This window comes from Gordonia hongkongensis, assembly GCF_023078355.1.
Lineage (GTDB): Bacteria > Actinomycetota > Actinomycetes > Mycobacteriales > Mycobacteriaceae > Gordonia > Gordonia hongkongensis.
Window position 1 is genome coordinate 4,774,198 of the sequence record NZ_CP095552.1, and the last position, 230,686, is coordinate 5,004,883.

The window sequence follows — 230,686 nt, forward strand, 5'->3', positions numbered from 1 at the left end:
CGCGGCGACCAGCGAGATCGGCAACATCGTCGACGACGTCCGCGAGGGCACCGAAGACGGCGACAGCGCGGTCACCGGCGAACAACTGGACACGGTCACGGCGGCGCTGACCGAGTGGCGCCGCACCGACGCCGCGGTCCGCCGCTACATCCAGACCGGCAACTTCGGTCTCGCGCGCCTGCACACCGTCGGCGACGGACCGGACAGTTCGGCCCGCGCCTACACCGCGGTGGACACCGCGCTGGTCGATGCGATCACGACTGCCCGGAACTCCTTCCGGGACGACATCAACACCGCGCAACGGGTCCTCGGGTTCACCGGCACCGGCATCCTGCTGCTCACCGTCTTCGCCGGCGTCGCGGTCGTGGGCGGTCTCATCCCGCGCATCCGGGAGTACCGATGACCGTCCCCTCGCCTCGCCGCCTGCTGACCGTCGTGGTCCTGCTCGCGCTCACCGGCCTCGTCGCCACCAGCTGCGTGCGTTTCCCCGCACCCGACTCACCCCCACCGACGGCGACCGCCGGGCAACCGATGCTGCCCGGCGTCCAGTTCGACGTGCCCGTCGAACCGCCGCCGAGTTCCGAGGCCTGCAACGCGACCCTGACCCTGCGGCCGCCCGCCCAGATGCCGCCGCCTGCTCAGATGCCGATCAATTCGACGATGGCCGGCATCCTCGAGCGGGGCCGGCTCATCGTCGGGCTCGACATCGGGTCCAACCTGTTCAGCTTCCGCGATCCGATCACCGGCGACATCCAGGGCTTCGACGTCGACATCGCGCACGAGATCGCCGGCGCCATCTTCGGCGACGACCGCCGCGTCGAGTTCCAGGTGTTGAGCTCGGCGCAGCGGATCGACGCCCTGCGGGACATGACGGTCGATCTGGTGATCAAGACGATGAGCATCACCTGCGACCGGTTGCGCGACATCAGTTTCTCGGCTCCTTATTACGTCGCGTCCCAGCGCATCCTGTCGTTCCAGAACTCCAACGTGACCGGTCCGGCGCAGCTCGCCGACAAGCGGGTCTGCGCCGCGCGCGGGACCACCTCGATCGGTCGTATCCAGGCCATCCAGCCCCGAGCCAAGATCGTCAGCACGACGACCTGGGCCGATTGTCTGGTCCTGATGCAGCAGGGTCAGATCGACGCGGCGACCACCGACGACGCGATCCTCGCCGGTCTCGCCGCGCAGGATCCGTGGTTGCGGGTCGTCGGCCCCAGCCTCGGCGAGGAGTTCTACGGCGTCGGGATTCCCAAGGGCCAGGACGACATGATCCGGTTCGTCAACGGCGTGCTCGAGCGCATCCGGGTGACCGGCCGCTGGCAGGAGATCCGGGACCGGTGCTGTCCATCCTCGACAGTGGGTACGGCGCTCCCCAGCCGTACTACCGGGACTGATCCCCATGGACGACGCGGCCCGAAACGATCACGACACAGACGACGTCACCCACGGCGAACGGGGCGACGACCTCGGCACCCAGCGGGTCTCGCTCGACGCCCTGCTCGGCGACGACGACGCCGACCTCGACGGTCCCGGCCCGGGCGGTGGCCGTCCCGGTGGTGAGGACGCCGAGACGACCGCGAAGGTGGTCGACGTCGGCACCCAGCGGGCCGACCTGGCGGCTCTGACCGAGGGCCCCGACGACATGGACGACACCACCGACCCCCGGCCCGGCCGACGCACCGACCCGGATGTCGGAACCCAGGCCGTCGCACCGGTGTTCACCGTGGGGGTCGACCCCGACGACCGGACCGACCGCGTCGAACGGCAACCTCCGGCCGTGCCCCTTCCGGAACCCGACTCCGGTCCGCTCGGCCGGCGTCTGGTTCCGCGGCGTCGGCCGCCGGTGCACGAGCGGCGGCTCGGCAGCGGCCTGGTCGAGATGCCGAAGATCACCGACATCGAGCCCGAGGACGCCGTCATCGACGACCCGGTGATCGCCGACAGCAAGCGGTTCTGCTGGCGCTGCGGCAAACCCGTCGGTCGAGCCGAGGGCGAAGGCGCCGGTCCCCCGACCGGCGACTGCGGCAACTGCGGCGCCCGGTATTCCTTCGTCCCGGGACTGGCTCCCGGAACATTGGTCGCCGACCAGTACGAGATCGCCGGCGCCATCGCCCACGGCGGCCTCGGCTGGATCTACCTGGCCATCGACCGCAACGTGAGCGACCGGCCCGTCGTCCTCAAAGGCCTGCTGAATTCCTCGGATTCGGAGGCGCAGCGCGTCGCGGTCGCGGAACGGCAGTTCCTCGCCTCGGTCAACCATCCCGGGATCGTCAAGATCTACAATTTCGTCGAGCACGTCGACGACGATGACCGCTTCGGCTACATCGTGATGGAGTACATCGGCGGCCAGACGCTCAAACAGATCACCGCGGGCGATCCGGACAACTCCCTGCTGTCGGTGGAGCAGGGCCTGGCCTACATCCTGGAAGTGCTTCTCGCCGTGGGCTATCTGCACTCGGTCGGCCTGGTCTACAACGACGTGAAACCCGAGAACATCATGGTCGGCAGCGACGAGGTGAAGCTGATCGACCTCGGTGCGGTCTCGCCGATCAACGGCTACGGGCACCTGTACGGCACGCCCGGGTTCCAGGCACCGGAGATCGTGAAGACCGGACCGCAGATCGCGACCGACATCTACAGCATCGGACGCACCCTCGCAGTCCTGACCGTGCCGATGGAGATGCGGAACGGACGCTACGTCGACGGTCTGCCCGCCGCGTCGAAAACGCCTGTCTTCCGGAATAATCCGTCGTACTACCGCCTCCTGCAACGCGCCACCGCCCCCGACCCGGCCGATCGGTTCGTCTCCGCAGAGGAGATGAGCACCCAGGTGCTGAATGTGTTGCGCGAGACTGTCGCCGTGCACACGGGGGTCCCGCGGCCCGCGCTGTCCACGGTCTTCACCCCGCAGCGCTCGACGTTCGGCACCGACCTGATGCTCGCGCCGGTCGATGGCTTCTTCGACCCCGATCAGGCGGCGTTCTACGATCCGGTGGACATCGCCAACGCCCTGCCCGTCCCGCTGGTCAACCCCCTCGACCCGGCGGCGAGCCTGCTCACCTCGGCGGCGCTGTCCGACCCGCGACAGACCCTGGATTCCATCAACACCGCCCGGGCAGAGGGTTTCGCCTCGCTCTTCGGCGGCCGGCCGGTCAAGAACGCCCACCCGTCACGGGAGATCGATCTCGCCGAGGCCCGCGCGCATCTGCAACTCGACGACGTCGACACCGCGCTCGCCCTTCTCCAGGAAGTCCGCGCCCACCACGGCGATTCGTGGCGGGTCGAGTGGTACATGGGCATCTGCGCGTTGATGAACGACGAACCCGAACTGGCCTACGAACGCTTCGACGAGGTCCTCGGCGCGATGCCGGGCGAGGTCGCGCCCAAGCTCGCCGTCGCCGGCACCGCCGAACTCATCGGCCGTTGGCTCGCCGACGAGAAGGGCCCGGCGAAGTCCGCAGAGAAGATCACCAAACTGTATGACGTTGCGCAACATCACTATCACGATCTGTGGTTGACCGATCACAGCATCGTGACCGCCGCGTTCGGTCTGGCCCGGCTCGCCGTGGCGGCCGGTGACATTGATGCCGCGATCCAGCCGCTCGACGAGGTGCCGGCCACCAGCCGCCACTTCAACACCGCGCGCGCCACGGCGATCATCGCGCTCGTGCACGGGCGACCCACCTCGCAGGTGACCCGCGAGCAGATCGTCGAGGCCGCACGCCGTCTCGAGCAGATCCCGGACACCGAACCGCGCAAGGCCCGGATGCTGCTCATCGTGCTGGGCACCGCACTGGGCTGGATCCACGACAATCCCGACGATGCCAAGCAGGACAACGAGCCCTCGACGCTGCTCGGTTTCCCGTTCACCGAGTACGGCATTCGCACCGGCACCGAACGTTCGCTGCGCCAGCTGGCCCGCCTGACCCGCACCAACCGGGACCACCGGTTCATGCTCGTCGACCTCGCCAACTACGTCCGGCCGAATACGTTGTTCTAGGGCTGTCCGAAGAACGTCCCTGTTGCGTTGCGTACCAGCGGGTCGTCGCCGAGGAGCTCCGCGAGGTGGGCCTCGACCGGTGACGGACGGGTGCTGCGCACGCGCCGTGGTGGCCGGACGTCGATGACGTGGCTGGTTTTCAGCCATGAGCGGCGTGCTTGATCGCCGGGCCCCCTGCTCCCTGAGGAGCGCCCGGAGCTTGCGGAGGGCGCGTCACCCCTGCTCCCTGAGGAGCGCCCGGAGCTTGCGGAGGGCGCGGTAGCACTGCTCCCTGAGGAGCGCCCGGAGCTTGCGGAGAGCGCGTCACCCCTGCTCCCTGAGGAGCGCCCGGAGCTTGCGGAGGGCGCGTCACGAAGGGTCCGGCGACCGAGCCCGCGAAACCCTTGTGTGGTCGGTCCGTGGATCTCGTCGCGCACGGTGTTCAGGTGTTCTGCGAACCGCCGCGGTATGTCGGGTCGGCGGTTCAGGCGACCGGGATTGGGTGGGGCGCCGGGTTCGGCGTTCAATCGCCAGACGCAGCGGCCTTCATCAGGTCCGGAGCGCTCGATGTGCGTGGTGTACTGGCCGGGATTGTCGCCGACCATCCGGTTATGACGGGGACAGGCCGGGGCGAGGTCGTCGATGTCGGTGAGACCGCCCTTGGCCCAGTCCCGTTCGGCGTGATGAAGCTCGATGTGGGTGGCGGGCTGATCGCAGCCGGGTGCCGAACACACTTCCCCGTCGGGACGGGCGAAAGAGACGAGGCGCTGTTCGCGGGTGGCCAGACGTTTGCCCCGTCCGAAGTGCAGCGGCACAGTGGTGGCGTCTTTGAAGATCGCCAACCATGGCTGGACGTCACCGGCCATCGCGATCAGGTCCCGGATGGGCAGCAGGGTGCCGGTGGCGGTGGTTGCGAGTCCGGCACCCCGGATCAGGTCGGAGAGGTCGGCTTTGATGATCAGTTGCACGGGTAGCCCGCGGTGCGAGGTACCGAGTGCGCCGTCGGCGAAACCGGCGGCCAGTGCGGCGTCGAGCGCGTCGTGATTGGTCTGGGCGAGAGTGCGCCCGTCGCGGTCGGCTGCCGACGCCAGGGCGTCGGGGTCGGCGGTACCGGCCGGGCCTTGGGGTGAGGCGGGGTCGTCGGGGTTGTTGAGTCCTGGTTTGCCCCAGACGGCGAACATCATCGTGAGCCGGGCGTGGAGTGCGGGTGTCAGGGTGCCGGAGATCTTGGCGGTGCCGTCGGCTCGTTGCCGTCCGATCCACAGGCCGCGGCGTCGTTTCTGGTCGGTGTCGTCGGACAGGGTGCCGTCGGGATCGAGGTGGGCAAGCAGCCGCGAGCCGAGCTGGGTGATCTCGGCAGGCGTGTGGGCTTCGGCGATCTCGGCCATCTGTCGTTCGGCGGCGACTTTCACGTCGTGTTCGACAGCATGCGGGATCTGGTCGAGGACATCGATGGCGGCCTGGACGTGCCCGGTCCCCACGGATCCGGTGGCGAAAGCCTCTGCCAGCGTGGGGTGTTCAGGTTCGAGACGGTCGCCGTTGAGGCAAGTCAGCGCGGCGGTGGCGTTCAGCTGCTTGCGTCGACGCATCGGGTTGGAGATCCGCAGCCGATGGGTCATGAACTGCATCAGAGTGCGGCAGCCGGTCTTGCGGGGCAGATCACGAGCCTCGATTTCGGCGACTTGCCGGTCGCCGGCGTAAGTGGTTCGAGCGATCGCGCGTTCGGTAGCGGCGGCGACTTCCATCAGTTCTTCGTCGGTGCACTGGGACAAGTCGACGGTCTGCAGTTTGTCAAGGGTCGCGTGCAGCTCGGCCACCAAATCGACGGCGCGTGGTTGCGGCGTGATTGATTCGTCAGACATTGTCACCCCCGGAGACGATTGCACGAATACATGTTCGAGTGTAGACGCTATAGCGCTGGTGTGCAACGTTTTTCGTTGTCCATTCGCAGCGAGCATCTTGTCGGTGGCGCGTGGTAGGGCAGCCGATTCTCGCACCTGCGGCCGAGGATCAGTCCGCCACCACCGCCGCCGACTGCCGCGCGATGGCCAGCTCCTCATTGGTCGGAACCACAAGGACCTCTACCGCACTGTCATCCGCCGAGATGCGTCGGGCCTCCTTGCCACGCACCGCGTTTCGCTCGTCATCGACGACAATCCCGAACCCTTCCAACCCCGCCAGCGCACGGGCGCGGACGACCGCGGAGTTCTCCCCCACACCGGCCGTGAAGGTGATGGCATCGACACGTCCGAGGGCGAAGGCGTAGGCACCGATATAACGGCGCAGGCGGTGGATGTAGACGTCGAAGGCGCGTCGGGCGGCGTCGTCACCGTTGTCCATCAGCTCGGTGATGGCGCGGAAGTCGTTCTCGCCGCACAGACCTCGAAGTCCCGAACGCTTGTTGAGCAGCGTGTCGATCTCGTCGACGGACAGGTTCGCCACCCGGTTCAGATGCAGGACCAGTCCGGGGTCGAGGTCACCGCTGCGGGTCCCCATCACCAGCCCCTCGAGCGGGGTCATCCCCATCGACGTGTCGATCGGCTGCCCGCCCGCGATGGCCGACGCCGACGCGCCGTTGCCCAGGTGCAGCACGATCTGGTTCAGCGACGCCGGGTCGCGGTCGAGGAACTCGGCCACCCGACCGGAGACGTATTCGTGGCTGGTGCCGTGAAAACCGTAGCGGCGGATGGCATGTTCGTCGGCGACCGCGCGGTCGATCGCGTATGTCGCCGACGCATCAGGGAGCCCGTGGAAGAACGCGGTGTCGAACACGGCCACCGAGGGGACGTCGGGGAGCAACTCCCGGGCCGCCAGGATGCCGACCAGGTTGGCCGGATTGTGCAGCGGCGCCAGCGGGGAGATCCGCTCGATCTCCGAGATCACCTCGGGGGTCACCACCGTCGGCTCGTAGAACGACCGGCCACCGTGCACCACCCGATGTCCGACCGCGCTCAGTCCCGCGTCGGCCAGATCGGTTCCGTTGCCGGCGAAGAAGCGCTCCGCGCGTCGGACCGCGGCGAGGTGATCGTCGAGTTCCAATGTCTCGGTGACCGTCTCACCATTCTGTTCGTGTGTCATCGACGAACCGGAGTCGCCGATCCGCTCCGCGATGCCCTCCGCGATCACCGTGCCGTCCGCCGGTTGCACCAGTTGGTATTTCAGCGACGACGAGCCGGCGTTGAGCACCAGCACCGCACCCGACGCCCCGCTCATCGGGGACCCTCGGCCTCGGCGGAGGCGGCGTTCTCGGCGAGTGGGTCCACGCCCTCCTGCTGGGCCTGGATCGCGGTGATGGCGACCGTGTTCACGATGTCCGAGACGAGGGCGCCGCGGCTCAGGTCGTTGATCGGCTTGTTCAAGCCCTGCAGCACCGGACCGATCGCGACCGCGCCCGCGCTGCGCTGCACCGCCTTGTACGTGTTGTTGCCCGTATTGAGGTCGGGAAAGATCAGCACGGTCGCACGGCCGGCCACCGGCGAGTCGGGCATCTTGGTCTTCGCCACCGAGGGTTCCACCGCGGCGTCGTACTGGATCGGCCCCTCGACCAGCAGATCGGGTTGCCGCTCGCGTACGAGTTCGGTTGCGGTCTTGACCTTCTCGACGTCGGCACCCGATCCGGATGTGCCGGTGGAGTACGACAGCATCGCGACCCGGGGATCGATACCGAAGGCCGCGGACGTCTGCGCCGAGGAGATGGCGATGTCGGCGAGCTGTTCGTCGGACGGATCCGGGACGATGGCGCAGTCTCCGTACGCGAGCACCTTGTCGGCCAGGCACATGAAGAACACGCTCGACACGGTGGACACACCCGGTTTGGTCTTGATGATCTCGAAGGCCGGCCGGATCGTGTGGGCCGTGGTGTGCGACGCCCCCGACACCATCCCGTCGGCGCGCCCGGTGTGCACCATCATCGTGCCGAAATACGACACGTCCCGCATCTTCTCCTGTGCCCGTTCCAGATCCATACCCTTGTGCTTGCGCAGCTCGGTGTAGATCCGGGCGAACTCGTCGAGATACTCCGACTCGGCCGGGTCGATGACCGTGACGTCGGAGAGGTCGAGTCCGAGTTCGATGGAACGCTCGCGCACCGCTTCGGGATCACCGAGCAGAGTGAGGTCGGCAACGCTGCGCCGCGCAAGCCTGTTGGCGGCCCGCAGGATCCGGTCATCGTCGCCCTCCGGTAACACGATGTGCTTTCGGTCGGCGCGCGCACGGGAGATCAGGCGGTACTCGAACATCTGCGGCGTCACCACGGTCGGCGTCGACACGTTGAGGTTGCGCATGACCTTCTCGGGGTCGACATGGGTCTCCATCATCGCCAGTGCGGCCTCGATCTTGTGTACCGAGCCCACCCCCACCTTGCCGCGCGTGTGAGCGGCGGTACGCGCGGTGTCGTAGGTGCCCTGCGGGCAGCTGATGATCGGCAGGGTCGGCTTCAACCCGCTCACCAGCGCCTCGATCATCGGGTGCGGTTTGAGTCCGCCGTTGAGGATGATGCCGGCGAGACGCGGGAAACCCTGTGCGGTGTTGGCGTTCACGAGTGCCAGGAGAACATCCGACCGGTCGGCGGGCGTGATGACCACGGTGCCGTCGGTGAGCCGCTCCAGGATGTGCTCGACGGTCATGCCACCGACCATCACCCGGAGCGCCTCGCGGTCGAGCAATTCCTCGTCACCGCTGTACATCGTCGCGCCGAGCGCCTCCTTGAGCTCCCCCATCGTGGGGGCGAAGAGCACCGGCTCCTCGGGTAGGCACAGCGCCGGAATCCCGGTGCTGCGCAACTGGTCCCGGATCTCGTCGAGGCGGTCGGGGTCGCACCGGTTGGCAACCAGGGCGACGGGGGTGGCATGGGCAGCGGTCACCTCGGCGATCAGCCCCTCGGCCAGACCGTGCATCTCTTCCGGCGACCGGTCGATCGCCTTGATCGCCAACACCATCGGCGCCGACAGATTCGCGGCGATCCGGGCGTTGTAGCTCAGCTCCGACGGGGTGCCGACGTCGGTGTAATCCGAACCGACGATGACCACGCGGTCGCAGCGGGACTGGATGGCGTGAAAGCGCGCGACGATCTCGGCGACCGCACCTTCGGGATCGTTGTGCACCTCCTCGTAGGTGACACCGAGACAGTCCTCGTACGGGAGGTCGGCGGATTCGTAGTCGAGGAGGAGATCGAGGATCGGATCACGATCCTCCGCGGCCGTCCGCGAGATCGGACGGAACACCCCGACCCGCCCGCCGGTCGCCGACAGCAGGGCCAGCAACCCCAGCGCGACGATGGACTTACCGGTCTCGCCTTCGGCCGAGGCGATGTAGATGCTGGTCGTGGGGTCGGCGACGATCTGATCCGCGCTCGCGGGTCCGTCGGCGTCGGCGGTCTGGACTCTATCCGTGGCCATGCGCCCCAGCATAGTGGCGGACGGACCGGGCAACCCCGGTCCCGGAGTCGGGCGTCAGAGGAGAATACCCGGATTGCACACACCGTCGGGATCGAGCGACGCCTTGACCGACCGCAACGCGTCCAGGGCCAGGGGCCCGATCTCGTCGTGGTACGCGTCACGGTGATCCCGCCCGACCGCGTGATGATGGGTGATGCTGGCACCGGACGCCCGGATCGCGGAATTGGCCGCGACTTTCGCCGCCCCCCACTGCGCCAGCGGGTCGTCGGCGAACGGTGCGACGACCGTGAAGTACAGCGAGGCACCCGACGCGTAGACGTGACTCACGTGGCACATGATCAGCGGCGGCGTACCCGAGGCAGTGAGCGAGTCCGTCAGCGCGGCCGTCACCGCGGCGCGCACGTCGTGCAGCCGCGACCAGAACGCGACGGTCTCGAGCGTCTCGACCAACACCCCGGCATCGAGCAACGGGTCGCGAAGGTACGGTCCCGCGAAACGTCCTGTCCGCCAGGCCTCTCCGGGACCCTCCCCCAGCGCCCCGCCACCGGCGTCGATCAACACCGACGATGCCGCATCGCGTCGCCGCGCCACCTCGTCGGCCGCACCCTCGTACCCGGCGACGACCAGACACCCGCCGCCATCGCCATCGCCATCGCCATCACCATCGCCCTCACCGCTCCCGGCGCCGGCGTCATCCGGCCCGCTCGCTTCGCTCCCGGCGCCGGCGGGATCAGCGAGATTCAACGCCGTCTCCACCTCGTCGGACAGCCGGAGCACCGTCGGCAGGGGACCGTCTTGGGCCAGCCGACGGAGAGCGGTCGCGCCCTCGGCGAACGAGGCGAACCGCCAGGCGTCGAAGACGCGGGTCGTCGGGGCCGGGCGGATACGGATCTGCACGCTCGTGATGACACCGAACACGCCCTCCGACCCGAGGACGAGCTGACGCAGGTCGGGTCCGGCCGCCGACCGCGGCGCGGTACCGAGTTCGATGGTTCCGCGCGGAGTCGCCAACACGAGGCCCTCGACCATCTCGTCGAAGCGCCCGTATCCGGCCGACGACTGGCCGGCCGAGCGAGTCGCGGCATAGCCACCGATCCCGGCGCCCTCATAGGACTGCGGGAAATGACCGATGGTCCAACCCTTCTCGCGCAGGAGCGCCTCGGCCGCGGGTCCGCGCAGACCGGCCTGCAGGGTCGCCGTCCGGGAGATCTCGTCGATCTCCACCACGCGGTCGAGGCGGCGCAGGTCGAGACTGATCACGCCGTCGAATCCGGCGCGGTCGGGTGTCAACCCACCCACCACGGATGTCCCGCCGGTGAACGGCACCACCGCGATCCGTCGCTTCGAACACACCCGCAGGATCGCGACCACTTCCTCGTGGTCGCCCGGGTACACGACGAGGTCGGGCGCGTCGTCGGCGTCACCCGCGCGCAACCGCAGGGTGTCCGGGGTGGAGTACCCGCGCGTGTGCTGTACCCGTGTCGCGTCCGCGTCGGAGACGTGGTCGGTGCCGACGACAGCCGAGATCTCTTCGCGGACAGCAGCATCGACCGCCAACCGAGCCGGCGAGATGGTGTCCGGATCGACGCCGGCGTCGGTTTTCCGGTCCCCGGCCAGCGCAGCCGCGGCGCCGGGCAGTTCGGCCGTGCGCGCCGGGTCTCCCCAGCGCGGCCGAAGCATCCCCACGACGGGGATCGCGGTTTCGTCGGATCCGTGCTCGCCGGTCATCGGACCGGGCCCGGCCGGTTGCCGCCCGTCGGCGCGCCACCGCTCTCGGTGTCGTCTCGGACGATCGCCCGCACGACCAGTTCGGCGATCTGCTCGTCACTCAGGAAGCTGTCGGGGATGAGCATGAGGGAGTAGATGGTGCGCACGAGGAACTCCGCGGCCCCCCGCGGGGTGGGGAACAGCTGGTCCCCGATCTCGGGTTCCAGATCGGGCAGGGCCTCCGACACGATCTGATGGATGAGCGTGGGCCCGGCCGAATCGTTGGTGGCGACGAGCGCGCGGACCACTTCCTCCGGCTCCTTGCGCAGCACGTACTGCAACGCGTCGTGGTTGCGGATGTAGGGCAGCACGTTCACCACCTGCGCGTGGATCTTGCCCGGGGCGTCGGGCGCGGTCGCCGACCATTCGATCAACTTGACCCGCAGCAGCGACACCTCGCGTTCCACGATGGCCGTGACCAGCGCTTCGCGGCCGCCGAACATCCGGTAGGCGGTCGCCCGCGCCACCCCGGCGTGCCGGGCCACCGACGTCAGACTCAGCGTCTTGGCCCCGAACCGGGACACCAGCCCGACTCCGACATCCACCATGCGGTCACGATCCATGCGAAAACCGTAGCGAATCAGGATGCGGCGGGAACCGTCGTGGTGGTCGTCGTGGTCACGGCGCGCTCCGGTGCGGCGTCCTCGGTGGTCGGAGGTGTCGTGGTGATCTCGGCGGGGCCCTCCGGCTCGGATGACGTCGAAGGCGCCGACGGGACAGGCGCCGGTGACGTACGGCGGACCGAAGGCGTCGTACGCGCCGGCTCCGGCGTCTCGGCGCGCGCGGTGATCGTGGTCTGCCGGTCCACGCGGTCGGCGCCCGCACCGCCGCCGAGGCAATGGACGACGAAGGTCCTCGGCACATTCGGGTACACCGACGCCGTGAGGGCCCCACGCGACCCCGGCCCCATCGTGGTGGCGGCCGTGGGATGGACCGCGCCGCTGGGTGTGAGGGTGCATTCCACCGCCGGATTGCGCGTCGCATTGTTGTAGAGACTGATCTGCAACCGGGTCCCGTCGACGCGGTACGAACACCCGGGGATCGGTCCGGAACCGGCGAGCGGTCCGCAGTTCACACTGGGCGACGCCGCGGGCGACTCCGAGTCGACAGCCAGAAGCGTTGTCGCCGTGGCGAAAGTCAGCGATCCGCCGATGGCGAGGCCGGCGACGAACTTGCGCATGGCGATGTCTCCTCGGTTGCGGTCGTGCCGGAAACGCGTCGTATATCGGAGGGCGTCATCGTCGGCGACGACACGTCCAGGCTACGCGCCGACCGGCCCGTACGCGGCCTCATCCGCAGCAACCGCCGGGCGATGGCGACCCCGCCGAGACAGAGGAGTCCGCCGACGATGCCGACACCGGTGGGCAACTCGTCGAGCAGCGCCCACGACAGGACGATGACGATTGCGGGGACCACGAGGGTGGTGGCCGCCATCGCACTCGCATCAGTGCGGGCCAGCGCATAGGCCCACGTGGAGAACGCGATCGCGGTCGGCCCGACCCCGAGGTAGATCACCGCCCAGATCGCCCCCGACTCGGCGCCGGACAGTTCGGTGACGGCCACGGGGGCGAAGGGCGCGGTGGCCACGAGACCGGCGACCGCACCGAGCCAGGTCGCGGTCAGCGCGTCGACGCTGCGTAGGGCCGATTTCTGGATCAGCACCCCGGTCGCGTACAGAACCGCCGCGCCGACCCCGAGCACGATGCCGAGCCAGTCGGCGTGCGCGTCCGCGGTGGCGGACCCGCCGACGGCGATCAGCACCACACCAGCGAAGGCGATCGTCATACCGATCACGAGATGACGCGGAAACCCCTCTCCGAGAAACAGTCCCGCGGCGACGGCCACGAGGATCGGCGCCAGGTTCACCAGCAGCGCCGCGGTCCCGGCGTCGAGGTGACGCTCGGCCCAGTTCAGCAGGACGGTGTAACCCGCGAACCAGGCGACCCCGTACGCCGTCACCAGTGCGAGCGCACGGCCGCGCGGTAGCAGCGGACGGGCCGGCGCCCCGGTTGTCCGTGGGCGCAGACGTACCACCACCACGATGAGCGTCAGCGGGATCACCGCCGCCAGCAACCGCAGGAACGCCATGGAACCCGGCGAGAACGTGTCACCGAGCGCGCGGATGCCGATGAACGCCGACGCCCACAGCACGACGGTGACGACGGCGGCCAGAGCCGGCAGGGATGCGGTGGCGGACCCAGCCGATGCCGGTGTCGGGCGCGAGGACATGTGTTCCAGATTCACTCATCCGGCACTTCAGGACAAGTGAATACTTGTTCCGAACATTTCAGCGCCGCTGCACAGTCGCCGCGGTATCGTCGCTCCATGGTCGACATCCACCGCCTCCGGGTTCTGCGCTCGGTCATCGGCGAGCAGTCCATCGGCGGAGCCGCGGCCTCGCTCGGATACACGCCGTCAGCGGTCAGCCAGCACATCGCCACCCTGCAGCGCGAGACCGGGTTGTCGCTGGTGGAGCGAGACGGTCGCGGCATCGTGCCCACCGAGGCCGGCACCATCCTGGCCCGCGAGTCCGACACCGTCTTCGAGCAGATCGCCCGTATCGACGGTCTGATCTCGGAGCTGCGCGACGGCCGGCTCGGTCAGCTGCGCATCAACTACTTCGCCTCGGCGGGCGCCACCTGGATCCCGCCGATCGTCGCCACCATCTCGCGCGAGTTCCCCGGATTGCGACTGGATCTCCGCCTCATCGAGCTGATGGGCCCGTCGTCGGCGGCACCCGACATCGAGATCTATGTCGAGGACAGTCAACGCCCGTCCGCGGACGTGGCCGGGTTCGTCGGACGCCGGCTGACCACCGACCCGTATTCCGCTGTCGTACCCGTGGATTCAGCATGGGCGGCGCTGGAGTCGGTGACCCTGCGCGAACTGTCCCAGGTGCCGTGGGTCGACAACGACGTGGCGCGGGGACCCTGCCGGCAGGCAGTGCTCGACGCATGTACGTCGGTCGGTTTCGTACCCGACTTCAGCGTCGAGACCCAGGACTACCCGACCGCGATACGGTTCGTCGCGGCCGGGGTCGGACTCACCGTCGTCCCCCGGCTCGCGCTCGTCGACCTGCCGCCCGGCGTCACGGCAGTTCCCATCGTCGACCCGACGCCCGCACGCGAGGTGCGGGTCCGGGTACGACAGAGCGGACTCGACCTGCCGCCCGTCCAACGGGTGCTCGAGATGCTCGACGCCGCTGTCGCGCAGGGGTTTTCGTGATCAGCCGAGCTTGCGCAGGCGCGGGGCGAGGTCGCGTTCGAAGTTCTCCAGGAACCGCTGCTGGTCGTGGCCGGGGGCGTGGAAGACGAGGTGGTTGAGTCCGGCGTCGGTGTAGAACTTGACCTTCTCGACGGCCTCGTCGGGGTCGGAGGAGACGATCCACCGCTTGGCGACCTGCTCGATCGGGAGCTCGTCGGCCAGCCGCTCCATCTCGGTCGAGCTGTTGACGCTGTGCTTCTGCTCCGGGGTCAGCGACAGCGGGGCCCAGAACCGGGTGTTCTCCAGCGCCAGTTCGGGATCGGGATCGTAGGAGATCTTGATCTCGATCATCTTGTCGATGGTGTCGACATCGCGCTCGGCCTTTGCCGCACCCTCGGCGACCGCGGGCAGCAGCTTCTCGGTGTAGAGCTCGGGCCCCTTGCCCGAGGTACAGATGAAACCGTCGCCGGCACGCCCGGCATAGCGTGCGACCACCGGCCCGCCGGCGGCGACGTAAACCGGGATCGGTTGCTCGGGAATGTCATACATGTAGGCGCCCTGCGTGTGGTAGTACTCGCCGTCGAAGTTGACCTCTTCGCCGGTCCACAGTTCGCGCATGAGTTTGATCGACTCGCGCAGGCGCGCGAAACGTTCCTTGAACTCCGGCCACTCTCCCTGGAACCCGGTCGCGCACTCGTTGAGCGCCTCGCCGGTGCCGACACCGAGCATGATGCGTCCGGGGTAGAGGCAGCCCATCGTGGCGAAGGCCTGCGCGATGACCGCGGGGTTGTAGCGGAAGGTCGGGGTCATGACCGAGGTGCCGATCTGCACGCGCTTGGTGCGCTCGCCGACCGCCGCCATCCAGGCCAGCGAGAACGGGGCGTGGCCGCCGTTGTGCCGCCAGGGCTGGAAGTGATCGCTCACCGCAACCGAATCCATGCCGTGCTCTTCGGCCGCGACCGCGATCTCCACCAGCTCGCGCGGATCGAACTGCTCCGCCGATGCCTTGAAACCGAGCTTGAGTTCTGCCATGTCCATCGCTCCTTTGCCACCGGCCCTCACCCGCCGGCGCGGGCCGGTCTGCGGAGTCGGCCCCATCGTCGTGTGACCTCGCATACCAACGTAGAGCATGCGGACAGACGCCGACGTCGGGAGCCGGACGGGACCTCAGCCGGCCGGGGCGACCCAGCATGTTCGCACTCGGGATTCCTCTGGCAGCGAACAAGCTGGACCTCAAGTTGGGTTTAAGTTCTACCGTGGACGGCATGAGTATGCAGTCCGTGGCCTGGGACATGATGTACAAGTCCTCCACCCAGCCCAGCAGCAAGCGATTACGGGGCGACCGCCGGGTGACACTTCGCCGTATCGGTGGGTTCGCCCGACCGCACCGACGCCGGATCGGATGGTTCCTCCTGCTGTCGGTCTTCACCGCGGTGCTGACCGTCGTGACCCCGCTGTTGGCGGGTCGCGTCGTCAACGTCATCACCGAGAGCGGCTCGGAGATGATGATCGTCGGACTCGCGGTCGCCATCGCGCTGATCGCCGTCGCCGAGGCCGCCGCGGGAATCGGGGTCCGGTGGCTGTCGGCGAACATCGGGGAGGGTCTCATCCTCGACCTACGGCGAGCTGTCTTCGACCACGTGCAGCGGATGCCGATCGCGTTCTTCACCCGCACCCGCACCGGGGCCCTGGTAAGCCGGCTCAACAACGACGTCATCGGCGCCCAGCGGGCATTCAGCGACACCTTGTCCGGCGTCGTCTCGAACATCGTCACCCTCACCCTGACGCTGGGCGTCATGATCGCGATCAGCTGGCAGATCACGTTGCTGGCGCTGATCCTGCTGCCGGTCTTCGTGATACCGGCGCGACGGATGGGCCGGCGCATGGCCGCACTCTCCCGCGAGGCCGCCGAACACAACGCCCGCATGTCGACACAGATGACCGAGCGCTTCTCCGCCCCCGGCGCCACGCTGGTGAAACTGTTCGGGCGTCCCGATCTCGAGTCGCGCGAGTTCGCCGACCGCGCCGACCGGGTGCGCGACATCGGCGTACGACGGTCGATGTTGCAGGCGTACTTCATGACGACGCTGATGCTGGTGTCGGCGCTGGCCCTCGCCCTGGTCTACGGGCTCGGCGGATGGCTTGCGGTACAGGATCATCTGTCCGCGGGCGCGGTCGTCTCCCTGGCCCTGTTGCTCACCCGGATGTACGCACCGCTCACGGCCCTGGCGAACGCACGCGTCGAGATCATGAGCGCCCTCGTCAGTTTCGAGCGCGTCTTCGAGGTCCTGGACCTACAACCCCTCATCGCCGACGCACCCGACGCGGTACCGGTGCCCGGCACCGAGAGCGGGCGGCCCGTGCCGGTGTCCGTCCGATTCGACGACGTGTCCTTCGCCTATCCGGCGGCGGACAAGGTGTCGCTGGCATCGCTGGAAGAGGTTGCCCAACTCGACAATCGGGCCGGCACGACGGTCCTGCACCGTGTCGACCTCGATGTCCCGGCCGGCAGCATGGTGGCTCTCGTGGGCAGTTCCGGTGCCGGCAAGTCGACCATCGCGAGTCTCGCGACCCGCCTCTACGACGTCGACGAGGGCTCGATCCAGCTGGCCGGAGTCGACATCCGGAAACTGCAGACCGCATCGGTCCATCGAACCGTCGGTCTCGTCACCCAGGACGGCCACCTCTTCCACGACACCATCCGGGCGAATCTCGTGCTCGCCCAGCCGAACACGTCTGATGACGAGATCTGGGACGCACTGCGACGGGCTCGGCTCGACGAGCTGGTCGGCTCACTGCCCGACGGACTGGACACCGTCGTCGGCGAACGCGGGTACCGGCTGTCCGGCGGTGAGCGCCAACGCATGACGATCGCCCGTCTGCTGCTCGCACAACCGTCGGTGGTCATCCTCGACGAGGCGACCGCGCATCTCGATTCGACGTCGGAGGCGGCGGTCCAGGCGGCGCTCGGCGAGGCCCTCGAGGGACGGACCTCGATCGTCATCGCGCACCGGCTCTCGACGATCCGGGCCGCCGACGAGATCGTCGTACTCGAAGCCGGGCGTGTCGTCGAACGCGGTGATCATCCGACGCTCCTGGCGCGCAACGGACGCTACGCCGAGCTCTACCGGACGCAGTTCGCCGAGGACTCGGATTCGCTGACGGCGTGACCCTTCGTGACGCGGGCTCCGCAAGCTCCGGCCGCTCCTCAGGGAGCGGTGGCAGACGCGGCCTGGTTTCCTGCTACCTGAGGTGCGAGCGAAGCGAGCCCAACCACTGCTCCCTGAGTTGCGAGCGAAGCGAGCCCAACCACTGCTCCCTGAGGAGGCCGGAGCTTGCGGAGGCCGTCACGAAGGGTCCTGGTGAGATGCGTCGCCAAGCCCTTCGTGGCTCGTCGCTAGCGCTCCTCGCACCTCAGGGAGCATAGGGAGGGCGTCGCTTGCGCTCCTCGCACCTCAGGGAGCAATGGATATGTCGTTCTCTCGGATCAGGGAGCAGGGGTGAGCTCAGTCGTCGAGGTCGTCGAAGTTGTCGATCAGGCCGCGGCGCCGGGGGCGATCGTCGGTGTCCTTGACCCGTTCACCGAGGCGGCGGCGGAGCTGCATGGCGATCAGCACGACGTTCACGACGACCACGGCGATCCCGACGACCACCCAGAACCACCGGCCGTCCTGCCACCAGCCGACCGTCAGCCAGCCGATGCAGAAGATGAGGATGGTCGCGCCGACGATGGTCAGCGTCATCGAGAACGTCTGCGCGCTCCGCGAGAAGTCGGGGCCGGTGGTCACGATGATCTCCTGCAGTGGTGGACAGCTGATGGTCGCGGCCGCCGACATGGGCAGCGTGCCGTTGTGGAGCGCAGGTCAGGACTGGATCACCATGGCAACCGCGACGAGGACGGCCACCACCACTATCGCAGCGACCACAAGCATGACCTGCGTCGGCCCCGGCATCTCGCCACCGGAGGTCAGCGCTCGCGTGGTCCGTCGCCACCGCCAGGCCCCGAGAACCGCCAGCGAGGCACCGAGTCCGACCATCACGACGCCGAGCGTGATGTCGACCATCGGCGTCGTCTCGTCGGGAGCGAGGTAGACCACCGCGATACCGGCCGCCATGAAGCCGAGTGCGGTCCGGACCCAGGCGAGCAGCGTTCGTTCGGCGGCGAGGGTGAATCGGGCGTCCACTGCGCCTGGCGGTCTGGTCTCCAGCTCGTCGGCGTACGACTGCCCCGGGTTCACCGCATCCGGAGTCGCCGGGTTCGGGGCACTCACCCCGTCAGCCGGCCCGTTTGCCCGTTCGCTCGTCAGTGCTCTTGCCCTCTCGGATCGCTTCGGCGGCGAAGGCCGCGGTCACCTCGACCGCGTCCAGGGTCTCCGGGTGGCGGGCGCTCAACACCGGGAAGGCGTGCACCTGCCATGCGTAGAGGTGCGCCACGGCCGTGACGCCCGCAGCGTCGAGCGACTCGACGAGGTCGATGACGTCGGGCTCGAGCATCTCACCTTCGGCCGCGACCAGCACGGTCGGCGGGAACGAGGTGAGATCGGCGTCGGCGATGCGGCGCACACCGGTCAGCTGGACGGGCCCCTGGTCGAACTGGGGCGCCAGCCGGGCCATCTTCGACTTGGGCAGATAGGCGTCGGATCGACTCGAACGGTCCGGGTGGACCCCCAGGTCCATGTCGAGGAGCGGCGAGAACCCGATCAGCGCCGTGGGTGTGGGCAGGCCGCGGGCTGCGGCGGCCTCGACCACCTTCGCGGCCAAGAAACCGCCGGCCGAGTCACCGGCGACGATCACCCGCCGGAAGCCACGCTCGTTGATCAGCTCCGCGTAGGCGTCGACCGCGTCCACGACGGACGTCCCGACACCGGCCTTCGGCAGCTGCCGGTACTCGAGTGAGAACACCGGCACCTCACACGCCCGCGCCATCCGCGCGGCGATCGATCGGTGGGTGCCGAGCCCGCAGACCACGAAGGCCCCGCCGTGCAGGTAGAGCATCGCGGTGTCGCCGTCCCGGCGGGACGGTCCGACCGGCATGATCAGCTCGGCGGGTCGCCCGGCGAGGACCAGCTGCTCACGGACCACGCCGCGGGGTTTGGGTCCAACGGCAAAGATGCGGTCGATGAGGAACAGCCCCGCCAGCCCCTGCTTGTTGACCGGCCACAGCGCCAGGGTCGGTTTCAGCAGCGCACGCGCACCGAACCAGATGGGGAACGACCGCAGGCTCGGCCGACGGTGATGAACGATGGGCATCAGATTCCTCCTGTGCCCGAACGTACACCCCGGGAGCGTCCGTTTCAGTCCGTTCGTCGGGGTCGCCGTTCATGGTGTCGAGGTCGTTCGGTCACCTTCGTCGGCTATATTCTCGGACTCGTGACCAGATCGCGGATGCGCCCGGCAGGTGCCGTTTAGGTGCCCATTCCACCTCGATTCCTCCTGTCTGCACAGGCAGACCCGCCGCGCACCCTCTGCGACGTGCTCACCGCCACCGCGCGTGCACACCCGGATGCCGCGGCCATCGACGACGGCGAGATGACCCTCACCTACGGCCAGTTGCTGGCCGTGGTCCGCCGCACGGTCGCACGTCTCGGCGAGGTCGGCGTCGGGCGGGGAAGCCGGGTCGGCATCCGGATGCCGTCGGGGTCGCGGGACCTGTACGTCGCGATCCTGGCGACCCTCTATGCCGGCGCCGCGTATGTGCCGGTCGACGCCGACGACCCGGACGAACGCGCCGAGCTCGTCTTCGGCGAGGCCGAGGTCGACGCCATCGTCGACGCCGACGGACCCCGTTCGACGAAACCGGCGTCGACGCCTGCGCAACCCCCTGCCCGCCCCACACCCGACGACGACGCGTGGATCATCTTCACCTCCGGTTCCACCGGCAAGCCGAAGGGCGTCGCGGTCACCCACCGCAACGCGGCGGCGTTCGTCGACGCCGAGGCGGCCATGTTCCTGCCGGACGCCCCGATCGGCCCGCACGACCGTGTCCTGGCCGGACTGTCGGTCGCGTTCGACGCCTCGTGCGAGGAGATGTGGCTGGCGTGGCGCAACGGCGCGTGCCTGGTGCCCGCACCGCGCTCGCTGGTCCGCAGCGGGATGGACCTCGGGCCGTGGTTGGTGGCGCGCGACATCACGATCGTGTCGACGGTTCCCACGCTGGCATCCCTGTGGCCGCCGGAGGCGCTGGAAGCCGTGCGGCTGTTGATCTTCGGCGGCGAGGCCTGCCCGCCCGAGCTCGCCGACCGGCTCGCCGTCACCGGCCGCGAGGTGTGGAACACCTACGGCCCCACCGAGGCGACGGTCGTGGCGTGCGCCGCCCCGCTGGGAGGTGACGGCCCGGTCCGTATCGGATTGCCGCTGCGCGGTTGGGATCTCGCGGTCGTCGACGCCCAGGGCCAGCCGGTGGCCGAAGGCGAGGTCGGCGAACTGGTTATCGGCGGCGTCGGCCTGGCACGCTACCTCGATCCCGCGAAGGACGCGGAGAAGTACGCACCGATGCCCACGCTCGGCTGGGAACGCGCCTATCGCAGCGGCGATCTCGTGCGCCTGGACACCGCCGGCCTGTTGTTCATGGGCCGCGCCGACGACCAGGTGAAGGTCGGCGGACGGCGCATCGAACTCGGCGAGATCGACAACGCTCTGCAGAACCTGCCCGGCGTGAGCGGAGCCGCGGCCGCGGTCCGCAAGTCCGCGGCTGGCAACAGTCTGCTCGTCGGCTATCTCGTGTCGGCCGATCCCGGCTTCGACGTCGCCGAGGCGCACGCCGAACTACGACGACAGCTGCCCGCCGCGATGGTCCCCACCCTCGCCCTCGTCGACGAATTGCCCACGCGCACTTCGGGGAAGGTTGATCGTGATGCGCTGCCCTGGCCCCTGCCGGGCAGCGACAGACCAGTCGATGACGACGTTGAACTCAGCGAGACCGAACTGTGGCTGGCACAGCTGTGGACCGACGTCCTCGGCATGGCCGTCTCCAGCCCGGACGTCGACTTCTTCGCCGAGGGCGGTGGATCACTGGCCGCGGCCCAGCTCGTCACCGCGGTGCGGGAACGCTACCCCGACATCTCGGTGGCCGATCTCTACGACCGTCCGCGACTGGGCTCCATGGCCGAGATGCTCGACGCCCGCCGCCCGACGACGAGCATCGATGAACGCCTCGTCGAACCGACCCCGCGCTCGGCCGGGCTGGCGCAGCTCCTGCTGACCATCCCGCTGACGACGCTCACCGGATTGCAGTGGGCCACATGGCTCGGCGTGGCGAACAACGTGGCGCTGCTCGTCGCCGACCGGATGGATCGCACGGTCGAGTGGCTGGTCGAGATCAACTGGTGGGTCCTGCTCGCGGCGTTCCTGATCTTCATCACCCCGCCCGGCCGCATGTGCATCGCGGCGCTCGGTGCGCGGGTGCTCCTCGCCGGGGTCGCTCCGGGCGTTCATCCGCGGGGCGGGAGCGTCCACGTCCGGCTCTGGGTGGCCGAGCGACTCCTCGACGCCAGCGGTGCCGCCAACCTGTCCGGTGCGCCGTGGATGATCTACCTCGCGCGGGCTCTCGGGGCGTCGATCGGGCGCGGCGTCGACCTGCACACCATCCCGCCGGTGACCGGACTGCTCACGGTCGGGGACGGCGCGTCCGTCGAACCCGAGGTCGACATCTCCGGATGGTGGATCGACGGCGACGACGTCCACATCGGCGAGATCGCCATCAAACGCGGCGCGTCGATCGGTGCCCGGTCGACGCTCACCCCTGGTGCGGTCGTCGGACGTGACGCGGTCGTCGCCCCGGGTTCGGCGGTGTTCGGCCGGGTCAAGGCCCGGCAGCACTGGGCCGGGTCGCCCGCGGTGAAGATCGGCAAGGCCGAGCATCCCTGGCCCGACCACCGGCCCCCGCGGGCGACGTGGTGGGTACCGATCTACGGACTGTCGTCGTTGGGGCTCGCCGCCATCCCCCTGCTCTCGCTCGCCTCCGGCCTGGCCGTCATCGGCGCCTGGGCGCTGACCGCGGACCGGTTGCGCGACGTCGGGATCCGGGCGCTGATCCTGTTACCCGTGGCCACCGTCACGAGCCTGTTCGTGTTCGCGGCGATCACCGCGGTCCTGGTCCGGCTCGCCTCGATCGGGCTCCACACCGGGTATCACCCGGTCCGGTCCCGCGTCGGCTGGCAGGTCTGGATCACCGAACGCCTTCTCGACGCGGCCCGCACCTATCTGTTCCCGCTGTATGCCAGCCTGCTGACCCCGACGTGGTTCCGCATCCTCGGCGCGAAGGTCGGTGAGGGAACCGAGATCTCGACCGCGCTCGTGCTCCCCAAGTTCACCACGATCGGCGACGGCGCCTTCCTCGCCGACGACACGATGGTCGCGTCGTACGAACTCGGTGGCGGCTGGCTGCACATCGACGAGGCGAAGATCGGCAAGCGCTCCTTCCTCGGCAACTCCGGCATGACCGGCCCCGGGCGCAAGGTCCCCAAGAACGGTCTGGTGGCCGTGCTGTCGGCCCGACCGGGCCAAGTCGGGCTCGAGTTGGCTGGGCAGCCCACCGGTCCGCCTGCGCCGCACCGCCGCCGAGATCGACACCTCACGCACCTTCGACCCGCCGGCGACGCTCAAGGTCGCCCGAGCACTCATCGAGACACTGCGCCTGGTGCCCGTCATGGTGTCGTTCGGACTCGGCGTCGGACTGCTGCTCGCGCTGCAGTATGTGGCCGTCCATGAGCACTACGGGGTCGCGGCAGCGGTGAGCGGTCTGCTCCTGCTGGTCGTCGGCGCGATCGCCTGCGTCACCGCAGCGGCGGCGAAATGGCTGGTCGTCGGCCGCATCACGGTGAGCGAACATCCGCTGTGGAGTTCGTTCGTGTGGCGGAACGAGCTGTCCGACGCCTTCGTCGAGACAGTGGCGGCTCCGTGGTTCGCCAACGCCGCGACCGGCACGCCGATCCTCAACCTGTGGCTGCGGATGCTCGGCGCCAAGATCGGCCGCGGCGTCTGGTGCGAGACCTACTGGCTGCCCGAGGCCGACCTCGTCACCCTCGGCGACGGCGCGACCGTGCAGCGCGGCTGCGTCGTGCAGACCCACCTGTTCCACGATCGGGTCATGGCCATCGACCGCGTCACGCTCGGGGCCGGCGCGACCCTCGGCCCGCACTGCGTCGCCCTACCGGCGTCCGGACTCGGCGACTCGGCGACCGTCGGACCGGCATCGCTGGTCATGCGCGGCGATGTGGTCCCGGCCCACACCCGCTGGCAGGGGAACCCCATCGCTCCCTGGCCGCGCTGATCCGAGAGGATCGCATAACCCCACCCCTGCTCCCTGAGGTGCGAGGAGCGCAAGCGACGAGCCACGAAGGGTCCTGGCGAGACGAGTTGCGAAGACCCTTCGTGACGCTCGCAAGCTCGCTCCTCAGGGAGCGGAGGGCGACGCTCGCAAGCTCGCTCCTCAGCTCAGGGAGCAGAGCAGTGACGCTCACGAGTGTTCCGGCTCAGACCGCGGGCTCCCCGGTGGCCGGCTGCTCGACCTTCTTGGGCAGCGTGAGCAGCGTGGCGATCGACAGCGCGACGAGCATGATGCCGCCGACCCAGGCCAGCACCTCGAGCGAGAACGCGGGCAACACCATCATCACGATGCCCGCGATGATCGCGATGATGCCGGAGAGGATCAGGAACCAGGTGGGTGCGTGCCCGGACTTGGTGATCGCGGCGTACAGGTCGGCGACTCCCTGGAAGATCCAGCCGATGCCGATGAACACCGCGAGCAACCACACGGCGTCGCCGGGACTGAACAGCGCGATCACGCCGGCCAGCAGCACGATCGCGCCGACGATGCCGAGCATCACCCGGACCCCGGTGCTCAGGAACGACGCCGCGAAGGCCTGATAGATGCGGAAGATGCCGGCGATGATCAGCGAGATCGCGAACAGGATGGCGAGGACGACGATGGTCGGCCCCGGCCACAGGATCGCGATGACCCCGATCACGATGCCGACGATCGACGTGATGATGAGTGCCGTGCGGACGGCACCGACCAGTTCGTCGGGGAAGTGCTTGGTGTACACCGTGGCGAAAGTCATGGTGGGAGGTTATCCGGCACAGCAGGATCCGGCGCGCTATTCGCTCAGGAGCGGCACAAACCCGACCGCATCGCCGACGCAGATGAACAGCGGGGTAACAAGTAACGATGACCAACATCGCGTTCTTCGAGCCGATCTCCGACACCGGCCGGCCCGACGCCGGTCTCCGATACCGGCCGACACCCTTCGCCGCCAGCCTGTGGGCGCCCGGCACCCTGAACGGACCGGCGGTGTGCGGCCTCGCCGCGCGGGCGGTCGAGACCGAGTTCGGTGATGATGAGTTCGTACCCGCCCGGTGCACCATCGACCTCTTCAAGGCCGCGCGCGACATCGTCACCTCCACCCGGGTCCGAATCGTCCGATCGGGCGGACGAATCCGGGTCGTCGACGTCGACGTGGTCCAACACCCCGAAGGTGCGGATGAGGTGCTCGTCGCGCGCGGCACGACGGTGTTCCTGCGCACCTCGACCAACCCGCCCGGGCAGCGGTGGCATCGCCCCGCGGACGCGGTCACCTTCCACCCACCCGAGACCGCCTCCGACGACGACCTGTCCCCCCGGTTCGCCTCCGATGCCGCGGACGACACCGTCGGCGAATGGGAGCGCGACATGGGCAATCACCAGAACGGGCACCGCAAACGGATGTGGTCGCGGGCCGCACCCATCGTGGCGGGCGAGAAGCTCACCCCGTTCCAGCGGGCGGTCGTCAGCGCCGAATCCGCGAGCCTGGTGTCGAACTGGGGCACCACCGGCATCGGATTCATCAACTGCGATCTGACCGTCGCCCTGAGCCGTCTGCCGTCGGGTGAGCGGGTCGGGGTCGAGGCCGATGTCCACATCGAGGACGACGGCGTCTCGGTCAGCAACGCCGGACTCTACGACGCCGACGGCATGTTCGGGACCGCGCTCGTGACCGCGGTGAACAATGCTGCCGCACAGATCGACTTCACCACCGTGGACACCTCGGAACGCTATCGCGAAGCCTGAGTTCGACACGACCGTTCGCGGTGGTCGGGCACCGTAGCGGACCTCACACATATCTCTCAGGTCTTGATAAGGTCACGGCCATGACACGGCGCCTCGCACGGCTTTTCCTGGGTCTTGTCGTCACCTTGCTCGCTCTGGCCCTGACGACGACCCTCGCCGCCTCCCCCGCCCACGCCGCCCGCTACGCCAACGGTCCGGCGACCATCGTCAACCGATTGACGGGGCCGTTCGCGATGAACGACACCATCGGGCGGTTCAACATCGTGGGTACCGATCTCGGTGTCATGTGGGACAACGGCCGAGGTGAGATCCTCACGGCGTTCGGTGACACCCAGTCGTTCAACGGGTGGTCCCTCCTGTACGGCGAGCTCTACTACTGGCGGTCCAACGTCCTGCTGCGCAGCACGGACCGCCACCTGGCCGACGGCATGACGTTCACCTCGCACGCCGGCCGGCCGGGTCATGCCAAGCGCCTGCTCAAGCCGAACGTCCGCCGCGAGATCACGATCATCCCGACCGCCGGCGTGGCCGCCAACGGCAAGCAGTACATGACCGTGATGTCGGTCAAACGGTGGGATTCGCCCGGCATCTGGACCACCAACTGGGCGGGCCTCGTCTCCTCCGCCGACAACGGCGAGAACTGGCGCTCGGTCGGTGCGTTCCGCCCCAATGGCGGCGGCAACAAGAAGTTCCAGATGGGCGCCTTCCTGAAGGTCGGCAAGACCGTCTACTACTACGGCACACCCGACGGCCGCTGGGGCGGTGTCTACCTCGCGCGCGTCGACGAGAAGGACATCGAGAATCTCGGCAAGTGGCAGTACTTCTCGTACGGCCGTTGGGTTCCGAACAACCCCGACGCCGCCACCCCGGTGATGGGCGCCCCGACGGGCGAGATGTCGGTCCAGTGGAACGACTATCTGGGCAAGTACATCTCGCTGGCGAGCCAGGACGTCGGCGTGACGCTGCGCACCGCCGACAACCCCTGGGGCCCATGGACTTCCGGCGAGATCGTCGCACCCTCGGTGGACCCGTACACGGGTTACGCGCCGTACATCCACCCGTGGTCGAAGGGCAGCACCCTCTACTTCACCTACTCGGTCTCCATCGGCTATCAGGTGTACCTCATGCGTCTGCCGCTGCGGCGCGGCTGACCTCGACCACCGACATCGGGGCGATTGCCCCGTCGCTCTCGATGATCAACTGTCGGCGATGGTGAGCACGACCAGCGGGATGGGGCGGTCGACCTTGGACTGGAAGTCCGCCAGCAGTGGGTTGTTGGCCAGCACCCAGGCTGCGAACTCGTCGTAGTCCTCGCCTTCGAGCACCTTGCCGGTCCCCTGGTGCGTATTGTTTCGGAACTCGATCCTGACCTGTGGATTCGCCTTGATGTTGTACCACCATGCCGGGTACTTGTCCTCGATGAACGAGCTCACGTACATGGTGTCGTCGCGGTGACAGGGTCCCAGTGGAACCGTGTGCGGCTTTCCGCTCTTGGCCCCGGTGGTGGTGAGCAGGATGAGGTCCGCGCCCGCGTAAGCGCCGCCCACCTTGCCCGCGTTCTCCCGAAACTCCTTGATCACATCATCGTTCCAGTTGGCGATGCCACCCTCTTGATCCCACGCCTGGTTCCACGGCGCGTTCGGATCGTCGTAGTCGGTGATATTGGTCTGATCGGGTTGTCCTGCGGTCGATTCGGTTTCACTCATGATCCGAGTGTGTCGTCGAGTTAGGACAGTTACGGTCCTAACTCAAAATCGCTACGAAAACCCGTCCTGCGCCTGTCGGTAGGTGACCCGCCGACACGTCGGGGCGGTTGACGTCCGTTTCCGGACCCAACCGCCCCGGCGTCGCTGGCTGGAGAGATCAGCGCTGGCCGAGCATGCCCTTCATCTGATCAATTTCCGCCTGCTGGGTTTTCTTGACCTCCAGGGCAAGGGTTTTCGTCGCGGGGTCGACGCCGTCGGCGAGTACCGCGTCGGCCATCGCGATGGCGCCCTCGTGGTGCAGGATCATGCCCTCGAGCCAGAGCCGGTCGAACTCGGGACCGCGTGCGTCCCGCAAGGCGGTCATCTGGTCTGGGCTGAGCATGCCCGGCATCGCGGAGTGACCACCGTGGCCCATGTTCTCGTGGCCGTCGTCGAGGCCGTCGGTACTGACGCCCCAACTCTCCAGACGGTTCTCCATCTGCTCGATCTCGGCGTCCTGGGCCTTCTCGATCGTCGACGCGAGAGCGATCAGTTCTGCATTGTCCGTCCGGCCCTCGACGAGTTCGGCCATCTCCACGGCCTGGTCATGGTGTCCGATCATCGTCGAGGTGAACTCGACGTCGGCCTCGTTGTGGGTGGCCGACGCCGGAGCTTGCGTCGCCGCCGATGCCGAGGTGTTGGCGGAGGTGGCGTCGCTCGCTGTTTCGTCGGGCGAGCAACCGGCGACTGCGATGAGTGCCGCCGCGGCCAGGCCGATCCCTGCCGCCGTCCGGATACGGCGCCGAGATGTGTTGTGTACGTACATGAGTGCATTCCTTGCTGCTGTCGGAGTTCCCGGCGGGCGCGACGCCGGCCGAGAGGGAGGAGAGATGACGACACGACGGACCGAGCGGTCCGCGGAGGTCAGCTCAGCAGCGGATCACCTGTAGTTGCAGATGGGAGTACATGGCCCACGGCGGCGGACGACCCAGGATCGTCGTCCGACGGCGAGCGGTGTCGACGATCCGCGGAAACGCCGCAAGCGACCAGAGCAGGAGAACAAGAACCACGGCCGGAAGATCGACGCCCGCCGCACGGATGAACACGCAGTCGTGCGAGTGCTCACCGCAGTCGTCGGTTCCGGTCATCTTCGGGGCTGACGTCATCGTCGACGATGCCGTGAGCGCCGAATGCTCCGCATGGTGGGACATCCCGCTCTCGCCGTGTAATTCCGGCCCGCTCGCTCCGCTCCCGGCGCCGCCACCGGAAGGCCCGCCGTGACCCGACACCACCGTGTGCATGAGCATCACGGCGATAGCGAGCACGAGAACGAGTGCGCGGCGCCGGACGACGGCGCCACGACCGGTTCTGCGGCGGCGGCTCACGGTGCCAGGTTACGAGGTCACGATGCCGTCGTCGACGCCCTGGCGTCATCGGGACGCCGATCGTCTCCCGACTCCGACGCGGCATCCTCGGCGGCTCGGCGTCGTTGTCGTGGGATCAAGATCTTGCGATCGATGATCTGGTAGGTCGCGACCACCGCGGCGGCCAGCAGCCACCCGAGCACGATGTCGAAGATGTAGTGCTCGGCGGTGTACACCAGGGCGAACGCCATCGCGAGGGCGTAGCCCATGAACAGTGTCTTGCCGAGCGCCTTCACCCGCGGCCACATGAAGAGCGCGAGGAGCATCGTCAGACCCGCGTGCAGCGACGGGATCGCGGCCACCAGGTTGGACTTGCCCTGCCCGACCTCGACGAGGTTCGACGCCGCGTGGATGTTGAGATACCCCCAGCCGCGAGCCGAGATCCGTTCGACGTAGGGGTTGGCGTCCGGATACTCGTTATCCAGCGTCCCGAGCAGACCGCCGGGCTCCTTGGCCTCGGGCGAGTACATGCAGATCGGGTCACGCGGGAAGTCCTGGACCTCGGCCGCGGTGCATCGCGCGGCGGCCCACGGCGGGGCGCCCGGGACGAGGGTGTAACCGACCAGGGCGAGGAAGGTCGTCGCCACGAAACACGCCGCGTAGCGTCGCCAGGCGGCGCGGTCCTTCAGCCACAACACGGCCGCGACCGCGTACGGGATGATGAAGTACGACATGTAGACGATGCTGACGATGACCTCCCACCAGGGCGGACTCGCCTGCTTGAGGTGCTCCTGCAGCCATGCCGTGGGATTGACCCCGCCGGTCAGCCAAGCATCGAAATCGATCGCCAGATGCCAGTGGGTGGGCATGTCGACGATGCGCGCGACGTCCCGGGTCCAGTCGTAGAGGATCAGGATCAGCGCGAACGGCGCCCAGTCGATGAGGATCGTGATGAACTTGCGCCGGCCGATACAGGCAGCCGCGAGTCCCAGACACATCAGGATGATCAGGCGCGTGCGGTCGAAGGCCAGACCGTAGAGGGCGACGTGCACCGCCATCAGCACGATCCAGGCGCCGATCGCGATGCGCCGGACCATCGTCAGATCGCGACGGCTCTCGGGATCGGCTTCCATCTCGGCGGCGGCGGCCAGGTCGTCGAGGATCGGTTCCACACCCGCGCGCCCGGTGTCGTCGCGGTCGGTGTCCTCACGACCGGTGGCCACCACGGAGTCCTTGGTGTCGGAGGTGGTCGTCTCGGCGCTCTCGCGCTCGTCGCGCTTGGAGGGTCTGCCCGGCTGCGGGACGCCCACCGTCTCGTCGACACTCACCCGACACAACCCCGCCCGTCACACCCCGCAGGGCAACCACCCACTTAAACTGCCGTCAGTGTAATGGCCATCTGTTGTTCGCGAGCCAAGCCGACGGCCAGGCATGTCGGATTTGAGCATTTCCGGCGCCGCGACCCAGGGCGAGGGGTCTCCGCCAGCGGTTTTCGCCGGACACCTCGCCGATCAGGGTGTTGTGGATCACACTGGAGGGCGTCGATCCCCTGAAGGAGGTCTCGGTGCCCAATCGCTACCTGCGCTACGGCGACCAGCGCTACATCATCAACAAGGAGGCGGAGGCCCGTCTCAACCGCACCCTCGACGCGGTGTACGCCGACGGAACCCGCGGTCACGAGTGGCTGAACCTCTATCACGACAGCGCGGCACCGTGTCGACTCCTCATCGCACCCGGAGTCCCGATCACCATCGAGACCGAGCCCTGCCTGGGCGACTGATCTCCCGTCGCCGCGGAGAGCCGGTTGGACGAAGCAGGTGACCGCCCCGGCGTGTCCCCGTGATCCATGACGACGGGCGCGTCCGCGTGTCAGGGCGGGCCACTATCGTTGTCGCATGCGCATCGGAGCCCATCTTCGCGAGGACGCCGACCCCTTGGCCACTGCCGCCGAGCTCGGGATCGATGTCTTCCAGATGTTCGTCACGGACCCTCAGAGCTGGAAGAAGCCGCAGCCGAACCCGCGCGCGGCGGAGTTCCGTGAGTCCGACATCGACGTCGTCGTGCACTCGAGCTACCAGATCAACGTCGCCAGTCTGAACAACCGGCTGCGGATGCCGTCGCGCAAGGCCGTCGAGCAGCAGGCCGCGGCCGCCGCCGAACTCGGCGCCTTCGGGCTCGTCGTCCACGGCGGGCATCTGCGCGACGGGGAGGACAGCGCCGAGGGATTCGCCAACTGGCGCAAGCTGTTCGACCGCCAGGCCGACAAGGGCGGCTTCGGCGTCCCGATCCTCATCGAGAACACCGCGGGCGGCGACCACGCGATGGCACGCACGCTCGAGTCCATCGACCGTCTGTGGGAGGCGGTCGGCGACTTCGACCAGGCCGGCTTCTGCCTCGACACCTGCCACGCCTGGGCCGGCGGCGAGGATCTCGTCGGACTCGTCGAGCGCGTCCGTCAGATCACCGGCCGGATCGATCTCGTGCACCTCAATAACTCTCGCGACGAGTTCGACTCGGGCCGCGACCGACACGCCAACCTCGCGTCGGGCCACATCGACCCCGAGGTGCTCGTCGCCGTCGCCGAGGCGGCGGGCGCACCGGTCATCCTGGAGACACCCGGCGACGGCATCCCCGACGATCTCGAGTACCTGCGCTCGGCGCTATAAGACGTCGATCACGACAGATTCCAGGCGGGCGCCGGCGGAGTCACCGGGTATGCGGCGACGTTCATGACGACCGTCCCGTCGCAGGGCCCGCCGTCGATCGTGGTCCGCCACACGCCCTTCAGCGTGCCGTCGCCCTGCGGGGTGTAGGTCGCGATCGACGTCGCCGGGCGCCACACCTTCGGCACACCCGCGCCCTGCCAGCAGTCCCATTCCCAGTCATAACGATGCACCCAGGATCCTGCCTCCCAGGTGTAGCGCGGCGGCTGCGGCAGCGTCGGATTCGCGGGTTTCGGCCCGTCGATCACCGTCGCCACGCACGTACCGCCGTCGCACGATGTCCTGAAGGTGTAGTCGTCGGAGAAGTCCGGCTCCGCCTGCCGGGCCGCGAGGCTCGTTCCGGTCTTCGAGGCGGCGAACCGCTTCAACGAATACACGCCGTCCCACGAGGGCGTCGCCGCGGCGTCTGCCGGGGCGACAGCCACCAGAAGTCCGGCGGCCAGGGCGACGATCGAGATCACGACGCTCACGAAACCTGTCGCACCGACACGTGCGGGTCCGATCACCAGTCTGCGCATTCGTTCATTGGAACGTACTCGCGGTTCCTGCGCCGGCGTTGCGGATTTCTCGGCGCTCCGGGTGCGCCAACCGGCGCAGATCACACATCTTCTGATTGATCCGGCGGGGATATGGGGCTATTCTAGGGTTACCGGCGAGTAACATAGCTCGGACCGAACAGCCCCCTCATCCGGCCGGTACGCGCACAACCGTGAGCGATCGGACCGGGTCGAGGACGCCATCGCAGACGGCCACACCAGACAAGGAACAACCATGGGCCATTACAAGAGCAACATGCGCGACCTGCAGTTCAATCTCTTCGAACTGTTCGAGCTCGACAAGGTACTGGAGTCCGGCGACTTCGGGGACCTCGACCACGAGACAGCCGTCGACATGCTGCGCGAGGTCCGTGCGCTGGCCGAGGGCCCGATCGCCGAGTCCTTCGTCGACGCCGACCGCAATCCCCCGGTCTTCGACCCCGACGAGCACACCGTCACGATCCCCGAGTCGTTCAAGAAGTCGTACAACGCCCTGGTCGAGGGCGGCTGGGACAAGATCGGCATCGCCGAGGAACTCGGCGGCCTGCCGGCCCCGCGCTCGCTGTACTGGGCCATCGGCGAGATGATCCTCGGCGCCAACCCGCCCGTGTTCATGTACGCCGCCGGCGCGGGCTTCGCGAACATCTTCTACAACAACGGCACCGACGAGCAGAAGAAGTGGGCTGCCATCTGCTCCGACCGCGGCTGGGGCGCCACCATGGTGCTGACCGAGCCCGACGCCGGTTCCGACGTAGGTGCCGGACGCACCAAGGCCGTGCAGCAGGAAGACGGTTCCTGGCACATCGACGGTGTGAAGCGATTCATCACCTCGGCCGATCAGGACATGACCGAGAACATCTTCCACCTGGTGCTAGCCCGCCCCGAGGGCGCTGGCCCGGGCACCAAGGGTCTGTCGCTGTTCTTCGTACCCAAGTACCACTTCGACTTCGAGACCGGCGAACTCGGCGAGCGCAACGGCGTCTTCGTCACCAACGTCGAGCACAAGATGGGCATCAAGGCGTCCGCCACCTGTGAGGTCACCTTCGGACAGCACGGCACCCCCGCCAAGGGCTGGCTCGTCGGCGACGTCCACAAGGGCATCGCGCAGATGTTCGAGGTCATCGAGCACGCGCGGATGATGGTGGGCACCAAGGCCATCTCGACCCTGTCGACCGGTTACCTGAACGCGCTCGAGTACGCCAAGGAGCGCATCCAGGGTGCGGACATGACCCAGATGACCGACAAGGCCGCACCGCGCGTGTCGATCACCCACCACCCCGATGTGCGTCGTTCGCTGATGACCCAGAAGGCCTACGCCGAAGGTCTGCGCGCGATCTACCTCTACACCGCGTCGCACCAGGACACCGCCGCCGCGAAGATCGTGTCCGGCGCCGATGCCGAGATGGCCCACCGCGTCAACGATCTGCTGCTCCCGATCGTCAAGGGCGTCGGCTCCGAGCGCGCCTACGGCACCCTCGGTCACGAGTCGCTGCAGACGCTCGGCGGGTCGGGATTCCTCCAGGACTACCCGATCGAGCAGTACATCCGTGACTCGAAGATCGACTCGCTGTACGAGGGCACCACCGCCATCCAGGCCCAGGATTTCTTCTTCCGCAAGATCATCCGCGACAAGGGCCAGGCGCTCGCGCACGTCGCCGGGCAGATCCAGAGCTTCATCGACTCCGAGGCGGGCAACGGCCGGCTGAAGACCGAGCGGGCACTGCTGAAGACGGCGCTCGACGACGTGCAGGCGATGGCTGCCTCGCTGACCAACGATCTGATGGCGGCACAGGAGAACTCGACCGAGCTGTACAAGGTCGGACTCGGTTCGGTCCGCTTCCTGATGGCCGTCGGCGACCTGCTCATCGGCTGGCTGCTCCTCCGCCAGGCCGAGGTCGCCCTCGCAGCTCTCGACAACGGGGCCTCCGACGCCGACAAGTCCTTCTACGAGGGCAAGGTCGCCGTGGCGAGCTTCTTCGCGAAGAACATGCTCCCGCTGCTCACCTCGGTCCGCGTCACCGTCGAGAACATCGACAATGACATCATGGAACTCGACGAAGCGGCCTTCTGAGCCCGACCATACTGAGAACTCCCACCGGCGAATCCGCCGGTGGGAGTTCTTCTTTGCGTCGAGCCCGCGCACATCGCGGCTCAGACCGGCGGTGCGGCAACTTCAGTCGATCACACTGAAGCAATAGCCGACCGGGCGCGGTTTCTCCGCGAAGTAGGTCCCGTCCGAGTCGGGACATTCGGGCTCCCCCGCAGCCTTGGTGTCCACGCGGATGTTCGTTCCGCCGGAAACCGGCGACCCGCAGTCGTTCTCACGAATGTCGGCGAGCGCGGTACCACCGGTCGCCGACGGGATGTAGTAACAACGGCCCTCCTGGTAGACCGGCGCCAGACAGAGCGCACCCTCCTCGCCCGCGACCCAGTAGCGCGAGTAGTTGGGACCGCAGAGCCCTTGCGTGATGGACTTCTCCGCGACGACGTAGTGGAAGTCGGTGTCGCCGCAGGACACCTCGTCGGCCTTGAGGGTCTCCGGCTCCGCCGTCACGACGATGCACTCGCCGGCGTCGACGTCACTGGTGTCGGTGACCCCACCTCCCTGCGCCGACGACACCAGCACCCGCGCCACGCCACCGGCGATCACGATCAAGAGCAGCACCCCGACAATTCCCAGCGCGACCCACAAACCGGTGCGCTTCTTCTTCGGTGGCGGCGGGAACGGCGGTCCGGGCGGGTACATCCCGCCCGGCATCGGACCCGGGTACTGGGGCCGACCGCCGTAGGGCACCTGGTTCGGCGGCGGTGCGCCGTAGGGCTGGTTCGGTGGCGGGTACCTCCCGTTCGGCTGGTACTGCCCGGGTTGCGGTTGTGGCCCGAATCGCGGGTCCCCCGGCTGGTATGGCGAGTTGGTCACGCCGCGAACACTACCCGCGCGCCGGTGGCGTTACCGGACCGGCGGCCGAACTCGCAAACCCACCACTTTTCGGCATATCCACCCCGTCTGAAGGGGGTGGATATGCCGAAAAGTGGTGGGTTTGCGCAGCGGTCAGACCGCCTTCTTCCGCTTCCGCTGCCCGGCCCGGGCGGAGACCGCGGCACCGAGGAGGATCATCCGCATGGTGCGCTCGGCGGCGTCGGCGAGGAGCTTCTCTCCGTTGGCGACCGCCTCCGACAAGGGCATCGGCACCGTGATGATCGACGCGATCGCCCCGATCCCCACGTCGTGGACGGCGGGAGCACCGTGCCCGAGCGAACCCGCCAGCGCGACAACGGGCACACCCCGTAACTGGGCGCGGCGGGCCACCTCCGCGGGCACCTTGCCGCGGGGGGTCTGGAAGTCGATCGAACCCTCTGCGGTGATCACCAGATCGGCCTTGCCGATCCGATGATCGAGGTCGATGCCGGACAGCCCGGAATCGAGTAGTGCGTCGAACCGCGACCGCAGTTTCCCGCCGGCTGCCGCCAGGCCCGCACCGAGTCCACCCGACGCGCCGGACCCGGCCCCCTGCCGATAGTCGATGTCGGCCAGCCCATCCCGCTGCAGTATGTCCGCCCAGACGTCGAGCGCCGCCGACAGCGAGTCGACCTGTGCGGGCGTCGCCCCCTTCTGCGGCCCGAAGACGCGGGCGACGCCGCTCGGTCCGCAGAGGACGTTGTGCGGGTTGCCCGCGACCACCACTTCGGTCTCACGCAACCGCGGATGCAGGCCGGTGAGGTCCAGCGACGCCGCGCGCGCCAGTTCGTTTCCGCCACGCCCGATCTCGTGACCGTCCTGGTCCAGGACGCGCGCACCGAGCGCCTGGAGCGCCCCGGCCCCGCCGTCACATGTCCCCGAGTCGCCGCATCCGACGAGAATCGCCGACACCCCCGCGTCGAGTGCCGCGGCAATCAATTGTCCCACTCCGTAAGTGGTCGTGGCGCCGGGATCGCGCTGCCCCGCCGGAACGAGCGCCAATCCAGCGGCGGCAGCCATCTCGACGACGCCGATGCGGTTCCGACCGACGCCGACCTCGGCCCAGTGCGACTGCACCGGCTCACCGGTGGGGCCGCAGACGGTCAGCTCGTGGAGGCGCCCGTTGCCCGCGGCCGCCAGGATGCGCGCCGTTCCCTCCCCGCCGTCCGCGATCGGTGCGATGTCGACGCGCACCCCGGGGAGCGTGCGCCGCACCCCCGCGGCGATGGCGGTCGCCACGGACACGGCGTCGAGGCTCTCCTTGAAACCACTCGGGGCGACCAGGATTCGTTGCGGAACTCGGACGGACATCGGCACTCCTGTTGATCGATCGGACAAGGTCTTGATGAGGAGACGGGAACTCGCACCCGGAGGCACATTCGGGACGGTCGCGGCGATGCGACGGTCAGGACGAGAGCAGGGGCAGACCCAGGTAGGGCCAGACCCAGAACGCGAAGATGATGAGCAGCACCAGCGACACCGGCGCGAGCAGCGCCGACATCGTGAGCAGATGCCGGGGTTCGTAACCGGGGACGTCGTCACTCGCCGCGAACATGGCGACCGGTTTGGCCGAGCTGGTGAGGGTGATGCAGAACCCGGCGGCCGCGGTGGACAGGAAGGCCGCGGCGACGGGGTCGACCCCGACGGCCGGGGCGGTCACCACGATGATCGGGATCAGTACCGCCGAACGGGCCGAACGGGATTGGATCACCAGATGCGCGAGCAGCGAGACGATCGCCGCGACGACGACGAACACCATCGCCGCCGCCGGCCCGGTCTCGGCGATGGACCCGAAAGCCTGATCCGCCAGCCACTCCGCGGCACCGCTGGAGTTGAGCGCCATCCCCAGCGCGAGGGTGGCGGCCATGAACAGCAGGAGCGTCCACGGGATGGTCTTCAGCGCCGCGCCCAGCGTCGTCGCGCCGACCGCCGGCGCCGACGCGGCCAGCGCGCCGAGCACCGCGACGATGGCCGGGTCGACGCCGTGCAGGGGTTCTGAACACCACAGCACCACAACGAGTCCGAGAACGACGGACACCCGTCGTTGAGCAGACGTGAGCGGTCCGGAGGTCGCCGTCCCGGTCGCCGCGAGAGCGGTCGGCGGCACGCACAGCGGACGTGCCCGTTCGGCGTGATCGGTCATCAACCACAGCGCCGCCTCGGCCGCGAGGTGCCACCACACGAGGGCCAGGGGGATGCCGAGGACCGCCCAGTGCAGGAATCCGATGCCGCCACCGGTTGCGGCCGAGACGATCTCGACGGTGATGAGGTGCGCGCCGGCACCCAGAAGCGATCCCACCGCCGAGAAGAGGATCACGATCGGGAAGACCAGCGCGAGGCACAGCACCAGACGAGGTCGGTCACGCAGGACCGCAGCGAGCGCGAGAAAGATCGGAAGGGCAAGGGCCGCACGGCCGGAGGTCGCCGGGATCGCGAACGTGGTCAGCAACAGGGCCGCGGTGATCAGATGGACCAGCTGACGAGGCGTCCGGGCCCGGCGGACGACACGCGCCGACACACGAGCCGACAGACCTGACGCCGTGACCGCGGCCGCGATCACGAAAGCACCGATCAGCAACCAGATCACGCCGGAGCCGAGGGTGCCCGCGAAGGTGTTGGCGTCGATGATCCCGAAGACCACCAGAGCGATACCGCCACCCAGCGCGACATAGGTGTCATCCAGCGGCGAGAAGATCCACGCCCACACCGCGACGAGGAAGACGAGGAGGGTGACGACGGCGTCGAACGGCAACTTCCCGGTCCACCCGGCATGTCCGACGAACGCCCCGGCGCCGAGAACGACGACGAGACCGGCTGCCGCCCAGGGGGACAGCGCGCTGCCGACGGCGTCGAGGAGGGTGCGTCGTGGCGGCGGTGGCGGCGTCACCGTGCGCACGGGTGGGCGCGTCGCGTACATCGTCACCGAGCCCGGGTGATCCGGAGGTCGGTCGATCGCGTGCGGAAGGTTCATGGCGACCACTCTGCGGTGCCGGCGTGACACCTTCATGAGGCGCGAATGAAAGTTCTTTCACGGAAAGAACCGGTGAACAGACGGCAAACCCACCACCGGCTCGGGCCGGTGGTGGGTCTGCGCGGTTACCCCGGTGGGGTGCCGGATCTACTTCGGTGGCATCCGGATGCCACCGTCGACGCGGATGACCTCCGCGTTCATGTAGCTGTTGGTGACCAGCTCGACGACCATCGAAGCGAGCTCGTCGGGCGCACCCAGGCGGTGCGGGAACAGGACCGACTCGCCGAGCTTGGCCTTGAACGCCTCGGCCGCTTCGCCCTCACCGTAGATCGGGGTGTCGATCAGACCGGGGGCGATGGTGTTGACGCGGATGCCGACCGCAGCCAGGTCGCGCGCGACCGGGAGGGTCATGCCGACGACGCCGCCCTTGGACGACGAGTACGACGCCTGGCCGATCTGGCCGTCGAACGCTGCGACGCTGGCCATGTTGACGATCGCGCCGCGCTCGCCGTGGCCGTCGAGCGGCTCGTTGCGGCTCATGGCGGTGGCCGCAAGACGGATGCAGTCGAAGGTGCCGATCAGGTTGATCGCGATGACCTTCTTGTAGGCGTCGAGGTTGTGGGCCGACCCGAACTCACCGTCGCGACCGATGGTGCGCTGCGCCCAGCCGATGCCGGCCGAGTTGACCAGGGCACGCAGCGGGCCCAGTTCGGTGGCCGCGTTGACGGCGGCTTCGATCTGTTCGGTCGAGGTCACGTCGACGGCGACGAACTGTCCGCCGATCTCCTTGGCGAGTTCTTCGCCCTTGTCCGCGTTCAGGTCGGCGACGATGACCTTTGCACCCTTGGCCGCCAGCTGGCGAGCCGCAGCCGCGCCGATGCCGGACGCGCCACCCGTGACGATTGCACTAGCTCCATTGATATCCACGCCCCGGAGCCTATCGAGCGTTCTATCGCTCGGTAAAGCCCTTCGGGGAAACACCCCGCATCGAAATCCTCCACATCAGATCACCCCGCGCCGAATCACCCCGGGGTCAGACGCACTTCACGATGGGTTCGGGCGCGTAGCGGACGGTGCGGGTGGACCGATCGATCTCCCGTCCGGTACGCGCGTCCTTGATGATCCGGGTGTCCGATGCCGTGAAACCCTTGCTCCCGCTGCTCGGGATGCAGTCGTCCCCGCGCGGAACGCGGACTCGCGGCGGATCGGTGGGGGCAACCCGCTCACCCGTGACCGACTCGACCTCGAACGCCTTCGTGCCCCAGAGCCGCACCGTCACCGACGACGGCGACCAGGCGGTCTCGATCAGCACGCCATGCCGCGTGTTGTTGCGGAACTTCAGGTCGATGGCGCCTTCGAACACGGTCGCCTCCCGCGCCTCCGGGTACCGCGAGATGTAATACGCGTGTTCGGTGTGATCGACGTCCTCGAGCCCGGCGAAATACGTCGCGTTGTACAGGGTCGTCGCGAACTGGGAGATCCCGCCGCCGACCGCGTTCGACGCCCGACCGTGGTCGATGATCGTCGACTCGACGTACCCCTGCTCCGCTCCGCGCGGCCCGGTGTGCCCGTTGAGCGAGAACACCTTTCCGGGCAGGACGAGGGCCCCGTCGACCTCGGCGGCTACGAGCCGGATGTTCTCCCCGGAAGCGCTCGAGAAGCCACCTGTGGTGTACTCGCTGATCAGTTCGGTGACCCCGAGCTTGCGCGCGGCATCGGTCGTGAGCTTCGGCTCGACGTCGTCGTAGACGACCTCGACCCTGCGATCGCCACCGTCGGCCGCCGCACTCGTGGCGACGGCGGCGAGGGTCTTCGGCCAGTTGATCGCGGCGCCGTCGACGCCCGGCACCACCTGCGGACGGCCGGACGCCAGACTGAACGTCGCGCTGACGGGGGCCCGTTGCGAGGCGTCGAGGTCGGGGGCGAGGATCTCGCGCCCCACCTTCTCGTCGGCTCGGGGGGTGAGCCCGCCGCGGCCGTCGGGCCCGAAGGTCACCATCGACGCCAGGTCTCCCGCGGGCACCTCGACCGTCCGTTTGCGGCGGTCCACGAGACTCACGGGAGCCGCGACCACCCGTTCGGCCGGTCCGGCGACGGTCGCGACCACGACCTCGGCGCTCACCGTCGGCGAGAAGGGTTCCATGGGCAGGTCGACGGGGGCGCCGTCCAGCCAACGGTCGACGAGGGTCGCGGCGGCAGCGTCTCGCGCGATGCGTTCACCCTTGGCGGGCTGATCCCCAACAGGCTTGGTGCCGTCGTAGTGCACACCACCCTCGACCGCGGCCTTCTCGAGTGACGCGCGCTGGGCGTCGAGCGCCGCGTTCATCGCCGTCCGATCCAGCGTGACGACCGGCTCGACGTCGAAGTCGCGGCCGAACAGCGCGGCCAGACGGACGAGCGGATTGCGCGGTTGCTCGAGGAGACGAGCCCGCGTCGCATCGGCGTCGTATGTGAGTCCCAGCTCGGCGGGCGAGACCTCGGCCGAGCCCTCCGGCGTCCGCAAGACAACCGGTTGTCGCGAACGCGCCGTCAGCTCGTCGAGTACGGAGGTGAGTTCGGCGGAGTTCCGACCGCCCGCATCGATACCGCCGACGACGGCGTTGCGTGGGGAATCGGAGCGGGTGGCCACGAACTCCGCGGCGAGGACGAGCGTGATCACGGCGACGACGGCGAGCACGGCGCGTAGCGCGGATCGTGCTCGGCGAGAGCCTGGGGTCACAACTCCATCCATCGGGGCTGGCAGCTCGGCCGGGCTGACGACTTACCGATCAGGGGGTGGCCGCAGAACTACGGTCGGGAAAGTAGGCGCTCCGGCCGAGCTGTCGGGTCGGGGGTCTGACAGCGCAGCCGGAGCTATAGACATATTTACGCTACTTTTCGGCCGGAGGCATCCCCGGACGGCCGATTCTGTCGAATATGTGACGAAGTACCCCGATTCGTCCCACGAAAGTGAGACGGATCGGCCGATCAGTCGCCGATCCGTCTCACTTATCGGGATTCCAGCTCCCGATGATGTCCGCTTCGGGTCGTCAGCCCTCGATGATCGCGGTGACGCCCTGGCCGCCCGCGGCACAGATCGAAACCAGGGCGCGACCGCCGCCGTTCTCCTTGATCTGCTTGGCCGCCTGCGCGACGATCCGGCCGCCGGTCGCCGCGAAGGGGTGACCCGCCGCGAGCGACGAACCGTGGACGTTGAGCTTGCTGCGGTCGATCGAACCCAGTGCCGAGTCGAGGCCGAGGCGCTCCTTGCAGTACTCCTCGGACTCCCACGCCTGCAGGGTCGCGAGGACCACCGACGCGAAGGCCTCGTGGATCTCGTAGAAGTCGAAGTCCTGCAGCGTGAGCCCGTTGCGGGCGAGAAGACGCGGCACCGCGTAGGTCGGGGCCATGAGCAGCCCGTCGGGACCGTTGACGTAGTCGACCGCGGCGGTCTCGCTGTCCACGAAGTAGGCGAGCACCGGCAGTCCGCGGTCGGCGGCCCACTCGTCGCTGGCGAGCAGCACGGTCGACGCCCCGTCGGTGAGCGGCGTCGAGTTGCCCGCGGTCATCGTCGCGTCGCCGAGGGAGACGCCGAAGACCGGCTTGAGCTTGGCGAGCTTCTCCGCGGTGGAGTCGCCGCGCAGGTTCTGGTCGCGGGTCAGGCCCAGGAACGGGGTGATCAGGTCGTCGAAGAAGCCAGCGTCGTAGGCGGCGGCCATGTTCTGGTGGCTGCGGGCGGCCAGCTCGTCCTGGTCGGCTCGCTTGATGCCGAACTCCTTGGCCGTGACGGCGGCGTGCTCGCCCATCGACATGCCCGTGCGGGGCTCGCCGTTGCGCGGGATCTCGATGCCGAGCTTCGTCAGCAGCTTCGCGGCGCCGAGGATCTGGTCCTTGGTGCTCCGCGCGCGGTTGACCTCGAGCAGCTGACGACGCAGGCCCTCGCCCACGGCGATCGGCGCGTCCGACGTCGTGTCGACGCCACCGCCGATCGCGGCGTCGTAGCGGCCGCGGGCGATACCGTCGGCGACCGTCGTGATGGCCTGCAGTCCGGTGCCGCAGGCCTGCTGGATGTCGAACGCGGGCGTGTACGGCGACAACGCCGAACCGAGCACCGACTCGCGGATGAGATTGAAATCACGGGCGTGCTTGAGCACGGCGCCGCCGGCGACCATGCCAAGCTGCTCGCCCTGCAGGTTGAAGCGGCTCACCAGGCCGTCGAGCGCGGCAGTGAACATCTCCTGGTTCCCGACCTTCGCGTACGCCTTGTCCTGGCGTGCGAACGGGATGCGGTTGCCGCCGAGGATCGCGACGGGACGATCGCTGCGGGTCTTCGGCTTGCTGGTGGGGTTGGACTGTTCGGCCACGTCGATCTCCCAAGGGTCGGGTGCGGTATCTATAGCGTATTCTTACTCATCAGTAAGTTCGTTGTCGAACGACAGTCAGAGGAGATCAACGTGGCCGCCAACGGAAACACTGGCCTGTACTCGAGCTTCGTCCATTCCGCGCCCGGCGCATTCATCGCCAAGCAGGCCGGTTTGCCCGTCCCGGCGCCGCTACGGCGCTACAAGGCCTCCGAGCCGCCGCTGCCCGGCCCCGTTCTGCTCGGCGGGTCCGGCCGGCTCGTCGAACCGCTTCGCGAGATGCTCTCGACCGAGGACTACGACCTCATCCAGAACGCCACGACCGGGCGCAGCGCCGACAAGTACGGCGGCCTCGTCTTCGACGCGACCGGAATCACCACTCCCGCCGAGTTGCGTCAGCTCTTCGAGTTCTTCCAGCCCGCGATGCGCTCGACCGCGGCCTGCGCGCGGTTCCTGGTCATCGGCACCACGCCGGAGCTGGTCACCGACCCCTCCGAGCGCGTCGCGCAGCGTGCACTCGAGGGCTTCACCCGCTCGCTGGGCAAGGAACTCCTGAAGGGGTCCACCGTCCAGCTCGTCTACGTCTCCCCCGACGCCAAGACCGGGCTGACCGGCCTCGAGTCGACCGTGCGCTTCGTGCTGTCGGCGAAGTCGGCCTTCGTCGACGCCCAGGTCATCCGGGTCGGCGGCGCCGACGCCACCGCGCCGAAGAACTGGGACAAGCCCCTCGAGGGCAAGGTCGCCGTCGTCACCGGTGCCGCCCGCGGCATCGGTGCGACGATCGCCGAGGTCCTCTCCCGCGACGGCGCGCACGTCATTGCCGCCGATGTCCCGCAGGCCGGGGACGCCCTGTCGGAGACGGCGAACAAGGTCGGCGGCACCGCCTTCCCGCTCGATGTCACCGCGGCCGACGCCGGCGCGAAGCTCGCCGAGCACGCCCTCGAGCGGCACGGCGGCATCGACATCATCGTCAACAACGCCGGCATCACCCGCGACAAGCTGCTCGCCAACATGGACGACTCCCGCTGGGACGCGGTCATCGCGGTCAACCTCATCGCACCGCAGACCCTCGTCGAGACGCTGCTCGAGAAGGGCGCTCTGCGCGAGGGCGGCGCCGTCGTCGACGTGTCGTCGATCGCCGGCATCGCGGGCAACCGTGGCCAGACCAATTACGGCGCCTCGAAGGCCGGTGTTATCGGCCTCGTCGACGCCTACGCGCCGATCCTCGCCGAGAAGGGCATCACCATCAACGCGGTGGCGCCCGGCTTCATCGAGACCAAGATGACCGCGGCCATCCCGCTCGCGACCCGTGAGGCCGGTCGCCTGATGAGCTCGCTGCAGCAGGGCGGTCAGACCGTCGACGTCGCCGAGACCGTGGCCTACTTCGCCAACCCGGCGAGCAATGCCATCACCGGCAATGTGGTCCGCGTCTGCGGCCAGGGATTCCTGGGGGCCTGATGGGCAAGACGATCACCCTCCCGTCCGCACCCGGCACCGCCGAGCTGTACGGCAAGGCGGTCACCGCGCTGCTGCCCGGCATCGGCAAGCCGCCACGGGTGCCGGCCGACGCCACCGCACCCGAGACGCGTTACCGGCTCGACGGCGTGCGGGTGGATTCGACTGCGCTGCAGGCGTATTGCCACGCGACCGGGCAGCGGTTCGGCGGCACCCTGCCGCTGACGTATCCGTTCGTGCTGCAGTTCCCGGTCGTCATGAAGCTCATGACGTCCGACGAGTTCCCGTTCGGCGCCGTCGGTTCGGTGCACATGACGAACACCATCGAGCGCACGCGGCCCATCGAGGTCGGTGAGCCGCTCGACATCGTCACGCATGCACAGAACCTGCGCGAGCACCGCAAGGGCATCCTGATCGACGTCGTCAGCGAGATCCGCGTCGGATCGGAACTTGTCACCACCCAGACGGCGACGTTCCTGAAGCAGCAGCGCACCAGCCTGTCCGACGAGCCGCGGGGTCCCGAACCGAAGTCGAAGACCCCGCCGCCGCCGGACGCCATCCTGGCCGTCGACCTCAAGCGGATCCGCGAGTACGCCGCCGCCTCCGGCGACCGCAACCCGATCCACATGGGCAACCTGCCGGCCAAGGCCTTCGGCTTCCCCAAGGCGATCGCCCACGGGATGTGGAGTGCCGCAGCAGCTGTCGCGAACGTGGAGGCGCAACTGCCCGACGCCGTGACCTACGACGTCAGGTTCGGCAAGCCGATCCTGTTGCCGGCCAAGGTGAACCTGTACACCCGCCGCATCGACGGAAAGGGGAGCTTCGACATCGCGATCCGCGACCGCCGCAAGGGATTCCCGCACCTCACCGCGACGACGCGGGAGGGCTGAGGGCTCTCGCCTTTCGCTCCCGCGGTCTCGTTTCCGTCCCGCTTATTGGATCCAATCAGCGGATAGGAAGCGGGGCCGCGGGAGCGTTTGCGTTGCACCTCAGGTGTCGACACTTCAGGCGTCGGTACCGACGCCCTTCAGGCCGCGCCAGGTGATGCCGACGAGGAGGTTGGTGGCCTTCTCGAGGTCGACGTCACCCTCCGTGATGCGGTCGGCGACGGCCTCGGCGGCGCCGACGATCGACACGGCGGTGAGTTCGAAGTCGATGTCGCTGTCGACCTCGACGGTCGTGCCCGCCTTGATCAGTTGGGCGACCATCTCGGTGACCCGCTGGCGGCTCTCGGAGACGATGCCGGCGAAACCGGCGGTGCCGATGGCGACGCGGTACAGCACCCGCCAGGACTGCCGGTGCTCGTGCACGAAGCGGAGGAACTCACGGATCACCGTGACGGCCTGCTCACGTTGCGACAGCGACGGGTCGAAACCGACGCTCATCGCGTCGATGAACAGACCGGACTCACGGGCGATGCACGCACTGAACAGTTCGTCCTTCGAGCCGTAGTACAGGTACAGCATCGGCTTGGAGATCTGCGCCTCGGATGCGATGGCGTCCATCGAGGTCTCGCGAAAACCGTTCTGCGCGAACACCTTGACGGCCGCATCGAGCATCTGCTGCTCGCGCACCGCGCGGGGCAGGCGCTTGGTTCCGCCCGACATGACCGCCACCTCCGTTCACGACTTCTGTTCCGTCCGACGATATCAACAACTTACCAATCGGTAAGGTGAAACCCCATTCAGACCGTCGGCGCCGGGGGACTCAGCAGGTCAACAGTTCACCACACCCTTGGATCGAAGGATTCGCACGACCTTGTCGTCGAGTCGTGCCGGCGCCAGGCGACCCGCTGACACCGCGCGTTCGAGATTGTCGAGCACCGACGAGACACGGTCGGTCGACAGCCACAGCGCGATGTCGCCGCCGGCGAGGATGAACTTCTCCACCGCCTGCTCGATGGGGTACTGGGCGCTGATCGCCGCCATGCCCGACAGGTCGTCGGAGTAGATGACGCCGTTGAACCGCGGACCGTCGTAGCCGACGCCGGTGCGCAACATCTGGATCGCGGGCCGGCTGATGCTGGCGGGCAGTCCCTTCGTCAGACCGGGCACGATCAGGTGCCCGACCATGGCGCCCGCGGTCCCCGGGTCGCGCAACAGCGTCCGGAACGGCACGAGGTCGCTGTCCTGCAGCTCCGCGAGCGACGGAACCGTCACAACGCCGAGATGCGAGTCGCCCGACCCGTGTCCGTGACCCGGAAAGTGCTTGTACACAGGCGTGATTCCCGCGTCGGCCAGCCCCGCGGCGTACGCGCCCGCGTACTCGGTGACGACGGCCGGGTCGTTGCTGAAGGACCGGTCGCCGATCACCTCGTTGTCCGATTCGTCGCTGACGTCGGCGACGGGAGCGAAGTCGACGGTGACCCCGAGCCGCTTGAGCTTGCGGCCCACATCGGCCGCGATCGCCCGCACCTGCTCGGGCGTCTTGGTCTGGGCGAGTTCACGAGCCGAGGCGTGGTCGATGCCGAGCGCGGACAGGCGCGACACCCGCCCGCCCTCCTGATCGACGGTGACCATCAGCGGGATCGGCGAGTTCTGCGAAATACGTGCTGCCGCACCGCTCGTCAGAATCGCCTTGTCGGTCCAGCTCCCGACGAAGATCCCGCCGATCTCCTCGTTCTCGACGATCTGCTGGGCGTCGGCCGCCCCGGTCACGCCGACGACGATCAGCTGCGCCAGCTTCTGGCGTACGGACAGCTTCGCGAGTTCGCTTGCGCCACAGCTGTTTGCGACCGGAACGGTCGTCGGCGACGCCGACGAAGACGCCGAGGCGTACGACGACGCCGAGGACGAGGGAGTCGGCGGCGGTGAGTCGGGCGTCGATGACGCGCACGCCGCCAGCGCCGCGCACAGTACGGCGACCGTCCCCGTCGTCATCGCATTCCGGATCCGGTTGTCACGGATCCCTTCGCGACGAATCCGCCGGGGTCTGCGAGTTGGGCCCATGGCTCGAGTCTGGCATGTAGCCTGAGCCAATGGACGTGGGGTCCGTTTCGTCCGGGTCCGCCACCGCCGGCGGCGGTAGCGGCGCCAAGGGTGCCGCACAAACCCTGATGATCGCCTATGACGGGTCTCCCAACGCCGACCGCGCCATTCGCTACGCCGGTCATTTCCTCCGTGCCCGCTCAGCTGTCGTCGTCACCGCGTGGCAGCCCGGCGCGATGACGCCGGCACGCATGTCCACCCTCGCCGGTGGGATGCAACCCTTCATCGACACCCAGCTCGACGTCGGCGTCGACCAGGCCCTCGAGGAAGAAGCCGCCTCGATCAACGAACGGGGCGTGGCCCTCGCCGTCGACTGTGGGCTGGCCGCACGCGGATCGCTCGTCGAGGTCGAGTCGACGGTGTGGGGGGCGCTCGTCGCCGCGGCCGAGGCGCTGAACGTAGATCTTCTGGTCACCGGAACGCGCGGCGCATCGGGACTCAAGGCTCTGCTGCGGTCCAGCGTCGCCGAACGGGTCCTCAAACACTGTCATCGACCGGTGTTCATCGTTCCCGCGAAGTGCGAGAAAGAACCGCAGGTCACGCTGTAGCGCAACGCTGCTGGTCGAGCGTCCCCACCTGACGGCCGAGCTAGTCGAGGTCACCAAGTGGCTTCGACACGGCGCCTCGCTGCGCTCGGAGCCGGCTCAACCAGCGGGGGTGGGGCGCCTCGACCTCGACGCGCTCCTTCGTCGCTTGCTCGGCCCGGCGGCTCCGCTCGGAGCCGGCTCAACCAGCGGGGGTGGGGCGCCTCGACCTCGACGCGCTCCTTCGTCGCTTGCTCGGCCCGGCGGCTCCGCTCGGAGCCGGCTCAACCAGGGGGGCGAGCCGGCTCGAGCAGCGGGGACGGGTACCGGCGCAACCGGTGGTGGGGACCAGCTCAAACAACAGTGACGTGTCCTGATCTGTGGGATGCGTGGCCTGGACGCCACGGTGCGGGTCGGAAACGGTGTCCTCATGACTCGATCGGTGCTGATCCTCGGATACCCCGGGGTGCAGGCCCTGGACGTGACCGGACCGGCCGACGTGTTCACCACCGCGTCGTACGCCCTCGCCGACCAGGGCGCGCAGGTCCGCTACGACCTGCGGCTGGTGTCGACGACCGGTCTGCCGGTGGGCACCGGCGTCGGGCTGGAGTTCGTCGCGCAGCCGCTGCCCGACCCGGCCGAGCCGCTCGACATCCTGATCCTCCCCGGCGGCACCGGCGTCCACGACGCCTCCCGCGACCCCGACCTCGTCGACTGGATCCGACGGGCGGCGCAACGGGCACGACGCGTCGTCAGCGTGTGCAACGGCGCGTTCCTCGCCGCCGAGGCCGGCCTCCTCGACGGCAAACGCGCGACGACGCACTGGGCCGTGACCGAGTTGCTCGCCGAGCGGTACCCGTCGATCCAGGTCGACGCCGAGGCCCTGTTCGTGCGCGGCAGCGACCGGGTGTGGAGTTCCGCGGGCGTCACCGCCGGTATCGACCTCTCGCTGGCCCTCATCGAGGAGGACCACGGCACCGAGCTCGCACAGCTCGTCGCGCGGTGGCTCGTCCTCTACATGCGGCGCCCAGGTGGTCAGAGCCAGTTCGCCCCGCCGGTGTGGATGCCCCGGGCCCGGCGCACGGCGATCCGCGAGATCCAGGAACGCATCGAGGCCGAGCCGGGCCGGGTGCACCGCGTCGACGATCTCGCCCGCGACGCGTCGATGAGCCCACGCCATTTCTCCCGCATCTTCACCGACGAGACCGGTGAGGCGCCGGGCGCCTACGTCGAACGGGTCCGGACCGACGCCGCCCGCCGGGCACTCACCCAGAGCGACGACACGATGCCGGTGATCGCCACCCGGTGCGGGTTCGGGTCGGCTGAGACGATGCGGCGCACCTTCGTCCGCCGGCTCGGCGTGCCGCCCGATCAGTACCGCCGCACCTTCCGCTAGACGCACACCCGAGAACCCACGACCCGGAAGGCATCCATGACCCAGATAGCGATCGTGCTCTACCCGCAGTTCACCGCGCTCGACTTCATCGGCCCCTACGAGGTGCTGCGAGCCCTGCCCGACACCGATGTCAGATTCGTCTGGCACGAACCCGGGCCGGTCGTCGCCGACTCGGGCGTGCTCGTCGTCGGAGCCACGCATTCGTTCGACGAGACACCGTCGCCGGACGTCGTCCTGGTGCCGGGCGGTCCCGGTTTCCTGGCCGCCTCGCAGGACGAGAAGGTCCTCGACTGGCTGCGTGCCGTACGGCCGGGCGCCCAGTGGACGACGTCGGTCTGCACCGGTTCGATCATCCTGGCCGCCGCCGGTCTGCTCGACGGGAAGCCGGCCACGACGCACTGGTCGTCGATGGCCGGGCTGTCGCTGCACGGCGCGAAGCCGGTGACCGACCAGCGGATCGTGCGCGTCGCGCCCCACGACGACCTGGTCACCGCGGCCGGTGTGTCCGCGGGCATCGACCTCGCGCTGTGGCTGGCCGAGCAGATCGCCGGGCGTGCGCGCGCGGAGGCGATCCAGCTGATCATCGAGTACGACCCGCAACCCCACCTGGACTCCGGGCATCGTTCCAAGGCGTCTGCCAAGACGATCGCGACGTCGACGATGCTGCTCAGCCGCGACGTCGACAAACCCGAGATGGTGAAGTCGAGCGTGCGTCTGTTGTGGGATCGCGCCCTCACGAAAGTGCGTTCCGGACGTTGAGCTCGACACGGTGCACCCGCACGTGTCAGCGGGTGTCACCCGGAAACGGACTCGGGCGATGGTAGTTTCATCGCCATGACCAACAACCGCCTTGTCGCCGGAGCCGTCGCCGGGGTCGCCGGCATCCTGGTGGGACTCGGCGCGGTGTTCCTCGGCGGGTTCCTGGCCTCCGAGAACAGCCCGTCCACCGATCTGAACAACATCAGCCCGAACAACGGATTCGTCCAGGGTTCGGTGGACTACGGTTCGCGCGGCGGAGCCGGCGAGACCAACTGACCCATCCACGACGCCGCCGGTCCCGGCGTCTCCTGATCGACAGCAGCCGCAACTGAGTACTCCGCCTCCGCCACCGGATCAGTCCGTACTCAGCCGACGCGGTATCGCCGTCGTCGGCGCGATCTCGCTGCTGATCTGCCTGCTGCAGTCACCGGGCCGCATCGCCGCCGACACCAAACTCGACCTCACCGCGAATCCGCTCGGGTTCCTCGCGCGCGCCGCGCATCTGTGGACGCCGAACGCACCGATGGGGCAGGTGCAGAACCAGGCCTACGGGTACTTCTTCCCCCACGGGGCGTTCTTCGCCCTGGGTGACCTTCTCGCCGTTCCGCCGTGGATCGTGCAACGCCTCTGGTGGGCGGTGCTGCTCACCGTCGGCTTCGTCGGCATCGTCCGCCTCGCCGAGATGCTGCGGCTGGGCTCGCCCGCCTCGCGGATCATCGCCGCCACCGTCTTCGTGCTCAGCCCGCGGGTCCTGACCACCCTCGGCTCGATCTCGTCGGAGACGCTGCCGATGATGCTCGCCCCGTGGGTGCTGATCCCGGTGGTGCGGGCACTCGACACGCGGGCCGAGAACGCTGCCCCGCTGTGGCGGGAGGCCGCGCGTGCGTCGGCGGCGGTCGCGCTGATGGGCGCGGTCAACGCCGTCGCCACACTGGCAGCGCTCGGCGTCGCCGCCCTGTGGTGGCTGCTGCACAGTCCGCGCGACCGACGCTGGTGGCGGTTCGGCGCCTGGACCGCCGCCGGCCTGACCCTGGCGTGCGCGTGGTGGCTCGTCCCGCTGCTGATCCTGTCGCGCGTGAGTCCGCCGTTCCTGGACTACATCGAGTCGTCCCGGGTCACCACGCAGTGGACCTCGCTCACCGAGGTGCTGCGCGGGGCGAGTTCGTGGACGCCGTTCGTGTCGCCGGAGCGCGTCGCCGGGGCGGTGCTCGTCACCCAGCCCGCCGCGGTGCTGGCGACCGGGACCATCGCGGCTGCCGGGCTCGCCGGATTGTGCATGCGGCACATGCCGTTCCGCGGCCGTCTCGTCGCGATCCTGGGCGTGGGCCTCGTCCTGATGTGCGTCGGCTACGCGGGTGAACTCGGGTCGCCGGTCGCCGAGCAGGTACGCGTCTTCCTCGACGGCTCCGGCGCCCCGCTGCGCAACATCCACAAGTTCGAGCCGCTGCTCCGCATCCCGCTGGTCCTCGGTGTCGCACATCTCCTGGCGCGGGTTCCGCTGCCGGGGAGTGCGAGTCGCCGGGAGACGCTCTCCGCCTTCGCCCAGCCCCAGCGGTCGCGACCGGTCGCCGCGACCATCGTCCTGCTCGTCGCCGTGATCGGCGCCGGGTCGTTGATGTGGACCGGTCAGCTCGCGCCGGACGGTACGTACCAGGCGATTCCACGCCACTGGCAGCAGACCGCCGACTGGCTGACCGAGCACAGCGAACGCGACGACGGCGCCCCGCCCGCCCGCGCGCTGGTCGTCCCCGGCGCCCCGTTCGCCGACCAGCTCTGGGGGCTCACCCGCGACGAACCGCTGCAACCCCTGTCCGACACCCCGCGGGCGGTCCGCGACGCGATCCCGCTCACCCCGCCGGGCGCGATCCGCGCCCTCGACTCCGTACAACGGGAGATCGCCGCGGGCCGTGGCTCCCCCGGTCTCGCCGCCACCCTCGCCGGGCAGGGCATCGGATTCGTCGTCCTCCGAGCCGATCTCGACCCCGACACCTCGCGGTCGGCCCGCCCGCTGCTCGCGCAACAGGCACTCGACGAGTCGCCCGGGCTCCGTCGCGTCGCCGAGTTCGGTCCACCGATCGGGCCACCCAGCGTCCGAGGAGTGGTGCGCGACAACGGACTACGGCCGCCGATGCCCGCGGTGCAGATCTACGCCGTCGGCGAACCGGGCGCGACGACCGGCACCGGTCCGCGACTCGTCGACACCACCGGGCTCCCCCGCATTGCCGGCGGGCCCGAGGCGATCGCCGAACTGGCCGACGTCCGCGCACGCCAGGGACTTCCCCCGCTCGGACCCGTCGTGCTCGACGCCGACGCCCGCCGCGCCGGGATCGTCGACGGCCCGTTGATCGTGACCGACACACCCGCTGACCGGGAGACCGACTTCGGCCGCGTCGACGACCACAGTTCGGCGATCAGGTCGCCGTCGGACCCGCGTCGGACACAGAACGCCGTCGCCGACTACCCCGTCGACGGCCAACCACTGGTCCACGGGGAATGGTTGTTGGACAACGAGAGCGGCGAAGTCGAGGTGTCGACGTCGGGATCGGCGGCGGACGCGGTCCAGCCCGGGCAGACCTCGCCGGCCAACTCGGCGGCCGCGGCCTTCGACGGCAACCCGCAGAGCGCCTGGGTGAGCGGCGGATTGGAGACCGCGGTCGGACGATGGATGCGCATCGGTTTCACGACGCCGCGCACCGATCTCGCGGTGACCCTGACGACCGCGAAGGCGCTCGGACCTGACGTCACGAGTGCGCTGATCACCACCGAGGCGGGCAGCACGGTGGTCTCCGGTCTCGCTCCCGGCGAACCGGTCACCGTGACCGCCCCCAGCGGCCCCACCGGTTGGCTCCAGATCCGCGCGCTCCGCACCGACGACGGCACGGCGGGAAACCAATTCGCGCTCGGCGAGGTGACGGTCTCCGATCTGCGGACCGCGACGCCGTTGCGGATCCGCCACCGCGTGGTCCTGCCCGAACTCGAGGCCGGCACCGACGTGGCCCAGTGGGTGCTGTACCAGGAGCTGTCCGGGCGGGCGTCGTGCGTCTCCGACCCCGAGCGGCAGATGACCAGGTGCGCACCGGGTCTCGCACTCTCGCCGGAGACGTCGGCGGTGTTCGGGCGCGCACTCTCGGTGCCGTCGGATGTCACCGTCTCCCCCACCGCGATCCTGCGACCCCGACCCGGCGATGCTCTGGACCGGCTGCTCGCCGAAGACGACCGGGTCACGGCGCGTGGGCCCCGCCCGGTGACCGATCCTCGCGGCGGGCCCGCGGCCGCCGTCGACGGCGACCCCGGAACCTCCTGGACCGCACCGGAGATCCCGGACGAACGGCCATCCCCGGCGCGCGACGCTCGAACAGATGACGACGCAGCAGCCGACGAGAACACTCCCACCCTGGTCTTGGACCTCCCGCGCGAACAGCGGGTCGAGTCGCTGACGATCGCCGCCCCGCGGGGGTATCCCGCGGCGCCCACCGAGGTCGCCGTCGACCTCGGGACCGGTGAACAGATCCGCGAGGTGGACGAGAAGGGCATGGTGCGACTCGATCCCGCGGTTACCGACCGCATCGAGATCACCATCCGCGCACAGTCCGACCTCATCGACGTCAACAGCCTCGGATTCGCCAGTCCCGCACCACCGGGAATCGCCGAGGTCCAGGTGTTCCCGTCGCCGGCGACCGGTACGGACGCCGACCGGATCGTCGAGATCGGTTGCGACGCCGGGATCGGTCTGACCGCCGCGGGTCAGGTCGTCCGGATGTCCGTGCGCGCCACCGCGTCCGAGCTGCGCAGCGGACGGCCGGTGGTCGGGCGCCCGTGCGGCGACGGCCGGCTCGTGCTGCCCGCCGGCCAGCAGGAGGTGTCGGTCAATCCCGGCGACGCCTTCACCGTCGACGCCGTCTCGCTGGTGAACGGTGATCCGGTCTCGGCGCCCGCGTCGACGTCCCCCGAGGTGACCGAGTGGTCGCCGGTGCGGCGCGTGGTGACGGTCGACGCCGGTGCGCAACGACTGCTCGTCGTGCCCGAGAGCACCAACCCGGGGTGGCAGGCGCACCTCGACGGCACGCAGCTACGGCCGGTCGTCGTCGACGGGTGGCAACAGGGGTGGGTCGTCCCCGCCGGTGCAGGCGGAACCATCGAACTCACCTTCCGATTCGACTCGCTGTACCGGTGGGCGCTGGTGATCGGGCTCGCGCTGATGGCGCTGCTGCTCGTCGCCGCGTGGTGGCCGTCGGCGCGTCGCACCCGGGCCGGTGAACCCGTCGTGGTTCCGTCCGGGCGCAGCAACGTGCTCGCCGCGGGGGGTGCGGTGTTCGCCGCGGCGTGGCTGGTGTCCGGCTGGTGGGGACTCGCGGCCGCCGTCGTGGTCGGCACCCTCGCCGCAGCGGTACCGCAGAAGACCGGCGTCACAATCACATTCGTGGCGATGATGACCGCGACCATCGGGCTGGCGGCCGGCCCCTGGCACGCCTCGGGCGGGTACCACGGGTCGCAGTGGTGGGTTCAGCTACCGGCGCTGGTGGCGGTGTCGATGACGGCCTGGCTGGTGTTCTTCTCGGCCGTCGACGACGGTCCGTCGTCCGACGAGGCCGGCGAGGACGACGAGGCGGCCGGGACCTGGCGCACGCGATTACGACGACGGCTCTCGCGAGTGCGCAACCAGTTCCGCGTCGGCTCCTCGATGAAGGCGTAACTCGCCGCGGCGATGCCGATCGACAGGCCGAGGGTGATCACCAGCACCAAGAGGGTGTTGCCACTGAACGGCACGATGCCGAACAGCGGGAAGACCACCGCAAGGATCGCGACGTGCCAGATGAAGATCCCGTACGACCACCTGCCGAGGGCCAGCATCACCCGTGAGGTGAGGATGCGGAACGGCCCGTCGTTGCAGACGAGCGGGGCGAGCAGCGCATATCCGCAGAGCGCGCCGAGAACCATCTTGGTGGCGAACTCGATCTCGGTGACCGCGCCGAGACCGGTCGGGCCGGCGATCCTGGTGCATGCCAGCGCGTAGGCGACGACGAGGACGCCCAGCATGAGCGGGCGGTTCGCGCTGAGGCGGATCGTTCCCGCCATCCAGCGGCCCGTCCCCGACGTCCCGGATGCAGAACCCGATTCCGGTTCACGTTCGAGGACTCCGGCGATCTCGGCCAGGACCAGACCCGCGACGAACCACGGGAGGTGGCCGAACACCCAGTTCTTGGTCTCCACGCCGTCGGCCACGGGCAGCGAGGTGCCGACCCAGGCCCAGCCGAGGCTCAGCGCACCGAGGAGGACGATCGCCGGCACCCGCGCCCGCAGACGGCTCCCGCGCAGCCGCAGGAGAGCGAAGCCGATGAGCGGCAGCAGTGCGTAGAAGGCGATCTCGACCGAGAGGCTCCACATCTGGGTCAGACCGGCGGTCAGTGTCAGCGGCACGAAGACCTGCGTGAGCGTGAGGTTCGCCAGCCAGACCTGCGCATCCGCTCCCTGCGCCTCGGGGAGCAGCAGGATCACCAGCGTCACCACGACCACATAGGCCGGCCAGATCCGGACGACGCGATGGCGGAAGTACCGCGGCACCGACGGATGACCGGTCCCGCGATGCGCGGCGTCGACCCACGGTCGCCAGAGCAGAAAGCCGGAGAGCGCGAAGAACAAGGCGACCGCGAGGTCGAGACGACCGAGGACCGGTCCCAGCACGGGGATCTCGACCGCGCGGGTCTGGAAGGCCACGTGCGTGACCAGGACCCCGATCGCGGCGATGGCCCGCATGCCCTCGAGCTGCGGATAGAACCGCCGGGCGGAACCCGTTGCGGGTTCGGCGGTGGCGGGGCTGGTGGGGCCGGGGTCGGTGCTGGTCATGCTGCTGACAGGGTAGCCGGGAGGCGTTGCGTACCCTCGCCACCATGTCCTCGCCGTCCTCCTCGTCGCACCCGGAGCCCCATCGCTGGTCGACGGCGGACCTCGCGGGACCGACGCTGATCTTCGTCGGCGCGTTCCTGCTCGCGGTGACGATCGCGCTGCCCACCCTGCTCGTCGGCGGGTTCCGCACGATCCCGCTGAGCACCGACTTCACCACCGTCGCCACGGCCGACGACGCGACGATCTTCGACCGGTGCTCGCTGGAGACCCGGAGCGCCCGTACCGTCGGCGCCGACCTCGTCCGGCAGCAGCGCGTCGTGGCGGTGCAGCCGTCCGACGAACACCGGGTGACGCTGCAGGCCGGTACGTCGATCCAGGCCGAGAAGCTGCGCATCGACGATCGCGAGGTCGACCCCGGTGATCCGCGCCCCGGTGTCGATGCCGATGACCCGTCACAACCGTGCAACGAGGCGACCGTGAATGCCATCAAGGATCGGGTCACGCTGGACCGGAAGAACGCGCTGCCCCGACTCGCCGCCCGCGGGGCGTCGGAGATCCAGTACGACAGCGGTCAGGCCGCGGTGCTCGTCCCGGACCGTAGCGGCGTCACCTATCTGCTGCCCTTCGACACGGCGATCGCCGACCGCGAGTTCTTCGACCCGATCACCCGCACCACCGTGCCGTTGGTCCACGACGGTGACACCGAGGTGCAGGGTCGCGACGTCGCACGGTTCCGCGCCGAGGTCCCCGACACCGACCTCGCCCGCGAAGCGCTGGGTCGACCGGTCGGCACGAATGTCTCGATCACGCGTCCGGCGTCGTGGTTCGGGTTCGGCGGCTCGAGCCGGCCGTTGACCGCGAGCCTCCATCACCGGAGTTCGTGGGATCTCGCCGTCGACACCCGGACCGGCACCATTGTCGACGCCACGATCACCGTCGACGAGGCGTACCGCTTCCCCGACGGCATCCCCGGCGTCCCGGCCGACTTCGAATTGCCGCATCTGCGCGCGACTTTCGGCTACGACGACGACACGCAGGCCCGGATGACGGACCTGTCCGACGATCTCGCGTCCCCGATCCTGATCTGGGGCCGGCTCGTACCCATCGGCACCGGGGTCCTCGGGGTCGTGGCTCTGCTGGCCGGGTTGATACTCACCAATCCGGCCTGGCTGCCCGCCCGGTTCCGGCGCCGAAGCGGCGCGGAAACCGTTGGCGAGCAACCGGAGTGACGGGGACCGCCGTCAGGACGTCGACTCGACGGCGAGCCTGCCGAGGGTGTCGTTCAGCTGGTGCTCGGTGACGAGCGGGAACTTGACCTTCTCGAGCAGGTTCTTGTCGGTGACCTTCGACCAGTCGTAGGTGTGGCGCACCAGCGTTTCGTTCGGACCCTGGGACTCCAGCTCCCACAGCCATTCCCACCCGGGCGGCTCGGTGCCGGCGGGGGCGGTCTGCCATGCCAGCAGCTTGTCCTTGGCGTAACCGGTGACATGGTTGTCGGTCTTGTAGTCGCCGCCCATGTGGTCGCCCGACATGTTCATCGTGAACACGTCACCGACCTGCTGGATGCGATCGGCGTGGTCCACGCCGCGGATGAAACCCGAACCGTCGAGCGCCTGATGCCGTTCGGGATTGGAGAGGACGTCGAACACCGCGTCGACGGGCGCCTCGATCGTGCGTTGGACAGTGACCTGTGTGCTCTCGTTGTCGCTCATGACACAACACTGCCGAAACTTCGGGCACTCGGCAACGTCCGACCTCAACTCAGCGCGCGACCGCCCACGTCCCCAGCGCGGCGATCGTGGCGGCCACGGCCGCGGTGCCCGCGACCCCTACCACCGAGCCGGTGAGGGTGACGATGACCAGCACCTCGGCGCCCACGACCAGCCAGGTGCCGAGTGCCACGCGCGTCCGGTCGCGCGCGATCGCCGACAGTAAAACGACCTGCAGGACTGCGAGCGCGGCGCCGATGTAGGCGAAGAGCCACAGGATCGGCACCAAGGCGTCGTAGCCGTCCCCGAAGACGAACGGGACGACCGGGCCCGCCGCGCCCGCCAGCACGGTCAGGACGACCCCGATCCCGGCGACCACCGTCACCGCCTGACGCAACGAGGCCGACGACCGTGCTGGGTCGGCGAGACGCGGATAGAAGACGACGCCGATCGCCTGCGGGAGCCAGAAGGCCACCTTCGTCGCGATCGCGCCGAGGGCGTACACACCGACCTCCTCGGCGTCGAGGACCCGGGGCGAGAGCAGCAGGTCGATCGACGACGCGACGATCAACACCAACTGGACCTGCGACGCGCGGACCACGCTGAGCACCCCGGCGGCTCCCGACGGCGTCCGCCCCGGCCGTCCGGACCGTGACATCGACCAGACCACGAGCCAGACGACGGCCGCCGACGCGGCGGCACCCAGCGTCCCGGCCAGCAGCCCACCGGCCGGTCCGGCGCCGGCGGCGAATGCCCCGATGATCGGCATCGATCGTGCGACTCCGACGACGGCCAGCACCCAGGACAGCGCCCGGAACTCGCCGCGTCCCTGCAGAATGCCCTGACCTGCGGCGATGAGCGCCAGCAGCGGCGCCGAGGCGAGTGCTGCGGCCGTCGTAGCGACGTCGGTGCGCAGCAGCAGCCCGACCAGCGGGGTGGCGACGACGGTGAGTACGACGACCCAGCACGTCGTCACCACACCCAGCGCGCGGAGCCGTCCCTCGTCACCGCCGAGCACGACCTCCCGGGCGATGACGTTCTGCAGCGCCATCGCCGGCACGCCCAGCACGAGCATCGCCGACAGCAGCACCGCGAACTCGCCGTATTCGCTGACGTCGAGGAAGTGCGCACTCGCGACGAGGTGCACCACGTACATGCAGACGTTGGCCACCATCGACCCGATCGCCACCGACCCGACGGCGCCGACCGTGCCCGTCGTCCGACGCGTCTGCTGCATGGACCAAGTGTGCCGATCGCACCGCGGCGGTCTCGCGCGGGGCGGGCACGAGGTAAGCGAGCCGGGTTTTGCACGGGCAGTCGGGCATAGGCAACGATGGGAAGGCTGTTGCCGAGCGCGGGTCCCCCGATCGCGCGTGTCCACCGGACCGAGAGACCGTGATGTACGACGACAACCCCACCTACGACGCCGAGTCGACCGACATCGGTTCGCGCATCGACCCGGTGCTGGCCCGGAGCTGGCTGCTGGTCAACGGCTCCCACTACGCCAAGTTCGAGCCGGCCTCGCGTTCGCGCGCCGACATCGTCGTGCTGGACATCGAGGACGCGGTGGCTCCCAAGGACAAGGTCTCCGCGCGCGACAACGTCGTCCGCTGGCTCGGGCCGAAGGACGGCACCGCCGGTCCCGGCGCCGGAGACTGGGTTCGCGTGAACGGATTCGGCACACCGTGGTGGGCCGATGATCTCGAGGCGCTGTCGCAGACCGCCGTCGGCGGGGTGATGCTGGCGATGGTCGAGTCCGTCGACCACGTCACCGAGACCGCCAAGCGACTGCCCGGCCTGCCGATCGTCGCGCTCGTGGAGACCGCGCGCGGACTGGAACGCATCAGTGAGATCGCAGCCACCAAGGGCACGTTCCGTCTCGCGTTCGGTATCGGGGATTTCCGCCGCGACACCGGCTTCGGCGAGAACCCGCAGACCCTGGCCTATGCCCGTTCGCGTTTCACGATCGCCGCGAAGGCCGCCCACCTGCCCAGCGCCATCGACGGCCCGACGGTCGGTTCCAGCGCGCTCAAGCTCAGTGAGGCGACCGCGGTCAGTGCCGAGTTCGGCATGACCGGCAAGATCTGCCTCACCCCGGGCCAGTGCGCGCAGGTCAACGAAGGACTGTCCCCCTCTCAGGACGAGATCACCTGGGCGCGCGAGTTCTTCGCCGAGTTCGAGCGCGACGGCGGCGAGATCCGCAACGGCTCCGACCTGCCGCGGATCGCGCGGGCGACCAAGATCCTCGACCTGGCGCGGTCGTACGGCATCACCGAGTCCGACTACGACGACGACCCGGTGCACGCCCCCGCACCATCGGACACCCACCACTTCTGATCGGCTCGCCGCGGTGACTCCCCGACGACTGTTGCCGGTTCTGTACGGCACCGGTGTCGCTGCGGCCGCGGTGATCCTGGCGCCGCTGCTGCCCGGCCTGATCGGGGCCGGCGACCGGTACCTGCTGTACCGCGATGCGGTGTCCACGCCGCGCACCCATGTCACGGACACCACGCTCGGGATCGGTGACCTGCCGCCCCGCGCCGTGCCGCAGGACTGGTTCCTCGCGATGGTGAGCACCGTCATCGACGGCGGGATCGTCGTGCTGGCGGTCCTCGCCGCCTCCCTGGTGTGCGCGGGCGTCGGGTACGGACGTCTGGCAGCTCGCCTGGTCCCGGGCGCCGGGCGCACCGGCGCCGCGGCGGCAACGCTCGTCGCGGTGTGGAATCCGTTTGTCGCCGAACGTCTTCTCCAGGGCCACTGGAGCCTGCTGGCGGGTTATGCGGCACTGGGGTGGATTCTCGTCGCGGTTCTGGATCTGCGGGAGCACGCCCGGCTGATTGAGCCGGCACCGAGCGAAGCGAGGAGCCGAGTCACTCCGCTGGTTGAGCCGGCACCGAGCGAAGCGAGGAGCCGAGTCGAAGCCACCCGGCGACCGGACCCCCGAGCAAGCACCGTCCAACTTCTTCAACTGGGCGGACTGTTCGCGGTCGCAGGCTTGACCCCCACCGGTTCTGTCCTCGCCGTAATCACTCTGGCGACGGCGCTCGTGGCCCGTCCGATCGGTCTGCGACCCACGATGGCCGTCGTTGCGCTCTGGCTCCTCAGCACGCTGCCCTGGTTGCTGACGTCGGTGATCACCGACGCCCCGACCACATCGGCGGCCGCCGGGGTGGAGGCATTCGGTCTGCGGTCCGAGCCGTGGCTCGGACCCGTGGGTACGGCTCTGTCACTGGGCGGGATCTGGAACGCCGATGCGGTGCCGGCGAGCCGGACCATCGGGTGGGCCGCGGTGGCCACCCTCGGCCTGCTCCTCGTCGTCGCGGTCGGCGCCGGTCACCTGTGGCGGCGTCGCGCGGAGTCGGACCCGCTGGTGCGCGCCATCGCCATCCTCGCGGCGGTGACCGCGTTCTTGTTGGTGCTGAGCACTTTCGGACCGGTCCGCACCGGCCTGGGGTTCGTCGTCGAGCACGTCGGTGGCGGCGGACTCCTGCGCGATACGCAGAAGTTCGCCGCACTTCTCGTCCCGGCGGTCGCGGTGTGTGTGGCAGCGGCCGTGGCAGCGGCGAGGCGCCGGGTCCCGTCTGGTTTCGCGTACGCCGCGGTCGCACTGCTCGCGGTCGCGCCGCTCCCCGACCTGGCGTGGGGGGTCGGCGGTGCGGTGCGCACGGTCGACTATCCCGACGAGTGGCGGCAGGTCGCCGAGATCGTGCCGCCGGACCGGGGTTCGGTGGCCCTGTGGCCTCCCGGCACGGTGCGTGAGTACCCCTTCGCGCGCGATCCGTCGCTCGATCCCGCCGCACGGATGCTGCGGGCGCCGGTCGTCGAATCCGGTGAACTCCGCGTCGACGGCGTCGTGATCGACCCGGCGGGCCGGCACGCCGCCGCGGTGACCCGGGTGCTGGAGTCCGGCGGGTCGCCGACCGCTCTCGCCGAGCTCGGCGTCGGCTGGGTGCTGGTCGAGAACGGTTCTCCGCCTATCCAACTCGCGGACGCCGGACGCCTCGTCTTCGACGGGCCGGATCTGAGGCTGTATCAGGTGGGCGACGTCGTGGATCGGTCCGCCGACGCCACCGACCGTGCGATCGCCCTCGGCGCGCACCTCGTATGGGCCGCGCTGCTCATCACCGGACTCGTCGGTCTCGGCGTCCGTGTGATCAGCGGCGCGAGTCGGACAGCACGGCGTCGAACGTCGCCATGAACCCGTCGCAGGTCGCCGACCACGAGTAGCGGCTGGCCGTGGTCTGCGCATTCCGGCCGAGTCGATGCGCCTCGTCCGGATTGTCGATGAGTTTCCTCGTTGCGCTGGCCAGTTCGTCGACACCGTCGACGAGGAGCCCGGTGCGACCGTCGTCGATGGAGTCGGCGAGTCCGGCGGCACTGCGGTAACCGATCGTCGGGACACCGTGCTGGGCGGCTTCGACGACCGCGAGGCCCCATCCCTCCTTGCGCGACGGCATGAGGTGGACCCGGGCCAGGGCGAGCAGTTCGTGCTTGCGGCGCTCGTCGACGTGGCCGTGGAAGGTGACCGCGTCGGTCACCGCGAGTTCGGCTGCTGCACGGTGCAATTCGTCCGACCACCAGCCACCGCCGATGACATCGAGACGGGCGTCGACACCGTCGCGACGCAGCCGGGCGAGTACGGTCAACGCGTCCTCGACCTGCTTGTGGGGCACCAGCCGCGACAGTACGCAGAGTCGTACCGGCACACCGGGAGTCGACGCCCCGGTGCGCGCGGGCGCCTCGATACCTTGAGGTACCGGATCGATCCCGTTGCGCACGACCGCGATCCGCCCGGCATCGACCCCCAGCGCGACGAGTTCGGACTTCGACGGCATCGAGACCGTGACGTATCGGTTGCGCCGATGGACGCGCGGCGAGACCCGCGACTCGAGGAACCACCCGATGTGGCCGAGCAGACGGCCGGCGACCGGCCACTGCTCGCGATGACAGTGATGGACGAGGACGACCGTCGGAGCCGGTGAGACGAGCGCCGAGAAGAACGGGACACCGTTCTGGGTGTCCACGACGACGTCGGGGCGGCACCCCGACAGCGGGCCGAACCCGAGCCGGCCCGCGACGATGGTTGCGAGCATGAGCGGATACACGCTGATCCGTCCGCCGGCGCGGAAGAACCGCATGCCGTCCCGGTGCTCGTGGCGCAGCGACCCCGGGTACGCGGACGTGAGGAAAGTGACGTTCGCGCCGCGTCGGGCCAGTTCGGCGCCCACCCGTTCCAGGTAGGTCTCGCTGCCGCCGCCCTGAGGGTGGCGGGTGTCCCGCCAGCACAGGAGCAGGATGTTCGACGGTGCGCGCATGGTGTCCGTCAGCCTACCGATCAGGCCGTGAGCACCGGAATCCGCCGCGCGAGCGGCCCGGCGAGGAACCTCTCGCCGAGACACCCCACTAGAGTGACCCGACGATGACGACTTCACTTCCCGGGGCGCGCGGATGGCCCGGCTCGCCACCCTGCGACGCGCCGCGGGACTGCTGAACGACTTCCGTTACGAACAATCCGATCCCGCGCGCTTCTACGGCGCGCTCGCCGGCGACACCGCGGACATGGTCGAGGCGTTCGTCCCCGACATGGGCGGATCGGTGGTCCTCGACGTGGGCGGCGGTCCCGGATACTTCGCCGACGCCTTCCGGGCCCGCGGCGCGCACTACGTCTCCGTCGAACCCGATCCCGCCGAGATGCACGCCGGTGGGCTCGAGCATCGCGGATCGGTCCGCGGCTCCGGCCAGGCCCTGCCTTTCGCCGACGGATGCGTCGACGTCTGCCTGTCGTCGAACGTCGTCGAGCACACCCCGACGCCGTGGGAGATGGCCGACGAGATGCTGCGGGTGACGCGTCCCGGCGGCGTCGTCATCATCAGCTACACACTGTGGTGGGGACCGTTCGGTGGTCACGAGATGGGCCTGACGCACTATCTCGGCGGCCATCGGGCGGCCCGGCTGTACACCCGACGCCACGGTCATCCACCCAAGAACCTTTACGGCACATCGCTGTTCGCGGTCTCCGCCGCCGACGGGCTGCGCTGGGCCCGATCCGCGACCGGAACCGGGCGCGCCGACCTCGTCGCCGCATTCCCCCGCTACATCCCGCGCTGGATGTGGTGGGTCATGCGCGTGCCGGTGCTCCGGGACGTCCTCGGCACCAACCTCGTGCTCGTCCTGCGTCGACGCTGACGTGCTCGGAGTCCGGTTGCGTCTGGCTGAGCCCACTGCTGGTTGAGCCGGGACTGAGCGAAGCGAAGCCCCGAGTCGAAGCCACCTCCGCACCCAGCGGCCTGAACTACTCGGCGGCGAGGTCCGCGGTGCAGTTGAGGGTGCCGCCCTGACTGGTCGCGGCGGCCAGCTGTTCACCGTCGGCGAGGATGGCGCACGACACCGGTCCGCGGATCACGATGGCCGACATGCTCGCGCGGGTTCCCTCGAGCTGCACCCGCTGGGACCACGGCGAGCCGATCGCCGGGATCACCGTCGGCGATCCCTGGCCGCGGGTGAACGTCAGCGCGACGACGTCCCCGTTGCCGGTCAGCTGGTAGGTGATGGTCCCGGAGCGCTGCGTCGTCGTCGTGGTCGACGTCGTCTCCTCGGTGGTCGGGGTGCTCGACGAGGTCGTCTCGCTCGTCGTCGCCGGCTCGCTCGACTCGGTGGTCGACGATGACGCCGCGCTGGTGGAGTCGCCGTCGCCAGAGCGGGTGACCAGCACGACGACGAGACCCAGGACCACGAGCGCGATCAGGGCGACCAGCGCCAGCCCGATGGTCCGGCCCTTCGACCCGGAACCGCGGGGCGGTTCACCACCGGCCGGCGCGTCGTAGGGCGAGGCACCGTAAGGCGACCCGCCGGTGTACTGGGGGTCGCCATACTGGGGTTCGGTGTAGGGACCCGGATACGGCTGTCCGGGCTGCTGCGGTTCGGTGTACGGACCCGGATAGGGCTGACCGGCCTGGTGCGGTTCCGTGTAGGGACCCGGATACGGCTGCCCGGGCTGCTGCTCGGTGTAGGCCTGCGACGGCGGTGCCGACGGGTCGAAGTCCGGATCGAACTGACGGGTCTCCGGCGGGTCGTTCCGCGGATCGTTGGGATCGCCCTCTGGTGGTCGGGTCATGCGGACGATTCTGTCATCCCGGACCGGTCCCGGACCCGACCACCACGAACCTGCGTCAGATGTCGGCGATCGCTTCGAGCGGTCCGGTGCGCGCCGCGCGGACGGCCGGCCACAACGCGGCCAACACACCGACCACCGCCGACGCGATCAGCGTGATCGCGATGAGCGACCACGGGATCACCGGCGCGCCCAGGCCCCACTCGGCGAGCGTGCGGACCAACGCGACGCCGATGACGGTCCCGAGGAGCACACCCAGCACTGCGCCGAAGATCGAGATCAGCACCGATTCGAGGTAGATCGAGCGGCGCACCTGGGCTCGGATCATGCCGATCGCGCGCAACATCCCGATCTCGCGTTTGCGTTCGACCACCGACAGCGCGAGCGTGTTGATGATGCCGAGCACCGCGATCAGCAGTGCCAGCCCGAGCATCGCGTACAGCGTGCCGAGCATCTGATCGATCTGCGACGAGATCTGGCCCTTGAACTGATCCCGGTCCTGGATCTGCACCGTCAGGTAGTCCGACGTCGCATTCTCCAGATCGGTGCGCAGGGTCTCGAGGTCGGTGCCCGGCGCGGCGTTCACGAAGAGCGTGACATTGACCCGCGCGAAGGGCGGGACCAGTTTCTCGTAGACGTCCGGACCCACGACCCACGGTTGGAGCGCTTCGTTGTCCGCGTAGACGCCGGCGATCGGGACCTGGACCTGCTCCCCGGTCGCGGAGGTGAACGTGACCACGTCGCCGCGCTTCCAGCCGTTGGACTTACCGGTCCGCTCGCTGATCAGCATCCCGTCGGCGGGCAGATCCGACGACGCGCCGTCCTGCATGTCCATCACGGTCACGCTGTTCAGCGGGCCGCCGAGCGCCGAGAACCCGGTCTCCGACTTGTCGTCGACCTTGGCCTGGACGATGCCGAACGACACCACCTCGGCGACGCCGGGCACCCCGTCGATCGCGCCGGTCACCGCGGGCGGCAGCGGCGACTGGTTGGTGCCGGCCACGATGTAGTCGGCCGTGATGCCGGCGTCGACGGCGTCGTCGACCGTGCCCTTGAACGACTGTCCGAGGGTGCCGATGATCGCGACCAGCATCAGCCCGAGGGTGAGCGCGAACGCCGTCGCGGCCGAGCGCCGCGGGTTGCGGACCGCGTTGGTCCGGGCGAGGCGCCCGATCATGCCGAAGGGCGCACCGATGACCCGGCCGAGCACGCTGACGAACGGACGCGCGATCGCCGGGCCGATGAGGACGGCCGACAGGACCGCGCCCGCGGCGCCGGCACCCACCGTGATCGCCGGGCCGGCACCTTCACCCATCGCGCCGACCACGATCGCGACGATCGACGCGACACCGATGACCGCGCCGATGGTCGTGCGGTTGCGCAACGAGGCCGACCCCTCGGCGGCCGATGCGCGCATGGCCTCCACGGGCGGCACCCGGGCGGCTCGCGCCGCCGGCACCCAGGCACTGACCATCGTCACCACGACGCCGACCAGGATGCCGGCGAGGATGGCATCCGGACCGATCGCCAGCTCACCGTCCGGCAGGCCCGACGTCGCACTGGTGATGGCCTTCAAGGCGGCCGCCAGCCCGATGCCGATGGCGAGACCGAGCGCGCCGCCGAGGACGCCGACGACGAAGGCCTCGAACAGCACCGAGCGCGAGACCTGGCGCTGGCTCGCGCCGACCGCCCTGAGCAACGCGAACTCCCGGTTCCGTTGCGCGACGATCATCGAGAAGGTGTTGTAGATGATGAACGTGCCGACGACCAGACCGATCGCGGCGAACGCCAGCAGGATGTACTGGAAGATCTGCAGGAACTCGTTGACCTGCGCCTTCTGGTCCTCGCGGACCTGGTCGCCGGTGCGGACGTCGTAGAGATCGGCGTCGGCGCCGAGCGCGGAGATGATCCGTTCCTGCAACTGTTCCGGGGTGACCCCGGCGACGGCCGACATGTCGACGACGCCGACGTGCTCACCGTCGGTGAACAGGCGGGCCGACGTCGCGGCGTCGAACTGGGCGTTCACGTAACCACCCGTCGAGCTGGGCGCGTCGACGAGGCCGACGACGGTGACCTCGAGCGGCTCCGAGTTGCCCTGCCCGACGACGATCTTCGTCTTCGACCCGACCTTCAGCCCCGCGGCCTCGGCCGCCGAGGTGTTCAAGACGATCTCACCGGCGTTCTCCGGCCCACGTCCACCCGGCAGAATCCGCGACTCGTCCGGGTCCAGCGCCTCCGCCGGCGGGATGTAGGTGCTGCCCACGCTCGGGGCGCCACCGGTCTGGATGGCCTTGCCGTCGGAGTCGGCGACCGTGACCAGGCCGTTGTTGTTGACGACGAGTTTGTCGATACCGAACTGGGCACGCTGGTCGCGGAGCTGGTCCACGATCGTGTTCGGCACACCCGGCGACTGCCGGTCGGCCGGGGTCACCTCGACCGCGACACCCTGCGCCGCACTGTCGAAGATGTCGTTGAAGGCCTTCGAGATGGACCCGGTGAACACGATCGACCCGGCCACGAACGAGGTGCCGAGGACGATCGAGAAGAGGGTGAGAAACAGCCGGAGCTTGTGTGCGCGCAGGTTCCGTAGCGAGACCCGGCGCATCACCGTCGAGGACGCCACGGCTCAGAGCGCTTCGGCGGTGTCGGGCGCAGGTACGTTGTCGAGGTTCTTCATGACCTCGAAGACGTCGTCGGCCGACGGCCGGGAGAGCTCCTGCACGATCTGGCCGTCGGCCAGGAACACCACTCGATCGGCGTACGACGCCGCGCGCGGATCGTGGGTCACGATGACGACGGTCTGCTTGAACTCGTCGGTCGCCGCCCGCAGGATCGACAGCACCTCGCCCGAGGAGCGGGAGTCCAGGTTGCCCGTCGGCTCGTCGCCGAAGATGATCGACGGCTTGCCGATCAGCGCACGGGCACAGGCCACGCGCTGCTGCTGACCACCGGACAGTTCACTCGGCAGATGTCCGAGCCGGTCGGTGATCCCGAGCCGGGCCACCACGGCGTCGAACCAACCGGTGTCGACGGTGCGGCCGGCGATGTCGACCGGCAGTGTGATGTTCTCCTTGGCCGTCAGCGTCGGCACGAGGTTGAACGCCTGGAACACGAAGCCGATGCGGTCGCGACGCAGCATCGTCATCGCCTTGTCCGACAAAGCGGTGAGATCGGTGTCGCCGATGAACACCTTGCCGTCGCTCGCGACGTCGAGACCGGCGAGGCAGTGCATCAGGGTGGACTTACCCGACCCCGACGGCCCCATGATGGCGGTGAACTCGCCCTCCCGGAACGAGATGGAGACGTTCTTCAGGGCCTCGACGGCGGTGTCGCCGACGCCGTACCGCTTGGAAAGGTTGTCTGCCCCGGCAGCAACCGCGTGCTTCGGCGTCCCAAAATCATCGCCACCGTCGTCTCGAGCGGCCACATCAGTCGTCGTCATGCCCTCAACGGTGCCAAATCCTGCGCCGGTTGGCCATCAGGTAACACCCTGACCCCACCCTGACGGCAGTGACGTTGGGCACTGCTGCGGCCTCTACTTCGGGATCTGGACCTCGAACGAGTGGAGGCGGTTGGGCGATCCGACGTTGTCCGACACCACGAGAAGGGTGCGGGTGCGGGTCTTCGCGAACGGGTTGTCGGGATGCCAGTTACCCCAGGCGAGTCCCGACATGTTGCCGGTGAGCAGGTGCGGCGTCGCGGTGGTCGAGAAGATCCGACGCTTGGTCATCGCCTTCTCGCGTCCGCTGAGCTTCTTCTTGTTCGTCACCGAGGTGGCGCCCCGGGTCGTCGTCCAGAAGATGTTCGACAGCTTGCCCGGGCCACGTTCGAGCACGAGGAAGTCCGTCGAGTTGATGGCCAGCACATCGGCGGCCACCTTGTTGGCGTCGGTGCGATAGACGAACTCGCGATTGGTCTTGCCGAAGGTCAACAGACGAGCCGATCGTGCGGCGTCCTGTCGGAGTCCGCCGGCGGTCAGGACGCTGACCTGACCCTGGGGTCCGACGGCCACGCCGGTGAGTCCGCGCTGGCCCGCCAGACCCGACTTCGACGACGGGCGCCACACCGACGGGAGCGGCAGGTCGCGGAGGACCTGTCCGATGGGCCCGATCTGCCGGACGAACTGGTTGTTGCCGCCGCTGACGACGGTGTAACCGCCCGCGGACTGACGGATGCCCTCGAACTGGGCCTGTCCGGGCAGCAACGGGAGGAACCACGGGCCGAGGACCGTGCCGCCGCCGTTGATCCGCGGCTGCCCGGTGAAGGACGCGGTGACGGAGGTGTACCCGATCGACGCCGTGAAGAAGCGAGCCGGGAGCACGTCCTCGGCGATCATCACGTAGTTGCCGTTACCGGTCCGATCGATGCCGGAGATCCGGTTGACGGTGGGAAGCCCGTTCCCGATCGTCGTCGAATCCGTGAAGAACGCCGTGACCCCGGCCCCGGAAGACGGTGTCGCCGAAGCCGGTTGGACCGCGACCGACGACGCCAGTCCCAGCGCGCAGGCAGCGGCGACCGAGGCGCCCCACAGACGTAGTTTCATGAGGGGCACGATACCTCAACCGTCACTTCAGACCCATCCGTACGTTCAGCCCCGGAACCGCGCAGCAAGGCCGCGTCAGGCCAGGCGCTGTTTCAGACCGTCGAGCTCGTCGCGCAACGAGCTCGGCAGCTTCTCGCCGACGAAGTCGAACAGCTCCTCGATGGACGGGATCTCCTCGCGCCACTCGTCGGGATTGAAGGCGAGCGCCTCCGCGACGTCCTCCGCAGGCACGTCCAGACCGCTGACGTCGATCGACTCCGGCTTCGCGACGATGCCGATGGGGGTCTCGACACCCTCGGCCTCACCCTCGATGCGCTCGATGATCCACTTCAGCACGCGGCTGTTCTCGCCGAATCCGGGCCACAGGAAGCGCTTGTCGTCGCCCCGACGGAACCAGTTGACGTAGAACACCTTCGGCAGCTTCGACTCGTCGGCGTTCTTGCCGATGTTCACCCAGTGCTGCAGGTAGTCGCCGACGTGGTAGCCCATGAACGGCAGCATCGCCATCGGGTCGCGGCGCACGGTGCCGACCTTGCCCTCGGCCGCGGCGGTCTGCTCGGAGCCCACGGTGGCACCCATGAAGACACCGGTCTGCCAGTCGCGGGCCTCGGTCACCAGCGGCACCGTGGTCTTGCGGCGACCGCCGAACAGGATCGCCGAGATCGGCACGCCCTTCGGGTCATCCCACTCGTCGGCCAGCGACGGGCACTGCGAGATCGGGGTGCAGTAGCGCGAATTCGGGTGCGCGGCCTTGTGATCGGACTCCGGCGTCCAGTCGTTGCCGAGCCAGTCGGTGAGGTGCGCGGGCGCCGGGCCGTCGATGTCCTCCCACCAGATGTCGCCGTCGTCGGTGCGGGCGACGTTGGTGTAGAGGGTGTTTCCGGCCTCGATGGTCTTCATCGCGTTCGGGTTCGAGTCGTAGCTGGTACCGGGAGCGACACCGAAGAAACCGAATTCGGGATTGATCGCGTACAGCCGGCCGTCCTCGCCGAAGCGCATCCAGGCGATGTCGTCGCCCACGGTCTCGGCCTTCCAGCCGGGGATCGTCGGCTGGAGCATCGCAAGGTTGGTCTTGCCACAGGCACTCGGGAACGCCGCGGCGATGTAGTACACCTTGTTCGCCGGGCTGGTCAGCTTGAGGATCAGCATGTGCTCGGCCATCCACCCCTCGTCGCGGGCGATGACCGAGGCGATGCGCAGGGCATAGCACTTCTTTCCGAGCAGCGCGTTGCCGCCGTAACCCGATCCGAACGACCAGATCTCGCGGGTCTCGGGGAAGTGGGTGATGTACTTCTCGGTGTTGCAGGGCCACGGCACGTCGGCCTGGCCGTCCTCGAGGGGCGCACCGACGGAGTGCAGCGCCTTAACGAAGAAGCCGTCCTCGCCCAGGATCTCCAGGACGCGGGGGCCGACGCGGGTCATGATCTTCATCGACAGCACGACGTACTCGGAGTCGGTGATCTCGACACCGAGCTTGGGATCGTCGGAGTCCAGCGGGCCCATGCAGAACGGGATGACGAACATCGTGCGGCCGCGCATGCTGCCGCGGTAGAGCTCGGTCATCGTCGAACGCATCTCGGCGGGATCGACCCAGTTGTTGGTCGGGCCGGCGTCCTCTTCCTTCTCCGAGCAGATGTAGGTCCGCGACTCCACGCGGGCCACGTCGGCGGGGTCGGAGTTGGCGAGGAAGGAGTTCGGCTTCTTCTCCTCGTTCAGCTTCACCAGGGTGCCGGCCTGCACGAGGTCGGCGGTCAGGCGCTCCCACTCCTCGTCACTGCCGTCGGACCACACCACCCGGTCGGGCTGGGTCAGCTCGGCGACCTCGGCCACCCAGGCCAGCAGTCCCGCGTGCTTCGTCGGAGCGCTACTCGGGTCCAGTCCGGGAATGGTGGCTGCGGTCATCGTTGGGGCCTCCTCCGAGGTGGTGGCCGCTTGAATGGCCACCTGTCAGGTCGTCTCGCGGTCAAGGATACGTCCACCGAGCGGGCGCTAGGTCACGGGGTTCGCCAGGTGCGGTCTATCCCACGCCCGACGGACAGGTGACAAAAGTCCCTGGTGATCGCACGCGCTCGGTCTCGGCGCGGAACGGGCCGGGTCGGGCGCCGGTCACGTGTCAGCCGATTCGTCCCGATCCGCCGGAGATCCACTGGCCGGTATCCGGGTCGAGAACCGCGGAACGGAACTCGCCGTCCGCACCGATCTCGGTGATCTTGTCGACCTGCCCGTCCCGATCGCTGTCCGTGTACACCGTAAACCCGTCGGGCCCGTTGCGGGTGAGCGAATCGTTGATGCCGTCGTTGTCGGTGTCCACCTCGGCGGGTCCGAGATCCCAGATCCGGCCGTCGTCGTGCATCCACAAGTGATCGTCGAGATCGTCGGACGCCGGTGTCTCGTGCAGTGCGGCCACCGAGTCGACCGAGTGCGGGTCGGCGCCCTCGGCCGCGCCGAACAGCGAGGCCTCCTCCGGGCGGGCCGGGTCCGGAAGGTCGTCGGGGAACATCGGGTCCATCGAGATCACTGCTTCCCGTCGTCGTGGCCGGCCCGGGCGACCCCGGCCGTTCCGTCGTCATGCCCTCGGTCGTCCCGACGTCCCGCCGGATCGTCGGATTCCTCACCCGGGTCGTCGGTGCGGGAGACGACCGCCCAGAGCGATTCCGACCGCGCCACCAACTCACGGCGGATCTCCGCCGCGCGCTCGCGACGGGTTCGAGCGTCGCGGACGCCGACCCCGCTGCGCAGTCGGCGGATCTGCTCGTCGAGGCGCGCGACGTCGGCCGCCACCTCTCGGTTACGGCGTTCGTGCGCCCGGGCGATCTGGCCGGCGATCCGGGTCTCGGCCGCGGTGACGCGCAGGGCGAGCTGGTGATCGAGCGTCGCCCGCGCCTCGGCGAGGAGCTCGGCGGTGCGTGCCTCGCGATCGGAACGCTCCGCAGCACTGCGCCGGACACGGATCACCCACGCCGCGACCGCGACTCCGAGGATCAGGGCGAGCGGCATGCTGACCCACTGCAACGTCTGGACCGACTCCATCGGTGCGACGACGAGGCGTCCCACACCCAGACCGGTCGAGGCCCCGAGGACGACCACCAACGCGTCTTCGGCGCCTGCGCGCCGCGCCCGGCCGCTCGACCGCTCGGTGTGGAGGGGTACCGCGGGCCAGTCCTCGTCCGCCGACGGCTCCGCGTCCAGGCCCACCAGGGCGGTCGACCGGACCGCGTCGACGCGCTCGTCGGCGCGACGACGGACGCCGTCGGCGAGGGCGGCCCAGCCGGTACGGACCCAGGCGCCGTACGCAGAATTCGCGGCGGGAGCGTGGCCGGCGGCGGACGCCGCCAGATCGCGCACCCCGGCGTGCAGTTCCGCCGACGTCTGCGATCGGACGCGCGCGAGTCCGGCGCGCACGGCCGCCAACCGGTCCGGGCGTCCGCGGTCACGTGCGGCGACCAGTTCGCGACGCACGGCCAGGAGATCATCGACGGCAACCTGTGCGGACGCCGCCTCGTCGGCGCCGCTCGCCGGCGCGCCGAGGAGGTGCTCGACCGCCCCGAGGCCCGCCGCGAGCCTTGCCCGCTCGGCGCGGAGTACGCCCGGCGCGTCAGTCGTCTCACGCAGCCACTCCACGAGGGCGTCGATCCCCGACTCGTCCACCGCACCCTCGAGGGCCGCGACCGACGACACCCCGAACAGCGGCAGCGTCGCGAACGGGTCGAGGACGGCCCGGTGGGCGCGCACGGTCCGCGGCCACTCCCAGAACGCGTCGATCTTCGTGCACACGATCGCCACGGTCCCGACCTGCGCGCGCATCTGCTCGACGAGGAGACGTTCCTCCTCACCGGCCGACGACGACGGGTCGACGACCACGACCGCCGCACCGGCCGACGCACCCGAGCGCCCGCCGCGGGCGACGATGTCGAGGTCCGGGGCGAGCGCCCGGCAGGCCTCGACCAGCGTGCGGACGCCCACTCCGTCGGTCCCGACGACCAGCACGTCGGTGCCCGCGTCGACCCCGATGGCGTCGAAGCCGGTCAGCTCCCGCGCGGCGGCGAGTGCCGTGTCGGTCATGTGCCCGCTCCTGCCCCGGCCAGAAGTCGCTCGGCACCGGCGCGGTCGACGCCCGCCGCGGCCGCCTCCTCCAACCGGGCGCGCAACTCGACCTCACGCCAATGCCGAATCCGGTCGACTCGCTCCCCGATCGGTCCCGCGAGATCAGGAACGCCGCTGGCGTCGCGGAGCGCCCGGCTCAGGGCCTCGGCGTTCGCGGCCACGGCGGAACGGGACTCGATGAGCGCGAGCGCGGTGTCGATGCCGTAGGCGTCGAGCCGGCGCAGCAAACCCTGCCGCATCAGCCGTTCGTCGGAACCCGGACGTCCCACGAGGAACCGGCCGGCCATCGACGGCATGCCGACGCCTGCGGCCGCCATCGTCGCCAGCGCGGCGAATTCGGCGTCGTCGAGGTCGGCGCAGGCCAGCAACTGCGAGACGGGGTACACCGGCGTGTCCAGACGCCCGGCACACGACGCCGCGACCTCGACCGCAGCATCCCAGTCGCCGTGCGTGTCGGCCTTCCCGAGCACCACGAGCACACGGTCGGCCGGGAGGGACGCGAAGAGTTCGCGGTCGGCGCGCCGCGGCGGTCCCGCCAGGACCAGAACCCACAGATCGGTGTCAGCGGCCCCCTGCTCGTCCTCACCGGGCCCGATCACGGTGAGCGACAGTCGTTCTCGCAGCGCACGAGCCATCGTGTCCCGACCGGTCCCGGGCCGGCCGACGACCTGGACGTGCAACGGACGGAGGAAACGCCGGCCCGCGCCGGCCAGGACGGGCACGAGCGGCGACACCGGGTCGACGAGGTCGACGAGTCGTCCCTGCTCGGCGGCCGTCCACAACTCGCTCCCGGCGGGCACGCCACGCCGGCCACCGTTCACCGGTGCCCCCACCGCAGCCTCCTCGCCATCCGACCCCTGCGCCTCCCACGACCCGCGTCCACCGCACCGCCACCCCGGGCATCGGCGCACGTGAACCGCGACAGGGCCGAGAATAATCGGGATCCGGGCGAACGGCGGAGACGGCTCCACATCCCCTCGCGGGGCCGGACGGGTCCGCGTCCGCACCGCTGCCGTCCGGGCCGCCATTCCCCCGCGACTTCGCCGCGACGGCACGATGCGCAACGATGGACGCGTGAACAACAGCCCCGACAGGTCCCGGTTGTACCCCCGCGTGACGAGCTTCCGCTTCCGCCGCGGCACGCTGACGACCGGTCAGCAGCGCAACTGGGAGACCCTGTGGCCGGTGCTGGGCCGCGACCTCGAGATCGGGCCGGAGCGGGTCCCCGAGCCGCAACTCGACCTCACCGAACTGTTCGGGCGCGAGGCCCCGAAGGTCCTCGAGATCGGCAGCGGTACCGGCATCTCGACCGCCGCGATGGCCGAGGCCGAACCGGATGTCGACGTCGTGGCCGTCGAGGTCTACAAGCCGGGCCTGGCCCAGCTCCTCGGCCTCGTCGACCGCAACGGCCTGACCAACGTCCGCCTGATCCGCGGCGACGCGGCCATCGTCCTCACCGAGCTCATCCCGTCGTCGAGCCTCACCGGTGTGCGGCTGTTCTTCCCCGACCCGTGGCCCAAATCGCGTCACCACAAGCGACGCTTCGTCCAGACCGGCACACTGGAACTGATCGCGGACCGGCTCGTCCCGGGCGGGGTGCTGCACATCGCGACCGATCACGCCGGTTATGCGGAGTGGATCGCGGAGGCGCTCGCCACCCAGGACGCCGACCGCCCCCACGTCGTGCAGTTGACGCGGGAGTCGCCGATCTCGCTGCAGCGGCCGACGACGAAGTTCGAGGGACGCGCGGAGCGCGAGGGCCGCTACGTCAGCGAGTTCGTCTACACGCGGCCCATCCCGCCGGCCACCTCGACCGGCGACACCCCGACGGGAGCCCGCCATGAGTGACCACAGCCCGACCGGCTTCGCCGACACCATCTCCGGCCAGACGGGGACGCGCCGCATGCTGCTGGTGTGGGACGCACCCAACATGGACATGGGCCTCGGCGCCCTGCTCGGCGGACGCCCCACCGCCGCGCACCGTCCCCGGTTCGACGCCCTGGGCCGGTGGCTGCTGCAGCGGACCGCAGATGTGTCCGCTCTCACCGACGGAGGCGGCGCGGTCGAGCCCGAGGCCACCGTGTTCACCAACATCGCCCCTGGTAGCGCCGACGTCGTCCGGCCGTGGGTGGACGCTCTCCGTAATGTCGGTTTCGCCGTGTTCGCCAAGCCGAAGCTGTCCGACGACAGCGATGTCGACTCCGACATGCTCGACCACATCGAACTTCGCAGGCACACTGTTGGACTAGCCGGCGTGATCGTGGCGTCCGCCGACGGTCAGGCATTTCGCGAACCGCTGCTCGAGGTGGTCGGCGACGGGGTGCCCGTCACCGTCATCGGGTTCCGCGAACACGCCAGTTGGGCGCTGAGCACCGAAGAACTGGAGTTCATCGATCTCGAGGACATCCCCGGCGTGTTCCGCGAGCCGCTGCCACGCATCGGCCTGGACTCCCTGCCCGACGAGGGCGCCTGGCTCACACCCTTCCGCCCGCTCAGCGCACTGTTGCGCTGACCTGCGGCGTCGTGGCCCTGCCGGGGTCGTCGGGCGGCGGTCCGCGACCCGGCATCCGACGCCGATGCGGGTGTGCCCGCGCGTGACCCCGAGGCCCACGCCTCAGGGATCACTCAGGCAACACTGTCAGGATCTTTCGGGAAACTGACAGAATCGCCACCGGCGCCCCGAGACGACGGCGCCGAACAGGCCTGACCAGTCGTACACGAAAGGACATCGCGTGTTCCGGTTCATCGGCACATTCGTCTACCGAATGCGCTTCCTCGTCATCGCGGTGCTCATCGCGATGATGGCCGGACTCGGGCTGTACGGTCTCGATCTCGGCAAGCACCTCAGTCAGAGCGGCTGGTTCGATCCGACGTCGGAGTCCGACACCGGTGCGCGCTACGCCGACCAGGCGCTGGGGCGCGACCACACGTCCGACATCATCCTGCTGGTCACCCCGCCGGAGGGCACCCGCGTCGACGACAAGGCGTTCGGCGCGAAGGTCGAGACGTTCGTCGAGGACCTCATCGCGACGCACCCCGACATCGTCGGACGCGCCGATCCCGGTCTGTACGACCCGTTCCTCGTCCAGCCCGCGCAGAGCACGCTGCAGGAGCGACTGTTCACCGAGGACGGCAGACACGCCTTCATCAGCATCGGCGTCGCCGGCAACGACGACACGACGGTCCTCAACAACTACAAGACCATCGAACCGTTCTTCGAGGACATCCCCGAACGCTTCGATCTACCCGGTACGACCTTCGAGCTCGCCGGCCTGCAACCGGTCGCCGGATCGATGGCCGAGGGCATGGACAAGGACATCCACCGCGCCGAGGTCCTCGCGCTGCCGCTGGTGGCGATCATGCTGTTCTTCGTCTTCGGCGGCGTCGTCGCCGCGTGTCTGCCCGTCCTCATCGGTGGTCTGACCATCGCCGGCTCGCTGGGCATCATGAAGATCCTGGCGCTCACCACCGAGCTGAACATCTTCGCGCAGTCGGTGGTCACGCTGATCGGTCTCGGCATCGCGATCGACTACGGCCTGTTCATCGTGTCGCGTTTCCGCGAAGAACTCGGTGAAGGCTATTCGACCAAGGCCGCGGTCCGAAGAACCGTGATGACCGCCGGTCAGACGGTGGTCTTCTCCGCGACGATCATCGTCGCCGCCCTGGCATGTCTGCTGATCATGCCGCAGGGATTCCTCAAATCCGTCGCCTACGGCGCGATCGCATCGGTGTCCCTCGCCGCGATCCTGTCGATCACCGTCCTCCCGGCGATCCTGGGCATCCTCGGCCCCCGCGTGAACATGCTGTCGATCAGCACGGTCATGAAGTACACCGCGGTCCCGCTGGCCCGCCGCTTCTCCGGCGAGGAACGCGCAGCGGCCATCGAGAACCGGTTCAGCGGTCGCATGAAGACCAGCCAGGAAGTCGAGAACGGCTTCTGGGGCCGACTCGCGACGTGGGTGATGAAGCACCCGGTCAAGACCGCGGTCCCGACTGTGCTCCTCTTGCTCGCGCTGATCATCCCGTTCGGCAGCATCCAGTTCGGCGGGATCAGCGAGAAGTTCCTGCCGCCGGACAACCCCAACCGGGTCGCGCAGGAGAAGTTCGACGAATACTTCCCGAGCGAGCGAACCGAGGCCATCAAGCTCGTCATCATCTACGACGAGTCGAGCCAGGCCGACCAGAACAAGCTCGACGCCATCGCGCAACGCGCCGACGCGGTCCCCGGCTTCACCAACAAGTTCAGCGACGCCGACAAGTCCGACTTCGGGTCGTTCGACGCCGAGCGGTACCCGAACGTGGGCGTCTACCAGGTGTCGGCCGGTCTCCAGGACCGGAACACCGCCGCCCAGGCGATCGAGCAATTACGCGCGATCGACACCGAGGGCCTCACGATGTACGTCTCGGGTACCCCGGCCCTCACCCAGGACTCGATCGACGCGCTGATGCAACGGCTCCCGCTGATGGCGGTCATGCTCGTCCTCATCACCGGCCTGCTGATGTTCCTGCAGTTCGGTTCGATCGTCCTGCCGATCAAGGCCGCGCTCATGACGGCCCTGGGTCTCGGTGCCACGCTCGGCATCCTGACGTGGATCTTCGTCGACGGTCACGGCGCCGAGCTGGCCAACTTCACCCCCGGCCCGCTGTTCGCAGCGGTGCTCGTGCTGATCATCGCCATCGTGTTCGGCCTCTCGACCGACTACGAGGTGTTCCTGCTCTCCCGCATGGTCGAGGCCAGACAGAAGGGCGCGAGCACCACCGAGGCGATCCGCAGCGGCACCGCGCACACCGGCGGCATCATCACCGCGGCCGCCGCGATCCTGGTCGTGGTCACCGGCGCGTTCAGCCTGTCCGAGATCGTGATGATGAAGTACATCGCGTTCGGCATGATCGCCGCGCTGATCCTGGACGCCACGGTGATCCGCATGTTGCTCGTCCCGTCGGTGATGAAGCTGCTCGGGGACGACTGCTGGTGGGCACCGCGGTGGATGCGCGTGGTCCAGCGCAAGATCGGCCTCGGCGAGACCGTCCTCGACGACGAACCCGACGAACAGCGCGACGCCGGTGCCGGCGCCCGCCCGATGAGTGCGGGCACCGTGGTGGCCGAGGCGCCGACCTCGGTGATGGCCGCGGCACGCAGGCAACCGGTCGCCGCCGGCGCGGTCCCCGCCCGGGGTCGTGTCCCGGGCGCCGTCGGTCGCCCCGCCGCACCGGCACGGCCCGCCCCGGACCGACCGCTCACCAACGGTCGCCCGACGGGTCAGGCCCCCGACCAGCGCACAGGTCCCGGTCCCACCCCGACTCCGCCGTCCCCCTCGGGTCCGCCGCCGACCACCACCGGCCGCCCGGGTACTGCGCCGACCCCGCCGCGCACTCCGCCGGCGCGCGTCGGACCGACGCCCGTGCCCGGTGCCCGGGCCCCCGAACCGGCCGGACGCCGTCCCGCGACGCCCTACCGCCGCTCCACCGTGTCGAAGGGTGATCGTCCCGACACCGGCGGCTGGAGCCTCGGCGAGGGTGGCATCCGACTCGGTGACCCCGCACCTCGCTCGGAGAACGGGGACCGTCCGGCGGTCACTCCCCCGTCCGCCCCGCCACGGGTGCCGGAGACCGGGCGGCCGAATCCCGGAACCGCCCGGCCGACGCCGGAGCCGACCGGCCAGCGCTCACCGCTCGGACGCCGGCCCACCCTCGACGAGACCGGTCGTCGCCCCCTGGCCGCCTCGGTCAGCCCCGAGACCTCGACCCCGTCGTCTCGGAGTCGTCGCAGCAACGGTCCGTCGCCGATGGAGCGCGGACTCAGCGCCGATGCGACCCCGGCCGCCGCGCGGTCCGACGCCGGTCCCGCCTCGGGTGAGCAGGATCGCCCGGCCGACGAGTCGAACCGCCGCCGTCGCCCGCGTACCGACCGGCACGCCCGGTCCGACGAGACCGGTGACGACGGCCAGATCAGCGTCCAGGAACTGCTGAAGCGGAGTCGCTCACAGAAGTGACCGCTCGGACCCCCGTTCGCGGCCACGGGTCTCGTAAGCGGATTGATCGCGAGTCATGCTGGTCAAGTCACCCAAGCCGGCAGACGCGCCCGCGAGCGGTTCGCTGACGACCTCGGGGCTCGCCGTCAGCGAGTGACCCGGCGGCACCCGCCACCGTCGAACACGGCCTGGCCGAGGACTCAGTCCTCGTCCAGGCCGTGTTCGATCACGTAGCGGGTCAGTTCCACGCGGTTGCCGAGCTGGAGTTTGCGCAGCGTCGCCTGGACGTGGTTCTCGACGGTCCGGTGACTCAGGTCGAGGCGCCGCGCGATCTGCTTGGCGCTCAGTCCTTTTGCGACCAAACGCAGCACCTCGGTCTCACGCTCGGTGAGCGCGGGCGCGGCGGGTGCGGCGTCGGGCTGCTGGGACATGCGCCGGTACTCGCCCAGCACCAGCCCCGCGAGACCCGGGGTGAAGACCGCCTGGCCGTCGGCCGTCGCCCGGACCGCGTCCACCAGTTCTTCGCGTGACGACGACTTCACCAGATAGCCGCTGGCCCCGGCCTTCACGGCCTCGAGAACGTCGTCGCGCTCACCCGATGCGGACAGCACGAGGATGCGGGTCTTCGGCGAGACCTCCAGGACCGCCGTCGTCGCCTCCGTACCGGTCCCGTCGGTCAGCTGCATGTCCATCAGGACCACATCGGGGGTGACGGCGGCCGCACGTCGACCGGCACTGCCCACGCCGTCCGCGGTGGCGACGACGTCGAATCCCTCGTCGGCGAGATCGCGGGCCACCGCCTCTCGCCAGATCGGGTGGTCGTCGACGACCATGATCCGCAGCGGCGCCCGCCCCTCGTCACTCCGGCCTGCACTCATACTCGATGCTCCCCTTCGCCTTTCAGCTCTCGTCCCGCGGGACGGTGAACTCCCATTCCGTACCCGCACCCGGTTCGGTGTCGAGGCGCGCGGCGCCGCCGAGGGATTCGATCCGTCCGACGATCGACTTCGACACCCCGACGCGTCCCTGCGCAACCGCCTCGGCGAGCCGGCCGTCCGGGATGCCGATCCCGTCGTCCCGCACACTCACCACGATGTCCCGCCCCAGATCCTCCACCAGGATGTACGCACGCGCACCGGGACCGGCGTGGTTCACGACGTTGTCGAGCGCGTTGACCACCGCCGCGCGGATCTCCGCGCCCCTCTGCGCTGACACCATGACCGGGTCCGCGGGAGCACTCACCGACACCCGCGCGTCGGCGAAGACGCGCAGGGCGGCGGCGAGATCAACGCTGCATTGCGCATCGGTATCGGCGGCGACGGGTTCGTCCGTGTCGGAGATCAGCCGACGCAGCGTACGCTCCTGCTCCGCCGCGAGGGTGGCGAGTTCACCTGTCGGACCGCCGATCTCGCGTCCGCGACGCGCGATCAGCGCGAGCACCTGGAGTACCCCGTCGTGCACCTCACGGGAGAGCCGTTCGCGTTCCTCGGCAGCCGCAGCGATCCGCGCCGCCCGGGACAGCTGGTCCTGGACCCGACGCGCGTTCGCAGCCGCGAGCCCGACCGCCATACCGGTCGCCACGATGACGATGATGGTGGCGTTCCGACCGAAGTCGAGGTTCAGTTCGCCCTTCACGAAGGTGCTGGTGCCGCCGATGACGAGCCCCGACACGATCCCCCCGACCGGGCCGGTGAGGATCGCGACCGAGATGACCGCGTTGGTGGCCCACAGCGTCGTCGGCCAGCTCTGGTTGTTCCACGCCCACTCCGCGCCGGCGACATACGACGTGGACAACATCAGCGCGCAGACGACGAGCACCTCGGCACCGACCCACACCCGGTTTCGCGCGAACCCGACGAAGTAGCCGATCCCGCTGACCAGTGTCCACGCGGAGAGCAGGCCGAAGAGCACCCAGGCGACGCCGCCGCGGTCGAGGTCGGGATTGACGGCGATGTGGAAGCCGAGTGCGTACAGATAGGACAGCAGCCGGAAGATCTGGGCGCCCCGCCACAGCGGACCGACCGGGTCGTCGTCGATGACACGTGCCAGACGATCCGGATCGGTGTCCCGGTCCGGCGGGCCGACCTCGAGCCCCGGCCACCGGCGCGTCACGTTCCCGCGCCCCGACCGTCCCCGCCCCGGTCACTGCCCTCGCGGTCGGTCTCGACCTCGTCCCGGCGACCATCCGCCGGGCGTTCGGATCCTGGGTTCCCGGCCTTCGAGGGGGTGCCGGGGGCCTCGTGTGCGAGCGTCTCGGCCGCGGCGTCGGGGTCGTCGGTGTCCCACGCCGGTGAATCCGGCTCGGCGACGACCCCCGGGCGCCCGTCCACGGGCTCGGTCGAGTCCCCCTTCAGGCGTCGGATCGCGGTGTTGAAGAACGCGATCAGGGGCACCGCGAGCAGACCACCGATGATGCCGGCCGACACCAGGCCGGCCGCGATCCCGAGCACCACCGCAACCGGATGCAGGCGCACCGACCGCCCAAGCAGGAACGGTTGCAGCACATGGCTTTCGAGCTGCATGACACCGACGACGATGGCGAGGGCGACGACCGCGGCGATCCAGCCCTGGGTCACCAGGGCGACGAGCACCGCCAGCGTGCCGGTGACCAGGGCACCGACGATCGGGATGAAGGCGCCCAGGAAGACCAGCGAGGCCAGCGGAAGCGCCAGGGGCACTTGCAGGATGGCGAGTCCGATCCCGATGCCGCAGGCGTCGACGAAGGCCACCGCGACGGTCGCCCGGACGTACCCGACGAGTGTGCCGAAACCGGCGATACCCGCCTCCCACACCCGATTCCGATTGGTTTCTGGGATGAGCTTGACCGAGAACTGCCAGATCTGACCACCGCCGTAGAGGAAGAAGATCAACAGGAACAACGTCAGCAGGGCGCCGGTGATGATCTCGCTGGCCGTGGTGGCGGTGGCCAGCGCACCACTGGTGACACGGTCCTGGTTGTGCTGGATGAAGTCGAGCGTGTCGGTGCCGAAGTTGCGCACCTGGTCGCGATCGAGCCCGAGAGGCCCGTTGATGAGCCATTCCCTGGTCTTCTCGACGGTCACGGTGACCTGCTCGGCGAGTTCGGGAACACCGTCGATGAACTCGCGGACCACGAAGGTCATGACGGCGGCGAGCAACCCGATCGCGACGACGAGGTTGACGATCACCGCCAGCGAACGCGGCAGACCGCGCCGGTCGAGTGCGTCGACCCCGGGAACCAGCATCGCCGAGATCAGGATGGCGAGGGCGACCGGCACGAGGACTTCCTCGAACTCCCGGAACAGCCTGGTCGCGACGTAAGCGGCCGCGACCAGGAGCAGTAGCCGCCACGCCCACTCCGCCGCCGCGCGTACCTGCGGATGGACCTTCGCCCGGTCGATGGACGCGAGGTCCCGGACGTCGCGCGGCCGGTCGGCTCGTTCGGCTTCGGTCACGAGAGTCACACTAGTGCTGCACCGCGGGGACAGGACGCCGTACACACCCCCGATTGCGCAGGTCGCCGACGGGGTCGTCACCGACACCGGCCCCCCTACCCTAGGGTGGCACGTATGTCGTCGGAGGATGTTGGCTCGCCGGGGGGCGCGGCAGCCCCGGTGACCCGTCCTCGGTTCTGGTGGGTCCGATGGGTCCTGCTCACCGTCGTCCTGGTCATCCTCGCCGTCGAAGTCGTTCTCATCTGGCCCGAACTGCGGGGCGCCTGGCTGCGTATCGGTGAGATCGAGTGGCACTGGGTCGCGGCGTGTCTCGTCGCCGCGATGCTGTCGATGGACAGTTTCGCCCAGGTCCAGCGCGCACTGTTGCGCTCGGCGGGCCTGCGGGTCACGCAGTGGAAGTCCCTGTCGGTCATCCTCGCGGCCAACTCGCTGAGCCAGACGATGCCGGGCGGCCAGGTCCTCGCCCCCGCGTTCACCTATCGGGAAACCCGCAAGTGGGGTGCGACACCGGTCATCGCGTCGTGGCAGGTCGTCATGTCGGGCCTGCTCGCCGGCATCGGTCTCGCGGTGCTCGGGTTCGGCGGCGCCCTCCTGGCCGGAGCGAAGACCAGCCCGTTCTCGGTCGTCTTCTCCGTTGCCGGGTTCCTCGCGGTCGCGGTGGTCCTGCAGTACCTGGCCAGTCATCCGGAATCGTTGAAGAGCACCGGGATTCGAGTCCTGGGTTGGGTGAATCAACTCCGGAACAAGCCGGAGGACCACGGCACCGAGAAGTTGTTCGAGACCCTCGAACAGCTCCGGGCGGTGCAACTCACCAAGCGCGACACCTCGGTCGCATTCGGCTGGAGCCTGTTCAACTGGGTCGCCGACGTCGGGTGCCTGATGTTCGCCTGCTGGGCGGTCGACGCCCACCCGAGCATCTCCGGACTGATGGTCGCCTACGCGGCGGGCAAGGCCGTCGGCTCGGCGATCCCCCTGCTGCCGGGCGGCATCGGCGTCGTCGACGCGGTGCTCGTCCCCGCACTGACCAGCGCCGGCATGCCCGCCGCCGACGCCATCACCGCGGTCCTCATCTACCGGCTGATCAGCTATGTGATCGTGTCGGGCATCGGCTGGGTGGTCATCGGTCTCATGTTCCGTAACCGCATCAAGCGCGACGACACGTTCATCGACGAGGTCGAGCGGGACGCCGACGCCCTCGAACGCTCGGCCGACGACCCGTCGCCCACGACGCCCGACGGTACGGCGCTCCCCATCCCGCCGCCGGATGGTGTCGAACCGCCGGGCCCGGGGGCCCCGCCCGCGGACGGACCCGACAACCCGCAACGAGGGGACTCCGCACGAACGTCCGACACCGATCCGCCGTCGGACCCGGTACGGTAATCCACCATGCTGAGCTCGAAGACGGACCGGGGCTCCGACGCGACGGCGGAGACGGGGTCCTCGCCGGCGCGCGGAACGGCGACGGGTCCCGTCGCCGCCCTGTTCGACGCCGTGGCGATCACGGTCTTCGTCCTCATCGGCCGGGCCAGTCACGAAGAGGGCTATGCGCTGACCTCGGTGCTGCACACGCTGTGGCCGTTCCTCGCCGGCTGTGCGGCCGGCTGGTCGATCACCTACGTCTACGCGCATGTGCGGTCGAGCGACTTCTTCGGTCACGACTTCCGGCCGGACCGGGTCGTCCCGGTCGGTCTCGTCATCTGGTTCTGCACGGTGACCGTCGCGATGATCCTGCGCTTCATCCTCAGCCAGGGCGTGGCGGTCAGCTTCGTCATCGTCGCGGCCGTGGTGCTCGCGCTCTTCCTGCTCGGCTGGCGAGCCGTCTTCGCCTACCTCGGTCGTCGCGCCGCCGCCTGACGACGAGGGCCGCGAGCGTTCGCGGACCTACTTGATCGTGAAGTACTTCTGCGCGACCTGGAGTGCGGCGGTCCCCGACTTGGGTCCCTCGGTGTAGATGACGACGACCTGACCGCCCTGGAGCCCCACGAACCAGCCGGGCCCCTCGGGGCCGTTGGTGCCGACGAGGGCACGCAGTCCCGGCGGGGGGGGGGGGGGGGGGGGGGGGGGGGGGGGGGGGGGGGGGGGGGGGGGGGGGGGGGGGGGGGGGGGGGGGGGGGGGGGGGGGGGGGGGGGGGGGGGGGGGGGGGGGGGGGGGGGGGGGGGGGGGGGGGGGGGGGGGGGGGGGGGGGGGGGGGGGGGGGGGGGGGGGGGGGGGCGCGGGTGAGGTCACTGGCGTCGCCGGTGGCGGCAGTGGCGGTCATCGCCTGCAGCACCGGCCGGACGACGGCCGGATCGAGCCCGCCGAGCTCGCCGCCCGCGATCTTCGTCGGCACGTTTTTCAGCACGAACGGCGGCACCGACGAGGATTGCCCGGAGGCGCTACGCGCCATGGCGACACCGAAGGCGGCCATGTTGGTCATCGACATCATGCTCGAGCCGGGACGGTAGTCGATGGTCGCGATCCCGGGACGGTCAGCGGTCGGAACGCTCGCACCGGGCACCGTGAACTGGACGCCGAGCCCGAGCCGGTCGAGCAGTTCGTCGCCACGCTGCTGGTCCGACCCGACGGCTCGCCCGATCGCACCGAAGACGGGATTGAGGGTGGTGCCGACCGGATAGGGCTGGTCGAGGTCGACGCCGCTGTCGATCGCATACGAGTTCTGCGCCATCCCGGTGATCGCACCGGTCTGCGCGTCGAGGGTCATGATCGTCGCGGGTTGACCGACCTCGACGGCCGCGTCGCCCAGGGACAGCTGGACGCCCTGGTCCATGGTGGTCGGGACGTCGGGTCCGGGAGGACCCTGCTCGCCGGCCAACTTGCGGGGCGCGGCACCCGGACCGAGCATCTCGACCTGCCACCCGGCGGTGGCGTCGCGGATGGCCTGCCAGTAGTTGGTCAGCCCGTCCTCGAGGGGGAGGACAGGCGCCGGTCCGCCATCACCAGCTGGTCGGACCGGTTGACCACGACACCGGGGACTCGACGCGGGTCGCCGGCCAGCACCTCCATGTCGGAGTCGCGCAGACCCACCGCGGTGATGGCCCTGCCCGGCGCCGCGTCGAGCTTCTCGCGGATCACCTGGCCGGTGATCAGGGGTGCGATCGGCGCGATCACCCTGGCGAGGGCCCGGACCGAGGCGTTCAGGTCGGAGGTGCGGGCTGGGTCGAGCACGATCTCGTTGACCGGCTGGGCATACATGAAGATCCGGCCGGTCCGGCTGCGCACGGTCGGCGCCGGCTTCGCGTCGGTGCGGATCTCGCGCAGCGTGCCACCGGCGGCGAGGCCGGCGTGCAGGATCGCGGGGTCCCAGGTGACCTTCCACCCCGACGACAGCTTCCGCGCGGTACCACCGCTGGTCGATTCGAACACGCGGCCCTTGTCCCAGTTCCACGTGGTCGTGACGGAAAAGGTCGCGGTCCCGTCGCTGTATTCGACCGGATTCTCGACGTCGACGTCGACGCGTTGGGCATCCATCTGTCTCAGAGTGGTGGTGAGACTGTCACCGGCTTGTCCCGGTGCGGTGGTGAACGTGGCGGCCCCGCCGGCGTCCTGGCGGCTGAGGGCGTCGGCGAATGCGTCGATGGCGGCAGCGGCGCCCGTGTCGGTCGAACCGGCGAACCCACAGGAACTCACCATGACCGCGCACGTGACCGCGGCACAAGCGGCTGTCGTCGCGCGCTTGACCCAGATCTTCATGACGACAATTTTCACTCGTGTAACACTCGAAATCGACGCCGCCAGCTTCCATTCGGGGATCAAGCCGGTCACGAACTCATCTCGCCCACGGGACTTTTGACACTCCGCGGCGTGCGCGATCGCCGTCCGAGGACCGACGTCGACAGATCCCGGACCCGGCCGTCCCCGACCGCCCTCACCTTGCCGCACTGCGACAATGGGCGCATGGTTTTCACCGTCTTCCGTGGCGACGATCGTCCGGTCACCGCCACCGACTGGCTGACCTCACGGCACTGCTTCTCCTTCGGCGACCACTACGACCCGTCGAACACGCACTTCGGCGCGCTGCTCGCCGTCAACGACGAGGTCGTCGCACCCGGCGCGGGCTTCGATCTCCACACCCATCAGGAGAGCGAGATCGTGACGTGGGTGGTCGCGGGGACGCTGGTCCACCGCGACTCGGCCGGGCACTCCGGTGTCCTGTACCCCGGCCTGGTACAGCGGATGAGCGCGGGCACCGGCGTCGAACACTCCGAGCGCAACGACTCATGGCCCGACCTGCCCGACGCCGGCACCGAGCCCGTCCGCTACGTCCAGATGTGGCTGATGCCCGACCGCCACGGCCTCGCGCCGTCGTACGCGCAGGCCGATGTCCGCGACCGACTCGCCGCGGGCGGACTCGTACCGATCGCGTCGGGCGTCGCCGATGTCGACGCCGCGGTCTCCGTCGCCAACTCGGGCGCCACCCTGTTCGCGACGCGACTCCGCCCCGGCGAGACCGTCGAGGTGCCCGCTTCCCGGTTCACCCACCTGTTCGTCGTGCACGGACAGGTCGAGGTCGACGGGGTCGGCGTCGAGGAGATCGGCGTTCTGGACCCGGGTGACGCCCTCCGAGGCGTCGACTCCGCGTCGTTCCCGATCCGCGCCGGCGACGACTCCGACGCCGAGGTGCTGGTGTGGTCGATGGCCGCCGGGCTGGGTGCGTAGAGCTCTGGCCGCCACCGATCACCGTCGGCGCGTGCCCCACCGTGCGGCGAGGCGTCGGCGCCGTCAGGGGTTGATGCTCTTGGCCGCGATGGCCACACCTATCCAGCGGTGCAGGAATTCCCGCAACTCAACCGGGGTGCGTGTGAGTTCGCGCGGATCCACGAGCAGTGACTGGACGAACCGCAACATCACCTCGACGAGCTCGTCCATGTCGTCCTCGACCCACCCGTGGGCAGCCCAGTCGACATCGAGATGTTCGACGATCACCCGACCCATCGCGATCGCCTGGGGTGACGTGACCTCGGCAGTGAAACGGCCGTGCTCTGCCTCGGCGAAGAGCAGGCCGAATCGCCGGTGTTGTCGCAGCCGTTCGAAGGTCAGGGCGATGGCTTCGACGATCGCATCCGCCGGGTCGGTCAACCCCTGTAGCGACCGAGCCAGATCCGCCAGGAATTCGTCGGTCGCGTGCTGCGCCGTCGCCGACAGCAGGGCTTTCGTGTCCGGGAAGTAGCGATAGACGGTCTGACGGGCCACCCCGAGCCGCTGAGCGACCTGACGGATGTTGACGCCACCGGCTCCGGCGTCCATCAGCTCGCCGGCCGCAACGACTATGCGCTTGCTCGCTTCGTCATCGTCGGTCGGAGGGGTGGCCCCGGCCCAGCCGTGGGTGCGCATCCACACATTGTGTCGTGCTGCGGGGATCCCCGCAGCCCCTCCCCTCAGGCCGGACGTCGCAACACGGCTGGACATAGAACGTGTTTCATGTATTGTCAGGCCCCAGCCGACTGAACGGACCCGAAAGGACAGCCCCCGTGACGATCGACATCCCCGAAACCACTCCCTCGACCAGCTCGTACGGTGCCGATCTCACTCGTCGAGCACTGGATCTCGCGATGTCCAGCAGCACCGACATGGCCGAGTCGACTCTCCGCGTACCGCTGGACTACTACCGCGACGACAAACTCGCCGAACTCGAACAGACTCGACTGCTGCGCGAGACGCCGCTGGCGCTGCTGGCCTCGGCGCAGATCCCGAACAACGATGACTACGTCGTACGAACGGTGCTCGACGACTCGTTGCTCATCACCCGTGATCGAGACGGGCAGACCCACGTCTTCCTGAACTACTGCCGTCATCGCGGTGCGATGCCGGCCTGTGGCGCGGGCAACGCCCGACGCTTCACGTGTCCGTATCACGCGTGGGTCTATGACAACACCGGCAAACTCCGCGGGGTCCCCGGCAAAGCCGGATTCGACGATCTCGACCGCTCCGACTACGGACTGGTCGAACTGCCGAGCGAGGAACGGCACGGATTCATCTGGGCCGTCCTCACCGCCGATGCGCCGCTCGACCTGGACGCCCACCTGGGCAGTTTCGACGACGAGCTCGCCCGTTGGAGGTATCAGGACTTCCAGTACCACGACGAGCGACATCTCGAATCGACGGTGAGCTGGAAAGGCGCCCTGGAGGCTTTCGCCGAGGGTTACCACTTCCCGTTCGTCCACGGCAACAGCGTGATCGGTCAGAACACGATCGCGAACACGCACGTCTACGACGAGTACGGGCCACACCATCGGATCGGGTTCCCGTTCAACTGGATTCGCGACCTCGCGGACAAAGAGCCCGACGCCACCTGGGACGATCCGAGCGCCTACATGGGCCTCATCTATTGGATCTACCCGAATCTCATCCTCGCCAACAGTCCGGTGGGGGTCGAGGTCATCGACATCCTCCCTGCCGGTTCGGCGACCCGCTGCACCGTGCGCCACAGCTGGATGGCCAAGTACCCGGCCGACACTCCGGAACAGACCGAGATGTATGCCGGCATCTTCGCCCAGGTACACGCGGCGGTCCGCGACGAGGATTTCGCGATGCTGCCACAGTGCGGCGAAGGTGTGCGACGCGGCCAGCACGAACACATGGTCATCGGGCGCAACGAGATCGGGGTGCAGCACATGGTCCGGGTGATGGCCGGACATCTCGGCATCGCGCTCGGATGACCCGGCGGACCGTCGACCACGCGCACCGGCGACGCTCGAGATCCCGGTGATGGCGTACACCGGCGCCCGCGCCGAGATCTGGGACCGCTGATGGACATCGACTGGTGCTCACTCGAAGATCACCTGATCCGCTGCATCGAACTCGCGGTCGCCGAAGCCGCCGAGCAGCATCCGGCGAACACCGTCTACGCTGCCGCCCTGACCGATGTCCACGCTCGGGACATGCTCTTCCTGTGGCCGTCGATCCGGGTGGCGTGGCAGCCCCAGGGCTCCCCGGCCACCGAGCGCGGCGACCTCCGCAAGCGGGACGTCGACGACTGGGACCGGCTCGTCGACGCGCCCCCGACCGGGGATCTGTGGGCAGAGCGGCTCACCGCGTCCGTGGGCCGGCACGGCCATCCTTGGAATGTCGTTGCCGCGCAATTTCATCGGAGTCTCGGCAACGCCTGCCGTCGCGCGACGGCGACGCTTCCCGGGTCGGCCCACCTCGACGACGACTTCGTCGTACTCGTCCACGATCCCGAGTGCCGAGAGGCCGCGATCCGGGCATCGGTCGACGACGAGGTTCTGCGACGGCTCTTTCCCGAGCTCCACCGGACCTCGGCGATCGAAGCCCGCCTCGACCGTCTGTCCGAGCCCGACCGAATCGATGCGCTGGTCGAGATCCTGACCTCCGACACCGACACCGACGGCGAACTGCGCCCGGTCGCTCGCCGACTCCTGGCCGCGCAGGGCCCGATTGCCGCGCAGCGCGTGGTGGACGAGCTGCGCAGCACCCCGCTCGATCCATCGAACTCGCATCGGGTCGACCGCCTGTATGACGTCCTCATCGACACCGGGATCACCGATTCCCAGGTCGCGGACCGGTTGGCGGACACCGTCGAACGGGCAGGCAATCGGCCCGTCGACGTGGCGAAGGCGGCCACAGTACTGTGCATGCTCGGCCACGTCCATCGAGCCACGCACCTCGTGGCGGGCCTCCCCGACGACATGGCCGCCCAGGCCCTCAGCGCTCCTTTCCTGGCCGAGCACCGGCGAACGCCGCTCGACTATCGACTGCTGGCCGAGATCCTCGCCGCCCGTCCGGTTCTCGACGACCTCATGCTCGCCTCGTTGACGCCCACACGCATACACGACATCGCCCACGAGGACCTGCGCACCGCTTCCGACGCCCTGGCGTCCCCGTGGCAGTTCATCCGGCGCCACGCCGCGATCGTGCTGCTCTCCTCCCACCTGTGACCCGGCGCGCGACGCCAGCCGGTCACGCCGGCAACCCGGGAACTACACCGCAGGTCGACGCCGATCAGACCCGGCGTCGAGCTGACGTGCCATCTGCGCGTACCCCTCCCACACCGAGGCGTAGCGTGGTCGCCAGTCGGTGGCTGACCGAAACCGTCTGTTGGACACCCGAAGCGAACGTGTCAGCGACGTGGTGCGTTCGCCGAGCAGGAGGGCGGCCCGGCCGGGACCGGTCACGTACGGGTGCTTACCGACCGCACCGGCCAGGGCGGCCGTGTGGAGCTTCTTGTTGACCGGTAGGTCGTCGACGATGTTGTAGGTGCCGGAACCGATTTCGAGTGCGGACACCACGGCGTCGGCGGCATCGGCGAGGTGGATCGAGGAGACGTAGGCACCGGGTCGGCCGGCGCGGAAACCGATCCGTCGTCGGGCGAGCGCCATGAGCTGCTCGCTGTGGGCGGCGCCGACGCCATAGAACAACCCGAACCGGAGCACCACGCCGATCCCACCCGAATCAGTGAACCGGCGGGCCGAGGCCTCGGCGGCGTGGTTGCCCACCGCGATCGGATAGTGGTCGACCGGCGACTCCTCGTCGATCCACCGGTCACCGGCGTCGGTGTACACCATGGCAACCGATTCCTGCACCACCCGCGGCACGCCGGCGGCGAGTGCGGCGTCGACCACCGCGGCCGAGCCCTCCCGCCGGATGCGATGACAGTCCGCCCAGGCCGACTTCCGGACGAATGAGGCGGTCCCCGGAAGGGAGGACGCGAGATTGACGACCGCGCCGCAGCCGTCGAAGTACTGGGCGAGTCCGTGTCGATCGAACAGCGACACCCGAATCGGGGCGGCGCCGTGGGCACGCAGCGCGGAAGCGGCGGCATCCGAGCGCGCCAGCGCACACACGTCGTGTCCCGCGGCGACCAATGCGGGCACCGCGTATCCCCCGATGGCCCCCGTACCGCCGGTGACGAATACCCGCATGCGGGCGAGTATCCCGGATCGCGGTGCGGTTTGTCCCGGCTACCGGGACAAACCGCACCGTCATGTGTTTCGCCGGTCAGTCCCCGGTCTGCGACAGCGCGTGCAGATCCTTTGCGGTGGGCGACTTCTCGACCGTGTCGGGATCGGGATAGGTGTGCAGCAACCGGTCCGCGGTGCCCGCGGTGGTGACCGCGAACCAATAGTGCTCGTTGCGGTAGTGATGGAATCGATGGTTGCGCCACAGCCGGCGATAGTAGGCGTGGCGCGGCCGGTAGTCGGAGTGGATCAGATAGTGCGTCCATTCATAGACCAGTCCGATCGCCGCGAGCGTTGCCATGAACGTGAGACCGCGCTCGGCACTGGCGAAGACGAGGAGCCCCACCGCGACGGCCGCGAGGACGACCGTGACCAGCACCTGCCACGGGATGAACACCAGAGGGATGTTCCGCGGGTCCGAGTGGTGCTCGCGATGCTTACGCGCCACCAGCGGATCGATGGTGACCGGTCCCAGGCGCTTCGGCCGCCAGTGCAACACGACGACGTGGATCAGCCATTCGGCCAGCGGGTAGCTCGCGATCATCACGACCGGGACGACCAGATCGGCGATTCCCCACCCGCCCAGCCAAATTCGCGCCGCCGACGAGGTCACCAGGAACGCGGCGATCATCCAGGGCGACGGGTGCCGGAGGAACTCGGCGAATGCGGCACGCAGGGTCGTCGACCGCCGTGATCGCATTCGCCGTTCCTCCGCCGCCACCTGCCGGCGCGCCCTGTGGTCGATGTGGTCGGCGTCGATGCTCTCGGCAGACATTCAGTTCCCCTCTCCGATGTCGGACTCCGCGCCCTCGAGTGCCTGACAGAGTTCGAGCAATGCCGCGGTCGCGGGCGCGAGCAGTTCACGGGCAGCGGCCTCGGCGCGGCCGGGTTCGCGAGACGTGATCGCTTCGACGAGCGCGCGATAGCCGTCGATGTTGCCGACCTCCGACTCCAGCATCGACGCGAGCGCGGGAAGCGCCGGTTCGTACGCGGCGCGGAGCGAGTTGTACATGAGACGGAATGCGATCGAGTCGGCCGCGTCGACGATCGCGCTCCAGAACTCGAGTGCCGCGACCTGCTGTCCGACCGGGTCCGGTTCGGCGGCGAGATCGGCGAGCAGCGCTGTCAGCCTGACGATCTGGTCGTCGGTCACCCGCCTCGCCGCCAGTCCGGCAACATCCGGGCCCACCGCGGCGCGTGCCTCGACGATCGAGCGAGCGACACTCGGCACGAGCGCGCCGCCCCGGATCAGGAGTCGCGGCAACAGATCGAGGCCACCCGTCCGCGCGATGTCCTGGACCCGTGCGCCGTCGCCCTGCCGAATGGAGACCAGACCGGCCGCCGCCACCCGCTTCAACGCTTCCCGCACGGTGGGCCGCGAGACGCCGAGGATGCGGGCCAGTTCCCGTTCGCTTGGAAGGGTCTCGCCGGCCGGTAGGTCACCCGACAGCACGCCCTCGACGATCTGGTCGAACACGATCTCGGGGGCGCTCTGCTGGGACACGGGCTCGAACGGCATGCACCGACCGTAGAACCAAGAGGACAGATGGTCAAGTGGTCAGACCAGTTAGCTGCGTAAGGAATGATCGGCGGGCGCTCGGGTTGTACCCACCATGAGTGACATCGCCGCGCCCTCGTCCGACACCCTGACCGCCGACGATCTGGACTTTCTCAGCCGCCCACTCCTTGGCTTCTTCTCGACGGCGACCGGCCCGACGCCGCCGCAGCCTCGGCCGGTGTGGTTCGAGGCGACCGCGGACGGCGAGATCCAGCTCTTCACCGGTCCCGATTCGCTGAAGGTGCGTCGTCTGGCCGCCGATACGCGCGCCTCGATCGTGGTTGCCACCCCGGTCGAGGAACGCGAGCGCTGGATCTCCGTTTCCGGCGCCACGCGCATCGAGACCGACGGTGCGGCCGCGCGCGAACTCGCAGCACGACTGGCCGACCGCTACTGGGACCTCGACGATCCCACCCGCGCACAGGATCTCGCGGAGATCCTCGCCGACGACTGGGTGCGGATCGTCATCCGGCCGGACAAGATCCGGCGACTGAGCTTCTGAGCGGGGCCTTCGACTCGGCGACCGCCGGGCCGCGGCTCATCGCAGCTGATCGAGCAACCGCAACCAGACCTCGCTGATGGTCGGATACGACGGAACCGCATGCCACAGCCGCGAGAGCGGGACCTCGCCGACGATGGCCACCGTCGCCGAATGGACGAGTTCCGCAGTCTGCGGCCCCACGAAGGTCGCACCGACGAGGATGTCGCGGCTCGCATCGACGACGAGACAGGCGTGACCCGAGTACTCGGGATCGGTCAGGTAGGACCCAGCCACGGAGATGTCCCCGTCGGCGATCCGCACGTCGATGCCGGCCTCCTTCGCCTGCTTCGACGTCAGCCCGACAGATGCGATCTCCGGCCGGGTGAACACCACCTGCGGTACGGCACCGTGGTCGGAGGTTGCGACGTACCGCGGACCGTCGAGGTCCCGGTTCTCGGCACGTGCGGCGATCACGTCCCCGGCCACCCGCGCCTGATACTTGCCCATGTGTGTCAACGCATTTCGGCCGTTGACATCTCCCACCGCGTACAGCCACGGGTGGTCGGCCACCGTCAGATGGTCATCGGCGCGCAGCGGGCCGCCCGCCTCGAGTCCCACCGACTCCAGACCGAGGTCCCGCGTCGCGGGCGAGCGTCCCGCCGCCACCAGAATCTCGTCGACGACGAGCTCGCCTGCGCCGTCACCGTCGAGCCGGATGGTGGCGGGGCCGCCGTGGATGCGTCCGTAGCCGGTGTCGGCGGCGCCGGGCCGGTCGACCGACTCGATCGTCGTGCCGAACCGGATGTCCACGCCGCGGGCAGTCAGCGAGTCCGCGATCCGCTGTGAGACGAACGACTCCATCTTGGGCAGCAACCGGTCTCCGCGGATGGCCATGACGACCTCCGCACCGAGGTCGAGCAACCAGGTCACCGCTTCGCACGCCACGACGCCACCGCCGACGACGAGGATCCGCTCCGGCACCTCGACGAGATTCGTCGCGTCCCGGGAGGTCCACGGGTGCGCCTCGGCCAGACCCGGTGTCGGCGGGATCGACGCCGTGCTCCCCGTCGCCACCACGACCGCCTCACGCGCCGTCACCACCGTGTCGCCGACGGTCACCTGTCGTTCACCCGACAACCGCCCATGCCCGCGGATCACCGTCATCCCGGCACCTTCGGCCCATTTCACCTGCCCGGAGTCGTCGTGGGTCGCCCCGGGCCCGTCCCGTCGGTCGTTCACTGTGTCGCGCCACGCCAGGAGTGCGTCGGCGTCCGGACGATCGCCGCTCACCCGTTCACGCGCACCCGCCAGGGCACGGGCTTCCTCGAGCGCGGACCCCGGACCCAACAACGCCTTGCTCGGCATGCATGCCCAGTACGAGCACTCACCCCCCATGAGCTCGTGCTCGATGACGACAGCAGTTCGATCGCTGCCCCGTATCGCATAGTCGGCGACATTCTCGCCCACCGGACCGCCACCGATCACGACGACGTCGAAGGTTGCATCCATTGGTTCAGGGTAGGTCGTATTCGCGACTGCGGTCGGCGAGTGCACAGATCGCCTCGAGGCTCCCAACGGCCAAAGGGACACGATCCACTCTCTCGCAGCGTATTTCAGATTGCAGTGGGCGCTGTATCGAGTCCCGGGGGCAGTCTGATCCGCTCAGCGGCTCACAATGCCCCCGGATTCGTCGTACCCCCGCTCCCCTAGGACACCCGGAGCTTGCGGAGGACAGCACCTCCCGCTCCCCTAGGACACCCGAAGCTTGCGGAGGACAGCACCTCCCGCTCCCTGAGGAGGCCCGGAGCTTGCGGAGGACAGCACCTCCCGCTCCCTGAGGAGGCCCGGAGCTTGCGGAGGGCCGTCACGAAGGGTCTCCAGCAGCATCGACCAGCGGTTCTCCGATTTCGCCCACGGCGGAGGCGGCTGACGAATGGACGATCCGGTGACAGGATGGAGCGCGTGACTGCATCGAATACCGACCTCAGCTCCGGACTCGACCTCGAGTGGGTCGACGATTCCGTCCGCGTTCAGGACGACCTGTTCGCTCACGTCAACGGCAAGTGGCTCGAGTCGCACGTCATCCCCGACGACCGTTCCGTCGACGGCGCCTTCCACGTGCTGCGCGACAACTCCGAGGAGAACGTGCGCGACATCATCACCGACTGCGCTTCGTCGAACCCGGAAAGCGGTTCCGACGAGCAGAAGATCGGCGACCTGTACGCGTCGTTCATGGACACCGACCACATCGAGGCCCTCGGGATCGGCCCGATCACCGGCGAACTGGAGAAGATCGCGGCCATCGACTCGCTCGAGGCGCTCGCCCGGCGGATCGGACGGTTGCAGCGCCACGGCACCGGTGGCCTGTTCGGTTACTACGTCGACACGGATGCGAAGCAGTCCGACCGATACCTCGTGCACCTGACGCAGTCCGGTCTCGGACTTCCCGACGAGTCCTACTACCGGGAGGACAAGCACGCCGAGACCAGGACGGCGTATGTCGCGCACGTCGAGCGCATGTTCGCGCTCGCCGGCTTCGACGACGCCGCCGCCCGGGCCGCGACGGTCCTCGACCTCGAGACGGCTATCGCCGCTCAGCACTGGGATGTGGTCCGACGCCGCGATGCCGAGCTCACCTACAACCTCATGTCCCTCGACGAGTTGAGCACCACCGCAGACGGTTTCCCGTTTTCGGAGTGGTTCGGCGGCCTGGGCACGAGCGGTGACGCGACCTTCGCCGAGGTCGTCGTCGCGCAGCCGTCGTTCCTGTCGGGCGTCGCCGGCCTCCTCACGGATCGCCCCCTGGACGAGTGGAAGACCTGGCTGACCTGGCGGCTCGTGCATTCGGCCGCGTCGTACCTGTCCGCACCGTTCGTCGACGAGAACTTCGACTTCTACGGCCGCATCCTGACCGGCGCGGAGGCCAACCGCGACCGGTGGAAGCGGGGCGTCGGGTTCGTCGAGGCCGCGATGGGATTCGCGGTCGGCAAACTCTATGTGGCCAAGCACTTCCCGCCCGAGGCCAAGGCACGGATGGACGAGCTGATCGCCAACCTGGTCGAGGCCTACCGCCGCAACATCTCCGACCTGCCGTGGATGACCCCGGAGACCCGGGAGAAGGCGCTGGTCAAGCTCGGCAAGTTCACCCCCAAGATCGGCTATCCGGCCAAGTGGCGCGACTACAGTTCGTTGAGCGTCGATCGCGGCGACCTCATCGGGAACGTCGCCCGGTCCGCGTCGTTCGAGCAGGACCGCGAGTTCGCCAAGATCGGCTCACCGGTCGACCACGACGAATGGTTCATGACGCCGCAGACGGTCAACGCCTACTACAACCCCGGCATGAACGAGATCGTGTTCCCCGCCGCGATCCTGCAGCCACCGTTCTTCGACCCCGACGCCGACGACGCGGTCAACTACGGCGGCATCGGCGCGGTCATCGGTCACGAGATCGGGCACGGATTCGACGATCAGGGCGCGAAGTACGACGGCGACGGCAACCTCGTCGACTGGTGGACCGACACCGACCGGACCGAGTTCTCCTCGCGGACACGCAAACTCATCGACCAGTACGGTGAGTTCACCCCGACCGGACTCGATCCCGAGCACAAGGTCAACGGCGACTTCACCATCGGTGAGAACATCGGTGACCTCGGCGGGTTGTCGATCGGACTCGTCGCGTACCAGATCGCGAACGAGGCGAGCGGGGCCCAACCGCCGATCATCGACGGCCTGACCGGAACACAGCGCGTGTTCTACAGCTGGGCGCAGATCTGGCGGACCAAGACCCGAGATGCCGAAGCCATCCGACGCCTCTCGATCGACCCGCATTCGCCGCCGGAGTTCCGGTGCAACGGCGTCGTCCGCAACATGGACGCGTTCTACGAGGCCTTCGACGTCAAGCCCGGGGACTCGCTGTACCTGGACCCCGCCGAACGCGTGCGGATCTGGTGAACGACGTGCCCGGCGGACCCGATCCGCGCGACGAGGGTCCGCCGGGTACGGCCGCATCACTGGGTCTGGTGCGGGGACGCGAACTCACGGTCGCTCTGCTGCGACCGATCGGAGCCGCCGTCGTCCTGCTCGCCGGATACTTCCTGCTGCCCATCGACAAAGAGAGCGATCTGAACTATCTCGGGCTCGTCGTCGGGGCCGCGTTGCTGATCGCGTTCTGTGTCTGGGAGGTCCGCAAGTTCGCCGGTTCCGACCGGCCCGTCGCGACCGCGATGGAGATGCTGGTGGCGCTGGCCGGGTTCTACATCGTCGCATTCGCGACGACGTATTTCCTGTTCTCCGAATACGATCCCGGCAGTTTCAACGAGTCGCTCACCCGGGTCGACGCGCTGTACTTCTGCCTCACCGTGTTCACCACGACGGGTTTCGGCGACATCGCGCCGGATTCGCAGGGTGCGCGCGTCGCGGTGTCGATCCAGATGGCGAGCACCCTGCTGCTCCTCGGTCTGGGCGTGCGCTTCCTCAACCTGCTGGTGAACCAGCGACGCCAGGCCACCGGACGGTGACCTGGCGTCGCTACTGGCTCAGTCTCAGTAGTCGTCGTCCCCGTAGACGATCATGCCGCGGATGTTGTTGCCCGCCAGCATGTCGTCGTAGGCCTCGTTGATCTGGTCGAGTCGGTAGGTGTTGGTCACCAGGCCGTCGAGGTTGAGCTTGCCGGCCCGATACTCGTTCAGGAGCGCCGGAACCTGGGTGCGGGGGCTCGCACCGCCGAAGATGGCGCCCTGCACGCGCTTCTGCATGAGGGTGAGATCGAAGAGGTTCATCTGGGCGTCCATGGACGCGAAGTTGCCCATGCCCACGACGACGACCTGTCCCGCCTTGCCGGTGAGAGCCAGAGCCGGGGCGATCATCGACCCGTCGATCTCACCCACCGTGAGGATGGTCGTGTTGGCCATCTTGCCCCAGGTGATGTCACCGATCGCCTCGAGCGCCGCCTCCATCGACGGGAACGTGTGTGTCGCACCCAGCTTTTCGGCCATCTGCAACTTGAACGGCACCGGATCGACGGCGATGACGTTGCGCGCACCGGCCGCCGCGGCACCCTGCACCGAGTTGATACCGACACCACCGATGCCCACGACCACCACGGTGTCACCGGCATGCGTGCCGCCGATCTCGACGGCCGAACCCCAGCCGGTCGCCACACCGCAACCGAGCAGCGCAGCCGTCTGGAGGGGGATGTCGTCCTCGATCTTGACCAGCGACGCCTGATTGACCGTGATGTACGGGGCGAAGGTGCCGAGCATGCACATCTGCACCAGTGGCACCCCGTCGTGGGTGTACGCGCGGTTCGTGTCGTCTGCGATGGACAGGCCGGTCAGGAGCCGCGCGCCCTCGTCGCAGATGTTCTGCTGACCGCGTGAGCACGGCTCGCACGTGCCGCAGGCGGGGATGAACGCGGTGACGACGTGGTCACCTTCCTTCAGGCGGGTCACACCGGGACCCACCTTGGTCACGACGCCGGCACCCTCGTGACCTCCGAGTACCGGCATCGGGGCCGGGCTGTCGCCGGTCCGCAGGTGGTGATCCGAGTGGCACAAACCCGAGCTGACGAGTTTGACCTGGACTTCGCCCGCCACCGGATCGCCGAGCTCGAACTCCTCGATCTTCCACTCTTCGCCCGGATTGCGCAGAACTGCACCTTTGGTCTTCATTCGTGCTCCTCGCTCGTGCTGCCCCGACTCGGGGCGTCAGATATCGCCGTCTGCTTGTGCGACGTAGCTCACATGGTGGTCCACCGCCGACACTCTCGCAGGCGTTTCGCATGATCCATGGCACAGGATTGGGGGTGACGTTCCAGCCGCCGTTTCCGGGGCGCAACCGACCCGGGTGCCGGTGCGCGGCCCGGGCACGCGCGATGTCGGGGTCGAGAACACCGTCCGATCGGCGTCTCGGTGGAATCTTTGTCCACGGCAACAGAGTTGGCCGATCCAGTACCCACGGATAGAGGAAGGGGTTAGCGTCGGGGTATCCCGATTCCGAAGTGTCTGGCTGGTGATCTCATGACTCTCATCGAACACAAAGCGGAGGGCCGGCAGGACTTCTCGTCGTTGCGACAGGGCGGTCTCAACTGGGACTCGTTTCCGTTGCGGCTCTTTGTGAAAGGCAACGCGCGGTTCTGGGATCCGGTCGCCATCGACTTCGCGCAGGACGCACAGGACTGGGTCGAACTCACCGACGAGCAGCGCCGGAGCGCGACCTACCTGGTGAGTCAGTTCATCGCCGGCGAGGAGGCGGTGACACAGGACATCCAGCCCTTCATGAAGGCGATGGCGACCGAGGGCCGGTTCGGCGACGAGATGTATCTGTCGCAGTTCTGTTTCGAAGAGGCCAAGCACACCCAGGTGTTCCGGCGGTGGATGGACGCGGTCGGCCTCACCGGCGACCTCCAGAGTTTCGTGAGTGCGAACCCCTACTATCACCAGCTGTTCTACGAGGAGCTGCCGGCTTCCCTGCACATCCTCGACCACGACCCATCGCCCCGGAACCAGATCCGCGCCAGCGTCACCTACAACCATGTGATCGAAGGCAGCCTGGCGCTCACCGGCTACCACGCGTGGCAGAAGGTGTGTACCCAGCACGGGATCTTCCCCGGGATGCAGAAGCTGATCCGGTTCATCGGCGACGACGAGCGCCGGCACATGGCGTGGGGGACCTTCACATGTCGCCGTCATGTGGCGGCCGACGACTCGTTGTGGGACGCCGTCGGCGAACGCATGAACGAGCTGTTGCCGCTCGCGCTGGGCATGATCGAGTGGGTCAATCAGCAGTTCGAGGTCCAACCCTTCGGCCTCGACAACGACGAGTTCCTCGCCTACGCCGCCGACCGCGCCCAGCGCCGGCTCTCGGCCATCGAGTCCGCCCGGGGCCGCCCGGTCGCCGAGATCGACCTCGACTACTCCCCCGAGGTGCTCGAAGACCAGTTCGGCGAGGACGACGCCATCCGCTTGCAGATGTGATGGGGCACCCTTCGGTCCCCGAGGAGGGCCGTCACGAAGGGTGGCCTCGACACGCGGCGTCCTCGTTACGCTCGGTCGACGCTGCTCGACCAGCAGGGTTCCCCACTGCTGGTTGAGCCGGCACCGAGCGGAGCGAGGCGCCGAGTCGAAGCCACTTGGCGACCCGTCCGCCCGGAACCGTCAGCGCCGATCGAGGTCGACGACATCCCGGCTGCGCGACTCCACCAGCCGCCGGTCGTGGCTCACCAGCAACAGCCCCGCCCCGTCGGCGACGAGGTCGTCGAGCAGCGACGCCACAGCCCGCGACGCGACCGGGTCCAGCATCGCGGTCGGTTCGTCGCACAGGACGACCCGCGGTTGCTGCACCACGAGCCGGCCGAGGCACGCTCGCTGGAGTTGACCGTCGCTCACCTGGGACGGGTAGCGGTCCAACAGGGTTGGGTCGAGGCCGACGCGATCCGCGGCTCGTTCGACGTCACAGTCTCGTCTCGCGATCGTCGCGGGTTCGGCGACGATCCGGCGCAGCGTCCACCGTGGGTTGGCGACGAGGCGCGGATGCTGGGCCAGGAGGGCGATGTCGCCGGGGCGACGCCCGCCCGGCCACGCGACTCTTCCGGCAGCCGGCGCGGCGAACCCCGCGAGGACGCGCAGCAGCGTCGTCTTGCCGCTCCCCGACCGCCCGACCACTCCGGTGACCGTTCCGGCACCGACACCGACGTCGAGGCCCTCGAACACGAGGGTGTCGCCGAAGCGGGCCGACAGGCCCGTGCCGACGAGAAGGTCCCCCGTGGTCACGGCACTCTTTCGAAGAACCCGGCGACATAGGCGTCGTCGGAGGCAACGATCTCATCGAGCCGACGATGATCGACGATCCGTCCCGCGCGCATGACCGCCACCGAATCGCACCCGCGCCGCATCGTCTCGACGTCGTGGGTGATCACGAGCACCGCCGCGCCGGCACTCGCGGCTTCGGCGAGGAGCTCCCAGATGTCGGCTGCGAGTTCGGCGTCGAGCGCCGAGGTCGGCTCGTCGGCGACGATCGTGTCCGGATCACCGGCCAGGGCTGCGGCGATCGCGGCGCGCTGCGCCATCCCGCCGGACAGCTCGTGCGGATACAACCGGAGTGCGGCGGGGTCGAGGTGCACGCGCCGGCACAGCTCGACGGCATCGTCTGGCCCGCCGAGGATGCCGATCACCTCGTCGAGCTGGGCACCCACACTGCGCACGGGAGTGAACGAGGTGGACGCCGACTGGGGAACCGAGCCGATGCGGTGCCCGCGGAGTCCACGCCACCGGCGGTCGGCGCCGGTGAGTTCGCGATCGGTGAAGACCTCGTCGCCGACCCGCAGCCGTCCGGTCGGCGCGGACCCCGGCGGAAGCAGACCGGACAGCGCCGCCGCGACCATCGACTTGCCGCAGCCGGACTCACCCACCAGCGCGGTCATCGACCCGACGGGCAGCGGCAGCGTCACGTCGTCGAGCACGCGGACGGTCGACCGGTTCCACCGATTCCGCGCCACGATGTCCACTGTCACCCGGTCGAGCCCGGCCCTCATCGCCACACCTCCCCGACGGGCGGCAGCGTGGCGCGGCGCAGTGACGACGCCGCGGCCGCACAGGCGAGAGCGGTGACCATCAGGGCGACCCCCGGCACCACGAGCGTCCACCACGCACCGGTGAGGATGTCCCCGCGCGCCTGCCCGAGCAGCGTGCCGAGACTCGCGGCATCCGGGGAGAGCCCGACGCCCAGGAACGACAGCGTCGTCTCGTGCCAGACCGCGTGCGGCAGCAGCACGGTCATCGCCACCAGCACCTGTCCGCTCACCGCCGGCAGCAGGTGACGGACGGCGACGAAGGTACGGGACGCACCGGCCAACCGGGCGGATTCGACCCACCCCGACGACGTCGCCTCGAGTAGTTCGGCGCGCACCACCCGCGCGACGGACGGCCAGTGGGTCAGCGCGATCGACGCGATGATCGCGACCGGTTCACCGCGCCACATCGCGGCGATGACGACTCCGACGACCAGGTGGGGCAACGCGTTGACGCCGTCGACGACGCGCATGACCACCGCGTCGAACCATCCGCCGATCGTCACCGCACCGAGTCCGACGATGACGCCGATGGCCGTCGCCAAGACCGCGCACGCGGCGGCGATGAGCAGCGAGATCCGCAGCCCCTCGGCGGTTCGGACACCGAGGTCGTACCCCGAGTGATCGGTCCCGAGCACCGCCTCGGTACCCGGGGGCAGCAGTGAGCGAGCGAAGTCGGCGGTCTGTTCGCCTGCGAGAACGGGCCACCCGACCGCCATGACGACCATGACCGTCAGCACGACCCACGGTGTGACGAGGGCGGCGCGGTGACCGATCGCGGCCCGACGGCTCACGACCCCGACGCCCGTCGTGTCACCGATGGTCGTCATGCGGTCAGTCCGATCCGCGGATCGATCCACACGGCCGCCGCATCGGACAGGGCCGACCCGAGCAGCACGAGTACGGCCGATCCGACCGCGAGCGCGGCCAGCAACGAGAAGTCCAGTGCCACAGCCGAATCCACGAGCGCCGCGGCGAGGCCGGGCCAGCCGAAGACGGTCTCGACGATGGCGGCGCCGGCGATGATCTCGGGCAGGCGGGTGCCGAGGAGCGCGAGGGTGGGCAGTACCGACACCGGCACCACGTGCCCGCGCAGGAGCGCCCACCCGTCGACACCGCGGGTCCGGGCGGCCCGGACCGCATCGGAGGCGGTGGCGTCGACGACGGCCGCGCGCATGGTCAGCAGCAACCACGGGATCATCGACACGGTCAGGGCCAGGTACGGCAACACGGCGTGGGTGAGCAGACCGTCGAGGGAGTAGTCGTCGCCGGGGCGTCGAGCACCGGAGGTCGGAAACCACCCCAGCGTCACCGCGAAGATGCTGACCAGCACCAGTGACACCACGAAGGGCGGGGTCGCGGCCAGCATGGCCGCCACCGCCGTACACGCCCGGTCGACCAGCCCGCCCCGCCGCATACCGATGACGGCCCCTCCGACGACGGCGAGCAACGCAGCGGAGATCAATGCAGCCGTCGACATGCCGAGGGTGAACGGAAGACGTTGCGAGATCACTTCGTCGACCGCGCGGCCCTGGGTCGAGGACCAACCCAGATCACCGTGGAGCAGCGCACCCCACCAGTTCCACCAGGCGCTCAGCCAGTACTGGTCCACGTCATAGGCGGCCGCGGTCGCCGCCCGCTGGGCGGGGGTGGCCGACTGGTAGTTGTCACCGAGATGAGCGGTGAGCGGATCGAACGGCGACGCGGCGGCGACGGCGAAGATCCCGAGGGACACCAGGATCGTCGTCGGGATCATCAGGAGGACGCGCCGGAGCAGGAGTCGTCCGGCTCGCCGAGTGCGCGAGTCCGGCCGCCTCGTGCGCCGGCGCCGCGGGTGCCGCCTGTCGGTCCGATCGTCGGCGTCGGTGCCGGCCGGCCGGATCGACCGCACCGACGAGGCGAGGGAGGTCATGAGATCGGTTGCCACGACGGCACGTTCCACCACGGGCCCCAGGTGACGCCGTGCGAATGCGGTTCGAGGATCGGGTCGTCGTGCCGCCAACCCTCGCCCCGAGAGGCGTAGGTGTGGTGCAGGAACGCCAGGAAGACGTACGACGGCGCAGCCGCGTAGATCTGCTGGATGCGCTGATACCGCTGGTCATTCGCCGGCCCGGGCGCGCTCGCACGTGCCTCGTCGAGAAGGGCGTCGAGCCCGGGGGCGGTGAGGTCGCCCGGGTTGGAGTACGGCGACGAGTTCGCGACGCGCGTGTGCAGGGTGTCGTAGACCTGCGAGTCGATGCTGTACGGCGTCGCGCCGCCACCCAGAAGCACCGCTGCCGAGGTCAATTCGGAATCGATCTCGTCCCAGCTGGTGCCGCGGGTGAGGACCTCCACACCGATCCGTTTCATCGACGCCGCGAACGCCACCGCCAGATCACGGCGAAGAGTGTCCTCGGCGTTGTAGAGGAGGGCGAACGACGCCCGGTCGGCCCCGCGGGCCCGGATACCGTCGGGAGCCGTCCGCCACCCGGCGGCGTCGAGTGTCGCCCGTGCACGATCGGCGTCGAAGCCGAACTGCGCCTGCTCGTCGTAGACGTCAGCCCCGTATACCGAGGCGATCGGCGTGCTGGCGGGTTCACCGTCGCCGGTCAGCACGTCGTCGACGACGGCCTGCCGGTCGACGCCGAGGTTCATCGCGAGGCGAGCGGCCGGGTCGGCGGTGAACGGGTTCGTGCTCGGCAGTGAGATGCCGCGCCAGTCAGCGGATTTCACCGACACCACGTCGATGCCGTCACGTCCGTCCAGGCTCTCGGCGAGCCTAGGTGGCAGGTTCGCGCCGTCGATCTCACCGGCCGCGATCCGTTGCGCGCGGGTGTTGTCGTCGGGAACGTGGGTGTAGACGATGCGTTGTACCGCCGGCTGGTTTCCCCAATAGTTCTCGCGCGCAACGAGAACGGCCTGGTCCGGCTCGAGCGAATCGAGCCGGTACGCCCCGGTGCCCACGGGCTCGGTGTTCAGGGCCCACTCCGCCGCCGGCGCATCCTCCACCCGCTCGGCGGGCACGACACCCACGAGCAGGTACGGCGACGGGTCCGCGTCGGTGTTCATCCGAACGGTCACCGCCCCGGGCCCGTCGGCCTCGACCGAGACGATCGGCGCGAAGTCGGTCGAGATCTGCGACGCGACCCGTGGATCGACGACGGCCCGGTAGGTCGCGACGACGTCGGCGGCGTCGAAGGCGGTGCCGTCGGAGAACGTGACGCCACTCTTGAGCGGCACCCGCCACGTCCGCGGCGCGACACGCTCGGGGCGGGACGCAGCGAGCGCCGGGACGAGGTCCGGAACGCGGTCGTCGCCGTCGGCGGCCGGGATGAGGAGGCCGTCGTAGATGGGCGAGACGCCGAGCTGTGCATAACCGAGCATCGGGTTGAAGTCACCGGGGTCCTGTCCCTCGCCGAGGACGATCAGGTCGGTCGCCGTTGCCTGATCCGACACCGAGCAACCCGCGAGGGCGACCATCGCGAGAAGAACGGCGGCTCCGACCGTGACGACTCCGCGAACAGCCGACGACGCTCCCTCAACACGTGTGTGCACAGACATATGTTCTCTCAGACATACATTTGCCGCCACCGGGGCCGTGAGGAACGATGAGCTGGTGTCCATCGACGAAGTGACGAGGAGGGGCCGGTGACCGACTTCGACCCACACTCATTTCACGCGGACTCGTTCGACGCGGACTCCTGGGCCGCACGTTTCATGCTCCTGAGCGACCCCAACCGCCTCCGACTCGTCGCGGAGATGCATGCGCGGCCGGGTTCCACGGTCGCCGAACTGGCCACCCGTATCGGCATCACCGAGAACGCCGCCTCCCAGTCGATCCGCAAGCTGCGCGACCAGGGGTGGGTCCGTTCGGAGAAGGTCGGCCGGATGGTCCACTACGAGGTCGTCGGCGACGCGATCGTGCACCGCATCCTGCACGACATCATCGGGGTCGGTCACATCGCCCCAGGCCATGGGCCCGATCACGCACGCCCGTGACAACAGATTAGAACACGTTCTAATCTGTTGGCGTGGATGTCTCCTTCGATGCGACCAAACGGGAACTGACGACCGACCAGGGCACCCTGCGCTACCACGAGGCGGGTGACGCCGATGCGCCGCCGCTGATCCTGCTGCACGGCTCCGGCCCCGGGGTCACCGGCTGGCGCAACTACCGCGGCAACCTCGGCCACTTCGCGCAGACCCATCACTGCTACGTGATCGAGTTCCCCGGCTTCGGCGTCAGCGACGCTGTCGAAGGGCACCCGGTCCTCACCGCCGGTGGCTCGGTCATCCGGTTCATGGATGCGCTCGGCATCGACAAGGCACCGATGATCGGCAACTCGATGGGCGGCGTCGTCGGCGTCAACCTGGCGATCAAGAAGCCCGACCGCGTCGAGAAGCTCGTCACCATCGGCGGCGTGGGCCCGAATGTGTTCAGCCCCAGCCCCAGCGAGGGCCTGCGACTCCTGCAGGAGTTCACCGACGCCCCGGACAAGGACAAGCTCGTCCGCTGGCTGAACTCGATGGTCTTCGACCGTTCCCTGGTCACCGAGGAACTCATCGAGGAACGCTGGGAAGCCGCCATCAACCCCGACGCCCGCAAGACCGCCCAGATGATGTACGGCTCTGCGGCTTTCGAGATGCAGCAGCAGTTCATGGCTGCCTCCGACACCCCGCCGTACTGGGCGTCGATGCACAAGGTCGCCTGCCCGACGCTCCTCACCTGGGGCCGCGACGACCGCGTCAGCCCGCCCGACATGGCGATGGCCCCCATGCGCCTCATCCCCGACGCCGAACTCCACATCTTCCCGAAGTGCGGCCATTGGGTGATGATCGAGGCCAAGGAGGCCTTCGAGGCGACGGTCACCTCGTTCCTGACCCGCTGACCGCCCGGTCCCGCTGCACCTTTTCCTTCCACCCCATACTTTTCCTTCCGGCTGGTAGAACTCGATGAGCCGGAAGGAAGCGGTTCCGCGGGAACGGCTTTGCCCCACGCCGTCGAACCATCCCACCGGGTCACACGGTGCTGACCTACCGGGGTACCGAGGTCCAGTGCCCGGAAACCGGCCGTCACCGGGTTCCCAACCCCGAGTCGACCGTGACCGTCGACCTGCGCGACCGACTCATTCCCGTTGCGCCGCAATAGACCTCACCTTGGGCTACATTGCGATCCACGTCGCGGCGGCCGAAGTCGCCGCGGCCGTCGGTGTCGAGTTGCTCGATGCCGTCATCCGCGTGCGTGCGATGCGTAGGGGGTGGGGGTGACAAACGGGGAGGGTCGAGGTGGGCCGGGTGCGGCCCGGGTCTACCGGGCGGGTGATCGTGCCGCGTGTTCGATTCCGGTGGCGGCGCGTAGCTGTTCGGGGTCGTAGCCGTTGGCGGTGTTCATGTCGCAGCGGACCGTGCCGTAGCCCTCGGGGAGGCCGTTTCCGTAGCCCTGGCCGTCGGTGTACTGGTGGGCGATCATCTGTGCGGCCAGGTCGCGGGTGTCGGCGGTGAACCTCGGCCGTGAGCCGTAGGAGGGGACGACGAACCCGATCGGGGGGCGGGTGGGCCAGATATGGGCGTCATGGGGGTTGAGGTAGCCGATCACGCGCCGCGGCTTGCCGTGGACTTGGGGGCCGCGCCAGTCGCTGAGGCCCCAGACAAGCCGGTTGATCGGGTCGCTGTTGTCGCCGGTGATCTGTCCGCCCCACGATTCGACGTCGACCATGGACACGACGTCGGGGCGGTTCTCGCCTTGCATCTGTCGGTGGGTGGCCAGCACGTCTCGCCAGTTGCGCCGGTACACGCAGTAGACGATGAGCCCCCGCAACCGGCCTGAGTCGAGCCACGACCGCGCCGTATCCCAATTACGGGCGAAATTGCGGTCACGATAGGTGCCGTCATTCGATCGGATCGATAACCATTTATAGGGATAGCTGTCATCGATAGGTGGCTGCCATTCGAAAATATCAGCAAACACTGTGTCGACCATTATCTTCTACTCCATTTCTGATGATTCGGGGTTGATCGTCGGAGCGGTAGAGACTGAGTCGGTCGGTGGCGCTCAGCCACCCTGCCGTGACCGACCTACTCCGCAAACCCATTGGGGTAAAGCTGCTCTCAGGTGTAGTGCAACCTGCCGACAGATGTGCTGCCGGAGGGGCGAAAAGACTATTGTGATCTTCGGTGTTGCGTGGAGGACGGGTGTCCACAACACATCCTGCTGCACCGGTTGGCGTATTTGGGTGTCGATTTATGGTGCGGCCTGGGTTGATACGTAAGTGTCGGTGGCGGATGCCACCCTGTCGTCGGCTTGTCACCTGCGGGCGCCGCCGCGGGGAGCATGCTTATGTCAGTTACGTAGGTGAACACCTGCCCCCCAAACGAATACAAGTGCCGGGGTGTCTTCCCCAATGGTCACCATGGAGCCGCACCCCTGATTGAACCGTCCTGGATCGGATGGAGACCTCGTTTAGGCCACCGCCATCTCGGAGGTGGCTGTCTCACGGTAGCGCCTCTCGTACTCAATGGGCGGGCAGTAGCCGATCGATGAGTGCAGCCGCTCGGTGTTGTACCAGTGCACCCAGGCGGCGGTCTCGCGCTCGACTTCTGCGCGCCCGGTCCACGATCGCTGGCGCTCGATCAGTTCGGTCTTGTACAACCCGATGGCTGATTCCATCAACGCATTGTCGAGTGCATCGCCGACCGACCCGATCGATCCGGCCAAGCCGGAGTCGCGTAATGCTTCGGTGAACGCCAGCGCTGTGTACTGACTTCCGGCATCGCTGTGATGAATCAAACCTGTTGCAGTGAACGAGAAGTCGGTTCTACGTCGGGTGAACAAGGCCTGTTCGAGAACGCTGGTCACCAACGGTGTCGACTTGCTCGTCATCACCCGCCACCCGAGGATTCGACGCGAGTACACATCGACGAGAAACGCGGTGTAAACGAACCCTGCCAGGGTCCAGCAGTAGGTGAAATCAGCCACCCACCACTGATCTGGCCTGGCCGGCAATGACCACTTGCGCTCCACCAGATCAGGATGCCGCGGCGCGCGATCATCGCGCTGGGTCGTGATCGTGCGATGTTTTCCGCGGGTGACTCCGGCGATCCCGCAGATCCCCATCAGTCGGCCCACCTGATCACGGCCCATCTCACGGCCCTCGCGGCGCATCGTGTGCCAGATTTTGCGGACGCCGTACACGCCACGATTGCGATGAAACGCCTGGTAGACCGCGTTAGCGTCGTACGCCTCGGCCAATCGTGTCACCGAGACCGGACCCGCTTGCGTGCGGGCGTAGTAGGTGGACGGGGCGATCTGCACGCCGTGCTCAGTGAGCACTCGGCAGATCGGGGCGACCCCGAACCGACCCTTGTGAGCGTCGATGTAATCAACGATCACCGCAGTCGGCGGTCGACCTCCGCCGCGGCGAAAAACGCCGACGCTGTCTTCAAAATCTCATTGGCCCTTCGCAATTCAGCGTTCTCCTTGCGAAGCGCCGCCAACTCGGCGTCCTGCTCGCCCACCGTCATCGTTCCCCGCGCAGTCACGATCGGCCGGTCCTTCTCGATCCAGTTCCGCAACGTCGCCTGGTTGATATCGAGCAATGCGCCCACGTGTTTCCGGGCGGCGAGCTTTCCGCCGCCATGCTCGGCGAGGTGGTCGTGATACATCCTCACAGCCCGCTCACGCGTCTCTGGATCAAACTTCCTCAGTGCACCCATACCGGCATTCTCCTGGTGAGATCACGGTCTCCACCAGACCCAGGACGGTTCAGATCGACTGAGACGCTGCCCGATCGGCCCGTCAGCATCTGCGCGGAGCAGACATTCTTGTCGCTCTCGCTTCGAGCGTGCGTGCTGACACGCGCCACACGGCGAACCAGCCAGATGGCGGTGCGGGTGGACAGAACTGCGCCGTGATGGCGGTGTACGGGGTTCGCGGGGCTCACTAGAGTGTGATCCGTGACACTTCAGGAAGAGGGCGGCAGGGGTGCGGGCGTACGGCGTCCGCGCTTCGACCCCGAACTGAAGGCCGGCCTTGCGGTTGTCGGTGGGGTCTTTCCGCCGACCATTACCCCCGACTTGATCCCATTCATGCGACGGTCTTATGCGTCCCCGCCGGTGGCGGAGACCCTTGAGGGCCGCCACGTCCTCCACGAGGAGTACACCGTTCGGGGTCACGGCGGCGACGAGATCGTAACCTCGGTCTTCCGATCCCCTGACCATCCCGGATCGCGGCCGGCCATCGTGTATGCCCACTCGGGTGGGTTGATGTTCGGCGATCGCTTCAACGCGCTGGCGATGAACCTCGATTGGGTCGAGCAACTCGGCGCCGTTCTCGTGTGCCCCGAGTACCGGTTGGCACCGGAATTCCAAGACCCGTATGCCCGCGAGGATCTATACGCCACCCTCGTGTGGTCGGTCGCCAACGCCGGTGATCTGAGCATCGACCCCCGTCGAGTGATGGTCGCCGGCGCTAGTGCCGGGGGCGGTCTGGCCGCTGGCGCCGCACTGGCCGCCCGCGACCGGTCGGGTCCCGCGCTGTGCGGACAGTTGCTCGTCTATCCGATGCTCGACGACCGGGGGCGAACCCCGTCTACCGGGCAGTTCGACGGCGTCGGGGTGTGGGACCGCATCAGCAACGAGACCGGGTGGGCGGCGGTGCTGGGTGACAGATACGGCAGCGACGATGTCTCGCCCTATATCGCCCCTGCTCGCGCTACCGACCTGACCGGCCTCCCACCGGCGTTCATCGACGTGGGGTCGGCGGAGATCTTTCGCGACGAGGCGATCGACTATGCGACCGCGATCTGGCGGGCCGGTGGTGACGCCGAGCTGCACGTATGGACCGGTGGGTTTCATGCCTTCGACATTTTCGCCCCGCATACCGCGCTCGCCCAGGGCATGATGCGTGCCCGTTTCGACTGGGTGGCGAATCGGTTGTCCGACTGAGTTTCTCGCAGTGAAAGTTACACAGAACAAAGGAGTTCACGATGACAACGACGAATAGCAGCTCGATCGCCGAGGCGGTCGACAGCGTCGTTCAGGACGCGGCGTCTCGGGTCCCCGGCGTCGTCGCCGGCGTCACGACGGCGGAGGAGACGGTATACCTCGGGGCCTCCGGATACCGCGACCTGGGCACCAAGACGCCGATGACCACCGACTCGGTGTTCGCGATCTTCTCCACTACGAAGGCCCTGACGGGTGTCGCGGCACTGCAGCTGCGCGAGAGCGGGGACCTTGACTTCGACGCGCCGGCAAAGGAATACGCTCCGGCGCTGGGCGAGGTGCAAGTCCTTGAGGGCTTTGACGACAACGGTGATCCGGTCCTGCGGGCGCCCAAGTCCGACATCACCACCAAGCAACTGCTGCTCCACACTGCGGGGTTCGGATACGACTTCTTCAACGAGCAGTACAACCGTCTGGCGGAAAACCATGGGCAGCCCAGCATCGTCACTTCGAGTCGCCGCGCTCTGCAGACACCGTTGCTGTTCGATCCGGGCGAGCAGTGGGAGTACGGCAGCAACATCGACTGGGCCGGACAGGTGATCGAGGGGATTACCGGCCGCCGGCTCGGTGAGGTGTTCCGCGACCGCATCCTCACTCCGCTGGGCATGACCAACACATCGTTCACCCTTGATGGCGACATGGAATCGCGGGTGGCGACCATGCACCAGCGCGGCGCCGACGGGACGCTCGAACCAACCGACTTCCGTCTGCCCGACCCCGAGGTCCACATGGGTGGTCACGGCCTGTACTCGACGGTCGGGGACTATCTGTCCTTCATTCGGATGTGGCTCAACGACGGCTCGGCGACGTCGGGCGAGCAGATCCTGCGGCCCGACACCGTCGAGTTCGCCGCGCAGAACCACCTCGGCGATCTCAAAGTCAAGATGCTCCCCGGGGTGATCCCCACTCTGAGCAACGACGCAGAGTTCTTCCCCGGCCAGTCCAAGTCCTGGGCTTACACCTTCATGGTGAACGACGAGGAGGCGCCGACGGGACGTCCCGCTGGCAGCATCGCCTGGGCGGGGCTGGCAAATCTCTACTACTGGATCGACCGACGCAACTCGATCGGCGGATACTGGGCCACGCAGATCTTCCCGTTCGCCGACGCGGACTCCGTAGCCGGTTACCTAGACCTGGAAACCGCGACCTACCGGGCGTTGCGCGGCTGACAATGGGTCTCGCCCGTCCGTCGCCGTCCCGTCGCTGAGGAGTTCGTGATGCAGGAGCTGCTCGGCAGAATCGCGGCGCTCGACCCCGACGCCAGTCTGGGGATTCGAGTGATCGCCTGCTTCGACGAACTCATCCTCGGCGACGTCAACACCCGTGGTCTGCTGGCTACCGCAGCGTCGCTGGCGGGGTGTCCGGCGGGGGCCAAAACCGGCGCCGGAAGATCCGAGCTACGGCTCGGCCCTTCCGGCGACGTGCTCACAGGCGCCCGCCCCGACGACGTCACGGTCAGCCAGCTTCCGGGGGGCGTCCACGTCTGGTTGGAGCGCAGCGGGTCGCCACACGCCAACGACGCGATCATTCTCGAGCGATTAGCGCTAGCGGTGGGCGTACGGGCAGGGATTGAGCGCCGGGACATCGAGCCGCGCCGCGATCTGCGTGTCGTGCTTGACTCGGCGACGTCCGCGTCGGAGCGAGCCGAGGCAGCCGGACGGCTGGGCCTCGACGCGACCCGGACCCACAGGGTCGTAGCCGCTCCGCTATTCGCTGTGTGGGAATCACATCCGGCGGGTCCCTCGGACGTCATCAGCACCGCGTTTGGTCCGGTACACGCCACGGTCGTGCCTGCCACGACCACCGAGCTCGACGTGCGACCGTCGGGGGTCGGCATTGCCACCCCCATCGACGAACTCGAGGCGTCGTTCCGCACCGCACTCGTCGCGGTCCGGCTGTGCCGCCCGCCGTCGGACCCGTTCGTCTGCGCGGACCGTTACGGCGGGCTGATTCAGCTCCTCGCCGACGCCGGGCCATCCACGACCGCCACCAGCGACTCGGCCCGCATCGCTACAGTGATGGCCCACCCGTGGGCCGATTCCACCATCGAGGCCATTCTGGCCACGTCGTCAGTACGCCAGGCCGCCCGCCACGCCGGCGTCCACCACAGCACGGCGCAGACGCGGTCCGAGCTTCTCCGCGCCGAGGTCGGCTTCGACTTCCAAGACGGGTACGGCCGCATCAGGCTCGGCCTGGCATATCTCGCATGGCGACTCGACTCCTCGCGAGTCTTCGACCTTCCCGCTCCCGGGTAGGACGAATCCGGCCACCCTCCTGATTACGTCGACTCAAGCCCGAATCCCCCTGTCGTTCCACTGGTTTGAAATGCCGACAACGTAGCGTTCTGACACTTGTGTCATCGTCTGCGGTCAGAACTGGCGCGGGTGGGCGCTGCGGATGATCCGGACTCTGAGTGCTCGGGATTCATGGCTTTGTCGTCGGCGACCAGTGCCTCGGTGTGCACGGGCGGCGGCCCGATCCCGTTGAACCGCCTCGAGATGGGCGGTCGCGCCCTTCGGCGCTGTCACGGTGTCCGCCAATCAACTCAGCATCCTGCTCACCCACCGTCGTGGTTCCCCGCGAGGTCACGATCGGGGTGTTGCGTTCAATCCAGTTCCGCAGTGTTGCCTGGTTGATGTCGAGCAGAGCACCCAGGCCTGCGGGCTGTCGGCGGTGCGGCGGGCATGCACGGGGCGCCGCCCCGCGGTTAGTTCTGGAGCTGTTGGACCAGTTCGACGATCATGGTTGCCGACAGCGACAGGATCGCGAGGAACCCGACTACGCCGAGGACGTTTTTCCACCAGGTGTTCTTCAGGTCGCCCATGAGGTTTCGGTTGTTACTCATGGTGAGCAGCAGGTAGCCCAGAAACGGTGCGACGAGCACGGTGAGGGCTTGGGCGAAGATGATCAGTTGGACTGGGGATTTGGTGAACAGGATGGTGATGACCAGTCCCCAGAGCAGGATCGTGGCGCTGGTGCATCGGGCGATGCGGGTGCTGGGTGAGGGACCGCGACCGAGCGCGTCGGAGAGCATGGTGCCGCCGGTGGTGGCGTTTGCGACCATGGCTGAGAACGCAGCGCCGGAGAGCCCGAGGGCGAAGATAGTGGAACCAAGCTCTCCGGCAACAGGTTCGAACACTTTCGCGAGGCCGGCCAGGGTAGTGGCTTCAGCACCCTGTTGGCCGAGAACGGCAGCGGCGACGACAATGACCAGCGAGGTCATGATGCCGGGCGCGATGATGCCTGGGATGGTGTCGACGATGGTGGTGTCGCGGTACTGCGCTCGGGTGCGGCGGCGTTCGTGGGTGCCGTAAGAGGTGAAGAACGCGGCGTTGAGTGAGAAGTTCGTGCCGACCATGGCGATGACTACGAGCTGCGCGCCGGGCGGAATCGTGGGGATCAGCCCCTCCGCCGCTTGAAACCAGTCCGGGCGGGAGATGATCGCGCTGACGACAAAGGTGATACCCAGCAGCGCCACGATCACCAACAGGATCTTCTCGACGGTGCGATACACGTTGCGGAACAACAGGATCAATCCGACGAATCCAGTGCACAATGCGGTCCAGACAACGGGGGAGCCACCGAACACCATGGACAGGCCAAGGCCGGATCCGACAGCGTTTCCGACCGAGAAGCACAGAGTGATGATGAAGACGCCGAATCCTGCGGCCAGGCCGACGCGATGGCCTAGGACGTCCTTGACCGAGCTGATCATCGAGATCGGGGTGCGGATGCCCAGGCGCACGCTCATGTCGGCGTAGACCAGCATGAATGCGGTCGAGACGACGATGACCCAGATAAGGGCGTATCCGTAGTCGCTGCCGGCTTGGACTGCGCTGGCAAGGTTACCGGGTCCGAACTGCCAGGCTCCGGCGACGAAGGCAGGGCCGGCGAGGGCGAGGGTACGCCACCAGGCGCGGGCCTTAGGGGGGCCGGTGATGGACAACTCGGCGGATTCGGTGACATCGGTCGCGGCGTCAGGCGCAGTGGACTCGCGCGTCCCGCTGGACGATGAGGAGGAGGGTCGACTCATCGGTGAGCCTTTCTGTGCGGCGTCCCGGGAGGTCGGGCGCCAAAACCGACCGAGGCCGGTGGAATGAGGTAGATCGTAGGGCGACTTGCCCCGGGAGCCGCAGAATCGGCAGCCCCCGGGGGCACCAGTTGAGCGGATCAGGCGAACGCGGCAACCGAGCCGAGTCCGGCCGATTGCAGCGCCGCGGCAATCTCGGCGTCGGCGCCGGCGGCCAGCGGCAGCAGCGGCGAACGCACGGTGGCGTGCTCGAGGATGCCGCGAGCAACGAGGCCTTCCTTGAGAGCCACGGTTCCCTCCATGTGTGAGCCGCGGTGATAGACGTTGGCGGTGACTGGCAGCAGACGGTCGTGGATCTCACGAGCCCGGGTGTAGTCCTTGGCCTTGCCGGCAGCGATGAGCTCGACCAGCGGCTCCGGGGCGAGACCGCCGTAACCGACCAGAGCGCCGTCGACGTCGAACATGGTATGCAGCAGATACTCGTCGTGGCAGGTCAGGATCTGCAGATCCGGGAACTCCTGGCGCAGGACCGGGATCTCGCGGTCCCAGCGGCGCATGTTGCGGACACCATTCTTGGTGGCGAACACGCCAGGCTGCGATGCGATTTCGAGCTGCGTTTCCAGGTCGTAGGTGGCTTTGGTGACGTCAGGGTACTGGAACAGGATCAGCGGTAGACCCGACTCGTCGTAGATCTGCTTGTAGCGATCCTGAGGGGCACCCTTCTGGAAGCCGAAACGCAGCCACCCATGCGACGGGTAAACGAGGCCGGCAGTGGCGCCGGCGTCCACGGCGCGCTTGGCTTCCTCGGCAGCTACCGCGGTGCCTTCGCCGGTGATTCCGGCGATGATCGGCAGCCGATCCTGTACTGCGTCGCGAAAGGCGGCAATGGTTCGGACCTGCTCGTCCTGGGTGAGGAAGGTGCCTTCGCCTGCGTGGCCGAGAACGACCAGACCTTTGACACCGTCCACGCTGGCCAGCCACGACCCGAGTCTCTGGATGGCAGCGTAGTCGACCTCGCCGTCACGGGTGAAGGGGGTGACCGGGGCGGGGGTCAGTCCGCGCAGATCTATGGACTTGGGATCGACAGTGGACATCTGCGTCCTCGCTTTCCTGATGGTTGCTGAACGGCGGCGGCCGCCGAGATCGCGGTCGTGAAATCGTTCTTGGGAACGTTCCCGCTATCGGTTGCTACACTATGTCCACACCAGGCGATGTGTCAACGGTCACGTACGGGGTCGGTTATTGCTTTCGTCGCAACAAGGATTCGAGGGTATTTGAGAGATGATGAGGGCGATGTCCACCAACAACACCGCCAAGCCGATGGGCGCAGACACCCCAAGCGCGGTCACACTGCTCGACGTCGCGCGCGCCGCGGGCGTGTCGAAGTCGACCGTCAGCCGCGTTCTCGACGAGCGCATTCCGCCCTCACGCTCGGCTACTGCCCGCCGAGTGCGAGAGGTGGCCAACGAACTCGGATATCGGCGCAACACCTACGCCTCGAACCTGCGGCGAGGGGCCACAGCGACCATCGGAGTCGTGGTGCCGCGCCTGAGTGACACGGTAATGGCCTTGATGTTCGAAGCCATTGAGCGTGCTGCGCTTCGTCGCGGGTACTTCGCGATCGTCGCAACCAGCGGAGATGAACCCGCCGATGAAGCAGCTGCGGCATCGACACTGCTCGACCGCAACGTTGATGGACTGATTCTGGCGTCCAGCAGAATCGATGATCCGCTTCCTCAGCAACTCCGGAAGGACCGGGTTGCCCACGCGCTGGTCTTGCGGACCGATGGCAAAAGTCCCTCGGTGATCGGAGACGACGAGGCCGGCGGATACCTGGCGGTGCGCCACCTTGTGGACCTCGGCCACCGCGATATCGGGGTTCTCAGCGGGCCGCTGTTCACCTCGAGCGCCACGGGACGCCTCGCAGGGGCACGTCGCGCACTGTCAGAGGCCGGGCTCACCGTGCCCAGTGATCGGTTCATCGAGTCCGGATATGGGATCGAGGACGGAGCGCAGGCCGCACGGACACTGCTCACCGATCCCGAGGCACGACCGACCGCCGTCTTCTGCGCCAACGACAACCTCGCCATAGGCGCCATGTCCGCCGCCCACGAACTGTCCCTGGCCATCGGTACGGACTTGTCTCTCATCGGCTACAACGACATCCCGCTCGCCGCACGACTCCCCACACCGCTCACCTCGGTGCGTACCGCATTCGACACAATCGCCGCCGAGGCGCTAGCGATCGTCTTGCAACCCGACCCCGGACAACCCCTTGTCCGCACAGTCCTGCCGACACTCATCCCCCGCAACTCGACCCGGCCGTTCGCGCGACCCTGACACCCTGACGCCCGGCGATCGAAACCGTGCCGTCATCCCGGGCGAGTAACACAGCACCCGGGATCGCTGCCGTTTAGCCCAGGTCGGGTCTGTCCGATATTCGGTGTAAGCGGCGGTTTTCCGATTGCTCGGTGGGTCAGCGTTCTTCGGCTGCGGGCATACGATCGGCGAACGTGATTGCCAGGGCGTTGAGCGCTGGCTTCCAGCGTACGGCCCACTTCGTCTGACCGGTACCCTTCGGGTCCAGTGACCGGGTCACCAGGTAGAGCGTCTTGAGTGCGGACTGCTCGTTCGGGAAATGCCCTCGAGCGCACACTGCACGCCGATATCGGGCGTTGAGACTTTCAATCGCGTTGGTAGAAAACAACACTCGCCGAATCTCGACGTCGTAATCGAGGAAGGGGATGAACTCTTCCCACGCGTTCGCCCACAACGAGACGATCGCCGGGTACGGCGTGCCCCACTTCTCAGCGAATTCTCCCCACCGCACCCAGGCATCAGCGACGGTCGGCGCGGTGTAGATTGGTTTGAAATCGACGCTGATCTTGTCCCAGCACATGCGGGAGGCATACCTGAAGGTGTTCGGAGATCAGATGGATGATGCACGTCTGAACTGTGGCCAACGGGAACGCAGCAGACACACTGTCGGGCAACCCTTTCAACCCGTCACAGACAACGAAGAAGATGTCGCGGACACCCCGGTTGTTGAGATCGGTGAGCACCGCCAGCCAAAACTTGGCCGACTCGCCATCCCCGTCGCCGGCCCACCTCCCGAGGATGTCTTTGTGCCCGTCGAGATCAACACCGATCGCAGCGTAGATCGGCCGGTTACGCACCTGCCCGTCCCGGGTCTTGACCATGATCGCGTCAATGAACACCGCCGCGTACACCTTCTCCAGCGGGCGTGCCCACCAACTCACCATCCCCTCGATCACCCGATCAGTGATCCGGAAACGGTGTCTTTCGACACCGACGCACCGTACACATTGAATCGCCCCGGGTTTGCTGGAGGCTCGGTTAGTTGGCTCCAGCGGTTGCCGGGACCGGGTTCTCACGGTAGCTGGTGACCGTGTGGGTCGACCAGTAGGCGGTCTCGTACTCGACCGGCGGGACGTGTCCGATCTCGCCGGGCAGGCGGCGGTGATTGAACCAATCGAGGTACTCGGCGACCGCGATCCCAACCTCGCCGACACCACTCCAGCCACCGCGAGGACGCATCACCGGGTTCCGGATGCACTCGGCTTTGAACAACGAGTTGAATGCCTCGGCCATCGCATTGGCGTACGAATCACCCTTGGAGCCAACCGAAGTCACCGCTTCGGCCTCGGCCAATCGTTCGGTGTAGCGGATGGCTCGATACTGCACGCCGCGGTCGGAGTGGTGGATCAGCCCGGCCACGTCCTGGCCGGCACGCGACCGCGCCCACAATCCCATGTCCAGGGCATCAAGGGCAAGGCTGGTGTGCATGGTGGTCGAGACCTGCCAGCCCACGACCATCCGCGAGAACACGTCCAGGACGAACGCCGCGTACACCCAACCCGTGTGGGTACGGATGTAGGTCAGGTCGGCCACCCACAGCGCGTTGGGCGCCGCCGCGGTGAACTGGCGTTTGACACGATCGGCCGGCTGCGGAGTTTCGGCCCCCTCGCTGCGAGTGGTCTTCCGCGTCTTCAGCCGCGGTATCCCTTGCAGCCCATCAGCTTTCATCAATCGTTCAACGGTGCACCGTGCCACGCCGACACCCTTCCTGCGCAGTTCGGCATGAACTTTGCGGGCACCGTAGACGCCGAGGTTGTCGGCATGCACGGTGCGGATCTCGCCGAGGATCTCGCGGTCGCGGACCACTCGTGGCGCCTCGATTCGTCGAGAGCTCAGATGGGCTCGGACTGTGGACGGAGCGATCTGGGCGGCCGTGTCGCGTAGGGCCGCACAGATCGGATCGACTTCGTGTTCGTCACGGGAAGCGGCGACGAACTCCACGATCAGCGCTGTTGGCGGTCGATCTCCGCCGCAAAGAAAGCCGAGGCCTGCTTCAAGATGGTGTTCGCCCGCCGCAACTGCCGGTTCTCCCGCTCCAGCTGCGCGATCCGCTCAGCCTCGCCGGTCGTGGTGCCCGGTCGCACCCCGCCATCGATCTCGGCCTGTTTGACCCAGGTGCGCAGCGCCTCCGGGTGCACGCCGAGTTGGTCGCCGATGCGTTTGAGCGCTCCCGGCCGGGTCCCGGCGGGCTTCCACCGCCATCCGCGTCGCCCGCTCCTTCAGCTCAACGCTGTACTTCCGTGGTGCTGCCATACTCTCCATCCTTCACAGGTTCGAGAGCCTCCGACAACCCCTCGGCGATTCACATCGGCGATTCACATCGGCGAAATGCGCCGATATCTCTCCGGTCGTGAGGCCTTTGACATACAGCGACAGAACTACCCGATCCACATCGGTGACGCGTCGTTTGCTATTACCGACGATCCCCGGATCGAAAGTGCCGTTGCGGTCGCGGGGCACCTCGATCGGCACCTGCCCGCACGCGTCGGTCAGCACCCGTTTCGTACGCGTGCCATTGCGTGAATTGCCGGTGTTCCGGCCGGCCACGTCATGTTTGTCATAGCCCAGATGCTCGGTCAGCGCTACACCCTGAGCACGTGAGCTGCGCACCAGATCGCTCACCAAGGCCTGCTCGGCCTTGGTGAGCTCACGCACCGCGTCCGCGGCGGTGACATCGTGTTCCTGACCGGTCCGAACCGGCCCCGCCACTGGGGCATCCACGCCCCCGATTGTGTCGGTCAGCGTCGTGATTCCTCCTGCCCCACGCCGGGGGCGATCAAAACCACTTACACCGAATCAGCGACAGTCCCTAGCGCGCCGGTGGATGCCGAGGACTCTGATTGCTTGCCGCAAAGTGGTGGTGTCAGCGATCTGTGAGACTCCCAGTGTCGAGCCATATGTTGACTCCGCGTCTCAAGGACAGACGATTTCGAGAGTTGCGGCGAGGCCGTGTCAGTCATTGCAAACTTCATCGAATCTGGCTGTGGGGCTGCTGATGGCAGCAATTCGGCACTGAGGTTCGTCCTGACCATCAGCCAGTCCTCCGGGATATCGCTCCGGCCGGGAGCGGTCTTCGGAGTCATGCTACGCCAGATTTGTTAATCCGGAAGACATTTCCTTCTGGATCACGCAGGACAGATTGATATGCACCATAATACGTCGTGTAGGGAGCCTTGACGAGGCGACCGCCGGCTGCGACTGCTGAGTCGGTGAGGGTGTCGACGTCCTGTTTGTCGTGGACCTCGAAGGTCCAGAATGCTGCTGCTGCATCACCGATCGGGGTGTCTTGCGGAAGGTCGAGCAGACTGATGGCGGCCGTAGTGTGAAACCCGAGGATAGTGTCGCCGAGTCTAAGCGCGCGGAAGTGGTCGGAGGACAGCTCAGTGGCTGTCGGTAGCGCGAAAACGCCTGCGTAGAATGCTGATTGCGCAACGATATCATTACAGATGACGCTCACGAACGAGAGCGATACGCTGGGGAATGCCGTCATTTGAGTCTCCTTGGGGAGATCTGGTCCAGTTAGTGGGGGTGGCTAGAGTTGGCCGGCGGGCAATAGCGTTGGCGCCAGGCATGACCTGCTGAACTGCACGGTTGTAGAGCGTTAATCAGCTGACAGTGGCTGCGAGGGCCCGTCGGCGCAGGTACTCGCCTGCTTCGATCGGTGCCAGGTTCGTGTTCTTGCCGATCGGAGCGGGCATCGGTTTGATGACGGCGTCGACGTTGGCATCGCAAAACTGGATGAGTGAGATCAGCTCTTCTTTCGGTGCCTGATCCTGCGGGGGCAGGACGCGGTGGCGGGTCGATCGCCACCGATCGCCGGTCCATCGGGCCATGAGGTCGCCGATGTTGATGACCAGTGCTCCTTCTACGAAAGGTGCGTCGAACCACTGTCCGTGGCTTTCGACCTGGAAGCCGCCGTATCCGACCTGACGGTCGAGCAACGTGAAGATGCTCCAGTCGGTGTGGGGGCCGACACGAAATTGGCCATCCTTGGGTGCGCCGGTCTCTTCCATGGAAGGGTAGCGGTTGATGTTGAGGGTGCGAGTTCCGTTGGCGCAGCGTTCGATGAACCAGTCTGTGCCCAGTCCGAGCGCCGCACCGCAGATGCGGAGCAATTCGTCGTACACGCCGTACATCTGATCCATGTAGCGGTTGGCCTGGGCTTCGAGTTCTGGCACCTCTGTGGGCCACACGTTGGCTCGAAACCAGTACTCGTCTATAGCGGGATCACCGGTGAGGTGATTGCGTCCGATGGTGTAGCTCTCTTTCATGTCGGGTTTGTCGGCGTCTGCGTCCTCTCCGTCGAATGAGTTGGCCTCTCTGCCGCTTGGAAGCCAGCCGCGGCCTCCGACGGTGGTTTCGTATTGCGCCTTGATCTGTGTTGGTAGGGAAAAGAACCGTTTCGCGGCTTCTCGCAGGCTCGCTCCGAGGTGGGCGGCGACGCCATGGTTCGCGAGCAGCAGAAAGCCTGACTCAGTGAGTGCGCGATCCACTTCTGCAGCGACTGCCGCCCGGGACTCGTTGTCTCCGGTGCGCCACGAGTTGAGGTCGATGAGCGGAATGTGTGGTTGGTTCATGGTTTTCCTTTTGTCGATATTGACGAGGGCGATGGCAGGGGGTTGTGCCTTAGCGGCGTCGCTCAGGCTTGGCCGTAGCCGTTCGAGGCGGCAAGGACCCGCGATGCTTCCCGGACGGCGGCGGTGTTGGCCTTACCTTGCTGGGAACCAGCGAGTTTGGCCTTGATGTGGTCGCGGACCACGATTGGTTCGTACGCCAACCCGTCGGCAGCGTCGAGATGGCTTGGCAGTGTCGCAATGGTGGCGTCGATGTTGCCGTCGTGGAAGAAAGCCACCGATCGGCGGCGCTGGATGGTGCCGTCGATGATGGGTGGCTTGACGCGATGCAGAGTCGACATCCAACGGTCGTTGGTCAACCGGGCGGTAAGGTCGCCGAGATTGACCAGCAGGGCCCCATCGATGGGCTGGACGTCATGCCAGTTGCCCTCGCGGCCAAGTACTTGCAGGCCAGGGACTTGATCAGCCCACAGTACGGTGACAAGTCCAAAGTCTGTGTGCTCGCCCATGCCGGTGAGATCGCCATCAAGGGTAACGGTGCCTTCGGGGAGCGCGTAATTGTTCATGCGTAGTACGTCAACCGAGTGGTCGGTGAGGTACTCGAAGTAATCGTGTGGCAGGTTCAGAGCATCGGCGAAGACGGTGGTCAGGGTGCGTGCGACTCGTGAGGCGTGGACATAGTACTTTTCGACGTTGGTGCGGAAGTTGGCGATGTCCGGCCACACGTTCAGGCCGTAGTCGTCCTCGGAGAGGTCCAAACCTGCGAACGACTGTGCCTCTGTGCCAACATTGAACGCCTCAAAGAAGTCGTTCATCCGTGTCGCAGATTCCAGTCCGAGGCTCAAGCTCAACGATTCGCTCTTCGGGGGTGTGTAGCCGCGATTTCCCTCGACTATGTAGCTCTTCTTGAGGTGCAAGGGCATGGCGAAGAAGGCGTCGACCGCGTCGGACAGCCCGACAAGTACGTCAGCGGGGATGCCGTGGCCAAGAACCTGGATGAACCCGACAGTGGAGCACGCGACATCGAGTTGACGGGCCGTTTCTGCTCGGGCGGCGATGGTGCGTTCCGAGGTGTACGAGCTGATGTCGACGGCGGGGACTTGAAATGTCTCAGCGGTGTCAGGATTTGGAAGCGACATGTGCGTCTTCTCCGATCATGTTGTGGGCTGCAAATGGGGATGAGTCCGACTTGTCGGGTGTCATGGCCCGGCGGGCGTTAACCCCGAGTGCCGTGTGATTGAGAGCAAGGTTGAGTGTGAACGCAGTGATCGCGGCCAGGGTGATACCGCTGCCCAGCACGATCTGGGTGGAGTCGGGGAACTTAGCGAACATGCCGGGCATGAAGGTAGGGAGTAGCCCCACGCCCACAGTGGCCGAGGCGATAGTCATGTTGATTGGGTCACCGAGGTTGATGTGACGGAGTGTGTTGATTCCGACGATCGCGACCACGGCGAACATGATCAATCCGACGCCCCCGATGACCGGGCCCGGAAGGCCCGCTACAAAGGCGCCGAGCTTCGGCACCAAGCCCAGCGCGATCAGGATGACTCCGCTGACTGCCGTGACGTATCGACTGAACACCCTTGTCGTGGCAACCGCGCCGACGTTGTTGGTGTACACGGTGTCAATGAAGGCGTTAAAGACGGCTCCGAAAATGCCCGAGATCGCGTCGCCGGTCAGTCCGCGGGCGAGGTCACCACGGCCGATGTCTTTGCCCGTAATCTCGCTCAGCGCCAGAATGCTAGCGGTGGATTCAGCGAACACCACGATCATCACGATCGTCATCGCAACGACCGCCGTCAGTGGGAATTGTGGAGCACCGAAGTGGAACGGCTGGGGAACCCCGAACCAGGACGCATCTCCCACGGCGTCGAGGTTGTAGAGACCCAGGGGCAGCGCGACTGCAGTGCCGATCATTAGCGCCAGCAGCACCGCGAGCTGCCGCCAGATACCGCGAGCGAGACACAACAGCGTCACTGCGATGGCGATAACCAACACTGCAAGACCAATGTTGCCGGGCGAAGCGTAGTCGGCGGCTTGGGTGTCTTGACCGACAATGAGTCCCCCTGCGACGCCGATCAGCGATAACCCCACGACAGTCAGGACAGCCCCGGTTACCAGGGGCGGGAAATAGCGCAACAGGCCAGCAAAGGCCCAGGCGAGAGGAATGCCGATGACACCGCCGAGCAGCATCGACCCGTAGACCGCCGGCATACCGTACTCATGGGCGATCAGAATCATGGGCGTCAACGCCGTGAAGGTGCCACCGCAGATCACCGGCAATCGCACCCCGACCGCCTTCCATAGCCCGATGCTCTGAACAACGGTGATGGCCCCCGATATCAGCAAGTCGGCCGAGATCAGAACACCTATGTCAGAAGCGTTTAGTCCGACCGCGGCACCGAATATCAGCGGCACACTGACGCACCCGGCGTACATGATCAGCACGTGTTGAAGACCGAACGCGAACAAGCGTGGGATCGGGGGTCGGAGATCAACGGGGTGCGCATCCGAGGGAGCGTCGGGTTCAGAGACAGCAGGCATGGAATACTCCGGAAGGGTGGGAAAGCGTGGCTCGCCAATATTCTCTAGGAAATATTTCATTGGCTGGATCAATAAAGTTGCGGTGCTGTTTCCGTTGTAACTGCTTAGTTACGTCCGCGACACCAGGTCCGTTTTGGCTGCTTTCGGGGCTGCTACCTTGCGTAGGTGGATGTTGATGACCAGCTGTTGCTCGCGCGGTCTCTGGGAGCCTCGATCCGGGCCGCGCGTAAGGCGGCGCAGCTCACCTTGTCCGAACTCGCACGAAGGACCGATCTCTCCCAGCCCTTCCTGAGTCAGGTGGAAAACGGAAACACGACACCCAGTGTGATCAACCTGCACCGGATTGCGCAGACCCTGGGCACCACCGCGCACGACCTGCTCGAGCAGAGCAACCGGTCGCCGGTCAAAGTAGTCAGGGCACAAGAAGCGCGACGCTACAACCTCGGCCCCTCGGCAGTGTTGCGTTTCTGCGTAACCGGCACCCGTCTCATGGACTGCAACGAGGTAACCGCCGAGCCACATAGCGCCGCCGAATCGGGAACAACCCACGCCGGTGAAGAGTTCGTGTACGTCATCTCGGGCGAGATTCGACTCAACATTGACGGCCAAGACGTCGCGCTGCGCGCCGGCGACACCGTCTACTACTCGGCCAACGTCCTCCACCAGTGGTTCAACGACACTGACGAGACCGCCGTATTCCTCTTCGTAAGCACGCCCCCCAGCTTTTAGGTGGTGGGAGTCCCGGTTTAGGCCACCTCCGCTTCGGAGGCGGCCGTCTCACGGTAGCGCGTCTCGTACTCGATGGGCGGGCAGTAGCCGATCGCTGAGTGCAGCCGCTCGGTGTTGGACCAATGCACCCACGCGGCGGTCTCGCGCTCGACCTCGCCGCGGCCGGTCCACGATCGCTGGCGCTCGATCGGTTCGGTCTTGTACAACCCGATCGCTGCTTCCATCAACGCGTTGTCGAGTGCATCGCCGACCGAGCCGATCGATCCGGCGAGGCCGGAGTCGCGTAGCGCCTCGGTAGACGCCAGCGCTGTGTACTGACTGCCCGCATCGCTGTGGTGCACCAATCCTGCTGCTATAAACGAGAAGTCGGTTCTTCATCGGGCGAACAAGGGGGACTGCTGCACGGATAGGTACCAGTGGGGTGTCATACCGCGGTTCCCTTGCCAGTGTGGTTGCCGAAGATATCTCTGAGCCGCAGGCAGTTTGGAGCATCAGCGGTGAAGCTGCGTTGGACCGGATCGTCCTGAACGGGTCGACCTGATCGCCGGCCGTTGCGCCCTCGCTTCTCTCCGAAGACCGACCACCAGCGGTTGTCGCGGCAGATCCGCCATGCGGTCCGCTCAGCCAGATCCCATGTGGCCCCGGGCAGCCGACGCCGGCCGGGAACGCGGAACAAAACCAGCGGCGCACTGTAGTCGATCGCAAGCGCGACGATCCACAACCTTACTCGTGCTGCATCATTCGCGAGGCCGCCGGCAATCCAGAATACGCCGGCGGCGATCAGCAAGAGGAGGATCCGGCCGGCTCGCTCGCGCTCGATCGTGCCCTTCGCAGCGACGACGAACGTCAGAACGCGGTGGCGCCGACCTGGATCGAGACGTAGGCGTCGGACGAGCCTCAGCTGCGCCAGTGCCGGGTGCGGGTCGAGGAGTCGACCCGCATTCGCAAGTGCCCGCAGCGTGAGGCAGTGCCGAACGGTGCCCGCGTCGTGCTCAGCGTCGGAGGTGCCGAGGCGCCGTCGGAGGATTGAGCTTCGCGCGTATGAGTTTCCGTCCCGCCTCTTGAGCTCACCAGATGGGACGGAAGTCGATGCGCGGGACGACAAGGGCCCCGACCGGAACGAATCCGGCCGGGGCCCTTGTTGTCTGCTGGTCACCCAGCGAAATCCCTACTTCGCAGCGAGGTTTTCGTTGGTCAGCTTGGTGACACCCTGCTCGGCCTTCTCGACCAGCGAGGCCGGCGGCTCGAAGTGCTTGCCGTACTTGCCCGCGAGTTCCTTGGCACGCGCGACGAAGCCGGGCACGCCACCCTCGTAACCGTTGATGTACTGGATGACACCACCGGTCCAGGCGGGGAAGCCGATGCCGAAGATCGAACCGATGTTGGCGTCCTCGACGGAGGTGAGCACACCTTCGTCGAAGCACTTGACGGTCTCGAGGGACTCGGCGAAGAGCATCCGCTCCTTCATGTCCTCGAGCGGGATCTCCGTGGTGCCCGACTTGAACTGCTCACGCAGGCCCGGCCAGAGCTGGGTGCGCTTGCCGTTCTCGTCGTAGTCGTAGAAGCCCTTGCCGTCCTTCTTGGCGGTGCGGCCGTTCTCGACCATCCAGTCGACGACGGCGTTCGAGCCGTGCTGCGGAACTTCCTTGCCCTCGGCCTTGGCCGCTGCCTCGGTCTCCTTGCGGATCTTCTGCGGCAGGGTCAGGGTCAGCTCGTCCATGAGCTGCAGCGGCGCGGCCGGGTAGCCGGCCTGGGTGCCCGCATGCTCGATGAAGGCCGGCTCGACGCCCTCGCCGACGGCCGCGATGGCCTCGTTGACGAAGGTGCCGATGACACGGCTGGTGAAGAAGCCACGGCTGTCGTTGACGACGATCGGGGTCTTGCGGATCTGCAGGGTGTAGTCGATGACCTTGGCCAGCACGGCATCCGAGGTCTTCTCACCCTTGATGATCTCGACCAGCGGCATCTTGTCGACCGGCGAGAAGAAGTGGATACCGATGAAGTCCTCGGACCGCTTCACGCCCTCGGCGAGGATGGTGATCGGCAGGGTCGAGGTGTTGGAACCCAGGACGGCGTCGGGCTCGACGATGTCCTCGATCTCCTGGAACACCTTGTGCTTGACCTCGACCGACTCGAAGGCGGCCTCGATGACGAGGTCGACGCCCTTGAAGTCGGCGGCGTCGACGGTCGGGTGGATACGGGCGAGCAGCGCGTCGCTCTTCTCCTGGGTGGTCTTGCCCTTGGCGAGAGCCTTCTCCTCGAGCTTCTCCGAGTAGCCCTTGCCGCGCTTGGCGGCGTCGAGGTCGATGTCCTTGAGGACAACCTCGATGCCGGCCTTCGCCGACACGTAAGCGATTGCCGCGCCCATCATTCCGGCGCCGATGACGCCGACCTTCTTGGCGGTGAACTTGTCGTAACCCTCGGGGCGCGAGCCGCCGCCGTTGATGTGCTGCAGGTCGAAGAAGAACGCCTTGATCATGTTCTGCGCGACCTGGCCGGTGACCAGCGAGACGAAGTAGCGGGTCTCGATGATGTCGGCGGTGTCGACGTCGACGTAGGCGCCCTCGACCGCGGCGGCCAGGATAGCGCGCGGAGCCGGCATGTTGGCGCCCTTGATCTGCTTGCGCAGCAAGGCCGGCAGCGCCGGGAGGTTGGCGGCGAACGCCGGGTTGGTGGGGGCACCGCCCGGGATCTTGTAACCCTTGACGTCGAACGGCTGCTGAGCCTCGGGGTTCTCCTTGATCCATGCCTTCGCGGCGGGGATCAGTTCCTCGATGGAGCCGACGACCTCGTTGACCAGGCCGGTCTCCTTGGCCTTGGTCGGGTTGAAGCGCTGGCCCTGGAGCAGGACACCCATGAGGGCGTTCTGGATACCGAGCAGACGGACGGTACGCACGACGCCACCGCCGCCGGGCAGCAGGCCGAGGGTCGCCTCGGGCAGGCCGATCTGAACACCCTTGACGTCCGCGGCGATGCGGTAGTGGGTGTGCAGCGCGATCTCCAGGCCGCCGCCGAGCGCGGCACCGTTGATGGCCGCGACGACCGGCTTGCCCAGGGTCTCGAGACGACGCAGCACCTTCTTCATGGCGTTGGTGGTCTCGGTGATCTGCGTGGCGATCTCCTCCTTGGAGACACCGCTGCGATCGCTCGTCATGTCCTTGAGGTCGCCGCCGGCGAAGAAGGTCTTCTTCGCGGAGGTGAGGACGACACCGGTGATGTCGTCCTTCTCGGCCTCCAGGCGATCGACGGTCGCGGCCATCGACTCCTGGTAGAGCGCGTTCATCGTGTTGGCGCCCTGGTTGGGGTCGTCCATGGTCAGGATGACGACGCCGTCGGCGTCCTTCTCCCAGTTGATCATGTTGTCACTCATGGTGATTCGCAGAGTTCTTTCTCGTGAAGTGGTGGTCGCCGGGAGGGTCAGAGACGCTCGATGACGGTCGCGACGCCCATGCCGCCACCGATGCAGAGGGTGATCAGGCCGTAGCGGCCGCCGGTGCGCTCGAGCTCGTCGAGGCAGGTGCCGTAGATCATCGCGCCGGTTGCACCGAGCGGGTGACCCATGGCGATCGCGCCACCGTTCACGTTGACCTTCTCGTGCGGGATCTTCAGATCCTTCATCCACTTCATGACGACCGAGGCGAAGGCCTCGTTCAGCTCGAACACGTCGATGTCGTCAACCGTCAGGCCGGCCTTCTTCAGCGCCAGCTCGGTGGCCGGAGTCGGGCCGGTGAGCATGATGGTGGGCTCGCTGCCGATCTCGGCGAAGGACACGACGCGGGCGCGCGGGGTCAGGCCGTTGCGCTTGCCCGCCTCCTCGCTGCCGACGAGCACGAGGCCCGAACCGTCGACGATGCCGGAGCTGTTGCCGCCGGTGTGGACGTGGTTGATCTTCTCGACGCTCGGGTACTTCTGCAGTGCCACGTCGTCGAAGCCGGCCATGTCGGCCAGGGCGGCGAAGGCGGCCTTCAGCTTGCCGAGGCTCTCGACGGTGCTGCCGGGACGACGGTGCTCGTCGTGATCGAGGACGGTGACGCCGTTGATGTCCTTGACCGGAACCACGGACTTGGTGAAGTAGCCGCTGTTCCATGCCTTTTCGGCACGAGCCTGCGACTCGGCCGCGTAGGCGTCGACATCCTCGCGCGAGAAGCCCTCGATGGTGGCGATCAGGTCGGCACCGATACCCTGCGGGACGATGTAGTGGTCGTATGCAGTGGCCGGGTCGGTGAACAGCGCACCGCCGTCGCTGCCCATCGGGACGCGCGACATCGACTCGACGCCACCGGCGAGAACCAGGTCGTCGAAGCCGGAGGCGACCTTGGCCGAGGCCAGGTTGACGGCCTCCAGACCCGAGGCGCAGAAGCGGTTGATCTGGGTTCCCGGGACGGTCTCGGGGAGACCGCTGTTGAGGGCGGCGGTGCGCGAGATGACCGCGCCCTGCTCGCCGACCGGGGAGACGACACCGAGGATGACGTCGTTGACGTCGGCCGGATCGAGGCCGCCGTGACGCGACAGGACCTCGTTGATGAGACCGGAGACCAGGTCGACCGGCTTCACGCTGTGCAGCGAACCGCCGCGCTGCTTGCCACGAGGCGTACGGATCGCCTCGTAGATGAATGCTTGATCAGGCACGAAAGTGTTCCTTTCACACGAACCACTGGTTGGTTACCCACCGAGGCTAACGCGGAATAACTAGTTTGGCTATACCCGGTGGTCAAGAGGTCTGGCGTTCTGTCGAATGTGCGCTATGGTCTGTTCACCATGCCTGACCCCAAACCCGCCACCCGCACCAGGGGCGCCGACCGCAAACGACAGCTCGTCGACTCCGCGGCCGCGCTCTTCCTCCAGCGTGGGTATGCGCAGGTCTCGCTGGCCGACATCGCGCGCTCGGCGGGCGTCACCGCGCCATCGGTGTACCGGCATTTCGACGACAAGCAGTCGCTGCTGGCCGCGGCGGTCCTGGCCGGCGTCGACGATCTCGAGTCCTGCACCGACCGGGCGCTCGCCGACGGCGTCGACGCGAACTCGCTGATCTCGACGGTCTGCGACCTGGCCGTCCAGCGTCCCCAAGCGGCATCGCTGTGGCGGTGGACCAGCAACTACCTCACCACCGAACAGAACAAACTGGTGGCAGTCCGCACCCGCGAGGTGATCGGCCACTGGGCGTCGGCGCTCGCCGCCCGGCGCACGGATCTGACCGACCGTGAGGCCGTGCAGCTGGCGTGGGCGGTGCTGAGCGTCAGCGGCAGCCTCACCGTGCACCACACCCGCATGTCCGGGGCGCGTGCACGAGGCGAGATCGAGAAGCTCATCCGTCGGATTCTCGCCCTGAGACCCACCGCGGCACCGCCGTTCGCGACGTCGCCGACGGTCACCTCTGTGCCCGGTTCGCGGCGTGACGAGATCCTCGACGCCGCCGCCGAGTTGTTCGCCGACCGCGGTTACACCGACGTCGGCGTCGACGAGATCGGCGGCGCCGTCGGCATCGCGGGTCCCAGTGTCTACAAACATTTCTCGTCGAAGCTGGCCATCCTCGTCGCCATCGGACAGCGCAGCGGCGCGCGCCTGGAGGCGGGGGTGATGGCGGCCTACGGCGCCACCTCGGACCCCGCGAAATTGCTTGCCTCGCTCGTCGATTCGTATGTCGACGTGATCACCAGCACCCCGGATCTGTCGGTGAGCTTCAACAACTCCCCCGCGCTCGCCGGACAAGCGAGCGCCACCGATCTCGTCGACGTGCAGCGACGTTATGTGGCGCGCTGGGTGGATCTGCTCATGCAAGTCGATCCGGAGATCAAGCGCGATCAAGGCGCGGTCGCCGTGCACGCGGCGCTCTCGATCGTCAACGACGCCGTGCGCATGCGACGCGGCTCGGAGAGTCCGCAGTTCGCCGCGCGGATGGCGTACCTCATGAAGGGCGTGCTCGCGCTCTGATCCGCGCGAGGGAGTGCGCTGAATCGGGTCGCGGCTCAGATGAACCCGACGCTGTCCACGTTGTAACGTCCGGCACAAGGGAGGGTCACGATGTCGGTAACTGTGGATGACGGTCCCAGATCCAAGCGCGCGCAGATCCTGACCGTCGCGACAGAGCACTTCGGCACAGTCGGTTACGAACACACGAAGTGGGCATCCATCGCCGACGAGGTCGGCATCGGACAGACAGCGCTCTACCACTATTTCGAGTCGAAGGCACACTGTCTTCTGACCATCATGCGCATCCAGCTCGCCGATTCGATCGAGCGATTCCGAGCAGGGACCGCCGGTATTCCTGACCCGGTTGAAGCCTTCGGCTCAGCAGTTGCGTCATCGCTGCGCGGGGAAACCGTCGACGTGCTGCAGCGACGAATAGTCCAGAACCAGATTGTCATCCTGGGTACCCCTCGCCGGTCGGACGGAGAAGAGGCCGAACGCGTCCGGTCGCGCGAACTGGTCGCCGAGATCGAGAGCAACTGGGCACACCTGATCAAGCGTGGAATGGACGCCGGCGATTTCGTCGACGGGGACGCCATGCTCCAGGCGCGTCTCGTACTGGGCGTCCTGGGGAGTGTGTGGCGCTGGTACCGCCCGGGTGGCCCGTTGTCTCTCGACGACGTGATCCGCACGGTATCGGACGCGACGATTCGGATGCTCTCCGCGCGTTAGACCGACCCTGCCGGACCGGTCTGCCCGCTATGCTGAGCCGACGCCGGAGATGGGACTCGGATCGGATGAACGACGCCTCGGAAGCGCGGGACCGCCCCCGCTACACTCGCGACGAACTGGTCGCCGAACTCGGACTGTCCGCTGATTTCGCCGAGAAGGCTTGGAATGCATTCGGTTTCGTGCGTCAACCGTCCTCGGACAAGGTTTTCTCCGATCGCGACCTCGCCGCGCTCCGGATGTTCGCATCCTCTTCGGCGGCGATGCCGGAGACCAGCCAGATCGCGATGGCCCGGGCCATCGGACAGACGATGTCCCGACTCGCGGAGTGGGAGGCCGACCTGCTGCGTGACATCGTCGACGACCCCGCGGTGCCGTGGGACTTCGACCAGATGAGCCTCGCGCTCGGCCAGATCCAGCAACTCATCTGGCGTCGGCACATGGCGCAGGCCATCGAGCGTCGCACCGATCACTCCGACGACGAAGAGATCGACCTGATCGTCGGCTTCGCCGACATCGTCGGCTATACAAGCCTTTCCCGGCGCATCGATCTGAATGACCTGGAGTCCCTGCTCGGTTCGTTCGAAGACGACACGTTCGACGTGGTCGTAAATCATGGTGGCCGCGTTATCAAGACCCTCGGCGACGCTGTGATGTTCACCTTCGACGACGCCCCCGCCGCCGCGAGTGCCGCGCTCGAGATCCATCAGCTCTCCACGGACGACAGTCTTCCGCCGTTGCGGGTCGGCATGGCGCGCGGCTCCGTCCTCGCCCGGCTCGGAGACGTCTTCGGCGAGCCGGTGAACATCGCTTCCCGCCTCGCCGGATCCGCCCGTCCCGGAACCACACTCATCGACGACGCGATCGCCGACCAGCTCGGCGGTGACGACCGCTTCTACCTCAAATCGATACCGACACTGCGCGTTCGGGGGTACAAACACCTCAAGGCCCGTGTCCTCGAAGCACACCGTGACGGGCCGCTGAACGACTGACCCACTGGCGAACCTCATTTCGACCGATGGACTTCGATCGAAGTCAATCGGTCGAGTTGAGGTTCGCCGGTCACAGCGACTCATGGCTGTGGACGGTGGCGAGCTGTTTGCGCCCTGCCCGGCTATCGTCATCGTCGAACATTTATGGTGGTTCGCGAAGTCAAAGGGGGAATTTTGTCGGACATGATCGTCGATCCAGCGGCTGTCGGGGCGTCAGCGACGGAGATCTCAAGATGCGCATCCCGTCTGATGGCGTTGGAGCTCACCTCCAATGCCGGACTGGACGGTACGACAGCGACCTTCAGCCAGCTCGCCGGACAGTTCCGCGGGGCTTCGAGCGATATGTCCGCGGTGGCGGCGGGTGCGGACGAACGGATCGCATCCGCGCTGGCCAATGTGTCCGGCACGGTTTCCTCGTTCTCCGAACTGGTGCTCGGTGCCAAAGACACCACCGTCGAGACCGATCAGGCGAGTGCGAGCACGATCAAGGACGCCACGGCGTATCCCGCACGGCAAGGACAGCAGACCGACCACGTGGTCCCGCTCAGCGTTCTGCTGTCGGTCCAATAGGTCGTGCCGCCCAGCTATGACGACGTCATGTCCTGGAACCCCGAGGTCATGACGTCGATCGCGAATGGGATCACTCGACTGCAGGCACATCTGGAGGTCGAGGCACCAAAGGCCGGAGAACCCGTTCTCAACCTGACGCGTGCTCAGTGGACCGGGATGGCTCGAGGTCCTGCCGATGATCGCGCCGAGGGCCTCACCCGGTGGATTCGCGGTGTGGCCGATGAGTTCGGTGATCTGGCTTCCGTACTCACGAACGGGCAGGTCGGCATTCGCGATGCGATGAAGGCTCTCGAGACCCGAACCAGCCTTGCCGACTCCGACGGCTACGTCCTCGACCGCGGAAGCCGCGAGTACACCGTCAACTTCGACGCCGGTCGCGCACCCGAGGGTGCCGAGTACGACGCGGGACGAGCCTACGAACACCACGCCGCGCTGATCGGTCTCGGCACCGCGGCCGATAACGCGGTCACCGCGACCCGAGACGCGATCAATTCCGCAGTCGGTGAACTCGGCGGCATGACACCCGCTGCGAACGCGGTCAACCGCGGGATCGTCGACGCGACTCTCGCCGCGAGCGACGCCGCCGCTGTGCGCAATGGCACCGCAACTCCCGAGCAGCGTGGGCGATTCCTCCGCGCGATGAATCTGACCCCGGAGCAGTTGGAGAAGTTGAAGGCCGGGCAACCCACAGACGTCGATCCTTCAAGACTGGAGTACCTCAAGAACGCGTTGGGGCTCCCTGCAGGAAGCTCGCTTGCGGGGCCCGCGGTCACCACCGCACTTGGCGCCCTCGAACAACGCGGCCAGGATATCCGCTACGCCTACGACACCGATCGCCCCGGCGGACGCCATTCAGCGGGACGCGCGGGATTGACCCCGGATGACCTCTCTCGTCTCAACAAGATCGGCACCAATCTCTATCGCGGTTCCTTGGTCGGAGGCGTGGTGGTCACGGCGTTCGACGAATGGAGCAAGTACGAACGCGGTGAACAGGATGGCGGAGACGCGGTCGCCTCGGGCGTTGGTGCGGTGGGCGGCGGCGTGCTCGGCGGCATGGCCGCGGGGGCAGCTATAGGATCGTTCGCTGGTCCGATTGGTACAGCAGTTGGAGCAGGGATCGGCGCTGCGATCGGCAGTAATCTCGGTTCCAAAACCGGCAAGTGGGTGAAAGGGATTTTCGACTGATGATGGCCAGCAGAAAGGCGGTCAGGGTCGGGCGACCTCGTCATCGATCCAGGCGGCTTCCAACCAACTACTACACCGCGTATGTCACTTCCCGCCTCCAGAACGTGCTGGTATGCCTGCCGGCATCCCTCGCATTTGTTCTCGGTCTGCTCACCGGAGGAGCTCTGTCGTGACAAGAGCAAGCACGTGATCGCTGCAATCGAGTACGCGATCGTGAATCTCGGCAGCACGGCGACGCTCCGCGCTTCGACGCCGACGCTGGACTTCTTGCCGGCACCGGCCTGGTATGACATGGACACCGAGACCGCTCACGAAGCTAGCGCAAGTCGAGTCCTCCTACGTTCGGAGAGTCCGGTTCCAGAGTTCGTCTCGAACGTAGTGGTCCAATATCTCGACCTGGGCCCCATTGACGTCCTTCGGTTAGACACACTCGATACCACGCTGGACATCGCAGCACTGGAGAACGCTACAGTGCTGAACCACAGTGCGCACCGAGACGGCTATCTCTGTGTGGACGACGGAAACTACACAGCCAAGGGTCGCGAGTTGCGCCTTCGCCGATCACAGTTGGCCTACCGCGGATCGGATGGGAACTCGATGCTGTCCCTGTTCACGGGTACCGTCCCGATCGCCGATTGGGACCGGGTAATCAGCGAGATAACCGAGATGGAGGACCGTTGGCTGCGGACGACGACAACAACAAGTGGCGGGAACTGAGGACCTACTTCAGTGGGAGGTTCTCGATGTTCGTCACCTACCCGATCCTCTGTTTCATACTTGGATTGGTCCTGGCCTACTTCACCAGCACGTCCTGACCACGGCGCCGAGAGCTACCGGTGAACCTCATGCCGACTCGTAGACTTCGATCGACGTCTCGCGGTCGAGCCCGTGGTCGCAGTTCATGTTCGGCGCGACGATGACGTGGCGCGCATCGTCAAGTCGCAAGGATCAGTATGGAATCGAATCACGACGTCAGAAGCCAACGTCCCTCGCCCAGAACCTTGATGGACGGACAGTCCGATCGATGAGTCGTCAGTATGTCGGACGGCATAGGCACGCCGAAGGTCACCAGCCGGCGGAAGCGTTCTCAGCACGCTTCTCACGGTCGGTGTCGGACACGACCAGCTACCTCGTCAACACTGCGATCTGCCTTCCGTCTGGCATCGCATTCTTCGCCGGCCTGTTCTGCGGCCACACGATAGCCGGTTGAAAGGACAAGCCCTGACCCAAGCCCAACCCCCAGACCTCAACTCGACCGCAAGACTTCGATCGAAGTCCATCGGTCGAGTTGAGGTTCGCCGGTCAGAGCGAACCGGGCCCTACGCCGCTGATCCGCACCTCGCTCGCCTTGACCACCAGGTAGACCGCTAGTCCGGTGACGAGTCCGAGGTCGGCGACCGCCGCCCAGGTCACCTCGGCGGCGACGATCTGCTCGCCCACCTCGGCGGTCATCACGGCGTGGTCACCCCGGGGCGCGACGTCACGGACGGTCGCGGCCAGCGTCGTACGCGGACTGCCATGCGGCGCTTCGAGATAGACGGCGACGGCCCGTGGCGAGAACGTGGCCGCCGCCCCGGCCCCCGGTGAGGGTCCATCGACCTCGACACGGCCGACGACCCGATTGCCGGAGGCGTCGACGACGGCGTCGCCCGCGTCCAGGAGGCCCACGAAGAGGTTGAGCCCGGACAGCGACGCCGCGAAACGACTGGTGGGTCGTGCCAGAACCGCACGCGTCGAACCGGATTCGACGACGCAACCGTCCTCGAGGACCAGGATGCCGTCGGCCAACCCGAGGGCGTCCACCGGGTCATGGGTGACCATGATCGTCGTGCGGTCCCGATCGGCGAGAAGTGTGCGCAACAGCGCTCGCAATCGGCTCGCGACGTCGACGTCCAGGGCCCGAAACGGTTCATCCAGCAGCAGGATTCGCGGCTGCGCCGCCAGCGCTCGGGCGATGGCAACCCGCTGCGACTGGCCGCCGGAGAGCTGGTGCGGTTTACGGTCGGCGAGGTCGGTGACCTCCGTTGCCGTCAGCCAGCGTTCCACTCGCGCCCTGATCTCCGACCTCGAGAGACGCTGCGCCGAGGGCGCGAACGCCACGTTGTCGGCGACCGTCAGATGCGGGAACAGCCGCGCGTCCTGCGACAGTAATGCGATTCCGCGCCGACTGGGCGGCACGAAGGTCGTCGCGTCACAGAACACCCTGTCGCCGAGCACTATCCGGGACCGATGGTCGCCGCGCACCAGCCCGGCGATCGCGCGCAGCATCGTCGACTTGCCGGCGCCGTTGGGCCCGACGACCGCGGTGGTCGCGCCCGCGGCGAACCGGTGCTCGACCCGCAACGCGGGCACCTCGAGGTCGATGATCACCTCCAGATCCGCGCCGGTCACAAACCACCCCCGACGCGCGAACGGCGGCTGTGCACTCCGACGACCACGATCAGGGATACGACAACCAGGATGAGCGACAACGGGATCGCGGCCTGTGGGTCGTCGATGGCCGACACATAGATCGCAAGTGGCGCGGTCTGGGTCACCCCGGGCGCGTTGCCGGCGAACGTGATCGTCGCACCGAACTCGCCCAGCGCCCGCGCGAACGCGAGCACGAGACCCGCGAACAGAGACGGCAGGACCAACGGGAGCGTGACCCGCCAGAGCGTCCGAGTCGGCCCCGCACCCAGGGTCGCGGCGACCTCCTCGTATCGCGTCCCGACGACGCGCACCGCGCCCTCGACGCTGATCACGAGGAAGGGCAGTGCGACGAAACTCTGCGCCAGTACCACCGCCGTTGTCGTGAAAGCGATGTCGATGCCGGCCGCATGCAGATGTTCACCGACGACCCCGAGCCGGCCGAAGGTGTACAGCAGGGCAAGACCACCGACCACGGGCGGTAAGACCAAGGGCAACAACACGAGTGCGCGGAGCACCCGGATCACCGGACCGTCGTATCGCGCGAACACCAGTGCCATCGGCACCCCGACCATCAGGCAGATGGCGGTGCTGCACGCGGCGGTGATCAGTGACAACCGCAGCGCGTCGAGCGACGAGGGCGACGAGATCTGGTCGACGAAGGTGCCCCACGGCGAACGGAAGAGCAGCGCCAGCGGAGGTAGCACGATCAACACGACGCCGATCAGTGCCAAGCCGTACGTCCAACCGGGCAACCCCGCCGGGTCCCGTCGGGAACGAAGGACCGTGCTCAAGGCGCCCCGAACCCGGCGTCGCGCAGGAAGCGCTGACCGTCCGCGCCCAGGACGAGGTCGACGAACTGCGTGGCGAGTTCGCCATCCCCGGCGCCGGCGAGCGCCGCGATCGGATAGGAGTTGACCACGGCGGCGAATGCCGGATCGGTCACGGTGGCCACCCTGTCGCCGGCTCCGCGCGCGTCGGTCACATACACCACGCCCGCATCCGCTTGGCCGGTCGTCACCTTGGTCAGCACCGCGCTCACCGACTGTTCCTCCGAGGCGGCGTCGATGGTGACACCGGTGTTGCGCTCGACGGTCTCGGTCGCGGCGCCGCACGGTTGAGCCGACTGGCAGATGACCGTCGTGACGTCAGGCTTGTTCAGATCGGAGAATGACCGGATCCCGCGGGGATTGCCCGGCGCCGTGACGATCACGAGTGTGTTGGTGGCGAAGACCGCCGGGTCGACGGCGAGATCACCCAGCTTGCGCATGTTCTTCTCGTCGGCGCTCGCGAACACATCGGCCGGCGCCCCCTGCTGGATCTGGTTGGCCAGCGTCGACGATCCGTCGAACGAGAGTCGTACCGTGACGCCGTCGTGCTGTGCCTCGAACTCATCGGCGATCGCCGTGAACGTCGTCTTCAGCGACGCCGCCGCCGAGATGTCGAGGGTCGAGGCCGCAGACCCGCCGGCATCTGAGCCACCGGACGAGCACCCTGCCACGATCAGCAGTCCGGCCGCGGCGACCGCGACGATGGACCTCCTCATCTGGCCTCCCTGTTGGTCTCGACGATCACCGTCGTCGCCTTGACGACGGCCGTGGCCACGACGCCGGGCCGTAGATCGAGTTCGTGAACTGCGTTCGCACTCATCAACGACGTCACCTCGAACGGACCGCATTGCAGGGTCACCTGAGCCATCACCGCGTCCGTGCGGACATCGGTGACGAGACCGGTGAACCGATTACGCGCCGAGCGTCCGACCGATGCCCCGTCGTCCGGTGCCACCGCGCGCTCGCGGGCCAGCGCGGCGAGCCGTGCGCCATCAACGGTGGCGACCGGTCCGCCATCGGACTGTTCCAAGACGCCGGTGGCCACCCACCGTCGAACCGTGTCGTCACTGACGCCGAGCAGAGTGGCTGCGTCTTTGATCCGAATAGCGGTCACGACGACATCCTATCCGCATATGCGGAGATATCGGTCTCCGGCATCCGCAGGCACGGATCTCAAAAAGGTTGACTTCAACTCAACTTGAAGTCTTACGCTCGGTTTCGGTCCGACCGTCGGATTCGCAGCCCCGCAACCGATGAATTCGGTGCGGGCAGACGGTCTGACTTCGAGTACGAGATCGCCACACCCCGAACATGCCCTGAATTGTTCCCTGACGTCACCCGCGCGCCACGTAATTCGGTCGCGGCTGTCACACCCCCTCTATACCGTGGAGAAACATGAGCTCAGTCACAGTTCCCACCACCGCACCGGGAGAAGTCGCGACGGCCGATGTCGCCATCGAGGCCATCGACCTGGTGAAACGCTTCGGCGATTTCACGGCGGTCGACGGCGTCAGTTTCACCGTGCCGCGGGGTTCCGTGCTCGGCCTGCTGGGCCCCAACGGCGCCGGCAAGACCACCACCGTCCGAATGATGACCACCCTGTCGCCGCCCACGAGCGGGACAGCCCGCATCGCCGGCTACGACGTGCGGGAACAGCCCGGGATGGTCCGCCAGAACATGGGCCTCACCGGCCAGGCGGCCACGGTCGACGAGATCCTGACCGGCCGCGAGAACCTCCGCATGATCGGCGGTCTGTACGGCATCGGACGCAAGACCCTCGCACGTCGATCGGAGGAACTCCTCGAGCAGTTCTCCCTCTCAGAGGCCGGTGACAAACAGGTCAAGTCCTACTCCGGCGGAATGCGCCGTCGACTCGACCTCGCGGTCAGCCTGCTGGCCACGCCACCGGTGCTCTTCCTCGACGAGCCGACCACCGGCCTCGACCCGCGCAGCCGTTCCGAACTCTGGGACGTCCTACGCGATCTGGTCGCCGACGGAACCACGTTGCTGCTCACCACGCAGTATCTCGAGGAGGCCGACCAACTCGCCGACGACATCGTCGTCATCGACAAGGGCACCATCATCGCGCACGGCACGTCACTGCAGCTCAAGGAGCAGGCCGGTTCGGCCAGCCTGGTGCTGACCGTCTCGCACGCCGACGACCTGACGACCGCCGAGTCGCTGTTGCGCAAGAACGGGGCGGAGGTGTTCGTCGACGTGGCGGCCCGCCGGCTCACGACAGCCGCAGCCGGCCTGGGCGACCTGCCCCGCGTCGCCGCCTGGTTCGACGAGAGTGGCATCTCCGTCGACGACTTCGGACTCTCCCGGCCGAGCCTCGACGACGTCTTCCTCTCCCTCACCGGCCACCGCGCCGAGGAGTCGAGCAACACCGACGACACCGACAACACCACCGACGAGGAGCGTTCCTGATGACCACCACGGCACAGACCCACGCTGTGGTCGCGGACAAGCCGCGGATCCACCCCACCACGATCTGGCAACAGGCCTGGATCATGGTGAAGCGCAACATGATCCACACCAAACGAATGCCGGAGATGCTCTCCGACGTGACCATTCAGCCGATCATGTTCGTGCTGCTGTTCGCGTACGTGTTCGGCGCGTCGATCCAGACCGACTCGGCGTCGTACAAGGAGTTCCTGCTCCCGGGCATCATGGGTCAGACGATCGTGTTCACCGCGTTCATCGTGTCCACGGGTATCACCGCCGACCTCGAGAAGGGCATCATCGACCGGTTCCGGTCACTGCCCATCCAACGGTCGTCGGTGTTGATCGGACGCAGTATCGCCAGCCTGCTCCACAGTTCGATCGGCATCGTCGTCATGGCCGTGACCGGCCTGGCCATCGGCTGGCGGATCCGGGGCTCGTTCGGTGAGGCGGTCCTCGCATTCGCGCTGCTCCTGCTCTTCGGCTTCGCGATGATCTGGTTCGGCATCCTCATCGGTTCGTGGCTGCGGACGGTCGAGGCCGTCAACGGCTTCATGTTCTCGGTCCTGTTCCCGATCACGTTCCTGTCGAACGCGTTCGTCCCGACCGAGCCGATGCCCACCTGGCTCCGGACGATCGCCGAATGGAACCCGATGTCGTCACTGGTCCAGGCATTGCGTGTGCTGTGGGGTAACGGCCCGGCATTCGGTCCGGATGCGGCTCTCCCGCTGCAATATCCGGTCCTCGCCACCCTGATCTGGACGGTCGCGCTGACGCTCATCTTCGCGCCGTTCGCGCTGCGCGCCTACAACAAGCGAACCTCGGACTAGACCACCACCCGACCGAGGTTCGTCGACGCGACCCGCTCAGGCAGTCAACGTGATTGCTTGCAGCGGGTCGCTGTATATCGCGTCGAGAGACACCGCGCCGGCGGCCTGCTGCTGCACGGTCGCTCCCGAATGTGACACGCGCACATCCCGTTTGCTCACGATCGAGGTCTCGCGCACGGCCTTCGCGACCGTCGGAAGGCCGGCCGCGTAATCGGTGAACGCCTGTCCGCCGAGGATGATGTGATCGGGATTGAAGATGTCGGCGATCAGTCCGACCGTACGTCCGAGCACCTCCGCCCGCTCTTCGAGCAGACGACGTGCCGTGAGGTCACCGCTACGGGCCAGGGCGTGGACATCTTCCACATCGGTCGCCGAGAGGCCCAGTGCGCGTGCAGCTTCCACGACACCGGTGTCGCTCACCGCGGGCTCCAGGCGCCCCGTCCGGTTCGGGTCGAGCAACGTGGTCGATCCGGTCGGGAAGTGACCGATCACCGGCGGTCCGGCGGTCGGCGTGTGCACGGTCCCGCCGACGCTGAACGCGATGCCGAGCATCTCGCGCGCGTAGAAGTACAGGAAGCTCGACTGCTGGTCGTCGGGGTTGAGCACGAGCTCGGCGGCCGCCATGGCCTCGACGTGGGACGCAACCGACACCGGCAGTCCGACGGCCTCGGCGATCGTCCGGCCGACCGGCGCGCCCTCCCAGCCGAGTCGGGGGTGGTCGACGATGCCGCCCTCGGCCACACGCCCACCGAGCGCGACACCGACCCACAGCACCCGCCGGCCCGTCCAGCGCTCGGCGAAACGCCGTGCGCTGACACCGATGGCGGTGAGTGCTTCGTCCGGTGAATCGGCATGCGGGGTAGGGATCTGGATGGCCCCGACGACACGATGCAGCAGGTCATGGGTGGTGATCGCGGTGACCTTGTATCCGATGTGGATACCGAGGGTGAGGAACTCGGAGATGTTGACCTCGAAGGGCAACCGCGGCCGCCCGATGGCGCCCGAGGGCGCAAGGTCGGCCCGTTCGCGGATCAATCCCGCCTTCAACAGCGCACTGACCTGGCGATTGACCGTGGAGATGCTGAGCCCGGTGCGCTCGGCCGCATCGTCGCGGAACAGCGGGCCGGACAACCGGGCGGCCCGGAGGACGAGCGCCGCGGGTTTGGTCGACAACTCCAGGCGCGGCGTTGCGACGTGCACCCGCTGGTCCCCCTTCACTGGTCCGCGTCGGTCGGCGACCGGACCCGGGGTCCGAGTCGGCGGTACGGAAGTCAACGGTACGGGCTGGCGCGTGCCCTGAGGAGCACGACGCACCGCGCGGGTGACCGGCTGACGCCGGACAGGAGAGGCGGGGGCGTTGCGCAAAGTACGGGTGGAGAGTTCGGGCAGTGTGGCGGTCATGATCGTCCTCGTCGAAAGACCCCGCGCATCGCGGGGCGGAAGCCGGAAGCTGGTGCTCTGAGAAGAGACTCGAGAAGCGACGCCCCGGGGAGGAGATTGACTCGGCGGGGGTCGGTCAGCGCATTCGACGACAACAACAGAGAACGCGTGCAAGCGGCAGACGACAGCCCAGCGCGGTGGTCACGTAGGTGACCTCCGTGAGCCTGTGGTCGGCACTTGTCATGCGGATGAAGCTAGCAACGCGGCCCCGTACCGGCAAGCCCGTCCCACCCCTGGTCACGGGCACCGACGACCGGTCGCACACGCGTCCACCGGCGAGAATAGGCCCGTGGCGCGACGCGGACAGGGGTTGCACTCACCCTGATCCGAACTCGTCCGGCGTCCGGTCGCTCGACCTGCGAACCGACGGAGAAGCGGACCGTGGTCGGCTTGGCCACTCGGGTCGAGCCTGTCGGTGCACCCCGGTAGATTGTGAGCATGACCACAACCAGCCCCGCGGCTGAGTCCAGCGCCGCGACCGACACCGAGTTCCTCGAGGTCAGCGAGCCGTTCCGCCGCGAGATCATCGCGCACTGCTACCGGATGACGGGGTCCCACCACGACGCCGAGGATCTAGCCCAGGAGACCTTCCTCCGCGCATGGAAGGGCTACGGGAAGTGACCATCGGGCGTCCGTGCGCACGTGGTTGCACAAGATCGCTACCAACACGTGTCTGACCGCTCTGCAGAGTTCACAACGACGCCCCCTCCCCTCCGGCCTCGGTGGCGACGCCTTCGACCCGACCGACGACCTGCTGCAGAACCACGAGGTGCCCTGGCTCGAGCCGTATGCCGGCACGGCCGACGAGATCGCGCCCGGCGACGACGCGGACCCCGCGTACGTGGTCGGCGCCCGCGAGTCGGTACGGCTGGCGTTCATCGCGGCACTGCAGCATCTACCCGAACGGCAGCGCGCAGTCCTCGTCCTCCGCGACGTGCTGCAGTGGCGCGCCGCCGAGGTCGCCGACACCATCGGTGTCACCACCGCCACCGTGAACAGTTTGCTGCAGCGGGCCCGCGAGCAGGTCAAGACCGCACGCCCGCAGCAGGATTCGGTCGGAGTCGACGCCGCGACGACACTCGACGACGCCGCCAAGCGCGAGCTGCTGGCCCGCTACGTGTCGGCCTTCGAACGCTACGACGTCGACGCGATGGTGGAGCTCTTCACCGACAAGGCGATCTGGGAGATGCCGCCCTTCACCGGCTGGTACCAGGGCGCAGAGAGCATCGGAACCCTCATCCGTTGCAACTGTCCGGCCGAGAAGGCGGGCGATCAGATCATGCTGCCCACGACAGCCAACGGGCAGCCGGCCTACGGGCTGTACATGCGCGAACCGGACGGCGTCCACCGACCGTTCCAGCTCCAGGTGCTCGAGATCGACCCGCAGACAGCCAAGGTCAGCCATGTCGTCGCCTTCTTCAGCGACGACATGGAGAGCGATTTCGCACGCTTCGGTCTGCCGGCGACCCCGTACGACGCACCGGCACGCACGTCGCCGAGCCCCTGGCACTGAGACCGTCCGGTTCGCGCGGCGCCGATCAGTCGTCAGCGGTCTTCGGGATCTGCGAGGGGTCCATCCACACGATCTCCCAGGCATGACCGTCCGGGTCACAGAAACTGCGGCAGTACATGAAGCCCAGGTCCTCGGCTGCGCGGAGTTCCCGGCCGCCGCAACCGAGTGCCGCTTCGGCGAGCCGGTCGGCGTGTGCGCGGCTGTCAGCGGAAATGGCCAGCAACGACTCGCGGCCCTGCAGTGGGTCGGCGACTGCGGTGGCCGCGTAGCCGGCGAATCGTCGTCGCTGCATGAGCACGACCATCGCCGAGTCGTTGATCATCATGCACGCGCTCCCGGCATCGCAGAAGATCTCGTCGAAGTGGAAGCCGAGCGATCCGAAGAACCGACGAGACCGCGCGACGTCTACGACGGGCAGGTTGACGAACAGCATCGGCGTCACGGGCGCACTCCAGACATCTCGGGGTCGCTGATACTGACCGGCCCGACGCCTCGAACTCATCGAAGCCGACATAGGGTGCAGGAATGGGTGTGATCTATCTGGTTCGTCATGGTCAGGCGAACGCATTGGCGTATGGCATCGCCGACGCCACCGACGATCTGAGCAACGGACCCGGCGGTCTCACCACGGCCGGGGCCACACAGGCCGCGCTGTCCGGTGGATTCCTCGCCGGGCAGATCGGCACCTTCACCGCAGCCGCCAGTGGCGACCTCCCGCGCCAGCAGCAGACGCTGAGCGGCGTGCTGGGGGCTTTCGACACCGGTCGACCTCAGCCGCACGTCGACCCGGGGTGGAACGAGTACTCACTGCCCGCACTGGTCGGCGAGGCCACGCCGGAGATGTATCGCGACGGCCGCAGCTACCAGGAACAGCTCGACAAGGGGCTCGCGGCCTGGATAGCGGCCGGCGAGCACGACGCAGCTCCTGGCCTCGACGGCGGCCCCGCCGAGAGCTACCCCCAGTTCAAGGCGCGCGTCTCCGACGCGGCCGCCCGCGCCACCGAGCTCGCCGGGTCGGGTCAGACGGTGCTCGTGGTGTCCTCGGCCGGCACCATCACCCAGTGGATCGCCCAGTTGTGGGGCATCCCCGACGAGACCTGGCCGGCGATGGCCCGCACGATGGTCAACGCGTCGATCAGCAAACTGATCGTCGGCCGCAGCGGCGTCTCGGTGGTGTCGTTCAACGAACACGGTCACCTGTCGGACCGCGACGGCGGGATCGCGACTTTCCGGTAGCCCTTCGAGGCTCGCTTCGCTCGCACCTCAGTATCCGCGGCCTGGCGGCCGTGGTGGATCACGAAAGAACACTCCGCAGCATCCACATCTCTGCTCCCTGAGGTGCGAGCGAAGCGAGCCACGAAGGGCTTCGCAACGTGTCTCACCAGGCCCTTCGTGGCTCGTCGCTAACGCTCCTCGCACCTCAGGGATCAGGGGTTTGAGGATCTTTCGGATTAGGGAGCAGGGGCAGGTCCGAGCCTAGGCCCGGTGCAGGTTCTCGCCGGGTCGGGTGATGACGACGTTCGGCAGGACCGCGTACCGCGACAGCTGGGTGATCGAGTGGGCGATCACCGCGATGTCGCCTGCGGTGATCATCTCGTCGGCGGGGAGGGAGTCCTTCAGCCAGTCGGTCATGTCGGTGTTGACGTAGCCCGGTGCGATTGTCGTCGCACTCACGCCGTTCTCGGATTCCTCGAGATTGAACGTCTCACACATGGAGACGAGAGCCGCTTTGGTCGATCCGTACGCAACGTACTCGGGCTCTGGATAGACGCCCGTGATCGAGGACACGGCAATGACTTTCGCAGTGCCATGTGTCTCCGCTGTGGCACGGAGGGCCGGCAGGGACGCCTGCAGGAGGATGAAGGGGGCCCGGACGTTCACCTCGTACAGACGGTCCAATCGCTTGACCGGGAAGTCGGCGATCGCACCTTTCGATCCCATCCCGGCGTTGATGATCAACGCATCCAACCGCCCGAAAGCCTCCGCATGCGTGGCGCTGAGCGCGGCGATCGACTCCGCATCGGTTATGTCTGCAGGAAGGACCTCCACCCGCCCGGCGCCACGCTCGAGGAGCTCAGCCGCCTTCTTCTCCAATGCTTCTCGACCACGGGCACTGATGGTGAGGTCCCAGCCGTCGGCGGCGAACCGGTCGGCGATGGCCGCACCGATCCCCCTCGACGCCCCGGTCACCAGCGCAGAACGGTTGTTGCCCGATTCACTCATTGCCTACCCTCTGTGGATGCGCACACCGCGCGACTGTGTTCTGTTGACGCCGTTGCTCGATCAGCTGATGTGGCGTAGGCCGTCGGCGATGAACGCCGCCGTCGCCTCGGCAGCCTTTTCGGCGCCGTCTCCCGAGGACGCCCCCGAGAGTGCGCGGTAGGTGATCCCCTCGGCGATCACGCCGAGCTTCAGGTTCGCCAACCCCAGGTAGAAGTCCCAGTCACCCAGGTCGACACCCGTTGCGGTCGAATACTTCTGAGCGATCTCGTCGACCGACGCATAACGGTCACTGGTCCAGGCCGCGGAGAAGCCGAGAACCTGGTCGAAGGCGCCGGTGCGGTAAACGCACATCAGCGCGACATCGGTGAGCGGATCTCCGAGGGTCGACATCTCCCAGTCGACGACCGCCGCGATCCGGGCCGGATCGTCGGCGTCGATGATCGTGTTGTCGACCCGGAAGTCACCGTGCACCAACGACTCTCGCGCCTGCTCCGGAACCCGCGCGGCGAGCGCGTCGACGAGACGCTCGACGTCGGGGAGTTCACGCGTCTTCACGTGCCCCCACTGCCGCGCCCACAGTTTCACCTGGCGGGCGGCGAAACCCGCGGGCCGACCGAACTCGCCGAGCCCGACCTCGCGATAGTCCACCGCGTGCAGGTCGGCCAACGTCTGCACCAAGGCATCGAGATTGCGGGCGACCTCGTCGTCTGAGTAGGCGTCGAGGTCTTCCGCGGTCCGGACGACGCGGCCGTCCACGAACTCCACCACGGTGCACGGCGCACCAATGACCGAGCCGTCGGCGTCGAAAGCGACGGTCCGCGCAACCGGGACCGACGTCGACTGCAGCGCACTGGTGACCGCCCATTCACGGCCCATGTCGTGAGCCGACGGCGTCAGTCCGCCGGTCGGCGGTCGGCGCGCCACCCACGTGGTCACGCCGTCGGTGACCGTGTAGGTGAGATTGGACTTGCCGCCGCTGATGAGGTCGATGGTCAGCTCACCTGCGGGCTCGACTCCGTTGTCGATCAGCAACCGGCGCAGGCGATCCTGGTCGAGTGCTGCGTCCGTGGCGGTCATCGGGCACCCGCCGATGCCTTCGCCTCGAGCGCCTGCTGGGCCTTCTTCGCACGCCCGACGGCGCGACGGGCGATCGCCCACCGGTGGACCTCGGACGGGCCGTCGTAGATGCGGAACGGCCGGAGTTCCTGCGACAGGCGGGCCAGCGGGAGGTCGGCGGACACACCGAGCCCGCCACACATCTGGATGCTGCGATCGGCGATCCGCGAATACGCCTCGGCAGCAAAGGTCTTCGCGATCGATGTCTCGTCCGACGCGTGGTTGCCCAGATCGAGCTCGTGGCAGGCCTTCAGCAGCAACGCGCGAGTCGCGGCGAGGTCGATCTCGTTGTCGGCGACGAGTTGTTGGATCATGCCCAGATCTCCGAGGCGGCCACCGAATCCCTCACGGCGTGAGACATAGTCGACGGCGACGTCCTGGCAGCGCTTCGCCGAGCCGAGCCAGCGCATCACGTGGGTCATCCGAGCCGGCCCGAGCCGGACCTGGGCGTAGCGATAACCCTCGTTCACCTCGCCGAGGATGTCCTCGTCGGGAACGAAGAGGTCGGTGAAGGTCACCTCGCAGTGACCGCCGATCATCGCCTTGTCGATAGTGTTGATGTGGCGCCCGACGGTCAACCCGGGCGCATCGGCGGGCGCGAGGAACATGGTTGCGCCGCCGCGGTCACCGGGCGCGCCCGAGGTCCGCGCCATGATGATGAAGAAGCCCGCACCGTCGGCGCCGGTGATGAAGTGCTTGTCGCCGTTGATCTTCCAGCCGCCGTCCACACGGACGGCCTCCGTGCGCAGCGCGTTGGGATCCGAACCGGCGCCCGGAGCCGGTTCGGTCATCGCGAACGCCGAACGGACATCTCCAGCGGCCAGCGGGGCGAGGTACTTCTGCCGCTGATCCTCGCTCGCGATGTGCGCGAGCATGTGCACGTTGCCCTCGTCCGGCGCACCGATGTGCAGCGCGATCGGACCGAACGTCGAATACCCGGCCGCCTCGAACACCGGCGCGCGGTCACACATGTTGAGACCGAGTCCGCCGTACTCGACCGGGGCATGCGGGCCGAAGACCCCTGCCTCCTTGGCCTTGGCGTTCATCTCGCGACGGATGTCGTCACCACCGGCCGCCGTGATGTCACCGGCCGCCTCGTCCTCGATGGGCAGGACGTAGTCGCGGACGAAGGCCTCGGTCTTCGCGACGACGTCGAGCACGTCGTCGTCGTGCCGCAGGTCTATGGGCATGGTGACTCCTTAACGCATGAGCAGGGTGGGGATCCCCGAACACCGACCGATCGATCGCTCGGCGTTGCATACCTTGCCAGGCGATACCCGCCGGGTCAAGCGGCCCAGCAGACGGCGCCCTGCGCGACGGCCGTCAGGGTGTGCGATACCCGACCAGCGCGCGGGCCATCTGGAGATTGCGCGCGATGAGTTCGTCCGGACCCAGCAGACCGTCGAGCTTGAACCAGGTGGACACCCCGACGCACATGGTGGCCACGGCACGCGCCGCATCTTTCGGATACTCGGTGGTGAACTCACCCGTTTCGACGCCGGCGAAGACGATCACGTCGACCATCCGCTGCTGGCGGTCCCGGTGTCCGATGTAGGTGGGCCGGTAGTTGTCGTCGAGGCTGCGGATCTCGGTGGAACCGACGAACGCCTGCTCGCGGCGATACATGTGGAACCGCAGAAGCGACTCGACGACGGCGTCGAACTGCCGGATCGGCTCGGGACCCGCCTCGACGATCGCGGCCTCCGAGCGTGCCAGGAGGTCGGTCATCGTGCGTTCGAGGAGCCCCTGCAGCAACGACTGCTTCGACGGGTAGTGGTGATAGAGCCCTGGCACCGACAAATTGGCCCGCGCGGCGATCTCCCGGACCGAGGTCCCGTGGTAGCCCTGTTCGGCGAACGCCGCCAGCGCCGCCGCCAACGGGACCGGCAGTTCGGGCTCGCCGTAATCCCGCCAGCCGCCCAGTGGCCGCGTCGCCGGACGGATGTCTGCTTCGCCGGTTCCGCCACTCATGCCATCAAACATATCCCGACATGCGGACCTACTCCGCATCGCCGGTGCGACGCGAGAGACTCTTCTCGAGCATCTCGGCGGGTGAGACGAGCAGCGCGATGCTCAGATCCACCACGTCGGCCTTGCCGAGTTCGACCTCGCCCTCGAGCCACGCCGCGAGCAACCGGCTCAGACCGCCGACCTGATAGTGCGCAACGCCGACCGCTGCCGCCGGCCCGACGTGGACGTCGAGAATGGCCGACGTGCTCTGCAGGGTGAGGCCGGCGAACAACGTCGTCGACTCCATGCGCTTGGCCGCGATGACCGGACTCAGAAGCGCCTGCGAGAAGAGCAGCCTGCCTTTGCGGCGGTCCGCGTCGATGACGTCGACGATCGCCGACACCGCACCGGCGACCTTCGCACGCATGCTGGCCCCCTCGGAGAAGGCTGCCAGACTGGCTTGCGCGATCTCTTCGATGACCTCGTCGTACATGACGCCGACCAGCTGATCGACGGATTCGAAGCTCTCGTAGAAGTAACGGGCGGTGAGTCCGGCCTGCCGGCACACGCCGCGCACGGTCACCGCGCCCACGTCATCGGCGCCGAGCAGATCCAGTCCTGCATCGATGAGGGCGGATCGACGCCGCGCGACCCGGGTGTCGCCGCCCTCGCCGCCATAGGCCCGAAGCGTGCCGGCCGCGTCGGAGTCCGCACCGGAACGGCTGTCCGGGGTCGATGGTGCTCGTCCCATGATTCCTATCTTGACACCCCGGTAAGTTAGGTGTGTCATAAAACGGGAAACAGACGTTTCCAGAATTCGAGCAGGAGGGGTGTTCGATGGCAACGGAGCCTATCACCAGTGGAAGTTCGGCACTGTCAGCACAACCGGTGACGGATGTGACCGCCGAAGTGCAGGAGTTTCTCACCGCGGAGCGCCCCGACACCGAGTTCCTCCCCTCCTCCGCCCGTATGTCCCGCGCAGAGCTCGATGCACTCCCCACCAGCGACCTCGACCCGCTCGGCATCGGTGTGATCGCGGGCGCGGCGAACGTGATCATGCAGCTCAGCCTCCCCGCGGTCGGTTACGGCGTGTACGAGAGCCGCGTCGACTCGGGAAACCTGTTCAAGCATCCGATGAAGCGCGGCCGCACCACGTTGAGCTACCTCGCCGTCGCCGGACTCGGTAGCGCCAAAGACCGGAAGGCCTACCGCAAGGCCATCGGCAAGGCCCATGCGCAGGTCCGTTCGACCGCCAACAGCCCGGTGAAGTACAACGCCTTTGATCCGAAGCTGCAGTTGTGGGTCGCCGCGTGTCTGTACCGAGGCACCGAGGACGTCCATCGCATCTTCGGCGGGGTCACCGAGGTGACCGACGAGCGCTATCAGGCCGGCGCCGTTCTGGGCACGACGCTGCAGGTCCCCCGCGAGATGTGGCCCGCCACCCGCGAGGACTTCGAGACCTACTGGAACGACACGGTCGAGACGCTCGAGATCGACGACACCATCCGCGAGTACCTGATGTCGATCGCGCGCGCCGAGTTCCTCGGCCCGGTGATCTCGCGGCTCTTCGGCTGGCATTTCGAGATCATGGCCATCGGCTTCCTGCCGGAGAACTTCCGCCGCAAGATGCGCGTCCAGCTCTCGCCGTGGCAGGAGCTGTACTTCGACAAGCACAACGCGGTCCTGCGCGCGATCATCACGCGGGCCCCGCGGTGGGTGCGCGGCTTTCCGTTCAACGTCCTGCTCGCCGACGTCCGGTGGCGCATGCGCACCGGGCGGCCGCTGGTCTGACCCTTCGCGACGCACCCTCCGCAAGCTTCGGGCGCTGCTCAGGGAGCAGTGGGTCTCTCTCTCGAACAGACGCCAGACGGCCTACATCCGGCGCAGCGCCTCGCGGTCGAGGTCGGCGACGTCGGTGTGCCCGGACAGTCCGAGGGTGAGGTCGAGTTCGGCGATGATGTCGGCGACCGCGTCGCGGGCACCGTCGGCTCCCGCGAGCGCCAGGCCGTACATGTGCGGTCGTCTGATGCAGGCGGCGTCGGCCCCGAGTGCGAGCGCCTTGAACACGTCGGAACCGGTGTAGATCCCGGAGTCGATGAGGACCTTGATGCGACCGTCGACGACCGGCGCGATGGTGTCGAGAGCGTCGATCGTGCTGATCGCGCCGTCGACCTGCCGACCGCCGTGGTTGGAGACGATGATGCCGTCCACCCCGGCGTCCACGGCGCGACGCGCATCGTCGGGGTGCAGCACGCCCTTCAGCACGATCGGAAGAGCGGTGCGGGCGCGCAGGCCGGCAAGATCGTCCCAGTTCAGCGACGGTCGCGAGTAGATGTCGAGGAAGGTCTGCACCGCGGCGCGCGGCTGGGGCGACCGCAGGTTCTGCAGAAACCAGCCCGGGGCGTTGCGGGTGATGGAGAGGAGGGTGGCGATTGCGCCGAGGGAGATCTCCGGACGTTCGTCAGCAGCGCCACGTAGCCGTTCGGCGACGATGTCGACGAACCTGCGGTCGGACGTGTACTGGGCGATGCCCTCACCCTGCGCGAACGGCAGCGAACCCAGGTTCAGGTCCTGCGGCCGCCACCCGAGCATCGTCGTGTCCAGCGTGACGACGACGGCCTCGGCGCGGATGGCCGCCGCGCGCTCCAGGAGGCTGTCGACGAGGTCGTCGTCGGTGGACCAGTACAGCTGGAACCAGCGCGGCGCCCCGGCGCTCGTGTCGTCCATCGCGGCCGCGACGTCCTCCATCGAGACGCTCGCCTGATTCGACAAGATGTAGGGGACACCGAGTTCCGCGGCCGCACGCCCGATGAGGGCGTCGGCGTCGGGCGCGGCGAGCGAACCGGCGCCGACCGGCGCGAACAGCACCGGCGCCGTGATGCGGCGACCGAACAATTCGACCTCGAGGTTGCGCTGCGAGACATCCCGCAGGATGCGCGGCACGATCGCCCAGCGGTCGAGTGCCGCGCGGTTGGCGGCCATGGTGCGTCCCTCACCGGCACCACCGCCGATGTACGCCCACGCACGCGCCGACATCGCACGTCTCGCACGTCGCTCGAGCTCGGCGAAATCCGTTGGTACACGCGGCTTTCGCCGGTGCACCCCGGCGGTGTAGATGTCGTTCTGCCGTGCACGCCCATATCCCGCGGTCATGGGTGGTGATGGTAGTGCCGCCATCGGGGCGTCCGGCCGGTATTGCCGGGGCGCGCCGCTCAGCGTGTGGCGACGGCAGTGGCGCCCGCCGCGGCGACGGTCACGGCCGCGACCGACGGCCACGCGCCGATCTTCTTCGCCAGCGGGTGCGAGCCGCCGAACGCCGCCAGGTAACCGGCCAGCAGACCGCCCGCGACCGCGGGGCCCTTCGTCGACGCCCACCGGCGAGTGCACCAGGCGCCGGCTGCGCCGAGCACCACACCACCGAGTTCGCGTCGCCCGCTGTAGCGCGCGACCGCGAAACCACCGACGAGACCGACTGCCACCACGGGCACCGTTGCATCCACAGCCATGCGACTCAGGCTACGTCTGGGTTCCCGAAACCGTTCACAGCCACCTGCCAGCCGATCTCCAGGCTGACGGTGGCGGAGGCGTCGACTCTGGACAGGAATCATCTGAGGAGGACCCATGACCGCAGTACTGGACAAACCACCGGCGCCGTCGCCGTCCGATCCCGCCGCCCCGGCGCACCGACGACGCGTCGCCGCCCGGCCATGGTGGGGACGGCTCGGCCTCGTCGGACTCCTGGCCGTCACCGCGGTGCTCTACCTGTGGAACCTGTCCGCAAGCGGGTACGCCAACACCTTCTACGCCGCTGCGGCGCAGGCCGGATCACAGAGTTGGAAGGCCTGGTTCTTCGGTGCACTCGACGCATCGAACTTCATCACCGTCGACAAGCCGCCGGCCTCACTGTGGGTGAGCGGACTCAGCGTCCGCATCTTCGGGATGAACTCGTGGGCCGTTCTGGCGCCCCAGGCGCTGATGGGCGTGGCCGCGGTCGGGCTCCTCTACCCGACGATGCGTCGGACGATCCGCGACCCCCAACTGGGTGCCGCGGCCGGCCTGATCGCCGGCGCCGTGCTGGCCTTCACCCCGGCGGCCGCGTTGATGTTCCGTTTCAACAACCCGGACGCACTGCTGGTGTTGCTGATGGTCGCCGCGGCGTACGCGCTGACCCGGGCTGTCGCCACCAACTCGGGTCGGTGGCTCGCCCTGGTCGGCGTCGCCCTGGGATTCGCCTTTCTCACCAAGATGCTGCAGGGCCTGCTGATCCTGCCGTTCTTCGGGCTCGCCTACCTGCTGTTCGCGAAGACCGGGTGGCGCAAACGAATCGCCCACCTCATCGGTGCGACCGCCGCATTGCTCGTCTCCGCGTTGTGGTTCCCGATGGTCACGATGCTCGTGCCGGAATCGGCACGTCCTTATATCGGTGGTTCGACGGACAACACGTTCATGGACCTCGTCCTCGGCTACAACGGCGTCGGCCGCATCAGTGGTGCCTCCGGCGGCGGCGGAGGAGGCGGCGGTCAGGCCGGCGGGTCCTTCGGCGGGTCCACCGGGCTGGACCGACTCTTCGGTTCCGAGATGGGCAACGAGATCTCCTGGTTGCTTCCGACCGCACTCATCGCGCTGTTCTTCGCCGGCTACCTGGTGGTGTGCAGCTTCCCGGTCTTCCGCTTCGAACACCGTCTGGCACGCACGGAATCCGCAGCCGTGCTCTCGTGGGGCGGCTGGCTGCTGGTCACCGGCATGATCTTCTCCTTCATGAGCGGGACGATCCACCCGTACTACACGGTGGCACTGGCGCCGGCGATCGGCGCAGTCATCGGACTCGGCGGCGTGCTCGCTTGGCGTCGACGCAACCGCTGGGCGGCCAGGATCGCCCTGGCGGCGATGGTCGGTGCAGCCGCGGCGTGGTCGATTGTCCTGTTGAACCGCAACGACTTCGGCCCGACCTGGTGTCGTTGGCTGATCGGCGTGGTCGCCTCGATCTCGGTGGTGGCCCTCCTCGTCGGTGCTGCACGCGGGTGGCGACGTGCGGTTGCCGCGGCACTCATCGCGGGTTCGCTCGCCGGATTCGGCGGGACGGCAGCGTTCTCGATCGCAACCGCGGCGACCCCCCACAACGGCTCGATCCCGACCGCGGTGTCGACCTCGATCGATGGCGGCGGAATGGGCGGCCCCGGCGGTGGCATGGGCAGTGGCCCCGGGGGTCGGGCGGACGGCGGACAGCCCGGTGCCCAGCCGGCCGGCGCCCGCCCGGGCCAACAGGGAAACCCGCCCACCGCCATGCAGGGCGGCAGCGGAATGACGGGCGGCCCGGGTGGCGACACCGCGTCGAACGCCGAACTCGTTGCCGCGCTGAGGGCAACCACGACAACGTGGGCGGCCGCGACCAACGGGTCGCAATCCGCCGCCGAGATCGAGATCGCCACTGGCACCTCCGTCATGGCGATCGGTGGATGGAGCGGGGACCCGGCCCCCACGCTCGAGCAGTTCATCGCCTACGTCAGGGACGGCAAGATCGCCTATTACCTCGGCAACGACGGCGGCGGTCCGGGCGGCAACTCGGAGATCGCCGAGTGGGTCGCCGCCAACTACACGGCCACAACCATCGGAGGAACGACGGTCTACCAGCTCTTCTGACGTCTCGACACGGTCCTGCCCGTTCCCGACCTTCGGGGGCGGGCAGGACACATGGGCAACCGATCGACGGTGGTTCAGCGTTTCCTGTGCGGCAAACCCCAGGCGCGACGCCGCGGCGTGGCCGACGCCCACATGTCCCCGTCACCCATCCGCTCGCAATCGCGGCTCCGAAGACGGGGTAACCGACCGCTCCCCCGGACTTTCGAAGGGCTCCGTCATGACACCGACCGCCGAGATGACCGACTCGTCGGCGCCGCCTGCACAGTCGGCATCCCCGGCTCCCGATCTGCACCCGATCACCGCCTCGACGACGGATCTCGAACTCGTCGAAGAGGTGCTGGCGGCGCACTTTCGTCGCCACGCCACCACCTTGCAGCAGGTCGGCGGGGAATTGACGCCGGCGATCGATGTCCTCTCGGCGCGGATCGGCGGAGGTAAACGCCTGCGCGCGTCGTTCTGCCTCTGGGGCGCCCGAGGCGCCGCCGGTGGTCGGAGCGTCGCGGGCATCGTCGAGATGGCGGCCGCCATCGAACTGTTCCATCTCGCCGCCCTCGTGCACGACGACGTGATGGACGACAGCGACGTCCGGCGCGGCCTGCCCACCGTGCATCGGCACTTCGCCGACGATCATCTGTGCGGCCGACGCCGTGGGGACGCCGAGCGCCATGGCACCGCCGTCGCGATCCTCGTCGGCGACATGTGCCTGTCCTGGTCCGACGACCTCGCCGCTGCCGCGGTGGACGACGTGTCCGCGGACATCCGACGCGCGGTCCGCGACACCTGGTCGGTGATGCGCGACGAGGCCTACGCGGGCCAGTACCTGGACATGCTGAGTCAGACCGAGGACACCACCGACGCCGATCGCACGGCACGGGTCCTGCGCTACAAGAGTGCGCGGTACACGATCGGTCAGCCGCTGCGTCTGGGCGGCACGCTCGCGGGTGCCCCGTCGGCGCTTCTCGAGGCATACGATCGGATCGGCATCACCGCCGGCGAGGCCTTCCAGCTCCGCGACGACATCCTGGGCGTCTTCGGCGACGAGAAGGTCACCGGCAAACCCGCCATCGACGACCTACGGGAAGGCAAGCGCACGATGCTCATCGCGGCGGCCGAGGAATCGGCGGGACGGATGGAGCGCCGCGTGCTCGCCGACGGTCTTGGCAATCCGGACCTCGACGCCGACGGTGCCGCGCGGATGCGTGAGGTCCTGTACTCCACCGGCGCCGTCGAACGAGTGGAACAGCGTATCGCCGACCTGCACGCGGAAGCGCTCGGCATCGTCGACGCCGCTCCGATGGACCCGGCGAGCCGGCACGCACTGACCGCCCTCATCGAACGTTGCGTGTGGCGGCGCGCATGACCGCTCCCGCCGGGCCGACGGTCGAACTCCGCGTCTGGGGTGTCGACCGCGTGCTACCGGCGCTCGGCCGGATGTCGTCGGGTCGACGGGTGCTGCGCCGTACTCCCGGTCTGCGTTTCGCCAAACTGCTGGGCACCGGCACCGCACGCACGTTCACCCTCGAGAGCGCCGACCTGAGACACTGGGCCGCGTTGACGGTATGGCACGACGCCGACGCTGCTTCGGCCGCAAGCGATTCCGTCGTGTTCCGCCGATGGCGAGAGTCCAGCACGGAGGAACTCCGGATCACCATGCGACCACTCCGGTCGAAGGGCCGTTGGTCGCGCGTCGACCCGTTCGAGACGGTGCGATCGTCGACCGACCACGACGCGTCCGGACCGGATTGGGCGGGCCCGGTCGCCGCGTTGACCCGGGCACGCCTCCGGCCCACGAAGATGGCATCGTTCTGGCGTGCCGTCCCGCCGGTGGCGACCGAACTCGCCGGGGCACAGGGCAATCGATTGGCCCTCGGCGTCGGCGAACTCCCGCTCGGGGTGCAGGGCACGTTCTCGATCTGGAATTCGGCGCAGGACCTCACCGGCTTCGCCTACCGCTCCCCCGCACATCTGTCGGCGGTTCGGCGGACCGCACCGTCGCGCTGGTATGCCGAGGAATTGTTCGCCCGTTTCGCCGTCACCGAGGTCGTCGGCACATATGAGGGGAGACCGGCGTGAGTCTCCTGGACGGCTCCACTTCGCACCGATCGGACCAATCGTCGCGATCGCGGCGTACCGACGGCACCGCGCCCTGGAACCGCGGCCTGGTCACCCTGGCGTGGATCCTGCTGGCGGCGACGATCGGCGTCCAGATCGCGTTTCCGCTGACCGGTGGCGGCACCCTGCCGCTGACCGTCGCGAGCGTGCTGCTCCTGGCGTCGGCCTCGCTCGTCCACGTTGCCGCAACCCGCGGCGCCGCCGCCGCGGTCGCCCTCGCGGTGGTGGCCGGTGGTGGCGGGCTGATCGCCGAATCCGTCGGTGTGAGCACCGGGTTCCCGTTCGGCACATACGAGTACACCGACGGGCTGGGACTGAAGGTCCTCGGCGTCCCGGTCCTGGTCCCGCTGGCCTGGATCATGATGTCGTGGCCCGCGCTGGTCGTGACCCGACGACTCGTCCGTGCGATGGGCATCGCCGGACGGTGGGTTGGGCCCGCCACCGCCGTCGTGGGTGCTTATGCACTCACGGCGTGGGATGTGTTCCTCGATCCGCAGATGGTCGACCAGGGCAACTGGGTGTGGCGGTACCCGACGCCGTCGCTGCCCGGGGTCGCCGACATCCCGCTGACGAATTTCGCGGGCTGGCTGCTGGTCTCGTTTCTCATCGTCGGCATGCTCGACCTCCTCATCCGCCGCGACGATCCCGACGCGACCGGGTCTTCCGGGATGGACGCCGTGCCCGTCACCGCGTACCTGTGGACCTACTTCTCCTCGGTGATGGCGCACGCGGTGTTCTTCGGCCGTCCGTCCGTCGCCCTCACAGGGGGTCTCCTCATGGGTGTCATCGCCATCCCGCTGCTCGTCGTCGAGATCAGGGGTCGCCGTGCGGGTGTCTGACCTGCTGCGGCCGCTGGTCGCGACGGGAACCGCTATGTCGCTGGCGTCGCTGGCCCTGACCCTCGACAACGCCCGCCGGGTCCGTCGGCCCGGTCTCGCCGACATCCCGGCGCCGGAACCACTGTCGGTTCTCATCCCGATGCGCGACGAGGCGCACAACGCCGAACGCTGCCTACTGGCCGTCCTCGAGGCGGCGGATCGCTGGCCAGGACCGGCCCGGATCCACGTGCTCGACGACGGCTCGGCGGATGGAACCGACGCCGTGCTCGCCCGCCTGGCCTCGATGGACGACCGGGTTCGTGTCCACCCCGGCTCGGCGCCTCCTCCCGGGTGGCTCGGAAAGACCTGGGCCTGCGCCCAACTCGCGGAGAAGGCGTTCCCCGGCGGGGTCCACGTCTTCCTCGACGCCGACGTCGTGGTCGAGCCCCACGCGTTCACCTCATCGTTCGCCTTGCTCCGCAACGCCGGACTCGATCTGGTGAGCCCGTACCCCCGGCAGGTCGCGGTCGGCGCGGGCGAGCGACTGGTGCAACCGCTGCTGCAGTGGTCCTGGCTGAGCACCCTGCCCCTCGGTCTCGCCGAGCGCTCACCGCGCGAATCTCTCACCGCCGCAAACGGTCAGTTCCTGGTCGTCGATGCCGCGATGTACCGTCGTGCCGGCGGTCACGAGGCGGTGCACGACGTGGTCCTCGAGGACATCGCCCTGTTGCGCGCCGTCAAGGCGGCCGGCCGGTCGCGGCGTCGTGGCCGAGGGAAGCGACGTCGCCACCTGCCGTATGTACCGCGGCTGGGACGAGGTCCGCGCGGGTTACCGCAAGTCGCTGTGGTCGGCCTTCGGGTCTCCGGGCGGGACGCTGGGCGTCACCGGTCTGCTGTGCCTGATGTACGTACTCCCCGCGGCAGCAGCACTGTTCGGCTCCCGGACGGGTCTCGTCGGATACCTGGCCGGGGTGGCCTCACGGGTGGTGTCCGCACGCTGCACCGGCGGACGCGGATGGCCGGACGCCTTCGCCCATCCGCTCTCCATCCTCGTCTTCACCGGTCTCGCAGTCGATTCGACGCTGGCCCGACAGCGCGGCGACCTGCACTGGAAGGGACGCCCCATCGAGGTCCGTCGATGACGCGGGTCGTGGTGATCGGCGCGGGCGTCGGCGGACTCTCCGTCGCGATGCGCCTCGCCGCGACCGGTCACGATGTCACCGTTCTCGAGCAATTCGACGATGTCGGCGGCAAACTCGGGGTCATCGAGCACGACGGGTTCATCTTCGACACCGGGCCGTCGCTCGTCACGATGCCGCACGTCTTCGAAGAACTCTTCGACGCCACGGGCGCGTCGATCCACGACCACCTGACCCTCGAACGGCTCCCCGTCGCCGCGCGCTACCGCTTCCCGGACGGCACCGAACTGGACATGCCCGGAACGCTCGACGACATCCCCGCTGCCCTCGACGCCGCACTGGGGCGTGGGCGAGGCGCTCAGTGGTCATCGTTTCTGGAACGCGCACAACGTGCCTGGGACGTCACGCACGAACCCTTCCTGGAATCGCCGATGAGCATCCGCACGATGATCGGCGGGATCGCCACGCCGACGGATGTGCGGACCGTCGCGCCATGGAGAACGCTGCGTGGACTCGGCGAGGATTACCTCGACGACCCGCGCCTGCGGATGCTGCTGGACCGCTACGCGACCTACACCGGTTCCGACCCGCGCCGCGCGCCGGCGGCGCTCGCGTCCGTGCCGTGGTCCGAGCAGGCATTCGGATCATGGTATGTACGAGGCGGATTGGGCCGCATCGCCACCGCGATGCACGACCGTCTCATCGAACTCGGCGGGCGGGTCGAGCTCGGTGTCGAGGTCGACCGGATCTCCGTGGACCACACCGGTCGGGCCGATGGCGTGGTGCTGTCCGACGGAAGCCGGCGCCCAGCCGATCTGGTCGTCGCGAACGCCGACGCCCAGCAGGTCTACGACCGTCTCGTACCGCGTCGCGCCGCGCGTCGGCCCGCGGCGCTGCTGCGACGGACGACGCCGTCGCTGTCCGGGTTCGTCCTCCTCCTCGCCCTCGACCATCCGCCCGCTGCGCCGCACCACCAGGTGCTGTTCGCCGAGGACTACGACGAGGAGTTCGACGCGGTCTTCGGATTCCGCGGCTCACCGCGTCCGGTCGCTCGACCGACCGTGTACATCTCGGCTCCCGCCGATCCCGAGATCGTGCCCGCCCCGAGAACCGGCGCGTGGTTCGTGCTGGTGAACGCACCCCGCCACGACCCCGAGCACGGCGTCGACTGGGACGCCAAGGGCTTGGCGGACTCTTACGCCGACCAGATTCTCGAGGTGATGGCCGATCGTGGACTCGACGTGACCGGCCACGTGCGCCACCGTCTGATCGTCTCGCCCGCCGACCTCGAACGTCGGACCAGGACACCGGGCGGCTCCATCTACGGGTCGTCGTCGAATGGACCCCGCTCGGCGTTCCTCCGGCCGTCGAACACCTCCCCGGTGCCGGGCCTCTACCTCGTCGGCGGATCGTCGCATCCCGGCGGCGGTCTGCCGCTCGTGGTCATGTCGGCGAAGATCGTGGCGGAGCTGATCGGTCCGGCCGTGAGTCACTGACCGATGGGCCTTGCTCATCGGAGCCTTTAGCGCGGATCGATACGGAACACGGCGCATCGGCCCGCCGCGGCAGCAAAGGCTTCCGGGGTCACGTCGTCGACGACTCCCGCGTCCTTCATCATCTTCGGGCCGTCGGTGCCCGCCAGCTCCGGCCAGGCGCGTAGCACCGGAACGGCCTGATCGGCCGAGAGTTCGACGAGGCGGACATCGCTCATCTCCCCTCCCACCGACAGCTGGGCACGTCCCTCGGCCGCACGGACGTTGCGTGCCCAGTCCGCCCCGGGAAATCCCTCGAGCAGGTAGCGCTCGCCCGTACGGTGATCGAGCACCTGCCTCAACCATCGCCACGATGCGATCAGCGAGTCGTGGGACCTCGAAGCGTCAGATCAGACCCGGTCGCGATAGCTGTACGCATGTCCACCCAGCGACGCCGTCACGACCGCCACCGGAACACGGGAGGCCTGGAGGTTCCGGCGCTCTTCGGGGGTCAGGTGCTGACGAGACCACGTCCATCGCGGGCCGCGCCACCACGCATTCGTCCGTGCCTTCTCCATGTCACCGGTACCTTTCGCGCCGCTCGCTGTGAGCCCTGTCACGCGACCGTACCCGGATGATCTGCGTTCCAAACCTTCCGGCGCAGGTCAGCGTGTCGCGACCGGCATCGGCCCCACCGACCGGTCGCCGCGGAGCTTCTTCCGGATGAGTTCGGCGCTGATCAGGCACATCGGCAGGCCGATGCCGGGACGCGTGCTCGACCCGGCGTAGAAGAGGCCGTCGACCTTGCGTGACCGGTTCGTCGAGCGCAGAAACGCGCTCTGCCGCAGCGTGTGCGCCGGGCCGAGGGCTCCGCCGCACCACGAGTTGACCGAGTCGACGAAGTCCGCGGGGCCGATGGTGCGGCGGACGACGACACGATCGGCGAGGTCGGGAACACCTGCCCACTGTCCGATCATCGCAATGGCCCGGTCGGTCACCTTCTCGATGTCGGGGTCGCCGCCGCCGTCCACGCCGCCGCGGCCGAGACCCGGGTCGGGCGGGACGGGCACCAGGATGAAGAGGTTCTCCGAGTCCGACGGCGCGACCGACGGGTCGGTGGCCGACGGCTTGCACACATAGAGCGACGCCGGGTCCGGTACGCGCGTGGGACTCTCGAAGATGGCGTCGAAGTTGGTCTTCCAGTCCTCGGTGAAGAACAGGGAGTGATGCGCCAACTCGGGAATCTCACCGCGTACGCCGAGGAGTGCGAGCACCGCCCCCGGGCCGGAGGTGGCGCGGTCCCAGTACCGTTCGGGGAAGGTCTGGAGTTCCCGGGGCAGCAACCGAGTCTCGAGATGGTGCAGATCGGTGGCACCGATCACGATGTCCGCGACCAGTTCTCGCGGTGTGCCGTCGGCTCCTTCGACGCGGACGCCGGCCACCTCGGCGCGACGACGCGACGGCGTGGACCGCTTCCCAGCGCGTTCCCGCGTGAGGATGGCGGTCGCGGCCGTGCCGGTGGAGATGCGTACGCCCCGTTCCCGCGCAACCCGCTCCAGCGCGTCGACCAGGGTGGTGAAGCCGCCGTTGGGGTACCGCACACCGTCGGCGAGGTCGAGCCAGCTCATCAGGTGATACATCGCAGGGGTGCGCTCGGGCGAGGAACCGAGGAACACCGCCGGATACCCGAGGACCTGGCGGAGCCGGCGGTCGGTGAAGCGGGCCGCGATGTAGGACTGCAGCGAGGTCGTCAGCAGCGTGACAAGCGTTTTCGCGTGCCGCAACACCGGCAGGCCGAGGAAGGCACGTGGCGAGTCGAAGCTGGTGTACAGGAACCGTTCCACGGCAAGGTCATACGCTTGCCTGCCGGTGCGCAGATAGTCGTCGAGTGCGGCTCCCGCGCCGGGCTCGATCTCGTCGAAGAGCGCACGGTTCCGGTCCTGGTCACCGAACACGTCGATCGGCTTCTCGTCGGACCCGTTGTCGTCGAAGAACACTCGGTAACCGGGGTCGAGGCGGACGAGATCGAGCTGCTCGGCGGTCGACGTCCCGAGCATCTCGAAGAAATGGTCGAACACCTCCGGCATCAACCACCACGACGGACCGGTGTCGAAGCGGAACCCGTCGCGATCCCAGGTACCGGCCCGACCACCGAGGTCGTCGTTCTTCTCCACGAGTTCGACGTCGTGCCCGTCGTGGGCGAGGAGGGCGGCGGTGGCCAGGCCGGCGACTCCGCCACCGATGACGACGACGCGTCGGGACTCGCTCATACGTTGCTCTTCCTTCTGTTCAGACCGGCGGCGTCGGCACGTGCGGGTCGCGGCATACCGCGGCGGGCGACGGCGGCCGCCGCGATCTTCGCCTTCCCGGCGTTCGGGACGCGGACGCGGGTACGGCGGGCCTCGGTGGCCGACGACTCGCGAAGGCGGGCCGTCAGCTCGGCGAACAGGTCGTGCGCGGTGCACACCGCGACGCGGCTGCTCGCCGGCAGGTGCGGGATGGCGGCCGCAGCGGCGGTCAGGTCGAGGTCGATGTCGTCCAGCCAGAGCGACCAGGCGGAGTCCGCCGGATCGTCGGGATCGAGGCCGACCAGGTAGCGCCGCCCCAGCCCGTCGCTGTCCTCGCCGAAGTCGCGGAGGAAGTTGATCTTCTGGAAGGCCGCGCCCAGCCGTTGGGCGCCGGGTGCGAGGTGGTCGTACTGGGCGGCGGATTTCGGCTCGTCGGCGAGGAACGCCCGCAGGCACATCAGACCGACCACCTCGGCCGAGCCGTAGATGTAGGTGGCCAGCGACTCGAAGTCGTGCTGGACCTGGGTCAGATCGCTGCGCATCGAGTCGAAGAACGGGCCGACCAGATCAAGATCGATGCCGACCCGGCGGGCGGTCTGCGCGAAGGCGTGGACGACGAGGTTGCTGCTCGACCCGGTGACGAGCGCGACGCTGGTCTGCTCCTCGAGCTGGTCGAGTTCATTGCTGCGGTCAACGAGCCCCTGCTCCGGGCGCGGGGCGTCGACGATCTCGTCGGCCACCCGCACGAGCGCGTAGATGTTCTGGACGTCGCGCCGAATCCGCGGCGTGAGCAGACGCGAAGCGAGTCCGAACGAACTCGAGTACGACCTGATCACCATCGCCGCACAGGCTTCCGCGACCTCGTCGTATCGCCGGTGCGGTGGGATCACCTGAGTGTGACCGGGAATGTGCATCATCCGACCGCTCCTCGACCTGGTGACTGAACGCCAATTGCCTGACGTCATGAATTCGACGCCCGGGACATCACCGGATGGGTGTCGTAGACCGAACCGGGGTCGTCGGTCGGCAGCTGCCGCACCTGCTCGACGAACCACGGACTGACCGCCCACGGGGTGTTCGCGACGAGCGACCACACGTCGGCGACGTCGGCCCAGGCGTGCTCGGCGACCTCATCGGGATCCGGTCGAAGTGTTCCCAGCGGACGTGCGACGAACACCGGGCAGATCTCGTTCTCCACGATGCCGCTCGCGTCGACCGCCCGGTACCGGAAGTCCGGCAGGATGCAGCGGACATCGGCCACCTCGATACCGAGCTCGCGCCGGGCATACCGGTGCACGGCGTCGACGACGTCCTCGCCGGGGCGCGGATGACCGCAGAACGAGTTGGTCCACACCCCGGGCCAGCTGCGCTTGGACAACGCCCGGCGTGTCATGAGGATGCGGCCGTCGACGACGAGATGGCACGAAAAGGCGAAGTGCAGCGGGGTGTCCGGTCCGTGCACCCCCTCGCGGTCGGCGGTGCCGCACGGGCGGCCGTCGGCGTCGGCGAGAACCACCGAGTCGTTCGTCATCGACATTTCCTCATCGCATCGAGATCGGGCGAGCTGCTCTTCGCACCATTGTTCGTCACCGGAGCGCGAACCGGATGGGAGCCGCCCGCGACGAGAACTCATCCGAGCCGTCGGGTCTGCCTCCGCACCGCGATCCCCAACTGGACCGTCCCGATCAACGCCAGTGCCGCGCCGATTGCCGCGATGAATAGAGCCAGGCCGGACGCGACGGCTGAGCTCAGTCCCGAGCACCACCACGAACCCGCACTCACAGTGGCGACGACCGCCAGTATCACCCGCGACGGCCGCTCCCACACGGTGACCGTCCCTGGCCCCTTCATGCCCACCGCCTGGGCCGTGGCGCGGGTGATCTCGAGGATGAGGGTGAGCACCGCGATCGTCGCGCCGAGCCATGGCGGTGCACCCACGACCACCACGATGCCGACGAGCATCACGTCCGAGAACCGGTCCGCCACCGAGTCGTTGATACGCCCCCACCGCGAGGCCGTTCCGGTCTGGGCCGCGATGGCACCATCGATCCCGTCGAGGAGCGCCGCCAGGACGATGACGAGTGCGGCGAGCAGCGGCCACCAGTCGCCGAGAATGGTCAGGCACAGCGCGATCGCGGTGGCGATGACTCCGAGAGCTGTCACGGTGTTCGGCGTGAGGCCCAGTCGGGCCAACGGTCGCGCGCAGGCGTGGCTGACGAGCACCCAGTTCCGGACCCAGAAACTCGCGCGCGGATCGAGCCCTCCGTGGAGCTTCGACCACGAGTCGAGTGCCTCGTCCCGGGCGCTCGTCGTCCGCTCCGCACCCGACGCCGCCGTGAGGCTCCGGCCCGCTCGCTCAGGCTCCGCGGACACGTCCCCTCCTCTGCTTCTCGATCGCCTGCCCGAACGCCCATCCGATGATGACGATGACGTGCGCGACGTACAGCCACAAACCGACCGCGACCACCCCGCCGATCACCCGGAGACCCCCGTACGGGATCCCGACATCGATCGGCAGGGACAGGAACAGCAGGAAGCCCTGGGTGAATCCGGCGATGAACGACGCGGTGCCGAGAGCGCTGGCCGCCGCCACCCCGAGTGATGGCTCACCGGGCGTCACCTTCCAGTACACCCAGGTCAGGGCCACCGTGACCAGCATCCACACGACGATGAACTCGACCACGATCCGGACCACGAGGTCGCCGAAACCACCCGTTCCGCCTCCCTCGGGCGCAAACGTCGTGAGTGTGCCCGCGACGCCGACGACCACATACGCCAGTGGCGGCACGACGACCACCAATCCCAGCACCCAGATCCGAGACCGCCATCCCGTGAACCGGTCCTCGCGCGGATACAACGTCATACACGCGCGGCGAAGACCCTCGCCGTAGAACGACGCCGGGAACAGCAACACCAGTGCGCCCATCAGCGTCAGTCCGGTACCGACCGCGACGGCCTCGTCGAACACGCCACGGCCGCCCATGGCCGGTGGGATGAGGACGCGCAGCTCCGCCAGGGACTCCTCGGCGGACGGGCCGCGGAGCCAGGTCGTCGACCAGATCCCCAGCAGCGCCCACGGCACGACGGCGATCGCCGCGAAGTAGGTGAGGGTGGCAGCAGCCGCGGCGAGGTCGCCGCGGCCCAGTACATGGCGCACATCGGTCACCAACGCACGCACGTCGAACGTCGTCGTCTGCTCGCGGATCGTGGTGTCGCGAGTCACCGTCGGGGCCGATCGGCGCGGTGTCACCCCTCCGGGATACCCGAAACACCCCACTCGCGCCGCAGCAGTGTCCGATCTGAGTCCTCGGTGACTCCAGCGTGATCACACTGTCGCCTCCACCGCTGTCCTGCACCCGTCCGGCTGCCGGGGGAACCCGGGTGACGACACCGGTCACCGACGAGCGCCCCGCACATGCTCGGAATGCGTGTCAGATCGACGCGAACAGCGCGATCGCCATCCCCAGCATGATGACCGCGACCACCGCGTCGAGCATCTTCCACGCCCGCGGACTCGCGAAGAATCCGGACAGTCTCCGAGCTCCGCCGCCGAGCGCGGTGAACCAGAGGACACTCGCGATGCAGGCACCGAAGGCGAACGCCCACTTGCCGTTTCCGTGGCCGTTGGCGATGGCACCCATGGTGATGACCGTGTCGAGGTAGACGTGCGGGTTGAGCCAGGTCAGAGCCAGGGCCGTACCCACCGCCACCCAGCGGCCGGTGGACTCGGCCCCGATCTCGTCAGCGGCTGCGATGGCCTCGTCACTGCGCACACAGCGTCTGGCGGCCATGACGCCCAACGCCCCGACATACAGTCCGCCGGCCGCTTTCGCGAACGTCACCACCTCCGGGTGCGCGGCGACGAGCGCGCCGAGGCCGGCCACCCCTGCCACGATGAGTACGACGTCGGAGAGGGCGCAGACCGCCACGATCTGACCGGTGTGCCTGCGGGCGACGCCCTGACGCAGCACGAAAACGTTCTGGGGTCCGATGGCGATGATCAGACCGGCGCCGGTGAGAAGCCCGGCAAGTGTCGGTACGAGGTAGGCGGTCACCGGGACGACGCTAGGGCGACACGCCCCGGTCAGTACAGCGAAACTTTTTCACGAATAAACAGTTGAACTTCAGATTGTGGACGCATCGTCGCCCAGTCCGATGCCGCGTAGAACCGCGCACAAGGCCTCGATGTAGTCGGTGACGTCCACGTCGCCGACCAGGCCCTGCTGAACGACCACCCCCTGCATCGCCGAGACCATCACCTGCGCGAGCACCGCAGGCTCCGCGGGCAATTCGTGGCCCGCGGCCCGCCAGGCCGTCAGCACGCGTTCGAAGACGCCCCGCAGCCCACGGATGATGTCGCGCACGGTCTCGCGCAGCTCCGGGTTGTTGGCGGCCTCACCCCATACCGTCAGGACCATCCGGAAGCCGTCGGTCATCGGCGCGATCTCCAGCAGGACCCGTTCGGCCAGCGCGCGTACAACCGCCTCAGGCGACGGGGGTTGCTCTACCGGGTCGTCGAAGCTGCTGATCCCCGACTCGTAGGCGGCGAAGATCGACCGCGCAACGGCGGCGATCAGTTCTTCTTTCGACGAGTAGTACGAGTAGACGGCACCCGCACTGAGCCCGGATTCCCGGATCACGTCAGACATCGACGCACGGTGGAACCCCTTGTCGACGAAGCATCGGCGAGCGGCGGCGAGGATCTGCCGGCTTCTTTCGAGCTTGCGTTCGTCGCTGATCTTGGGCATGCCGACAGTCTAAAACGAATATTCGTTCTTGATTCCTCGCGGCCCTCCGCGCATACTCAGAAAAACGAAGATTCGTTCTTTTTAGGAGTGGTCATGAGCACTGAACTGCACTCGACAGATTCGCGCGATCGGGCGCCCGTTGCGACCGCGGAGGCCGACGGTGCGCCCCCGACCGGGCGGGCACCCAGTTGGCGCCTCGTGGCGGTGATGGCGCTGCTGATCCCGACGTTCGTGATCGCGATCGCCGCGACGTTCGTGTCACTGGCCGTCGATCCCGAGCCGCATCAAGCCCCACTGGGTCTCGTCGCACCGCCGCCCGCGGCACAGGCGATCGAGACGGCGCTCGCCGACCGGGCCGGTGAAGACGCCTTCGCCGTCGAACGATTCGCCGACACCGAGGACGCGCGTGCCGCCATCGAACGGCGCGACCTGGTCGGCGCGATCGCGGTCGGGCCCGGCGGGGTCACGGTGCTGACCGCGGAGGCGGGTTCGCCGGTGCTGGCGCAGGTCGTCGCCGGGGTCGGGAACGGCATCGCCACCGCCCAGCGTGTACCGGTCGCCGTCGAATCCGTGGTCCCCACTCCCGAGACTGATACACGCGGAACGGGTTTCGCCGCCGGACTGTTGCCGTTGCTGATCGCCGGCATGGCACTCGGCGGAGCCGCCGCGATCGGGCTGCGCGGCCCAGTCGCCATGCAGGCGACACTGGCGGTCCTGGGGCCGCTCGTGGCCGGGTTCGGTTTCGCGGCGACGTGGTCATGGTTGGGCGTCATCGACGGCGGTATCGGCCCCGTCGGACTCGCCGCAGCCCTGATGATCGGAGCGATCACCTGGTTCACGGTTGGTGCGGGCAGCCTGCTCGGACCCGCCGGGGTCGGGGTGTCCGCGCTGGTGATGGTGCTGATCTCCAACCCGCTGTCGGGGCTGGCATCGTCGCCGTACCTGTTGCCCGCGCCGTGGGGAACGATCGGCCAGTGGTTGCCGCCCGGCGCCGGCGGCACGCTGCTCCGTTCGGTCGCGTATTTCCCGGCGGCGAGCATCACCGGACAGGTCGCCGTTCTCCTCGGGTGGATTGCCGTCGGCGCCGCGCTCCTCGCACTCGGCATGGTGCGCGGACGGCGGGCCGACTCCGCGGGCGACACCGTCCCCGCCTGATCCGGCCGGCGGTGGTGTGTCTCGACTGTCCGGCGGGACACACCACTAACCTCGGCTCGTGGACATCAGTCAGGAAGGCCTGCGCACGCTGGCCGCGGTCCTGCGCGAGGGCACCTTCGACGCCGCGGCCACCGCCCTGCACATCACCCCGTCGGCGGTGAGCCAGCGGATCAAGGCGCTGGAGTCCGCTGCCGGGCGGGTACTCCTCCGGCGGACCAAGCCGGCGACGGCCACACCCGATGGCGAGGTGCTGGTGCGGTTGGCCAAGCAGTGGGAACTACTGCTCGCCGAGACCCGCGCCGAGTTCGTGGGCGCGCCCGACGACGACGATCTGCCGCTGGTCGAACGTCCCCGTGTCCATCTCCCGGTCGCGACGAATGCCGACTCGCTCGCGACCTGGTTACTGCCCGTGCTCGCGCGATTCCACCGGGAGCACGCAGTGGCGGTCGAGGTCTTCCGAGACGACGAAACCCGCAGCAGCACCCTGCTCCGCACCGGCGACGTGCTCGCCGCGGTGACCTCGGAACCACTGGCGATCCGCGGGTGCGCACTGCAGTCGCTCGGCACGATGCGCTATCTGCCGGTCGCCACACCGGAATTCATCGACACATGGCTACCCGACGGGCCCGATGCCGATGCACTGGCCCGGGCCCCGATGGTGCAGTTCGACCGCAACGATCACATCCAGCGGAACATCTCGGCCGCCCTCGCCGGCCGGCCCGTCGACCCGCCCGCGGTCTACATCCCGGCGTCGACCGAATACCACCGCGCCGTCGCGCTCGGCATCGGCTGGGGCGCCGTCCCGGTCGTCCAGATCGCGGACGCCCTCGACACCGGTCGCGTCCGCCTCATCGCCGACCACCACATCGACGTCCCGCTGTACTGGCAGCACTGGAAGCTGAGTTCGCCTCTGCTGCAGACACTCACGACGAGCGTCGTCGACGGCGCCGCGCGGGTTCTCCAGCACTGATCGCGCTCGACTCGTCGCCGTCCACGACGGGCAGACCCAGCTATGGACGAATCGGACGTTGTCACACGCCTGAGGTCGACGGTGTTCCCGCGACCGCCGGGCTGTCGTCGACCGTGCGCCGGCCCCGAACGACAGCGACGCCCAGCACGCCCACAGCGACCACGAGGCAGGCGATCACGTAGGGGAGACTCCCGATCGGTGTGTTGTCGGCGGTGATTCCGTCCTCGGCGTCAAGGTAGGCGGGCAACGCGGCGCACCACAGTACGAGGTGCACCCCGAGGAACAGGACCGGGAACACGACGAGGAAGGGCCGAGCGCTGCGAGCGTCGTCGACGCCCAGCGTCGGGTCGCTGCGCATGCGTCGCCATTGCACGTACAGAAGTGTCAGTCCGATCCCCCACACCAGGGCCATCTCCACCCAGTACACGACGGTCTGCGCGTCGTGATTCGCGTGCTCGTCACGGCCGAACAGCGCCGTCGGAATGGACAGGAGTGGCATGCTGACAACGGCCACAACACCGGACACGACGACGCGCCATGACAACGACCATCCGCGCGGGGCGCGTCCTCGGGAGGTGGGGATCTGGACCAAGCGCACCGCGACGTAGACGAGCACGGCGAACGAGACGGTCGCGAAAAGCCAGACGCTCCCCCACGGCACCGCGGCCAGTGTGGGCTCCGCGGCGGGATTGCCGAGCTCGTCGGGGGCGACGCCCTGGGCTCGGAGCTGGGCGAGGGTGTCGCGATAGTACGGCGCGTCGACGTTCCACGCCCACCACTTGAGCTGCGGGCCGAGCTGGTCGAAGATCTCGTAGAAGGTCTGGAACACCAGGGCCAGAACGAGCGAGCCGCGCAGCGCCGAGCGCTTCGACCCGTCGAAGAAGCCCCACGCCCGCACGAGCTCGTAGGCGACCTGGCTCACGGCCGGATAGAACGCAACAATGTACAACGACAGCCGGTCGTACATGAACATGACCGTGAACACGTTGTGGGAGAACATGAATCCCATCGCTTCTTCGGCGTGGAACCAGTTCGGGAAGTACAGCGGCGGCTCGATCACGAACAGGTAGACCAACGATCCGATCCACACCGTCAGGTTGGTGGGGTCGCCGTCGCGACGCAGTCGGCGGATCGCGTGGATCAGCGCGAGGACGGCACCGAGGATGATCGTGACCTCGAGGACCGGTTGCGTCCAGTGCTCGAGGTCGGCCGGATTCCGGATCGTGACAATCGGATTCGCGCCCTCGCACTCGAACCCCAGGTAGCCGGTGATGATCGACGGGACGTCACCCGGCGTGCAGACCGCCATCGTCTTCGCCTCCTGCAATGGCTGCGCCGAGCCGCCGAGCCCACTCCGCTACGTCACGTCGTGCCCTGTGAATGATGTGTCACCGTAGTATGTGCTCCAGGTCACGTCAACGGACCGCAGCGGAGTCGACCAACTTCGGATTCGACTCGTCGACAAGGGGGTTCTCGATCTCGTCGCGCCACATGCCGGCCGCGAAGTAGAACGCCCACGCGATCGGCACCGGGAGCAACCCGGCCAGCACGAACGTGGCGGTCAGGCCGATCGCCGACGAGACCGGGGCGGCGATCGCCATCGACACCGGCATCAGCGCGACCGATACGAAGAAGTCGAGACTGGCGATGCGACCCAACAGTGCCGGCGGCACCCGACGCTGTAAGAGCGTTCCCCACAGCACCATCGGGCCGTCGAAGAGGATGCCCATGATCACACCGGCGGCGACGAACATCCACGTCGAATCGGCGAGACCCATCAGCACCAGCGGCAGGCTGGAGAACGCCCACAGCGAGAACATGACGGTGAGGTACCGGCGCGGCATCGGGATCGAGGCGAATACCAGTGACGCCGCGGCCGCGCCGAGTCCGAATCCAGCGAGCACCCAGGCGTGCTGGGTCGCGTCGCCGTCGATGCGCTCACGTAATGCGAACGGGACGAGCACCTCTATGGGGCCGAGCGTCGCCAATACCAAAACGCAGGCGAAGAGCAGCGTCCCCCACAGCCACGGGGTCCGGGCCATGTAGACGAACCCCTCGGCCAGGTCGCCGACGATCCGGCGGGCACCCGCACCCTCGACGACCTCCGGCGCGTCCTCGCCCGTCTCGCCGAACCGACGCGCGGTGACCGGGGCCATCCCGAGATAACAGACCCCCGACAGGATGGCCGCGATCGCCGCCATCAGCACCGCGGGTCCCGGCGCCCAGGCACCGATGACCGCGCCGGCGACCATCGGCCCGACCGCCTGGAAGACGACCGGGCGGAAGAAGCCCTCGATCCCGTTGGCCGCCTGCAGCTCCGACGGCGCGACGACACCGGGCAGCAACGCCGAGTAGGCGGGGTAGTACATCCCGGTGGTGATGCCGCCCAGAAGGGACGCCACCACCACGTGCCAGAGCTGCAGTACGCCCGCGATCGACGCCAGACCGATCGCACCGAACGCGATCATCTTCGCGACCTCGAGTCCGATCATGATGTGGCGCTGCGAAATACGGTCGGCGAGCACACCACCGGCCAACGTGGAGAACAGCATTCCCACCGCGGCCACGCCGGTGGCCAGCGACACCTGGCCCGGACCGCCGCCGAGCGCGATGATCTGCCAGATCACCGCGATCGTCCACACGCCGTCGGCGAACATGGCGAGGATCAGTCCGGACGCGAGCAGCCGGTACTGTCGACGCGCGAACGGCAGCAGCGCGCGGGGCAGTCGGGAGTCGGCGGCGGAAGTCACCCTTCGAGCTTGCCCGAACCCGTGGGCGTGGTGCCAACCCTTTTCGGACCGCCGTTGCCCGGCGGTGCGGGTCAGCTCGCCTTGCGCGAGGACTTCTTGGCGGGCGCCTTCTTGGCCGTGGACTTGCTCCCGGACTCGCCGGACCCCGAGGAGGTCTTCTTCGCCGTCGACTTGGAAGCGGTCTTCTTGGCCGGCGCCTTCTTCGCGGCCGTCTTCGCCGCAGCCTTCTTGGCCGGTGCCTTCTTGGCCGCGGTGTCCTTCGAGTCCGAATCCTTCGAATCGGATCCCCCGCGGTCCTTCACCGACGCGCGCAGCGCGGCGAGGAGATCGGCGACGTCGGAGTCCTCGGTGTCCTTGTCTTCGTCGTCGGATTCGGGGAACGCCTCGCCACCCTCGGACTTCGCCTCGATGAGCTTCGTCAGCTCGTTCTGATAGGTGTCCTCGAACTCGGAGGGGTCGTAGTCCGATGCCATCGACTCGATCAGCGAGGCCGCCATCTGCAGTTCCTGATCGCGGATCTCGGTGTCGTCGTCGAGGAAGCCGAAGTCGGGTTTGCGGACCTCGTCGGGCCACAGCAGCGTCTGCAGCGTCATCACCCCGTCGACGACGCGCAGCGCGGCCACGCGTGTCCGGTTGCGCAGAGTGAAGGAGGCGATCGCGAGCCGGTCCGTCTCCTCCAGCGCCTTGGCCAGCAGGACGTAGGCCTTCGGCGACTTCGACGACGGTTCGAGGTAGTAAGGCTTGTCGAAGTAGATCGGATCGACCTGCTCGGCGGGTACGAACTCCAGGATCGAGATCTCGGGACTCTTCTGCACCGGCAGCGTGGCGAGGTCTTCTTTGGTGAGGATCACGGTCTCGCCGGACTCGGATTCGTAGGCGTTGGCGATGTCGCCGTAGTCGACTTCGGTGTCGGTGCCCTCGCGCACGCGGCGATAGCGGATGCGGGTTCCGTCCGACGAGTCGACCTGATACGACTTCCGGTCGTGACTCTCGGTCGCGGAATAGACCTTGACCGGCACGTTGACCAGGCCAAAGCTGAGGTCGCCCTTCCAGATCGAGCGCATGGGGGCCATTCTGCCAGGGATCCGGGCCGGATGGCGGCAAGCTGCACGACGTTCTGACCGGCGTTGTGGACAATAGGAGCATGGCAGGCGGCGAGACACTGGAGGTCGACGGTCGGCGGATCTCGATCACCAATCTCTCGAAGGTGCTCTATCCGGCGACGGGGACGCGGAAGTTCGAGGTCATCGACTACTACTCGCGGATCGCCGATGTCCTCCTCCCCCACGTACGCAACCGCCTCATCACCCGTAAGCGGTGGCCCAACGGCGTCGAGTCGACCCCGTTCTTCGAGAAGAACGTTCCCGAGAGCGCACCTGACTGGATCCGACGCCACGGCATCCAGCACAGCGAGCGGGTCATCAACTATGCGATGGCCGACGATCGCGCCACGCTGGTCTGGCTCGCGCAGATGGCCGTGCTCGAGATCCACACGCCGCAGTGGCGGCTTCCCATGGGGCCCGACGGCGCGCCGATGGCCAACCGCATCGTCTTCGACCTCGATCCCGGGCCACGGGTGCCGCTGCACCGGACCGCGGAGGTGGCGTGCGAGATCCGCAACTGGCTCGGCGGGGCGACGACGTACCCGGTGACCAGCGGCGGCAAGGGCATCCACCTCTACGCGCGGCTCCCGAAGCCCGTGACGTCGGATGCGGCGCGCAAGGTGGCTCAGGAGGTCGCCAACGAGTTCGCCCGTCAGCACAGCGATTTCATCACCGCCAAGATGTCCAAATCGCTGCGCGACGACAAGGTCTTCATCGACTGGAGCCAGAACACCGCCGCCAAGACCACTCTCGCGCCGTACTCGATGCGCGGACGCGAGCAGCCGTGGGTGGCCGCGCCGCGCACCTGGGAGGAGATGGAGGACCCCGGACTCTCCCAACTGCTCTACACCGAGGTGCTGGACCGCGTCGAGGAGTTCGGCGATCTCCTCGACGGCCTGGACGACCCCTACGACGACGAGCCGGAGGTCGTCGTCGAGCCCGCGGCGGGACAGGTCATCAACCTGAAGGAGTACCGGCGCAAGCGCGACCAGTCGAAGACACCCGAACCCTTCGGCGATGAAGCGCATCGACAGCGCATCGAAGCCGAGAGCTCTGCTGCAGAACCTGATTCCTCGGACACGCAGACCGAGAGGGCACCGATCTTCGTGATCCAGGAGCACCACGCCCGACGGTTGCACTACGACTTCCGGCTGGAACACGACGGGGTCCTGGTGTCGTGGGCCGTACCGAAGAACCTGCCCACCGACCCCGACCAGAACCGGCTCGCGGTGCAGACCGAGGACCACCCGATGGATTACGCCGACTTCGAGGGCGACATCCCGGCGGGCGAATACGGCGGCGGTCACGTGTCCATCTGGGACAGGGGCACATTCGAGCTCGAGAAGTGGCGGGACAAGGAGGTCATCGTCCGCCTCCACGGCGAGCGCGTGCAGGGACGGTACGCCTTGATCCGGACCGGTGAGAAGAACTGGCTTGCCCACCTGATGAGCGACGAACCGCGTCCGATCGTCCCCGACAGCCTCACCGACCCGCGCCCGATGCTCGCGACCGACGAGTCGATCGACGGACTCAACGGTCGAGACTGGGCGTTCGAGGGCAAATGGGACGGATATCGGCTCCTCATCCGTTCGGTCGGCGGCGAGTTCCGGCTCACCTCCCGATCGGGTATCGACATGACCGCCGACTTCCCCGAACTCACCGGCCTCGCAGACGATCTCGGCCTCATGGACGTGGTGCTCGACGGCGAGGTCGTCGCGATCGACTCGTCGGGCCGCACCAATTTCACGCTGCTGACCTCACGTCGGCACACCGACGAGCCGTATTCGTTGCGGCTACACCTGTTCGACATCCTGTTCCTGAACGGTTCGTCGTTGTTGCGCAAGCCATGGTCGGTTCGGCGCGAACTCCTCGAGGAGCTGGCGCCCGCGTTCCGCAACTCCGCCTTCGTCGAAGTGCCGCCGCTGCTTCCGGGCCCGGGATCGGCCGCCGTCGAGTACAGCCGTGAACACAATCTCGAAGGCGTTGTCGCCAAGCGCCGCAACTCGGTGTATCAGCAGGGACGCCGGTCGACGACCTGGCTGAAACACAAGAACTGGAGCGACATCGAGGTCGTGGTCGGCGGATATCGGCCGGGCCGCGGCAACCGCGCGCACACCATCGGTTCCCTGCTCATCGGTTTGCCCGAGGAGACCGGACTCCGCTACGTCGGTCGCGTGGGAACCGGCTTCACCGACGCACAGTTGCGTTCGCTTGCAGAGGAACTCGGACCGTTGGAGATCTCGCGGTCGCCCTTCCTGGACAAACTCGACCGGCCCGTCGAGTCCAGCGCGGTGTGGGTCCTGCCGAAGATCGTCGGCGAGGTCCGGTTCATGGACTGGACGACGGCCGGGCATCTGCGGCATCCCAGCTGGCGGGGGATCCGGAGGGACAAACTGCCCGGTGATCTGTGACCCGGGGCGTGAACCGAGCAGAGGAGCGTGGACATGACGGGTGAGACGATCACCATCTCGGCGGCCGACGGAGAGACCGAAGCCTATGTGGCGCGGCCCGATTCATCCGGGACGTCACCGGGAGTCCTGTTCCTCACCGATGTGATCGGCCTACGACCTCGCATCGAGGCCATGGCCGACCGCATTGCGTCCTGGGGTTACGTCGTGCTGGTGCCGCACCTGTTCCACCGGTACGGGTCCGCGGCCGAGTGGGCGCCCACCGAGGATCTGCTGCTGCCCGAGGCGCGGACCGCATTCTTCCGATCCGCGATGCCGCGGGCACGGACCCTCACGCCCGAGGCGGTACGTCCCGATCTCGTCGCCTACCTCGACGCGCTGCAATCGCTCCCGGGCGTCACACCCGGACGTGTCGGTGTCACGGGCTACTGCATGGGCGGCCGGCTCGCGCTGAACATCGCCGCCGCCCGGCCCGACGACGTCGCCGCGGTCGGCATGTTCCACACCGGCGGCCTCGTCACCGACGACCACGACAGTCCCCACCTGTATCTCGTCGGCATCGACGCGTTCGTCCTCGCCATCCACGCCGACAAGGACTCATCACTGCCCGCGATGGCGGTCGCGCAGTTCGAGCACGCCCTGACCGGTGGGGGCGTGGCGCACTCGGCGACCGTCTATCCCGGTGCGCCGCACGGGTATACGATGTCCGATCTGGCGGCGTATCACCACGAGGCCTGCGAACATCACTTCGATGAGCTCAAGGCTCTCTTCCGGCGGACGTTGTCGAGGTGAGGTGGGTCCGCTCCGACTGACGCTCACGACGCGGGTGACGACTCCGGTGCGCCGATCGGCCGTCCCTGACGCAGCGGGAGTTCCTTCCAGGTGACCGTTCCCATGATCGCGAGCAGCGCGACGATCGACACCGCCAGGAACACCCGGTCCATCGAGTCGGCGAACCCCTCCTTGATGGGTTGGGCCAGTTCGGCCGGCAGCTTCTCGATGACCGAGGTGTCACTCATGACACTGTCCGACGATCCGGTTGCGGCGCCGGGATTCTGAGCGGCCGCGATGAGCGAGTGCCCGAATGCGCTGACCTGCGGGTCGCTGCTCTGCGAGGCCTCTACGACCGCGGCCCGGTACTCGGGTTGGGCTGCCGCCGCGACCATCTCGTCCTTGATGTTCGGCCCCATGAAGGAGAACAACAGCGAGAAGAAGACCGCGACACCGAGCGTTCCACCGATCTGACGGAAGAAGGTGGCGGTGCCGGTGGAGAGTCCCATGTCCTTGGGCGGCAGGATGTTCTGCATCGCCAGGGTGATCGGCTGCATCAGGTTGCCGAGCCCGAAGCCGAGGAGCGCGGCCATCAGCATGACCAGGTAGAGCGGTGTCTCGGTGCCCACCAGGTGCAGCAGGAAAGTGCCCGCGGTGATCAGCACGGCGCCGATGATCGTGAAGATCTTGTAGCGTCCGGTGCGCGAGATCAGCTGGCCCGACAGGATCGAACCGGCCATCAGACCGAGCACCATCGGCAACATCTGGAGGCCGGCGATCATGGGGCTCGATCCGCGGAGGACCTGGAAATACTGCGGCAGCATCGAGATCCCGCCGAACATGACGGCGCCGATGATGACCGAGATGATGATGCCCTGGCTGAACACCCGGTTGGTGAACACGCGCAACGGGATGAGGGCGTCGTCGCCCATGCGGTGCTCGATCCAGATGAACGCGGCGATGCCGGCGACGCCGATCCCGTAGCAGAGGAACGACAGTCCGGAGGTCCATCCCCACTGGCGCCCCTGTTCGGCGACGATGAGCAGCGGAGCCACGGCGACGGCGAGTGCCGTCGCCCCCCAGTAGTCGGTGCGCCCGCCGACGCCCTTCTGCTGGTCGTAGTTGAGCACCTTGTAGACCACGAACAGCGCGACGAGTCCGATCGGCACGTTGACCAGGAACACCCAACGCCAACCGGACACCCAGAGGATCGTCTCCTGGCCGGCGAACAGACCGCCGAGGACCGGGCCGAGGACGCTGGAGGTGCCGAACACGGCGAGGAAGTAGCCCTGGTATTTGGCGCGTTCCCGCGGCGGGACGATGTCGCCGATGGTCGTCAGTGCGAGCGTCATCAGACCGCCCGCGCCGAGCCCCTGGAAGGCGCGGAACGCGGCGAGTTGATACATCGACGACGCGATCGTGCACAGCAGCGAACCGACGATGAAGATCGAGATCGCCAGCAGGAAGAACGGTTTCCGGCCGTGGAGATCGGACAGCTTGCCGTACAAGGGGGTCACGATCGTCGCGGTGACGAGGTAGGCCGTGGTCACCCAGGCCTGCAGGTCATACCCTTGCAGATCGTCGGCGATGGTCCGGATCGCCGTCGACACGATGGTCTGGTCGAGAGCGGCGAGGAACATGCCCAGCATGAGTCCGGCCAGGATGGTCAGGATCTGGCGATGGGTCAGTCCGGCGCCGGCGACCTCCTCGTCGTGGTTCACCGTGTCGGCGGCCGAAGAGTCTGTCACTGTCGTCCTTTCGGGTCATTCGCATCTGTGTCCGGGCTGCGGTCCGGGCACGCCGGGTGCAGGGCTGCGTCGGCGGCATCGACGAACCGCCCGAGAAGTGTCACGAGGGTGTGGAGTTCGTCGTCGGTCCAGTCGGCCATGACATCGGCCATGGCGGCGCGACGCATCTCGCGCATGGCCACGACGCGATCCCGTCCGGCGGCGGTGATGACGAGCATGGTGGCGCGCCCGTCGTCCGGGTCCGCCTCGCGGCGGATCAGGCCGTGCTCCACGAGCTGAGCCACATGCCGACTCACCGTCGACGGGTCGGCATTCATCGTCTCGGCGAGGTCGCGCGATCGCATCGACCGTCGCGCGAGCGGGAAGAGTGCCTTGAACGCCGCGGCCTCGAACTCGCCCTCACGCGTACGGAACGTCGTGTGGACCGCCCGTTCGCGGATGCGGACGAAGCGCAGAAGGGTCTCGAAGAGGTCGTCGATCGCGTGTTGATCGAGCACTGTCCTCACCGCCTACCCGAAAGTTTTACTTGCTCTTTGCAATTAGTTGCAGAGCGCAACTAACACCGCTCGCCAGTGTGCGCGTGAACTCGGGAGAATGCAAACAGCGCCGAAGTCTTGCATCGACGGAGACAAAGACGGTCGCCGACCTGCCAGGTCGGGGGTTGGCAGGTCGGCGACTCATCATCGATGTCGCTCGCCGGCCGCTGTGCGTTACAGGGGAGCCGGCACCCGAGCGGGCTGAACCACACCGACGTCATGGGAGTGCGTTGCGCCTCGCGGCCCTGAGGCGATGCGTCGTCGGACCCTGGCTGCGGTTAGCCTCGTGGGAGTCAGGAACCGTGACAGGAGCTCTTCGTGTTCGTTGTCGCCCACATCAGCGACCTGCATTTCAACGGGACGCGGTTCAATCGGGCCCGTATCCAGTCGACGTTGAGCTATATCAACGCCCGCGCCGCCGGGATCGACGTCCTGCTGGTCACCGGTGACATCGCCGATGAAGGTGCCGCGAGCGAGTACCGCGAGGCGTACGGGGTGCTGGAGAGTCCGCTGCCGATGCTCATCACCGCCGGCAACCACGATGTCCGGGAACCGTTCAGCGCGGCCCTGATCGGCACCGAGACCTCTGGTCCGATCAATCACGCGCGGACGGTGCGCGGGCGCGACGGCTCCGACGTCCTCTTCCTGATGTGCGACAGCTCGATACCCGGACGCAACGACGGTCGTCTCGACGACGCGACCATCTCCTGGCTGTCAGACCGGCTCACCGCGACGTCCGTGGCGACACCGGTGTTCATCGCCTTTCACCATCCGCCGGTCGACCTGCTGATGCCGTTCATGGACTCGATCCGCCAGCGCGACGAGGGCCGCCTCGCCGCCCTGGTGGATCAGCACCCGAACATCGTCGCGTTCCTGTGTGGACACGCCCACACCCCGGCGGTGACCACGTTCGCCGACCGCCCGCTGTGCATCGCACCGGGTGTGTCGTCGACACTGAACCTGCCGTTCGAAGGCCGGGAGGTCGTCAACCGCGGTCAGCCGCCGGGGATCGCGTTCCATCTCTACGACGACGAGCGGTTCGTCACCCACTTCCGATCGGTGATGTTCTGACATGCAGGACGGTGCCGGCAATCGGCCGTCGCGCTTCGGCGCTCGGCAACGAGAGGCAGGCGAGCTACATCGTCGGCAACATCGCGCAACCGGTATCGCCACCGGCGGGGCGACGACGCGTCATCTGACGAACCCGCGCAGCAGGTCGGCCATCGCCTCCGGCTGGTCTTCCGGGATGAGAGTCCACGAATCGTCGACGACGACCTTGGATGCGTTCGGGAAGAGCTCGACGAGGCGGTCCGCATGCTCAAGGGGCATCATCCGGTCCTCCCTTGCCCAGACCACGAGCACCGGGCGATCGAACCGCCGCATCATGTCCGACAGTTCGAGCAGCCTGCGGCGGGAGGGCGCGCCCGTGGCGAACTTGACCAGATCCCTTCTGATCGAAGCGTTTTCGACAGCGGGTCGGAACCACTCGTCGAACAGCGAGTCCGGAATCCCCGACTTCGTCAGCGCGCCATACGCCCGTGTGCTGTGCCGGAAGAATCGAGTGCCCAGCATCCGGGTGAGAATCCACCCGCCGCCGGGCACTCGGCACAACAGCGCCGCGGGGCGCGCCGGCTCGGGAGGATAGTTGTCGAAAGCCGTGCACGATGCCAACACCAACCTCCCAACGCGCTTGTCCCGGCCTTGGGAGATCACGAACTGACCACCGCCCCAGTCGTTCAGGACGAGCGTCACGTCATCGAGGTCGAGGGCATCGAGAAAGTCGGCAAGGATCGATGCCACACCCGTCTCGGTGAGGTCCGCGTCGGCGTGCATCGGCTCCGTGTGCGCCCCCATCGGGAGCGTCGGTGTGATGCAACGGAATTCGGCAAGCAGCGGGATCACCTTGCGCCACTGCCGGCCGTCCATCAGCAACCCGTGGCCGAGTACCAGGATCGGCCCGGGACCGCCGGTGTCTTCGTAGGAGATGGAGCCGGCCGGCACGTCGACTGTGGGCACGTCGCCTCCTAGATAGATCGTTCTACTTAGAAGCAAGATAGGCTGGCATCGGCACGATGCGCAAGGGATGGAGACGTCATGGCAGATTCCGCTACTCGCGACCGGATCCTGGAGGCAGCCGCAGAGCTGTACCGGCGGCAGGGCATGCCGGCCACCGGCATCAAACAGATCTCGGCGGCGGCTGAAGCGCCCTACGGTTCGATCTACCATCACTTCCCCGGCGGCAAGGAAGCGATCAGCGTCGAGGTCATCCGACGCGAAGGGTTGCGCTACGGCGCGTTCGTCGGCGCCCAGCTGGAGACGACCGACCCCCTGACCGGCATCCCGACGCTGTTCGAGAACGCCGGAAAACTGTTGGAGTCGCAGGACTACAGCGAGGCCTGCTCCATCGAGACCATCGCACTGGAGGTGGCGAGTACCAACGAGCGTCTCAGGCTGGAATCCGCCGAGGTTTTCGAGAGCTGGTTGACCGGCCTCGCAACGTGGTTCGGACAACTCGAGATCACCGAGCCGGAGCGTCGACGGCTGGCGTTGATCACCCTGACCGCGCTGGAAGGTGCGTTCGTGTTGTGCCGCACCCTGCGCTCCATCGAACCGATCGTCGTCGCCGGGCACGGCGTGCAGGCGGCCGTGCAGGCGGCCGCCGGCTTGTAGCAACAGACCGTCGACACCGGCGCCTCAGCCCACACTCGTCCATGGACGGCGCCTTTCCGACCGGCGTTCACGGTCGCGCGGCTGCCGCCTCGACGACCGGTGCGATGCTCTGCTGGGTGACCTCGTAGACCCGCGCGGTGGCGATGTCGAAGTACAGACCGACGATGCGTAGCCGCGCTTCTGCTGCGGCGCGCCCGACGAGCGGGTGCCGCGCCAGGGTCTCGATCTGCTTGGCCACGTTCACGACGGCCAGCTGGTCGACCTCGGCCAGTCCCAGCTCGGCCGCGGCGCGCCCGGCGGGGTGTCCGTGCCGAAAGGCCACCCGGCTGGGGATCGCGTGCTTGAGCCATCGCTGGATCGGCGTGCTCTCGGATCCGGCCGGGAGGTCGGATACATCGACCTGTTCGCGGTCGAGCAGCGCATGCATGGCCCCGCACGACGAGTGGCCGCAGACCACGATCGACGACACACCCAACTCGCCGATGGCGAATTCGAGTGCGGCCTCCACGGATACGTCGTCGTCGCTGTCGGTCGGTATCAGATTGCCCACGTTGCGCACCGTGAAGAGGTCCCCGGGCCGCTCGCCGTGATGATGTTCGGCATCAATCGCGAATCGGCACACGTCACGAAGAACGAGTCGGGATCCTGGGACTCGGTGACATCGGCGAGCATGGCGCGGAGGGCGTCGGCGTGCTCGTTCTCGTACTCGTCGACGCCGCCGAGAACGGATCTGAGTGCGGCCGGACGGTCCGGGGACGCGGACGCCTCCGACCCGGTTCGGTTACGCCACGGCGTCAGACCGGCGAATCCGGACGTGTGGCGCCGCGGTGGCCGTCGAGGGGCGTCGACGAGCCGAGCGCGACCCTTCTCCACCAGGAGGACCGTGCCGCCGCCGGCCTCGTGCGCCCAACGGAAGTCCTCGAGCATCTCCATCGCCGCGTGATCGAGGAAGTCGGTGTCGAGTTCCAGTGTCAGGTGCGCCCCGTCCGGCACCTGTGACAACGCCTTGTTCAGTTTCGGCAGCGACAGGAAGCTCAGCGAACCGCGAACACGTACGGTCCACTGACGCTTGTCGTCGGTACTGCCTGCCTCCGAGGTGATCTCGGCGCGAACCACCCGCCAGACGACGAGTCCGATCGCCACTGCCAGACCGATCGCGACACCTTCGAGCAGGTTGAGGAAGACGACCGCGAGCACCGTGATGATGTACACCCACAGGTCGCCCGTCCGCAGCGCGATCTTCATGTGCGCCAGCTTGACCAGCTGGATACCGATGACCACCAGCAGGCCGGCCAGCGCGGCCATGGGGATCTGTTCGACGAGACCGGTGAGCAGTGCCGCGAAGACGAGCACCCACACACCGTGCATTACCGCCGAGGCCGACGTTCGCGCCCCGGAGTTGACGTTGGTGGTGCTGCGCACGATCACTCCGGTGACGGGCAACCCGCCGAGCATCCCGGAGGTGATGTTCGCACTGCCCTGACCGAGCAGCTCCCGGTTGAGATCGCTGCGTGGGCCGGTGTGCATCTTGTCCACCGCGACCGCTGACAGCAGGGACTCGACACTCGCGATCAGGGCGACCGTCAACACTCCGAGAAGCACTGCGCCCCAACTGCTGTCCGGTAGCTCCGGAAGCGTGATCGCTTCGAAGAAGTTGCCGTCGATACTGATCCGTTCGACGTCCAGGCCGAAGACGATGGTCAGTGCCGTCGCCCCGACGATAGCGACGAGCGGTCCCGGCACCTTGCGCACCGCCGAGGGCATCAGTGGCCAGATGAGGAGAAGCGCGATCACGGTGCCTCCCACGAGCGCGTCCGACGTCTCGATGTCGGCGATCCCGGCCGGCAGCGACGTCACGTTCTCCCATGCACTGCTGGCCGAGCTGCCGCCGAGGAGCACGTGGATCTGTTGCAACGCGATCGTGATGCCGATCCCGGCGAGCATCGCGTGGACGACCACGGGAGCGATGGCCAGCGCGGCACCTGCGACCCGGCTCAGGCCGAACAGGATCTGCAACAGACCCGCACCGACGGTGATGAAACATGTGACGCGCCAACCGAAATTGGCGACCATGTCGGCGACCACCACGGTCAGGCCCGCGGCCGGTCCTGAAACCTGGAGTGCGCTACCGCCTATCAGACCGGCGACGATCCCGCCGACGACCGCGGCGATGAGACCGGCGAGCACGGGGGCATCCGATGCGATCGCGATGCCCAATGACAATGGCAGGGCCACAAGGAAAACGACGAGAGATGCCGGTAGGTCGTACCGCACCACCTCGCGAATTCGGGGGCCCCGACTCCCCTTTGTTCGCATATGTCCGAACTTACCGACGGTTTGTTGACTCCAGATGAACTCTGCCGTCAGGAAGCTGTGAAACCGCAGGGCAGCAGCGCAACACTGTGATTCACTTCACCGGACTCCGCCGCCCGGTGCGGGGAGATCGGCCCGTCAGGCCGACGATCCCGCCTTCAGAAGCTCTTGGAGGATCCGGCCACCGATCTCCGGGATCAATCCGGGGCCGGTCTCGGGTAGGTTCTGCGGCAGCAGCCCGGGCTCATGGGTAGCCGGGATACGCGCGGTCCGGGTGGCCTCCACACGTATGCCGGTCTGCTGCGCCTTGGCCAGCGGGGTCCGGTACTTCTCCAGGTCCGTCGCGGTGGTGAGTGTCCCGACGACGCGCAGGCCCATGGCACCGAAGTCCGCCGCCCCGCGCCGGATGTGGTTGGGCGACGTGACGAGCACGATGTCCCGGATTCCCTGTGCGCGCAGGATCTCGGCGGTGTTCTGCGCATTGGCCACCGTAGACCCGGACTTGTCCTCGACGAGGATCCGGTTCGCACTGACACCGTTGTTCTCGAGCCAGGTCCGCATCGCGGCTGCTTCGGTGATGCCCTTCTTCGGGACACCTCCGGTGACGACGATCGGCGTGTTGGTGGTCAGTTCCGCCTGGGCCTTCGCCGCGGAGACGCGATTGACGAGCTCCGGCGCCATCTTTCCGTTCGCGTTCAGGCCGTACCCGAGCACGACGATCGCCGGGCGTCCCGACACCGCCTTGGGAGTGGTGTCGGGGACGATCTGCGCCGCCGTCGCCACACCCGAGATGATGTTGCGGGCCGTCGTCGCCAGGGACGGATTCATCATCGACAACCGGTTCAGGGCCGAGCGTCCCGCGACGACGTCGTCGATCTGGTCCGACCAGATCGCCTGGAGTGCAAGCGCGTCGGTATCGGCCGGCGCCACCGCGAGGACCTGCTGGAGGAGTTCGAGTCCGCCCGCGACGTCGCCTCCGGCGAACTTCGACTGCGCGCTGTTGTACAGGCCGGCCGGGTCAAGCTCGGAGGCCGTAGTCACGACGGAGGCGTCCGGCCCGGGCAGCGTCCCGACCGCCACCCCGCCGAGGGCGGCGATCGCGATCGTCGCTGCCGCCGCCAGTTTCGTGCGCTTCACTCTGGTCACACCAGTCACTCGCGTAACGGTACGAGAGATGCACAACGACCCCGCACCCGTCCGATCCCAGATCGGTAACGGGTGCTTGGCCGGTTGGAGGATGGCGACGCTCAGCGCTTCAGGCCGGCCACCTTCAGCAACTCGGGGCGGCGCAGGGCCAGACCGATCCACATCAGCACGCCGAGGTAGACCGCGAACAGGACCGTGTCGAACAGCGGTGCCTCGATCCTCATGTTGGCGGTGACCGCGCCTCCGAGGTAGGCCGTGATCCCGAGGGCGCCGAGGACTGCGGTGCGCGGGATGGCGAACACAACGAGACAGACCAGCAGGACGATACCCATGACAAGCGCCTGGTCGACCGGGAAGCCGAGCTTGGCCATGGAATCGACCACCTCCTGCGGGCGCGTCAGCTTGATCACGATGTCGAAGACCAAGAAGGCGCCGATCAGCACACTGATGACGATTCCCGTTGTGCGACGCCAGTTCCGTCGGACGGGTTGCGGATCGGCGGCGGCCGTGGCCGCCGGGTCGGCGGTGCCTGCGGTGACGGTGTTGCGGCTCATGATGTTCTCCTGGCGAGTGATGCGAGTGTGTTGTGCAGGGATAGACACCCGTACTCGCCAGAACTCATCGCCGAACCGGCCCGGAGCCGTCTATCTCGACGACGATCGACGACTACGCCGCCGACCTGGCTGGGTCGGCGCGATAGGACCTGCTTTCCTTCCACTCCCAGACGGCGTAGAGCACCTCGGTGGTGTAACCGAGGTCCATCCGACCCCCACCGATCGGGACCGTCGCGTCGATACCTATCGCAGGGTTCGGTTGCCACCCACTCGGTTTCGACGTCAGCGGCGCCACCTCGATCTCGGCGCCGTCCGGGCGTTGAAACGTGAACCGCTGCAACCCATGCGCGGTGATCGCGAACTCGCCCAGATGCAACGCCCGATGACACGACCCACACAACAAGATCAGATTGTCCGGATCGGTCCGCCCACCCGCCGACCAGAACACCACATGATGGGCATGCAGATGACGCGTCCGCCCACACCCCGGCACCTGACAACACCGATCCCGCACGAACAACGCCCGCACCAACGCCTTGTTCGGCGCCCGCTTCCGACGCCCCACCCCCAACAACGCCAGCTTCCCCGGCTGGCCAGCAATCCTGCGGCTCACCACATCCCGCGTCGACGCCCCGCACCGGGCTTCGGCCACCTCAACCTCCGACAACCCCGGACCATCATCGAGATGAGCCGACTCCACCCCCTCACCGGCATGAATGAGGATCTCCGCACCTGGCGCAAGATCGGGCATCGCGATCCCGTCATGCACCATGTCGGCCATCGCCACCACCGCCGGCGCCACATTCGACGGCACCTGCCGCCACAGATCCCGACGCCGAGACGGAACCACCTCCGAATCCTCAGATGCCGAACCGGCTTCAGTGTTCCGCGGAACACTCTCCACCGTAGGAAGATCCTGGTCATCACAAGTCCGGGTGCGTTCATACTCCGCCCGCACCGACCCAGCCAGGAACCGCGCACCATCCACAGGACTCAACCGCAACGACACCGACAACGACCCGTCATCGTTCCACTTCCACCGCCCCGTCGACTCCACCGGCGGCCGGCTTTCCTCTTCGACGCCACGGTTGCGGTCGATCTGGCCCATCGCCCGCACCGCCCGATCCAACTGACTCGCCGTCGTCGACAACGCCAGATTCACCAACTCCTGCTCACGTTCAGGCGTAGCCACCCGTGTCAGGGCGCGGACCTTCGAATACGACAACCGACCTTCGCGAAACGCCGTGCGGATCACCGGCAATTCTCGCATCGCCTTGGCGACCCTCAACTGCTCATGCGCCGTTCGCGGCGCGATGCCTGCCTTCCACGACAACCAGTGCGCCAGCGAATGAATCCCCGGCCCCCGCCACGACTCCCGCTCATCCAACTCCGCCACCAATTCCAGGAAATCCGCTGTCAACGCCGTGATCTGCGCGGCATACCCCAACACCCGCGCCTCGAGCACCTCATCCGACAATAAGACCGGATCCGCATCATCGAACATCGACGACACATCCCCACACGAACGAAAAGCACTGACCCCCAACGCAACCCCCTGAACCGAACGAGAAGTACAGCAACAAGGTATCGCCCGGCACCGACAGTCTTTCGGGGCTCAACCCGAGGTCACGAGTGTTCCGCGGAACACTCTTGAGTTGCCCGTTGACCGCGCCGCCTGCCGGTCCGCCCAGCTCCTACCGCCCCGTTTCGGACCACCGATCACGAACGCGCGACGAGCCTCACGAGCGGATACTCGCGCGAGGACTTCTTCTGGTACTTGGCGTATCGGGGTTGCGCCTCGACAACCCGCTTCCACGCCGTGCTGCGTTCGTCCGCGCCGAGGACGACCGGCGTCACCGGCACCGGGGCCTCCCCGTGTCGCTCGACCGACACGCCATCGGGATGGGCGGTCAGGTTGGCGAACCAGTCCGGATTCCGCTTGCCGCCGCCCGATGCGACGACCAGCCAGTCGTCGCCGTCGGGGAACCAGCTGAGTGGTGTCTCGCGCGCGAGACCTGAGCGTCGACCGGTCGTGCGCAGGATGAGCATCTCCATCCCCCACATCGATCCGGACTTCTTGCGGATGCGGGCGACGGTGCGCTCGTTGGTCCTTCGCTGGTACCAGAGCGACAGGGACCGAAGTGACAGAGACATGTTTTCCCTCCGTTGAGATCAGGCGATGCACCGACAGTACGGTGATGGCGCAGCCGGCCGCTTCTCGATTCCTGACCGGTCCTCATCTCGACGAGAGTCACCGGATGAGTCCGGCAGCTACTCCTTCCAGGATCTGTTCGAGAATCGACTCCGAGGTGGCGAAGTTAATCCGCACATACGCCGCACTCGATTCACCGAATCCGCGGCCGCCGTCGACGAGAACGCGACCGCGGCGACGGATCGTGTCCACCGGATCGTCGAGCCCATACGCCGAAACGTCCACCCAGCTCAGGTATGTGGCATCGGGAAGGTGATGCACGGCCTCGGGAACTTCGCCGACAAGAAATTCGTGCACCCGCCTCCGGTTACGATCCAGCACACGGATGAGGTCGGAGTGCCAGTCCGATGCCTTCTCCCACGCCGCGACATGCCCGACCACCCCCGGCACCGACACCGTCCCGTAGAGATCCGGCGGCTCCGCATCGCGGCGGCCTAAGAGCTTCGACGACCCGTAGTGGACGACTGCGCAGCGCAACCCGGCCAGATTGAATGCCTTGCCCGCCGAGGTGATTGTCACCGTTCGTGCCGCCACCTCATCGCCGAGCGATCCGAAGGGAATGTGGCCGTGCGGGTGATACACGAGGTCTGCGTGGATCTCGTCACTGATGACCAGGAGGTCGAACCTCTCCGCCAGTTCCGCGATTCGGGTCAGTTCCGCCCGGGAGTGCGCCCGACCGGTGGGGTTGTGCGGATTCACGAGAACGAGCACCTTCGGCCGTCGACGCTCGAGCGCCCGCTCGAACTCGTCGAAGTCCAGACACCATCCCGACGACGTTCGGCGAAAAGGCACGTCGACAGTCTGCAGTCCCATCCTCGCCAGCGTCGCGAGGAAGGGAGGATAGTTCGGAGTCTGGATCGCCACCGCGTCGCCCGGACCGGTACTCAGCCTGAGGAGCAACTGCAATGCCTGGATGAGGTCGGTCTGCTCGCGCACCCGCGCGGGGTCGACGACCCATCCGTATCGGTCGGCCATTCGCCGGGCGAACGCATTACGGAGTGGTGTCCCACCCAACCAGTCGGGGTATCCGAGATCCCCCTTCTCGATCGACTCGACGAGCGCGTCGCGAATCGGCGGTGCGATGGGAAAGTCCATGTCGGCGACCCATGCCGGAATAGTCCCGTCGGCGCGCGCACGAGACCATTTGACGCCCGGCCGCCGGCTGAGTCGAGTGACTTCGAGGTCATCGAAACCTGGATGCGCCGAACGAGTCCGGCTGCTCATGGGCATGGCCGATCACCGCCGTCCTGCGGCCAGGGCCGTCAGCGCGTCGCGAGATAGTTCGATCTGCCCGTGATGCTGAGCGAGTTCCTCCAGCACGTGCAGCAGCACACCGCTCGGCGACAGTGGACGAGCCGGACCCTCGTAGTCGCCCGGCGGGGTGTTCCGCAGCGGCGCATCAGGATCGAAGCCTGCGAGGTCGCCGTCCAGTCGGCCCTCCAGTGCGGCGATCCGCTGTCGGAGGTCGTCGATCGATCCGCTTGCCGTGAACTCGGCCGTTCGGTTGCGATCACTGGGTCGGCCGGCGATGAGGTGCCCGATCCAGTACTCGGCGACCTCGGTGCAGTGGAATGCGATGGCCCACGGCGGGTTCGCCCCGGCGAGGGGCGGTGCCTGATTGGCCTGGTCGTCGCCGATCTCGCCGAGCGCGTCGAGCATCCCCGCGAAGGCGCGATGCACGAAGTACAGGTATTCCTCGGTGTTCATCTGATGACTTTCTGTGATTCGTGTGGTGAGGATCAGTCGATCTGCTCGAGTACGGCGTTCTTCGTCTCGGGCAGAAGGGTCAGGACGACACCCGCGCCAATGGCGAAAAGCACGGCGCTGGTCGTGAATACGAGTCCGGTTCCGCCGAAGCCGAGCAGTGCCGGGACGGCGAGCGGACCGAACACGGAGCCGAGACGACCCATGGCAGTGGCAGATCCGACGCCGGTGCCGCGGCTATGGGTCGCGAACAGTTCCGGGGTGTAGGCGAAGATGGAAGAGAACATTCCGAAGAAGAAGAACTGCAAGAAGGATCCGGCGACGATGAGCTCGACGGTTTCCGAGCTCTGGCCGTAGAAGAAGGCGGCGATTCCGGAACCTACGGTGTATCCCGCCAGGCAGTATCGACGCCCGAGACGCTCGATGAGATAGGCGGCGGACAGGAACCCGGGAATCCCCCAGAGCGCCATGGCCAAAACGAATCCGATGCTCTTCGCGACATCCAGACCGCTGTCGGTGAGGAGCTTACCGATCCACGTGGTCAACCCGTAGTAGCCGGTCATCAGGCAGAACCACACCGCCCACACGGTCAAGGTGCGTGCTCTGTTGCGGACGTCGAGAAGCGCTCGCAACCCGCCACCCGCCGTGCCGGGTCCGGCGTCCGAAATCGGCCTGTAGTCGGGAAGTGGTTCGGCGGTGGCCTCCCGCACCCGCTGCTCGAAGGCGCTGAGCGTTCGTTCGGCGTCCGCCTCATGGCCCCTGGCGATCTGCCACCGCGGTGACTCAGGCAAGTTCCTGCGGACGATCAACGCGATCACGGCGAGCCCGGCCTGCATGAGAAAGAAGCCCCGCCAGCCGAATTGCGAGGCGACCAGGAGATAGGAGAGCGTGCCGGCAGAGATGAATCCGAGCGGCCACGCTCCCTCCAGCAGGGTCGCATACCGGCCACGTTTCGACGACGGCATGAATTCGGCGAGAATTGCTGCAGCGACCGGGAATTCAGCCCCCATACCGATTCCCAGCACGAACCGGAAGGCCAGCATCGATTCGTACGACCAAGCGAACGAGAGGCCGACGCTGGCGAGCCCCCAGATCACGATGCTGTACTTGAAGACACGCAGGCGACCGAACCGGTCGGCCAGCGCTCCTGCACCGATGGCACCGAAGAACATCCCGGCGAAACTCGCACTCCCCAGTACGCCGGTCTGCGCCGGGCTGAGATCGAAGTGGTCGCTGATGGGTGAGAGCAAGAAGGTCATCGCCCCCAGGTCGATGGAATCGAAGAACCACGCAGTTGCGATGACCAGGAACAGGTTTCGCTGCACGGGCGACCAGGGCAGTCGCTCCAGGCGACCGGCGACTTCGGCTGGGGTGAGGGTCGTGGGCGCGGTCGTCGAGGCCGCGAGTGGTGGTTTCGTCAATGGAGTTCGATCTCTCTCGACAGAAGGAGACGGCGCAGCGGCGCACCGTAGATGACTTCCCGGGACTCCGTCACCGGCTTAACCGGTTACGGATTGCACCGAGTGTGTACCTTCGATTCGTCACCTGTCAAGGAGGTTACTCAAATTCGGATACGCGGCACTACCAGGTATTTCCGTCGTTTCAGAGCCGTCATGACGCCGTAACACGGCTGCGCGGCCACCCGCGCCCGACGACCGTCCGGGGCGCAGAATCGTGAGGACCCGGCACCGGCGATGATCGACCGAGTAACGGGAGAACTTCCTCGCGGAGAGGATTCAGGTGGAGAGTTCCTTGTGGCGGCGTCGATAATCCGCCGCCTTCTTGCGATTGCCGCATTCGGCCATGCCACACCACCGCCGTGAGCCGCCGCGCGACACGTCCACGAACAACCGGGTGCAGTCAGGGTTCGAGCACTCGCGCATCTTGGCGAGGTCGGCGGACGCGAGCAACTCGATGGCGTCCCGCGCGAGCAGACTCAATCCATTACGAGTCGTCCCTGTCACTTTCGCCATTCCGTCGATGTCCAGCGTGACAGTGGGCAGAGGCGTGGCGGCAGCAGAATTGAGCACGGCAGCGGACTCGGGATCGAAGTTCATCCTGCCGACGGACGTGTCGTCGCCGGAGCCGAGGCAACCGACCACCACGTCGTAGATCGCCTCACGAACCCGTCGGGCGTACTCGATGTCCACGGTGTCCGGATCGTCCACCAGGTCGAAGAGTCCCGCTTCGGAGAACCACCGGGACAGGTCACCGGAGTCGCCGAGGAGTTCGGTACGTATGGTTCGACGCCACAGCATCGTACCCGCGAAATCGAGGCTCGACCGCCCGCTGACGAACACAAAACCCGACACATAACCATCTTGACAGGTGACGGCGCTCGATTCAACGTATCGAGATGTTTCCCGCCGAGAAACAGCCGAGGCCCCGCAACCAGAACGGTTGCCGGGGCCTCGGGAGAAACGTGAAAACGCTAGAGCGCCTTGAGTTCCTCGATGACGCTGTCGACGCTCTTCTTGGCGTCGCCGAAGAGCATGCTGGTGCCGTCGGCGAAGAACAGCGGGTTCTCGATGCCGGCGTAACCCGAACTCATCGACCGCTTGAGCACGATGGTCGATCGCGCCTCGTCGACGTTGAGGATCGGCATCCCATGGATCGGGCTGCTCGGATCATTGCGCGCCGCGGGGTTGGTGACGTCGTTGGCGCCGATGACGATGGCGACGTCGGTCCGGCTGAACTCGCCGTTGATGTCGTCCATCTCCTTCATCGAGTCGTACTCGACATCGGCCTCGGCGAGCAGCACGTTCATGTGACCGGGCATGCGGCCGGCGACCGGGTGGATCGCGTACTTGACCTCGACACCCTTGGCCTCCAACAGCTTCGCCATCTCCTTGACCGCGTGCTGGGCCTGCGCCACGGCCAGACCGTAACCCGGGACGACGATGACCTGGTTGGCATACGCCATCTGGATCGCGGCGTCGGCAGCCGAGGTCGCCTTGACCGTGCCGCCGGCCGCACCCGGACCGCCCGCGGCAGCGGCATCGCCGCCACCGAACGAACCGAACACGATCGCGGGGATCGACCGGTTCATGGCCTTGGCCATGAGGTTGGTCAGGATCGAACCCGACGCGCCGACGATCATGCCGGCCACGATCAACGCCGTGTTGTCCAGCGCGATACCCGCGGCCGCAGCCGACAGACCGGTCATCGCATTGAGCAGCGAGATGACCACCGGCATGTCCGCACCACCGATGGGGAACACCACGAACAGACCCATCACGCCCGCGGCGACCAGGACCCCGACCATCCACCAGACACTCGCGCCGCCACCGTTGGAGGCGTCGACACCGAGGTAGATCGCCAGCCCGAGCGCCACGATCAGCAACACGATGTTGGCGGCCTGAAACAGCTTCGCGTTGGAGACGAAGGTCTTCTCCAACCCCTTGGGCATGATCTCCTGCAACTTGGCGAAGGCCACCAGCGATCCCCAGAACGAGACCGACCCGATGATCGCGGCGATCAGCGAACCAATCACCAGCGGCGAGGCCGGTTCGACGTTGTGGAACGACGAGAACCCGGAGGTCTCGATGAACTCGGCCCACGCGATGAGCGCGACGGTACCGCCGCCGACGCCGTTGAACAGCGCCACCAGCTGCGGCATGGCCGTCATCTTGGTCTTGAGTGCGGGCGGGATACCCAGCGCCACACCGAGAATCAGACCAACGGCGATGAGCACCCAGTTGATCGTGGGCACGCCCTCGGTGGAGTGACCGTCGGAACCGACCGCCCCCTCGTTCCACACGTAGAGCAGGGTGGCGGCGACCGCCAGACCCATACCCACGGCGGCGATCCAGTTGCCACGCACCGCGGTCTTCGGCCCGGTCAGACCCATCAGGCCGTAGATGAACAGGGAGAACGACACGATGTAGAGCGCGGTCACCAGGTAGCCGACGCCCTCACTCGGGGTATGCGCACCCGCCGCGAGTACCAGCTGTGACACAGAAGTCTCTGGGGAGCCGTTCACTTGGCCACCTCTTTCTTACCCTTGAACATGCCCAGCATCCGGTCGGTGACCGCGAAGCCACCGATGACGTTGAGCGTGCCGAACACCAGCGCGACGAACGCGATGATGCGCACACCCCACCCGGCGTCGGCGGGCAACTTGCCCAGCACGACCAGTGCACCGAGCACGACGATGCCGTGAATGGCGTTGGTGCCCGACATCAACGGGGTGTGCAGGGTGTTGGGGACCTTGGAGATGACGGCGAAACCGACGAACCCGGCGAGCACCAGGATCGCGAGATTCGCGAGAAGACCGGCATACATCAGGCAGACACCTCCTGCTCGGTACGGGTGACACACGCCGCCGCGACGACCTCGTCGTCGAAATCCGGTGTGATGGAGCCGTTGTCGTCGAGCATCAGCTCGATCAGGGCCAGCAGGTTCTTCGAGTACAGCTCGCTGGCGTGCTCGGGCATCGTCGCCGGCAGGTTCAGCGGAGCGGCGATGGTGACGTCATGTTTGACGACGGTCTGACCCGGCTCGGTCAGCTCGCAGTTACCGCCGGTCTCACCGGCGAGGTCGACGACCACACTGCCCGGCTTCATACCCTCGACCGCGGCCGCGGTCACCAGACGCGGAGCCGGACGACCCGGCACCAGCGCAGTGGTGATCACCACGTCGAAACCCTTGATCGCGTCTTCGAGAGCCTGCTGCTGCTGCGCGCGCTCGTCGTCGGTGAGCTCACGGGCGTACCCGCCCTCACCGGCGGCGTCGATGCCCAGATCGAGCCACTGCGCGCCGACCGAACGGACCTGCTCGGCGACCTCGGGACGCACGTCGTAACCGGTGGTCCGCGCACCCAGACGCTTGGCCGTGGCCAAGGCCTGCAGCCCGGCCACACCGACACCCAGGACCAGCACCGTCGCCGGCTTCACCGTGCCGGCCGCCGTGGTCAGCATCGGGAAGAACCGCGTCGACACATCCGCGGCCACCACGACCGACTTGTAACCTGCGACATTCGCCTGCGAACTCAGCGCGTCCATCACCTGGGCGCGCGAGATACGCGGAATGGCTTCCACCGCGTACGCCTCCACGCCCGCTTCCCGCAATGTGGCGATCTGATTGTCGGCGTTGCGCGGCGCGAGAAAGCCGATCAGCTTCTGCCCGCTCCGCAGCTTCGCGATCTCCGAATCCGACGGCGGCGACACCCTCAGGACCACATCGGACCCATATGGATCGCCGATCGTCGCACCGGCCTCGGTGTACGCCTCGTCGGGGATCAGAGCGCCGAGACCGGCCCCCGACTCCACCACGACGGGCACACCCTTGCCCACCAGCGCGGCGACGACCTTCGGGACCAGCGCCACCCGGCGCTCCCCCTCGGCCGTCTCGCGCACGACACCCACTGTCATCTATCTCACCTGTCTGGTCCGGCGCCATCGAGCAGCGCCGCGGTTCGGCGCCAGGACTCGGCGCGTCTTGTCAACGAGGTGACCCGCTTCCAGATCGTGCAGCTCCGCCATGTGTGGGCGCAGCGGACGACCTGACGCAGGTCACGAGGTGCTCGGATGGGACAGGATGGCTGTCACCCGGCTCACATAAAGGTGCGATGAACATAACATGCGCTCTCAGCGACAGCTCAGGTGAGTCAGATACCTCACTCAACCCTTGACGCTGCGGTTTTCGCTGTTTCTGGACAGGTGTCTGTACAGATGTCGTCCCGCTGGCCTCCCGAGTCTTTCCGGGCTTGGCCTCCGCGTCGCCCTAGACGATGGTGTAGGTGCGGTCGTCGAGTCCGCTCGCGCCGTCGGGTGCCGGTGCCTGATAGCGCTCGATCTGCGGCTTGCCCTGCTTGTCGATCGCCCGGCACTCGAGGGTGTGGTTGCCTTTGGTCGCCTGCCAGGCGAACCGCCACTGCCGCCACGTGTCGATGCTGTACTCCGTCGTCAGCTCCGCGGGTTGCCATGGCCCCTGGTCGACGCGCACCTCGACGCGCTCGACGCCCGTGTGCTGGGCCCACGCGGTGCCGGCCACGACGACCTCCCCGGCCGGATGCTCGGTGCCATCGGCCGGACGGTCGAAGCGCGACGCCATCTTGATCGGGCCGAGCGCCGACCACCCGCGGGTCGTCCAGTAGGCCTTGGCCTCGGAGAACCGCGTGATCTCCCAGTCGATGACCCATTTGGTCGCCGAGACGTACCCGTACAGTCCCGGCACCACCTGCCGGACCGGGTATCCGTGCTCGAGGGGAAGCGGCGAGCCGTTCATCCCGACGGCGAGAAGCGCGTCGCGCCCATCGGTCACCGCCGAAATCGGTGTGCCGCAAGTCCATCCGTCCACACTCGTGGACAGCAACATGTCCGACCCGGGTCTCACCCCGGCGAGATCGAGGACCTCGCGCATCGGCACCCCCAGCCACTTGGCGTTGCCGACGAGGTCGCCACCGACCTCGTTCGACACGCAGGCGAGCGTCACGATCCGCTCGGTCATCGGCATGGCGAGCAGGTCGTCCCAGGACAGGGTCACCTCGCGGTCGACGTCCCCGTGAATCCGCAGTCGCCACTCGTCGGTCGTGAGCGTCGGAACCTGCAACGCGGTGTCGATGCGGTAGAAGTCGGCGTTGCTGGTCATGAACGGGGTTGCACCCGAGAGCTCGAGCTGCGCACCGGCCGGGATCGGCGGCGCCTGGCTCGCCGCACGCGGCAACAGCACTCGGGCGCGGTCGGCGACGACGCCCGCAGTGTCGGCGAGCACTCGCCGGGCCACGACACCGACGACCACCGCGGCGGCCGCGACACCGCCGGCGGTGAGCACGAAGCGGCGCGAGAAACCCGACCGCACAGCCGATGTGGGCTCGTCGCCCGCGGCGTCGGGATCCGCCTCGGGGGACTCCGCCCCCTTGGGACGTAGCTGCGCGATGAGGACACGCAGCACGACGATCCCGACGACGCCGGCGATGATCGACGGCAGTGCGTGCGTCCAACCGGCATCGGGACGGTTGAGTGCGGCCAGCATCCCGACCACCCCGAAGGCTCCGATGATCACCGAGCCGAGCGGAGGTCGTCGTCGTTCGAGGTATCCGCATGCCGCCGCGAGTACCGCGATGATGATGCCCATCCCGATGAACAGTGCGAGCTTGTCGTTGACGCCGAACGTCTCGATGGCCCACTTGCGTACGGCCTCGGGCGAATGGTCGACGACCGACGATCCGACCGCGAAGTACGGGGAGGAGTCGGGCGAGATCGGGACGGCGGCCAGTTCGCCCGCGGCGAGAGCCGCGCCGACGGCTACCACGCCCGCCAGCGCAGGAGCCGGCGAGGATGCGTGACGCGTCGTGATGGAGGCCATATCCCTTGGTACCGGAGAACCCTGTGAATATGCCGTGCGTCTGATGGTCCGAGACCGGCCGGTGACCACCGACGGCACCCCGTCGACGAATCGTTACCAAGACTAGAACAGGTTCTAGTTTGTCCGCTAATCTGAGCGGCATGGCTACCAGCACCGAGATCCCCGAGACCGTCGCAGTCGATTCGGTGAGCGAGTTCTCCGACGAGGTCGACGTCGTCGTGATCGGATTCGGCATCGCCGGCGGATGCGCCGCCGCCGAGGCCGCTGCCAACGGCGCGCGTGTGCTGTTGCTCGAGCGCGCCGCCGCGCCCGGCGGCACCACCTCGCTCTCCGGTGGGTTCTTCTACCTCGGCGGCGGGACCGCAGTACAGCAGGCCACGGGCCAGGACGACTCCGTCGAAGAGATGGAGAAGTACCTCACCGCCGTGTCGATCGAACCCGAGGCCGACAAGATCCACGCCTACTGCGTCGACAGCGTCGATCACTTCAACTGGCTCGAAGGGCTCGGCTTCACCTTCGAGCGCAGCTTCTATCCGGAGAAGGCCGTGATCCAGCCCGGCACCGAGGGACTGATGTTCACCGGCAACGAGAAGGTCTGGCCGTTCAAGAACCAGGCCGTCCCCGCACCGCGCGGCCACAAGGTCCCGGTCCCCGGGGAGACCGGGGGCGCGAAGCTGGTCATCGATCTGCTCGTCACCCGCCTCGATGAGCTGGGTGCCGAGGTCCGGTATGAGACCGGCGCCCGCCAGTTGGTCGTCGACGAGCAGGGTGCGGTCGTCGGCGTGACGTGGAAGACGCCCGACGCCGAGGGCGTCATCCGCGCGGACTCGGTGATCATCGCCGCCGGCGGTTTCGTGATGAACCCCGACATGGTCGCCGAACACACCCCGCATCTCGCCGAGAAGCCGTTCGTGCTCGGCAACACCTACGACGACGGCCTCGGCCTGCGCATGGGCCGATCGGTCGGCGCCGCACTGAAATACATGGACAAGGCGTTCATCACCGCGCCGATCTACCCGCCCGCCAGCATGGTCATGGGCGTCATCGTGAACAAATTCGGCGAGCGGTTCGTCACCGAGGACTCCTACCATGCGCGGACATCGGGATTCGTTCTCGAGCAACCTGATTCGGTGGCTTACCTCATCGTCAACGAGTCGCACATGAACGAGAAGCAGAACTACCTGGTCCCGTTGATCGACGGCTGGGAGACCATCGAGGAGATGGAGCGGGACCTCGGCATCCCCGACGGCAAGCTGCAGGCGACCATGGCCCGCTACAACGAGAACGCAGCGAAGAAGGAAGACCCCGACTTCCACAAGGCACCCGAGTTCCTCGAGCCCCAGGACACCGGACCGTGGGCGGCATACGACCTGTCGCTCGGCAAGGCCATGTACGCCGGGTTCACCATGGGCGGTATGGCGACGTCACTCGACGGTGAGGTGCTCGACGAGTCGGGCACCGTCATCCGCGGGCTCTACGCCGCCGGGGCCAGTGCCACCAACATCGCGCAGGACTGCAAGGGATACTGCAGCGGAACGCAATTGGGCGAGGGCTCCTACTTCGGCCGGCGCGCGGGGCGGCACGCGGCGGCACGGGTCGCCACCAGCGCCTGACGGTCGGGCACCCGATCGAAAACCGCCCGCCGGCGAACCATAGACGACGAAGAGTCGTCGGCGTAGCCGGCGAGGGCGGTTTCCTATCAGCGCCGCGGCGTGAACCCGCGGAGTCGCAGGCTGTTGCCGACGACGAACACCGACGAGAGCGCCATGGCCGCGCCGGCGATCATGGGATTCAGCATCCCGGCGGCGGCGAGAGGAATGGCCGCGACGTTGTACCCGAAGGCCCAGAACAGGTTTCCCTTGATGGTGCCGAGGGTTCGACGCGCCAGAGCAATGGCATCGGCCACCGCGCGCAGGTCACCGCTCACGATCGTCAGATCGCTGGCGGCCATCGCGACGTCGGTGCCGGTACCCATCGCGAGGCCGAGATCCGCCTGCGCAAGCGCCGCGGCGTCGTTGATCCCGTCCCCGACCATCGCCACCACGTGGCCCTGCTCCTGCAGTTCGGCGATCACCTCGAGCTTCCGCTTCGGACTGACCCCGGCGGTGACGTCGTCGATCCCGACACTCGAGGCCACGGCCCGGGCGGCGCCCTCGTTGTCGCCGGTCAGCAGCATCGGAGTCAGACCCAGTCGCCGGAACTCGGAGATCGCCGCGGCCGACGAGGGTTTGACCTGGTCCGCCACCACGAGAACCGCGACGGGAACAGGTTGTCGGGCAGGCTCTTCGGAGGAATCCTCGGCGATCAGGACGACGACCGCGGTTGCGCCGTCGGATTCCGCGACGACCACCGCATCGTCGAGCGGCGGTGGCAGGGGCGCGTCGATCGTGTTCGGCGACACCACTGTCACGAACCGGTCGCCGACGATCCCGGCGACACCGGCGCCCTGCGTGGACACGAAATCACGGACGCGGGAGTCGATGTGGCCGCGTCCCGCGTCGACGATGGCCGCCGCGATCGGGTGTTCCGATCCCGACTCCACCGATGCCGCCCAGCCCAGGACCTGTTCGCGCGCATAGCCGTCGGCCACGGTGATCCCGGACAGCGACATCTCACCCGTCGTCACGGTGCCGGTCTTGTCCAGCACGATCGTGTCGACGCGTCGCGTCGATTCCAACACCTCCGGGCCCTTCAGCAGGATGCCCAGCTGTGCCCCTCGCCCGGTACCGACCATCAGGGCCGTCGGAGTGGCGAGTCCGAGCGCGCACGGGCACGCGATGATGAGGACCGCGACGGCGGCGGTGAACGCGAAGGTCACATCGCCACCGGCGAAGTCGGTCGTGGACGCCACGCCGAGCCAGAAGCCCAGGGTCGCAAGCGAGATCGCGATCACGATCGGGACGAACACCGACGAGATCCGGTCGGCCAGTCGCTGGACGTCGGCCTTGCCCTCTTGCGCCGCCGTCACCATGCGGGCCATCTGGGCGAGCGCGGTGTCGGAACCGACAGCGGTCGCACGCACGACGAGCAGACCGCTGGTGTTGACGGTCGCGCCGACCACCGAGTCGCCGGAGGTGACCTCGACCGGCACCGACTCACCGGAGACCATCGACGCGTCGACCGCCGACGCACCGTCGACGACGACTCCGTCGGTGGCGATCTTCTCACCGGGCCGGACCACGAACTCGTCGCCGACCGCCAGCTGCGCGATGGGGATTCGGGACTCGGCGCCGTCGGACCGTCGGACGACGACGTCCTTGGCCCCGAGGTCCATCAGCGCGGCGAGTGCGTCACCGGCCCGCCGCTTGGCGCGCTTCTCGAAATAGCGGCCGGCCAGCAGGAAGGTCGTGACTCCGGCCGCGGCCTCGAGGTAGATGTGCGACGATCCGTCGGTCCGCTGGGGCAGCAGGTCGAATCCGTGGGTGAGCCCGGGCGTGCCCGCGGTGCCGAGGAACAGCGCGTACAGCGACCATCCGAACGCCGCGAGGGTGCCGACGGACACGAGGGTGTCCATCGTCGTGGCGCCGTGGCGCAGGTTGATCCACGCTGCGCGGTGGAACGGGTAGGCCCCCCACACGACGACCGGCGCGGCGAGCGTCAGGGACAACCACTGCCAGTACGTGAACTGCAGCGCCGGGATCATCGCGAGCGCGATCACCGGCACCGAGAGGATCGCGGAGACGATCAGGCGCTGCCGGAGACCGTCCAATTCGGGATCGCCGGACCCCGCTCCCGGGTGTTCCGGAGCGTACGCCGACGAATCGGTCAGGATCGGCGACGCGTCGTAGCCGGCCGCGCGGACCACCTCGACGAGGTCGCCGGGCGCCAGACCCGCAGGTACCTCGACGTGGGCACGTTCGGTCGCGTAGTTCACCGACGCGGTCACACCGTCGATCTTGTTGAGCTTGCGCTCGATACGGTTGGCGCAGGACGCGCAGGTCATGCCGGAGATGTCGAGGTCGACCAGTTGTCCGGTGCTCGCGGTCATGGGTGACCACCTTCATGCGGGTCGGATGTCGGTTCGCCGGTGACGACGCCGTGTGACGGTGCGTCGTGAGTCACCGGCTCCACGTCGGGGCCCCACGCACGCCCGACGCCGAACGCGATCACGAAGACCGCGATCAGCGCGACGACGTAGGCGAGGGGCCCGGTGGCAACGCATCTCATGGTCAGACCAGTGCGTAGCCGGCTTCGGTGACGGCGGCCGCGACCTCGTCTCGACCGAGTTCACGGTCGGCCGCGACCCGCACCGAGCCGTCGTCGACGGTGACCTCGACACTGGTCACGCCCGGCAGCGCCTCGATCTCCTCGCGAACGGACGCGGCACAGTGGCCGCAGGTCATGCCGGTGACGGTGTAGGTGCTGGTGGTGCTCATGCGGATACTCCTCGGATCGTCGAAGTCAACGGGGTTGGATCAGGAAGGACGGTCAGGACTTGACCAGGCGGGTGATCGCGGCCATGGCCTCGTCGACCTTGGCCTTGCCGGCCTCGTCGCTCTCCTGCGCGGCATGCACGACGCAGTGCGCCATGTGCTCTTCGAGGAGGCCGAGGCTGACCGCTTGCAGCGCCTTGGTCATCGCAGACACCTGCGTCAGGATGTCGATGCAGTAGGTGTCTTCCTCCACCATCCGTTGCAAACCGCGCGCCTGACCTTCGATGCGCTTGAGTCGGCGCAGATAGTCGTCCTTCCGGCCGATGTAGCCGTGCTGGTGCTCGTCCATGATCTCTCCCGTCCGGATACCCCTCAAGGGTATGCCCGACCAGGTATACCACCGCCGAACGCGAAACGGTACCCCCCTACCGTATACGCCGGCGGAAAAGGAAACGTGCGCGCGTTACCCTCTGCTCTCTGAGGAGCGAGCTTGCGAGCGTCACCCTTCGCCCCCTGAGGCTCAGGGAGCGGTGGGTTGGCCGCGCCTCCGCAAGCTCCGGGCGCTCCTCAGAAAGCGGTGTTTTGAGAACCAGCGGTGTCGTGGTGTTTCGGATGCCCCTACGAGCGGAGTGCTGCGGCCAGTTTGGCCAGGGCGGCGGCGACCTCGTCGAGCGCGTCCCCGATGGCGGCAACACGCGCCGCGTCGAATCCCGGAGCGGTGGGGTCGGGCACGGCCGGGACGTTCCGCGGCGCGATGCCCGTCGTCTCCGAATTCGGGACACGGACGGACGGGCCGGCCTGGCCGCTGCCTGCCTGTCCGTCGAACGATCTGCCGGGGTCCGGCGCCGGCGGGTAGGCGACGTCGTAGCCGTCGGTCCGGTGGCGTCGGCCGTGGTAGTCCTCGGCGGCCAGCGGCTCGGCATTGGTCGACCGGCGTCCGCCGCGGTACTCACCCGGTTCGGGCTCGGCCGCCGGGGGTTGCGTCGGCAGGGCAGCCGGGTGCGAGTCGGGCAGGCGGTGCGAACCCATCCGTGACGAACCCATCTGCGGCGGCTGACGCAAAGGGTCGACGGCGTGATCAGGCGCGACGGTCTGCGGGTTGGAAGCGCTCGCGCCGGTCATCACCGACGGTGCGTGGCCGTTGCTGCGCGCATAGAAGTGCGGGCCGCCGTGCCCGGCGAAGAACACGCATCCGGCGCCCTCTGGGGACGGGACCGGGCACGGATTGCGTTCGATGAGCGACTGCGCGCGGTCGTCGAAGTCGTTCCATTCGAGCCACAGCCGGCGGTCGTGCCGTGGGTGAGTACTCGCGTCGGTGGCGTGATTGCCCCGATGGCCGATCGCCAGACGGCATTGCAGCAACCAATCGGAGTCACCCGACCCCCAGCGCCGCGCGTTCGGTCGGCCGGCACACCACCGTCGACCAACAGCCTTCGCCGTTCATACGGACTCCCCTTCATGCCTTGCATCGCCGCGAGATCTTCGCGCGACCACACCCGTGTGGCGCGCACGGTCGTCTTCTCGTACCCGTCGGCTTCCTGCCGCCCGGTGGCAAGCCCCCCGGCATGCGCTTCTGCGGTGGCCCTCCCCCGGTGGCCACGGTGTGGTGAAGATCCCGCGGGTCAGTGTACGAAGCGGGCCGGTCCGGTGCCACCCTCTTGGCCCCGCGCGTCCGAACCGAGGAACGCGAGGATCCTCGCGTTCACCTCGTCCGGCTGGTCGAGGTGCAGGAAATGGCCCGCCCCGGCGACGACCGCGGCCGCACTGCCCGCCGGCAACACCTCGCGGACCGCGTCCGCAAGACGCGACTGCATGCACCCGTCGTCTGCTCCATGCAAATACAATGTGGGAGAACGTGATTCGCCCAGCCAGTCGTTCCGCAACGCGGCGTACCGAGGATGGGTCCGCGGCCGGCGAAGTGCGCGGTAGTACCCGAGCGCGGCTGCCCGATGGGCACGTGTGGGCAGCGCCGCGAGCGCGTGGTCGACGTCCAGTCGGTGGTCGGGCCGGACAGGGGTCGCCGCCGAATCGAGCCGCCAGCGGCGCCACAGGAGCGGGATGAGGCGGTCGAGAGTCTGTTCGGGCAACCACGGCAGCTGATTGAACGCGATGTACCAGCTCATCACCGCCTGACGCGCGAGCGTCTTGACGCCGTCGACCCCACCGCCGATCGAGCGCCGGACCGCCGGAACCGGCGGGACCGACATCGAGACCACCCGCGCGTACGGATTGTCGTCGCGGTGCGCCACCGCGTTCGCCGTCATCGCGCCCCAGTCGTGCCCGATCAGGACGGCATCGGCGCCGGCTCCGACCGCGCGATGAACCGCCAGCGCATCGTAGGCCAGCGCCGCAACGTGAAAGTCGTTGTCCTTCGGTATCTCCGACGGTGCGTAACCGCGTGTGAACGGGGCGACCACGCGGTACCCGGCGCCGGCGAGTTCGGGCCCGAGATGCCGCCACGTCCATGCCGAGTCGGGAAATCCGTGCAGGCACACGGCCACCGGACCGGCCGCGGGACCCCACGCGAGCGCGTGCAGGGTGATGTGTCCGAGCTCGAGGGTGATTCGTTCCGGGCCCCCGGGAACAGGGGTGCGGGAATCCGGGTCGTCGCGATCGGGGCCGCCCTGGGGCCCCGAACCGTCTGCGGAGATCTGGGTCATCGGGGTCAATCTATCTCCGACAGCACCCCAGAGGCGTCGACTTGACCGGTCCGCTCAGCCGGGCAGGCTCACGGGACGGGCCTCCCGCAATTCGCCGTCGACGATCCGGAACACCCGCGACTCCGCCACATCCGCGGTCAACGGGTAATCCGTGCGGACATGCGCTCCGCGGGATTCGGTACGCGCGGCAGCGGCGGCGACGACCGCGGACGCGGTGAGCGTGAGTGCCGCGTCCTCGATGTCGCGTACCGAGTCGGCCATCCGACGCGGCGCGGCGGCGAGCGTCGCGGCGACTTCGGCGAGACCGGCAGCCGACCGTCGTAGCGCGACATGACGCGTCATCATGTTCTGGAGCTGTTCGCGGTCCAGGACGGGGACCGGCTGCTCGACCTTCCGTTCGGCGCGTTCGGGAACCGGGATCTCGCGACGCGCGACTGCCACGGCGGCCGCGCGACGGCCCATCACCAGGCCTTCCAGCAGGCTGTTCGATGCCAGACGGTTGGCGCCGTGCAGCCCGGTGCGCGCGACTTCGCCGGCCGCGAGCAACCCATCGACCGCGGTGCGGGACGACTCGTCGGTCACGACCCCGCCGCACAGATAGTGCGCGCCGGGGACGACCGGGATCCGTCCGGACGCGGGGTCGAGGCCGGCCGCGCGGACACCTGCGGTCACCGTCGGGAAGCGTGCCTCGAAGTCGCCGACGTCGGCGATGTCGAGATACACGCACGGGTGCCCGGTGAGCTCGATCGCGGTCTGCACCGCGTCGGCCACCACGTCGCGGGGTGCGAGATCGCCCATCGGGTGGACGCCCGCGGTGAGCGACCGGCCCTCGACGTCGATGAGCCGTCCGCCCTCGCCGCGCACCGCCTCGCTGATGAGGGTCCGCCGACCCCGCGCGCCCGCGGTGTAGAGCATCGTCGGGTGGAACTGGATGAACTCGAGATCGGACACCTGCGCCCCGGCGCGCAGTGCCAGCGCGATGCCGTCGCAGGTGGCGCCCGCCGGATTCGTGGTGGCGGCGTAGAGGTGCCCCGCCCCGCCGGTCGCGAGGAGCACGGTCGGGGCGAGGACCGACGTGGGACGGCCGTCGCGCAGGCACGCGACACCGACTGCCCGGCCGTCGTCGAGGTGGATCGCGGTGGCGATCGTGTCGTCGAGGAACCGGATCGGCGGCACGTCTCCGCCGGCGGTCTGCCGGACGGCCTCGTGCAGCGCGCGCTGGATCGCGGCCCCGGTCGCGTCGCCGCCGGCGGTCTGCCGGACGGCCTCGTGCAGCGCGCGCTGGATCGCGGCCCCGGTCGCGTCGCCGCCGGCGTGGATGATGCGCCGGCGGGTGTGGCCGCCCTCACGGGTGCGCAGGAGCAGACCGTCGGTGTCCCGGTCGAATTCGGCACCCCAGCCGATGAGGGCCGACACCGAGTCCCAGCCGTCGGCGAGGATGAGGCCCGACGCCGCGGCATCGGTGAGACCGCCGCCGGCGGCGACCGTGTCGGCGAGGTGGCGGTCCACGGAATCGGCGCTGTCCGGGCTTCCCGTCTCCGCGCCGGGCATCACGACCGCGACCCCACCCTGCGCGTAGAACGTGGACGTGGGTTGCTCCGCATTCGCGACGTCCCAGCCCGGCCCCTTGTTGAGCACGACGACCCGGAGCCCCTCGTGGGCGGCCCACAGCGCCGCCGTCAGTCCGGCGATTCCGGCACCCACCACCACGAGGTCGGCGCGGACCGTTTCCTCGGTCCCGGTCAGTCCGCGAGTGAACCCGCTCATGTCAACCGCCTCTCGCCGCGGCTCGGGGTGCCGCAGGCCCTCCGGGCAACACCCCGGACATGTTTTCGATTCCCAGTCGAAAACCCTACCCTGCGAGTGCGCCGCCCGAAATGCTCGGCGGCCCGCCGGCTCCGATGTTTGATCGTCTCCGGCCGCGATGTTTGATCACCTCCGGCAAGGGCAAAACCGGTCAGCATGAAAACCCTCTGGTTCGACCCCGCAGGTGAGGCAGCCCCCGAGTACCTGCCCGATGTCCGCCCGGAGACGATGCCCATCGACGTCGTCGACAGATTCGACCAGGTCATCGTCGGAGGTGGCATCACCGGTCTGACGACCGGCCTGCTGCTGGCCCGCGCGGGCCAGTCGGTCGCGGTCCTCGAAGCCCGGCACATGGGCGCCGCGGCGACCGGCCACACCACCGGCAAGCTCTCGCTGCTCCAGGGCACTCGACTGTCGTCGATCGCGAGCCGCCACGGCCACTCGGCCGTACAGGACTACGTCGAGGCCAACCGCGAGGGACAGGCCTGGTTGCGCCACTATCTCGAACACCGCGGCCTGCAGGTCGACGAACGTGCGGCCCTCACCTTCGCCGCTACCGCGTCCGGCGCGAAGTCGGTGGAGAAGGAGTTCGAGGCCTGCCGCGCTCATGACCTGCCCGTCGAACACGTCGACTGCCCCGAGCTGCCCTTCGACGTCCGCACCGCCATTCGCCTCGACGGTCAGGCCCAGATCGACCCGATGGTCGTGCTCCGTGCCCTGGCCGACGACCTGCGCGCACACGGCGGCCACTTCTACGAGGGCGTCCGTGTGCAGGGCCTCCGCCACGGCTCACCGAACGTCCTCTCGACCGACGCCGGTGACGTCCGTGCCGACTCGGTGGTCATCGCCACCGGACAGCCCTTCCTCGACCGCGGCGGCTACTTCGCCCGGGTCCATCCCCAGCGGTCCTACGCCGCGGCGTTCACCGTCGACGGGGACATCCCCGGCGAGATGTACCTCGGCTCCGACAACCCGTCGGTCTCACTGCGGACGGTCTCCCGGCCCGGCTACGACCGCGAACTGCTCATGGTCGGCGGCTTCGGACACGAGGTGGGCCGGACGAAGTCCGAGCGACAGCATGTCCTCGACCTGATCAGCTGGACCCAGAAGCACTTCCCCTCGGCACAGATGGTCGCGCGCTGGTCGGCCCAGGACTACACGACGATCGACGAATTGCCTTATGTCGGACCGATTCTGCCGGGCGTCGACTCGGTGCAGGTGGCGACCGGGTTCGCCAAGTGGGGTCTGACAAACGGCGTCGCCGCGGCGCTCGCGATGACGGGACGCATCCTCGGTTCCGAACCACCGTGGTCGACGACCCTGCGCCCGTGGCGCACGACCGAGATCAGCCGCCCCGGCTCGCTGGCCTCGGCGGTGTCGGCCAACGCGCAGGTCGCGGGATACATGGCCGCCGGTTACCTGTCGCTGCTGAAGCCGACCGACGGCGCACCCGAGGAAGGCGACGGCAGCGTCGGGCGTTCCGGCGTGAAGCCCGAGGGCGTGTGCACCGTGCAGGGCCAGACGCGGTCCGTCGCGCCGCTGTGCACGCACCTCTACGGCGTGCTGCGATGGAACGATGCCGAACAGTCCTGGGACTGCCCGCTGCACGGTTCGCGATTCAGCCACACCGGCGAGGTCCTCGAAGGTCCGGCCACCCGGAACCTGGCCTCGCACAACGACTGAGCGGGACACAGCGGACCGTCGTCGGGCCCGACGACGGTTCGCCTTGTCAAGTCCGGACGACGGCCGGCGCCGAACCGGCAAGCGCGGCCTCGCCCAGCATGCGTCGGAACACCGGACCGGTCAGCGTCGCGATCGGGCGCTGCACCGCTCCGGCCAGGACGCGGACACCTACGTCGAGTGCTCGCGCGTCGAGGCCGACCGGAATGCGGTCCCGGCCGCTCAGGACCCCGTGCAGGATCGCCGCTGCCGCGGCATCCGGCCGCGTACCGGGCAGGCGACGGTTGAACCCCCGCGTCACGAAGTCCCGCACCCCGGGCGTCACGTACAACGCGCGGGCGGCGATCTCGGTGTGCACGACGCCGGGATGAACACTGTGCACCCGGACGTCGGACCCTTGGGCACGAAGCTGTAGCTGGATGGTCTCGGAGTAGCCGCGCGCGGCGAACTTCGAGGCGGAGTACGCGGACTGCGTGGGGCAACCGAGGAATCCGAAGGCGCTGGAGGTGTTCACGATCGACCCGCCGCCGGCCGCCTGCAGATGCGGGAGGAAGGCCACGGTGCCGTTCACGACGCCGCCGAGGTTCACGGCCATGATCCGCCGCGCGTAATCGTCGTCCTCCTCGAGAACGCCCGCCACCATCGTGATCCCGGCATTGTTGAACACCATGGCCGGCGGGCCGGACCGACCGATGACGGCGTCGGCATATGCGGTCATCGCATCGGCGTCGGACACATCGACCTCGTCGAGATGCACCCGGGCACCGGCGTCGCACAACCGCACCGTTTCCTGCGCGGCCGGAAGGTCGACATCGCTCAGGAACACCTCGACACCCGCACGATCGAATCGCCGCGCGAGTGCCCGGCCCATCCCCGCCCCGGCACCGGTGATCACCACCGGCCGCCCGGCGCAGCGCCGACGAAGCCGGCCATCGGAGACCTGCGGATGCCACAGTCGCGCGGGCGGAAACGCCGGGTCCAGGCGCAGCGACCGGAGTTCAGACCAGTTCGTCACCCGTGCGGACTACCCGCTTGCCCCGGCGCTACACATCCCTCAGAATCGCCGGGCACGGCTGCGCCTCGACCCGCGCGTTCACCTCCCGCGCGCATCGTCGGCGTTTACGGTCGGGGGCCGCGGGTAACCCGCGCACCGGACAGCGTGACGTACCGGCCCGGAGCACATCGGCCGGGTGAGATCGATACGGACGAGGGGAGTCGACCGTTGAGTGTGTCGGATGCAGTGGTCGTCGGGGCCGGCCACAACGGGCTCATCGCCGCGATCCGGCTCGCCGATGCGGGCTGGGATGTCACGCTCCTCGAAGCGCAGCCCGAGGTCGGCGGCGCAGTCCGGAGCGCCGAGATCACCCCCGGGTACGTCACCGACCTGTTCAGCGCCTTCTATCCGCTCGCGGTGGCGTCGCCGGTCTTCGCCGACCTCGACCTCGCCGATCACGGTCTGGAGTGGAGCCGCGCACCGCTGGCCGTCGGCCACCCCGCTGGGCCCGACGACGTCAACGCGCCGGTCGTCTTCCCCGATGCCGCCGACACCGCCGCGCACCTGGCCACCTTCGACGAGCGTGACCGGCGCGCCTGGCTCGACCTGGTCGAGCAGTGGCAGCAACTCCGGCCCGCGATCCTCGACACCCTGTTCGGTCCGTTCCCCCCGGTCCGCGCGCTGTTGTCGCTCCTCCGCTCGCTCGGCACGGCAGACGCCCTGCGCCTGGCCCGGTTCCTATCCTGCCGGCCGATCAGATGGTGCGTGAACTGTTCCACAGCGAGAAATCCGGTCTGCTCATCATCGGCAACTCCCTGCACGCCGACATCCCGCTCCACGCACCCGGCAGCGGATTGATGGGGTACCTGCTGACCATGCTCGGCCAGGACACCGGGTATCCCGTACCCGTGGGCGGGGCGAGCGCACTGCCCGCGGCCCTTCGACGCCGCGCCGAGAGCGCCGGGGTGACCGTCGTCTGCGACACCCGCGTCACCCGGATTGACGTCCAGGGCGGGCGGGCCACCGGGGTGGTGGACAGCACCGGCCGCCGATGGCCGGCGAAGCGCGCCGTGCTCGCCGACGTGGCAGCGCCCACGCTCTACACCGAGCTGCTGTCGGCCGACGTCGTGCCCGCGCGCGTCCTCGACGACCTGAGGGCCTTCGCCTGGGACACCCCGGTGGTCAAGGTGAACTACGCCCTGCGTGAGAAGATCCCTTGGCGCAGTAACAATCTCAGCGGAGCCGGCACCATCCACCTCGGCGCCGACGCGCGCAACATCGCCTACGGGACCGCCGACATCGAAACCGGCCGTGTCCCGGAGCATCCGTTCCTGCTCTTCGGCCAGATGACCACCGCGGACCCGGGCCGGTCCCCCGCGGGCACCGAAAGCGCTTGGTCCTACAGCCATCTCCCGCGCGGAGTGACCGACGACGAGGCGGCCCAGCTGCTGGCCCGCAGGATGGACGCCGTCCTCGAAGCCCACGCGCCCGGTGTCTCCGACCTCATCGTGGGACGGCACGTCCAGACCCCACACGACCTGCAGGCCGCCGACGCCAATCTCGTCCATGGGACGGTCAACGGCGGTACGGCACAACTGTTCCAGCAGTTGATCTTCCGCCCGACGCCGAACCTGGGCGGTGCGTCGACGCCGGTGGATCGCCTCTACCTGGCGGGGGCGGGAGCGCACCCCGGTGGCGGGGTCCACGGCGCCTGTGGCAACAATGCCGCGCGCGCCGCCCTCGCCTCGGACGGGTTCCGCGGATTCCCGCGAAGAGTATTCGACCGCAACATCATCCGACGACTGACCAAGACCGACAACAATCACTGAACGGAGCAGCGGAGCATGAACCGAGTCGAACGTCATACGAGTGCCACACCGGCGCAGGTCTGGTCGGTGCTGTCCAACGGCTGGCTGTACGCCTCGTGGGTCGTCGGGGCCTCCCGCATCCGCAACGTCGACCACACGTGGCCGCAACCCGGATCGAAGATCTATCACTCGGCGGGGGTGTGGCCGGCTCTGCTCAACGACGAGACGGAATCCGTCGAGTCGAAGGCCGGGCTTCTCGAATTGTCGGCCGCCGGATGGCCTTTCGGTCGTGCACGAATCCGCATGACGATCGAGAAGGACGGTGACGGTTCCCTCATCGGCATGGAGGAGTTCGTGGAGACCCCGCCGCTCAGATGGATTCCGCCGACCATCCAGGAAACCGTCATGTCGCCGCGCCTCAACGAATGCCTGAAACGGCTGGCGATGCTCGCCGAGAACCACGCGGGATGACAGGGTTGCAACCGGGTCGGTGCGGGTACGCCTTCTGGCATGACCACAGCACTCGCCATCAACTGCACCCTCAAACCCTCTCCTGCTGAATCGAGCAGCGAGCTCATCGCCCGACATATCCTGGACGCACTCGCCGAGCAGGGCGTGACCGGGGACATCGTCCGAGCGGTGGATTTCGACATCCGGCCGGGAGTCGAACGAGACATGGGCGACGGTGACGAGTGGCCCGCGCTCTTCGAACGGGTTGCGGCCGCCGACATCCTGGTGATCGCGACCCCGACGTGGCTGGGCCACATGTCCAGCGTCACCCAGCGTGTTCTGGAACGCCTCGACGCGGAGATCTCCGAGACCGACGACGCCGGCCGCCCCGGGATGCTGGGCAAGGTGGCGATGTGCGGTGTCGTCGGCAACGAGGACGGCGCCCACAAGATCATCGCCGATGTCTTCGGCGCGCTCAACGACATCGGGTTCACGATCCCCGGGCAGGGCAACACCTACTGGAACGACGAGGCGATGGGCGGCCGCGACTACAAGGATCTCGACTCGGTTCCCGACCCCGTCGACTCCGCCACCCATGCCGCCGCCCGCAACGCGGCACACCTCGCTCGACTGCTGTCGCAGAACAGCTTTCCACCGTACGAATGAGCAAGATGTCCGCGGACGACCTTTGTCGACTCCCAGTCGCTGTCCGATGTCGTGCGGCTCAGGCCGTCTCGCCGTCCGCGAGATGACCGGCGTCCTCGGCAGCCTGGCGGCGTAGTCGCTCCCGGTATCCGTAGGTGGCCCGCAGGACGTCGTCGTAGCTGTCGGCACTGGAACCGAGGGCGCCGGCGAAGATCCCCATCGACGTCGCCAGCCATGCCAGGTACACGTAATTGCGCAACCCCACCGGATATCCGAGCTGCGAGGCGAGGAAGTTCTCCTCGATGACGATGAGCGCCGCCGTCAGTGTCGCCAGGAACAGCCCGGCGTACAGCACCACCGCGCTGAACACGACGGTGCACACCGTCGCCATGTTGTAGAGGCGCGCACGCGGTTTCGCGGTGACCGTCACCCGTTCCCACAGGCGATTGTTGACGATGAGCCACAGCGAGGCGAGCACCAACGACAGCAGGGTGATGGCTGCGAGACGCCACGCACTCAGCGCATTGGCCATCGACCAGATCGTGGAGAAGAAGATGCCGAACGACGCCGCTGCGGCGGCTGCGGCGGTCATGCCGGTGAGGGTCGGGATCAGCCGCCACGGCCGATTTCCCCGAACCATTCCGGCCATCAACTTCAGACGACGCGAATAACCCTCGGCGCACACGTATTCGGTGTCGCCGTCGCCGATGACGACGATGCCGCGCTGCTCCTCGAACTCGCGCATGGACCCCGCACCGGTCACCGCCTCGGCGATGGTGGAGATCAAGGTCCGCAGCGCTCGCCGGGGAGCGGGTCCGAGAGCTGGGAGCGAGACGACGGCGGCGTTGCGTTCGCGGTCGAGTTCGGCCAGCACCACAAGGTTTCGTGGGCTGCGATCGTTGCCGTCGGCGTCCCGCGGCTTGTACAGCCGCGGCATCTCGGTGACGAACACGACCACCTCGTCGGCCGAGTCATCCGTACCCCAGACGGTCTCCAGATCACCGCGCGGCGTCATCTGCAGTGTGGTGTCCCTCGTGACGGTGTGTCCGCGGTACTCCAGTGACAGCTCGTCGGCGATCTGCTCGAAGCGGTCCTCACCGCGCTCGATCAGGGCGGCCGGAAGACCGTGTTCGGCGACGATCCGCAGCGCTCCGGCGCGCCGCGGATCGTCGTTCTCGGTGGTCATGTGCGTCTCTGCCGTCATGATCAGGCGGGGCCTCAGTCCGGCGGCTCGGACTCCCCCGCCGCAGGGGAGTCCGGGTTGTCCTCGTCGTCGCGGGCGGTGGCGGCGGAGGGGTCCACCTGCTCGTCCGTGTCGGGTTCGTCGACAGTCCGCTCCTCGAGTTCGTCGACCTTGCGTCGAGCATCATCCGGCGTCGCGTCCGGCTTACCGGTCTCGGCCGGCTCCATGGGCAGTTCTTCGGTCATCGTGTGCGTCGACCCTCCGGTTGGTGTCGCTCGGTGGTGCCTCTGTCAGAGGGACGGGTTCCCGTTCACCACAGCGGGCAAACCCGGCGGGACACCGACCAAGCGCGGAGACGGTCGACCGTCACCGAGCCGTACTAGAGCGTCGAGGTGTCGATCACGAAGCGGTAGCGCACATCCGAGGCCACGACGCGGTCGTAGGCCTCGTTGATCCGGTCCGCGGAGATCACCTCGATCTCGGCACCGATGCCGTGTTCGGCGCAGAAGTCGAGCATCTCCTGGGTCTGTGCGATGCCGCCGATCATCGAGCCGGCGAAGCTGCGCCGCTTTCCGATCAGCGCACCCGCGGGCACGTCGATCGGATGTTCGGGCAGCCCGAGTTCTACCAGCGTGCCGTCGAGAGCGAGCATGCCGAGGTATTTTCCGATCGGCAGGTTGGCCGACACGGTGTTCAAGATGAGGTCGAACGAACTGCGCAGTTCACGGAAGGTCTGCGGGTCGCCGGTCGCGTGATAGTGGTCGGCTCCGAGGCGCAGACCGTCCTCCATCTTCTTCAGCGACTGCGACAGCACCGTCACCTCGGCGCCGAGCGCGTGGGCGATCTTCACCCCGACGTGACCGAGCCCGCCCAGGCCGACGATCGCCACCTTCTTCCCCGGGCCGACCCCCCAGTGCCGCAGCGGTGAGTAGAGCGTTATCCCGGCACACAGCAGCGGGGCTGCCTCGTCGAGTGCGATGCCGTCGGGAATCCGCAGGACGTAGTTCTCGTCGACGACGATCGACGTGCTGTATCCGCCGTGCGTGGGTGTCCCATCGCGGCCGACGGCGTTGTAGGTGCCCACGTTGCCCCGCTCGCAGTACTGCTCCTCGCCGAGTCGGCACGGTTCGCACTCGCGGCACGAGTCGACGAAACAGCCCACGCCGACCCGATCACCGACCGCGTACCGGGTGACGTCGTCGCCGACGGCCGCGACCGTCCCGGCGATCTCGTGGCCGGGCACCACCGGGAACTTCGTCCCGCCCCACTCGTCGCGGGCGGTGTGGATGTCGGAATGACAGATCCCGGCGAACGCGATGTCGATCGACACGTCGTGCGGGCCCAGGTCGCGTCGTTCGATGGTGGTCGGTTCGAGCGGGCGATCGGCTGCCGGCGCGATGTAGGCGTTGACCGTGGTGGGCATGCGGACTCCTGGGTACACATTCGATGGGTGGCAGATGGGCGATGCGCAACGCACCGACGACACACGAACAGATGCGGGCTGATGCATGTGTCCGACGCCCGCCAGTCTGCCCCCCGCGCGTTTTCCTTGCCATAACGGCACGTCGCGGCGTCGCGGGTGCTGTCCATCGGGGCGCGAGGCCACTGGATCCGTCGGCGATGATCGTTACAATGACCGACGGTGACGATCAACAGCTCAGTCGACGACGGTCAGCGCACGCAGTTGCACCCGGTGTCCCCGATCGCCGAGCTCACGCGATTCGGGACGACCACCGCTCACGCGGCTGCGGGCGTCGGACGCTTCGTCCTCCACACGGCAGGCGACGCCCTACGGGGTCGCCCACCCGGCGCCGCCCGCGTCGCGCACGAGATCCGGACCACGTTCGAACACCTGGGTCCGACCTACGTGAAGCTCGGCCAGCTCATCGCCTCGAGTCCCGGCGTCTTCTCCGAATCGATGTCCACCGAGTTCGAATCACTCCTGGACCGCGTGAAACCCGCCGACCCCGCGCTCATGCGTGCACAGTTCATCGCCGAACTGGGCCGAGCGCCCGAGGAAGTCTTCGCCACGTTCGATCCGGTGCCCATCGCGTCGGCGTCGATCGCCCAGGTGCACACCGCGACCTTGCGCGGCGGCGAGGAGGTGGTCGTCAAGATCCAGCGTCCGGGCATCGCCGACCGCCTGGCGCCCGACGTCGCGATCCTCGAACGCCTCGCCGGCCTCGTCGAGATCTCCGAGTACGGGCGGATGCTCAGCGCGCGGCACGTGGTCGAGGACTTCGCGGCCGGCCTCGACGCCGAACTGGACTTCCGCATCGAGGCCGACACCATGCGCGAGTGGTTCGCCTGCCTGCAGCCGGGCCCGTACGGCGACCGAGTCCGCGTGCCGCACGTCTACGACGACTTCACGACGCAGCGCGTGCTGACCATGGAACGAATCCACGCCATCCGCATCGACGACGTCGCGGCCGTACGCGCCGCAGGCCACGACGGAGTCGCGCTGTGCCGCAACCTCCTGCTGTCCCTACTGGACTCGGCATTCCACGGCGGGTTGTTCCATGGGGACCTGCACGCCGGGAACGTCCTCGTCGACGACGCGGGCAAGCTGGTCCTCCTCGATTTCGGCATCGTCGGGCGTTTCACCCCGCGCACCCGGCGCATGCTCCGCCAGCTCGTCGTCGACCTCGTGGTCCGCGGGGACTACGAGTCCGCCGGCCGGGCGATCTTCCTCCTCGGCGCCGTCCACAAGCCGGGTTCGACGTCGCAGGGCGCGGAGGACATCAAGAAGGTGACGACTCCGCTGTCGACCACCGACCTCGGTTCGATGTCCTACACCGACCTCGGGCGGCAACTCGCCGCCGTCGCCAAGGCCCACGACGCACGGCTCCCGCGTGAACTCGTCCTCGTGGGTAAGCAGTTGCTGTACGTCGAGAAGTACACGAAACTGCTGGCGCCCCGGTGGAAGGCCATGTCCGACAAGGAGATCTACGGCTACATGGCCGGCATCCTGAAGGAGGCGGAACGCGATCGTCGAGCCGCCCAGGGCTGACTCCCCGCCGCGGATCCCGGCATGTCGGACCGACTGTGGCCAACTGTGGCAAACGCGACAGTTAGGGTGGGAGCGATCAGCTGATTCCAGGAGTCACACATGAGACGTTTTGTGCCGGCAGTGCTGGCCTTCTTCGGCGCTGCGTGTATCGCGGCGGCCATCGCCATACCGCTCTACCTCGTGCCGCAGTTGAAGGTGGTTCCGCTCGATCTGGACATCACCTCCGACGCGACCACGGTGGCGGCGGACGGTTCGACCGGAGAGCGCTTCCCGGCGGTGATCTTCGACCGTTGCTCGGTGTCCGAGGATCGTGCCCGCACTCTCGAGGCGCATCTCACCCAGCAGCGACGCTCGATCATCATCGAACCGTCGGACAGCCGCCAGGCGAGCCTGCAGTCGGCGCAGACCGTGCGCATCGACCGCCTGCGCGACGCCGAGGGAACCGAGACCGAACCCAGCTTCGCGGCTGCGGGCGAGACCCGCACCTGTGAGGACGGTCTGCTGACCGCGACCATCGACCGCGTGTCGGTGAACCGCAAGACCTCGGCACCCAACGGGGCGGTCAGCTCGCTGCAGCTCGAGGCGGTCCCCGAGGGCGGCAACGTCAATGACGTGTCGGTCGCCATCGACAACCGCACCGGATACCAGTACAAGTTCGGTTTCGACGTGCAGCAGCGCGACTACCCGTACTACGACCTCAACACCCGCCAGGACTGCGCGGCGAAGTTCGAGGGCGAGGAGACCATCGACGGGATCAACACGTATCACTTCGTGTGTGACGTCCCGGAGACCGATCTCTCCAACCTCCCCAACGCGCAGGGTGAAGCAGCTCTGGGCACGATGCTGACGATGCCTGCCCGCTGGTGGGGCATCACCGGGCGCGGAGTGCGGGCGAACGACCCGATCACGATGCACCGGTACGCCGCCGCGACCCGCCACGTGTGGGTCGAGCCGGAGACCGGGACCATCGTCGACGGTCGTGAGGACCAGCACCAGTACTTCAAGTCGCCCGACCAGAGCGACGCCACCCCGGAAGCGGTGCGCGAGTTCCGGATGGACGCCCTGAAGGGCACCTTCAAGTGGACCGACGACACCGTCTCCAACCAGGCGAGCAAGGCCAGCGGCTACGTCGACCAGCTGAAGGTCGGCGGCTTCTGGGTGCCGATCATCCTCGGCATCGTCGGGGTGATCCTGTTGATCGCCGCCGCGCTGCTGCTCTTCCGCGGACGCCGCGACGACAACCGGGTCGATGACACCCCGGCGCCGACGACACCGCCCGCCGACGAGCGCGACACCACGCTGATCAATCGCGACGCACCGCCGGCCGGTGCAGCACCCGCGAGCGCCAACCCGTGGGAGCGGCCGACCGAGCAGATCCCCAAGGTCGGTGACACGCCGCCGCCCGACGACTCGGCCACGCGCACCTTCCGCAAGCAGCCGCCGCCCGAATAGGCAGCGACGCAACGACCACCGCGGGCGCATCCGGTACCACCGGATGCGCCCGCGGTGTTGTGTTTGTGGTTAAGGGGCGGTGACACACTCCTCCGTAGGCCGGCCCACCCAAGTGACCTCGACGGACGCGCGGGCACGCTACGCGTGCACGAGCTGCTCGGCCAGCAGGGGTTGCGCGCGGCAGAGTGTCTTCCGCTCCCTGAGGAGCGCCCGGAGCTTGCGGAGGGCGCGGCCAATCCCGCTCCCTGAGGAGCGCCCAGAGCTTGCGGAGGGCGCGGCCAGCCCCGCTCCCTGAGGAGCGCCCGGAGCTTGCGGAGGGCGCGGCCAACCCCGCTCCCTGAGGAGCGCCCGGAGCTTGCGGAGGGCGCGGCCAACCCCGCTCCCTGAGCAGCCTATGAGGGTTTGTGTCAACAGGGTCCTGTGATGGGTGTGGGCGTGGGGGTGTGGCCCGGCGGCCGGTGGTGGCTGCGGGATGGATGATGGTGGGGTTTTGGATGGCCGGGGTCGTTGCCTGGCGCGGGCTCTACCTAGCGGTCAAACGGGTTGGTACCCAACAGCCTTCATTCGAGCTTGGTTCGCGCCGGGGTGGGACTGCTCAGGCTCAGGGTCGGGCTTATGTGCCCAAGGAGCAGCGAGCTTGTCCCGGCCGGAAGGGGTTTAGGGGTCAGGCGGCGGTCCTTTCTACGGGTCGGGTACGGCCGGCAGCGATGTCAGGGTTCCACGGCGTGGCGGTGGTGATGACGACGTATAGCTGCCGCAACAGAGCCGCGGCGATCGCTACCCGGGCCTGGTTGGGGTTGAGGCGGTTTGCTTCTCGGCTGGTCAGGTGCCGATAGCGGGCGGCGTATACCTCGTTGTGGGTCAACGCCGCGAACGCCGCTCGCCAGGCGGCGACCCGCAACAGCGGCCGGCCACGACCGCTGATGCGGGTGGCGCCGCGGTAGGCGCCGGAGGAGTTCTCCCGGGGGCATAGTCCGGCATGTTTGACTACCGCCCGCGCCGAGTCGAAGCGGGTCAGGTCACCGGTTTCGGCGAGGATCGCCGCCACCGAGACCGCCGATACTCCGGGAATGGATCCGGCGAGTTCGTGCAGGCCCAGCCCGGTGAGGACCTCGATCATGGCCGCCTCGACCTGCTCGCAGGCGGTGCGGGCGTGGTGAAAGTCGGCCAAGGCGTAGCGGGCCCGTTCCAGCGCACCGGCCTCGGCGGTGATCGTGGTCTCGGTCTGGACGGCGAAAGCGGCATCGACGATCGCGACCAGGATGCGGGTAGTGACCCGACGCCCACCCCAGCAGGGCAGTTCGGCGCGTACGTGTTCGCGGAGCCACGCCACCGCCTGTTCCCGGCTGCCCTGGGCGGTCAACGTTTCCGGGGTGCAACCGATGACGGCCATCGCGGCCAGCCAAGTCACCGATTTGAACGGTTGCCCGGCGCAGTCAAGGGCGTGGGGCCAGGCGCCTTCGAGGAGGTCGCGGGCTTGTTGCTGCGCCGCACCACGGCGGGTGAGTTGCTGGGATCGGCGTACGCCGAGGTGACGTAGCCGGGTCCATTGCTCGTCGGCGTGTTCGGGCAGATAGATATGAAGTTGGGTGGTCAGCCGTGCGATCAGCAGGGCGTCTTTGTCATCGGATTTGTCGTGGGTGAAGTCTTCGGTCTCTCGGGCCCGTGCCACCGCGATCGGCTGCACACACACCATCTGCACCCCGACCGCCGCGGTCAGGTCTCGGACCGTTTTCCAGCGATGCCCGGTCGGTTCACACGCGATGACGATGCCGGCAAACCCGGCAGCGGTAGCGGCGGTACGGCTCCACTCGATCGCGGTGGCCAACTGCGGTGGCGCGCAGTGAAAAGTTCTGCGCGCCACGATGCGGGAGTCGTGATCGACCACAGCGACAACTTGCTTTTTCGACGCCAGATCAATCGCTGCGACCGCGTAGTCACGGCGCACGATGCCCCGGAACTTGCTCAACCGATCGTTGCGACGCTTGTCTCCACGACTCAAACGACTAGCCTTAGACATTGACATCCTCCTTTTGTGGTTGGGATAACCAAGCCCCTTATGACCACATCAGGAGGATGTCCCAGTTACCAGCCCTTCCAGCTATTACTAGGAGCGCCCGGAGCTTGCGGAGGGCGCGTCACGAAGGGTCGGCGACCGAGGTTGCGAAGACCCTTCGTGACGCTCGCAAGCTCGCTCCTCAGGGAGCAAGGGGTGACGCTCGCAAGCTCGCTCCTCAGGGAGCAAGGGGTGACGCTCGCAAGCTCGCTCCTCAGGGAGCAGAGGTCGGGCTCGCAAGCTCGCTCCTCAGGGAGCAGGGGGTGAAGCTCGCTCCTCAGGGAGCAGGGGGTGACGCTCGCAAGCTCGCTCCTCAGGGAGCAGGAGGGGTCCGCACGACAAGGGCCGGTGACCCGAAGGTCACCGGCCCTTGTCAGAGGGTCTGACTCAGAAGAAGGCGGGGCGGAAGGTCTTGGCCCACGACTCCTTGAAGGTGCTCTGCCAGTAGTCCCACCAGTGCGCACCGTCCGGGGTGATCCGGGTGGTGAGCTTGACGCCCGGGACGAGCGCGAGGCGGCCGATGTAGAGCTGGCTGGAGGTCGACGCGGCGACCTCGAGCGGGATCATCTGCGCGAACTTGACGGGGTCGAAGTTGGCGCTGGCCGGGTTGACCGACGAGTCGTACTTGCTGCCGACACCGCTACCGGACGAGACGTACACGTTCTTGCCCGCCAGGTTGCCCGCGCTCAGGAACGGGTCGTTCTGGAACCAGGTGCCCGCGGGGTAGAAGCCCCACATGTTGAACGGGTTGCCGCCGACCTCCGCGACCGAGGCCATGATGCCCTGGGTGAAGCCCGGCATGGTGACCGTCGGGTAGCCGCTGTAGGACGCGACCGCCTTGTAGAAGTTCGGGTGGCGCGATGCGAGGTTCAGCGCCGAGGTGCCCGACATCGAGAGTCCGGCGATGCCGTTGCGACGGCTGTCGCTGCCGTGACGCGCAGCCATGTACCGCGGCAGTTCGCGGGTCAGGAACGTCTCCCACTTGTTGACACCCAGCTTGGGATCGGGGGTCTGCCAGTCGGTGTAGAAGCTGCCTGCGCCACCGAACGGGATGGCGACGTTGGTGCCCTTGCCGGCCATGTAGCGGGCGACGTCGGTGTTGATCAGCCAGCCGCTGTTGTTGTTCGGGGCACGGAGTCCGTCGAGCAGGTACAACGTCGGCTTGGGTCCGCCGCCGCCGGCCGAGACGATGCACACGGGCACGGTCCGGTTCATGGCGTTCGAGCGGACGTACTCGACATTGCAACCGTTGGCCGCGGAGGCCTCCGGCGGAGCTGCGACCAGCGTCGCACCCGACACGGCCACGAGAGCCACGAGTCCGGCGACGAGGCGCTTACGGGCGCGTGTCAGCATTCGTCAGTTTTCCTTTGGATCACCACGGCCGGAGCCGGCCGCTTGCGGGTCTTGCCTACCGGGTACTACTGCGGGCTTGCATACGGAGTCGTACGTAGGGGGATTGTATTGGTCCCCCCGGGCAGCGGTACCCGTCGTGCTGAAGTGTAACGGCACGATAACGCCTCGGCAAAGGCGAGAGCGAGTCCTGTGATGACATCTTTTGGTGGTGCACGTCACAGCACTCGCCGTTGAACAGCTCATTTCGTACATAGGCGGCGCATGTGGCGAATTCTTCATCTGTTCGGGCCACACATCCTCGATCTTCCCGTTACCGGTTTGCCCGGGCAACGGTGACCGTCCGATTCTCCGGTGACGGGCCGGGCGCCCGGGCAGGCCGGGCCATCGGCGCCAAGTCCGCTCGGCCCGCTCCCCGAACAACTAGGGTCGGGACGTGCACATGGGCGAGTATCTGTCCGCGGACGCGACCACCCTGGCCGGTCTCGTGGCCTCCGGCGAGGTGACCGCCGCCGAACTCCTCGACCTCGCACGAGCCCGTGCAGACGCGGTCAATCCGTCGCTCAACGCCATCGTGATCCGCATGGACGCCGAAGCCGACGCCCGCGTCCGCAGTGACCTCACCGGGCCTTTCGCCGGCGTCCCGTTCCTCATCAAGGACCTCGCGCAGGACTACCGCGGGTATCCGACGACCCGCGGCTCGCGCGCCCTCGCCACGCACATCGCCCGTGAACACTCCTTTGGCGTGCGCCGGTTCCTCGACGCCGGCCTCGTCGTCTTCGGCAAGACGAACACCCCCGAGTTCGGCGCGAAGGCCATCACCGAACCCACCCTCTGGGGACCGGCGCGCAACCCCTGGGACCTCGACGTGACGCCCGGCGGATCATCGGGCGGCAGTGCGGCCGCGGTGGCCGCCGGGATCGTGCCGGCGGCCGGGGCGAGCGACGGCGGCGGTTCCATTCGCATCCCGGCCGCGTGTACCGGGTTGTTCGGGCTCAAGAGCTCGCGTGGCCTGATGCCGTTCGGTCCGCAGACCGGTGAACCGCTGTTCGGGATGGGCGTCGAAGGTGTGGTGACCCGGACCGTCCGCGATGCCGCCGCACTGTACGACGCCCTGATCGGACCGACGCCGTCGTCGACCTACCCGGCGCCGCTGCACACCGAGACCTACAGCGCCCGGATCGCGACCCCGCCCCGGTTGCTGCGGATCGGGTACACCACGACCTCTGCGATCAACGCGAATCCGCACCCGGAGGCCGTCGCCGCGGTCGAGCACGCGGCGTCGATCCTGACCGAACTCGGCCACCAGGTCGAGGAGGTCGATCCGCCGCACGACGACGCCGCCCTCGCCCGCGACTTCCTCGACATCTGGTTCGCCAAGTGCGCCGCCCAGGTCGACGAGGTCCGACGCCTCACCGGCGCTCCCGACTCCCACTTCGAGGCCGACACCCTGACGCTGGCGGAACTGGGCCGGGCCGCCGGCGTCGTCCCGCTGTTCACCGCGCTCGACCACATCAACGACCACGTCCTGGCCCTCGACCGCTTCCATCAGACCCACGACCTGCTGCTGACGCCCACCCTCGCGGTACCGCCGCCGCGGGTCGGGTCGATGACCACGCCGCCGGTCCTGCAGCGGGCATCGCGGCTCGCCTCCCGCGCGCGGTCCGGCCGTGCGATCTCCCGCTTGGGGATCGTCGACAAGCTCATCTACGAGAGCCTCGGCTGGGTGCCGTACACGCAGCTCGCCAACCTCACGGGCCGGCCGGCGATGAGCGTGCCGCTGCACTGGACCGATGCCGGCCTCCCGCTCGGCGTGCAGTTCGTCGGCCGACTCGGCGCCGACGGCGATCTCCTCGCCCTCGCTGCGGGCCTCGAAGCCGCCGCGCCGTGGTTCCACCGGTACGCCGACATCGCGCTGTAGTACGGGGCTAATCTCGTCTGCGAATGCACATGTCCCGGGACCGGCCCGGTCATTTTGGCGGTGTGAGGAGATGCGGTGGCGGAGCACGGGGCCGACGCGGTGGTCGTCGGCGCGGGACTGGCGGGTCTCGTGGCGACATACGAACTCACCAAGGCCGGACGCCGCGTCGTCGTGGTCGACCAGGAGAATCGCAACAACCTTGGCGCGCAGGCATTCTGGTCGCTGGGCGGGTTGTTCATGGTGGACACGCCGGAGCAGCGTCGGCTGGGCATCAAAGACTCCGCGGATCTCGCCCTGCAGGACTGGATGGGGTCGGCCGGTTTCGATCGTGACGACGAGGACTACTGGCCGCGCCAGTGGGCCCGCGCCTACGTGGACTTCGCGGCCACCGAGAAACGGCAGTACCTTCACGACCTCGGGTTGCGCATCACCCCGATCGTCGGGTGGGCCGAACGCGGCGGCGGGTTCGCCGACGGCCACGGCAACTCGGTGCCCCGCTTCCACCTCACCTGGGGAACCGGACCCGAGGTCGTGCGGGTCTTCGCCGAGCCGGTCCTGGAGGCGGAGAAGCGCGGGCTCGTCGAGTTCCGGTTCCGGCATCGCGTCGACGAGCTCATCGTCGACGACGGCGCCGCCGTCGGCGTACGGGGTGTCACGCTCGCCCCGACCGACGCCGAACGCGGCCAGGCGTCGAACCGGGATGTGGTGGGCGACTTCGAGATCCGTGCCGGGTCGGTCATCGTCACCTCGGGCGGCATCGGCCACAATCACGACCTGATCCGCAAGAACTGGCCCGTCGACCGTCTCGGCCCCGCGCCGGAGACGATGATCTCGGGCGTCCCGGCGCACGTCGACGGCCGGATGCTGGAGATCAGCGAGACCGCCGGCGCGAACATCGTCAACCGCGACCGGATGTGGCATTACACCGAGGGCATCCACAACTGGGACCCGATCTGGCCCGACCACGCGATCCGCATCATCCCCGGCCCGTCGTCACTGTGGCTCGACGCCAACGGCAACCGCCTCGCGCCGCCGAACTTCCCCGGCTTCGACACCCTCTCGACGATGAAGGCGATCCTGGCGGCCGGTCACGACTACTCGTGGTTCGTCCTCACCCAGACAATCGTGGAGAAGGAGTTCATGCTGTCGGGCTCGGAGCAGAACCCCGACATCACCGCGAAAGACGTCAAACTGGCCGCGAAGAGCCGGCTGGCGAAGGGCGCCGCGGGACCGGTCGATGCCTTCGTGCGGAACGGCGTCGACTTCGTGGTCGCCGACAACCTCCCGGAACTGGTCGCCGGGATGAACAAGATCGCCCGCGGCCCCGAACTCGACCTCGCGCACCTCGAACGCATCATCTCCGCACGCGACGCCGAGATCGGCAACAAGTTCTCCAAGGACGCACAGCTGATGGCGATCACCAATGCCCGACAGTTCGTCGGCGACAAGATCGTTCGGGTCGCCAAGCCGCATCGACTGCTCGATCCCGAACACGGCCCGCTGATCGCGGTCCGGCTCAACATCCTGACCCGCAAGACCCTGGGCGGGCTCGAGACCAATCTCGACTCCCAGGTCCTGCGGCCGGACGGCACCGCCTTCGACGGCCTGTTCGCCGCCGGCGAGGTCGCGGGCTTCGGCGGCGGTGGCGTCCACGGGTACAACGCACTCGAGGGGACGTTCCTCGGCGGATGCATCTTCTCCGGCCGCGCCGCCGGCCGGGCGGTGGCGCGGGCCACAACGCGCCGCTGACCCGTCACCGGTCAGCGTCGAAAAGGGTTGCCTGCCCTATACATTCGCGGCACGATCTGCTGCCCCACGGTTTGTACGCATGGGCTAGTGTGTTCAGCGTGCCGGTGCCCCAGACGATCCTGACGCGGAAGACCAAGTCGGCGATCTTCCTCGTCTTCACCATCGACGACGGCGGTGAAGACGCGGTTCGCGCTGCGCTGGAAGACATCCCCGGCCTGAACAACGCGGTGTCCTCGCGGGCTCCCGAGGCGGCACTGGCCGGGATCGTGTCGATCGGCTCCGCGGCGTGGGACCGCCTGTTCACCGGCCCGCGACCACGCTCGTTGCGGCCGTTCGTCCCCTACGAGGGCGATGTCCACACCGCCCCGGCGACGCCCGCCGATCTGCTCGTGCACATCAAGTCCGACGACATGGGCCTGTGTTACGAACTCGGCGCCAAGATCACCGAGGCATTCGGGGACGCGGTCACCGTCGTCGACGAAGTGCACGGGTTCCGCTACTTCGACCTGCGCGACCTCATCGGCTTCGTCGACGGCACCGAGAACCCGATCGGACAGGCGGCGATCGACGCGATCACGGTCGGCGGGGAGGACCCGGACTTCGAGGGCGGCAGCTACGTCGCCATCCAGCGTTACATACACGACCTGTCGTCGTGGAACGACCTGAGCACCGAGGAGCAGGAAGCCGCGATCGGGCGGACCAAGCTCGACAACGTCGAGATGGCCGACGACGTGAAGCCCCCGAACTCCCACATCGCGCTGAACGTCGTCGAGGACGAGAACGGCGAGGAGATCGACGTCGTGCGGGACAACATGCCGTACGGCGACGTCTCGGGTGCCGGTGTCAACGGCACGTTCTACATCGCCTACTCGGCAGCGCCCGACGTCACCGAGGAGATGCTGCGCAAGATGTTCATCGGCGACCCACCCGGCACCTACGACCGCCTCCTCGACTTCACCACCGCGGTCACCGGGGCCCAGTTCTTCACCCCGACACTCGACTTCCTCGAAGACCTGCCACCCGCGCCCGACGCCGCACCCACGGCTTCCCCCGCCCCGACAACCCGTTCCGACGGCTCGCTGGGCATCGGGTCACTGCACTGACGACACCCGCCATCCGACCACCGCATCCGCCACAACCCGGCCGCACCAGGAGGACACCATGAACAACCTGCATCGCGAACTCGCACCGATCTCCGACGCGGCCTGGGCGGAGATCGAAGAGGAGGCGACCCGCTCCTTCAAGCGCAACGTCGCGGGCCGTCGCCTCGTCGACGTGACCGGGCCGCTCGGCTCCGACACCGCATCGGTGACGCTCGGACATCGCACCAAGATCGACTCACCGTCGCAGGGGATCACCGCCTTCCAGCGGCGCACCCAGTCGCTGGTGGAACTCAAGGTCCCGTTCACGGTGTCCCGCGAGGCCATCGACGACGTCGACCGCGGCGCCAAAGACTCCGACTGGGACCCGGTCGTGGAGGCCGCACGCGAACTCGCGCTCGCCGAGGACCGGGCGATCTTCGAGGGTTACGCCGCGGCGTCGATCACCGGCATCCGCGCCGAGGCCGCCGCCACCCCGATCCCGCTGCCCGCCGACGTGCGCGACTACCCGGAGGCGGTCAGCCAGGCGCTGAGCACATTGCGCCTGGCGTCGGTCGACGGTCCGTACGCGGTGGCCCTGTCGGCCGAGGCCTACACCCAGGTCAACGAGACGTCGAACCACGGCTACCCGATCCTCGAACACATCCAGCGCCTGTTCACCGGCGACATCGTGTGGGCGCCCGCGATCAGCGGCGCGTTCGTGATGAGCACCCGCGGCGGCGACTTCGAACTGACCATCGGCCAGGACGTGTCCATCGGCTACGACTCACACGACGCCGACGTGGTGAACCTGTACTTCCAGGAGTCGTTCACCTTCCTCACCCACACCGCCGAGGCAGCCGTCGCGCTGACCGAGCCGCCGACCGTCTGAGCACCTGCCCGCGGTCCCCGCCTGCGCGGATTCCCGGTGGGCAGATACTCGGCGGCGTCCGTTGCGAGCGGCAACTAGTCTGGCGCAGGTGATCGCAGTGAACTCCGGCCGGTCCTCCCTCCCGGCGGCCAGATGCTGACCCGACTCGTCCGCACCTACCTCTCCCGGTACCGCATCAACGTCGCGCTCGTCATCGTGCTGCAACTGCTGGCGACCATCGCGATGCTGTACCTGCCGAGCCTCAACGCCGACATCATCGACAACGGCGTCGCCCGCGGGGACACCGGTTACATCCTGCGCATCGGCGGCTGGATGCTGCTGGTGAGCGTCGCCCAGATCATCGTGACGGTGACCGCGCAGTACTTCGGCGCGCGCGCCGCGCTCGGGGTCGGGCGCGACATCCGGGGCGACCTACTGCATCGGGTGAACTCCTTCTCCGCACGCGAGGTCGGCACGTTCGGCGCGCCGTCACTGATCACCCGCACCACCAACGACGTCCAGCAGGTGCAGCTGCTCATCGTGATGAGCAGCGCGATCCTGGTGATGGCGCCGATCATGTGTATCGGCGGGATCGTCATGGGCGTCCGGGAGGCGCCGGCCCTGTCCTGGGTCATCGCCATCGCGGTGCCCATCCTCGGGGTGTCGATGGGGGCCATCATCGCGAAGATGATCCCCGGCTTCCGCGCGATGCAGGAACGGATCGACAACGTCAACCGCGTCCTGCGCGAGCAGATCACCGGCATCCGGGTTGTGCGGGCGTTCGTGCGAGAAGACTACGAACGCAAGCGTTTCGCTGTCGCCAACGACGACCTCGCCGACGCGACCCTGCACGTCGGCCGGTTGATGGCCCTGATGTTCCCGGTCGTCATGGTGATCACCAACGTCACCATCGTCGCGGTGATCTGGTTCGGCGGGCACGCGGTCTCCGACGGTTCGCTGGAGATCGGCGCACTGACCGCGGTGATGAGCTACGTGATGCAGATCCTGATGTCGGTGATGATGGCGTCGTTCCTGGCGATGATGGCCCCGCGCGCGGCGGTCTGCGCTGAACGCATCTCCGAGGTCCTCGCCACCGACACCTCGGTCCATCCGCCGACTGAACCGGTCGGTTTCGCCACCCACCCCGGTACGGTGGAGTTCGATGCCGCCGAGTTCCGCTATCCCGGCGCCGACGACCCGGTGTTGAGCGGCATCGACTTCCGCGTCGAGCCGGGCACCACGACCGCGATCGTCGGCTCGACGGGGTCGGGCAAGACCACCCTCGTCGGGCTGGTGCCGCGGCTGATCGACACGACCTCCGGCACGGTCCGGGTCGGCGGTACCGACGTCAAGCGGCTCGATCCCGACGAGCTCCGGTCGGTCGTCGGTCTGGTGCCCCAGCGGCCGTACCTGTTCTCGGGAACCATCCGCTCGAACCTGCTGCACGGTAAGGCCGACGCCACTGACGACGAGATCTGGGAGGCGCTGCGCATCGCGCAGGCGGAGGACTTCGTGTCCGCGATGCCCGACGGTCTGGACACCAAGGTGTCCCAGGGCGGGACGACCGTCTCCGGCGGGCAGCGGCAGCGCCTGGCGATCGCACGCGCCCTCATCCGGCGGCCCGCGATCTACCTCTTCGACGACTCGTTCTCCGCGCTCGACCTGACCACCGATGCGCGGCTGCGCGCCGCACTGCGCCCCGCCACCCGCGACGCCGCGGTCATCGTCGTGGCGCAACGCATCTCGACCATCGTCGACGCCGAGCAGATCGTCGTGCTCGATCGCGGCCGGGTCGTCGGGCTCGGTACCCACGACGACCTGCGGCAGTCGTGCCCGACCTACGCCGAGATCGTCGAATCGCAGATGGCGATGGAGGAGCGCTCATGACCCGGCCCGGAGGCCCGCCGATGGCGGCCGGACCCGAATCCAAGCCTCGCTCGTTCTGGCCGTCGGTCAAACGCGTTGTCGCACAGCTCGCGTCGTACCGACTGCTGATGACGGTCACCCTCGCGTCGCTGGTCGGCTCGGTCGTGCTGATCGCGATCGCGCCCCGCGTGCTGGGTTACGCCACCGACCTCGTCTTCGACGGCGTGATCGGCCGCACCCTGCCCGAGGGGCTCACCAAGGAACAGGCGGTGGCCGGGCTCCGCGAGAGCGGAGACGACACGTTCGCCGACATGGTCTCGTCGATGGACGTGACCCCCGGCGTCGGAGTGGATTTCGGCGCCGTCGGTCGCGTGCTGTTGATCACCCTCGTGCTGTATGTGGTGTCCTCGGCGCTCGCCTGGCTCGCCGGGTACCTGCTGAACATCGTCGTCGTCGGCACCATCCGCCGGCTCCGCGACGACGTCGAGGCCAAGGTGCATCGCCTGCCGCTGCGCTACTACGACACGATGCCGCGCGGCGAGCTGTTGAGCCGGGTGACCAACGATCTCGACAACCTGTCGCAGAGCATGCAACAGACCATCTCCCAGTTCGCCAACTCGGTGCTGACGGTGATCGCGCTGCTGATCATGATGATCTGGATCTCGCCGCTGCTGGCGCTCATCGCGGTGGCCACGGTGCCGCTGGCGATCATCGCGACCGGCATCATCGCGAAGCGTTCGAAGCCGCACTTCTCGGCCCAGTGGTCGTCGACGGGCGCGCTCAATGCTCAGGTCGAGGAGGCCTTCACCGGGCATGAGCTGGTGACCGCCTTCGGCCGTCAGCGCGAGATCGAGGCGACCTTCGACGAACGCAACGAGAAACTGTACGAGTCGAGTTGGCGCGCGCAGTTCATCTCCGGCGTCATCATGCCGACAATCATGTTCCTGGGGAACCTCAACTACGTGGCGGTCGCGGTCGTCGGTGGTCTGCGCGTGGCGTCGGGCTCGCTGAGTCTCGGTGAGGTGCAGGCGTTCATCCAGTACTCGCGCCAGTTCACGCAGCCGCTGACACAGATCGGTTCGATGATCAACCTGATGCAGAGCGGTGTCGCCTCCGCCGAGCGGATCTTCGACATCCTGGACGCCGACGAGCAGTCGCCCGACGCCGCGAATCCGAAGACGCCCGCCGAGGACAAGGGACTCATCGAGTTCGACGACGTCTCCTTCCGGTACGTCGAGGACAAGCCGCTGATCGAGAATCTCAGCCTGGTGGCGCGCCCCGGGCACATGGTCGCGATCGTCGGCCCGACCGGCGCGGGCAAGACCACCCTGGTCAACCTGATCATGCGGTTCTACGACGTCGATTCCGGTGTCATCCGGGTCGACGGCGTCGACTCCACGGACATGACGCGCGACGACCTACGCGAGCGCACCGGTATGGTGCTGCAGGACTCGTGGCTGTTCGGCGGCACGATCTACGACAACATCGCCTACGGCGACCCCACCGCCTCGCGAGAGGAGGTGCTCGACGCCGCCCGGATGAGTCACGTCCACCACTTCGTGCGGACACTCCCCGACGGCTATGACACCGTGCTCGACGACGAGGGCGGTGGCGTCAGTGCCGGTGAGCGGCAGCTCATCACGATCGCGCGGGCCTTCCTCGCCCGGCCCACGATCCTCATCCTCGACGAGGCGACGAGTTCCGTCGACACCCGCACCGAGCTGCTCATCCAGAAGGCGATGGCCAATCTGCGGTCGGATCGCACGAGTTTCGTCATCGCGCACCGGCTCTCCACGGTGCGCGACGCCGACGTCATCGTCGTCATGGAGGACGGGCACATCGTCGAGCAGGGCAACCACGACGAACTGCTCGCCGCCCGCGGCGCCTACTGCCGGCTGTACGAAAGCCAGTTCACCGGGGCCATCGAGGCGGGCTGAGACCCTTCGTGACGCTCGCAAGCTCGCTCCTCAGGGAGCACAAGGAGGCTCGCTTCGCTCACACCTCAGGGAGCAGGAAAAGCGCGTCCCCACCCCGCTCGCTAATCCGAAAGCGCCACACACCCATTGGTCCCTGAGGTGCGAGGAGCGATAGCGACGAGCCACGAAGGGCCTGGTGAGGCACCTTGCGAGCCCTTCGTGGCTCGCTTCGCTCGCACCTCAGGGAGCACAAGTAGGCTCGCTTCGCTCGCACCTCAGGGAGCAAGAAAAGCGCGTCCCCCACCCCGCTCCCTGAGGAGCGCCCGGAGCTTGCGGAGGGCGCGTCACGAAGGGTCACGCCGGCCGCTCGTTGCGCGCCGCCCGTTCGACGATGGTGGCGATGCGTTTGGTCTTGGTCTCCGGCCGCTTCGCCAGGGCGAGCTGCGACAGTCCTAACTTGCGCGCGCTCGGCGGGAACGCGTCCCACTTGGCCCGCGCGACGGGATCGGCGTCGAGGGCGGCGGCGAGTTCGGGGGATTCGATGAGCGCCTCGGCGTCGTCGAACAGCGTCCACAGGCCGCGGACCTGAGCGTCGTCGATGACGGCCTGCCCGGCGGGCTGGATGCGGCCGGCGGCCGCGAGGTCGGCGACCCGCGCCTTGTTCGACGCCGACCATCCGCTGTTGCGACCGTGCCGGGTGAACCACATGCCGCGGCGGTCGGAGTCGATCACACGGGTGTGACCGTCGATCCACCCCCAGCACAGCGCTTCGCGCACGCACTCGTCGTAGTCGAGCGGTTCCCGGCCCGAACCCCTGCGCCAGAACACAAGCCACACCCCCGGCGAAGTCTCGTGGTTGTCGCGCAACCACTCTCGCCAGGCCTCGACGGTGTCGAGGCTGAGCTTCGGCGCGTCCGGGTCGGCCATGTGTTCACCCTAATGACCTCGGCCTTCTCTCGGTACAGTTGAGCCGTGAACGAGATCGTCGACTTCGCCGAGAGCTACTGGTGGCTGATCTTCCCGGTCGGCGCGGTCGTCGGCGGGTGGGCCGGTTCGATCGGCAAGTACAACGAGAAGCGACGCAAGGACAAGATCGAGCTCGCCCGGATCAAGGCGAACGCCCAGACCGAACAGCTGAAGCTCACGACGACCTCGGCCGACCAGTTGCGCCGGGTCCGCAAGCAGCACGACGCGCTCAACGAGAAGTGGTTCGCCTACGAACTCGATCTCGCCACACTGATCGAGTACCCGCTGATGACCGACATGCGCGAACCGTTGACGCTCGCCTTCCACCGGGCCCGGGTCCGCGCGGATGATCTACGGCCCGAATCGGATTCCGCCGCCGTCGGCACGGCCGAGGCCTCCATGTCCGCAGCCGACTTCGCCGAGTACCGCGATGCGGTCGGCGACTACGCCGCCGCGTTCGACGCTGCCGAGCGAGAAGCGCGGCGTCGCAAGCAGACCGGGTTCTCCCCCATCGAACGCGAGGCACTCGACCGGGCACGCAAACTCATCAACGTCGCCGCCGACACCGGCGCCACGCCGGCC

The 230,686-nt window shown here is 67.9% G+C and carries 187 protein-coding genes, 13 pseudogenes and 2 other annotated features (2 of these 202 running past the window's edge); of the genes and pseudogenes, 78 read left to right on the plus strand and 122 right to left on the minus strand.

Going from position 1 to position 230,686, the window contains the following annotated elements; translation table 11 throughout:
* From MVF96_RS21565 to MVF96_RS21575, 3 genes and pseudogenes are all read left to right on the plus strand, one after another.
* Positions 1 to 403 carry the 3' portion of a hypothetical protein gene (locus MVF96_RS21565; RefSeq protein WP_247450412.1) on the plus strand. It extends 1,049 nt beyond the left edge of the window, so only the last 403 of its 1,452 coding nucleotides appear in the window; the start codon falls outside the window, past its left edge; its stop codon occupies positions 401 to 403.
* Positions 400 to 1,394: pseudogene (locus MVF96_RS21570) on the plus strand (glutamate ABC transporter substrate-binding protein). Before MVF96_RS21565 ends, MVF96_RS21570 begins: the two are co-directional and overlap by 4 nt.
* A 5-nt stretch (positions 1,395 to 1,399) precedes the next feature.
* The gene (locus MVF96_RS21575; RefSeq protein ID WP_247450414.1) at positions 1,400 to 4,000 is read left to right on the plus strand and encodes a serine/threonine-protein kinase; all 2,601 of its coding nucleotides are present in this window, start codon (positions 1,400 to 1,402) and stop codon (positions 3,998 to 4,000) included.
* Here the strand turns inward: MVF96_RS21575 and MVF96_RS21580 are convergent.
* The 7 genes from MVF96_RS21580 to MVF96_RS21610 all read right to left on the minus strand — a co-directional run bounded on the left by MVF96_RS21580 (position 3,997) and on the right by MVF96_RS21610 (position 13,371).
* Positions 3,997 to 5,841: an HNH endonuclease signature motif containing protein gene (locus MVF96_RS21580; RefSeq protein ID WP_247450416.1), complete on the minus strand. Its 1,845-nt coding sequence runs from the start codon at positions 5,839 to 5,841 to the stop codon at positions 3,997 to 3,999. The two genes, MVF96_RS21575 and MVF96_RS21580, sit on opposite strands and share 4 nt — an antisense overlap.
* A 148-nt stretch (positions 5,842 to 5,989) precedes the next feature.
* Positions 5,990 to 7,192 (minus strand): acetate kinase, encoded by a 1,203-nt coding sequence (locus MVF96_RS21585; protein WP_247450418.1) that lies wholly within the window; start codon positions 7,190 to 7,192, stop codon positions 5,990 to 5,992.
* Complete coding sequence (pta, locus tag MVF96_RS21590; RefSeq protein ID WP_247450420.1) at positions 7,189 to 9,387, minus strand: phosphate acetyltransferase; 2,199 nt, start codon at positions 9,385 to 9,387, stop codon at positions 7,189 to 7,191. The genes MVF96_RS21585 and pta overlap by 4 nt, the downstream gene beginning before the upstream one ends.
* Before the next feature lie 42 nt (positions 9,388 to 9,429).
* Entirely contained in the window at positions 9,430 to 11,103 is a 1,674-nt protein-coding gene (locus MVF96_RS21595; protein ID WP_247450422.1) for an FAD-binding oxidoreductase, read from the minus strand.
* Complete coding sequence (locus MVF96_RS21600; RefSeq protein WP_247450423.1) at positions 11,100 to 11,705, minus strand: TetR/AcrR family transcriptional regulator; 606 nt, start codon at positions 11,703 to 11,705, stop codon at positions 11,100 to 11,102. The genes MVF96_RS21595 and MVF96_RS21600 overlap by 4 nt, the downstream gene beginning before the upstream one ends.
* Before the next feature lie 17 nt (positions 11,706 to 11,722).
* Positions 11,723 to 12,322: a hypothetical protein gene (locus MVF96_RS21605; RefSeq protein ID WP_247450425.1), complete on the minus strand. Its 600-nt coding sequence runs from the start codon at positions 12,320 to 12,322 to the stop codon at positions 11,723 to 11,725.
* A complete protein-coding gene (locus tag MVF96_RS21610) occupies positions 12,280 to 13,371 on the minus strand; it encodes a DMT family transporter (protein WP_247450427.1) in 1,092 nt (363 codons plus the stop codon). The genes MVF96_RS21605 and MVF96_RS21610 overlap by 43 nt, the downstream gene beginning before the upstream one ends.
* A 96-nt stretch (positions 13,372 to 13,467) precedes the next feature.
* On the opposite strand from MVF96_RS21610, the gene MVF96_RS21615 reads away from it, so the two are divergent.
* Positions 13,468 to 14,367 carry a LysR family transcriptional regulator gene (locus MVF96_RS21615; RefSeq protein WP_078113230.1) on the plus strand — a complete coding sequence of 300 codons (900 nt, stop codon included), beginning with the start codon at positions 13,468 to 13,470 and terminating at the stop codon, positions 14,365 to 14,367.
* Here MVF96_RS21615 and fgd read toward each other — a convergent pair whose 3' ends face one another.
* The gene (gene fgd / locus MVF96_RS21620) at positions 14,368 to 15,378 is read right to left on the minus strand and encodes a glucose-6-phosphate dehydrogenase (coenzyme-F420) (protein WP_247450429.1); all 1,011 of its coding nucleotides are present in this window, start codon (positions 15,376 to 15,378) and stop codon (positions 14,368 to 14,370) included.
* Between the two features lie 233 nt (positions 15,379 to 15,611).
* On the opposite strand from fgd, the gene MVF96_RS21625 reads away from it, so the two are divergent.
* Complete coding sequence (locus tag MVF96_RS21625) at positions 15,612 to 17,516, plus strand: ABC transporter ATP-binding protein (protein ID WP_247450431.1); 1,905 nt, start codon at positions 15,612 to 15,614, stop codon at positions 17,514 to 17,516.
* Between the two features lie 336 nt (positions 17,517 to 17,852).
* Here the strand turns inward: MVF96_RS21625 and MVF96_RS21630 are convergent, their stop codons facing one another.
* The 3 genes from MVF96_RS21630 to MVF96_RS21640 form a co-directional block, all read right to left on the minus strand.
* Complete coding sequence (locus MVF96_RS21630) at positions 17,853 to 18,134, minus strand: hypothetical protein (protein WP_058252308.1); 282 nt, start codon at positions 18,132 to 18,134, stop codon at positions 17,853 to 17,855.
* A gap of 75 nt (positions 18,135 to 18,209) precedes the next feature.
* Positions 18,210 to 18,617, minus strand: a complete 408-nt coding sequence (locus MVF96_RS21635) for a YidH family protein (RefSeq protein WP_068972081.1) — start codon at positions 18,615 to 18,617, stop codon at positions 18,210 to 18,212.
* A gap of 4 nt (positions 18,618 to 18,621) precedes the next feature.
* Positions 18,622 to 19,596: an alpha/beta hydrolase gene (locus MVF96_RS21640; protein ID WP_247450434.1), complete on the minus strand. Its 975-nt coding sequence runs from the start codon at positions 19,594 to 19,596 to the stop codon at positions 18,622 to 18,624.
* A gap of 159 nt (positions 19,597 to 19,755) precedes the next feature.
* Here MVF96_RS21640 and MVF96_RS21645 point away from each other — a divergent pair.
* Positions 19,756 to 23,617: pseudogene (locus tag MVF96_RS21645) on the plus strand (Pls/PosA family non-ribosomal peptide synthetase).
* Positions 23,618 to 23,819: 202 nt separating this feature from the next.
* Here the strand turns inward: MVF96_RS21645 and MVF96_RS21650 are convergent.
* Positions 23,820 to 24,407: an HdeD family acid-resistance protein gene (locus MVF96_RS21650; RefSeq protein WP_068971230.1), complete on the minus strand. Its 588-nt coding sequence runs from the start codon at positions 24,405 to 24,407 to the stop codon at positions 23,820 to 23,822.
* A gap of 107 nt (positions 24,408 to 24,514) precedes the next feature.
* Between MVF96_RS21650 and MVF96_RS21655 the strand changes: the two genes are divergently transcribed.
* Both MVF96_RS21655 and MVF96_RS21660 read left to right on the plus strand, forming a co-directional pair.
* Positions 24,515 to 25,393: an acyl-CoA thioesterase domain-containing protein gene (locus MVF96_RS21655; RefSeq protein WP_068971229.1), complete on the plus strand. Its 879-nt coding sequence runs from the start codon at positions 24,515 to 24,517 to the stop codon at positions 25,391 to 25,393.
* A gap of 80 nt (positions 25,394 to 25,473) precedes the next feature.
* Entirely contained in the window at positions 25,474 to 26,544 is a 1,071-nt protein-coding gene (locus tag MVF96_RS21660) for a DUF4185 domain-containing protein (protein ID WP_247450436.1), read from the plus strand.
* A gap of 45 nt (positions 26,545 to 26,589) precedes the next feature.
* On the opposite strand, the gene MVF96_RS21665 is transcribed toward MVF96_RS21660, so the two are convergent.
* The 4 genes from MVF96_RS21665 to MVF96_RS21680 form a co-directional block, all read right to left on the minus strand.
* Entirely contained in the window at positions 26,590 to 27,099 is a 510-nt protein-coding gene (locus MVF96_RS21665) for a nitroreductase/quinone reductase family protein (protein WP_247450438.1), read from the minus strand.
* A gap of 157 nt (positions 27,100 to 27,256) precedes the next feature.
* Entirely contained in the window at positions 27,257 to 27,904 is a 648-nt protein-coding gene (locus MVF96_RS21670; protein WP_247450440.1) for a DUF305 domain-containing protein, read from the minus strand.
* 103 nt (positions 27,905 to 28,007) lie between these two features.
* Positions 28,008 to 28,463 (minus strand): hypothetical protein, encoded by a 456-nt coding sequence (locus MVF96_RS21675; protein ID WP_247450442.1) that lies wholly within the window; start codon positions 28,461 to 28,463, stop codon positions 28,008 to 28,010.
* 17 nt (positions 28,464 to 28,480) lie between these two features.
* On the minus strand, positions 28,481 to 29,770 hold the full coding sequence (locus tag MVF96_RS21680; RefSeq protein WP_418930408.1) for a phosphatase PAP2 family protein: 1,290 nt from the start codon (positions 29,768 to 29,770) through the stop codon (positions 28,481 to 28,483).
* A 236-nt stretch (positions 29,771 to 30,006) separates the two neighbouring features.
* Here MVF96_RS21680 and MVF96_RS21685 point away from each other — a divergent pair, with 236 nt between their 5' ends.
* Positions 30,007 to 30,222: a hypothetical protein gene (locus MVF96_RS21685; protein ID WP_058252309.1), complete on the plus strand. Its 216-nt coding sequence runs from the start codon at positions 30,007 to 30,009 to the stop codon at positions 30,220 to 30,222.
* 115 nt (positions 30,223 to 30,337) lie between these two features.
* A complete protein-coding gene (locus MVF96_RS21690) occupies positions 30,338 to 31,108 on the plus strand; it encodes a deoxyribonuclease IV (protein WP_068971224.1) in 771 nt (256 codons plus the stop codon).
* An 8-nt stretch (positions 31,109 to 31,116) separates the two neighbouring features.
* Here the strand turns inward: MVF96_RS21690 and MVF96_RS21695 are convergent, their stop codons facing one another.
* On the minus strand, positions 31,117 to 31,683 hold the full coding sequence (locus MVF96_RS21695; protein ID WP_165629459.1) for an Rv2253 family sensor-like surface protein: 567 nt from the start codon (positions 31,681 to 31,683) through the stop codon (positions 31,117 to 31,119).
* Positions 31,684 to 31,936: 253 nt separating this feature from the next.
* On the opposite strand from MVF96_RS21695, the gene MVF96_RS21700 reads away from it, so the two are divergent.
* The gene (locus MVF96_RS21700) at positions 31,937 to 33,772 is read left to right on the plus strand and encodes an acyl-CoA dehydrogenase (RefSeq protein WP_065630356.1); all 1,836 of its coding nucleotides are present in this window, start codon (positions 31,937 to 31,939) and stop codon (positions 33,770 to 33,772) included.
* A gap of 102 nt (positions 33,773 to 33,874) precedes the next feature.
* Here the strand turns inward: MVF96_RS21700 and MVF96_RS21705 are convergent, their stop codons facing one another.
* The 6 genes from MVF96_RS21705 to MVF96_RS21730 form a co-directional block, all read right to left on the minus strand.
* Positions 33,875 to 34,621: an LppU/SCO3897 family protein gene (locus MVF96_RS21705; protein WP_247450444.1), complete on the minus strand. Its 747-nt coding sequence runs from the start codon at positions 34,619 to 34,621 to the stop codon at positions 33,875 to 33,877.
* A 132-nt stretch (positions 34,622 to 34,753) separates the two neighbouring features.
* Positions 34,754 to 35,971, minus strand: a complete 1,218-nt coding sequence (locus tag MVF96_RS21710) for a glycerate kinase family protein (RefSeq protein WP_247450446.1) — start codon at positions 35,969 to 35,971, stop codon at positions 34,754 to 34,756.
* Positions 35,972 to 36,065: 94 nt separating this feature from the next.
* A complete protein-coding gene (locus MVF96_RS21715; RefSeq protein WP_247450448.1) occupies positions 36,066 to 37,631 on the minus strand; it encodes an SLC13 family permease in 1,566 nt (521 codons plus the stop codon).
* A 147-nt stretch (positions 37,632 to 37,778) separates the two neighbouring features.
* Positions 37,779 to 38,558 carry an SDR family NAD(P)-dependent oxidoreductase gene (locus MVF96_RS21720; protein ID WP_058252218.1) on the minus strand — a complete coding sequence of 260 codons (780 nt, stop codon included), beginning with the start codon at positions 38,556 to 38,558 and terminating at the stop codon, positions 37,779 to 37,781.
* 106 nt (positions 38,559 to 38,664) lie between these two features.
* Positions 38,665 to 40,362 carry a VanW family protein gene (locus MVF96_RS21725; protein WP_247450450.1) on the minus strand — a complete coding sequence of 566 codons (1,698 nt, stop codon included), beginning with the start codon at positions 40,360 to 40,362 and terminating at the stop codon, positions 38,665 to 38,667.
* 298 nt (positions 40,363 to 40,660) lie between these two features.
* The gene (locus tag MVF96_RS21730) at positions 40,661 to 41,974 is read right to left on the minus strand and encodes an acetyl-CoA C-acetyltransferase (RefSeq protein ID WP_065630353.1); all 1,314 of its coding nucleotides are present in this window, start codon (positions 41,972 to 41,974) and stop codon (positions 40,661 to 40,663) included.
* Positions 41,975 to 42,064: 90 nt separating this feature from the next.
* Here MVF96_RS21730 and MVF96_RS21735 point away from each other — a divergent pair, with 90 nt between their 5' ends.
* Together MVF96_RS21735 and MVF96_RS21740 are read left to right on the plus strand one after the other, a co-directional pair.
* Positions 42,065 to 43,429 (plus strand): 3-oxoacyl-ACP reductase, encoded by a 1,365-nt coding sequence (locus MVF96_RS21735; RefSeq protein WP_247450452.1) that lies wholly within the window; start codon positions 42,065 to 42,067, stop codon positions 43,427 to 43,429.
* On the plus strand, positions 43,429 to 44,316 hold the full coding sequence (locus MVF96_RS21740; protein ID WP_247450454.1) for a MaoC/PaaZ C-terminal domain-containing protein: 888 nt from the start codon (positions 43,429 to 43,431) through the stop codon (positions 44,314 to 44,316). Before MVF96_RS21735 ends, MVF96_RS21740 begins: the two co-directional genes overlap by 1 nt.
* Before the next feature lie 114 nt (positions 44,317 to 44,430).
* Here MVF96_RS21740 and MVF96_RS21745 read toward each other — a convergent pair whose 3' ends face one another.
* On the minus strand, positions 44,431 to 45,033 hold the full coding sequence (locus MVF96_RS21745; protein WP_247450456.1) for a TetR/AcrR family transcriptional regulator: 603 nt from the start codon (positions 45,031 to 45,033) through the stop codon (positions 44,431 to 44,433).
* Between the two features lie 108 nt (positions 45,034 to 45,141).
* Positions 45,142 to 46,305 (minus strand): glycoside hydrolase family 3 N-terminal domain-containing protein, encoded by a 1,164-nt coding sequence (locus MVF96_RS21750; protein ID WP_247450458.1) that lies wholly within the window; start codon positions 46,303 to 46,305, stop codon positions 45,142 to 45,144.
* Positions 46,306 to 46,403: 98 nt separating this feature from the next.
* Between MVF96_RS21750 and MVF96_RS21755 the strand changes: the two genes are divergently transcribed.
* From MVF96_RS21755 to MVF96_RS24730, 5 genes and pseudogenes are all read left to right on the plus strand, one after another.
* Positions 46,404 to 46,961, plus strand: coding sequence for a universal stress protein (locus MVF96_RS21755; protein WP_247450460.1), 558 nt, complete (start codon positions 46,404 to 46,406; stop codon positions 46,959 to 46,961).
* Between the two features lie 406 nt (positions 46,962 to 47,367).
* On the plus strand, positions 47,368 to 48,333 hold the full coding sequence (locus tag MVF96_RS21760; RefSeq protein ID WP_165629446.1) for a GlxA family transcriptional regulator: 966 nt from the start codon (positions 47,368 to 47,370) through the stop codon (positions 48,331 to 48,333).
* A 36-nt stretch (positions 48,334 to 48,369) separates the two neighbouring features.
* Entirely contained in the window at positions 48,370 to 49,092 is a 723-nt protein-coding gene (locus MVF96_RS21765; protein WP_247450461.1) for a DJ-1/PfpI family protein, read from the plus strand.
* Between the two features lie 75 nt (positions 49,093 to 49,167).
* Complete coding sequence (locus MVF96_RS21770) at positions 49,168 to 49,368, plus strand: DUF2613 domain-containing protein (RefSeq protein WP_004023745.1); 201 nt, start codon at positions 49,168 to 49,170, stop codon at positions 49,366 to 49,368.
* Between the two features lie 139 nt (positions 49,369 to 49,507).
* Positions 49,508 to 52,753: pseudogene (locus tag MVF96_RS24730) on the plus strand (DUF3367 domain-containing protein); the annotation flags it as partial.
* Positions 52,754 to 53,595: 842 nt separating this feature from the next.
* Here MVF96_RS24730 and MVF96_RS21780 read toward each other — a convergent pair.
* Complete coding sequence (locus MVF96_RS21780) at positions 53,596 to 54,936, minus strand: acyltransferase family protein (protein WP_083207320.1); 1,341 nt, start codon at positions 54,934 to 54,936, stop codon at positions 53,596 to 53,598.
* 44 nt (positions 54,937 to 54,980) lie between these two features.
* Between MVF96_RS21780 and pgfA (MVF96_RS21785) the strand changes: the two genes are divergently transcribed.
* Positions 54,981 to 56,165: a cell envelope lipid trafficking protein PgfA gene (gene pgfA, locus MVF96_RS21785; RefSeq protein WP_065630346.1), complete on the plus strand. Its 1,185-nt coding sequence runs from the start codon at positions 54,981 to 54,983 to the stop codon at positions 56,163 to 56,165.
* Between the two features lie 12 nt (positions 56,166 to 56,177).
* Here pgfA (MVF96_RS21785) and MVF96_RS21790 read toward each other — a convergent pair whose 3' ends face one another.
* A complete protein-coding gene (locus MVF96_RS21790; RefSeq protein ID WP_247450462.1) occupies positions 56,178 to 56,648 on the minus strand; it encodes an SRPBCC family protein in 471 nt (156 codons plus the stop codon).
* Between the two features lie 49 nt (positions 56,649 to 56,697).
* The gene (locus tag MVF96_RS21795; protein ID WP_065630344.1) at positions 56,698 to 57,882 is read right to left on the minus strand and encodes a polysaccharide biosynthesis protein; all 1,185 of its coding nucleotides are present in this window, start codon (positions 57,880 to 57,882) and stop codon (positions 56,698 to 56,700) included.
* Positions 57,883 to 58,043: 161 nt separating this feature from the next.
* On the opposite strand from MVF96_RS21795, the gene MVF96_RS21800 reads away from it, so the two are divergent.
* Together MVF96_RS21800 and MVF96_RS21805 are read left to right on the plus strand one after the other, a co-directional pair.
* Positions 58,044 to 58,982, plus strand: a complete 939-nt coding sequence (locus tag MVF96_RS21800; protein ID WP_058252230.1) for an HpcH/HpaI aldolase/citrate lyase family protein — start codon at positions 58,044 to 58,046, stop codon at positions 58,980 to 58,982.
* Between the two features lie 13 nt (positions 58,983 to 58,995).
* The gene (locus MVF96_RS21805) at positions 58,996 to 60,843 is read left to right on the plus strand and encodes an MmpA family trehalose lipid delivery protein (RefSeq protein ID WP_247450463.1); all 1,848 of its coding nucleotides are present in this window, start codon (positions 58,996 to 58,998) and stop codon (positions 60,841 to 60,843) included.
* Here MVF96_RS21805 and MVF96_RS21810 read toward each other — a convergent pair.
* Positions 60,800 to 61,960, minus strand: a complete 1,161-nt coding sequence (locus MVF96_RS21810) for a glycosyltransferase family 4 protein (RefSeq protein WP_247450464.1) — start codon at positions 61,958 to 61,960, stop codon at positions 60,800 to 60,802. The two genes, MVF96_RS21805 and MVF96_RS21810, sit on opposite strands and share 44 nt — an antisense overlap.
* Positions 61,961 to 62,093: 133 nt before the next feature.
* Between MVF96_RS21810 and MVF96_RS21815 the strand changes: the two genes are divergently transcribed.
* Complete coding sequence (locus MVF96_RS21815; RefSeq protein ID WP_247450466.1) at positions 62,094 to 62,831, plus strand: class I SAM-dependent methyltransferase; 738 nt, start codon at positions 62,094 to 62,096, stop codon at positions 62,829 to 62,831.
* A gap of 106 nt (positions 62,832 to 62,937) precedes the next feature.
* Here the strand turns inward: MVF96_RS21815 and MVF96_RS21820 are convergent, their stop codons facing one another.
* The 8 genes from MVF96_RS21820 to MVF96_RS21855 all read right to left on the minus strand — a co-directional run bounded on the left by MVF96_RS21820 (position 62,938) and on the right by MVF96_RS21855 (position 73,236).
* On the minus strand, positions 62,938 to 63,759 hold the full coding sequence (locus tag MVF96_RS21820; RefSeq protein ID WP_247450467.1) for a hypothetical protein: 822 nt from the start codon (positions 63,757 to 63,759) through the stop codon (positions 62,938 to 62,940).
* A 55-nt stretch (positions 63,760 to 63,814) separates the two neighbouring features.
* Positions 63,815 to 66,361, minus strand: a complete 2,547-nt coding sequence (locus tag MVF96_RS21825; protein ID WP_247452156.1) for an ABC transporter permease — start codon at positions 66,359 to 66,361, stop codon at positions 63,815 to 63,817.
* Between the two features lie 21 nt (positions 66,362 to 66,382).
* Positions 66,383 to 67,198: an ABC transporter ATP-binding protein gene (locus MVF96_RS21830; protein ID WP_247450469.1), complete on the minus strand. Its 816-nt coding sequence runs from the start codon at positions 67,196 to 67,198 to the stop codon at positions 66,383 to 66,385.
* Positions 67,199 to 67,291: 93 nt separating this feature from the next.
* Entirely contained in the window at positions 67,292 to 68,299 is a 1,008-nt protein-coding gene (locus MVF96_RS21835) for an esterase-like activity of phytase family protein (protein ID WP_226511772.1), read from the minus strand.
* A gap of 75 nt (positions 68,300 to 68,374) precedes the next feature.
* The gene (locus tag MVF96_RS21840; RefSeq protein WP_137809622.1) at positions 68,375 to 70,201 is read right to left on the minus strand and encodes a phosphoenolpyruvate carboxykinase (GTP); all 1,827 of its coding nucleotides are present in this window, start codon (positions 70,199 to 70,201) and stop codon (positions 68,375 to 68,377) included.
* 211 nt (positions 70,202 to 70,412) lie between these two features.
* Positions 70,413 to 70,808 carry a DUF6802 family protein gene (locus tag MVF96_RS21845; protein ID WP_065630444.1) on the minus strand — a complete coding sequence of 132 codons (396 nt, stop codon included), beginning with the start codon at positions 70,806 to 70,808 and terminating at the stop codon, positions 70,413 to 70,415.
* A 5-nt stretch (positions 70,809 to 70,813) separates the two neighbouring features.
* A complete protein-coding gene (locus tag MVF96_RS21850; protein ID WP_226511773.1) occupies positions 70,814 to 72,361 on the minus strand; it encodes a hypothetical protein in 1,548 nt (515 codons plus the stop codon).
* Positions 72,358 to 73,236 carry a hypothetical protein gene (locus MVF96_RS21855; protein WP_137809619.1) on the minus strand — a complete coding sequence of 293 codons (879 nt, stop codon included), beginning with the start codon at positions 73,234 to 73,236 and terminating at the stop codon, positions 72,358 to 72,360. Before MVF96_RS21855 ends, MVF96_RS21850 begins: the two co-directional genes overlap by 4 nt.
* 223 nt (positions 73,237 to 73,459) lie before the next feature.
* Between MVF96_RS21855 and trmB the strand changes: the two genes are divergently transcribed.
* From trmB to MVF96_RS21870, 3 genes are all read left to right on the plus strand, one after another.
* Positions 73,460 to 74,251 (plus strand): tRNA (guanosine(46)-N7)-methyltransferase TrmB, encoded by a 792-nt coding sequence (gene trmB / locus MVF96_RS21860; RefSeq protein WP_058252240.1) that lies wholly within the window; start codon positions 73,460 to 73,462, stop codon positions 74,249 to 74,251.
* Entirely contained in the window at positions 74,244 to 74,915 is a 672-nt protein-coding gene (locus MVF96_RS21865) for an NYN domain-containing protein (protein WP_058252241.1), read from the plus strand. Before trmB ends, MVF96_RS21865 begins: the two co-directional genes overlap by 8 nt.
* 220 nt (positions 74,916 to 75,135) lie before the next feature.
* Positions 75,136 to 78,396 carry an MMPL family transporter gene (locus MVF96_RS21870; RefSeq protein WP_247450471.1) on the plus strand — a complete coding sequence of 1,087 codons (3,261 nt, stop codon included), beginning with the start codon at positions 75,136 to 75,138 and terminating at the stop codon, positions 78,394 to 78,396.
* 179 nt (positions 78,397 to 78,575) lie between these two features.
* On the opposite strand, the gene MVF96_RS21875 is transcribed toward MVF96_RS21870, so the two are convergent.
* The 3 genes from MVF96_RS21875 to MVF96_RS21885 are packed head-to-tail and all read right to left on the minus strand — an operon-like array spanning position 78,576 to position 81,809.
* On the minus strand, positions 78,576 to 79,253 hold the full coding sequence (locus MVF96_RS21875; RefSeq protein ID WP_058252243.1) for a response regulator: 678 nt from the start codon (positions 79,251 to 79,253) through the stop codon (positions 78,576 to 78,578).
* A 22-nt stretch (positions 79,254 to 79,275) separates the two neighbouring features.
* Positions 79,276 to 80,487, minus strand: a complete 1,212-nt coding sequence (macS, locus tag MVF96_RS21880; RefSeq protein ID WP_058252244.1) for a MacS family sensor histidine kinase — start codon at positions 80,485 to 80,487, stop codon at positions 79,276 to 79,278.
* The gene (locus MVF96_RS21885) at positions 80,484 to 81,809 is read right to left on the minus strand and encodes an AI-2E family transporter (RefSeq protein WP_058252316.1); all 1,326 of its coding nucleotides are present in this window, start codon (positions 81,807 to 81,809) and stop codon (positions 80,484 to 80,486) included. The genes macS and MVF96_RS21885 overlap by 4 nt, the downstream gene beginning before the upstream one ends.
* A 114-nt stretch (positions 81,810 to 81,923) precedes the next feature.
* Here MVF96_RS21885 and MVF96_RS21890 point away from each other — a divergent pair, with 114 nt between their 5' ends.
* Positions 81,924 to 83,189, plus strand: coding sequence for a lysylphosphatidylglycerol synthase transmembrane domain-containing protein (locus tag MVF96_RS21890; protein ID WP_058252245.1), 1,266 nt, complete (start codon positions 81,924 to 81,926; stop codon positions 83,187 to 83,189).
* A gap of 6 nt (positions 83,190 to 83,195) precedes the next feature.
* Positions 83,196 to 83,663, plus strand: a complete 468-nt coding sequence (locus MVF96_RS21895) for a DUF3054 domain-containing protein (protein WP_058252246.1) — start codon at positions 83,196 to 83,198, stop codon at positions 83,661 to 83,663.
* 356 nt (positions 83,664 to 84,019) lie between these two features.
* Here MVF96_RS21895 and MVF96_RS21900 read toward each other — a convergent pair.
* Positions 84,020 to 85,500, minus strand: a pseudogene (locus MVF96_RS21900) (NTF2-like N-terminal transpeptidase domain-containing protein); the annotation flags it as partial.
* Positions 85,501 to 85,704: 204 nt separating this feature from the next.
* On the opposite strand from MVF96_RS21900, the gene MVF96_RS21905 reads away from it, so the two are divergent.
* A complete protein-coding gene (locus MVF96_RS21905; protein ID WP_247450473.1) occupies positions 85,705 to 86,466 on the plus strand; it encodes a pirin family protein in 762 nt (253 codons plus the stop codon).
* A 63-nt stretch (positions 86,467 to 86,529) separates the two neighbouring features.
* On the opposite strand, the gene MVF96_RS21910 is transcribed toward MVF96_RS21905, so the two are convergent.
* Positions 86,530 to 87,141 carry a TetR/AcrR family transcriptional regulator gene (locus tag MVF96_RS21910; protein ID WP_205333642.1) on the minus strand — a complete coding sequence of 204 codons (612 nt, stop codon included), beginning with the start codon at positions 87,139 to 87,141 and terminating at the stop codon, positions 86,530 to 86,532.
* A 143-nt stretch (positions 87,142 to 87,284) separates the two neighbouring features.
* Between MVF96_RS21910 and MVF96_RS21915 the strand changes: the two genes are divergently transcribed.
* Positions 87,285 to 88,466: an aromatic ring-hydroxylating oxygenase subunit alpha gene (locus MVF96_RS21915; protein ID WP_247452157.1), complete on the plus strand. Its 1,182-nt coding sequence runs from the start codon at positions 87,285 to 87,287 to the stop codon at positions 88,464 to 88,466.
* A gap of 90 nt (positions 88,467 to 88,556) precedes the next feature.
* On the plus strand, positions 88,557 to 89,705 hold the full coding sequence (locus MVF96_RS21920) for a hypothetical protein (protein ID WP_247450474.1): 1,149 nt from the start codon (positions 88,557 to 88,559) through the stop codon (positions 89,703 to 89,705).
* Positions 89,706 to 89,747: 42 nt separating this feature from the next.
* Here MVF96_RS21920 and MVF96_RS21925 read toward each other — a convergent pair whose 3' ends face one another.
* The 3 genes from MVF96_RS21925 to MVF96_RS21935 all read right to left on the minus strand — a co-directional run bounded on the left by MVF96_RS21925 (position 89,748) and on the right by MVF96_RS21935 (position 92,244).
* Positions 89,748 to 90,689: an NAD-dependent epimerase/dehydratase family protein gene (locus MVF96_RS21925; protein ID WP_247450475.1), complete on the minus strand. Its 942-nt coding sequence runs from the start codon at positions 90,687 to 90,689 to the stop codon at positions 89,748 to 89,750.
* Positions 90,690 to 90,765: 76 nt separating this feature from the next.
* Positions 90,766 to 91,485: a sterol desaturase family protein gene (locus tag MVF96_RS21930; protein ID WP_247452158.1), complete on the minus strand. Its 720-nt coding sequence runs from the start codon at positions 91,483 to 91,485 to the stop codon at positions 90,766 to 90,768.
* Positions 91,486 to 91,500: 15 nt separating this feature from the next.
* Positions 91,501 to 92,244 carry a FadR/GntR family transcriptional regulator gene (locus tag MVF96_RS21935; RefSeq protein WP_247450477.1) on the minus strand — a complete coding sequence of 248 codons (744 nt, stop codon included), beginning with the start codon at positions 92,242 to 92,244 and terminating at the stop codon, positions 91,501 to 91,503.
* A 94-nt stretch (positions 92,245 to 92,338) separates the two neighbouring features.
* Between MVF96_RS21935 and MVF96_RS21940 the strand changes: the two genes are divergently transcribed.
* Complete coding sequence (locus MVF96_RS21940; protein ID WP_247450478.1) at positions 92,339 to 92,785, plus strand: pyridoxamine 5'-phosphate oxidase family protein; 447 nt, start codon at positions 92,339 to 92,341, stop codon at positions 92,783 to 92,785.
* Positions 92,786 to 92,821: 36 nt separating this feature from the next.
* Here the strand turns inward: MVF96_RS21940 and MVF96_RS21945 are convergent, their stop codons facing one another.
* Positions 92,822 to 94,273 (minus strand): dihydrolipoyl dehydrogenase family protein, encoded by a 1,452-nt coding sequence (locus MVF96_RS21945; protein WP_247450480.1) that lies wholly within the window; start codon positions 94,271 to 94,273, stop codon positions 92,822 to 92,824.
* 444 nt (positions 94,274 to 94,717) lie between these two features.
* Between MVF96_RS21945 and MVF96_RS21950 the strand changes: the two genes are divergently transcribed.
* A complete protein-coding gene (locus MVF96_RS21950) occupies positions 94,718 to 96,715 on the plus strand; it encodes a M13 family metallopeptidase (RefSeq protein ID WP_058252253.1) in 1,998 nt (665 codons plus the stop codon).
* Positions 96,712 to 97,281 carry a potassium channel family protein gene (locus tag MVF96_RS21955; RefSeq protein ID WP_058252254.1) on the plus strand — a complete coding sequence of 190 codons (570 nt, stop codon included), beginning with the start codon at positions 96,712 to 96,714 and terminating at the stop codon, positions 97,279 to 97,281. Before MVF96_RS21950 ends, MVF96_RS21955 begins: the two co-directional genes overlap by 4 nt.
* A gap of 24 nt (positions 97,282 to 97,305) precedes the next feature.
* Here MVF96_RS21955 and MVF96_RS21960 read toward each other — a convergent pair whose 3' ends face one another.
* Positions 97,306 to 98,433, minus strand: coding sequence for an NDMA-dependent alcohol dehydrogenase (locus MVF96_RS21960; protein WP_247450481.1), 1,128 nt, complete (start codon positions 98,431 to 98,433; stop codon positions 97,306 to 97,308).
* Between the two features lie 348 nt (positions 98,434 to 98,781).
* On the opposite strand from MVF96_RS21960, the gene MVF96_RS21965 reads away from it, so the two are divergent.
* Positions 98,782 to 99,738, plus strand: coding sequence for a R2-like ligand-binding oxidase (locus MVF96_RS21965; protein ID WP_247450482.1), 957 nt, complete (start codon positions 98,782 to 98,784; stop codon positions 99,736 to 99,738).
* 180 nt (positions 99,739 to 99,918) lie between these two features.
* Here the strand turns inward: MVF96_RS21965 and MVF96_RS21970 are convergent, their stop codons facing one another.
* The 5 genes from MVF96_RS21970 to MVF96_RS21990 are packed head-to-tail and all read right to left on the minus strand — an operon-like array spanning position 99,919 to position 104,870.
* Positions 99,919 to 100,533: an ABC transporter ATP-binding protein gene (locus tag MVF96_RS21970; RefSeq protein ID WP_247450484.1), complete on the minus strand. Its 615-nt coding sequence runs from the start codon at positions 100,531 to 100,533 to the stop codon at positions 99,919 to 99,921.
* The gene (locus MVF96_RS21975; RefSeq protein WP_247450485.1) at positions 100,530 to 101,294 is read right to left on the minus strand and encodes an ATP-binding cassette domain-containing protein; all 765 of its coding nucleotides are present in this window, start codon (positions 101,292 to 101,294) and stop codon (positions 100,530 to 100,532) included. Before MVF96_RS21975 ends, MVF96_RS21970 begins: the two co-directional genes overlap by 4 nt.
* Complete coding sequence (locus MVF96_RS21980) at positions 101,291 to 102,160, minus strand: ABC transporter permease (protein WP_247450487.1); 870 nt, start codon at positions 102,158 to 102,160, stop codon at positions 101,291 to 101,293. Before MVF96_RS21980 ends, MVF96_RS21975 begins: the two co-directional genes overlap by 4 nt.
* Positions 102,157 to 103,257 (minus strand): ABC transporter permease, encoded by a 1,101-nt coding sequence (locus MVF96_RS21985; protein ID WP_137809603.1) that lies wholly within the window; start codon positions 103,255 to 103,257, stop codon positions 102,157 to 102,159. The genes MVF96_RS21980 and MVF96_RS21985 overlap by 4 nt, the downstream gene beginning before the upstream one ends.
* A complete protein-coding gene (locus tag MVF96_RS21990) occupies positions 103,239 to 104,870 on the minus strand; it encodes an ABC transporter substrate-binding protein (protein ID WP_137809602.1) in 1,632 nt (543 codons plus the stop codon). Before MVF96_RS21990 ends, MVF96_RS21985 begins: the two co-directional genes overlap by 19 nt.
* Before the next feature lie 156 nt (positions 104,871 to 105,026).
* Here MVF96_RS21990 and MVF96_RS21995 point away from each other — a divergent pair, with 156 nt between their 5' ends.
* Both MVF96_RS21995 and MVF96_RS22000 read left to right on the plus strand, forming a co-directional pair.
* Complete coding sequence (locus MVF96_RS21995) at positions 105,027 to 105,308, plus strand: ArsR/SmtB family transcription factor (protein ID WP_137809691.1); 282 nt, start codon at positions 105,027 to 105,029, stop codon at positions 105,306 to 105,308.
* 32 nt (positions 105,309 to 105,340) lie between these two features.
* Positions 105,341 to 106,198, plus strand: coding sequence for an alpha/beta fold hydrolase (locus MVF96_RS22000; protein WP_137809601.1), 858 nt, complete (start codon positions 105,341 to 105,343; stop codon positions 106,196 to 106,198).
* Positions 106,199 to 106,617: 419 nt separating this feature from the next.
* Here the strand turns inward: MVF96_RS22000 and MVF96_RS22005 are convergent, their stop codons facing one another.
* Positions 106,618 to 107,103, minus strand: a complete 486-nt coding sequence (locus MVF96_RS22005) for a hypothetical protein (RefSeq protein WP_247450489.1) — start codon at positions 107,101 to 107,103, stop codon at positions 106,618 to 106,620.
* Positions 107,104 to 107,769: 666 nt separating this feature from the next.
* Positions 107,770 to 109,022, minus strand: a protein-coding gene (locus MVF96_RS22010) for an IS3 family transposase (protein WP_247450490.1) whose coding sequence is annotated in 2 segments (ribosomal slippage) — positions 107,770 to 108,728 and positions 108,728 to 109,022 — 1,254 coding nt in all. Because the reading frame shifts where the segments join, the coding sequence is not laid out codon by codon here.
* Positions 108,607 to 108,738 (minus strand) — a sequence feature (AL1L pseudoknot). It overlaps the preceding gene by 132 nt.
* 549 nt (positions 109,023 to 109,571) lie before the next feature.
* Here MVF96_RS22010 and MVF96_RS22015 point away from each other — a divergent pair.
* Genes MVF96_RS22015 through MVF96_RS22025 form a run of 3 tightly spaced genes read left to right on the plus strand, consistent with a single transcriptional unit; the run spans position 109,572 to position 112,564 of the window.
* A complete protein-coding gene (locus tag MVF96_RS22015) occupies positions 109,572 to 110,252 on the plus strand; it encodes an alpha/beta hydrolase (RefSeq protein ID WP_247450492.1) in 681 nt (226 codons plus the stop codon).
* A gap of 41 nt (positions 110,253 to 110,293) precedes the next feature.
* The gene (gene acmB / locus MVF96_RS22020; RefSeq protein WP_247450494.1) at positions 110,294 to 111,478 is read left to right on the plus strand and encodes a methyl acetate hydrolase AcmB; all 1,185 of its coding nucleotides are present in this window, start codon (positions 110,294 to 110,296) and stop codon (positions 111,476 to 111,478) included.
* 48 nt (positions 111,479 to 111,526) lie between these two features.
* Positions 111,527 to 112,564, plus strand: a complete 1,038-nt coding sequence (locus MVF96_RS22025) for a CdaR family protein (RefSeq protein ID WP_247450496.1) — start codon at positions 111,527 to 111,529, stop codon at positions 112,562 to 112,564.
* Between the two features lie 452 nt (positions 112,565 to 113,016).
* On the opposite strand, the gene MVF96_RS22030 is transcribed toward MVF96_RS22025, so the two are convergent.
* Positions 113,017 to 114,342 carry an Nramp family divalent metal transporter gene (locus MVF96_RS22030; RefSeq protein ID WP_247450498.1) on the minus strand — a complete coding sequence of 442 codons (1,326 nt, stop codon included), beginning with the start codon at positions 114,340 to 114,342 and terminating at the stop codon, positions 113,017 to 113,019.
* Between the two features lie 137 nt (positions 114,343 to 114,479).
* Positions 114,480 to 115,433 carry a dihydrodipicolinate synthase family protein gene (locus MVF96_RS22035; RefSeq protein WP_074852580.1) on the minus strand — a complete coding sequence of 318 codons (954 nt, stop codon included), beginning with the start codon at positions 115,431 to 115,433 and terminating at the stop codon, positions 114,480 to 114,482.
* Between the two features lie 199 nt (positions 115,434 to 115,632).
* Between MVF96_RS22035 and MVF96_RS22040 the strand changes: the two genes are divergently transcribed.
* Positions 115,633 to 116,679, plus strand: a complete 1,047-nt coding sequence (locus MVF96_RS22040; RefSeq protein WP_074852579.1) for a LacI family DNA-binding transcriptional regulator — start codon at positions 115,633 to 115,635, stop codon at positions 116,677 to 116,679.
* Positions 116,680 to 116,815: 136 nt separating this feature from the next.
* Here MVF96_RS22040 and MVF96_RS22045 read toward each other — a convergent pair.
* The 7 genes and pseudogenes from MVF96_RS22045 to MVF96_RS22075 all read right to left on the minus strand — a co-directional run.
* A pseudogene (locus tag MVF96_RS22045) lies at positions 116,816 to 117,664 on the minus strand (IS256 family transposase); the annotation flags it as partial.
* A gap of 32 nt (positions 117,665 to 117,696) precedes the next feature.
* Positions 117,697 to 118,971: pseudogene (locus tag MVF96_RS22050) on the minus strand (IS3 family transposase).
* Positions 118,573 to 118,701, minus strand: a sequence feature (AL1L pseudoknot). Its footprint overlaps the pseudogene before it by 129 nt.
* A 63-nt stretch (positions 118,972 to 119,034) precedes the next feature.
* Positions 119,035 to 119,439: pseudogene (locus tag MVF96_RS22055) on the minus strand (transposase); the annotation flags it as partial.
* A 358-nt stretch (positions 119,440 to 119,797) separates the two neighbouring features.
* Positions 119,798 to 120,208, minus strand: coding sequence for a VOC family protein (locus tag MVF96_RS22060; RefSeq protein ID WP_247450500.1), 411 nt, complete (start codon positions 120,206 to 120,208; stop codon positions 119,798 to 119,800).
* A 115-nt stretch (positions 120,209 to 120,323) separates the two neighbouring features.
* Complete coding sequence (locus MVF96_RS22065) at positions 120,324 to 121,295, minus strand: isopenicillin N synthase family dioxygenase (protein ID WP_247450501.1); 972 nt, start codon at positions 121,293 to 121,295, stop codon at positions 120,324 to 120,326.
* Positions 121,296 to 121,357: 62 nt separating this feature from the next.
* The gene (locus MVF96_RS22070; RefSeq protein WP_247450503.1) at positions 121,358 to 122,431 is read right to left on the minus strand and encodes an isopenicillin N synthase family dioxygenase; all 1,074 of its coding nucleotides are present in this window, start codon (positions 122,429 to 122,431) and stop codon (positions 121,358 to 121,360) included.
* Positions 122,412 to 123,836, minus strand: coding sequence for a uracil-xanthine permease family protein (locus MVF96_RS22075; protein WP_247450504.1), 1,425 nt, complete (start codon positions 123,834 to 123,836; stop codon positions 122,412 to 122,414). The genes MVF96_RS22070 and MVF96_RS22075 overlap by 20 nt, the downstream gene beginning before the upstream one ends.
* A gap of 165 nt (positions 123,837 to 124,001) precedes the next feature.
* On the opposite strand from MVF96_RS22075, the gene MVF96_RS22080 reads away from it, so the two are divergent.
* Positions 124,002 to 124,565 carry a helix-turn-helix domain-containing protein gene (locus MVF96_RS22080; RefSeq protein WP_247450507.1) on the plus strand — a complete coding sequence of 188 codons (564 nt, stop codon included), beginning with the start codon at positions 124,002 to 124,004 and terminating at the stop codon, positions 124,563 to 124,565.
* Between the two features lie 17 nt (positions 124,566 to 124,582).
* Here MVF96_RS22080 and MVF96_RS22085 read toward each other — a convergent pair.
* From MVF96_RS22085 to MVF96_RS22105, 4 genes and pseudogenes are all read right to left on the minus strand, one after another.
* A pseudogene (locus tag MVF96_RS22085) lies at positions 124,583 to 124,939 on the minus strand (transposase); the annotation flags it as partial.
* A gap of 50 nt (positions 124,940 to 124,989) precedes the next feature.
* On the minus strand, positions 124,990 to 125,352 hold the full coding sequence (locus MVF96_RS22090) for a hypothetical protein (protein WP_247452184.1): 363 nt from the start codon (positions 125,350 to 125,352) through the stop codon (positions 124,990 to 124,992).
* Between the two features lie 381 nt (positions 125,353 to 125,733).
* Positions 125,734 to 127,935, minus strand: coding sequence for a 3-hydroxyacyl-CoA dehydrogenase NAD-binding domain-containing protein (locus tag MVF96_RS22100; protein ID WP_247450509.1), 2,202 nt, complete (start codon positions 127,933 to 127,935; stop codon positions 125,734 to 125,736).
* 47 nt (positions 127,936 to 127,982) lie between these two features.
* Positions 127,983 to 129,194: an acetyl-CoA C-acetyltransferase gene (locus tag MVF96_RS22105; protein ID WP_058252264.1), complete on the minus strand. Its 1,212-nt coding sequence runs from the start codon at positions 129,192 to 129,194 to the stop codon at positions 127,983 to 127,985.
* A gap of 129 nt (positions 129,195 to 129,323) precedes the next feature.
* On the opposite strand from MVF96_RS22105, the gene MVF96_RS22110 reads away from it, so the two are divergent.
* From MVF96_RS22110 to MVF96_RS22135, 6 genes are all read left to right on the plus strand, one after another.
* The gene (locus MVF96_RS22110; RefSeq protein WP_247450511.1) at positions 129,324 to 130,496 is read left to right on the plus strand and encodes a TetR/AcrR family transcriptional regulator; all 1,173 of its coding nucleotides are present in this window, start codon (positions 129,324 to 129,326) and stop codon (positions 130,494 to 130,496) included.
* A gap of 90 nt (positions 130,497 to 130,586) precedes the next feature.
* Entirely contained in the window at positions 130,587 to 131,204 is a 618-nt protein-coding gene (locus MVF96_RS22115; protein ID WP_247450514.1) for a TetR/AcrR family transcriptional regulator, read from the plus strand.
* Positions 131,205 to 131,269: 65 nt separating this feature from the next.
* Complete coding sequence (locus MVF96_RS22120; RefSeq protein WP_247450516.1) at positions 131,270 to 132,193, plus strand: adenylate/guanylate cyclase domain-containing protein; 924 nt, start codon at positions 131,270 to 131,272, stop codon at positions 132,191 to 132,193.
* Between the two features lie 144 nt (positions 132,194 to 132,337).
* Positions 132,338 to 132,763 (plus strand): hypothetical protein, encoded by a 426-nt coding sequence (locus MVF96_RS22125; protein WP_189340106.1) that lies wholly within the window; start codon positions 132,338 to 132,340, stop codon positions 132,761 to 132,763.
* 27 nt (positions 132,764 to 132,790) lie between these two features.
* Entirely contained in the window at positions 132,791 to 133,948 is a 1,158-nt protein-coding gene (locus MVF96_RS22130; RefSeq protein ID WP_247450518.1) for a hypothetical protein, read from the plus strand.
* 186 nt (positions 133,949 to 134,134) lie between these two features.
* Entirely contained in the window at positions 134,135 to 134,665 is a 531-nt protein-coding gene (locus MVF96_RS22135; protein WP_247450521.1) for an acetyltransferase, read from the plus strand.
* Positions 134,666 to 135,250: 585 nt separating this feature from the next.
* Here the strand turns inward: MVF96_RS22135 and MVF96_RS22140 are convergent.
* The 4 genes from MVF96_RS22140 to MVF96_RS22155 are packed head-to-tail and all read right to left on the minus strand — an operon-like array spanning position 135,251 to position 138,301.
* Complete coding sequence (locus tag MVF96_RS22140) at positions 135,251 to 136,339, minus strand: sulfate/molybdate ABC transporter ATP-binding protein (RefSeq protein WP_247450523.1); 1,089 nt, start codon at positions 136,337 to 136,339, stop codon at positions 135,251 to 135,253.
* A complete protein-coding gene (locus MVF96_RS22145; RefSeq protein WP_082652945.1) occupies positions 136,336 to 137,151 on the minus strand; it encodes an ABC transporter permease in 816 nt (271 codons plus the stop codon). Before MVF96_RS22145 ends, MVF96_RS22140 begins: the two co-directional genes overlap by 4 nt.
* On the minus strand, positions 137,148 to 137,903 hold the full coding sequence (gene modA / locus MVF96_RS22150; RefSeq protein ID WP_247450526.1) for a molybdate ABC transporter substrate-binding protein: 756 nt from the start codon (positions 137,901 to 137,903) through the stop codon (positions 137,148 to 137,150). Before modA ends, MVF96_RS22145 begins: the two co-directional genes overlap by 4 nt.
* Positions 137,900 to 138,301, minus strand: a complete 402-nt coding sequence (locus tag MVF96_RS22155; RefSeq protein WP_247450527.1) for a TOBE domain-containing protein — start codon at positions 138,299 to 138,301, stop codon at positions 137,900 to 137,902. Before MVF96_RS22155 ends, modA begins: the two co-directional genes overlap by 4 nt.
* Positions 138,302 to 138,582: 281 nt before the next feature.
* Here MVF96_RS22155 and MVF96_RS22160 point away from each other — a divergent pair, with 281 nt between their 5' ends.
* Positions 138,583 to 139,617 (plus strand): ATP-binding cassette domain-containing protein, encoded by a 1,035-nt coding sequence (locus MVF96_RS22160; protein WP_058252272.1) that lies wholly within the window; start codon positions 138,583 to 138,585, stop codon positions 139,615 to 139,617.
* Positions 139,617 to 140,462: an ABC transporter permease gene (locus MVF96_RS22165; RefSeq protein WP_058252273.1), complete on the plus strand. Its 846-nt coding sequence runs from the start codon at positions 139,617 to 139,619 to the stop codon at positions 140,460 to 140,462. Before MVF96_RS22160 ends, MVF96_RS22165 begins: the two co-directional genes overlap by 1 nt.
* Before the next feature lie 36 nt (positions 140,463 to 140,498).
* On the opposite strand, the gene MVF96_RS22170 is transcribed toward MVF96_RS22165, so the two are convergent.
* Positions 140,499 to 141,662, minus strand: coding sequence for an ROK family transcriptional regulator (locus MVF96_RS22170; protein ID WP_336287434.1), 1,164 nt, complete (start codon positions 141,660 to 141,662; stop codon positions 140,499 to 140,501).
* Positions 141,663 to 142,340: 678 nt separating this feature from the next.
* Here MVF96_RS22170 and MVF96_RS22175 point away from each other — a divergent pair.
* Positions 142,341 to 143,415: pseudogene (locus MVF96_RS22175) on the plus strand (sigma-70 family RNA polymerase sigma factor).
* A 25-nt stretch (positions 143,416 to 143,440) separates the two neighbouring features.
* On the opposite strand, the gene MVF96_RS22180 reads toward MVF96_RS22175, so the two are convergent.
* Positions 143,441 to 143,857, minus strand: coding sequence for a VOC family protein (locus tag MVF96_RS22180; RefSeq protein ID WP_058252275.1), 417 nt, complete (start codon positions 143,855 to 143,857; stop codon positions 143,441 to 143,443).
* Positions 143,858 to 143,940: 83 nt separating this feature from the next.
* On the opposite strand from MVF96_RS22180, the gene MVF96_RS22185 reads away from it, so the two are divergent.
* Positions 143,941 to 144,651: a histidine phosphatase family protein gene (locus MVF96_RS22185; protein WP_058252276.1), complete on the plus strand. Its 711-nt coding sequence runs from the start codon at positions 143,941 to 143,943 to the stop codon at positions 144,649 to 144,651.
* Between the two features lie 240 nt (positions 144,652 to 144,891).
* Here the strand turns inward: MVF96_RS22185 and MVF96_RS22190 are convergent, their stop codons facing one another.
* The 5 genes from MVF96_RS22190 to MVF96_RS22210 form a co-directional block, all read right to left on the minus strand.
* Positions 144,892 to 145,638, minus strand: coding sequence for an SDR family NAD(P)-dependent oxidoreductase (locus MVF96_RS22190; RefSeq protein WP_247450531.1), 747 nt, complete (start codon positions 145,636 to 145,638; stop codon positions 144,892 to 144,894).
* 60 nt (positions 145,639 to 145,698) lie between these two features.
* Positions 145,699 to 146,715, minus strand: coding sequence for a phosphotransferase family protein (locus MVF96_RS22195; RefSeq protein ID WP_247450533.1), 1,017 nt, complete (start codon positions 146,713 to 146,715; stop codon positions 145,699 to 145,701).
* Complete coding sequence (locus MVF96_RS22200) at positions 146,712 to 147,944, minus strand: acyl-CoA dehydrogenase family protein (RefSeq protein ID WP_058252279.1); 1,233 nt, start codon at positions 147,942 to 147,944, stop codon at positions 146,712 to 146,714. Before MVF96_RS22200 ends, MVF96_RS22195 begins: the two co-directional genes overlap by 4 nt.
* A gap of 133 nt (positions 147,945 to 148,077) precedes the next feature.
* Complete coding sequence (locus MVF96_RS22205; RefSeq protein WP_171011686.1) at positions 148,078 to 148,725, minus strand: TetR/AcrR family transcriptional regulator; 648 nt, start codon at positions 148,723 to 148,725, stop codon at positions 148,078 to 148,080.
* A gap of 28 nt (positions 148,726 to 148,753) precedes the next feature.
* Positions 148,754 to 149,455: a TetR/AcrR family transcriptional regulator gene (locus tag MVF96_RS22210; RefSeq protein ID WP_058252281.1), complete on the minus strand. Its 702-nt coding sequence runs from the start codon at positions 149,453 to 149,455 to the stop codon at positions 148,754 to 148,756.
* Between the two features lie 86 nt (positions 149,456 to 149,541).
* Between MVF96_RS22210 and MVF96_RS22215 the strand changes: the two genes are divergently transcribed.
* On the plus strand, positions 149,542 to 150,495 hold the full coding sequence (locus tag MVF96_RS22215; RefSeq protein ID WP_058252282.1) for an oxygenase MpaB family protein: 954 nt from the start codon (positions 149,542 to 149,544) through the stop codon (positions 150,493 to 150,495).
* A gap of 81 nt (positions 150,496 to 150,576) precedes the next feature.
* On the opposite strand, the gene MVF96_RS22220 is transcribed toward MVF96_RS22215, so the two are convergent.
* Positions 150,577 to 151,857 carry an alpha-hydroxy-acid oxidizing protein gene (locus tag MVF96_RS22220; RefSeq protein WP_247450536.1) on the minus strand — a complete coding sequence of 427 codons (1,281 nt, stop codon included), beginning with the start codon at positions 151,855 to 151,857 and terminating at the stop codon, positions 150,577 to 150,579.
* Between the two features lie 59 nt (positions 151,858 to 151,916).
* Positions 151,917 to 152,210 (minus strand): hypothetical protein, encoded by a 294-nt coding sequence (locus tag MVF96_RS22225; RefSeq protein ID WP_171011687.1) that lies wholly within the window; start codon positions 152,208 to 152,210, stop codon positions 151,917 to 151,919.
* Positions 152,211 to 152,325: 115 nt separating this feature from the next.
* On the opposite strand from MVF96_RS22225, the gene MVF96_RS22230 reads away from it, so the two are divergent.
* The 6 genes and pseudogenes from MVF96_RS22230 to MVF96_RS22255 all read left to right on the plus strand — a co-directional run bounded on the left by MVF96_RS22230 (position 152,326) and on the right by MVF96_RS22255 (position 159,909).
* Entirely contained in the window at positions 152,326 to 154,344 is a 2,019-nt protein-coding gene (locus MVF96_RS22230; RefSeq protein ID WP_211539452.1) for an ArnT family glycosyltransferase, read from the plus strand.
* Between the two features lie 217 nt (positions 154,345 to 154,561).
* The gene (locus MVF96_RS22235) at positions 154,562 to 155,704 is read left to right on the plus strand and encodes a polyprenyl synthetase family protein (protein ID WP_058252285.1); all 1,143 of its coding nucleotides are present in this window, start codon (positions 154,562 to 154,564) and stop codon (positions 155,702 to 155,704) included.
* Positions 155,701 to 156,417 (plus strand): monooxygenase, encoded by a 717-nt coding sequence (locus tag MVF96_RS22240; protein ID WP_078113307.1) that lies wholly within the window; start codon positions 155,701 to 155,703, stop codon positions 156,415 to 156,417. The genes MVF96_RS22235 and MVF96_RS22240 overlap by 4 nt, the downstream gene beginning before the upstream one ends.
* Positions 156,414 to 157,295, plus strand: coding sequence for a carotenoid biosynthesis protein (locus tag MVF96_RS22245; protein WP_058252286.1), 882 nt, complete (start codon positions 156,414 to 156,416; stop codon positions 157,293 to 157,295). The genes MVF96_RS22240 and MVF96_RS22245 overlap by 4 nt, the downstream gene beginning before the upstream one ends.
* Positions 157,282 to 158,416, plus strand: a pseudogene (locus tag MVF96_RS22250) (glycosyltransferase family 2 protein). The gene MVF96_RS22245 and the pseudogene MVF96_RS22250 overlap by 14 nt, the downstream one beginning before the upstream one ends.
* On the plus strand, positions 158,413 to 159,909 hold the full coding sequence (locus MVF96_RS22255) for a phytoene desaturase family protein (RefSeq protein WP_211539451.1): 1,497 nt from the start codon (positions 158,413 to 158,415) through the stop codon (positions 159,907 to 159,909). The pseudogene MVF96_RS22250 and the gene MVF96_RS22255 overlap by 4 nt, the downstream one beginning before the upstream one ends.
* 26 nt (positions 159,910 to 159,935) lie before the next feature.
* On the opposite strand, the gene MVF96_RS22260 is transcribed toward MVF96_RS22255, so the two are convergent.
* The 9 genes from MVF96_RS22260 to MVF96_RS22300 all read right to left on the minus strand — a co-directional run bounded on the left by MVF96_RS22260 (position 159,936) and on the right by MVF96_RS22300 (position 166,921).
* The gene (locus MVF96_RS22260; protein WP_231742446.1) at positions 159,936 to 160,238 is read right to left on the minus strand and encodes a hypothetical protein; all 303 of its coding nucleotides are present in this window, start codon (positions 160,236 to 160,238) and stop codon (positions 159,936 to 159,938) included.
* Positions 160,239 to 160,295: 57 nt separating this feature from the next.
* Positions 160,296 to 160,463, minus strand: a complete 168-nt coding sequence (locus MVF96_RS22265) for a hypothetical protein (RefSeq protein WP_156422435.1) — start codon at positions 160,461 to 160,463, stop codon at positions 160,296 to 160,298.
* An 87-nt stretch (positions 160,464 to 160,550) separates the two neighbouring features.
* Positions 160,551 to 162,155 carry a phytoene desaturase family protein gene (gene crtI, locus MVF96_RS22270; RefSeq protein ID WP_058252289.1) on the minus strand — a complete coding sequence of 535 codons (1,605 nt, stop codon included), beginning with the start codon at positions 162,153 to 162,155 and terminating at the stop codon, positions 160,551 to 160,553.
* Entirely contained in the window at positions 162,152 to 163,090 is a 939-nt protein-coding gene (locus MVF96_RS22275; protein ID WP_058252290.1) for a phytoene/squalene synthase family protein, read from the minus strand. The genes crtI and MVF96_RS22275 overlap by 4 nt, the downstream gene beginning before the upstream one ends.
* Positions 163,091 to 163,134: 44 nt before the next feature.
* Positions 163,135 to 163,704, minus strand: coding sequence for an isopentenyl-diphosphate Delta-isomerase (gene idi, locus MVF96_RS22280; protein WP_058252326.1), 570 nt, complete (start codon positions 163,702 to 163,704; stop codon positions 163,135 to 163,137).
* A gap of 98 nt (positions 163,705 to 163,802) precedes the next feature.
* Positions 163,803 to 164,546, minus strand: a complete 744-nt coding sequence (locus MVF96_RS22285) for a CDP-alcohol phosphatidyltransferase family protein (RefSeq protein ID WP_058252291.1) — start codon at positions 164,544 to 164,546, stop codon at positions 163,803 to 163,805.
* Entirely contained in the window at positions 164,530 to 165,396 is an 867-nt protein-coding gene (locus MVF96_RS22290; protein WP_058252292.1) for a YhjD/YihY/BrkB family envelope integrity protein, read from the minus strand. The genes MVF96_RS22285 and MVF96_RS22290 overlap by 17 nt, the downstream gene beginning before the upstream one ends.
* Before the next feature lie 208 nt (positions 165,397 to 165,604).
* Complete coding sequence (locus MVF96_RS22295) at positions 165,605 to 166,228, minus strand: LysE/ArgO family amino acid transporter (RefSeq protein WP_058252293.1); 624 nt, start codon at positions 166,226 to 166,228, stop codon at positions 165,605 to 165,607.
* 69 nt (positions 166,229 to 166,297) lie between these two features.
* Positions 166,298 to 166,921 carry a TetR/AcrR family transcriptional regulator gene (locus tag MVF96_RS22300; RefSeq protein ID WP_058252294.1) on the minus strand — a complete coding sequence of 208 codons (624 nt, stop codon included), beginning with the start codon at positions 166,919 to 166,921 and terminating at the stop codon, positions 166,298 to 166,300.
* A 93-nt stretch (positions 166,922 to 167,014) separates the two neighbouring features.
* Between MVF96_RS22300 and MVF96_RS22305 the strand changes: the two genes are divergently transcribed.
* Together MVF96_RS22305 and MVF96_RS22310 are read left to right on the plus strand one after the other, a co-directional pair.
* Complete coding sequence (locus MVF96_RS22305; RefSeq protein WP_058252327.1) at positions 167,015 to 168,076, plus strand: ABC transporter permease; 1,062 nt, start codon at positions 167,015 to 167,017, stop codon at positions 168,074 to 168,076.
* A 58-nt stretch (positions 168,077 to 168,134) separates the two neighbouring features.
* Entirely contained in the window at positions 168,135 to 169,046 is a 912-nt protein-coding gene (locus MVF96_RS22310; RefSeq protein ID WP_058252295.1) for a LysR family transcriptional regulator ArgP, read from the plus strand.
* Between the two features lie 61 nt (positions 169,047 to 169,107).
* On the opposite strand, the gene MVF96_RS22315 is transcribed toward MVF96_RS22310, so the two are convergent.
* The 3 genes from MVF96_RS22315 to ku form a co-directional block, all read right to left on the minus strand.
* Complete coding sequence (locus tag MVF96_RS22315) at positions 169,108 to 170,355, minus strand: hypothetical protein (RefSeq protein WP_247450538.1); 1,248 nt, start codon at positions 170,353 to 170,355, stop codon at positions 169,108 to 169,110.
* Between the two features lie 106 nt (positions 170,356 to 170,461).
* A complete protein-coding gene (locus MVF96_RS22320) occupies positions 170,462 to 171,796 on the minus strand; it encodes an MFS transporter (protein ID WP_058252297.1) in 1,335 nt (444 codons plus the stop codon).
* Positions 171,797 to 171,867: 71 nt separating this feature from the next.
* A complete protein-coding gene (gene ku, locus MVF96_RS22325) occupies positions 171,868 to 172,860 on the minus strand; it encodes a non-homologous end joining protein Ku (RefSeq protein ID WP_082652946.1) in 993 nt (330 codons plus the stop codon).
* An 80-nt stretch (positions 172,861 to 172,940) separates the two neighbouring features.
* Between ku and MVF96_RS22330 the strand changes: the two genes are divergently transcribed.
* The gene (locus tag MVF96_RS22330) at positions 172,941 to 175,310 is read left to right on the plus strand and encodes an ATP-dependent DNA ligase (RefSeq protein WP_058252299.1); all 2,370 of its coding nucleotides are present in this window, start codon (positions 172,941 to 172,943) and stop codon (positions 175,308 to 175,310) included.
* 33 nt (positions 175,311 to 175,343) lie between these two features.
* Positions 175,344 to 176,099: a dienelactone hydrolase family protein gene (locus tag MVF96_RS22335; protein WP_247450540.1), complete on the plus strand. Its 756-nt coding sequence runs from the start codon at positions 175,344 to 175,346 to the stop codon at positions 176,097 to 176,099.
* A 23-nt stretch (positions 176,100 to 176,122) separates the two neighbouring features.
* Here MVF96_RS22335 and MVF96_RS22340 read toward each other — a convergent pair whose 3' ends face one another.
* Positions 176,123 to 177,826, minus strand: a complete 1,704-nt coding sequence (locus MVF96_RS22340; RefSeq protein ID WP_247450542.1) for an MDR family MFS transporter — start codon at positions 177,824 to 177,826, stop codon at positions 176,123 to 176,125.
* Positions 177,823 to 178,323, minus strand: a complete 501-nt coding sequence (locus MVF96_RS22345; protein ID WP_058252302.1) for a MarR family winged helix-turn-helix transcriptional regulator — start codon at positions 178,321 to 178,323, stop codon at positions 177,823 to 177,825. Before MVF96_RS22345 ends, MVF96_RS22340 begins: the two co-directional genes overlap by 4 nt.
* 357 nt (positions 178,324 to 178,680) lie before the next feature.
* Between MVF96_RS22345 and MVF96_RS22350 the strand changes: the two genes are divergently transcribed.
* Positions 178,681 to 179,433: a metallophosphoesterase gene (locus MVF96_RS22350; RefSeq protein WP_165629405.1), complete on the plus strand. Its 753-nt coding sequence runs from the start codon at positions 178,681 to 178,683 to the stop codon at positions 179,431 to 179,433.
* A gap of 120 nt (positions 179,434 to 179,553) precedes the next feature.
* On the opposite strand, the gene MVF96_RS22355 is transcribed toward MVF96_RS22350, so the two are convergent.
* Positions 179,554 to 180,378, minus strand: a complete 825-nt coding sequence (locus MVF96_RS22355) for an alpha/beta fold hydrolase (RefSeq protein ID WP_247450544.1) — start codon at positions 180,376 to 180,378, stop codon at positions 179,554 to 179,556.
* A 78-nt stretch (positions 180,379 to 180,456) separates the two neighbouring features.
* Here MVF96_RS22355 and MVF96_RS22360 point away from each other — a divergent pair, with 78 nt between their 5' ends.
* On the plus strand, positions 180,457 to 181,032 hold the full coding sequence (locus tag MVF96_RS22360; protein WP_247450545.1) for a TetR/AcrR family transcriptional regulator: 576 nt from the start codon (positions 180,457 to 180,459) through the stop codon (positions 181,030 to 181,032).
* 67 nt (positions 181,033 to 181,099) lie between these two features.
* Here the strand turns inward: MVF96_RS22360 and MVF96_RS22365 are convergent.
* The 13 genes and pseudogenes from MVF96_RS22365 to MVF96_RS22425 all read right to left on the minus strand — a co-directional run bounded on the left by MVF96_RS22365 (position 181,100) and on the right by MVF96_RS22425 (position 196,269).
* A pseudogene (locus MVF96_RS22365) lies at positions 181,100 to 183,348 on the minus strand (SulP family inorganic anion transporter).
* A 135-nt stretch (positions 183,349 to 183,483) separates the two neighbouring features.
* Positions 183,484 to 184,491, minus strand: a complete 1,008-nt coding sequence (locus tag MVF96_RS22370) for a YdcF family protein (protein ID WP_247452159.1) — start codon at positions 184,489 to 184,491, stop codon at positions 183,484 to 183,486.
* A gap of 101 nt (positions 184,492 to 184,592) precedes the next feature.
* Positions 184,593 to 185,045, minus strand: coding sequence for a DoxX family protein (locus MVF96_RS22375; protein ID WP_247450547.1), 453 nt, complete (start codon positions 185,043 to 185,045; stop codon positions 184,593 to 184,595).
* Between the two features lie 112 nt (positions 185,046 to 185,157).
* Positions 185,158 to 186,549, minus strand: coding sequence for an HNH endonuclease (locus MVF96_RS22380; RefSeq protein ID WP_247450549.1), 1,392 nt, complete (start codon positions 186,547 to 186,549; stop codon positions 185,158 to 185,160).
* Positions 186,550 to 186,764: 215 nt separating this feature from the next.
* Positions 186,765 to 187,199 (minus strand): nitroreductase family deazaflavin-dependent oxidoreductase, encoded by a 435-nt coding sequence (locus MVF96_RS22385; protein ID WP_247450551.1) that lies wholly within the window; start codon positions 187,197 to 187,199, stop codon positions 186,765 to 186,767.
* Between the two features lie 97 nt (positions 187,200 to 187,296).
* The gene (locus tag MVF96_RS22390) at positions 187,297 to 188,487 is read right to left on the minus strand and encodes a MalY/PatB family protein (RefSeq protein ID WP_226511826.1); all 1,191 of its coding nucleotides are present in this window, start codon (positions 188,485 to 188,487) and stop codon (positions 187,297 to 187,299) included.
* 6 nt (positions 188,488 to 188,493) lie between these two features.
* Entirely contained in the window at positions 188,494 to 188,964 is a 471-nt protein-coding gene (locus MVF96_RS22395; protein WP_247450553.1) for a DinB family protein, read from the minus strand.
* Positions 188,965 to 188,996: 32 nt separating this feature from the next.
* On the minus strand, positions 188,997 to 190,382 hold the full coding sequence (locus MVF96_RS22400; RefSeq protein WP_247450555.1) for an MFS transporter: 1,386 nt from the start codon (positions 190,380 to 190,382) through the stop codon (positions 188,997 to 188,999).
* Between the two features lie 315 nt (positions 190,383 to 190,697).
* Positions 190,698 to 191,273 (minus strand): CGNR zinc finger domain-containing protein, encoded by a 576-nt coding sequence (locus tag MVF96_RS22405; RefSeq protein ID WP_247450557.1) that lies wholly within the window; start codon positions 191,271 to 191,273, stop codon positions 190,698 to 190,700.
* A gap of 119 nt (positions 191,274 to 191,392) precedes the next feature.
* Positions 191,393 to 192,919, minus strand: a complete 1,527-nt coding sequence (locus tag MVF96_RS22410; RefSeq protein WP_247450558.1) for an NAD(P)(+) transhydrogenase (Re/Si-specific) subunit beta — start codon at positions 192,917 to 192,919, stop codon at positions 191,393 to 191,395.
* A 20-nt stretch (positions 192,920 to 192,939) separates the two neighbouring features.
* Entirely contained in the window at positions 192,940 to 193,245 is a 306-nt protein-coding gene (locus MVF96_RS22415) for an NAD(P) transhydrogenase subunit alpha part 2 (RefSeq protein ID WP_058253806.1), read from the minus strand.
* Positions 193,245 to 194,333 (minus strand): Re/Si-specific NAD(P)(+) transhydrogenase subunit alpha, encoded by a 1,089-nt coding sequence (locus MVF96_RS22420; RefSeq protein WP_247450560.1) that lies wholly within the window; start codon positions 194,331 to 194,333, stop codon positions 193,245 to 193,247. Before MVF96_RS22420 ends, MVF96_RS22415 begins: the two co-directional genes overlap by 1 nt.
* Before the next feature lie 352 nt (positions 194,334 to 194,685).
* Positions 194,686 to 196,269: a molybdopterin-dependent oxidoreductase gene (locus MVF96_RS22425; protein ID WP_247450562.1), complete on the minus strand. Its 1,584-nt coding sequence runs from the start codon at positions 196,267 to 196,269 to the stop codon at positions 194,686 to 194,688.
* 140 nt (positions 196,270 to 196,409) lie between these two features.
* Here MVF96_RS22425 and MVF96_RS22430 point away from each other — a divergent pair, with 140 nt between their 5' ends.
* Entirely contained in the window at positions 196,410 to 197,882 is a 1,473-nt protein-coding gene (locus tag MVF96_RS22430; RefSeq protein WP_247450564.1) for an FAD-binding protein, read from the plus strand.
* Between the two features lie 86 nt (positions 197,883 to 197,968).
* On the opposite strand, the gene MVF96_RS22435 is transcribed toward MVF96_RS22430, so the two are convergent.
* From MVF96_RS22435 to MVF96_RS22465, 7 genes and pseudogenes are all read right to left on the minus strand, one after another.
* Positions 197,969 to 200,257, minus strand: a complete 2,289-nt coding sequence (locus MVF96_RS22435) for a heavy metal translocating P-type ATPase (protein ID WP_211540690.1) — start codon at positions 200,255 to 200,257, stop codon at positions 197,969 to 197,971.
* Complete coding sequence (locus MVF96_RS22440; RefSeq protein ID WP_211540688.1) at positions 200,254 to 200,436, minus strand: hypothetical protein; 183 nt, start codon at positions 200,434 to 200,436, stop codon at positions 200,254 to 200,256. Before MVF96_RS22440 ends, MVF96_RS22435 begins: the two co-directional genes overlap by 4 nt.
* A 2-nt stretch (positions 200,437 to 200,438) precedes the next feature.
* Complete coding sequence (locus tag MVF96_RS22445) at positions 200,439 to 200,645, minus strand: heavy-metal-associated domain-containing protein (RefSeq protein WP_010843166.1); 207 nt, start codon at positions 200,643 to 200,645, stop codon at positions 200,439 to 200,441.
* 52 nt (positions 200,646 to 200,697) lie between these two features.
* Entirely contained in the window at positions 200,698 to 200,991 is a 294-nt protein-coding gene (locus tag MVF96_RS22450) for a metal-sensitive transcriptional regulator (RefSeq protein ID WP_004020389.1), read from the minus strand.
* A 269-nt stretch (positions 200,992 to 201,260) separates the two neighbouring features.
* Positions 201,261 to 202,086: pseudogene (locus MVF96_RS22455) on the minus strand (hypothetical protein).
* Positions 202,087 to 202,264: 178 nt separating this feature from the next.
* Positions 202,265 to 203,302: an alpha/beta hydrolase gene (locus MVF96_RS22460; protein ID WP_247450566.1), complete on the minus strand. Its 1,038-nt coding sequence runs from the start codon at positions 203,300 to 203,302 to the stop codon at positions 202,265 to 202,267.
* 54 nt (positions 203,303 to 203,356) lie between these two features.
* On the minus strand, positions 203,357 to 205,069 hold the full coding sequence (locus MVF96_RS22465; RefSeq protein ID WP_211540684.1) for an L-aspartate oxidase: 1,713 nt from the start codon (positions 205,067 to 205,069) through the stop codon (positions 203,357 to 203,359).
* Positions 205,070 to 205,264: 195 nt separating this feature from the next.
* On the opposite strand from MVF96_RS22465, the gene MVF96_RS22470 reads away from it, so the two are divergent.
* The gene (locus MVF96_RS22470; RefSeq protein WP_211540682.1) at positions 205,265 to 206,791 is read left to right on the plus strand and encodes an FAD-dependent oxidoreductase; all 1,527 of its coding nucleotides are present in this window, start codon (positions 205,265 to 205,267) and stop codon (positions 206,789 to 206,791) included.
* A gap of 46 nt (positions 206,792 to 206,837) precedes the next feature.
* On the opposite strand, the gene MVF96_RS22475 is transcribed toward MVF96_RS22470, so the two are convergent.
* Positions 206,838 to 207,803 (minus strand): SDR family NAD(P)-dependent oxidoreductase, encoded by a 966-nt coding sequence (locus MVF96_RS22475; protein ID WP_374193970.1) that lies wholly within the window; start codon positions 207,801 to 207,803, stop codon positions 206,838 to 206,840.
* Positions 207,804 to 208,010: 207 nt separating this feature from the next.
* On the opposite strand from MVF96_RS22475, the pseudogene MVF96_RS22480 reads away from it, so the two are divergent.
* From MVF96_RS22480 to MVF96_RS22490, 3 genes and pseudogenes are all read left to right on the plus strand, one after another.
* Positions 208,011 to 209,611: pseudogene (locus MVF96_RS22480) on the plus strand (phytoene desaturase family protein).
* Between the two features lie 15 nt (positions 209,612 to 209,626).
* On the plus strand, positions 209,627 to 210,061 hold the full coding sequence (locus MVF96_RS22485) for an SRPBCC family protein (RefSeq protein WP_058253794.1): 435 nt from the start codon (positions 209,627 to 209,629) through the stop codon (positions 210,059 to 210,061).
* A 39-nt stretch (positions 210,062 to 210,100) separates the two neighbouring features.
* Entirely contained in the window at positions 210,101 to 210,706 is a 606-nt protein-coding gene (locus tag MVF96_RS22490; protein WP_058253793.1) for a flavodoxin family protein, read from the plus strand.
* A gap of 58 nt (positions 210,707 to 210,764) precedes the next feature.
* Here the strand turns inward: MVF96_RS22490 and MVF96_RS22495 are convergent, their stop codons facing one another.
* The 3 genes from MVF96_RS22495 to MVF96_RS22505 form a co-directional block, all read right to left on the minus strand.
* On the minus strand, positions 210,765 to 211,871 hold the full coding sequence (locus tag MVF96_RS22495; protein ID WP_211540678.1) for a hypothetical protein: 1,107 nt from the start codon (positions 211,869 to 211,871) through the stop codon (positions 210,765 to 210,767).
* Positions 211,872 to 211,903: 32 nt separating this feature from the next.
* Entirely contained in the window at positions 211,904 to 212,113 is a 210-nt protein-coding gene (locus MVF96_RS22500) for a hypothetical protein (protein WP_211540676.1), read from the minus strand.
* A gap of 134 nt (positions 212,114 to 212,247) precedes the next feature.
* Entirely contained in the window at positions 212,248 to 213,291 is a 1,044-nt protein-coding gene (locus MVF96_RS22505; protein ID WP_247450568.1) for an NAD(P)-dependent alcohol dehydrogenase, read from the minus strand.
* A gap of 219 nt (positions 213,292 to 213,510) precedes the next feature.
* On the opposite strand from MVF96_RS22505, the gene MVF96_RS22510 reads away from it, so the two are divergent.
* Both MVF96_RS22510 and pgfA (MVF96_RS22515) read left to right on the plus strand, forming a co-directional pair.
* A complete protein-coding gene (locus MVF96_RS22510; RefSeq protein WP_211540671.1) occupies positions 213,511 to 214,878 on the plus strand; it encodes an ABC1 kinase family protein in 1,368 nt (455 codons plus the stop codon).
* A 99-nt stretch (positions 214,879 to 214,977) separates the two neighbouring features.
* On the plus strand, positions 214,978 to 216,330 hold the full coding sequence (gene pgfA, locus MVF96_RS22515; RefSeq protein ID WP_058253789.1) for a cell envelope lipid trafficking protein PgfA: 1,353 nt from the start codon (positions 214,978 to 214,980) through the stop codon (positions 216,328 to 216,330).
* Positions 216,331 to 216,994: 664 nt separating this feature from the next.
* Here the strand turns inward: pgfA (MVF96_RS22515) and MVF96_RS22520 are convergent.
* Positions 216,995 to 218,299, minus strand: a complete 1,305-nt coding sequence (locus MVF96_RS22520; RefSeq protein WP_247449427.1) for an IS110 family RNA-guided transposase — start codon at positions 218,297 to 218,299, stop codon at positions 216,995 to 216,997.
* A gap of 474 nt (positions 218,300 to 218,773) precedes the next feature.
* Positions 218,774 to 219,739, minus strand: a complete 966-nt coding sequence (locus tag MVF96_RS22525; protein WP_065632259.1) for an alpha/beta hydrolase — start codon at positions 219,737 to 219,739, stop codon at positions 218,774 to 218,776.
* Between the two features lie 439 nt (positions 219,740 to 220,178).
* On the opposite strand from MVF96_RS22525, the gene MVF96_RS22530 reads away from it, so the two are divergent.
* The 6 genes from MVF96_RS22530 to MVF96_RS22555 all read left to right on the plus strand — a co-directional run bounded on the left by MVF96_RS22530 (position 220,179) and on the right by MVF96_RS22555 (position 229,159).
* On the plus strand, positions 220,179 to 221,657 hold the full coding sequence (locus MVF96_RS22530; protein WP_078112598.1) for an amidase: 1,479 nt from the start codon (positions 220,179 to 220,181) through the stop codon (positions 221,655 to 221,657).
* 75 nt (positions 221,658 to 221,732) lie between these two features.
* A complete protein-coding gene (locus MVF96_RS22535; protein ID WP_247450570.1) occupies positions 221,733 to 223,406 on the plus strand; it encodes an FAD-binding dehydrogenase in 1,674 nt (557 codons plus the stop codon).
* A 98-nt stretch (positions 223,407 to 223,504) separates the two neighbouring features.
* Entirely contained in the window at positions 223,505 to 224,509 is a 1,005-nt protein-coding gene (locus MVF96_RS22540; protein WP_247450572.1) for a Dyp-type peroxidase, read from the plus strand.
* A 58-nt stretch (positions 224,510 to 224,567) separates the two neighbouring features.
* Positions 224,568 to 225,377, plus strand: coding sequence for a family 1 encapsulin nanocompartment shell protein (locus MVF96_RS22545; protein WP_058253785.1), 810 nt, complete (start codon positions 224,568 to 224,570; stop codon positions 225,375 to 225,377).
* 132 nt (positions 225,378 to 225,509) lie between these two features.
* A complete protein-coding gene (locus MVF96_RS22550; protein ID WP_078112597.1) occupies positions 225,510 to 227,243 on the plus strand; it encodes an ABC transporter ATP-binding protein in 1,734 nt (577 codons plus the stop codon).
* Positions 227,240 to 229,159, plus strand: coding sequence for an ABC transporter ATP-binding protein (locus MVF96_RS22555; RefSeq protein ID WP_078112596.1), 1,920 nt, complete (start codon positions 227,240 to 227,242; stop codon positions 229,157 to 229,159). Before MVF96_RS22550 ends, MVF96_RS22555 begins: the two co-directional genes overlap by 4 nt.
* 333 nt (positions 229,160 to 229,492) lie before the next feature.
* Here the strand turns inward: MVF96_RS22555 and MVF96_RS22560 are convergent, their stop codons facing one another.
* Positions 229,493 to 230,065: a YdeI/OmpD-associated family protein gene (locus MVF96_RS22560; protein WP_165629396.1), complete on the minus strand. Its 573-nt coding sequence runs from the start codon at positions 230,063 to 230,065 to the stop codon at positions 229,493 to 229,495.
* 45 nt (positions 230,066 to 230,110) lie between these two features.
* Between MVF96_RS22560 and MVF96_RS22565 the strand changes: the two genes are divergently transcribed.
* On the plus strand, positions 230,111 to 230,686 hold the 5' portion of the coding sequence (locus tag MVF96_RS22565) for a hypothetical protein (protein ID WP_068971451.1). 123 nt of this gene lie beyond the right edge of the window; 576 of the gene's 699 nt are visible here — the first part of the coding sequence; its start codon is at positions 230,111 to 230,113; its stop codon lies beyond the right edge, outside the window.

Coding starts and splice junctions, on each gene's coding strand:
- MVF96_RS21610 (WP_247450427.1), bottom strand. CDS start 13,371: ATGTCCTCGCGCCCGACACCGGCATCGGCTGGGTCCGCCACCGCATCC.
- MVF96_RS22335 (WP_247450540.1), top strand. CDS start 175,344: ATGACGGGTGAGACGATCACCATCTCGGCGGCCGACGGAGAGACCGAA.
- MVF96_RS22230 (WP_211539452.1), top strand. CDS start 152,326: ATGACCGCAGTACTGGACAAACCACCGGCGCCGTCGCCGTCCGATCCC.
- MVF96_RS21975 (WP_247450485.1), bottom strand. CDS start 101,294: ATGAGGGCCGGGCTCGACCGGGTGACAGTGGACATCGTGGCGCGGAAT.
- MVF96_RS22200 (WP_058252279.1), bottom strand. CDS start 147,944: ATGCCCATAGACCTGCGGCACGACGACGACGTGCTCGACGTCGTCGCG.
- MVF96_RS21935 (WP_247450477.1), bottom strand. CDS start 92,244: ATGCCGTTCGAGCCCGTGTCCCAGCAGAGCGCCCCCGAGATCGTGTTC.
- MVF96_RS22235 (WP_058252285.1), top strand. CDS start 154,562: ATGACACCGACCGCCGAGATGACCGACTCGTCGGCGCCGCCTGCACAG.
- modA (WP_247450526.1), bottom strand. CDS start 137,903: ATGAGGAGGTCCATCGTCGCGGTCGCCGCGGCCGGACTGCTGATCGTG.
- MVF96_RS21595 (WP_247450422.1), bottom strand. CDS start 11,103: ATGACCGGCGAGCACGGATCCGACGAAACCGCGATCCCCGTCGTGGGG.
- MVF96_RS21995 (WP_137809691.1), top strand. CDS start 105,027: ATGCTCCTGAGCGACCCCAACCGCCTCCGACTCGTCGCGGAGATGCAT.
- MVF96_RS22195 (WP_247450533.1), bottom strand. CDS start 146,715: ATGACCGCCACGGACGCAGCACTCGACCAGGATCGCCTGCGCCGGTTG.
- MVF96_RS21615 (WP_078113230.1), top strand. CDS start 13,468: ATGGTCGACATCCACCGCCTCCGGGTTCTGCGCTCGGTCATCGGCGAG.
- MVF96_RS21650 (WP_068971230.1), bottom strand. CDS start 24,407: ATGACTTTCGCCACGGTGTACACCAAGCACTTCCCCGACGAACTGGTC.
- MVF96_RS22265 (WP_156422435.1), bottom strand. CDS start 160,463: ATGGAGAAGGCACGGACGAATGCGTGGTGGCGCGGCCCGCGATGGACG.
- MVF96_RS22390 (WP_226511826.1), bottom strand. CDS start 188,487: ATGCCCATGAGCAGCCGGACTCGTTCGGCGCATCCAGGTTTCGATGAC.
- MVF96_RS22160 (WP_058252272.1), top strand. CDS start 138,583: ATGAGCTCAGTCACAGTTCCCACCACCGCACCGGGAGAAGTCGCGACG.
- MVF96_RS22465 (WP_211540684.1), bottom strand. CDS start 205,069: ATGAGCGGGTTCACTCGCGGACTGACCGGGACCGAGGAAACGGTCCGC.
- MVF96_RS21725 (WP_247450450.1), bottom strand. CDS start 40,362: ATGGATGGAGTTGTGACCCCAGGCTCTCGCCGAGCACGATCCGCGCTA.
- MVF96_RS22215 (WP_058252282.1), top strand. CDS start 149,542: ATGGCAACGGAGCCTATCACCAGTGGAAGTTCGGCACTGTCAGCACAA.
- MVF96_RS21660 (WP_247450436.1), top strand. CDS start 25,474: ATGACACGGCGCCTCGCACGGCTTTTCCTGGGTCTTGTCGTCACCTTG.
- MVF96_RS21625 (WP_247450431.1), top strand. CDS start 15,612: ATGAGTATGCAGTCCGTGGCCTGGGACATGATGTACAAGTCCTCCACC.
- MVF96_RS21825 (WP_247452156.1), bottom strand. CDS start 66,361: ATGCGCCGGGTCTCGCTACGGAACCTGCGCGCACACAAGCTCCGGCTG.
- MVF96_RS22255 (WP_211539451.1), top strand. CDS start 158,413: ATGACGCGGGTCGTGGTGATCGGCGCGGGCGTCGGCGGACTCTCCGTC.
- MVF96_RS21585 (WP_247450418.1), bottom strand. CDS start 7,192: ATGAGCGGGGCGTCGGGTGCGGTGCTGGTGCTCAACGCCGGCTCGTCG.
- MVF96_RS22545 (WP_058253785.1), top strand. CDS start 224,568: ATGAACAACCTGCATCGCGAACTCGCACCGATCTCCGACGCGGCCTGG.
- MVF96_RS22110 (WP_247450511.1), top strand. CDS start 129,324: ATGCCTGACCCCAAACCCGCCACCCGCACCAGGGGCGCCGACCGCAAA.
- MVF96_RS21890 (WP_058252245.1), top strand. CDS start 81,924: ATGTCGTCGGAGGATGTTGGCTCGCCGGGGGGCGCGGCAGCCCCGGTG.
- MVF96_RS22100 (WP_247450509.1), bottom strand. CDS start 127,935: ATGAGTGACAACATGATCAACTGGGAGAAGGACGCCGACGGCGTCGTC.
- MVF96_RS21760 (WP_165629446.1), top strand. CDS start 47,368: ATGACTCGATCGGTGCTGATCCTCGGATACCCCGGGGTGCAGGCCCTG.
- MVF96_RS22025 (WP_247450496.1), top strand. CDS start 111,527: ATGCAGGAGCTGCTCGGCAGAATCGCGGCGCTCGACCCCGACGCCAGT.
- MVF96_RS22125 (WP_189340106.1), top strand. CDS start 132,338: ATGGTGGTTCGCGAAGTCAAAGGGGGAATTTTGTCGGACATGATCGTC.
- MVF96_RS22275 (WP_058252290.1), bottom strand. CDS start 163,090: ATGATGCACATTCCCGGTCACACTCAGGTGATCCCACCGCACCGGCGA.
- MVF96_RS22490 (WP_058253793.1), top strand. CDS start 210,101: ATGACCACAGCACTCGCCATCAACTGCACCCTCAAACCCTCTCCTGCT.
- MVF96_RS21690 (WP_068971224.1), top strand. CDS start 30,338: ATGCGCATCGGAGCCCATCTTCGCGAGGACGCCGACCCCTTGGCCACT.
- MVF96_RS22505 (WP_247450568.1), bottom strand. CDS start 213,291: ATGCCCACCACGGTCAACGCCTACATCGCGCCGGCAGCCGATCGCCCG.
- acmB (WP_247450494.1), top strand. CDS start 110,294: ATGACAACGACGAATAGCAGCTCGATCGCCGAGGCGGTCGACAGCGTC.
- MVF96_RS21875 (WP_058252243.1), bottom strand. CDS start 79,253: ATGAGTGCAGGCCGGAGTGACGAGGGGCGGGCGCCGCTGCGGATCATG.
- MVF96_RS22185 (WP_058252276.1), top strand. CDS start 143,941: ATGGGTGTGATCTATCTGGTTCGTCATGGTCAGGCGAACGCATTGGCG.
- pta (WP_247450420.1), bottom strand. CDS start 9,387: ATGCTGGGGCGCATGGCCACGGATAGAGTCCAGACCGCCGACGCCGAC.
- MVF96_RS21980 (WP_247450487.1), bottom strand. CDS start 102,160: ATGACGACCATCGGTGACACGACGGGCGTCGGGGTCGTGAGCCGTCGG.
- MVF96_RS22500 (WP_211540676.1), bottom strand. CDS start 212,113: ATGACCGAAGAACTGCCCATGGAGCCGGCCGAGACCGGTAAGCCGGAC.
- MVF96_RS21580 (WP_247450416.1), bottom strand. CDS start 5,841: ATGTCTGACGAATCAATCACGCCGCAACCACGCGCCGTCGATTTGGTG.
- MVF96_RS22165 (WP_058252273.1), top strand. CDS start 139,617: ATGACCACCACGGCACAGACCCACGCTGTGGTCGCGGACAAGCCGCGG.
- MVF96_RS21655 (WP_068971229.1), top strand. CDS start 24,515: ATGACCAACATCGCGTTCTTCGAGCCGATCTCCGACACCGGCCGGCCC.
- trmB (WP_058252240.1), top strand. CDS start 73,460: ATGCGCAACGATGGACGCGTGAACAACAGCCCCGACAGGTCCCGGTTG.
- MVF96_RS21755 (WP_247450460.1), top strand. CDS start 46,404: ATGGACGTGGGGTCCGTTTCGTCCGGGTCCGCCACCGCCGGCGGCGGT.
- MVF96_RS22375 (WP_247450547.1), bottom strand. CDS start 185,045: ATGAGCCGCAACACCGTCACCGCAGGCACCGCCGACCCGGCGGCCACG.
- MVF96_RS22440 (WP_211540688.1), bottom strand. CDS start 200,436: ATGAGATGCGTTGCCACCGGGCCCCTCGCCTACGTCGTCGCGCTGATC.
- MVF96_RS22065 (WP_247450501.1), bottom strand. CDS start 121,295: ATGAACCAACCACACATTCCGCTCATCGACCTCAACTCGTGGCGCACC.
- MVF96_RS21810 (WP_247450464.1), bottom strand. CDS start 61,960: ATGCGCGCACCGTCGAACATCCTGCTCCTGTGCTGGCGGGACACCCGC.
- MVF96_RS21665 (WP_247450438.1), bottom strand. CDS start 27,099: ATGAGTGAAACCGAATCGACCGCAGGACAACCCGATCAGACCAATATC.
- MVF96_RS21840 (WP_137809622.1), bottom strand. CDS start 70,201: ATGACCGCAGCCACCATTCCCGGACTGGACCCGAGTAGCGCTCCGACG.
- MVF96_RS22485 (WP_058253794.1), top strand. CDS start 209,627: ATGAACCGAGTCGAACGTCATACGAGTGCCACACCGGCGCAGGTCTGG.
- MVF96_RS22380 (WP_247450549.1), bottom strand. CDS start 186,549: ATGTTCGATGATGCGGATCCGGTCTTATTGTCGGATGAGGTGCTCGAG.
- MVF96_RS22420 (WP_247450560.1), bottom strand. CDS start 194,333: ATGACAGTGGGTGTCGTGCGCGAGACGGCCGAGGGGGAGCGCCGGGTG.
- MVF96_RS22330 (WP_058252299.1), top strand. CDS start 172,941: ATGGCAGGCGGCGAGACACTGGAGGTCGACGGTCGGCGGATCTCGATC.
- MVF96_RS21850 (WP_226511773.1), bottom strand. CDS start 72,361: ATGACCGACACGGCACTCGCCGCCGCGCGGGAGCTGACCGGCTTCGAC.
- MVF96_RS22450 (WP_004020389.1), bottom strand. CDS start 200,991: ATGGACGAGCACCAGCACGGCTACATCGGCCGGAAGGACGACTATCTG.
- MVF96_RS21800 (WP_058252230.1), top strand. CDS start 58,044: ATGTACGACGACAACCCCACCTACGACGCCGAGTCGACCGACATCGGT.
- MVF96_RS21945 (WP_247450480.1), bottom strand. CDS start 94,273: ATGGATGCAACCTTCGACGTCGTCGTGATCGGTGGCGGTCCGGTGGGC.
- MVF96_RS21710 (WP_247450446.1), bottom strand. CDS start 35,971: ATGTCCGTCCGAGTTCCGCAACGAATCCTGGTCGCCCCGAGTGGTTTC.
- MVF96_RS21765 (WP_247450461.1), top strand. CDS start 48,370: ATGACCCAGATAGCGATCGTGCTCTACCCGCAGTTCACCGCGCTCGAC.
- MVF96_RS21965 (WP_247450482.1), top strand. CDS start 98,782: ATGACTCTCATCGAACACAAAGCGGAGGGCCGGCAGGACTTCTCGTCG.
- MVF96_RS21575 (WP_247450414.1), top strand. CDS start 1,400: ATGGACGACGCGGCCCGAAACGATCACGACACAGACGACGTCACCCAC.
- MVF96_RS22530 (WP_078112598.1), top strand. CDS start 220,179: ATGGGCGAGTATCTGTCCGCGGACGCGACCACCCTGGCCGGTCTCGTG.
- MVF96_RS21990 (WP_137809602.1), bottom strand. CDS start 104,870: ATGTCTGTGCACACACGTGTTGAGGGAGCGTCGTCGGCTGTTCGCGGA.
- MVF96_RS22190 (WP_247450531.1), bottom strand. CDS start 145,638: ATGAGTGAATCGGGCAACAACCGTTCTGCGCTGGTGACCGGGGCGTCG.
- MVF96_RS21745 (WP_247450456.1), bottom strand. CDS start 45,033: ATGTCGGGCGGAACCAAGCGCCTGCCCCGCGCGGTGCGCGAGCAGCAG.
- MVF96_RS21960 (WP_247450481.1), bottom strand. CDS start 98,433: ATGAAGACCAAAGGTGCAGTTCTGCGCAATCCGGGCGAAGAGTGGAAG.
- MVF96_RS21920 (WP_247450474.1), top strand. CDS start 88,557: ATGGACATCGACTGGTGCTCACTCGAAGATCACCTGATCCGCTGCATC.
- MVF96_RS21835 (WP_226511772.1), bottom strand. CDS start 68,299: ATGAAACTACGTCTGTGGGGCGCCTCGGTCGCCGCTGCCTGCGCGCTG.
- MVF96_RS22460 (WP_247450566.1), bottom strand. CDS start 203,302: ATGACCCAGATCTCCGCAGACGGTTCGGGGCCCCAGGGCGGCCCCGAT.
- MVF96_RS21820 (WP_247450467.1), bottom strand. CDS start 63,759: ATGACCCGACCACCAGAGGGCGATCCCAACGATCCGCGGAACGACCCG.
- MVF96_RS21715 (WP_247450448.1), bottom strand. CDS start 37,631: ATGAACCTTCCGCACGCGATCGACCGACCTCCGGATCACCCGGGCTCG.
- idi (WP_058252326.1), bottom strand. CDS start 163,704: ATGACGAACGACTCGGTGGTTCTCGCCGACGCCGACGGCCGCCCGTGC.
- MVF96_RS22220 (WP_247450536.1), bottom strand. CDS start 151,857: ATGACCGCGGGATATGGGCGTGCACGGCAGAACGACATCTACACCGCC.
- MVF96_RS22435 (WP_211540690.1), bottom strand. CDS start 200,257: ATGACCGCGAGCACCGGACAACTGGTCGACCTCGACATCTCCGGCATG.
- MVF96_RS21600 (WP_247450423.1), bottom strand. CDS start 11,705: ATGGATCGTGACCGCATGGTGGATGTCGGAGTCGGGCTGGTGTCCCGG.
- MVF96_RS21815 (WP_247450466.1), top strand. CDS start 62,094: ATGGCCCGGCTCGCCACCCTGCGACGCGCCGCGGGACTGCTGAACGAC.
- MVF96_RS21940 (WP_247450478.1), top strand. CDS start 92,339: ATGAGTGACATCGCCGCGCCCTCGTCCGACACCCTGACCGCCGACGAT.
- MVF96_RS21910 (WP_205333642.1), bottom strand. CDS start 87,141: ATGCGCACCCACGGCTGGGCCGGGGCCACCCCTCCGACCGACGATGAC.
- MVF96_RS22550 (WP_078112597.1), top strand. CDS start 225,510: ATGCTGACCCGACTCGTCCGCACCTACCTCTCCCGGTACCGCATCAAC.
- MVF96_RS21790 (WP_247450462.1), bottom strand. CDS start 56,648: ATGAGCGACAACGAGAGCACACAGGTCACTGTCCAACGCACGATCGAG.
- MVF96_RS22425 (WP_247450562.1), bottom strand. CDS start 196,269: ATGGCCTCCATCACGACGCGTCACGCATCCTCGCCGGCTCCTGCGCTG.
- MVF96_RS22470 (WP_211540682.1), top strand. CDS start 205,265: ATGAAAACCCTCTGGTTCGACCCCGCAGGTGAGGCAGCCCCCGAGTAC.
- crtI (WP_058252289.1), bottom strand. CDS start 162,155: ATGAGCGAGTCCCGACGCGTCGTCGTCATCGGTGGCGGAGTCGCCGGC.
- MVF96_RS22415 (WP_058253806.1), bottom strand. CDS start 193,245: ATGTATGCCGGTCTTCTCGCGAATCTCGCGATCCTGGTGCTCGCCGGG.
- ku (WP_082652946.1), bottom strand. CDS start 172,860: ATGCGCTCGATCTGGAAGGGCGACCTCAGCTTTGGCCTGGTCAACGTG.
- MVF96_RS21605 (WP_247450425.1), bottom strand. CDS start 12,322: ATGCGCAAGTTCGTCGCCGGCCTCGCCATCGGCGGATCGCTGACTTTC.
- MVF96_RS22210 (WP_058252281.1), bottom strand. CDS start 149,455: ATGGGACGAGCACCATCGACCCCGGACAGCCGTTCCGGTGCGGACTCC.
- MVF96_RS22305 (WP_058252327.1), top strand. CDS start 167,015: ATGAGCACTGAACTGCACTCGACAGATTCGCGCGATCGGGCGCCCGTT.
- MVF96_RS21740 (WP_247450454.1), top strand. CDS start 43,429: ATGGGCAAGACGATCACCCTCCCGTCCGCACCCGGCACCGCCGAGCTG.
- MVF96_RS21780 (WP_083207320.1), bottom strand. CDS start 54,936: ATGACCAGCACCGACCCCGGCCCCACCAGCCCCGCCACCGCCGAACCC.
- MVF96_RS22115 (WP_247450514.1), top strand. CDS start 130,587: ATGTCGGTAACTGTGGATGACGGTCCCAGATCCAAGCGCGCGCAGATC.
- MVF96_RS22430 (WP_247450564.1), top strand. CDS start 196,410: ATGGCTACCAGCACCGAGATCCCCGAGACCGTCGCAGTCGATTCGGTG.
- MVF96_RS21830 (WP_247450469.1), bottom strand. CDS start 67,198: ATGACGACGACTGATGTGGCCGCTCGAGACGACGGTGGCGATGATTTT.
- MVF96_RS22560 (WP_165629396.1), bottom strand. CDS start 230,065: ATGGCCGACCCGGACGCGCCGAAGCTCAGCCTCGACACCGTCGAGGCC.
- MVF96_RS22130 (WP_247450518.1), top strand. CDS start 132,791: ATGTCCTGGAACCCCGAGGTCATGACGTCGATCGCGAATGGGATCACT.
- fgd (WP_247450429.1), bottom strand. CDS start 15,378: ATGGCAGAACTCAAGCTCGGTTTCAAGGCATCGGCGGAGCAGTTCGAT.
- MVF96_RS21770 (WP_004023745.1), top strand. CDS start 49,168: ATGACCAACAACCGCCTTGTCGCCGGAGCCGTCGCCGGGGTCGCCGGC.
- MVF96_RS22395 (WP_247450553.1), bottom strand. CDS start 188,964: ATGAACACCGAGGAATACCTGTACTTCGTGCATCGCGCCTTCGCGGGG.
- MVF96_RS21670 (WP_247450440.1), bottom strand. CDS start 27,904: ATGTACGTACACAACACATCTCGGCGCCGTATCCGGACGGCGGCAGGG.
- MVF96_RS22225 (WP_171011687.1), bottom strand. CDS start 152,210: ATGGCTGTGGATGCAACGGTGCCCGTGGTGGCAGTCGGTCTCGTCGGT.
- MVF96_RS22120 (WP_247450516.1), top strand. CDS start 131,270: ATGAACGACGCCTCGGAAGCGCGGGACCGCCCCCGCTACACTCGCGAC.
- MVF96_RS22445 (WP_010843166.1), bottom strand. CDS start 200,645: ATGAGCACCACCAGCACCTACACCGTCACCGGCATGACCTGCGGCCAC.
- MVF96_RS22075 (WP_247450504.1), bottom strand. CDS start 123,836: ATGCCTGCTGTCTCTGAACCCGACGCTCCCTCGGATGCGCACCCCGTT.
- MVF96_RS22555 (WP_078112596.1), top strand. CDS start 227,240: ATGACCCGGCCCGGAGGCCCGCCGATGGCGGCCGGACCCGAATCCAAG.
- MVF96_RS21865 (WP_058252241.1), top strand. CDS start 74,244: ATGAGTGACCACAGCCCGACCGGCTTCGCCGACACCATCTCCGGCCAG.
- MVF96_RS22035 (WP_074852580.1), bottom strand. CDS start 115,433: ATGTCCACTGTCGATCCCAAGTCCATAGATCTGCGCGGACTGACCCCC.
- MVF96_RS22015 (WP_247450492.1), top strand. CDS start 109,572: ATGTTCGGCGATCGCTTCAACGCGCTGGCGATGAACCTCGATTGGGTC.
- pgfA (WP_058253789.1), top strand. CDS start 214,978: ATGAGACGTTTTGTGCCGGCAGTGCTGGCCTTCTTCGGCGCTGCGTGT.
- MVF96_RS22315 (WP_247450538.1), bottom strand. CDS start 170,355: ATGGCGGTCTGCACGCCGGGTGACGTCCCGTCGATCATCACCGGCTAC.
- MVF96_RS22360 (WP_247450545.1), top strand. CDS start 180,457: ATGGCAGATTCCGCTACTCGCGACCGGATCCTGGAGGCAGCCGCAGAG.
- MVF96_RS21750 (WP_247450458.1), bottom strand. CDS start 46,305: ATGACGACGGGGACGGTCGCCGTACTGTGCGCGGCGCTGGCGGCGTGC.
- MVF96_RS21950 (WP_058252253.1), top strand. CDS start 94,718: ATGGAGCGCGTGACTGCATCGAATACCGACCTCAGCTCCGGACTCGAC.
- MVF96_RS22495 (WP_211540678.1), bottom strand. CDS start 211,871: ATGACCACCGAGAACGACGATCCGCGGCGCGCCGGAGCGCTGCGGATC.
- MVF96_RS22300 (WP_058252294.1), bottom strand. CDS start 166,921: ATGCCCAAGATCAGCGACGAACGCAAGCTCGAAAGAAGCCGGCAGATC.
- MVF96_RS22040 (WP_074852579.1), top strand. CDS start 115,633: ATGTCCACCAACAACACCGCCAAGCCGATGGGCGCAGACACCCCAAGC.
- MVF96_RS22385 (WP_247450551.1), bottom strand. CDS start 187,199: ATGTCTCTGTCACTTCGGTCCCTGTCGCTCTGGTACCAGCGAAGGACC.
- MVF96_RS22030 (WP_247450498.1), bottom strand. CDS start 114,342: ATGAGTCGACCCTCCTCCTCATCGTCCAGCGGGACGCGCGAGTCCACT.
- MVF96_RS21695 (WP_165629459.1), bottom strand. CDS start 31,683: ATGCGCAGACTGGTGATCGGACCCGCACGTGTCGGTGCGACAGGTTTC.
- MVF96_RS21925 (WP_247450475.1), bottom strand. CDS start 90,689: ATGCGGGTATTCGTCACCGGCGGTACGGGGGCCATCGGGGGATACGCG.
- MVF96_RS21795 (WP_065630344.1), bottom strand. CDS start 57,882: ATGCAGCAGACGCGTCGGACGACGGGCACGGTCGGCGCCGTCGGGTCG.
- MVF96_RS22060 (WP_247450500.1), bottom strand. CDS start 120,208: ATGACGGCATTCCCCAGCGTATCGCTCTCGTTCGTGAGCGTCATCTGT.
- MVF96_RS22525 (WP_065632259.1), bottom strand. CDS start 219,739: ATGCTGACACGCGCCCGTAAGCGCCTCGTCGCCGGACTCGTGGCTCTC.
- MVF96_RS21845 (WP_065630444.1), bottom strand. CDS start 70,808: ATGGACCCGATGTTCCCCGACGACCTTCCGGACCCGGCCCGCCCGGAG.
- MVF96_RS22240 (WP_078113307.1), top strand. CDS start 155,701: ATGACCGCTCCCGCCGGGCCGACGGTCGAACTCCGCGTCTGGGGTGTC.
- MVF96_RS22205 (WP_171011686.1), bottom strand. CDS start 148,725: ATGAGTGGCGGAACCGGCGAAGCAGACATCCGTCCGGCGACGCGGCCA.
- pgfA (WP_065630346.1), top strand. CDS start 54,981: ATGTCCTCGCCGTCCTCCTCGTCGCACCCGGAGCCCCATCGCTGGTCG.
- MVF96_RS21895 (WP_058252246.1), top strand. CDS start 83,196: ATGCTGAGCTCGAAGACGGACCGGGGCTCCGACGCGACGGCGGAGACG.
- MVF96_RS22070 (WP_247450503.1), bottom strand. CDS start 122,431: ATGTCGCTTCCAAATCCTGACACCGCTGAGACATTTCAAGTCCCCGCC.
- MVF96_RS21700 (WP_065630356.1), top strand. CDS start 31,937: ATGGGCCATTACAAGAGCAACATGCGCGACCTGCAGTTCAATCTCTTC.
- MVF96_RS21905 (WP_247450473.1), top strand. CDS start 85,705: ATGGTTTTCACCGTCTTCCGTGGCGACGATCGTCCGGTCACCGCCACC.
- MVF96_RS21640 (WP_247450434.1), bottom strand. CDS start 19,596: ATGCCCATCGTTCATCACCGTCGGCCGAGCCTGCGGTCGTTCCCCATC.